At 37.0% G+C, this 230686-nt stretch carries 229 protein-coding genes, 2 other RNA genes, 3 pseudogenes and 3 other annotated features (2 of these 237 running past the window's edge); of the genes and pseudogenes, 45 read left to right on the forward strand and 189 right to left on the reverse strand.

Annotated elements, in window-relative coordinates; all coding sequences use genetic code 11:
• From manA to G6O73_RS05160, 7 genes are all read right to left on the reverse strand, one after another.
• A protein-coding gene (manA, locus tag G6O73_RS05130; RefSeq protein ID WP_057886684.1) for a mannose-6-phosphate isomerase, class I crosses the window boundary here: on the reverse strand, positions 1 to 312 show its 5' end (the start). 651 nt of this gene lie to the left of the window's left edge; only the first 312 of its 963 coding nucleotides appear in the window; the start codon lies at positions 310 to 312; its stop codon lies beyond the left edge, outside the window.
• A gap of 37 nt (positions 313 to 349) precedes the next feature.
• A complete protein-coding gene (locus G6O73_RS05135; protein WP_057886685.1) occupies positions 350 to 1207 on the reverse strand; it encodes a GRP family sugar transporter in 858 nt (285 codons plus the stop codon).
• Between the two features lie 72 nt (positions 1208 to 1279).
• Positions 1280 to 3913 (reverse strand): glycoside hydrolase family 38 N-terminal domain-containing protein, encoded by a 2634-nt coding sequence (locus G6O73_RS05140; RefSeq protein ID WP_057886686.1) that lies wholly within the window; start codon positions 3911 to 3913, stop codon positions 1280 to 1282.
• Entirely contained in the window at positions 3867 to 4991 is a 1125-nt protein-coding gene (locus G6O73_RS05145) for a PTS fructose transporter subunit IIC (protein WP_057886687.1), read from the reverse strand. The genes G6O73_RS05140 and G6O73_RS05145 overlap by 47 nt, the downstream gene beginning before the upstream one ends.
• A gap of 21 nt (positions 4992 to 5012) precedes the next feature.
• Positions 5013 to 5330 (reverse strand): PTS fructose transporter subunit IIB, encoded by a 318-nt coding sequence (locus G6O73_RS05150; protein WP_057886688.1) that lies wholly within the window; start codon positions 5328 to 5330, stop codon positions 5013 to 5015.
• Position 5331: 1 nt separating this feature from the next.
• Positions 5332 to 5787 carry a PTS sugar transporter subunit IIA gene (locus G6O73_RS05155; RefSeq protein WP_057886689.1) on the reverse strand — a complete coding sequence of 152 codons (456 nt, stop codon included), beginning with the start codon at positions 5785 to 5787 and terminating at the stop codon, positions 5332 to 5334.
• The gene (locus G6O73_RS05160; RefSeq protein WP_057886690.1) at positions 5784 to 7706 is read right to left on the reverse strand and encodes a BglG family transcription antiterminator; all 1923 of its coding nucleotides are present in this window, start codon (positions 7704 to 7706) and stop codon (positions 5784 to 5786) included. The genes G6O73_RS05155 and G6O73_RS05160 overlap by 4 nt, the downstream gene beginning before the upstream one ends.
• 391 nt (positions 7707 to 8097) lie before the next feature.
• On the opposite strand from G6O73_RS05160, the gene G6O73_RS13055 reads away from it, so the two are divergent.
• Positions 8098 to 8280 carry an IS3 family transposase gene (locus tag G6O73_RS13055; protein ID WP_148126591.1) on the forward strand — a complete coding sequence of 61 codons (183 nt, stop codon included), beginning with the start codon at positions 8098 to 8100 and terminating at the stop codon, positions 8278 to 8280.
• A gap of 391 nt (positions 8281 to 8671) precedes the next feature.
• Here the strand turns inward: G6O73_RS13055 and G6O73_RS05170 are convergent, their stop codons facing one another.
• Genes G6O73_RS05170 through G6O73_RS05180 form a run of 3 tightly spaced genes read right to left on the reverse strand, consistent with a single transcriptional unit; the run spans position 8672 to position 10864 of the window.
• Entirely contained in the window at positions 8672 to 9685 is a 1014-nt protein-coding gene (locus G6O73_RS05170; protein WP_057886691.1) for a LacI family DNA-binding transcriptional regulator, read from the reverse strand.
• 13 nt (positions 9686 to 9698) lie between these two features.
• The gene (gene rpiB / locus G6O73_RS05175; RefSeq protein ID WP_057886692.1) at positions 9699 to 10211 is read right to left on the reverse strand and encodes a ribose 5-phosphate isomerase B; all 513 of its coding nucleotides are present in this window, start codon (positions 10209 to 10211) and stop codon (positions 9699 to 9701) included.
• Positions 10211 to 10864, reverse strand: a complete 654-nt coding sequence (locus G6O73_RS05180) for a ribulose-phosphate 3-epimerase (protein WP_057886693.1) — start codon at positions 10862 to 10864, stop codon at positions 10211 to 10213. The genes rpiB and G6O73_RS05180 overlap by 1 nt, the downstream gene beginning before the upstream one ends.
• Positions 10865 to 11112: 248 nt before the next feature.
• Between G6O73_RS05180 and G6O73_RS12775 the strand changes: the two genes are divergently transcribed.
• The 6 genes from G6O73_RS12775 to G6O73_RS05205 all read left to right on the forward strand — a co-directional run bounded on the left by G6O73_RS12775 (position 11113) and on the right by G6O73_RS05205 (position 14175).
• On the forward strand, positions 11113 to 11202 hold the full coding sequence (locus G6O73_RS12775) for a PTS transporter subunit EIIB (RefSeq protein ID WP_235805098.1): 90 nt from the start codon (positions 11113 to 11115) through the stop codon (positions 11200 to 11202).
• Positions 11203 to 11204: 2 nt separating this feature from the next.
• Complete coding sequence (locus G6O73_RS05185; protein WP_057886694.1) at positions 11205 to 12068, forward strand: PTS transporter subunit EIIC; 864 nt, start codon at positions 11205 to 11207, stop codon at positions 12066 to 12068.
• Positions 11995 to 12978: a glucose PTS transporter subunit IIA gene (locus G6O73_RS05190; protein WP_057886695.1), complete on the forward strand. Its 984-nt coding sequence runs from the start codon at positions 11995 to 11997 to the stop codon at positions 12976 to 12978. The genes G6O73_RS05185 and G6O73_RS05190 overlap by 74 nt, the downstream gene beginning before the upstream one ends.
• A gap of 314 nt (positions 12979 to 13292) precedes the next feature.
• Positions 13293 to 13571 carry a type II toxin-antitoxin system RelB/DinJ family antitoxin gene (locus G6O73_RS05195; protein ID WP_057886696.1) on the forward strand — a complete coding sequence of 93 codons (279 nt, stop codon included), beginning with the start codon at positions 13293 to 13295 and terminating at the stop codon, positions 13569 to 13571.
• A gap of 3 nt (positions 13572 to 13574) precedes the next feature.
• Positions 13575 to 13829 carry a Txe/YoeB family addiction module toxin gene (locus tag G6O73_RS05200; RefSeq protein WP_057886697.1) on the forward strand — a complete coding sequence of 85 codons (255 nt, stop codon included), beginning with the start codon at positions 13575 to 13577 and terminating at the stop codon, positions 13827 to 13829.
• 109 nt (positions 13830 to 13938) lie between these two features.
• Positions 13939 to 14175, forward strand: coding sequence for a hypothetical protein (locus G6O73_RS05205; RefSeq protein WP_148126588.1), 237 nt, complete (start codon positions 13939 to 13941; stop codon positions 14173 to 14175).
• 279 nt (positions 14176 to 14454) lie between these two features.
• Here the strand turns inward: G6O73_RS05205 and G6O73_RS05210 are convergent, their stop codons facing one another.
• From G6O73_RS05210 to G6O73_RS05240, 7 genes are read right to left on the reverse strand one after another with little or no spacing between them, the layout of a single operon-like run.
• Positions 14455 to 15378, reverse strand: a complete 924-nt coding sequence (locus G6O73_RS05210) for a class II fructose-bisphosphate aldolase (RefSeq protein WP_057886698.1) — start codon at positions 15376 to 15378, stop codon at positions 14455 to 14457.
• A 12-nt stretch (positions 15379 to 15390) separates the two neighbouring features.
• Entirely contained in the window at positions 15391 to 15549 is a 159-nt protein-coding gene (locus G6O73_RS05215; protein WP_157056713.1) for a hypothetical protein, read from the reverse strand.
• A gap of 26 nt (positions 15550 to 15575) precedes the next feature.
• On the reverse strand, positions 15576 to 16412 hold the full coding sequence (locus G6O73_RS05220) for a PTS system mannose/fructose/sorbose family transporter subunit IID (RefSeq protein WP_057886699.1): 837 nt from the start codon (positions 16410 to 16412) through the stop codon (positions 15576 to 15578).
• 18 nt (positions 16413 to 16430) lie between these two features.
• A complete protein-coding gene (locus G6O73_RS05225; protein WP_057886700.1) occupies positions 16431 to 17243 on the reverse strand; it encodes a PTS mannose/fructose/sorbose transporter subunit IIC in 813 nt (270 codons plus the stop codon).
• A gap of 12 nt (positions 17244 to 17255) precedes the next feature.
• Complete coding sequence (locus tag G6O73_RS05230) at positions 17256 to 17747, reverse strand: mannose/fructose/sorbose PTS transporter subunit IIB (RefSeq protein WP_057886701.1); 492 nt, start codon at positions 17745 to 17747, stop codon at positions 17256 to 17258.
• Positions 17747 to 18163, reverse strand: coding sequence for a PTS sugar transporter subunit IIA (locus tag G6O73_RS05235; protein WP_057886702.1), 417 nt, complete (start codon positions 18161 to 18163; stop codon positions 17747 to 17749). The genes G6O73_RS05230 and G6O73_RS05235 overlap by 1 nt, the downstream gene beginning before the upstream one ends.
• A gap of 38 nt (positions 18164 to 18201) precedes the next feature.
• Positions 18202 to 19002 (reverse strand): SDR family oxidoreductase, encoded by an 801-nt coding sequence (locus G6O73_RS05240; protein ID WP_057886703.1) that lies wholly within the window; start codon positions 19000 to 19002, stop codon positions 18202 to 18204.
• Between the two features lie 150 nt (positions 19003 to 19152).
• Between G6O73_RS05240 and G6O73_RS05245 the strand changes: the two genes are divergently transcribed.
• Both G6O73_RS05245 and G6O73_RS05250 read left to right on the forward strand, forming a co-directional pair.
• The gene (locus tag G6O73_RS05245) at positions 19153 to 20127 is read left to right on the forward strand and encodes a sugar-binding transcriptional regulator (RefSeq protein ID WP_057886704.1); all 975 of its coding nucleotides are present in this window, start codon (positions 19153 to 19155) and stop codon (positions 20125 to 20127) included.
• Positions 20128 to 20233: 106 nt separating this feature from the next.
• Positions 20234 to 21469, forward strand: coding sequence for a zinc-binding dehydrogenase (locus G6O73_RS05250; protein WP_057886705.1), 1236 nt, complete (start codon positions 20234 to 20236; stop codon positions 21467 to 21469).
• Between the two features lie 464 nt (positions 21470 to 21933).
• Here the strand turns inward: G6O73_RS05250 and G6O73_RS05255 are convergent, their stop codons facing one another.
• From G6O73_RS05255 to G6O73_RS05360, 22 genes are all read right to left on the reverse strand, one after another.
• The gene (locus G6O73_RS05255) at positions 21934 to 23406 is read right to left on the reverse strand and encodes a sucrose-6-phosphate hydrolase (RefSeq protein WP_057886707.1); all 1473 of its coding nucleotides are present in this window, start codon (positions 23404 to 23406) and stop codon (positions 21934 to 21936) included.
• Positions 23403 to 24323 (reverse strand): alpha/beta hydrolase, encoded by a 921-nt coding sequence (locus G6O73_RS05260; protein ID WP_057886708.1) that lies wholly within the window; start codon positions 24321 to 24323, stop codon positions 23403 to 23405. The genes G6O73_RS05255 and G6O73_RS05260 overlap by 4 nt, the downstream gene beginning before the upstream one ends.
• Before the next feature lie 26 nt (positions 24324 to 24349).
• Complete coding sequence (locus tag G6O73_RS05265) at positions 24350 to 25309, reverse strand: glucose PTS transporter subunit IIA (RefSeq protein ID WP_057886709.1); 960 nt, start codon at positions 25307 to 25309, stop codon at positions 24350 to 24352.
• A complete protein-coding gene (locus G6O73_RS05270) occupies positions 25275 to 25577 on the reverse strand; it encodes a hypothetical protein (RefSeq protein WP_057886710.1) in 303 nt (100 codons plus the stop codon). The genes G6O73_RS05265 and G6O73_RS05270 overlap by 35 nt, the downstream gene beginning before the upstream one ends.
• Positions 25564 to 25758 (reverse strand): PTS sugar transporter subunit IIB, encoded by a 195-nt coding sequence (locus G6O73_RS05275; RefSeq protein ID WP_057886711.1) that lies wholly within the window; start codon positions 25756 to 25758, stop codon positions 25564 to 25566. The genes G6O73_RS05270 and G6O73_RS05275 overlap by 14 nt, the downstream gene beginning before the upstream one ends.
• A 47-nt stretch (positions 25759 to 25805) precedes the next feature.
• Positions 25806 to 26561 (reverse strand): trehalose repressor, encoded by a 756-nt coding sequence (locus G6O73_RS05280; protein WP_162254614.1) that lies wholly within the window; start codon positions 26559 to 26561, stop codon positions 25806 to 25808.
• Positions 26491 to 26799, reverse strand: coding sequence for a helix-turn-helix domain-containing protein (locus tag G6O73_RS05285; RefSeq protein ID WP_057886713.1), 309 nt, complete (start codon positions 26797 to 26799; stop codon positions 26491 to 26493). Before G6O73_RS05285 ends, G6O73_RS05280 begins: the two co-directional genes overlap by 71 nt.
• A 209-nt stretch (positions 26800 to 27008) precedes the next feature.
• A complete protein-coding gene (gene rfbD, locus G6O73_RS05290) occupies positions 27009 to 27851 on the reverse strand; it encodes a dTDP-4-dehydrorhamnose reductase (protein WP_057886714.1) in 843 nt (280 codons plus the stop codon).
• Positions 27852 to 27933: 82 nt separating this feature from the next.
• Complete coding sequence (gene rfbB / locus G6O73_RS05295; protein WP_057886715.1) at positions 27934 to 28917, reverse strand: dTDP-glucose 4,6-dehydratase; 984 nt, start codon at positions 28915 to 28917, stop codon at positions 27934 to 27936.
• Entirely contained in the window at positions 28917 to 29486 is a 570-nt protein-coding gene (gene rfbC, locus G6O73_RS05300; RefSeq protein WP_057886716.1) for a dTDP-4-dehydrorhamnose 3,5-epimerase, read from the reverse strand. The genes rfbB and rfbC overlap by 1 nt, the downstream gene beginning before the upstream one ends.
• Positions 29487 to 29501: 15 nt before the next feature.
• Positions 29502 to 30371, reverse strand: a complete 870-nt coding sequence (gene rfbA, locus G6O73_RS05305; RefSeq protein ID WP_057886717.1) for a glucose-1-phosphate thymidylyltransferase RfbA — start codon at positions 30369 to 30371, stop codon at positions 29502 to 29504.
• A 76-nt stretch (positions 30372 to 30447) separates the two neighbouring features.
• Positions 30448 to 31560: a UDP-galactopyranose mutase gene (gene glf / locus G6O73_RS05310; RefSeq protein WP_219935220.1), complete on the reverse strand. Its 1113-nt coding sequence runs from the start codon at positions 31558 to 31560 to the stop codon at positions 30448 to 30450.
• A gap of 212 nt (positions 31561 to 31772) precedes the next feature.
• On the reverse strand, positions 31773 to 33110 hold the full coding sequence (locus G6O73_RS05315; RefSeq protein WP_336512543.1) for an O-antigen polymerase: 1338 nt from the start codon (positions 33108 to 33110) through the stop codon (positions 31773 to 31775).
• A 51-nt stretch (positions 33111 to 33161) separates the two neighbouring features.
• Positions 33162 to 34157 (reverse strand): glycosyltransferase family 2 protein, encoded by a 996-nt coding sequence (locus G6O73_RS05320; protein ID WP_057885637.1) that lies wholly within the window; start codon positions 34155 to 34157, stop codon positions 33162 to 33164.
• Positions 34147 to 35220 carry an NAD-dependent epimerase/dehydratase family protein gene (locus G6O73_RS05325; protein ID WP_057885636.1) on the reverse strand — a complete coding sequence of 358 codons (1074 nt, stop codon included), beginning with the start codon at positions 35218 to 35220 and terminating at the stop codon, positions 34147 to 34149. Before G6O73_RS05325 ends, G6O73_RS05320 begins: the two co-directional genes overlap by 11 nt.
• A gap of 14 nt (positions 35221 to 35234) precedes the next feature.
• Positions 35235 to 35957: an IspD/TarI family cytidylyltransferase gene (locus G6O73_RS05330; RefSeq protein WP_057885635.1), complete on the reverse strand. Its 723-nt coding sequence runs from the start codon at positions 35955 to 35957 to the stop codon at positions 35235 to 35237.
• Between the two features lie 3 nt (positions 35958 to 35960).
• Positions 35961 to 36689: a CDP-alcohol phosphatidyltransferase family protein gene (locus tag G6O73_RS05335; RefSeq protein ID WP_235805066.1), complete on the reverse strand. Its 729-nt coding sequence runs from the start codon at positions 36687 to 36689 to the stop codon at positions 35961 to 35963.
• A gap of 16 nt (positions 36690 to 36705) precedes the next feature.
• A complete protein-coding gene (locus G6O73_RS05340; RefSeq protein ID WP_083478486.1) occupies positions 36706 to 38118 on the reverse strand; it encodes a lipopolysaccharide biosynthesis protein in 1413 nt (470 codons plus the stop codon).
• Between the two features lie 29 nt (positions 38119 to 38147).
• Positions 38148 to 39221 carry a glycosyltransferase gene (locus G6O73_RS05345; protein ID WP_057885649.1) on the reverse strand — a complete coding sequence of 358 codons (1074 nt, stop codon included), beginning with the start codon at positions 39219 to 39221 and terminating at the stop codon, positions 38148 to 38150.
• Between the two features lie 22 nt (positions 39222 to 39243).
• Complete coding sequence (locus G6O73_RS05350; RefSeq protein ID WP_057885633.1) at positions 39244 to 39912, reverse strand: sugar transferase; 669 nt, start codon at positions 39910 to 39912, stop codon at positions 39244 to 39246.
• Between the two features lie 366 nt (positions 39913 to 40278).
• The gene (locus tag G6O73_RS05355) at positions 40279 to 40911 is read right to left on the reverse strand and encodes a hypothetical protein (protein ID WP_057885632.1); all 633 of its coding nucleotides are present in this window, start codon (positions 40909 to 40911) and stop codon (positions 40279 to 40281) included.
• 30 nt (positions 40912 to 40941) lie between these two features.
• Positions 40942 to 41703: a hypothetical protein gene (locus G6O73_RS05360; RefSeq protein ID WP_057885631.1), complete on the reverse strand. Its 762-nt coding sequence runs from the start codon at positions 41701 to 41703 to the stop codon at positions 40942 to 40944.
• A 225-nt stretch (positions 41704 to 41928) separates the two neighbouring features.
• Between G6O73_RS05360 and G6O73_RS05365 the strand changes: the two genes are divergently transcribed.
• The gene (locus G6O73_RS05365) at positions 41929 to 42516 is read left to right on the forward strand and encodes a sigma-70 family RNA polymerase sigma factor (protein WP_057885630.1); all 588 of its coding nucleotides are present in this window, start codon (positions 41929 to 41931) and stop codon (positions 42514 to 42516) included.
• A gap of 86 nt (positions 42517 to 42602) precedes the next feature.
• Here the strand turns inward: G6O73_RS05365 and G6O73_RS05370 are convergent, their stop codons facing one another.
• The 5 genes from G6O73_RS05370 to G6O73_RS05385 form a co-directional block, all read right to left on the reverse strand.
• Complete coding sequence (locus tag G6O73_RS05370) at positions 42603 to 43445, reverse strand: DNA/RNA non-specific endonuclease (RefSeq protein WP_057885629.1); 843 nt, start codon at positions 43443 to 43445, stop codon at positions 42603 to 42605.
• A gap of 25 nt (positions 43446 to 43470) precedes the next feature.
• Complete coding sequence (locus G6O73_RS12780; protein WP_057885628.1) at positions 43471 to 43749, reverse strand: hypothetical protein; 279 nt, start codon at positions 43747 to 43749, stop codon at positions 43471 to 43473.
• 5 nt (positions 43750 to 43754) lie between these two features.
• Positions 43755 to 44564 (reverse strand): acyltransferase family protein, encoded by an 810-nt coding sequence (locus tag G6O73_RS05375; RefSeq protein ID WP_057885627.1) that lies wholly within the window; start codon positions 44562 to 44564, stop codon positions 43755 to 43757.
• Between the two features lie 541 nt (positions 44565 to 45105).
• Positions 45106 to 47898, reverse strand: coding sequence for a LysM peptidoglycan-binding domain-containing protein (locus G6O73_RS05380; protein ID WP_219935227.1), 2793 nt, complete (start codon positions 47896 to 47898; stop codon positions 45106 to 45108).
• A 118-nt stretch (positions 47899 to 48016) separates the two neighbouring features.
• Positions 48017 to 48262: a hypothetical protein gene (locus tag G6O73_RS05385; protein WP_057885626.1), complete on the reverse strand. Its 246-nt coding sequence runs from the start codon at positions 48260 to 48262 to the stop codon at positions 48017 to 48019.
• A gap of 181 nt (positions 48263 to 48443) precedes the next feature.
• Here G6O73_RS05385 and G6O73_RS05390 point away from each other — a divergent pair, with 181 nt between their 5' ends.
• Positions 48444 to 48761: a hypothetical protein gene (locus G6O73_RS05390; RefSeq protein ID WP_057885625.1), complete on the forward strand. Its 318-nt coding sequence runs from the start codon at positions 48444 to 48446 to the stop codon at positions 48759 to 48761.
• A 165-nt stretch (positions 48762 to 48926) separates the two neighbouring features.
• On the opposite strand, the gene G6O73_RS05395 is transcribed toward G6O73_RS05390, so the two are convergent.
• A complete protein-coding gene (locus G6O73_RS05395; protein ID WP_057885648.1) occupies positions 48927 to 49733 on the reverse strand; it encodes a carbon-nitrogen hydrolase family protein in 807 nt (268 codons plus the stop codon).
• A 357-nt stretch (positions 49734 to 50090) separates the two neighbouring features.
• Positions 50091 to 52388 carry a copper-translocating P-type ATPase gene (locus G6O73_RS05400; protein ID WP_057885624.1) on the reverse strand — a complete coding sequence of 766 codons (2298 nt, stop codon included), beginning with the start codon at positions 52386 to 52388 and terminating at the stop codon, positions 50091 to 50093.
• 293 nt (positions 52389 to 52681) lie between these two features.
• Between G6O73_RS05400 and G6O73_RS05405 the strand changes: the two genes are divergently transcribed.
• Together G6O73_RS05405 and G6O73_RS12995 are read left to right on the forward strand one after the other, a co-directional pair.
• Positions 52682 to 53842 (forward strand): hypothetical protein, encoded by a 1161-nt coding sequence (locus G6O73_RS05405; RefSeq protein WP_057885623.1) that lies wholly within the window; start codon positions 52682 to 52684, stop codon positions 53840 to 53842.
• A 25-nt stretch (positions 53843 to 53867) separates the two neighbouring features.
• Positions 53868 to 54116, forward strand: a pseudogene (locus G6O73_RS12995) (type II toxin-antitoxin system YafQ family toxin); the annotation flags it as partial.
• A gap of 229 nt (positions 54117 to 54345) precedes the next feature.
• Here G6O73_RS12995 and G6O73_RS05410 read toward each other — a convergent pair.
• Positions 54346 to 54708: a hypothetical protein gene (locus G6O73_RS05410; RefSeq protein WP_057885622.1), complete on the reverse strand. Its 363-nt coding sequence runs from the start codon at positions 54706 to 54708 to the stop codon at positions 54346 to 54348.
• Between the two features lie 78 nt (positions 54709 to 54786).
• Here G6O73_RS05410 and G6O73_RS05415 point away from each other — a divergent pair, with 78 nt between their 5' ends.
• Positions 54787 to 55107 carry an ArsR/SmtB family transcription factor gene (locus G6O73_RS05415; RefSeq protein ID WP_057885621.1) on the forward strand — a complete coding sequence of 107 codons (321 nt, stop codon included), beginning with the start codon at positions 54787 to 54789 and terminating at the stop codon, positions 55105 to 55107.
• 319 nt (positions 55108 to 55426) lie between these two features.
• Here the strand turns inward: G6O73_RS05415 and G6O73_RS05420 are convergent.
• A pseudogene (locus G6O73_RS05420) lies at positions 55427 to 55531 on the reverse strand (putative holin-like toxin); the annotation flags it as partial.
• A 469-nt stretch (positions 55532 to 56000) separates the two neighbouring features.
• On the opposite strand from G6O73_RS05420, the gene G6O73_RS12785 reads away from it, so the two are divergent.
• Positions 56001 to 56150, forward strand: coding sequence for an FRG domain-containing protein (locus G6O73_RS12785; RefSeq protein WP_235805065.1), 150 nt, complete (start codon positions 56001 to 56003; stop codon positions 56148 to 56150).
• A 436-nt stretch (positions 56151 to 56586) separates the two neighbouring features.
• Here the strand turns inward: G6O73_RS12785 and G6O73_RS05430 are convergent, their stop codons facing one another.
• The 6 genes from G6O73_RS05430 to G6O73_RS05455 form a co-directional block, all read right to left on the reverse strand.
• Complete coding sequence (locus G6O73_RS05430) at positions 56587 to 57762, reverse strand: iron-containing alcohol dehydrogenase (protein ID WP_057885620.1); 1176 nt, start codon at positions 57760 to 57762, stop codon at positions 56587 to 56589.
• A 357-nt stretch (positions 57763 to 58119) separates the two neighbouring features.
• Positions 58120 to 58536 (reverse strand): protein-export chaperone SecB, encoded by a 417-nt coding sequence (locus tag G6O73_RS05435; RefSeq protein ID WP_057885619.1) that lies wholly within the window; start codon positions 58534 to 58536, stop codon positions 58120 to 58122.
• Complete coding sequence (locus G6O73_RS05440; RefSeq protein ID WP_057885618.1) at positions 58536 to 59090, reverse strand: helix-turn-helix domain-containing protein; 555 nt, start codon at positions 59088 to 59090, stop codon at positions 58536 to 58538. The genes G6O73_RS05435 and G6O73_RS05440 overlap by 1 nt, the downstream gene beginning before the upstream one ends.
• Positions 59091 to 59125: 35 nt before the next feature.
• Positions 59126 to 59470, reverse strand: coding sequence for a hypothetical protein (locus G6O73_RS05445; RefSeq protein ID WP_057885617.1), 345 nt, complete (start codon positions 59468 to 59470; stop codon positions 59126 to 59128).
• A 242-nt stretch (positions 59471 to 59712) separates the two neighbouring features.
• Entirely contained in the window at positions 59713 to 60471 is a 759-nt protein-coding gene (locus G6O73_RS05450) for a DUF4811 domain-containing protein (protein ID WP_057885616.1), read from the reverse strand.
• Positions 60471 to 61967 (reverse strand): MDR family MFS transporter, encoded by a 1497-nt coding sequence (locus G6O73_RS05455; RefSeq protein WP_057885615.1) that lies wholly within the window; start codon positions 61965 to 61967, stop codon positions 60471 to 60473. Before G6O73_RS05455 ends, G6O73_RS05450 begins: the two co-directional genes overlap by 1 nt.
• A 155-nt stretch (positions 61968 to 62122) precedes the next feature.
• Here G6O73_RS05455 and G6O73_RS05460 point away from each other — a divergent pair, with 155 nt between their 5' ends.
• Complete coding sequence (locus G6O73_RS05460; protein WP_235805064.1) at positions 62123 to 62590, forward strand: MerR family transcriptional regulator; 468 nt, start codon at positions 62123 to 62125, stop codon at positions 62588 to 62590.
• A 203-nt stretch (positions 62591 to 62793) separates the two neighbouring features.
• On the opposite strand, the gene G6O73_RS05465 is transcribed toward G6O73_RS05460, so the two are convergent.
• The gene (locus tag G6O73_RS05465) at positions 62794 to 64011 is read right to left on the reverse strand and encodes an acetate/propionate family kinase (RefSeq protein WP_057885614.1); all 1218 of its coding nucleotides are present in this window, start codon (positions 64009 to 64011) and stop codon (positions 62794 to 62796) included.
• A 266-nt stretch (positions 64012 to 64277) separates the two neighbouring features.
• Here G6O73_RS05465 and adhE point away from each other — a divergent pair, with 266 nt between their 5' ends.
• A complete protein-coding gene (gene adhE / locus G6O73_RS05470) occupies positions 64278 to 66968 on the forward strand; it encodes a bifunctional acetaldehyde-CoA/alcohol dehydrogenase (RefSeq protein ID WP_057885613.1) in 2691 nt (896 codons plus the stop codon).
• 207 nt (positions 66969 to 67175) lie between these two features.
• The gene (locus G6O73_RS05475; protein ID WP_057885612.1) at positions 67176 to 68408 is read left to right on the forward strand and encodes an MFS transporter; all 1233 of its coding nucleotides are present in this window, start codon (positions 67176 to 67178) and stop codon (positions 68406 to 68408) included.
• 99 nt (positions 68409 to 68507) lie between these two features.
• Here G6O73_RS05475 and G6O73_RS05480 read toward each other — a convergent pair whose 3' ends face one another.
• The 18 genes from G6O73_RS05480 to G6O73_RS05565 all read right to left on the reverse strand — a co-directional run bounded on the left by G6O73_RS05480 (position 68508) and on the right by G6O73_RS05565 (position 83611).
• Positions 68508 to 68885, reverse strand: coding sequence for a PTS glucitol/sorbitol transporter subunit IIA (locus G6O73_RS05480; protein ID WP_057885611.1), 378 nt, complete (start codon positions 68883 to 68885; stop codon positions 68508 to 68510).
• 26 nt (positions 68886 to 68911) lie between these two features.
• Positions 68912 to 69925, reverse strand: coding sequence for a PTS glucitol/sorbitol transporter subunit IIB (gene srlE / locus G6O73_RS05485; protein WP_057885610.1), 1014 nt, complete (start codon positions 69923 to 69925; stop codon positions 68912 to 68914).
• Positions 69926 to 69942: 17 nt separating this feature from the next.
• Positions 69943 to 70494, reverse strand: coding sequence for a PTS glucitol/sorbitol transporter subunit IIC (srlA, locus tag G6O73_RS05490; RefSeq protein WP_057885609.1), 552 nt, complete (start codon positions 70492 to 70494; stop codon positions 69943 to 69945).
• A gap of 17 nt (positions 70495 to 70511) precedes the next feature.
• On the reverse strand, positions 70512 to 71006 hold the full coding sequence (locus G6O73_RS05495; RefSeq protein WP_057885608.1) for a transcriptional regulator GutM: 495 nt from the start codon (positions 71004 to 71006) through the stop codon (positions 70512 to 70514).
• Positions 71006 to 72871: a BglG family transcription antiterminator gene (locus G6O73_RS05500; protein ID WP_057885607.1), complete on the reverse strand. Its 1866-nt coding sequence runs from the start codon at positions 72869 to 72871 to the stop codon at positions 71006 to 71008. Before G6O73_RS05500 ends, G6O73_RS05495 begins: the two co-directional genes overlap by 1 nt.
• A gap of 20 nt (positions 72872 to 72891) precedes the next feature.
• Positions 72892 to 73695 carry an SDR family oxidoreductase gene (locus tag G6O73_RS05505; protein WP_057885606.1) on the reverse strand — a complete coding sequence of 268 codons (804 nt, stop codon included), beginning with the start codon at positions 73693 to 73695 and terminating at the stop codon, positions 72892 to 72894.
• A 280-nt stretch (positions 73696 to 73975) separates the two neighbouring features.
• Positions 73976 to 74692 carry a nicotinamide riboside transporter PnuC gene (pnuC, locus tag G6O73_RS05510; protein ID WP_057885605.1) on the reverse strand — a complete coding sequence of 239 codons (717 nt, stop codon included), beginning with the start codon at positions 74690 to 74692 and terminating at the stop codon, positions 73976 to 73978.
• A 10-nt stretch (positions 74693 to 74702) separates the two neighbouring features.
• The gene (locus G6O73_RS05515) at positions 74703 to 75227 is read right to left on the reverse strand and encodes a folate family ECF transporter S component (RefSeq protein WP_245002969.1); all 525 of its coding nucleotides are present in this window, start codon (positions 75225 to 75227) and stop codon (positions 74703 to 74705) included.
• 46 nt (positions 75228 to 75273) lie between these two features.
• Positions 75274 to 76044: an NrtR DNA-binding winged helix domain-containing protein gene (locus tag G6O73_RS05520; RefSeq protein WP_235805063.1), complete on the reverse strand. Its 771-nt coding sequence runs from the start codon at positions 76042 to 76044 to the stop codon at positions 75274 to 75276.
• A gap of 246 nt (positions 76045 to 76290) precedes the next feature.
• Positions 76291 to 77226 (reverse strand): glycosyltransferase, encoded by a 936-nt coding sequence (locus G6O73_RS05525; RefSeq protein WP_057885603.1) that lies wholly within the window; start codon positions 77224 to 77226, stop codon positions 76291 to 76293.
• An 83-nt stretch (positions 77227 to 77309) separates the two neighbouring features.
• Positions 77310 to 78485: an ABC transporter permease gene (locus G6O73_RS05530; protein WP_057885602.1), complete on the reverse strand. Its 1176-nt coding sequence runs from the start codon at positions 78483 to 78485 to the stop codon at positions 77310 to 77312.
• Positions 78485 to 79174, reverse strand: a complete 690-nt coding sequence (locus G6O73_RS05535) for an ABC transporter ATP-binding protein (RefSeq protein WP_057885601.1) — start codon at positions 79172 to 79174, stop codon at positions 78485 to 78487. The genes G6O73_RS05530 and G6O73_RS05535 overlap by 1 nt, the downstream gene beginning before the upstream one ends.
• Positions 79167 to 80213, reverse strand: a complete 1047-nt coding sequence (locus G6O73_RS05540; protein WP_057885600.1) for an efflux RND transporter periplasmic adaptor subunit — start codon at positions 80211 to 80213, stop codon at positions 79167 to 79169. The genes G6O73_RS05535 and G6O73_RS05540 overlap by 8 nt, the downstream gene beginning before the upstream one ends.
• 25 nt (positions 80214 to 80238) lie before the next feature.
• Positions 80239 to 80982: a hypothetical protein gene (locus G6O73_RS05545; protein WP_057885599.1), complete on the reverse strand. Its 744-nt coding sequence runs from the start codon at positions 80980 to 80982 to the stop codon at positions 80239 to 80241.
• A gap of 22 nt (positions 80983 to 81004) precedes the next feature.
• Entirely contained in the window at positions 81005 to 81706 is a 702-nt protein-coding gene (locus tag G6O73_RS05550; RefSeq protein WP_057885598.1) for an ATP-binding cassette domain-containing protein, read from the reverse strand.
• Entirely contained in the window at positions 81688 to 82083 is a 396-nt protein-coding gene (locus G6O73_RS05555) for a GntR family transcriptional regulator (RefSeq protein WP_057885597.1), read from the reverse strand. Before G6O73_RS05555 ends, G6O73_RS05550 begins: the two co-directional genes overlap by 19 nt.
• A gap of 111 nt (positions 82084 to 82194) precedes the next feature.
• Positions 82195 to 83238 (reverse strand): DUF5808 domain-containing protein, encoded by a 1044-nt coding sequence (locus G6O73_RS05560; protein WP_057885596.1) that lies wholly within the window; start codon positions 83236 to 83238, stop codon positions 82195 to 82197.
• Positions 83216 to 83611 carry a GntR family transcriptional regulator gene (locus G6O73_RS05565; protein ID WP_057885595.1) on the reverse strand — a complete coding sequence of 132 codons (396 nt, stop codon included), beginning with the start codon at positions 83609 to 83611 and terminating at the stop codon, positions 83216 to 83218. The genes G6O73_RS05560 and G6O73_RS05565 overlap by 23 nt, the downstream gene beginning before the upstream one ends.
• A gap of 350 nt (positions 83612 to 83961) precedes the next feature.
• On the opposite strand from G6O73_RS05565, the gene G6O73_RS05570 reads away from it, so the two are divergent.
• Positions 83962 to 85413 (forward strand): APC family permease, encoded by a 1452-nt coding sequence (locus G6O73_RS05570; protein ID WP_057885594.1) that lies wholly within the window; start codon positions 83962 to 83964, stop codon positions 85411 to 85413.
• Positions 85414 to 85471: 58 nt separating this feature from the next.
• On the opposite strand, the gene G6O73_RS05575 is transcribed toward G6O73_RS05570, so the two are convergent.
• The 10 genes from G6O73_RS05575 to G6O73_RS05620 all read right to left on the reverse strand — a co-directional run bounded on the left by G6O73_RS05575 (position 85472) and on the right by G6O73_RS05620 (position 95174).
• Complete coding sequence (locus G6O73_RS05575; RefSeq protein WP_057885593.1) at positions 85472 to 87583, reverse strand: hypothetical protein; 2112 nt, start codon at positions 87581 to 87583, stop codon at positions 85472 to 85474.
• Positions 87584 to 87662: 79 nt separating this feature from the next.
• Entirely contained in the window at positions 87663 to 88409 is a 747-nt protein-coding gene (locus tag G6O73_RS05580) for a rhomboid family intramembrane serine protease (protein ID WP_057885592.1), read from the reverse strand.
• 145 nt (positions 88410 to 88554) lie between these two features.
• The gene (gene murI / locus G6O73_RS05585) at positions 88555 to 89337 is read right to left on the reverse strand and encodes a glutamate racemase (protein ID WP_057885591.1); all 783 of its coding nucleotides are present in this window, start codon (positions 89335 to 89337) and stop codon (positions 88555 to 88557) included.
• A gap of 14 nt (positions 89338 to 89351) precedes the next feature.
• Complete coding sequence (locus G6O73_RS05590; RefSeq protein ID WP_057885590.1) at positions 89352 to 90551, reverse strand: pyridoxal phosphate-dependent aminotransferase; 1200 nt, start codon at positions 90549 to 90551, stop codon at positions 89352 to 89354.
• A gap of 164 nt (positions 90552 to 90715) precedes the next feature.
• Positions 90716 to 91264: a biotin transporter BioY gene (locus G6O73_RS05595; protein WP_057885589.1), complete on the reverse strand. Its 549-nt coding sequence runs from the start codon at positions 91262 to 91264 to the stop codon at positions 90716 to 90718.
• Between the two features lie 141 nt (positions 91265 to 91405).
• Entirely contained in the window at positions 91406 to 91735 is a 330-nt protein-coding gene (locus G6O73_RS05600) for an ASCH domain-containing protein (RefSeq protein WP_057885588.1), read from the reverse strand.
• Positions 91716 to 91871 (reverse strand): hypothetical protein, encoded by a 156-nt coding sequence (locus G6O73_RS05605; protein WP_157056668.1) that lies wholly within the window; start codon positions 91869 to 91871, stop codon positions 91716 to 91718. Before G6O73_RS05605 ends, G6O73_RS05600 begins: the two co-directional genes overlap by 20 nt.
• Positions 91872 to 92315: 444 nt before the next feature.
• Positions 92316 to 93083, reverse strand: coding sequence for a DeoR/GlpR family DNA-binding transcription regulator (locus G6O73_RS05610; protein ID WP_057885587.1), 768 nt, complete (start codon positions 93081 to 93083; stop codon positions 92316 to 92318).
• A gap of 162 nt (positions 93084 to 93245) precedes the next feature.
• Entirely contained in the window at positions 93246 to 94166 is a 921-nt protein-coding gene (locus G6O73_RS05615; RefSeq protein WP_057885586.1) for a manganese-dependent inorganic pyrophosphatase, read from the reverse strand.
• Between the two features lie 39 nt (positions 94167 to 94205).
• Positions 94206 to 95174 carry a LysR family transcriptional regulator gene (locus tag G6O73_RS05620; RefSeq protein WP_057885585.1) on the reverse strand — a complete coding sequence of 323 codons (969 nt, stop codon included), beginning with the start codon at positions 95172 to 95174 and terminating at the stop codon, positions 94206 to 94208.
• A gap of 380 nt (positions 95175 to 95554) precedes the next feature.
• On the opposite strand from G6O73_RS05620, the gene G6O73_RS05625 reads away from it, so the two are divergent.
• Positions 95555 to 96964 (forward strand): aspartate ammonia-lyase, encoded by a 1410-nt coding sequence (locus tag G6O73_RS05625; RefSeq protein WP_057885584.1) that lies wholly within the window; start codon positions 95555 to 95557, stop codon positions 96962 to 96964.
• Between the two features lie 85 nt (positions 96965 to 97049).
• On the opposite strand, the gene G6O73_RS05630 is transcribed toward G6O73_RS05625, so the two are convergent.
• The 29 genes from G6O73_RS05630 to G6O73_RS05770 all read right to left on the reverse strand — a co-directional run bounded on the left by G6O73_RS05630 (position 97050) and on the right by G6O73_RS05770 (position 128105).
• Positions 97050 to 99818: a cation-translocating P-type ATPase gene (locus G6O73_RS05630; protein ID WP_057885645.1), complete on the reverse strand. Its 2769-nt coding sequence runs from the start codon at positions 99816 to 99818 to the stop codon at positions 97050 to 97052.
• Positions 99819 to 99949: 131 nt separating this feature from the next.
• A complete protein-coding gene (gene pflA / locus G6O73_RS05635; protein WP_148126525.1) occupies positions 99950 to 100765 on the reverse strand; it encodes a pyruvate formate-lyase-activating protein in 816 nt (271 codons plus the stop codon).
• A gap of 457 nt (positions 100766 to 101222) precedes the next feature.
• Entirely contained in the window at positions 101223 to 103484 is a 2262-nt protein-coding gene (gene pflB / locus G6O73_RS05640; protein WP_057885583.1) for a formate C-acetyltransferase, read from the reverse strand.
• 392 nt (positions 103485 to 103876) lie between these two features.
• Positions 103877 to 104830: a KpsF/GutQ family sugar-phosphate isomerase gene (locus tag G6O73_RS05645; protein ID WP_057885582.1), complete on the reverse strand. Its 954-nt coding sequence runs from the start codon at positions 104828 to 104830 to the stop codon at positions 103877 to 103879.
• A complete protein-coding gene (gene kdsA, locus G6O73_RS05650; RefSeq protein ID WP_057885581.1) occupies positions 104817 to 105668 on the reverse strand; it encodes a 3-deoxy-8-phosphooctulonate synthase in 852 nt (283 codons plus the stop codon). Before kdsA ends, G6O73_RS05645 begins: the two co-directional genes overlap by 14 nt.
• Positions 105669 to 105815: 147 nt before the next feature.
• Positions 105816 to 106598 carry a tyrosine-protein phosphatase gene (locus G6O73_RS05655; RefSeq protein ID WP_057885580.1) on the reverse strand — a complete coding sequence of 261 codons (783 nt, stop codon included), beginning with the start codon at positions 106596 to 106598 and terminating at the stop codon, positions 105816 to 105818.
• 59 nt (positions 106599 to 106657) lie between these two features.
• Positions 106658 to 107332, reverse strand: coding sequence for a YczE/YyaS/YitT family protein (locus G6O73_RS05660; protein WP_057885579.1), 675 nt, complete (start codon positions 107330 to 107332; stop codon positions 106658 to 106660).
• Entirely contained in the window at positions 107322 to 107750 is a 429-nt protein-coding gene (locus G6O73_RS05665; RefSeq protein ID WP_057885578.1) for a MarR family winged helix-turn-helix transcriptional regulator, read from the reverse strand. Before G6O73_RS05665 ends, G6O73_RS05660 begins: the two co-directional genes overlap by 11 nt.
• A gap of 107 nt (positions 107751 to 107857) precedes the next feature.
• Positions 107858 to 108805: a hypothetical protein gene (locus G6O73_RS05670; RefSeq protein ID WP_057885577.1), complete on the reverse strand. Its 948-nt coding sequence runs from the start codon at positions 108803 to 108805 to the stop codon at positions 107858 to 107860.
• Positions 108806 to 108871: 66 nt separating this feature from the next.
• Positions 108872 to 109195 (reverse strand): hypothetical protein, encoded by a 324-nt coding sequence (locus G6O73_RS05675; protein ID WP_157056667.1) that lies wholly within the window; start codon positions 109193 to 109195, stop codon positions 108872 to 108874.
• Positions 109196 to 109250: 55 nt separating this feature from the next.
• Entirely contained in the window at positions 109251 to 109607 is a 357-nt protein-coding gene (locus G6O73_RS05680; protein ID WP_057885575.1) for a hypothetical protein, read from the reverse strand.
• A gap of 182 nt (positions 109608 to 109789) precedes the next feature.
• Positions 109790 to 110407 (reverse strand): orotate phosphoribosyltransferase, encoded by a 618-nt coding sequence (gene pyrE, locus G6O73_RS05685; RefSeq protein ID WP_057885574.1) that lies wholly within the window; start codon positions 110405 to 110407, stop codon positions 109790 to 109792.
• Positions 110407 to 111120 (reverse strand): orotidine-5'-phosphate decarboxylase, encoded by a 714-nt coding sequence (pyrF, locus tag G6O73_RS05690; protein ID WP_057885573.1) that lies wholly within the window; start codon positions 111118 to 111120, stop codon positions 110407 to 110409. Before pyrF ends, pyrE begins: the two co-directional genes overlap by 1 nt.
• Positions 111110 to 112060, reverse strand: coding sequence for a dihydroorotate dehydrogenase (locus G6O73_RS05695; protein WP_057885572.1), 951 nt, complete (start codon positions 112058 to 112060; stop codon positions 111110 to 111112). The genes pyrF and G6O73_RS05695 overlap by 11 nt, the downstream gene beginning before the upstream one ends.
• Positions 112057 to 112833 (reverse strand): dihydroorotate dehydrogenase electron transfer subunit, encoded by a 777-nt coding sequence (locus G6O73_RS05700; RefSeq protein ID WP_057885571.1) that lies wholly within the window; start codon positions 112831 to 112833, stop codon positions 112057 to 112059. The genes G6O73_RS05695 and G6O73_RS05700 overlap by 4 nt, the downstream gene beginning before the upstream one ends.
• A gap of 9 nt (positions 112834 to 112842) precedes the next feature.
• Entirely contained in the window at positions 112843 to 116031 is a 3189-nt protein-coding gene (gene carB, locus G6O73_RS05705) for a carbamoyl-phosphate synthase large subunit (RefSeq protein WP_057885570.1), read from the reverse strand.
• Positions 116015 to 117109: a carbamoyl phosphate synthase small subunit gene (locus tag G6O73_RS05710; protein ID WP_057885569.1), complete on the reverse strand. Its 1095-nt coding sequence runs from the start codon at positions 117107 to 117109 to the stop codon at positions 116015 to 116017. Before G6O73_RS05710 ends, carB begins: the two co-directional genes overlap by 17 nt.
• Before the next feature lies 1 nt (position 117110).
• Positions 117111 to 118403, reverse strand: coding sequence for a dihydroorotase (locus G6O73_RS05715; RefSeq protein WP_057885568.1), 1293 nt, complete (start codon positions 118401 to 118403; stop codon positions 117111 to 117113).
• A 2-nt stretch (positions 118404 to 118405) separates the two neighbouring features.
• Positions 118406 to 119347: an aspartate carbamoyltransferase catalytic subunit gene (locus G6O73_RS05720; RefSeq protein WP_235805068.1), complete on the reverse strand. Its 942-nt coding sequence runs from the start codon at positions 119345 to 119347 to the stop codon at positions 118406 to 118408.
• Between the two features lie 25 nt (positions 119348 to 119372).
• Positions 119373 to 120605 carry a solute carrier family 23 protein gene (locus G6O73_RS05725; RefSeq protein WP_057885643.1) on the reverse strand — a complete coding sequence of 411 codons (1233 nt, stop codon included), beginning with the start codon at positions 120603 to 120605 and terminating at the stop codon, positions 119373 to 119375.
• Between the two features lie 196 nt (positions 120606 to 120801).
• A complete protein-coding gene (gene pyrR, locus G6O73_RS05730) occupies positions 120802 to 121344 on the reverse strand; it encodes a bifunctional pyr operon transcriptional regulator/uracil phosphoribosyltransferase PyrR (RefSeq protein WP_057885566.1) in 543 nt (180 codons plus the stop codon).
• Positions 121345 to 121494: 150 nt separating this feature from the next.
• On the reverse strand, positions 121495 to 122403 hold the full coding sequence (locus G6O73_RS05735; protein ID WP_057885565.1) for an RluA family pseudouridine synthase: 909 nt from the start codon (positions 122401 to 122403) through the stop codon (positions 121495 to 121497).
• On the reverse strand, positions 122396 to 122842 hold the full coding sequence (gene lspA, locus G6O73_RS05740; RefSeq protein WP_057885564.1) for a signal peptidase II: 447 nt from the start codon (positions 122840 to 122842) through the stop codon (positions 122396 to 122398). Before lspA ends, G6O73_RS05735 begins: the two co-directional genes overlap by 8 nt.
• 446 nt (positions 122843 to 123288) lie before the next feature.
• A complete protein-coding gene (locus tag G6O73_RS05745) occupies positions 123289 to 124947 on the reverse strand; it encodes a formate--tetrahydrofolate ligase (protein ID WP_057885563.1) in 1659 nt (552 codons plus the stop codon).
• Positions 124948 to 125057: 110 nt separating this feature from the next.
• Entirely contained in the window at positions 125058 to 125432 is a 375-nt protein-coding gene (locus G6O73_RS05750; RefSeq protein ID WP_057885562.1) for an EbsA family protein, read from the reverse strand.
• Between the two features lie 93 nt (positions 125433 to 125525).
• Positions 125526 to 126668 carry a THUMP domain-containing class I SAM-dependent RNA methyltransferase gene (locus G6O73_RS05755; RefSeq protein WP_057885561.1) on the reverse strand — a complete coding sequence of 381 codons (1143 nt, stop codon included), beginning with the start codon at positions 126666 to 126668 and terminating at the stop codon, positions 125526 to 125528.
• Between the two features lie 71 nt (positions 126669 to 126739).
• Positions 126740 to 127108, reverse strand: an RNA gene (gene rnpB, locus G6O73_RS05760) — RNase P RNA component class B.
• Between the two features lie 24 nt (positions 127109 to 127132).
• Entirely contained in the window at positions 127133 to 127474 is a 342-nt protein-coding gene (gene gpsB, locus G6O73_RS05765; RefSeq protein ID WP_057885559.1) for a cell division regulator GpsB, read from the reverse strand.
• Positions 127475 to 127541: 67 nt separating this feature from the next.
• Positions 127542 to 128105 (reverse strand): SLOG family protein, encoded by a 564-nt coding sequence (locus G6O73_RS05770; RefSeq protein WP_057885558.1) that lies wholly within the window; start codon positions 128103 to 128105, stop codon positions 127542 to 127544.
• A gap of 112 nt (positions 128106 to 128217) precedes the next feature.
• Here G6O73_RS05770 and recU point away from each other — a divergent pair, with 112 nt between their 5' ends.
• Positions 128218 to 128841 carry a Holliday junction resolvase RecU gene (gene recU / locus G6O73_RS05775; RefSeq protein ID WP_057885557.1) on the forward strand — a complete coding sequence of 208 codons (624 nt, stop codon included), beginning with the start codon at positions 128218 to 128220 and terminating at the stop codon, positions 128839 to 128841.
• A 14-nt stretch (positions 128842 to 128855) separates the two neighbouring features.
• Positions 128856 to 131180, forward strand: a complete 2325-nt coding sequence (locus G6O73_RS05780) for a transglycosylase domain-containing protein (RefSeq protein WP_057885556.1) — start codon at positions 128856 to 128858, stop codon at positions 131178 to 131180.
• A 54-nt stretch (positions 131181 to 131234) separates the two neighbouring features.
• Here the strand turns inward: G6O73_RS05780 and nth are convergent, their stop codons facing one another.
• The 6 genes from nth to G6O73_RS05810 form a co-directional block, all read right to left on the reverse strand.
• On the reverse strand, positions 131235 to 131873 hold the full coding sequence (gene nth / locus G6O73_RS05785; RefSeq protein ID WP_057885555.1) for an endonuclease III: 639 nt from the start codon (positions 131871 to 131873) through the stop codon (positions 131235 to 131237).
• The gene (locus G6O73_RS05790) at positions 131873 to 132610 is read right to left on the reverse strand and encodes a DnaD domain-containing protein (protein ID WP_057885554.1); all 738 of its coding nucleotides are present in this window, start codon (positions 132608 to 132610) and stop codon (positions 131873 to 131875) included. The genes nth and G6O73_RS05790 overlap by 1 nt, the downstream gene beginning before the upstream one ends.
• Positions 132611 to 132696: 86 nt before the next feature.
• On the reverse strand, positions 132697 to 133998 hold the full coding sequence (asnS, locus tag G6O73_RS05795; RefSeq protein ID WP_057885553.1) for an asparagine--tRNA ligase: 1302 nt from the start codon (positions 133996 to 133998) through the stop codon (positions 132697 to 132699).
• Between the two features lie 12 nt (positions 133999 to 134010).
• A complete protein-coding gene (locus G6O73_RS05800) occupies positions 134011 to 135192 on the reverse strand; it encodes a pyridoxal phosphate-dependent aminotransferase (protein ID WP_057885552.1) in 1182 nt (393 codons plus the stop codon).
• 22 nt (positions 135193 to 135214) lie between these two features.
• A complete protein-coding gene (locus G6O73_RS05805; RefSeq protein ID WP_057885551.1) occupies positions 135215 to 135712 on the reverse strand; it encodes a cell wall elongation regulator TseB-like domain-containing protein in 498 nt (165 codons plus the stop codon).
• Positions 135713 to 135799: 87 nt separating this feature from the next.
• Positions 135800 to 138586 carry a helicase C-terminal domain-containing protein gene (locus G6O73_RS05810; RefSeq protein WP_057885550.1) on the reverse strand — a complete coding sequence of 929 codons (2787 nt, stop codon included), beginning with the start codon at positions 138584 to 138586 and terminating at the stop codon, positions 135800 to 135802.
• A gap of 243 nt (positions 138587 to 138829) precedes the next feature.
• Here G6O73_RS05810 and mvk point away from each other — a divergent pair, with 243 nt between their 5' ends.
• The 4 genes from mvk to fni are packed head-to-tail and all read left to right on the forward strand — an operon-like array spanning position 138830 to position 142931.
• Positions 138830 to 139807 (forward strand): mevalonate kinase, encoded by a 978-nt coding sequence (gene mvk, locus G6O73_RS05815; protein WP_057885549.1) that lies wholly within the window; start codon positions 138830 to 138832, stop codon positions 139805 to 139807.
• Positions 139800 to 140774, forward strand: a complete 975-nt coding sequence (gene mvaD / locus G6O73_RS05820; protein WP_057885548.1) for a diphosphomevalonate decarboxylase — start codon at positions 139800 to 139802, stop codon at positions 140772 to 140774. Before mvk ends, mvaD begins: the two co-directional genes overlap by 8 nt.
• Before the next feature lie 28 nt (positions 140775 to 140802).
• Positions 140803 to 141876 (forward strand): phosphomevalonate kinase, encoded by a 1074-nt coding sequence (locus tag G6O73_RS05825; RefSeq protein WP_057885642.1) that lies wholly within the window; start codon positions 140803 to 140805, stop codon positions 141874 to 141876.
• A 20-nt stretch (positions 141877 to 141896) separates the two neighbouring features.
• Positions 141897 to 142931, forward strand: coding sequence for a type 2 isopentenyl-diphosphate Delta-isomerase (fni, locus tag G6O73_RS05830; protein WP_057885641.1), 1035 nt, complete (start codon positions 141897 to 141899; stop codon positions 142929 to 142931).
• A gap of 48 nt (positions 142932 to 142979) precedes the next feature.
• Here the strand turns inward: fni and G6O73_RS05835 are convergent, their stop codons facing one another.
• The 5 genes from G6O73_RS05835 to G6O73_RS05855 form a co-directional block, all read right to left on the reverse strand.
• Positions 142980 to 144212, reverse strand: a complete 1233-nt coding sequence (locus G6O73_RS05835) for an L-lactate MFS transporter (RefSeq protein WP_057885547.1) — start codon at positions 144210 to 144212, stop codon at positions 142980 to 142982.
• 219 nt (positions 144213 to 144431) lie between these two features.
• Positions 144432 to 145835, reverse strand: a complete 1404-nt coding sequence (locus G6O73_RS05840) for an RsmB/NOP family class I SAM-dependent RNA methyltransferase (protein ID WP_057885546.1) — start codon at positions 145833 to 145835, stop codon at positions 144432 to 144434.
• A gap of 3 nt (positions 145836 to 145838) precedes the next feature.
• On the reverse strand, positions 145839 to 146807 hold the full coding sequence (locus G6O73_RS05845; RefSeq protein WP_057885545.1) for a hypothetical protein: 969 nt from the start codon (positions 146805 to 146807) through the stop codon (positions 145839 to 145841).
• An 18-nt stretch (positions 146808 to 146825) separates the two neighbouring features.
• Complete coding sequence (locus G6O73_RS05850; RefSeq protein WP_057885544.1) at positions 146826 to 147146, reverse strand: metal-sulfur cluster assembly factor; 321 nt, start codon at positions 147144 to 147146, stop codon at positions 146826 to 146828.
• A gap of 29 nt (positions 147147 to 147175) precedes the next feature.
• Complete coding sequence (locus G6O73_RS05855) at positions 147176 to 147934, reverse strand: alpha/beta fold hydrolase (protein ID WP_057885543.1); 759 nt, start codon at positions 147932 to 147934, stop codon at positions 147176 to 147178.
• 123 nt (positions 147935 to 148057) lie between these two features.
• On the opposite strand from G6O73_RS05855, the gene G6O73_RS05860 reads away from it, so the two are divergent.
• Positions 148058 to 148870 (forward strand): Cof-type HAD-IIB family hydrolase, encoded by an 813-nt coding sequence (locus G6O73_RS05860; RefSeq protein WP_057885542.1) that lies wholly within the window; start codon positions 148058 to 148060, stop codon positions 148868 to 148870.
• A gap of 297 nt (positions 148871 to 149167) precedes the next feature.
• Here the strand turns inward: G6O73_RS05860 and lysA are convergent, their stop codons facing one another.
• Entirely contained in the window at positions 149168 to 150469 is a 1302-nt protein-coding gene (lysA, locus tag G6O73_RS05865; protein WP_057885541.1) for a diaminopimelate decarboxylase, read from the reverse strand.
• An 88-nt stretch (positions 150470 to 150557) separates the two neighbouring features.
• The gene (locus tag G6O73_RS05870) at positions 150558 to 150746 is read right to left on the reverse strand and encodes a 2-hydroxymuconate tautomerase (RefSeq protein ID WP_057885540.1); all 189 of its coding nucleotides are present in this window, start codon (positions 150744 to 150746) and stop codon (positions 150558 to 150560) included.
• Positions 150747 to 150937: 191 nt separating this feature from the next.
• On the opposite strand from G6O73_RS05870, the gene G6O73_RS05875 reads away from it, so the two are divergent.
• The gene (locus G6O73_RS05875; RefSeq protein ID WP_057885539.1) at positions 150938 to 152362 is read left to right on the forward strand and encodes a C69 family dipeptidase; all 1425 of its coding nucleotides are present in this window, start codon (positions 150938 to 150940) and stop codon (positions 152360 to 152362) included.
• Positions 152363 to 152368: 6 nt separating this feature from the next.
• Here the strand turns inward: G6O73_RS05875 and G6O73_RS05880 are convergent, their stop codons facing one another.
• Positions 152369 to 152746: an iron-sulfur cluster biosynthesis family protein gene (locus tag G6O73_RS05880; RefSeq protein WP_057885538.1), complete on the reverse strand. Its 378-nt coding sequence runs from the start codon at positions 152744 to 152746 to the stop codon at positions 152369 to 152371.
• Between the two features lie 94 nt (positions 152747 to 152840).
• Here G6O73_RS05880 and G6O73_RS05885 point away from each other — a divergent pair, with 94 nt between their 5' ends.
• Positions 152841 to 153779: a hypothetical protein gene (locus tag G6O73_RS05885; RefSeq protein ID WP_057885537.1), complete on the forward strand. Its 939-nt coding sequence runs from the start codon at positions 152841 to 152843 to the stop codon at positions 153777 to 153779.
• Between the two features lie 51 nt (positions 153780 to 153830).
• Here G6O73_RS05885 and G6O73_RS05890 read toward each other — a convergent pair whose 3' ends face one another.
• The 17 genes from G6O73_RS05890 to ezrA all read right to left on the reverse strand — a co-directional run bounded on the left by G6O73_RS05890 (position 153831) and on the right by ezrA (position 173329).
• Positions 153831 to 154772, reverse strand: coding sequence for an alpha/beta hydrolase (locus G6O73_RS05890; RefSeq protein ID WP_057885536.1), 942 nt, complete (start codon positions 154770 to 154772; stop codon positions 153831 to 153833).
• Positions 154773 to 154805: 33 nt separating this feature from the next.
• Positions 154806 to 156254: a cardiolipin synthase gene (cls, locus tag G6O73_RS05895; protein WP_057885535.1), complete on the reverse strand. Its 1449-nt coding sequence runs from the start codon at positions 156252 to 156254 to the stop codon at positions 154806 to 154808.
• Positions 156255 to 156353: 99 nt separating this feature from the next.
• The gene (locus G6O73_RS05900; protein ID WP_148127317.1) at positions 156354 to 157181 is read right to left on the reverse strand and encodes an amino acid ABC transporter substrate-binding protein; all 828 of its coding nucleotides are present in this window, start codon (positions 157179 to 157181) and stop codon (positions 156354 to 156356) included.
• A 31-nt stretch (positions 157182 to 157212) separates the two neighbouring features.
• Positions 157213 to 157848, reverse strand: coding sequence for an amino acid ABC transporter ATP-binding protein (locus tag G6O73_RS05905; RefSeq protein ID WP_057885533.1), 636 nt, complete (start codon positions 157846 to 157848; stop codon positions 157213 to 157215).
• Positions 157849 to 157862: 14 nt separating this feature from the next.
• Positions 157863 to 158513, reverse strand: a complete 651-nt coding sequence (locus G6O73_RS05910) for an amino acid ABC transporter permease (RefSeq protein WP_057885532.1) — start codon at positions 158511 to 158513, stop codon at positions 157863 to 157865.
• Positions 158514 to 158563: 50 nt separating this feature from the next.
• Positions 158564 to 158810, reverse strand: a binding site (T-box leader).
• Positions 158811 to 158853: 43 nt separating this feature from the next.
• Positions 158854 to 159660: a septum site-determining protein MinD gene (gene minD, locus G6O73_RS05915; RefSeq protein WP_057885531.1), complete on the reverse strand. Its 807-nt coding sequence runs from the start codon at positions 159658 to 159660 to the stop codon at positions 158854 to 158856.
• 2 nt (positions 159661 to 159662) lie between these two features.
• Positions 159663 to 160334, reverse strand: coding sequence for a septum site-determining protein MinC (locus tag G6O73_RS05920; RefSeq protein WP_057885530.1), 672 nt, complete (start codon positions 160332 to 160334; stop codon positions 159663 to 159665).
• Positions 160335 to 160336: 2 nt separating this feature from the next.
• Positions 160337 to 160864 carry a rod shape-determining protein MreD gene (gene mreD / locus G6O73_RS05925; RefSeq protein ID WP_057885529.1) on the reverse strand — a complete coding sequence of 176 codons (528 nt, stop codon included), beginning with the start codon at positions 160862 to 160864 and terminating at the stop codon, positions 160337 to 160339.
• Between the two features lie 18 nt (positions 160865 to 160882).
• Positions 160883 to 161731: a rod shape-determining protein MreC gene (gene mreC / locus G6O73_RS05930; protein ID WP_057885528.1), complete on the reverse strand. Its 849-nt coding sequence runs from the start codon at positions 161729 to 161731 to the stop codon at positions 160883 to 160885.
• Positions 161732 to 161822: 91 nt separating this feature from the next.
• Positions 161823 to 162827, reverse strand: coding sequence for a rod shape-determining protein (locus tag G6O73_RS05935; protein WP_057885527.1), 1005 nt, complete (start codon positions 162825 to 162827; stop codon positions 161823 to 161825).
• A gap of 521 nt (positions 162828 to 163348) precedes the next feature.
• Positions 163349 to 164017, reverse strand: a complete 669-nt coding sequence (locus tag G6O73_RS05940) for a JAB domain-containing protein (protein WP_057885526.1) — start codon at positions 164015 to 164017, stop codon at positions 163349 to 163351.
• A 51-nt stretch (positions 164018 to 164068) separates the two neighbouring features.
• Positions 164069 to 164722 (reverse strand): HAD family hydrolase, encoded by a 654-nt coding sequence (locus G6O73_RS05945; protein WP_057885525.1) that lies wholly within the window; start codon positions 164720 to 164722, stop codon positions 164069 to 164071.
• A gap of 17 nt (positions 164723 to 164739) precedes the next feature.
• A complete protein-coding gene (locus G6O73_RS05950) occupies positions 164740 to 166041 on the reverse strand; it encodes a bifunctional folylpolyglutamate synthase/dihydrofolate synthase (RefSeq protein WP_057885524.1) in 1302 nt (433 codons plus the stop codon).
• A gap of 111 nt (positions 166042 to 166152) precedes the next feature.
• Positions 166153 to 168813: a valine--tRNA ligase gene (locus G6O73_RS05955; protein ID WP_057885523.1), complete on the reverse strand. Its 2661-nt coding sequence runs from the start codon at positions 168811 to 168813 to the stop codon at positions 166153 to 166155.
• A gap of 54 nt (positions 168814 to 168867) precedes the next feature.
• Positions 168868 to 169074 (reverse strand) — a binding site (T-box leader).
• Between the two features lie 40 nt (positions 169075 to 169114).
• Complete coding sequence (thiI, locus tag G6O73_RS05960) at positions 169115 to 170332, reverse strand: tRNA uracil 4-sulfurtransferase ThiI (RefSeq protein ID WP_057885522.1); 1218 nt, start codon at positions 170330 to 170332, stop codon at positions 169115 to 169117.
• A 61-nt stretch (positions 170333 to 170393) separates the two neighbouring features.
• Positions 170394 to 171542 carry a cysteine desulfurase family protein gene (locus tag G6O73_RS05965; RefSeq protein WP_057885521.1) on the reverse strand — a complete coding sequence of 383 codons (1149 nt, stop codon included), beginning with the start codon at positions 171540 to 171542 and terminating at the stop codon, positions 170394 to 170396.
• An 83-nt stretch (positions 171543 to 171625) separates the two neighbouring features.
• A complete protein-coding gene (gene ezrA, locus G6O73_RS05970; RefSeq protein WP_057885520.1) occupies positions 171626 to 173329 on the reverse strand; it encodes a septation ring formation regulator EzrA in 1704 nt (567 codons plus the stop codon).
• 140 nt (positions 173330 to 173469) lie between these two features.
• Here ezrA and G6O73_RS05975 point away from each other — a divergent pair, with 140 nt between their 5' ends.
• Both G6O73_RS05975 and rpsD read left to right on the forward strand, forming a co-directional pair.
• Positions 173470 to 173931: a GAF domain-containing protein gene (locus G6O73_RS05975; protein WP_057885519.1), complete on the forward strand. Its 462-nt coding sequence runs from the start codon at positions 173470 to 173472 to the stop codon at positions 173929 to 173931.
• A gap of 200 nt (positions 173932 to 174131) precedes the next feature.
• On the forward strand, positions 174132 to 174740 hold the full coding sequence (rpsD, locus tag G6O73_RS05980; RefSeq protein WP_057885518.1) for a 30S ribosomal protein S4: 609 nt from the start codon (positions 174132 to 174134) through the stop codon (positions 174738 to 174740).
• A 53-nt stretch (positions 174741 to 174793) separates the two neighbouring features.
• On the opposite strand, the gene G6O73_RS05985 is transcribed toward rpsD, so the two are convergent.
• Positions 174794 to 175726, reverse strand: a complete 933-nt coding sequence (locus G6O73_RS05985; protein ID WP_057885517.1) for a LysR family transcriptional regulator — start codon at positions 175724 to 175726, stop codon at positions 174794 to 174796.
• Between the two features lie 177 nt (positions 175727 to 175903).
• On the opposite strand from G6O73_RS05985, the gene metE reads away from it, so the two are divergent.
• Together metE and metF are read left to right on the forward strand one after the other, a co-directional pair.
• Positions 175904 to 178165 (forward strand): 5-methyltetrahydropteroyltriglutamate--homocysteine S-methyltransferase, encoded by a 2262-nt coding sequence (gene metE, locus G6O73_RS05990; protein WP_057885516.1) that lies wholly within the window; start codon positions 175904 to 175906, stop codon positions 178163 to 178165.
• A complete protein-coding gene (gene metF, locus G6O73_RS05995; RefSeq protein ID WP_057885515.1) occupies positions 178158 to 179027 on the forward strand; it encodes a methylenetetrahydrofolate reductase [NAD(P)H] in 870 nt (289 codons plus the stop codon). The genes metE and metF overlap by 8 nt, the downstream gene beginning before the upstream one ends.
• A gap of 144 nt (positions 179028 to 179171) precedes the next feature.
• Here metF and G6O73_RS06000 read toward each other — a convergent pair whose 3' ends face one another.
• On the reverse strand, positions 179172 to 181217 hold the full coding sequence (locus G6O73_RS06000) for a hypothetical protein (protein WP_057885514.1): 2046 nt from the start codon (positions 181215 to 181217) through the stop codon (positions 179172 to 179174).
• 163 nt (positions 181218 to 181380) lie between these two features.
• Between G6O73_RS06000 and G6O73_RS06005 the strand changes: the two genes are divergently transcribed.
• From G6O73_RS06005 to G6O73_RS06020, 4 genes are all read left to right on the forward strand, one after another.
• Positions 181381 to 182673, forward strand: a complete 1293-nt coding sequence (locus tag G6O73_RS06005) for a replication-associated recombination protein A (RefSeq protein WP_057885513.1) — start codon at positions 181381 to 181383, stop codon at positions 182671 to 182673.
• A gap of 34 nt (positions 182674 to 182707) precedes the next feature.
• Positions 182708 to 182892, forward strand: a non-coding RNA gene (ssrS, locus tag G6O73_RS06010) — 6S RNA.
• 111 nt (positions 182893 to 183003) lie between these two features.
• Positions 183004 to 183300, forward strand: a complete 297-nt coding sequence (locus tag G6O73_RS06015; RefSeq protein ID WP_057885512.1) for a hypothetical protein — start codon at positions 183004 to 183006, stop codon at positions 183298 to 183300.
• Positions 183301 to 183368: 68 nt separating this feature from the next.
• Entirely contained in the window at positions 183369 to 183857 is a 489-nt protein-coding gene (locus G6O73_RS06020; RefSeq protein ID WP_057885511.1) for a universal stress protein, read from the forward strand.
• Between the two features lie 82 nt (positions 183858 to 183939).
• On the opposite strand, the gene G6O73_RS06025 is transcribed toward G6O73_RS06020, so the two are convergent.
• From G6O73_RS06025 to G6O73_RS06060, 9 genes are all read right to left on the reverse strand, one after another.
• On the reverse strand, positions 183940 to 184437 hold the full coding sequence (locus tag G6O73_RS06025; RefSeq protein ID WP_245002973.1) for a helix-turn-helix domain-containing protein: 498 nt from the start codon (positions 184435 to 184437) through the stop codon (positions 183940 to 183942).
• Positions 184353 to 184667 (reverse strand): PAS domain-containing protein, encoded by a 315-nt coding sequence (locus G6O73_RS12790; protein WP_245002970.1) that lies wholly within the window; start codon positions 184665 to 184667, stop codon positions 184353 to 184355. The genes G6O73_RS06025 and G6O73_RS12790 overlap by 85 nt, the downstream gene beginning before the upstream one ends.
• 229 nt (positions 184668 to 184896) lie before the next feature.
• Complete coding sequence (gene sdaAA, locus G6O73_RS06030) at positions 184897 to 185787, reverse strand: L-serine ammonia-lyase, iron-sulfur-dependent, subunit alpha (protein ID WP_057885509.1); 891 nt, start codon at positions 185785 to 185787, stop codon at positions 184897 to 184899.
• Positions 185788 to 185808: 21 nt separating this feature from the next.
• The gene (gene sdaAB / locus G6O73_RS06035; RefSeq protein WP_202813142.1) at positions 185809 to 186465 is read right to left on the reverse strand and encodes an L-serine ammonia-lyase, iron-sulfur-dependent subunit beta; all 657 of its coding nucleotides are present in this window, start codon (positions 186463 to 186465) and stop codon (positions 185809 to 185811) included.
• A gap of 14 nt (positions 186466 to 186479) precedes the next feature.
• Positions 186480 to 187535 (reverse strand): PTS sugar transporter subunit IIC, encoded by a 1056-nt coding sequence (locus G6O73_RS06040; protein WP_057885507.1) that lies wholly within the window; start codon positions 187533 to 187535, stop codon positions 186480 to 186482.
• Positions 187536 to 187826: 291 nt separating this feature from the next.
• A complete protein-coding gene (gene serS / locus G6O73_RS06045; RefSeq protein ID WP_057885506.1) occupies positions 187827 to 189143 on the reverse strand; it encodes a serine--tRNA ligase in 1317 nt (438 codons plus the stop codon).
• 69 nt (positions 189144 to 189212) lie between these two features.
• Positions 189213 to 189418: a binding site (T-box leader), on the reverse strand.
• 170 nt (positions 189419 to 189588) lie between these two features.
• Positions 189589 to 189753, reverse strand: coding sequence for a hypothetical protein (locus tag G6O73_RS06050; RefSeq protein WP_157056666.1), 165 nt, complete (start codon positions 189751 to 189753; stop codon positions 189589 to 189591).
• An 18-nt stretch (positions 189754 to 189771) separates the two neighbouring features.
• Positions 189772 to 190071: a hypothetical protein gene (locus tag G6O73_RS06055; protein WP_157056665.1), complete on the reverse strand. Its 300-nt coding sequence runs from the start codon at positions 190069 to 190071 to the stop codon at positions 189772 to 189774.
• 341 nt (positions 190072 to 190412) lie between these two features.
• Complete coding sequence (locus G6O73_RS06060) at positions 190413 to 191549, reverse strand: D-alanine--D-alanine ligase family protein (RefSeq protein WP_057885504.1); 1137 nt, start codon at positions 191547 to 191549, stop codon at positions 190413 to 190415.
• A gap of 232 nt (positions 191550 to 191781) precedes the next feature.
• Here G6O73_RS06060 and G6O73_RS06065 point away from each other — a divergent pair, with 232 nt between their 5' ends.
• The 3 genes from G6O73_RS06065 to G6O73_RS06075 are packed head-to-tail and all read left to right on the forward strand — an operon-like array spanning position 191782 to position 196408.
• Positions 191782 to 193290, forward strand: a complete 1509-nt coding sequence (locus tag G6O73_RS06065) for a hypothetical protein (protein WP_057885503.1) — start codon at positions 191782 to 191784, stop codon at positions 193288 to 193290.
• Complete coding sequence (locus G6O73_RS06070; RefSeq protein WP_057885502.1) at positions 193287 to 195449, forward strand: RNA degradosome polyphosphate kinase; 2163 nt, start codon at positions 193287 to 193289, stop codon at positions 195447 to 195449. Before G6O73_RS06065 ends, G6O73_RS06070 begins: the two co-directional genes overlap by 4 nt.
• A 5-nt stretch (positions 195450 to 195454) precedes the next feature.
• A complete protein-coding gene (locus tag G6O73_RS06075; protein ID WP_057885501.1) occupies positions 195455 to 196408 on the forward strand; it encodes a Ppx/GppA family phosphatase in 954 nt (317 codons plus the stop codon).
• A gap of 102 nt (positions 196409 to 196510) precedes the next feature.
• Here G6O73_RS06075 and G6O73_RS06080 read toward each other — a convergent pair whose 3' ends face one another.
• Positions 196511 to 197350 carry a phosphotransferase gene (locus G6O73_RS06080; protein WP_057885500.1) on the reverse strand — a complete coding sequence of 280 codons (840 nt, stop codon included), beginning with the start codon at positions 197348 to 197350 and terminating at the stop codon, positions 196511 to 196513.
• Positions 197351 to 197496: 146 nt separating this feature from the next.
• On the opposite strand from G6O73_RS06080, the gene G6O73_RS06085 reads away from it, so the two are divergent.
• Positions 197497 to 197817 (forward strand): magnetosome magnetite crystal formation protein family, encoded by a 321-nt coding sequence (locus tag G6O73_RS06085; RefSeq protein WP_057885499.1) that lies wholly within the window; start codon positions 197497 to 197499, stop codon positions 197815 to 197817.
• A gap of 133 nt (positions 197818 to 197950) precedes the next feature.
• Here the strand turns inward: G6O73_RS06085 and G6O73_RS06090 are convergent, their stop codons facing one another.
• Positions 197951 to 198727: a DNA/RNA non-specific endonuclease gene (locus G6O73_RS06090; protein ID WP_415585042.1), complete on the reverse strand. Its 777-nt coding sequence runs from the start codon at positions 198725 to 198727 to the stop codon at positions 197951 to 197953.
• A 55-nt stretch (positions 198728 to 198782) separates the two neighbouring features.
• Positions 198783 to 198935, reverse strand: a pseudogene (locus tag G6O73_RS06095) (sunset domain-containing protein); the annotation flags it as partial.
• 432 nt (positions 198936 to 199367) lie between these two features.
• Between G6O73_RS06095 and G6O73_RS06100 the strand changes: the two are divergent.
• Complete coding sequence (locus G6O73_RS06100) at positions 199368 to 199685, forward strand: heavy metal-binding domain-containing protein (RefSeq protein ID WP_187327502.1); 318 nt, start codon at positions 199368 to 199370, stop codon at positions 199683 to 199685.
• A gap of 62 nt (positions 199686 to 199747) precedes the next feature.
• On the opposite strand, the gene G6O73_RS06105 is transcribed toward G6O73_RS06100, so the two are convergent.
• From G6O73_RS06105 to G6O73_RS06235, 27 genes are all read right to left on the reverse strand, one after another.
• Positions 199748 to 201427 carry an aryl-sulfate sulfotransferase gene (locus tag G6O73_RS06105; RefSeq protein ID WP_057885495.1) on the reverse strand — a complete coding sequence of 560 codons (1680 nt, stop codon included), beginning with the start codon at positions 201425 to 201427 and terminating at the stop codon, positions 199748 to 199750.
• 267 nt (positions 201428 to 201694) lie between these two features.
• Positions 201695 to 203107 (reverse strand): Fe-S cluster assembly protein SufB, encoded by a 1413-nt coding sequence (sufB, locus tag G6O73_RS06110; protein WP_057885494.1) that lies wholly within the window; start codon positions 203105 to 203107, stop codon positions 201695 to 201697.
• Between the two features lie 17 nt (positions 203108 to 203124).
• Positions 203125 to 203601, reverse strand: a complete 477-nt coding sequence (sufU, locus tag G6O73_RS06115) for a Fe-S cluster assembly sulfur transfer protein SufU (protein ID WP_057885493.1) — start codon at positions 203599 to 203601, stop codon at positions 203125 to 203127.
• Positions 203588 to 204826, reverse strand: a complete 1239-nt coding sequence (locus tag G6O73_RS06120; protein ID WP_057885492.1) for a cysteine desulfurase — start codon at positions 204824 to 204826, stop codon at positions 203588 to 203590. Before G6O73_RS06120 ends, sufU begins: the two co-directional genes overlap by 14 nt.
• Positions 204807 to 206099: a Fe-S cluster assembly protein SufD gene (sufD, locus tag G6O73_RS06125; RefSeq protein WP_057885491.1), complete on the reverse strand. Its 1293-nt coding sequence runs from the start codon at positions 206097 to 206099 to the stop codon at positions 204807 to 204809. The genes G6O73_RS06120 and sufD overlap by 20 nt, the downstream gene beginning before the upstream one ends.
• Positions 206100 to 206114: 15 nt before the next feature.
• Positions 206115 to 206894 carry a Fe-S cluster assembly ATPase SufC gene (gene sufC / locus G6O73_RS06130; protein WP_057885490.1) on the reverse strand — a complete coding sequence of 260 codons (780 nt, stop codon included), beginning with the start codon at positions 206892 to 206894 and terminating at the stop codon, positions 206115 to 206117.
• A gap of 206 nt (positions 206895 to 207100) precedes the next feature.
• Positions 207101 to 207262: a hypothetical protein gene (locus G6O73_RS06135; RefSeq protein ID WP_157056664.1), complete on the reverse strand. Its 162-nt coding sequence runs from the start codon at positions 207260 to 207262 to the stop codon at positions 207101 to 207103.
• 61 nt (positions 207263 to 207323) lie between these two features.
• Complete coding sequence (locus G6O73_RS06140; protein ID WP_057885489.1) at positions 207324 to 207680, reverse strand: arsenate reductase family protein; 357 nt, start codon at positions 207678 to 207680, stop codon at positions 207324 to 207326.
• A 152-nt stretch (positions 207681 to 207832) separates the two neighbouring features.
• Entirely contained in the window at positions 207833 to 209032 is a 1200-nt protein-coding gene (locus G6O73_RS06145) for an FtsW/RodA/SpoVE family cell cycle protein (RefSeq protein ID WP_057885488.1), read from the reverse strand.
• A gap of 36 nt (positions 209033 to 209068) precedes the next feature.
• Entirely contained in the window at positions 209069 to 209293 is a 225-nt protein-coding gene (locus tag G6O73_RS06150) for a DUF2969 domain-containing protein (protein ID WP_057885487.1), read from the reverse strand.
• Between the two features lie 22 nt (positions 209294 to 209315).
• Positions 209316 to 209576, reverse strand: a complete 261-nt coding sequence (gene yidD, locus G6O73_RS06155) for a membrane protein insertion efficiency factor YidD (RefSeq protein WP_057885486.1) — start codon at positions 209574 to 209576, stop codon at positions 209316 to 209318.
• A 20-nt stretch (positions 209577 to 209596) separates the two neighbouring features.
• Complete coding sequence (gene mreB / locus G6O73_RS06160) at positions 209597 to 210598, reverse strand: rod shape-determining protein (RefSeq protein ID WP_057885485.1); 1002 nt, start codon at positions 210596 to 210598, stop codon at positions 209597 to 209599.
• Positions 210599 to 210733: 135 nt separating this feature from the next.
• A complete protein-coding gene (murA, locus tag G6O73_RS06165) occupies positions 210734 to 212038 on the reverse strand; it encodes a UDP-N-acetylglucosamine 1-carboxyvinyltransferase (protein WP_057885484.1) in 1305 nt (434 codons plus the stop codon).
• Between the two features lie 283 nt (positions 212039 to 212321).
• On the reverse strand, positions 212322 to 212552 hold the full coding sequence (locus tag G6O73_RS06170) for a DUF1146 family protein (protein ID WP_057885483.1): 231 nt from the start codon (positions 212550 to 212552) through the stop codon (positions 212322 to 212324).
• 159 nt (positions 212553 to 212711) lie between these two features.
• Positions 212712 to 213137 (reverse strand): F0F1 ATP synthase subunit epsilon, encoded by a 426-nt coding sequence (locus G6O73_RS06175; protein ID WP_057885482.1) that lies wholly within the window; start codon positions 213135 to 213137, stop codon positions 212712 to 212714.
• Positions 213138 to 213151: 14 nt separating this feature from the next.
• The gene (gene atpD, locus G6O73_RS06180; protein WP_057885481.1) at positions 213152 to 214564 is read right to left on the reverse strand and encodes a F0F1 ATP synthase subunit beta; all 1413 of its coding nucleotides are present in this window, start codon (positions 214562 to 214564) and stop codon (positions 213152 to 213154) included.
• 22 nt (positions 214565 to 214586) lie between these two features.
• Positions 214587 to 215531 carry a F0F1 ATP synthase subunit gamma gene (locus G6O73_RS06185; RefSeq protein ID WP_057885480.1) on the reverse strand — a complete coding sequence of 315 codons (945 nt, stop codon included), beginning with the start codon at positions 215529 to 215531 and terminating at the stop codon, positions 214587 to 214589.
• 19 nt (positions 215532 to 215550) lie between these two features.
• Complete coding sequence (atpA, locus tag G6O73_RS06190) at positions 215551 to 217062, reverse strand: F0F1 ATP synthase subunit alpha (RefSeq protein WP_057885479.1); 1512 nt, start codon at positions 217060 to 217062, stop codon at positions 215551 to 215553.
• 23 nt (positions 217063 to 217085) lie between these two features.
• A complete protein-coding gene (gene atpH, locus G6O73_RS06195; RefSeq protein ID WP_057885478.1) occupies positions 217086 to 217628 on the reverse strand; it encodes an ATP synthase F1 subunit delta in 543 nt (180 codons plus the stop codon).
• The gene (gene atpF, locus G6O73_RS06200; RefSeq protein ID WP_057885477.1) at positions 217615 to 218139 is read right to left on the reverse strand and encodes a F0F1 ATP synthase subunit B; all 525 of its coding nucleotides are present in this window, start codon (positions 218137 to 218139) and stop codon (positions 217615 to 217617) included. Before atpF ends, atpH begins: the two co-directional genes overlap by 14 nt.
• Before the next feature lie 48 nt (positions 218140 to 218187).
• Positions 218188 to 218409, reverse strand: coding sequence for a F0F1 ATP synthase subunit C (gene atpE / locus G6O73_RS06205; RefSeq protein ID WP_057872531.1), 222 nt, complete (start codon positions 218407 to 218409; stop codon positions 218188 to 218190).
• An 18-nt stretch (positions 218410 to 218427) separates the two neighbouring features.
• The gene (gene atpB / locus G6O73_RS06210; RefSeq protein ID WP_057885476.1) at positions 218428 to 219141 is read right to left on the reverse strand and encodes a F0F1 ATP synthase subunit A; all 714 of its coding nucleotides are present in this window, start codon (positions 219139 to 219141) and stop codon (positions 218428 to 218430) included.
• A 585-nt stretch (positions 219142 to 219726) separates the two neighbouring features.
• Positions 219727 to 220356 (reverse strand): uracil phosphoribosyltransferase, encoded by a 630-nt coding sequence (upp, locus tag G6O73_RS06215; protein WP_057885475.1) that lies wholly within the window; start codon positions 220354 to 220356, stop codon positions 219727 to 219729.
• Between the two features lie 79 nt (positions 220357 to 220435).
• The gene (locus G6O73_RS06220) at positions 220436 to 221449 is read right to left on the reverse strand and encodes an L-threonylcarbamoyladenylate synthase (protein WP_057885474.1); all 1014 of its coding nucleotides are present in this window, start codon (positions 221447 to 221449) and stop codon (positions 220436 to 220438) included.
• Positions 221450 to 221544: 95 nt separating this feature from the next.
• Complete coding sequence (prmC, locus tag G6O73_RS06225) at positions 221545 to 222399, reverse strand: peptide chain release factor N(5)-glutamine methyltransferase (RefSeq protein ID WP_057885473.1); 855 nt, start codon at positions 222397 to 222399, stop codon at positions 221545 to 221547.
• Positions 222392 to 223474 (reverse strand): peptide chain release factor 1, encoded by a 1083-nt coding sequence (prfA, locus tag G6O73_RS06230; protein ID WP_057885472.1) that lies wholly within the window; start codon positions 223472 to 223474, stop codon positions 222392 to 222394. The genes prmC and prfA overlap by 8 nt, the downstream gene beginning before the upstream one ends.
• Positions 223475 to 223510: 36 nt before the next feature.
• The gene (locus G6O73_RS06235) at positions 223511 to 224095 is read right to left on the reverse strand and encodes a thymidine kinase (RefSeq protein ID WP_057885640.1); all 585 of its coding nucleotides are present in this window, start codon (positions 224093 to 224095) and stop codon (positions 223511 to 223513) included.
• Positions 224096 to 224287: 192 nt separating this feature from the next.
• On the opposite strand from G6O73_RS06235, the gene G6O73_RS06240 reads away from it, so the two are divergent.
• A complete protein-coding gene (locus tag G6O73_RS06240) occupies positions 224288 to 225637 on the forward strand; it encodes a Mur ligase family protein (protein WP_057885471.1) in 1350 nt (449 codons plus the stop codon).
• 3 nt (positions 225638 to 225640) lie between these two features.
• The gene (locus tag G6O73_RS06245) at positions 225641 to 226345 is read left to right on the forward strand and encodes a type 1 glutamine amidotransferase (protein WP_057885470.1); all 705 of its coding nucleotides are present in this window, start codon (positions 225641 to 225643) and stop codon (positions 226343 to 226345) included.
• Positions 226346 to 226402: 57 nt separating this feature from the next.
• Here the strand turns inward: G6O73_RS06245 and G6O73_RS06250 are convergent, their stop codons facing one another.
• Both G6O73_RS06250 and G6O73_RS06255 read right to left on the reverse strand, forming a co-directional pair.
• Positions 226403 to 227407 carry a serine hydrolase domain-containing protein gene (locus G6O73_RS06250; RefSeq protein ID WP_057885469.1) on the reverse strand — a complete coding sequence of 335 codons (1005 nt, stop codon included), beginning with the start codon at positions 227405 to 227407 and terminating at the stop codon, positions 226403 to 226405.
• Between the two features lie 4 nt (positions 227408 to 227411).
• Complete coding sequence (locus tag G6O73_RS06255) at positions 227412 to 228080, reverse strand: histidine phosphatase family protein (protein WP_057885468.1); 669 nt, start codon at positions 228078 to 228080, stop codon at positions 227412 to 227414.
• Between the two features lie 106 nt (positions 228081 to 228186).
• Between G6O73_RS06255 and G6O73_RS06260 the strand changes: the two genes are divergently transcribed.
• The gene (locus G6O73_RS06260) at positions 228187 to 228516 is read left to right on the forward strand and encodes a hypothetical protein (protein ID WP_057885467.1); all 330 of its coding nucleotides are present in this window, start codon (positions 228187 to 228189) and stop codon (positions 228514 to 228516) included.
• A gap of 5 nt (positions 228517 to 228521) precedes the next feature.
• Here G6O73_RS06260 and G6O73_RS06265 read toward each other — a convergent pair whose 3' ends face one another.
• From G6O73_RS06265 to G6O73_RS06275, 3 genes are all read right to left on the reverse strand, one after another.
• A complete protein-coding gene (locus G6O73_RS06265; RefSeq protein ID WP_057885466.1) occupies positions 228522 to 229727 on the reverse strand; it encodes an MFS transporter in 1206 nt (401 codons plus the stop codon).
• Between the two features lie 142 nt (positions 229728 to 229869).
• Positions 229870 to 230133: a hypothetical protein gene (locus G6O73_RS06270; RefSeq protein WP_057885465.1), complete on the reverse strand. Its 264-nt coding sequence runs from the start codon at positions 230131 to 230133 to the stop codon at positions 229870 to 229872.
• 62 nt (positions 230134 to 230195) lie between these two features.
• Positions 230196 to 230686, reverse strand: the 3' portion of a protein-coding gene (locus G6O73_RS06275) for an amino acid ABC transporter ATP-binding protein (RefSeq protein WP_057885464.1). It continues 250 nt past the right edge of the window; only the last 491 of its 741 coding nucleotides appear in the window; the start codon falls outside the window, past its right edge; it ends in the stop codon at positions 230196 to 230198.

Genomic DNA, 230686 nt, shown 5'->3' on the forward strand with positions numbered 1-230686 from the left:
AGCAGCGTATGCATTATCTGGATGAACTTGAACTGACAAACTAGCTTCTGCATCCAAAAACTTGACCAATAATGGGAACACCTTTGATACCGGATTACCAAATAGTTCTGGATGATTTTCATAAACCTTAGAAAGAAGCTGACCTTGATATTGACCATTTTCAATAACATTCGTGCCATGAGGATGCCCAGAAATCGACCAACACTCACCAATCTTGCCCGCTGGCAATTGATAGCCAAAGTCCTTTTCCAATAACCGCCCACCCCACAACTTTTCATGAAATACCGGTTTTAAAAATAATGGTTCACTCATTGCTAAGAAAGACCTCCTTATTTCAATTTGTTAGTTGTTAAACTATAATAATGGTTGCCCCTAAAATTATTAAAAATAATCCCCCCCAAAGCGAAAACTTTCTGGTGCCCTTTCTCTCCTTTAAAACATAGACACCCAAAAGAGTTGCAATTACAATATTGCATTGAGACATTAAAAAAGCATTAACCATGCCATTGAGCGAAATAGACAGTAGATATGCAAAAGCAGCAATTCCAAACAAACAACCTACTATCAGATTACAAACTGATATTGACAAATTAGTTGTTGATCCTTGATCAAATAACAATGCCAAAATTCCCGCTGCAACAACCATACCTAAAGCTTGTGGCAATAAAAATGTGCTAAGATTAGCATTATTAGAAGTTACTATTTTAGGTAGTGCAGAATATAGCCAATACCCAATTGTTGTAAACACTAAAACCAAATAATAATAATTGTTATTACTATTTTTATCACTTTGCTTCCTGTCTTTACTAAAAATAACCCCAATTAAAATCACTACAATTCCGATCAATCCTTTGATCAACAAGCTATTATCCGACCACTCATTGAAAAGTATCCCACCAATTAAAGAATTTCCGATAATTTGCAAACTAGTGGAAATCAGAAAAACTTTACTAACACCTAAATTTGAATATCCGACATACTGTCCATATTGTCCAATGCTCCATGCTGCTCCAGAAAAAAAGAAAATAAAAAAATTCCCAATTTCTATTTTTGTCCCTTTAAAAAAGAAAATCAATAATGAGATTAAGCAAATACCCAGTGTAGTTCCTGACAGTTGCTTTAATGAATTAACTGGAATAAAATGCAGCAGTAATGGTGCAATTCCCCATATAATTCCCGGAAACAAACCAATCAAAATATTTTGCATCTTTTCTCCTTCAAAAAAATAGGACATTATTCTCACTTAGAAAACAATCACCCTATTTTTAATAAATTAAATTCATTTTTTTATCTTCAAGCTTATCAAGTCAAAACTTTCTACACTTCCTGAATAGTCTTGACTTTGATCACAAGCATTGACAACTTCTGCATTATTTGGAATTCTATAAGCTATCTTTTTCTTGGTCGGGTTAAATAACCTAACGATCATTGCATCAGCATCAAAATAATCTGGATAACAGGCGCTAACACATAAATCAGTTTTTTCATTAAATAAGCTTAATTCCTTTGGAAGATCAGTTTGAGGTAGTAAATCATCCTGCAATTTATTGTCTAAACGATTAGCAAACAAGTTTAAATCCTGCAATTGATAAGCTAAAGCTGAGCTTTTCAATAAGTAGCTCTGATTTGCAATTTTTTTCGAATCAAAACACTTATAAATTCGAATATCAAAATTATATTCATGTTTACCGAGATATTCAGCTTGTGGAGTTGGAATTAATGGATGACCCACATTTGTTGTATCTCCTGAAGCTCTGCCTGGTCGATTTAGAAGGTTGGGTTTGCCAAGCTGACTAGTAGTTGCTAGTAATGTAAATTTCAATTTTTGCTCATCTTGTTCAAATTCTTTAACATCAGTCGAATATACAGTAAATGTTTTACTTTCATCAGATAAAGAAACATTATTGTCTAGCGGCCAAACATTAACTGGTTTTTCACTATATTTATTTTGCCAATTTTTTTCTTTTTGAGGTACATGTTTATTAAAACCATACGGAACTGAGCTAACTGCCAAATTATTATTAATACCAGTTTTAACAACCAACCTCAGACGGTGGTCTTTTATTTGATTATTAACTTTAACTTTCAGAGTAATATTTTCCTGAGCATCGAGCGTAATTATTAATTGATAAGCTAATTTGCCAGTCTTCTTCTTCTTTGGCTGTTCCAAATCATATGCCAATATTGCATCACCCAAAAGTTCCATTTGCTGCAAACCATGTTTAGTTTTTGTTACATTTGCCTGATTAAAATGTAATTTCAAAACTTTACTGTTAGCTAACGGTGAATAGTCATAAGTATCACCATCATTTTCTTGATCTTCTAAGTAAAGAAAATCAGTTATTGTGTAGTTACCAATTACTAAAGAAACTGTTTCATCTTCAAATTTCAATGTTATATTATTACTAGAAATTGCGTTTTCACTTGAAGTATTTGTAATCGAAAGCTTATCTACTTGTTTGGCTTCATGAAAATTCAATATTTGATAACTCAATGGGGGTAAAATTTTCTTTATCAAATACTCACTGCAGAAGTATCCTGGTTCAGTAACATAGTGATTTCCATCACTACTTTGTAGGAGAATATCTGAGCGTGATTTTATATATTTTTGCTTTAATAAAACGGTTTCATTAGTATTCTCAAACTCAACATATTGATCCGATGTAAAGACTTTTATCTTATGATATCCTTCATTTTCTTTTAACGCTGGATTAATCAGCAAAACCTGATTTGATTTCAAATGCAATTTCAATGCTAAAAGTCGTTGAATTGTATTAATAATACCATCAGCCAATTCATTGCCTTCTTTGATTCGGTGTTGAATGTCTTCAGCCACTTCATCATTAATACTACCAGCTAGACTATCATGGGCTTGACTCTCTAAAACCTTTTTCCAAGCCTCAATCAACAAGTTATTACTTAAATTAATCCCACAAGTTTGACCAACTACAAAAAGTGGTTCTACTTGATAAAGTAATTTATTTTCAAGTCTTAAAATTGCTAATTTCAGTGGCATTCGACTTGAACCACAAGTTCGATGAATTCGAGAAAAAACAGGATCTAGCAATTCGCCAGAATAGTCCGGTAAATCACACTTTTTTACTTGATCTACAAATTGTGAAAAACTACTTGTCTGATATTCATATTTACCAATTTGATTGATTTGAGTTATTTTTTTAGAAAAATCATGAATAATTGCCATTTGGTCATTTCCTGTTGGTATCAAGACTTTTGAAAAATTATCCGGTAAGAATTTTTTAATAAAGTCAACAGCCGGATCAAGCTTTTTCGCAACATAACCTTTATTGGGAGCTAACAACATTCCGGTTCCATACCCTTGCGGCATGTTAATTGCAGTTACATGACGATCATTCGCTAAACCATACCAATTAAAATATAGACTCTTGGTTTTGGCTGGATCAATACCACGCCAAAAGACAAAACTTTTTATTCCCAATTCAGAAATAATAAGTGGCATTTGACAATTAAAGCCGAAAGTATCTGGTAAATAACCAATATCCATAACTGGCCCATACTTTTTGGCCATCAATTTTCCAATAATTCCATTACGTAATAATGATTCTCCTTGTGTATGCAACGCATCGGGCTGCGTAAACCAAGGACCAATCAATAATCTTTTTTCATTAACCAATTTTCGAATAGTCGAAATTTTCTCCGGATATAAAGTAAGATAGTCATCTAAAATTGACAATTGTCCGTCTAAAGTAAATGAAACTTCTGAATGTTTCTCTAACTCATCAATCACATCCGTGAATAGTAAATCGCTAAGTACCAATGAATCTTGGTGCGAAAAATACCATTCCCGATCCCAATGTGTATGATTTACCAAATAAACTTTTGTTTGATTAACTTTCCCACTCGTCTTCTGAGAAATAGTTTCCAATTGTTTCATCGTTTTCCTCCAAATGTTCATTTGACTCCACCACAACGATTCTACGGAACAACAAAGTCAATCCGGTTACAATCAAAGTTCCAACTGCTATAGCGAAAATATAAATCCACCATTTTTCCACAGCTAACCAACCATAAAAGCCAGAAATTGGCGCACGATTAACGGCTCCTAGTCCAACAGCTAAAGAGCTTCCAACTGCTGACCCAATCACATTAGCCGGAATTACTTTCAATGGTGATTCAACAGCAAACGGAATTGCACCTTCACTAACTCCAATTAATCCCATAACTACAGCTGCATTACCAGCTTCTTGTAACTCGGAATTAAATTTTTTCTTACTAATTATTGTTGCAAGCCCTAACCCTAACGGGGGAATAATGATTGCTACCTGTGCAGCTGTATTAGGATCATATACACCACTTGTTAAAAGAGCCATAGCCGTAGTAACTGCAGCTTTGTTAACCGGACCTCCAAGGTCAAATCCAACCATACCACCTACAATTGCTGCTAATAAAATCCGGTTTGTTCCAGTCATTCCCTTTAACCAAGCTGATAAACCAGTGTTAAGATCTGCAAATGGCACACCAATTACATACTGAATTAGTATCAGAGTTATTAATGAACCTAAAACTGGAACAATAAACACTGGTAAAACTGACTCTGCTGATTTAGGTAAATGGATATATTTAATCATTAATTTAACAGCATATCCAGCAATCAGGCCGGAAGCTAATGCTCCTAAAAAACCAGCATTCATGTTAGCTACCAAAGTTCCACCAATAATTCCGGGAGCAATTCCACCTTTGTCAGCAACAGAATACGCAATAAATGCTGAAATAATAGGAAACATTAACCCCAGAGCAATACTTCCCCAACCGTCATCTGTATGCAGAAACTGAATTATTAAATTTGCGTTATTGGCCCACTTATCATCCCAAATATCTGAGATCCCATAGAAGGATGCTCCTACTCGACTAATTGCCATTAAAACGGCGCCTGCAATTACAACTGGTATCATATAAGAGATACCTGTCATAATGTTTTGCTCTATAGTTTTACCTATCTTTTTTACATTCATAAATATCACATCCTTATAAGGTTATTTATCAGCTAGCTCTAAAGCTTTTTTTATAACTTCTTTAGCATTTTTTATTGGTTCACTCACTCCCACCTGTAAAACTTTTTTAGCAGCAAATCTTTCTGAATCACGAACCTTTGTATCAGTTGCAAAAATTACTGCCTCACCAATCGATACATCCTTACTTGTTAAACGATTTCCAATTCCTGTGGCCCCCTGAGTCTCAACTTTCATCAAAACTCCCATCTCTTTTGCGGACTTGATTAAAGCCTTCTCCGCCATATAAGTATGAGCAACACCCGTAGCACAGGCTGTAACTGCAATTAATTTTCTTTTCATTTTAATCGACTCCTTCTTTAAAAATATTTAGTAATTCAATTTTTGACTTGGATTTTTCTAGCCGTCTTCGAATTTCATCATCCATTAACAATCCAGCTAATTCTGAAAGGAGTTTCAAATGCTCTTGATCGCCTGCAGCAGGAATTGCTAATAAAAATACATAGCTAACAGGTTTATCATCCAAAGAATGCCACTCAATGGGAGTATTTAATTTAGCAATTATAACTGAAGATTTTTTTACTGTTTTTGACTGTCCATGCGGAATAGCAATTCCATCTCCAATTCCTGTTGTCCCATCTTTTTCTCGTTTTAAAACAGAACTCACGTATGCTGTTTTTTCCTGAATAATACCATTCTGCTTATATATATCAGCTAATTTATTGATTACATCCTTTTTACTATCAGCTGCTAAATTGTATGAGATTAATTCTGGTTCTATTACTTGTGATATACTCATTTCTTCATCAACCCCTTTAAATATTGAAACAATTTATTTGAATTAGTAAAACTAGTTAATTTCCTTAATTGTTTTTCATCACTCAATATGCCGTATAATTTATCAAAAATCAGTTCAACTTCCTTTGGAGTAAAGTTTTTAGTAATTGCTAGAAAGAATATGACCGAGACTGTTTGATTTCCCCATTTAAGTGCTGGTTCTAAGGTACAGACAGCAATTGAAGGCTCAATAATTAATTCCGGTGAAGCGTGCGGTGTAGCATAATTTTCAAAACTAGTAAATGATAAATTCTCTCTTGAAAAAGCCGCTTCAGTTATACCCGGTTTAGCAACGTTTTGCCTTATCAACTGTTGTGTTATCCAACGAAGACTGTTTTTCCAATTATCAAAGGACTGATGACACCAAATCAAATCAGAACTTATAATTTGAGATGGATCAAAATTTCTTTGTTGGCTTTGTTTAATGTCTTTGAGGGACTGATTAACAAAATTAACATCATTCGACTGAAACAATGGTGAAACAGTTACTGTTGGAACACTTGAGCTATGAATCTCAATAGTACTAATAATTAGATCCGCATCTTGAGATTCTTGTTCTTGTAATTCAGCTAATGAATAAATTCCCTGAATTTTCACTTCTGGAAATTCAGATCTAATCTTAGCTGCTAAAAGTTGGGCTGAACCTAACCCCGTACTACATACAACTATGACTCTTAGTCGATCATCATCTTGATGACATCTTTCAAGATATGCTTGAAGATGTAAGGCTAAGTAAGCCACTTCATCATCATTTAAGGATATATTTTCTTTTTTTTCATAAAATTGAGCAATTTGAAGCCCTTGGTCAAATGCAGCTGGATAATTTTGCTTAATTTGGTGAGTAAATGGATTTGCAATTGAAACACCAAATTGTAGTCTTTTAATGGCCGATTTAAGATGTACCGCAAGACCACGTAATAAATTTCCATCATAGCCTGAACTCTTTAAAAGCCACTTCAATTCGGCATAAGTTGTATCATTCTTTGAAATATCTTTTAAATTGATTCCGCCTGAATCAGCAGCAATCAAGTGTAATTGCAAATACTTAACCTCCGCTAATGGTAACTGAATGCAAAAATGTTTTTCAATCATTGCAGCTAACCGTTTGGCTGCAGGTAATTTTTGTTGATTCATTCCTTGCATTATTGGCAATCCATCAATCATTTTCCCCGACTTGATTCGTTGAATAGCAATTGCCAAATGAACCACAAGAGATTGAAACTCATAATCATTTAATGGTGTAGTTGTCTGTTCTACAAATTGCTCGACAATCTTCAAAACCTGTAAAACAATTTCATTATCTAACAGAGAATTAACAGTCAAATTATGATAAACTATTTCATTCTCATGATTAACTGACCACTGTTCACCCCAAAACCTATTTAACAATCTAAAAATTAATTTGCGTCTTTGCTTTTCATCGGCAATAATTTTTATACCCTTGCCTGACTTACGATCCAACTTCACTCCAAACGAATTTATATACTTTTCTATTTGATCAATATTTTTTTCTATTATTCTTGGGCTAATAAAAAGCTGTGCCGACAAATTAGCAATAGTTACATAATGATTTGTTTCAACTAAACTTGTTAAAATGTAAATAAATCTTTGATTGTCATTATTAGGAACATCACTTTTCTCGCTGAGAGTTAATAAAAGGCTTTTGATCTTTTGAGTATCTCCATCTAATTCAATGCCAATTCCCGGTTTTTTTATCAGATTAATTTTATGTTCACTTAATAAATTTGCAAGTGTCTTCAAGTCTTGATAAATTGTTTTACTAGAAACATTTAACTGCACTGCCAAGTTTTCCGCTGTAGTGTTTTTAATTTTAATCAAATATTTTAAAATTTTTAATTGACGTGAACTTAACTCGTTCATAACGTTTAACCTCCTTTCTTCATCTTTTATTATATGAATCAATTCAAGCGCTTACAATTAACTGATTTTCCAGAACGTTCTGGAAGTTCGCGATATCCGTTACAGGAGTTATTAATGAGCATTAAATTTATAATAAATGATAAGGGTCACTTTCTCTCACACAAACATACGTACAGTTCCGCATATGTTGAATTTATTGGAGAGTCTGGATAGTCTAGAGTTAGTACAAAAAGGCTTCAGCGATTAAACAATTAGGTATCCGATCCATTACACGCAAGAAATGGCGGCCAGTTACCATTAAAAAAGAGACAATGCAGGAGCAACCTAACCTCCTTAAACAGGATTTCTCAACTAATGAAATTAATCAAAAAATGATTAATTTCTTTTTTTCATGCAACTTAAAAAAAGAACTCATTTATCAATGCCCAGTCTATCCCCTTTTGAGTCAGCAAAAGCTAGCTTACTTGACTATGTCTTTCACTTTTACAATCGTCAACGGATTCACTCCGGTATTGATTATTTAACGCCTTTTGAAATGAAAATGGAGATAAAGTCAAAACAAATACCTGCTTAACATAATTGTTAACGTGGCAAATTTAACTGAGAGCAAATAACTTTTTAGCCGCGACTCAGACAAATATTAAAACGTTTTTGTTTTTAATGCTTGTTTGAACCACGGAACTGGTTTTGATTTAAAAAATCTCTCACAAAATGTGGCTCAAATATTGACTTCGTTCCAGTTGGTTATATTCACAATGCACTTTCACCTCCGAATATTCACCACACTAAGAGCAACGAAAAAAGCTATCCATTCAAAAGAATAGACAGCCTTAATAATCTAGCTATGCCAATATTAATTGCAAATTAAACAATTTAATTTATTCGTACTACTTGAAAACGAGTCAAAATTATCTATTTTAATTACAGTAATAAAAATTATTTTTTCTTTTGTACTTTCCTAATAATCACAGTGTGCCTCTGTCAATAAGCTCCACTTCAATTTTTTTGTATCTATTTTTCAACTGTTTGCCTTGTAAGCTGCTAATTAAAATCTCAACAGCTTCTTCTGAAATAGATTGAATGTTTTGCCTAATAGTTGTCAATTCGGGAGAACAATATCTCGCAATAGGTGCATCATCAAATCCTACAATTCTGACATCATTCGGAACATTTAAATTTATACTCTTGGCAGCTAGTAAAATATCTACTGCCAGTGTGTCACTCGTTGCAAAAATTCCCAGCGGCCCCTGCCTTTTATTAAGTAAACTTCTTAGGTATTTCCTAATTTTAAATCTCGTTTTATCAACATCCAATGTTTGTTCAAGGGAAATTAGCGACAAATTATCTTCTATTAAGGAATTTTCTTTTAAAGTATCTCTGAACCCCTTGATTCTTTCCTTTATCGGTGAAGAGTCAGATTCATACATAAAGAGGCTCGGAACCGTGCCTTTTTTAATTAGTTCTTGGGTAGCAATTCTAGCTCCACTATAATGATTTGATCCAACATAACAATATTTTTGAATGTCCTCAGGCTCTCTGTCGATGCAAACAACGTGTTTAAAATTAGAAATTTGGTTATCTTCAAAAGTTTGACTGCCGGAAATTACAATTAAACCATCAACTTGCTGAGACTTTAATTTTTTTAAATACTGACCTTCCCTTTTACTATCAATTGAAGTATCACAAATGACGGTAATAAAACCATTAGAAAATAAAATCTTTTCAATGTTTTCTACTAAGTTGGAAAAAAAAGAATTATTCAAGTTAGGCGTAATAATCCCAATTGTATTTGATTGCTGTAATCGTAAAGCTCTCGCAAAACTATTTCTTTCATAGTGATATTTTTCGACAATTTGCAAAATTTTTTTTCTGTTTTGTTCAGAAACTCTGCCCTTATTGTTAATAACTTTCGAAACAGTCGAAATAGAAAATCCGCTTATTTTTGCGATATCTTTAATTGAATTTACTTTCTTTTCCATAAAAAACACCAACTTAATTGATATTGTCTTGATACTTTTTATCCTTTGAATTAAGGATCAATTTAAACTTTTCATCATTTCTTTCATCTTCAGCACCTAACTCGTCAATCCTTCTTTGATGACGTCCACCTTCAAATTGAGCATCAAGCCAGGACTTAACAATCATTTTTGCTAACTCAACTCCTACCACTCGAGAACCCATTGATAATACATTAGTGTTATTATGACGTCTAGAAAATGCAGCTGAGTAAGGCTCACTTACCATTGCCGCTCGAATGCCAGGAACTTTATTAGCCGCTAAGCCAATTCCGATACCAGTTCCACACATTACAATTCCCAAATCATAGTTACCTTTAGCTACTTCTTCAGCCACTTTTTTCCCGTAGATTGGATAATCTGTGCGTTGCTTTTCGAAGGCACCGAAATCGTGGACCTCATATCCAAGATCCTTTACATACTCTATAATAGCAGGTTTTAATTCTAATCCAACATGATCTGATCCAAAAGCAATTTTTTTCTTGTTCATTAACCCAAGCTCCTTAACTTTTTTACAATTTGTGAATATGATTCTTCTTTTCCAAACAGTGTAGAAGACCCTAAGATAAACCCATCGACTCCAATTCTTGACAGAGATTCAACTTTTTCTGGTGAAATTGCACCATCAACAAAAACATTGTATTGATATTTGTCTTTTAAAGAACAAAGCTCTTTTATTTTTGGTAATGTATAATTTAAAAATGGTTCCCCACTAAAACCTGGATTAACTGTCATTATTAAAATGTTGTCAACAGAAATCAATAATTCTTTAACATAGGGTATTGAAATATTGGGACTAATCGCAATTCCGGCCTTCATTCCAGAACTTTTAATTTTACTAATCAATGATGTTGAAATATTTGCAGTTTCTGGATGGAAATAAATCAAATTAGCACCCAATCGCTTGAATAAATCAATATATTTTTCTGGATATTTTACCATCAAATGTACATCCATTGGTTTTTTCGTTAAACTTCTAACTGCCGCAAAATCTTCTACCCCCAGTGCAAGATTTGGCACATAGATTCCATCCATAATATCCATGTGAAATAAATCAATTCCTGCATCATCCAAAGATAAAACTTCACTACGTAGTTTTGTGAAATCAGCGCACATAAGTGATGGACAAAGTAATTTTTCCATAAACTCCACCTCCCAAAATTTTTTGAGAAAACGTTTTTTCACCACAGGCATATAATAACAGATGCTTCTCAGTTGTCAATAGCCATTAAAACAGTATTTGAAGTTATTATCATGTAAGCCTGCGATTTCAAGCGTATAAAATGACACTCAAAAAAATCAAAAAAACATCTTGACTAAATTTTAAAATGTGTTAATTTAATAATTGAGAAAACGTTTTACCACGAATTTTTTTTGAAAGGATGAAAAAAATGAACTCAAATAATCTTGGGAAAAAAATCTTAAGTTTAGTCGGTGGTGAAAATAATATTGTGAGCATAACTCACTGCGTACTCGTTTAAGAATGCGTTTAAGTGATACAAATCTAGCTTCAAAAAATAAAGAGGAAATTGAAGACCTCAATGGCGTTATAAGTGTTGTTGAGAAAGCGGGTCAATTCCAAGTTGTAATTGGTCCGAACGTTCCTACTATTTATGACGAATTAATTGATAACACATCTTTAAATAAACAAGAAGAAGATAAAAATGTCTCTGACAACACAAATTGGTTTCTAAAAGTTATGGATGTCGTAGCTGGAATATTCACTCCGTTATTGCCTCTTTTAGCTGGGTCTGGTGTTTTTAGAGGTTTAGTTTTATTAGCAACTCAATTTAAATGGTTGTCGACAACTTCAGATACGTATTATATATTAACCGTCGCTTCAACCGCTGTCTTTTATTTTCTTCCAATTCTATTAGCAATTACATCAGCTGAAAAATTCAAGGTTAACAAGTATGTCGCAGCTGCAATTATGGGCTCTTTAATTATGCCAGAATTTACTAATATGATGGGGAGCCATGGAAATGGTGTTATAGCCCATTTCTTCGGAATACCGATCGTTTTAATGACGTATACTTCAACCGTTATTCCGGCAATTTTAGCTATTTGGTGTTTATCATATTTAGAAAAGTATTTAAGAAAATGGATTCCTGAAAGTCTACAATTATTATTTGTTCCTTTGATTTCTTTGTTCTTGATGGTTCCATTAACAGCTGGAATATTCGGGCCATTTGGAGTATATATCGGTGAAGGAATTTCGAACATTATTAATTGGCTGATAAATTCTAACGGTTGGATTGCTGGAGCATTTATTGGTGGAATTTGGAACATTTTTTGTGATTTTCGGTCTACAATGGGCAGTAAATCCAGTAATGATCAACAACATTAGCCGGCTTGGATTTGACTATATTGTGCCATTAACAGCCGCAGCAAATTTTGGAATGGCTGGTGCTACTTTAGGGACTTTCTTGAGAACACATGACAAAAAAATGAAAGCTTATTCAATGTCGGCTCTTTTGTCAATCCTTTTTGCCGGCATAACAGAACCTTCAATTTATGGAGTTGGCATTCGCTATAAGCGGCCTTTAATTGGAGCTGTTGTCGGTGGTGCCATTGGTGGTGCCTTTATTGGTGGACTTCATGTTAAAGCTTTTGCTTTCGTCTTTGGTGGATTAACAACACTACCAGCGTTTGTAGGTAGCACTTTTATCTATTACGTAATTGGATTAGCAATTTGTTTTATTGTCGGATGTATTGTTACATTAATTATTGGTATTAATGAAAAAGAAGCTGAAAAAAAAGAAGTTGTTAAAAACATTTCAAATGGAAATATCAAAACTATTGACAATGAGACAATTTCTCAACCGATTGATGGAATTGTTGATGATATTGCAACAGCTACAGATCCTGCATTTTCGTCTGGATCTATGGGTGAAGGAATGGTAATACAACCTAGTGATGGAAACGTCTATGCTCCATTTGATGGAAATGTTACAATGCTTTTTAAAACAGGACATGCAATTGGAATTACTTCGAACAAAGGAACTGAAATAATGATCCATATTGGCATTGACACCGTTAAGTTGAATGGAAATGGATTCAAAAGTTTCGTTAAGCAAGGAGATAGTGTAACTAAAGGACAAAAATTAATTTCGTTTGATTTGGAAGCAATAAAAAATAAAGGTTATGATTTGTCAACGTTTGTCATAATAACTAATACTGACAACTATAAGGAAGTTCAACTATTAGATACTAATATGCACAAACACGGAGAAAACATTCTCTCAGTAAATGTTTAACTCATGACAACTGAGTTTTTATAAACGTACTCTTTATTTATGAAGTACAACATAAAAGTAGATATTTTATGCTAATAAGGTCTGCTCTCGATCACCAGTCGAGAACGGGCCTTGTATTTTTTTAAGTGCTAATTAAACTGGCAAAACACATTGATTCATACACATATTTTCATGGGAATCCATAACCTCTTTCTTCATAGTTTTACGATGGCCAATTAGCTGCCATAAAATAAGCATTCATAGTATGTACAATAGCTATCTAATAAGTATACGTCGTACCCATTTCATGTTATTATAGCTATGAGGTGAGAATCATGTTAGATACGGATGAAAAAAAAGTTTCAATTTCTGTCAAAACTAGTCCAGCAGATAAAAAAAAAGCTGCTGAAATCTTTGATAGTTTAGGTCTCAATCTTTCAACGGCAATTAATATTTTTATTAAAAAAAGTATTGCTGAAGGTGGCTTACCATTTGAGGTTAAGGATCCATTTTATAGTGAAGCCAATCAGGCAGAACTTAATCGCCGTTTCAAAAAAATAACTAACAGTCAGAATGTTCATCCCCATCAACTTTTGGACAATGAGGAACAATAAAGTATGTCAATTGAATTTCTAGATGAGGCTTGGAATGAATATATTGCTTGGCAAAGTGAAGATCGAAAAACTTTAAGGCGAATCAATAATCTGATTAAATCTATTCAAAGAGATGGTGTAGAATTGGGTTTTGGGAAACCAGAGCGTTTGAAATATCAAGATGGCTGGTCAAGAAGAATTAACAGTAAGGATCGCTTAGTTTATACAATTAACAATAATCATTTAGTTATTGTAGCCTGCAAAAATCATTATAAATAATGGTCACTTTAATTAAGTATGCTTTCAAAAACACTTGAATCCAACGTTATTAAGGAATATAATTCAAGCATTCTGGTCAGAATGAATTTACCTAAAGGTGGAAATTAACATGTCAAAAATAAAGTCCTACTCTTCTTCATTAGTCGTGGCAATTATTTTTTCAATTTTAAGTTTGTATGTTTATCTAAATGGCGGAAGCACTGCCAATACATGGTTTGAACTAACTAATAATGCTAATGGAACAAATGTTAACACTGGTTCTTCATTTTTGTTACTTTTTCTAATTGTTAGTCTGGTAGCTTGGATCAGCACTGGAGTTACCTATTTTAAACATAAAAAGAACTGAACTTAGTTACAAGCTATTGTTTTCAAAAAACAAAACACCCCCTAATACATAAATTATTAGCGGGTGTTTTAATGTTTCACACCTAACATCAATGGTTCTGTGCTTTTTAGAGACTTTCTTGTCTCCACCAATATAGTGTGGCAGAAACACTTTATTCATCATATTAAAAGAAAAAAATCGACCCAGAATTCTATTAGTTCGAGAGTTTCGGGTCGATTTTCTATTGGTTTTTTAGTTATTCACCTGCACACATCGGATTCATTACTAGCCACAAACTAATCAGTAAAATTCAACTTTTTCACCCTCATACGGGAAATATGGTTTTAAGTGTCTAAAGTCATTCAAATATTCACTGGCTTTCCCGTTACTGCCAAAAAGTAATATTTTTTCTTTCAAAATATCTTTTTGAATTTGATTTGCTTGCTTAAGCATAATCCATGGTTCATAATCTGTCGGTTTTTCTATAACAGTATCCTTAATCGCATGAAAATATGGTAACTTGATATCTGTTGAAATATTTACTTTTGCAATTCCATTTTCAATTGCCTCTTTGATTTTTTGATCAGGATTTTTAGACCCGCCATGTAAAACCAGTGGAATTTTTAAAGCTCGATTGATTTCTTTTAAGATATCAATTCTTATTTCATTTTTACCACTAGGATATGGTCCATGAACGGTTCCAATCGAAACCGCCAAAAAATCAACTTCTGTTTGCTCAATAAATTCTTTAGCACTATTAGGATCCGTATAAATCCTGCCCATGTTGCTGCTGTCATTAGCAAATCGATTACCAATACTACCTAATTCTGCTTCAACTGCGATCCCCAATCGATGACAAATATCGACTACTTCGGACGTTGCAGCAACATTTTTAGCAAATTCTTCAGCTGATGTATCAATCATAACTGAGTTTAACTGATCTTTGTTAGAACGTAACACATCATTAAGATCACGACCATGGTCTAAATGAACTGCAATTGGAACATTGGAAACTTTGGCTGCCTCTAGTACATATTTAATAATTTTGCTTCCCATTAGTTCATATTCAAGGGGATAAATTTGAATAATCACTGGTGATTGTAAGTTCTCAGCAACAGTAATAATATTTTTCACAAATTCACTGTTTCCCGCATTAAATGCTCCAATAGCAAAATGCTCCTGATAGGCACGATCTAGTAAATATTTTGAAGACACGAGAACCATGATTAATTCCTCCTACCAAATTAAATCCTTTATTCCAATTAAAACAATGATTAAACCACCTATTACATAGAGGAAATCAATTTTCTTTTCTGCATTTTTTCGTTTAACCAAGAAACTTGACATTAATAGAAGTACTCCAATTACAATTTCTAAGATACCTGAACTTAGCATACGGCATCGTCCTATCTGTACTGAATTTATTTACCGAAGATGTTTAAACCGTAGCCCAAAATCCCAACTGCAAATAAGGCAAAAATCAACACAATTGGATTTACTTTTTTTCTTAATAAATACATCATTAATAATGTCAATCCCAAAGCTAATAAACCTGGACAGAGTTCATCTAAAATATTTTGTACAGTTGTAACTGTTGTCTTACCATTTGCAGTTGTTTTGGAAACAACTACTGGCACATTTATAGTCGTCCACTTTGTAACCAAAACACCCATGATAAAGAGTCCCATGACTGTCGCACCTTCAGAAAGCTTCTGCAATAAATTTCCTGATAAATCCTGTAAAACACCCAATCCTTTTTCCAAGCCAATCTTTAAACCATACCATTTAAAACCTAATCTAACTGTATTGAATGCTAGAAAGAAAATAATTGGTCCAAGCCATGAACCTTTTAAAGCCATTGTTGCTCCCAAGGCCGCTAATATCGGTCTTAGCGTGCCCCACATTATTGGATCACCAACTCCACAAAGTGGTCCCATTAAGCCAATCTTAAAACTATTAATTGTACCCTCATCAATATCTTCACCATTTGCCCTTGCTTGTTCCAAAGCCATTGTTACACCAACAACTGGCCCACAAACAGCGGGAGTAACATTAAAAAAGGTTAAATGTCTCTTTAAAGCTGCCGCTCGTTCTTCCTTTGTCTTATATACCCGCCTAATTGTCGGAATCATATCTACACAGAACGCAAGCGCATGAATTCTTTCAAAGTTAAATGAAGCCTGCTGAAAATTCTCGAAAATAAATGTCTGAAAAAAATCTTTTTTAGTTATTTTTTTGCTAGTTGTATCCTTATCCATTGTGCATCCCTCCCTTGATTAATCATCTAATTCATCGTCTGGAATTTCTCCCGAGCTTCCTTGACTAACGGCCTGATTAGCAGCAGTTGCATGATTTTGACTATACTTTGGATTCAACTCAACATAAATTATAGCTAATACTAATCCGACAACCCCAAAGGCCAATAAACTCAACTTCAAATATCCACCTAAAACAAAACCTAAGTAGAAAAATGGCATTAAATATTTGATATACATCATATTCAAGATCATTGCATACCCAACCGCTACAATAAAACCACCTGCAACTTCTAAGCCACCGGTTACAACTTGTGGCAAGGCGTTTAACATGTTTTGAACCATTTGTGGGCTAACAAACGCTGCAACAATCGTTGTTGGAATTGAAACACGCAACGCTTGAACAGCTAAGGCTGAAAAATGCAACCACTCAATTAACCGTAAATCAGCATTTTCTGCAGCTTTATCCGCAGCATGTTGAAAAGCAACCGTAATTGTTCTTGCAATAACCGTTAAGACTTGACCAGCAGCAGCCACTGGTAAAGCAATCGCGATTCCTTTATCGATACTTTGACCACCAACAATTACTAAAATTGTTGAAATTGTGCTTGCTAAAGCTGAATCAGGCGATTGGGCTGCCCCAATATTCATCCACCCCAAGGCAATTAATTCTAGGGTGCCTCCCAAAATCAAACCTTTTGTTGGATCACCCAGAATGATTCCCATCACTGAACAAGCAATCAAAGGTCGATGTGTTTGAAATTCGTCTAAGACACTTCCAGCTCCAGTAATCGACGACCAGATAAATACTAAAACAATTTGTAAAGCAGACATTAAAGCCACCTCCTAATTTTTGAACTTATCATCAATCAATTTCAGAATATTCTGTTTTGAATCTGTTTTTACAACTCTTAAGTCTAATTCAACTCCTAAATCAGCTAATTCTCGAAATGCTTTAACATCTTGGTTAGTTACTGAAATTGATTTAGAAATTTGCGTTTTTCCATCTTCAAAACGCATACCACCAATATTAATTGATTTTAGTGGCACACCAGCCTTCACCAGTTCAAGTACCTCAGTGGGATTCGTAAATAAGTAGAAAACAGTTGTTTGTTCATATTTCGGATTATTGTATACTAAAACTGCTTTCTTAACATCAACAATGTTAACCTTGGTTCCCGGGGGTGCTGCTTGTTTCAATAGTGTTTTGCGAACAGTATCATTTGAAACCTCCTCGCTAACAACAATAATTCTTTCGGCATTCGCCTCTTTTGACCAAACCGTCGTTACCTGTCCATGAATTAAACGGTCATCAATTCTTGCTAATTTGATAATCATTATAAATCATCCTCCTCCAGATCTTTTTTAGATATAACACTGAAAGCTTTTGTGTAGTTCTGATAATTCTGCATGACTGTTGTTACAACTTGTTCAACTGTTGCTGATTGTATTAGTGGAACAATTTCTAAACAAATTGGCAGTGACATTCCTGCAATAACATCTGTGACCTTTCCACTAATTGCTAAGGTTGCAGCTGCATTATATGGTGTTCCTGAGAATAAGTCTGTTACTACCAAAACTTGATCATCCTCAAATCCAGCTATTTGTTTTTCCAACTTAACTTTTAAATCCGCTAATCCTTCTTTAGGACTAAACGTTAACGTATATATATCTGGTGCTTCACCATAAATCATTTCAATGGCTTGTTTCATTGAAACTGCTGTGTTTGCATGTCCAACTAAAATAACTTTCAAAAAAATTCCTCCTTAATTATTAAGAGACATTGCAGAATTTATCCGCGGGTTTTACCTCCAGCAACATTGATTGTTACGCCTGTAATGTAACTAGAACGATCTGATAATAGATAACTAACCAAATCAGCAACCTCAGATAATTTTCCACTACGTCCTAAAGGAATTGTTGATGTATTACTATAACCCGCCCGCAACTGTTCAACTGTTTTATTTCTTGAATATGCCAAAGCTTCTTCATAAGCTAGTGTCCGCAAACCAGTTGCTTCCATAATTCCTGGGGCAACACCTACAACTCTAATATTATAGTGACCTAACTCCTTAGACCATGAACGAGTAAAACCATTTATCGCCCCCTTTGTTGCTGAGTAAACACTTTGACCCTCTGATCCTTCCAAGCCAGCTTCAGAGGACATATTAACAATGACTCCTCTTTTTTGTTTAACTAGGATACGTGCAACTGCCTGAGACATCAAAAACATGCTTTGAACATTTACAGCAAACATTTTTTGAAAATCATTAAGACCTAACTCAAATTTACTAGCTGTCTGCTTAGAATCAACCAACAACCGAGGTAAATTGATACCAGCATTATTAACTAAACCATCAATTTTTCCAAAACGTTCAAGTGCCTTTTCAATAACATGATCAACCATTTCCTTGTCAGTTAAATTAGTCTGAACATCCAACAATTGTTCACTTTTTAATTTGGATGAGTTCAAGTCAGCATTAACAACTTTAGCTCCTTGACTGAGTAGCTCAGTTACAATCGCATTACCAATTCCTGACGATCCTCCAGTTACAATAAAAACTTTATCTTTTATATCCATCCAATCTGTCATAAGATATTCTCCTCACATTAGTTAATGTTTGAGATTGCTAACGCTTACAAATGGATTATATCAAATAAATATCAAGAAAAGTAAATTTTCTATTTCTTTCACATATGTGAAAATGGTATAATAAAGAAAATATATTTAAGGAGAATTAAAATGAATGATAAGAAAAACACCTCTAAATATTTATCCCAACTAATAGCAGTTTCTAAAATGTATTACGAAAAAAATATGACTCAACAGCAAATAAGCGAAACAATTCACATGCATCGTACCGAAATCAGCCGTCTCTTAAAGGAAGCTCGAAAACTCGGAATTGTAAAATTTACAATCAACGATGGAATGCAAGATATTAGTACTTTGGAACACTTCTTTATTGAAAAATTCAATCTAAAGGATGCACTGATCGTCCCCACCAATGTCTATGAACAAAATGTACTTGAAAGTTTGGGAACTATTTCTGCAAAATACTTGGAAAAATTATTTCATTCAAATATGACAATTGGACTTTCTTGGGGAAAAACTGTTGCTGGCACCGTTAAAAAAGTTTCTTCCGAGCATCATTTAAAAAATACGACAGTCATTCCACTAATTGCTGGTCCGCTGGGAAAATTGCCGAATGACTACCATGCTAATACAATCGTCATCAAACTTTCACAAAAGTTGTCGGCAAATAAATCAACACTAGAAGCTCCAGCGATTGTCAGCTCTAAAGAAGTTATGCAAGAATTGCTCAATAATCCCAATAACCAATCAGTGGTTCAAAAATGGAATAAACTCGATGTAGCGATTGTAGGAATCGGAAGTGACTTAATTACTAATCAATCGCGCTGGAAAGCTTTTTATAAAGATACTAGTTTTGAAAATGAATTCAAAACTAGTGGTGGCGTTGGCGATATTTTGTCCCAACCTTTTGATTATGACGGAAGAATTGTCGATTTTTCTGCGAATATCATTTCTTTAAAGTTATCAGATTTAATGAACGTTCCTAACACTATTGCCATCGCTGAAGGAAATCTAAAAATCAAATCAATCATCGGTGCTTTAAGGACAGGAATAATCAATACTTTAATTACAACTGATTTAACTGCCATTAAGATCAAAGAAGAGTTGGAAAAATCACAAATGTGATAAATCATGATTTTGTCCTTGTTTTTGTAGCGATAAACAAATTCTCATGTTAGTATCATTTGTGAGATGTGCTAAACGCTTACAAAAAAACTTGGAGGTGCATAAATTGGTTAAAACAACAGCTTTGCGACTTTATGGAAAAAAGGATCTAAAAATTGATCGATTTGAATTACCAGAAATTTCAGATGACGAGATTTTAGCTACAGTGGTATCAGATACAATGTGTATGTCTTCTTGGAAGCTTGCTCAAGAAGCTGAAGATCATAAAAAAACTCCTGATGAATTGTCCGATAATCCAATTATGATTGGTCACGAATTCGCTGGAAAAATTATTCAAGTTGGAAAAAATTGGCAAGATAAATTCACTGCTGGAGATGATTATGTCATTCAGCCTAATCTTGCTCGTGATGATACTCCATTTGTTCCAGGATACTCTTATCCAAATATTGGTGGAGATGCTACTTACGTAATTATCCCTAAAGAAGTTATGGAATTAAACTGTTTAGTAGCTTTTCATGGTGCCGCTTATTATGAAGGATCCTTATGTGAACCACTAAGTTGTGTCATAGCCGCATTTGATGCCCAATTTCATCTAATCCCTCACACCTACGATCATAAAATGGGTATTAAAGAGGGGGGCAATTTACTCATGCTAGGTGGAACTGGCCCGATGGGATTGCTAGCGATTGATTATGCAATTCACGCTGATACAAAACCCAAAACCTTAGTCGTAACCGATCTTAATCAAGAAAAGTTAGATTACGCTAAAAGACTTTATCCTTCTGATGAAGTAAAAATGGTCTTTTTAAATGTTAATAATCTATCAATCTCCGAACAAAAAGAATTGTTGCTCAAAGCCGTAGACAATACTGGTTACGATGATATTTTCTCAATGATTAGTGTAGCTCCACTTGTTGAACTGGCTGGACAAATTCTAAATCCAGATGGCTGCTTGAATCAATTTGCTGGTCCGGTGAAAAAAGACTTTGCGGCTAGCCTAAATTTTTATGATGTTCATTATAATTTCACTCATGTTACTGGGACTTCTGGCGGTAATGCTCAAAATGAAGCTCAGGCAGCTGAGATGATTGCAAGAGGCACCATGAATGTTGCAAAAGTTATTACCCACGTTCTTGGCCTAAATGCTGCGGCTGAAACTACTTTAAGCCAACCAGAAATTGGTGGTGGAAAAAAATTAACTTATCCAGGGAAAAAATTTGATAGAATTGAATTGGCCAAAGTAGCTCCAGATTCAGAACTCGGGAAAATTCTAGCTAAGCATAATGGGTTATGGTCTCCAGAAGCTGAAAAGTGGATTTTAGAAACCATGCCTGATATCTAATGAATAACTGAAACATAGTCCATACTAATTCAAACTACTAATAATCGACTTTCATAAAAATGACCAGTTAATCTTGAAATACTTTAAGATCAACTGGTCATTTTACTTTATTTTTTGAATTATCACTGAGTTTAGTTAACATTTTGCTAATCCATACCACACAAAAATTATTGCTTTAATTAATATTACCAAACGACATAAAGAAACGACCTATCCTCATAGATTACCTACTTTTAACCATTCCATAAATTAGATTAACTCAAATATCAATCTGACCAAAGTTAGCCAAAAAGTATAACCTTAGTGACTCACTTTCAGCAATGCTTTTTTTAAATAGTAACATTCTTTTTGTACTATAAATTAAAATTTTAGTTTTTAAAAAAACAGCCCCTACAACAAAAAGGCCTGCAATAAGAGAACCTTCAGACTTCCACCAGCGCACCTAAAATGTCAGCTTAACTGAATCATTTAACAATTTCGTGCCATTCTCCGGTAACTGTGACATTCCCCTCGATCTTAAAATTACAATTTTGAGCAGTCTCGGTTGTAAAGAGCCGACCACTTAAAACAGATCGACCTTGATTTACAAAAACTTCAAACGAGGTGTGATCAAGCCAGACTTCCAACTCTAAGACTTTGCCGTCTGAGCTGTATTGCAATTTTCGATGCGTATCACGCTCCGTTTTTGCTCCCTCAACTAGAGGGAAAACCGCTTGCCGATCAACTTCCAAGGCATGCTTTCTTAAATCAACTTTAATCACCAGGCCGGGATTGTTTGCTTGTGCTCTGACGTTCCACTGAATGTGACCAGTGCCCTTGAATGTGACTTGAAAATGACTAGCTGTTGTCGCTTTAAAGCTAGGTGAATGTTCGATATCAATGACGTGTGCTGTTCCAAACAAGCTAGTTAATTCTCGAACTAGTTTTTGGTAAAGCTCCCCATCTTTTATTGACAATTCGCGTGGCAAACTTAAACAGCCACCCCAACCAAGCTTATCAGTTGGCAGCGGAGTTTTACTTGGTCCCATCCAACTAATGATAATTGTCCGACCGGCCGCCTGAACAATTTGAGAAGCATAACATTCAAAACCTTGATCAACCAAAGCGAGCTTAGGTTGCTTTAGTTTCCATTCAGAACCATCACCAGACCACTTTGGTCCAATTACAAATGCATTAGGGAAAAGTGTATGATATTCTAAATCTTTTTGGGTTGCTCCTTGTGGACAAAAGATCAAAACTTGTGAACCATCAAGTTCAAAAAAGTTAGGACACTCCCACATATAGCCAATATCATGGTCAAATGGTTGCAAAACTTCTTTAACTTGCCATGCTTTTAAGTCAGCCGAAGCTTCATAGATTATCGCCCGACCAGCTTTATCTTTGGTTTGCGTTCCAATAATTGCATAGGTTTTTCCAGCGTGTTGCCAGACTTTAGGGTCCCGAAAATTCATTGTATAACCAGCAGGTGGCTGCATAATTGCTGGGATTGCAGCCTTTTTAATTACTTTTCCATCCATAGTAGCCCGTATCTGATATGCTTCACGTTCATTTTCTTGGTTGCGGACATTGCCGGTATAAAAAAATTCTAGTTGCCCCTGATTTACCCAAGCACTGCCAGAATACGCCCCATGACTGTCAAACTTTGTATCCGGATCGATTGTCATTGGCAAGCTTTTCCAGTGAACCAGATCTTTGGACGTTAATCCACGCCAATAAACCATTTTATTTTTGGTCCTTCTAGGAATCCATTGGTGAAACAAATACCATTCTCCCTGAAAAAAGCTAAAGCCATTTGGATCGCCTAAAAAACCAATTGGTGCTTCAATATGAAATACTTGCCGTAAACTACGCTGGGTTGCTATTTGCTTTATTTTTTCATCCCACAGCTCTTTTTCAGTCACAGTTAGGTCGCGCAATAAATGATTGTCTAGCGTCATCGATCAAGCCCTCCTGTGATTGAATCATGTCGTCTCAACCAAAGATCGGCCAATTCTACCCATTTAGAACAAGCAGCATCTTCATCGGCACTGGTTTTAGCCGCAATGTCATTTGCTAGACCCATACCATGTTTGCCTGAACCAAAGAAATGGCTTTCGCACTCAACACCTAACTTCGTTAATTTCGTTACCCATGCCAATGAATCTTCAACTGAGGTAACCTCATCTTGCAAAGACTGCCACAAAAAAGTTGGCGGAACATTTGCATTTACTTGCTGAACTAAATTCAACTCAGCTTTTTGCGCTTGAGTTGGTTGTTGGCAGCCATAAATTGCAGAATTTAAATAAGGCAGCTGCTCCATAATGCTGGCATTTTTTTGCCCGTGGCGAATCACATCTCCTAATTCACCAGTCAACATCGGATAAGCTAATAACAAGCCTTGCAATTTTATACAGTCACTGACATCAATTCCAATCCTCGCCAGATATTGATGATTATTCCAATGAACGGCATACGATGCCGCGAGATGTCCACCCGCAGAAAATCCGAGTAAAAATAAGCGTGTAAGATCAATCTTATATTCCGCAGACAATTCCTTTAGCACTTTTAAGGCTTGAACTAGTTCCCTTAATTGGCGTGGATAATGTGATTTTGCATCAGTTTTTGGTTTGGCACTTTTTAAATCAACTCGTTCTAAAAAATACGTGCTATAGTTCAACAAAACGACATTATAGCCGCGAGCCAAGAAAGTTAACGCAATCGGTTCGCTCTCTTTTTTTGCTCTAAACAAGTAAGAACCCCCGGGACAAACAATCAAAGTTGGATGATCTTTAAATACCTGATAAGAAATTTTTCGATCTAACATGTATAAAGTTAAAGATGCCCGGTCATTCAAACGTCGAGTAACTTCTAGCATAATTTTTCTTCCTCTCCTTATTGCCGTTACTTATTGTTAATCTCCAGTAACTTGTTTCCGGCAGTCACCTGCTCATTTGAAACTGCATACTTCTTTAGATGTTGTTGCTCATTTTGATTCGTAACAATGATTAAAACTACTGGATCGTAACCTTTTGCTTTAATCTGCTCAACATCAAAACTAATCAAATCCTGCCCTGCTGTAACTTTTTGATTATCCTTCACATGTGATGTGAAGCCTTCACCATTTAAATTAACGGTATCAAGCCCAATATGAATTAGAACTTCAACCCCACCATCTGACAGCAAGCCAATTGCATGGAGAGTTGGAAATACCTTGACAACTTTTCCAGAAAAAGGAGCTTTGACAACATTTGAGCTTGGGTCAACTGCCACAGTAGCTCCCATCGCTTCCGAACTGAATACCGAATCATTAATGTCTTTAACTGGAACAACTGCACCTGCAACAGGACTGGTAATAACTGTATCAACATTTGTCGTCTTAAAGTCTTCCTCGGATGAACCTTTTTGTTCCGCTTTTCCTGATGCTAACTCGGGTTCTTCCCCAAATCCAAAAATCCAATGCAAGGCAGCTGTTCCGAAAAAGGCGACTGCAGCTGACAAAGCATATCCCCAAATTGGGTTAAAAGTTGGGATTGTAAAAATTCCGCCGGCTAATTGGGTCGCTTTAACTTGTAACACGCCAGCTATAACACCAGAAATAGCACTCATCGCAATTGCATAGGCAAATGAACGCTTATATCTAAAGAAAATACCATAAATGATCGGTTCGGTTACGCCAGAAAGAAGTCCCGGAATTAAACCAGAAGCCGCAATTTCTTTTAATTGAGCATTTTTAGTTTTGAATAAAACACCTAAACCAGCTCCAGATGCCGCCCAGACACTGCCCAGCGCAATGGCTAAGATTGGATCACTGCCATTGGTAGCGATATTAGACAAAATGATTGGAATAATTGCCCAGTGCAAGCCGAAGACCACGATTGGAATCCAAAAGCCGCCGATCAGTAACCCAGCCAACCATTGTCATAATTGATAAAAAGGCTTTAATCAGGCCAGAACCACAAAAAACTGGAATCCACGGGGTAAAACTGCCGGATAAGATGTCAAATACTTTGGCGACTATTCCGGTATTTTGATCGGGCTTCTCTTCATTAGTTGCACTATCAGAATCAAAATCAAATTTGCCAGCTTTCATAACATCATCATAAACATCACCAACATTAGGTCCAATCACCTAACTGGCCCGAAGCATTGACCACCTGCAAAACGTTTAAACTTTTCAATGCATCCAGATCGGCTTTAGCAGGATCCTGTAAACGAAAACGTAATCTGGTAGCGCAGTGAGTTAAGTAGTTAACGTTCTCACGACCACCAACATTTTGAATAATATCTTGTGCTAACTTTTCATTTTTCATAGCATAAGCTTCCATCTTTTATAAGGAACCGGTTCCCTATAAATGGATTAATCTATTTGACTTGCTTTGTCAACGCTTTCTCCAGTAACAATTGAATATGGCATGACAATTCTTTTTTCAGTTTGCTTGTGCTGCAAAATATTGATCATCATATCGCCCGCTCGATAACCAGTTTCAAAAAAATGAAGATCAACAGTCATCAGTCGTGGATGTAATAATTGACCAATTGGATAACCGCCAAATCCGGTAAGCGCAACATCTTGGGGTACCTTGAGTCCCTGTTCTTGAGCTGCGGTAAGAACTCCAAAAGCAATATTATCAGTCGCACAAACTACCAGGTCAGGCCAGCCGGAAGCAAATGAATTTAAAGCAATTTCTTTAGCCGCTTCAGCATTAAAACTAGTTTCGTAATAAGTCACCTTACATTCTGAAACTGCCTTTAACGCTTTTTTTAAGCCAAGCTTGCGGTCTCGACCAACTGCATGATCAGTTTCGGAAACTCCAAAATATGCTATTTGCTGATACTTGGTTTTTAGAACTCTTTTAGCCAGTTCAAAGGCGGCCGCTTGATTGTCATTAAGCAAGTTATAAGTCATTTCACATTCTTGACCAACAACTAATACTGGAACTTCGATTTGCTTAATTACTCGTAAATGCTCCGGTGTTATTTGAGTCGCCAATAAAACAATGCCGTCAACTTTTTGGTGAGCCAAGTTAATCATACTTTGAATTTCACGCTCTTGGCTCCCATTGGTATTGGCAATTAATAATTGGTATTTTGCTTCTTGTAGTTTTTGATCCAATCCACGCAATACTTGGGATTAACGAACTTGAATCCAAACGAGCAATCACTGTTCCGATAATAAAAGTTTGCTTGGCTTTTAAACTGCGTGCGAAAGCATTTGGCGTGTAATGCTGCTCATGGATAATTCGATCAATTTTAGCTCTCGTCTTATCGCTGACATATCCCCCATTTAAATAGCGTGATACCGTACTTTTTGCAACATTAGCAAGTTTCGCAATATCTTCAATTGTTGCCATTAAATAATTCTCCCTGAATTTAAGTAATTACATTTTTTCAGATGCAATCTGGTAAATAAAAACTAGCTACTTTTACATAGCTAGTTTTAATTTAACGAAATATCTAAATAAATTCAATCAGTGGTAATGACACTGATTCCAATCACTTTCAGCTGATTCACTGAACCTAAAACCCACAGTCTACGCTAGAGATTATTAGCTCAACCTAATTACTTATCTTCAATCTGCCCCATAAATTCATGCAGCGCATCTTCCCACTTAGGAAACTTGAAACCAGTCTCCTTGGCCAAATGCATCACTGAGTAATGCGGGCGAAAAGCCGCCGTCGGATATTCGTCTGATGACACCGGCAAGACCTTGACCGGCTGATCTTTTAAGATCTCTTGGGCAAATTCATACCATGAGCATTGACCATCATTACTGCATTGGTAAACCCCATAAGCGATTTGATGCTCTACCAAATAGGTTAAAAATTCTGCCAGTGTCCGCGTCCAAGTTGGGCGGCCAACCTGATCAGCCACTACGGTTAATTGATCATGTGTTTTTGCCAGATTAAGCATTGTGTAGACAAAGTTATGCCCCCACTGTCCATAAACCCAAGCTGTCCGGACAATGTAGTATTTAGTACAATACTTTTGAACTGCTTGTTCGCCTAATAGCTTAGTCCGGCCGTATTCATTCCGGGGACCTTTAGGATCATCTGGTAAATACTCTCCACTAGTGCGGGTGCCATCAAAAACATAATCGGTGCTGACATAAATCAATAATGCATCATACTTGGCACAAGCTTGCGCGATAATCTTTGTACCAACTGCATTAACCAATTCATCAACTTTTTGGCCTTCGCCCTCTGCTTTATCAACTGCGGTATAAGCCGCACAATGATAAACAACTTCTGGTCGATGAGCTGCAAAATAACTCTCTACTTGTTCAGCATTAGTAATATCCAATTCCTTAACATCTGCGGCTTGATAAGCTACCTGACGTTCATCAAACAAATGCTGTAATTCTTGTCCCAACTGACCATTGCCGCCGGTAATTAAAATTTTCACGTTATTTTCCTCCATTTTGCTTTACTAATAAAAAGCAACCGGTCTGCTGATCAACAACAGCTCCGCTTGCCCCAAAATATCTTTATTTCAAAGCGGCACGTTCTTTTAATGGACGCCACCAAGCTTCATTATTCCGATACCAATCAACCGTTTCTTTGATGCCGCGTTCAAAAGTATATTCTGGTTTCCAACCCAATTCAGTTTCAATCTTGGTTGGATCAATTGCGTAACGGCGATCATGACCTAAACGATCTTTAACATATTCAATTTCATTTTCACTCAAACCTAATTGGTCAATAATCAAGTGAACAATTTCGTTATTCGTATGTTCATTATGGCCGCCAACATTGTATACTTCACCCGGCTGACCCTGATGCAAGACTAAGTCAATTGCTTTGCAATGATCAGAAACATGCAGCCAGTCGCGAATATTCTTGCCATCACCGTAAATTGGTAACTTCTTGCCATCCATGCCATTTGAAGTCATCAACGGAATCAACTTCTCAGGAAATTGATAAGGTCCATAGTTATTGGAACAGCGAGTAATATTAACATTCATACCATAAGTCTCAAAGTAAGCCCGCACTAATAAATCAGCTGAAGCTTTGCTGGCTGAATACGGTGAATTTGGTGCCAAGGAAGTGGTTTCTTTGAAGTAGCCCTCCTGACCCAAAGTACCATAAACTTCATCGGTTGAAACTTGCAAGTATTTGCCAACCCTTAGTTTTTTGGCAGTATCCAACAAGGCTAAAGTACCTTGAACATTAGTTTCAACAAAGACCTCTGGATGCAAAATTGAACGGTCAACATGGCTTTCAGCCGCAAAGTTGATAATCGCATCAATCTGATACTGCTTAATCAAATAAGCTACTAATTCCCGATTGACAATGTTGCCTTGAACAAAAGTATGGCGCGGATTATCTTTTAAATCATCTAAGTTATGAATATTGCCGGCATAAGTCAATAAGTCCAAATCAACAATCTGCAAATCAGCGTATTTATCCAGCATGTAATGGACAAAGTTGCTACCGATAAAACCAGCACCACCAGTGACTAATAAATTCATTACATTTCCTCCCCATAAACAAAGTTCAAGTCAGCATCTTTCAAGTTTGGATGATGCTTGTCTTTTTCAGATAAGATTAAATGATCCAATGGCATTGGCCACTTAATCCCAATCTCAGGATCATCAAACGCAATTCCGCCATCAGCTTCTGGAGCATAGTAGCCATCAACTTTGTAGGCAACGTTAACATTCGGGGTCAAGGTTACAAAGCCATGGGCAAAACCCTTAGGAACCAGTAATTGACGATGATTATATTCACTAAGCAGGTAGCCTTCCCACTTACCATAAGTCGGTGAGCCCTTGCGAATATCAACCAAGACATCATAGATCACTCCAGTAACAGCCCGTAATAACTTAGTCTGTGAATGCGGTGCTAATTGATAGTGCATGCCCCGTAGCACACCAGGTTCAACTGATAATGACTGATTGTCCTGAATAAAATCAATGTCAATTCCTGCTTCATGGAACTTGTTTTTAGTATAAGTCTCGGTAAAAAAGCCACGATGATCACCAAAAACATCAGTTTCGACAATTCTTACATCTTGTAAATTAGTTGAGATAACTTTCAATTTTGCCACTCCTTATTAATTTTGCTTTGCTAACCGAATCAAGTACTGACCGTAGTCATTTTTCTTCATTGACTGTGCAAGTTCCAATAACCGTTCTCTATTAATATACCCCATTCGGAAAGCAATTTCTTCTAAACAAGCAACTTTTAAATTTTGCCGCTTCTGAATCGTAGCAATAAAACTAGCAGCTTCCAACATTGAATCATGTGTTCCAGTATCTAACCAGGCATAACCACGGCCCATCAACTTAACATTTAAATCACCGTTAGCCAAATAAATCTTATTCAGATCGGTAATCTCTAATTCACCGCGAGCTGATGGTTCAAGATTAGCAGCATAGTCGACTACCCGATTATCATAAAAATAAAGTCCGGTAACCGCATAATTGCTTTTAGGATGAGCCGGTTTTTCTTCTAATGAAACGGCCTGCATCTGCTGATCAAATTCAACTACTCCAAAACGTTCTGGATCGTTAACATGATAACCAAAAACAGTTGCGCCACTAGTTAGCTTAGCTGCATCTTGCAGCATCTCAGCCATGCCACTGCCATAATAGATGTTGTCACCTAAAATTAAACAAACTGAATCATTGCCGATAAATTCACGACCGACAATAAAAGCTTCGGCCAATCCATTCGGCTTTGCTTGAACAGCGTAACTTAAATTGATGCCAAAGTCAGAACCATCACCCAATAACTGTTCAAACATTGGTGTATATTCTGGGGTTGAAATCACTAAAATATCTTGAATTCCCGCTAACATTAATGTTGATAACGGATAATAAATCATCGGTTTATCATAAACCGGAATCAATTGTTTTGAAATACCGCGGGTAATCGGATAAAGACGCGTTCCACTACCACCGGCTAAAATTATGCCTTTCATTATTTTCTCCTTTAATTTTGATATAAACATACATTTTCATCATAAATGTATGTGACAAAATTGTAAATCAAAAAAATTAATCCAATTCTTTTTCAACCGTTACTAAAGCTGCACCAATCACTTGATCCATATTATAGTAACGATATTGTCCTAATCGACCACCGAAAATGATATTATCGGCTTTTGTATCGGCCAACTCTTTGTATTTTTTGTATAAAGCATTATTAGCAGAGTTATTGACTGGATAATACGGTTCATCCCCACGATGCCAAGTTTTAGGATACTCACGGGTAATAATTGTTTTGTTCTTATCGCCTTTACCAAACTCAAAATGTTTGTGCTCAATAATTCGAGTAAAAGGCGTTTTAGCATCAGTATAATTCACGACTGCATTTCCTTGAAAATTATCTTGGTCAAGTTCTTCGGTTTCAAACTTCAAACTACGATACTCAAGCTCACCATAACAGTAATCAAAATACTGATCAATCATCCCTGTAAACACTACTTTATCATAATTTTTAAGATACTCATCCTGATTGTTAAAGAAGTCGATGCCAGTCTCAACCGTGATTAAATCACTACTCAGCATCTTCTCAACAATTTGAGTATAACCGCCAATCGGAATTCCTTGATAAGGATCATTAAAATAGTTATTATCATAGGTCAAACGCACCGGCAGGCGACGAATGATAAACGCTGGTAAATCTTTAGCTGAGCGCCCCCACTGTTTTTCAGTATAGCCTTTAATTAGTTTTTGATAAATATCAGTACCAACCAGTGAAATGGCTTGTTCTTCTAGATTTTCTGGTTTTTTCCCCTGTAAAACAGCTCGCTGTTCATCAATTTTAGCCAAAGCTTCTTGCGGTGTAACTACTCCCCAAAGTTTATTGAAAGTATTCATGTTAAATGGTAAGTTATAAATTTCACCAAGATAGTTTGCAACGGGTGTATTGGTATACCGATTAAAGTCAGCAAACTGATGAACATAATTCCAAATCTTTTTATTAGCTGTATGAAAGATATGTGCTCCATATTGATGAACTTGAATTCCGGCAACTTCCTTAGTGTAAATATTACCGGCAATATGATTTCTTTTTTCAATTACCTTTACTTGATTGCCGCGTTTAGCCGCTTCATAGGCAAAAGTCGCTCCGAATAAGCCAGCTCCTACTATTAAGTAATTTGTCATTTTATATCTCCATTCAAACTTATTCTAAACAAAATACTACCTCTCTATGCTTATCGTTTAATTAAAAATGTATAATTTTTATTGAATCTTCTAAAATAATTCTCCAATTGAAAACATCTTTACTATAAATTAGTTTGACTCTACATTATGATATAGCCATTATATCTTGTTTTAGATTATGACAAATTACTCAAACTAAATACAAATGAAAGCTATTTCATCTTTATATTCGATAATCTTACTAATAAAAAGTCAAATAAAACAAATAGAAACATATATTCAAGAGTCACAAAGGAAAAATCAATTTGAAATAGAATATCATCACTCGAATATTCGAAAAGAGCATTGCATATAAACATATAAAACAAAACCGAGAAACAAATTTTATTTTTTTTCATAAATCTAACTTTATTTAGTATAAAATTATAATACACGCAAAAAATACTAGAGTGTAAGGCAGAAAGTAGAACAACCCCTATTAAGCCGAAATCATTATAGTACACTCTAAAAGCAGTATAAATATTTCCTAAAGAAAATCCATTAAACATTCTCCATTCCTTATTAACAATAAGTGAATTTAAATCGTTATTATTTGTAATAGACCCCCAACCTCGCCAAAAGTTTTTAAAAGTTTCTTGCCCCCATACAATATTGCTAGATTGTGGATTAGCTACAATATTAAGACTTGGATTATTTAAATACATATCAAAAAGTTTTATAGGTGCCCCAATATATTTAGAAATATAATCAATAAATCCATACTCACTTGTTCTTCCAACTAAAGTTCTTATACTGGAAAAAGCGAGGATTACAATCAAAAAAACAATAAGATACTTCATAAGCAATTTAATTTCTTTTAATGAAAAAGTGTTTTTTTTGTCTTTATTGAAAAGAATGTAATATAAAACAAGTGCTGCAAAAACGAAATTTAGGATATTACTTCTAGATCCAATAAGAATAGAGCAAAAAGATGCTATTAAAACAGGTAAAATACTTAAAAAACAATTCAAAAGTGAAATTTTATTTTTCCCCTTTTGAAATATATTTAAAATTAGTATATATATGTATATATACGCAATAGAAAATATCGACATTAGTCCATATTTTGAAATATTTGATATTGATTCTTGCAAATACCCCAAGGAGGAACCATTCCTATACTTACCAATCATTTCAGAAAAGTTTGAAAAACCACCAATGCTTAACGAGCTTTGCCGCACGTCTATATATATTTTAAAAGTTAATAGTATTTCTATAATAATAACAGCTATCGTAATTCGAGCATTTATATATGGCGGTCTGTATTCTTTTTTTTCAGGAATATTCCCTACTCTATCAAACTTGAAATTTTCACTGCAAATTAAACCAACTGTTGTGTAAGAAATAACACCAACAGAAAGAACAGAAAAAGTTTTTAAGGAGATATATGCATCCCATTGATTAATTTGAAGCAAAACTATAACCATGCTTATTAAAAAACTTTCCAAAACAATAGATACTGGGAAAACAAAATCACCTTTTTTTACATACAGAACTATACAAAGCAACAATAAAATTTCTATAAAAAAAAGATATGTATATATGATAATCCCCCCAAAAAATTATTTTTTAAAATCAAAAAGATATTTTTGATATCCGTTAAAAAAACATGTAGCATACAAAGCACAAGTTTTAAAAAAATGATTTCTTTTAACTCTTTTTTTTAACATATATATAGTCAAAAAAATACTTCCTTTCAATATTTTGCGTTTCATCTCAATAACATCTAAAACAGCACATTTAGATTCTAAAGATAAGTCTAAAGTTGTGAGTGTTTGGCTTAAAACAATGGCTCTAGTTTTACACAAACTTGTATAACCCATAAAAACTTTTCTTACAGCATTGCCAAATCCATTTTTAAATTGTTGATCACCAGAAGCATTACTGCTATGACGTCTATAATTTACAAGAGCTTCATCAAAAAAGAATGCTTGCCCATATATAACAGCAAATTTAAGTAGATTACCATCATGTATAAATGCATTTCTTTTCCTTACTTTTTCTGATGAAATTTCAGGAAGCCTTCTTAACAACAAATAATTAAACATACATGTGCATCCCCACATATACTCATGTGAAAAAAAAACATTAATAGGATTACCAAAATTCAAATTAATTTTTTTATTCATACTTTTCAAAACCAAAGAACCAGTTTCATTAATAATGCTAAAGTCACTATAAACTAGTAAAGGCATTTTATTTTTGCTTTCTAGAAAAACAATTAATTTTTCTAGTTTATCTTCATTCCAAACATCATCTTGATCCGAAAGAGCATAGTAATCAAATGACTGCATCTTTTTTGCGAGTATAATGAGTTCATGGAAATTAACGAAAGCTCCATGCTCCCCATCGTTGTTTTTTACTAATGATATCCTACCATCTATTTTTTGATACTTTTTTATGATATCTATAGTTTTATCACTTGAATTATCATCCCTAATTAATAACTTCCAATTCGAATGAGTTTGATTTCGAATGCTTTCAAGCTGTTCAGATATATACTCTTCACCATTATAGGTTGCCATTAAAATTAAACAAGTCTTTCCATCACTCCCCATTAATTCTTCTCCTTTCTTTTAAAATTTCAATAGTATGTTTCAAACCTAATTTAATGTCAAATATAGGAGTATATCCAATTTTTCTTAATTTACTCTCATCTAATAATGCTTTTGTTGCTTTAGAAAATCCTTGAAGTTCAACACTGTCAGGTAAATTATATACAACACTTTTATTATTTATCTTTGCAATGTTCTCAGCAAGCTCTTTTAACGTAATGTTGCTTTTCAAATTTGCAATATTATAAGCCTCACCACTTGTTCCCTTTAACAAACAGTATAATATTCCTCTTACTGCATCAGCAACATAACAATATGAATACAGCTGCTCACCTGAACTTTTAAGAACTACATTTTCATTATTGACACCATTTTTTATAAATTGAGATATGGCCTTTGAATCGGATTTCAACATAGTTGGTCCATACGTTCTTGCAAGCCTTGTAATTACAAAATCTTGACCCATTTGTTTCAAATAAGCTTGACACAGTGACTCTCCAACACGTTTACTTTCAGGATAACCTGCTCTTAAAGTATTACAATCAATATATCCCAGATACTTCTCATTAAATAACCTAGTATCTCCCTTATTTTCTCCATATACTTCAACTGAAGATGCAAATAGAAATCTATCAACTTTTTTTTCTGCACTAAATTTTAATAAATTATTAGTTCCAATTACATTTGTTGTTATAGTTCCAATAGGATCAGTTGAGTAAGCCCTTGGATGAGTATTACTTGCCGCATGTATTAAATAATTTACTTTTTCATTGCATTTAATGATTTCTTTTGATATATCAGATTTTATAAATGAAAAGTTTTCATTTTCCCAATATGAACTAAATCTTAACTCTGCTTTTTTCAAAGTTCTGCCTACAGCTAATACTTTGCAATTTAAATTATCTTCACTGTTTTTTTTCATTAAACAATCAATTAAAAATGTACCAATTAAACCAGTAGCACCAGTTATTAATACAGTTTTGTTCTTTAAATTTTCCCATGGTAAATCAAGTTCTGTTACTGTCGATAGATCTTTTCTATATAAATTTATTTCAACCAATTCCATAAAAGTACTCCTATTTATTTAAGCCAACTCTTCTTTTCGTTTTTCAAAAAACCTCGAAACATCTCCAAATCATCCTTAGTAGTTAGCTTTATGTTCTTATCCGAACCAGCAGCAAAATGTAAACAAACTCCTAAATCAGCCATCATAGTATTTGTGTATGAAGAACCATAAATTCCTATTTTTCTTTCAAAAGCTTCATGATATTTTTTATCCAATAAATCAAACTTGTATGCTTGCGGTGTTGAAACACGCCTCAATGTTTCTCTTGGAATATATTTCTTTGTAACTGAACTATCTTTTGAATCAATTACAAATATTTGTTCATTATAAGGTAGAGATGTTACCGCATTCCCAAATTTATCGCATTTTAAAATAACATCTGATAATACTGAATCATCAACTAAAGGTCGAATCCCGTCATGAATAATTATATTATCGTTTAAACCACATTTACCTTCTAAATTGAAAACACCGTTTCTAATAGATTCCTGCCCAGTAGAGCCTCCAGTTACAACCCATTTCAATTTTGAAATATTAAATTGCTTAGCATAAGCTCTTAAAACATCTTGCCATCCATCAATACAAACAACTTCAATTGCATCTATCTGCGGATGATTTTGAAAACTCTCAAGTGTATAAATTAAAATTGGTTTATCATCCACATGAATAAATTGTTTTGGTATATCCTGTCCCATTCTATGTCCAGATCCGCCCGCAATTACTATAGCAATATTCAAAATTTAATTCCTCCCCAAAATATCTTTTAATGAAACTATTGCAACAATTAAATTAAATAGCAAATAAATTATAGTATATATATTAAGAATCCTAAATAATATAGCCAACAATAAGAGAAATTGAGCTCCCCCAGAAACAGAACTTAAATTGAGCGCAATTACCTTATAAGGACCAAATGAACCTTTATCTTTAACACTATCAATGCTGGAATCATCTTTTAAAGTTGCAAGTGCTTTTTGCATTACTAATCTTGGAAAAATTGTAGCAATTCCTGAAATGGCACCAAAAATTATATATAATTCATTATTTTCAAAAGAAAAATTAAGAACTCCACCAACATGTGCAGCTGCTATACCGGCTGCAAAGAAAGTAACAACCATAGCTAAATACCCGCTCGTCGCATCGAAGACACTTCCTATTTCAGAATATTGCTTACGATATCGTGCAACATTTCCATCAACACCATCAATTAAGTTCCATAAAAACAAACATAACCAACCAATTATTAAAAGAAATGAAGATTTTGCAACATAAAAAAAATAAAATCCGACTATCAAAGGAACCATTGACAACATCGAGATAAAATTAGGTGTTAGTTTGGTATATAAAAATGGAACTGTTAAAATATACGATAATTTTCTACCGACATAATAAGCAATATAGTCATTTTTTGCCATTCTTTTTTTTTCATGAGTCATTGTTGCCTTTTCTATATCAGACGGCTTAATCATTCATATCATCTTCCTCTTATAAAATACTATTTTTTTCGACTTTATAGATATTAAATATTTTTTTACAATAATAAACACCAAAAATTACATAGATTAATCCAAATAACAGTACCGACAAGTACAAAGAGCTGATAGACAAATTTATCGTTAGAAAAATCACTACCATCCCAACCTCAATTGAAATATCTTTAATAAAACCAACGCTTAATTTTTTCGAAACAAAAATTGTAGATGAAATACTTCTAGATGCGAGCGCGATTAAAATCAAATATACAAAACTTGATATTCCAGCAGAAATAGTTCCTAAAAATAAGGTACCCAAAAAGCTGAACGATACTGACATAAGATTAAAAAACAACAATTTTTTTTCTAGTCTCAAAGTTTTCATCATTGTATTAGAAAGAAGCTCAAACTTTCCATCAAAGACCGTCATTGGAAAAAGTACAGTCATATATTTAAAACTATCTGCATATTGAGGAAGCCATCTTGGTAAAAACCACATCATTGGATAATACAACAACAACATGGTTATAAGTACTAAAGTTATGCATTCCCTTATTCCTATAAAAACATTACTAATCCTTTTTCTATCAATTCTCCTTAAAAAAGGAAACAGCACTAAACTAATAGCACTTATAAATGTCATTATAAAACTTGATATACTGAGCATTAAAGAAACTTTCCCGAAGTCTCTCACTCCAAAATAATGTTGAATTCCGTATCTAATAATACCAACAACTAAAATACTCGCAAAATTTGCAACTAATAATTTACTTCCAATAGATATATCATTATAAATATTCTTAATAAAAAGATTAGCCGAAATTATCTTATGCACTATGAGATCTTTGCAAAATAAAAACGAAGTACACATCGAAGACATTCTAGCTACTAGATCACAAATTATTAATACAACGAAATTTTTTTCCCCTAAGGCAACAACTAAAATAACAAGTATTATGTACAAAATACGATCAAAGGAAACAACAAATGCATACTCCCTTATTCGGGTCGTCACTTGAAGAATGTACTGAAAAAAAGTTCGTATATTTGTAAACAATAAACCTAATGCCACACCATATATTACTAATTTTCTATTATCAGCCATTTGAAATGAATAGGCATATAAAAAAATAATTATTGCTTCAACAAGTTGTAAAAAAAGAATCCCTAAAAATTCTTTCTGGAATAAATCTTTATCTAGATTACTATATTTTTCTCCCCCAAATTTTAAATAGATTCCATCTAACCATCCGAAGTGCAGGATCCCAACATACATCATAAAAAATGTGTATAGTTGCCAATATGAATACTGACTTACACCAATTATTTTGGGAATAACAAATACAACTAAACTTGATATTAAAAGTGTTATGCCATTCGAAAAAATTGTGTAAGAAAAATATTTAAATAGTTTTTTAATTTTCAAGTTTACACCATTCAATTCTATACCATATTTTATTTAACCAATGATTTATAAAATTCAACATACTTTTTTTTCATAGTTTCAGTATTATAAACATTAAGTACGTCTTTATATGCTTGTTCAACAAGCTTTCCTGGAAAGTTATTCATTGACTCTTTTATTCTTTTTGCATATTCTGATGCATCATTACAAATGTATCCATTGACATTGTTCTTTATAACACTTTTATTACCCATTACATTGCTTACTAAACAAAGCTTTCTCAAATACATATTCTCTACCAAACTCATTGCAATTGCTTCCCCTAAAGAGCATAGAATGTACACATCAGCACTATAAGCCAAAGACAGCGCTTCTTCCCTATCTTTCCATCCTGTAATCTTGATGTTTGGTGCATCTAATTCGTCTCTCAATTCTCCGTCGCCAATCCAAACAAAATTCGCTTCAGGAACTAATTTAGCAATTTCGTTAAATAACTTTGGTTGTTTTTGGAAACTAATACGTCCTAAAGTAAAAACTGTAAATTCTTTTTTTTTATCACTACTTACTATTTTTTTCACTTTTTTTGACAAATCATTAATATTAATTCCAGTTTCTATATATGCTGTTTGAGTAGAAAATGTCTTTGCGACTTCATCTTCACTTTCGCAACAAGTCAAAGTAGTTGCATTTCTTTTGCCCAGTACTCTTTCCATTATCTCAAAAAATATCGTTTTCTTATTTCTTCCCATCAAAATATGAGCATATCCATGAGGAGTATAGACAACTTTATTTGTTTTTCCAGAAAATGCAATTCTACCGAATCCACCAGCTATAGACGAATGTAGATGTATTATATCCGGTTTTATTTTTTCTTCAATATTTCTTAACTCTTTAACAGTTTTAAAAAAACCAGTTAAGCTTTTATATGAATAGAATGATTTGACTTCAATCAAATGTATCTTTTTATTAAGTTTGCTTTTAAAATCTTTTGGAGTCTGAGGGCGAACTGAATAAGCTAAATAAATTTCAAAGTCATCATACTCACACATATCATTACATAATTGAGAAACATAGGCAAAAACACCTCCACCAAAAGACTCACACACCATCAACACTTTTAACATAAATATCACCTTTCAACCTCTTTTAATATGCCCCATTAGGGAACACCATAATTTTAATTGTTCTAAACATAATTCCTAAATCATATAAAATTCCACTTTTTCTAATATACTGCAAATCAAGTTCGACCATTTCTTGAAAGCCAACATCATTGCGCCCACTAACTTGCCATAAACCCGTGCAGCCAGGGATCACATACAAACGTTGCTTATCATACTCAGTATATTCTTTTATTTCTCGTGGCAGTGGCGGTCTTGGACCAACTAAGCTCATATCACCAGCTAGGACATTAAATAACTGTGGCAATTCATCAATACTGTAATGGCGGATAAAGTGTCCAACCTTCGTTACTCGCGGATCGTGCTTCATCTTGAACATTGCGCCATCAACTTCATTGTACTTTTTTAATTCTTTGAGTTTTTCTTCGGCATCAACGCACATTGAACGGAACTTAAACATCATGAACCTTTTGCCGTGCCGGCCAACCCTTTCTTGCCGATAAAAAACTGGTCCTTTTTTATCATCAACCTTAATTGCAATTGCGACACCAGCCAGTACCGGTGACAAAACAATTAATCCTGCCATACTTAAGGCAACATCGGCAACGCGCTTCAATGCACGATATAGATAACGATGATCAATAGCTGCTTGGTCTAAAACAGACTGTTCTTCATTTAAGCCACACTTCAACATCCAATGTCCCCCTACACATTCTTACTAAAAATCAATAGTAACTCAATTATACACAAATCACACGTTCTTTTAAATATTATAATTTACTTTAAATAAAGCCATCAATTAATCAATCTATTAAATATTTGTTTAATTTATTTATATCTGCTTAATATTATATACTTTTCCTTAAGAAAATGTAAAAAATATGTTTGCAGATTTAAAATCATTTTTTCTGTTTTTAATTAACTAAACTTGTTTCGTTAAAAATTAGCAACGACAAGAAACCGATTTTATCACCGGGCAACAAAAAAGTGAGAACATTATTTATCTCGTTCTCACTTTTTTAGCTTAAGCTTTTAATTTGCGAATTATTTTCAGTAAATCCTACTCATCTTCATGCTTGGTACTCAACTTCATTAAGAAATCAGGTTGATTAGCTAATAACCGAGTTGAATATTCATTAAACTCCAGCTTGTCATCATATTGACAGCGCATATCCTTTACTCTTTCTAACAAGCGCCCTGCACGATAAGCCTTGAAGTGTATTGCCAACATCTTTTTATCGCGTTTTATTCTGCGTTTGTAGCGCATCAAGCGGTAGATACTTTCCTTAGCGATTAATGCATCATCCACCAATTCTTTTTTAGTTTGATCATAGACCTCCCTCACTGGCAAATAATCTAGTTTCAGATCAAATTCAACTTGGGCAAAATACTCATGAATAACGTGACAAACTGCTACCAACTGGCTATCTGCTGCTTGTTCTTCGGTTGGACGTTTGACTTCCAATACTGCATAATCCACTCCTCCAGCACTAAAGTCCAAGGCTTGGGCTTGTCGGTAAAGCTGAGCATACATTAAGTCGCACCAGAGCGGGTTATCGTACGTCAGAATTAAATTAGTTTCCATTTGTTCAGGATTGTCTTTCACCTGTGCCGATGGCAAATCAATCCGATTTTTTTCGTGTAAAGCACTCAAGACAACCTCATCGCTAAAAGAAATATTCTCATTAATCATCGTTTTTAAGCTCCTTTTGGGTAATTGTTGTTAAAAATAATCATAGCGCCGTTTAACGTCTTTTTGATTTTTCTCGAACTCTTTTGGAGAACAGTGATCATCCCAGGAGCCTTTAATGTAACACTCCCATAATTCGCGCTGGTATAAATTAAAAATTTCTCGTGGATGAATATATTCCAATCTGTCAACTTCTGCCAAACAACTCTTAAATAATAAACTATCTTCTTCAATCTTCAATTCGGCCGCCGCACTGCGCCATGTTTGCCACTGCTGCAGCATCATTTTTTGCGCAATCTCGTATTGTCGCCGAAAGAAGCTACAATTAGCTGGCATTTCTAATGATAAAATGCTCGCATTAGCCATTTTAAAATTCAATTGAATGGCTGGTTTGTTCGGTAAATAATATATTTTGCTCGCCAAGTTATGCATTGCTACCCAGCTGGTTGAATGCTGCGTAGCACCCTTCACCGGCACAAACATTGAATTGCCATGGACGATTGCCAAGGACTCAACCCGTTCCTTTTTTGTAATACTCTTTTGCACTGATCGCTGCCAGATCAAGCCAAACATTTGCTGCTCCAACCATTCATTTAACAGCCGCTTAGTTTCTTTAGGACTCCCAACAACTCCCCGATGCTGGTCAATTAACAACGAACGACAATTTGAATCACTGAAATGCTCATGACAATCGACCAACAATAAAGTGTTGTGCCGGTCGATTTTTGCTTGCGGATCAATCTCCGCATGCTCCAGTAGCCACTGGGTTAAATTTTTATAACCAGTTACTGTCATTAGTCAGCTCCCTTTTTAAGATTTTTACCATAACTGCCAGCCCTTTTTAAGTAAACGCTAACAAGTTCCTATAATTATAGTAAATTAAAGCTAATATCTTTGCAACACTTTTTTGTGATTATAGCTTATTTTATTAAAACCTCTAGGTTGGCAGCCAGGGGCGGATTGGGTAAATTTAACTTGTTCTTGGCCAAGAAATATTAATACTTTTAAGGAGCAACTAACATGACACGTCAATCCAAGAATCATTTACCGCAAAATTATCAACATTCTGACTTTACCCCTGCCGATTACCAGCTAGTAAAAGGGGTCATCAAGTCCATTGGTATCACAATTGCCTATCCCGATTACCAAGACTTACTGCAAGAAGGAGCCTTAATCTTATTGGAGGCCCGGCAAGTCTGCGATCGAGCTGCCTTATTATCACCTCGCAGACGGCAAAATTATTATTTTCGGCGGGTAAAGTGGCGTCTATTAGATCTTCTTCGTTCACAAAGGACCCGTAAAATACCTGCTGCTAGTTTAGAACAGCCTAATTTGCAAACAGATCAACCGCCACTGGAGACAGCTGATCCCAGCGCCAATCTCTTTGCTGATAATCTCTTATTCACTGAGTTAACGCAACAGCTGTGGCAACGTTGCTCCGCTCAAGAACAATTGTATCTGGCCTACCGGCTGCAAAATAAATCAATTACTGAGATTGCTCAACTTTGCCAAGTCAGTCGACCAACTGTGTATCAGTGGAAGCGTAGCATTTTAGCTAAGCTAAAGCAGCTCGATGAACAGAATTCATCAGCCGATAATTCTAACTAATATTTCCCTTTTTTACCCCATAAAAAATAAGGCTAGATCAAAACTCACCTTTTGATCTAGCCTCTTACTGTTTTATTGAATCGAAACTATTCAGTTACTTCTGGAACCGTCATTTGATGATCAATGGTTGAACGTCCGGTAGCATAATCAAATTCTACTCCCGGTTGAACATTATAGATGTAGACATTGAAGTTCAACGAGCCATCCGCTGATAGCGCCTGCAGTTGCACACCACGAGCCATTAATTCATTACTGCGAAAGATTGGTTGCACCGAATAGATAACCTTTTGATTAGCACGTAAAGCCGCTCGAACTTTTGCTTCATAAATTGTCTGCAGTTTTTGATTTGAAAAGGCAGTCTGGGTAAATAGATTTTTGGGATTATTTTGATCACCACTCGGTAAATTCGGCTGATAATTGCCGTCCTGTGCAATACCCTTGGAGAGTGAATAGGCAATCAAATGCCCGCGATTAATAATTGGTTCTCCTGTCACAAACTTTTGGTGCCAACCAGTGGGCTGGATATACTGTCGCACCCGCAAACTATCATTAGCCAAGTTGCGTGGTTCAAGATAAGCGACATTTGCCTGCGAAGTTCGGTTCAACGAATCCAAATTACGATAATTAACTCGATTTTGCTGCCAATCAGCCATTTTCAGTTGGCTTTTACCACCATTGACATTCACTATAGCCGATTTTCCAGCAACATAATTCAACTTGGCTAAATCACTTTGCTGAACATTAGCCTTAGTTGTTGACGACTGTTGTTGTTTTTCTTGGACCAACTGCTGAATTTTCGCCAGCGGATGTTCAGCTACTGACTGGATCTGAGTTGGATTGCCACCCATCAGCCAAATCACCGCTAAAATCACCACAGCCGCAATCGTTGCTGCAGCTGGTTGTCGATGTTGTTTCTTGCGCTTTTTCACGTAATCTTCCCCACTTGTTTATTGATTATTTTTCTTTTTTTAGTCTTAATTCGAAAACATTTTGAACCCTGCCAACCAATGCCTTCAAACCAATCGCAGTAGCATATGAACTTAGCCACGTCAGCAAGTACACCCCAATAATGCCAACTGCTGGTTGAAGTAAAGTCAGCTGCCGACCACCTACTTGCCACCAAATCACTGACCAAAAAACATTTGCCAAGTATGCTTTATAGGCAAAGCCAGCTAACCAATGAACTTTTTGAGCGACGGTTGGCTTTTGTTGGCGCTGATGTTCCGCCAGCAAGATGATCAATCCAATCCATAGATCGTCATTGAGAACTGATAATAAGAAGCTTGGCTAAGCTTGATTGGCAAGCCATCCCGAAAAAGCTGCCAGCCAGTCCAAAGATAAGTTAACCCCCAACCGGCTAATAACCAATAACGCAATTTCTTAAGCCAGTAGGCAATTTTGGGTTGATAAAGACTTATAAGAACCCCTAAAATGGCAAATAAAACAAAGCTCAACCAGATCCGATCGAGCAAGTACCAATGTTCTGGACGACTGCCAACCAAGTATTGGTATCCTAATAACCAGCTACCAGCAAATACCACACTAACAATAACTGTCAACCATGTACGTGCTGGTCGCTGGCGACACCAGACCGCTAGCCACCAGAATAACGGCATCAAAATAATAAACTGTAACATCATCGTATTATACCAAAGATGCGGAGCGGCATTACCATTGAAAAATTGCCAAATAAAACTAGGAAAATTATGATAATGCTGGATTTGCTGTAACTGCGGTAAGCCAACAAGGTAAATGATTGTCCAACAAATACTCGGCAAAAACAAAGCGGACCATTGTTGGCGCAAGTACTGCCAATAACTCTGCCTTACTGCTGCCCGTAGACGAATCGTCGTGAATAAAATTCCAAAAATAAAGGCTGGCGCGGTAAATTTAACTAAATCATAGGTAAAGCCAATACCAACTTGAGTTGCTTTGGGTAGCGGTAAATTAATTGCCAATCCAAGAACACTCTGTAAGATAACCGCGGTACAAGCAGTTAACTTTAAATAATCGCCCCAATCGGCTAAAGGATAATCTTTTTGCTTCATAAACCATGTTCTACTTTCTCTGATAATCTAGCAAATAGCGTTAACCACTTACTGAATTTGTAAATCTTAATTAACCAAAAATTCACTAAATATTTAAAAAGTCTTGTTAGACTGTTGCTAATTAAAGTTTTAGAGGTGATCATATGCGCAAAATTGCCGGCTGGATTCTTATTGCGTCCAGTCTAATCTGGCTTAGCTTGCTGATCTTTTTTAACGTCAACTTAATTCGCCCTTCAATTTACATTTCAACCATCTCTGCCATCATATTATTGACCTTAGCCCAGATTCTAACTGGTTTGGCTTTATTAAGTGAAAAGTCTCTGGGAACCTACTTTTTTCGTAACGTCTGCTTCTTCCTACTTTGCATCAGTTTGATTTCGATACCTTTTGGCATGATCAACAATAGCTCACTTTTTATCTCTTATTCTTTAAGCGGACTTTTTATCAGTTTCTTTCAATTACTCCAAAACTAATCAAAAAACGCTGGCAATCAAAACGATTACCCGCGCCTTTTAAATCTCCAGTTTAATCCACAATAAAATTAAAATTTCAAAGTCTGTCCAACATAAATTTCATTTGCATTGCTGATATTATTTAAAGCTGCTAATTGACTATAACTCATTCCATGCTCTAAAGCAATCTCATACAAAGTATCGCCTGATTTGATTGTATAACTGCCACTAGTAGTCGATTTACTTGAACTAGAGGTTGTTGTCTTGCTGCTGGAACTACTGCCGCTTAACTTCAAGACTTGGCCAACGTAAACTTCATTTGGATCACTAATATTATTCAAGCTGGCTAACTGGCTAACACTAAGACCATTAGCGATTGCAATCTGATATAAGGTATCACCTGACTTGATCGTATAGCTACCACTAGTCTTTGTTGAACTTGAACTAGTTGTTGTAGTAGTTGCTTTACTGCTGGAACTATTGCTACTCAACTTCAAGACTTGACCAACATAAATGTTGTCAGGGTCACTAATGCTATTTAACGAAACTAGGCTGCTAACGCTGGTATTATTATTGGCGGCAATTCCATAAAGTGTATCACCAGATTTAACTGTATAAGTTCCACTTGCCGCTGTGGTTGAACTAGAACTAGTTTTATTTGAGCTAGTTTCAGTTGAGTTAGCACTTAATTTTAAGACCTGACCAACGTAAATCAAGTTAGTATTGCTAATGTTGTTCAGAGAAGCCAAGCTGCTAACCGTTGTTCCATGACTTGAGGCAATTCCGCTCAAAGAGTCGCCAGACTTAACTGTATAAGTTCCACTTGCTGTTGTAGCTGAACTTGAGCTAGTTGTGTTTGAACTAGTTCCAGTTGAGTTAGCACTTAACTTCAAGACCTGACCAACATAAATCACGTTTGGATTACTGATACTGTTTAATGAAACAAGGCTGCTAACCGTTGTACTGTGACCTGTTGCAATACTACTCAAAGTATCACCAGACTTGACTGTATAGGTTCCAGTACTTGACGAGTTTGTTGAGCTACTATTAGTGCTGGAACTCGTACTTGAAGAAGTTCCTTGGCTAACAATTAATTTCTGACCAACATAAATCACATTTTTATTGGCAATGCCATTCCAAGAAACTAAATTAGGTACTGTTGTACTATATGTCGTTGCAATCCCACTTAAAGTATCACCGGATTGGACAGTGTAATACTGGGTGCTGGTCGATGAACTGTCACTATCTGAACTAGAAGATGTGTTATCAACTGTTACACCAGAATACTTAAAGGCTAATTGATCCCAAGCCGTTAAGCCATATTCACTTATAATTGTTCTTAAACTTGAAGTATAATTAGGATCTGTTGCATAACCGTCTTTGGAAATTAAGCTAGTAACTGTCAAGTAATTAGTTTGTCCAATTAAGTTACTGTAACGTGAATTATCGATTAAAAACTTGTCATGATCAACTATACTATCACTATAACTGTCATAAGCTCTAAACTTAGCGGAAACAGTATGGTACGCACCATTATAATATTCCTTGGTATAAAAAGTTGCGGTTTTACCTGTCCATGAACTATCAGCTTTAATTCCAAACAAATTATGATCTTTTGAAGCCAACGTTGATGTTCCCCAACCACTCTCTAAAATGGCTTGAGAAACTGTTAATGAAGGCAAAATTTTGTATTTCGTCCAACCGTTAATTGCACCAGTAATGACCTCATTCAAAAAGGTTGAGACTTCAGTACTATAGTTAGCTGTATTTTCAGCCATAATTTTAGCAATTGCAGCCTTTAATTCACTTTCTGTAGTTGTCGTTGTATTACTGGACGTCAAACTGCTATTTAATTGAGCACTTAAGGTTTTTATTTCAGCCGCTAAAGTACTTGAACTAGTTGTTGTAGTAGTTGATGTCGAACTCGTTGTTGTTGCGGCAGTCTTTTCAGTTGATGAACTCGTTGCAGCCGATGACGCTGTCTTTGCTGTTAACGAACTCGTTGCTGCTGATTCTGCTGTCTTTTCGGTTGACGAACTTGTTGCAGCTGATTCTGCTGTCTTTTCAGTTGACGAACTTGTCGCAGCTGATTCTGCTGTCTTTTCGGTTGACGAACTTGTTGCAGCTGATTCTGCTGTCTTTGCTGTTGATGAACTTGTCGCAGCTGATTCTGCTGTCTTTTCGGTTGACGAACTTGTTGCAGCTGAGTCTGCTGTCTTTTCGGTTGATGAACTTGTTGCAGCTGAGTCTGCTGTCTTTTCGGTTGATGAACTTGTTGCAGCTGAGTCTGCTGTCTTTTCGGTTGATGAACTCGTTGCTGCTGAGTTTGCTGTTGATGAACTCGTTGCTGTAGTTGCACTTGAAGAAACAGTGCTGGTACTGTCAGCATTGCTTGATGAACTAGATGAACTAGTTTGATCATTCGCCGCAACTGAACTACTCGAAGCTACATCAGCAGAGGTCGAACTTGCAGTATTAGATTTATTACTGTTTGTGTCACTGTTTTTGACGCTTTCTGCACTAGTTGTAGCAGTACTTGATGTCGCTGCTGCAGAACTTGATGTCGCTGCTGCAGAACTTGATTGTTCAGCTTCCGTACTAGATGATGTCTTAGCTGCCTCTGAAGAAGATGATGAACTACTGCTATCTTTAGCTGACGAAGATGATACAATCTCAAGACTGCTGCTAGAACTTGCTGAACTGTCAGAACTTGAAGAAGAACTAGTATCTGGAACCTTAGTTGAGGCATCTGCTGCCAAACTATGTACTGGTTTCAATTGTAAGCCTACGCATAAAGACATAGTTGTAATCAAACCAAATGTCCAAAACTTTCCCGTTTTATACATTTTGTAATGATTTTTCTGCTCATGAAAATCCTGCATAGAAAAAATACCTCCTATTAATGAATCTAACTCCCGTTTTAATTAAATTAAGGTTAACATATGTAATCCCAAAATAGCTTAACTTTTGCTAAATGTAAAAAGACTGTAATCTAAAACATTACTTAATAATTAAATTACCTAAGTTCAGGTATTTTTTTTCAATCGTTTCCCATAAATTTTGCTGATTACCGCTTCGATGATAGCGATTCAATTCATCAAGTAAATTCAAAAAATCCTTTGCTGGCAAGCGGTATTCAGTTTGCTGACCGTTACTGGAATTTTTTTTCAATACCTGGCGCCGATTCGAATCAGTAAATAAATCATAATTTGCCAAATTAATAATAAATTCATAATCCGTCAACACTTCATCACTCCTCCACTGACTTTCATTTTAACATATTATATCGTTTAGCTTAAATTAATTTGATTTTTTTGATCTAAAAGTTGTTAAATAAACAACCTTACTAAAACTTTGTTTTCTTAAGTACTTATTTTCACCTTAATTCAACCAAACATGATAGAATGTATTCACTGGAGGTGTCAAAATGACAAATCATTTTCAAGTACAAACGGATTCGCTGCAAAAATTAGCGAGTCAGATTCGTGAGGATATTGACTTTATTAATCATCATCAAGTTGATTATCCTTTCTTGGCCCAAACTGTTGACGAAGATTTGTCTTGGCTGCGTAAAATAACTACCCAAACTGATATAATTAATCGTCAAGAACTCGGTGAATTTTACGAGATTTTCATCTATCAATTGCGCTTTTTGTTAGATTCACGACCATCACTAGAAACTTTAGATCGTCTAGAAGATTTACTTGATGAAACCTTTAAGCAGCTTCATCCCCATACTTCCTAGTGAATTCTGCATGACTTTATTTTATTTCCCGATAATTTAAACAAATTAATTGCTCTCGTCAGAAAATTTCATCAATATAATAATAGGCAGGTTAATTTATAATTAGCCTGCCTGCTTCTCGTAAAATTATTTTTTCTACCTATTATATATACCAAAAATAGCTACTCAATATAGTTCCGCTCGACGCTGGTTGGCTGCCGGCAAAAACTGTCGAACTTGGCTAATTCGTTGCAAATCAATTGTTGCCAACAGCATTTGATCTTGTGTTCCAGCTTGTTGTAGAATTTCACCTGCCGGATCAACCACCAAGCTGTGACCAATACATTGGTTGGCCGCTGGCAGATCGCAAGCCGCCACGAAAACAGTATTTTCAAGTGCCCGTGCTGTAACAAGTGTCTGCCAATGATTTAATTTTTGTTTACCCTGATACCAAGCTGCTGGTACGATAATTAAATCAGCTTCATGTAATGCCTGGTAGCGAGCAATTTCTGGGAATCGCAGTTCATAACAAACGAATAAACCAATTTTGCCAAATGGAGTCCTAATCGGTTCAAACAGTTTGTTTCCCGGAGCAACTGTGGCCGATTCTTGAGTACCAAAAGCGTCATAAAGATGTGTTTTATGATAAACTCCTTGAATTTCCCCAGCTTCATCGACTACCAAAACTGTATTTTGCACCCGTGAATCACTTACTGATGTGCTTTGTTCCCGAAAACCGAAAACTAGCCATAATTGCCAGCGATCTGCTAATTCGCGCATGGCAGTTACAAAAGGGCCGTTTATACTCTCTACGTGTTGTTGAGTTTGCGTCAAATCAGCATCTGGTGGCAGTGAGCTCATGAACAATTCCGGGAATACTAACAATTGTGCTCCTTTTTGTTTAGCTTTTTCAATTATCTTGGCAGCTGCTGCTAAATTTTTACCGGCTGATCTTTTGGACTCAACTTGTGCTAATGCTAGTTTAAATTTCATTTGCATCACCTTAATCTTTAAGTTGACCTTATCATAGCACACTAAAGGTAAGTACTTCCAAAATTACCAACAATAACATGTTAATAATCAGTTAATAACAAAATTGTTAAACTAGTTGCAAAATAATTTATTGTTCTTTTTTAACATAAATAAAGTATTGTTAATTTTGTATGATAATTTAATAAGTTAGCTAGTGTCTTCTAATAATTTAAAACAAAAAAAGCGGGCACCCTTCCCGCTTATGTCTATGCTATACGATTTTTATCTTAACTTTAAATTCTAATAAAAGCAAACATTTTTCACTTATTTATTGAAATATTTGTTCTAAGATAATAACTTTTTTATTTTGATAATTAATTAGGTTCTTGATTTAATTTTATCAGCTGTTAAGCTCATGGCATTCAAGGCTACAACCACAGTTGAAAGCGCCATAACAATTGCACCGACTGCTGGATCTAAAATGATGCCGATAGGTGCTAAAATACCGGCAGCTAATGGTAAGGCCACAATATTGTATCCCGCTCCCCACCAGAGGTTTTGAATCATTTTTCGATTCGTTAGTTTAGCCAATGATAAGAAATTCAAAATATCATGCGGATTAGATCTAACCAAAATGACATCAGCTGAATCTAAAGCAACATCAGTTCCAGCTCCAATCGCAACTCCAATATTAGCTGCAGCTAAACTAGGCGCATCATTGACTCCATCACCAACCATCATGACATGCTTACCTTCTGCTTGATACTGTTTAATAATTTTTTGCTTAGCTTGAGGTAACAATCCTGCGTGAAAATCCGTAATCCCCAGTTGTTCAGCAATATGCTTGGCGGCCTGAGGATTATCACCAGTTAACATAACCGGAGTAATCTCACGTTGCTGTAGTTGTTTAATTAATTGCTGTGATCCCGGTTTTAGCTGATCACCTTCAGCAATCATCCCTAACACCTGTTGTTGATCATTTAATAAGAAACTGATTGAATTCCCCCGACTAGCCCAATCATTAGCCTGTTTTTGATCAAAAGCAATTTTTTGCTGTTTGAGATAGCCCAAATTGGCAATGGTATATTTTTGATTTTCAATCGTCCCACTGAGCCCGATTCCAGGCAAAGTATTGACATTTTGAGCAGAAGCAAACTTAACTTGTTCTTCGTCTGCCTTAGCTAAAATTGCTTGTGCTAAAGGATGCGAGGAAGTATTCTCTAAAGCAGCGAATTTTGCTAAAAGTTCGGCTGATTTTATTTTCTCTGTCGGTAAAATGGCATTTACCGTAAATTTCCCAACGGTTAAAGTCCCAGTTTTATCAAGAAAAACATGACTTAATTGCCGACTGGCAGCAACTGCTTGCCGATTTCGCAACAATAAACCATTTTGAGCGCCAATTGAGGTTGAACGAGCAACAACCAATGGAATGGCTACACCAAGTGCATGCGGACAAGCAATCACGAAGACCGTCACCATTCTTGTTAGAGCGACCGACAAGCCTTGTGGCAACCAGATAAAGAAAGCTAAGATTCCAACGATTAGAGCTGCATAGAATAAATATTTAGCAACTTTATCAGCTGTTGTTTCGGCTTTGGACTTTGCTTGCTGAGCTTGTTGGACTAACTTCATTACTTGTGACAAATAACCTGATTCGCCAGTACCAGTAACCTTAACCGTTAAAGTTCCATTATTGTTAACCGAACCACCAATTACTTGATCACCAACTTTTTTCTTAACGGCAGCAGCTTCACCAGTAACTAATGATTCATTAACTGCAGAAGTACCTTCAGTAATCATTCCATCAGCTGCTACACTCTCGCCAGCCCGAACTTGAAATAATTGATCTTTTTTCAAGTGATTGACAGCCACTTCAGTAATTTGACCATCTTTAGTGATTAAATGAGCTGTTTTCGGCAATAAAGCTGCCATCTTCTGAAGTGCATTGCCAGCGCCCATCATCGCATTCATTTCAATCCAATGCCCCAACAGCATAATCAAAATCAATGTTGCTAATTCAAATGAGAAATCCATTACCATCGTACTAGGCTGCAAAAAATTATTGGCAATAAAGGCGTAGACACTATAGAAAAAAGAAACTGAAATACCCATGGTAATCAACGTCATCATCGCTGGTTCCTTGCTTTGAATTTCAGCTTTCGCTCCCTTTAAAAATGGTGCTCCACCATAAAAGTATAATGCTGCATCAAAGACAATAATTAGCAAACTTTTCAGCCAAGAATCACCAAGGTTAATTACTGCTCGATCGAGTCCCATAATTGGAGCCAATAACAAGACTGGCAGAGCCAAGACTAATGACACCCAAAATTTCTGTTTCAAATTACCCATGTGCATCATCTGACCGCCATGCATCATCATGTCATGGCCGGCCATTTTCATTTGACCATGGTCCATCTTACTCATATCATGGCCTGTCATTTTCATTTGGCTGTGGTCCATCTTACCCATGTCATGGCCTGCATTTTTCATTTGGCTGTGGTCCATCTTACCCATGTCATGGCCTGCATTTTTCATTTGGCTGTGGTCCATCTTACTCATATCATGGTCTTTCATTTTCATCTGGCTGTGGTCCATCTTACTCATATCGTGGCCTGCATTTTTCATTTGACTGTGATCGTTCATCGCTTGATTAATTTCTTTTTTATCTTTTACCATATTCATCCCCCTAACGTTATGATGCAAGTTGTTTGTTAATTAATCAACTAACTTGATTTTATTGTAGCACTTTATGTTTACACTTGTAAACATAAATGGCTGAAAATTATTTGTTTCATTTCTCAAAAGTAACTGTCGAATTTTTCTCCTTTTACCAGATAATGACAATTGTTATTGAAATGTAATTTGACAATCTTGCCATTTTATTCGTATTTTACTTTTTTATGCTAGAATATAGTAGTCAGTTGAACTTTTACTGACATCTGAGTTGTACATACTGGAGGAAAGCCACGATGACTTTTGATCAATTGAAACGGCAGCGCAGTGTTTTCTACTTAGCCTGTTTAGCAGCTTTTATCTGCTTGATGACCATCAAGCTCAGCTACTTTGTTCCAACCGTAATGTCGATGGGGCAAATTTATTTTCTTGTTAAATGCCTGGCATTGCTTATTAGCTGTAAATTTATTTTTCTAGATGATTTATCAATCAAAGCTAAACTATTAACTGTCACTGCAATTATCATTTTCTATTTTCTAGCTAAGATTTCCCAGGATTCTAATGTCTTCTACTATGCGATTTTAATCGTTGGTGCCTTTGATGTTGATTTTGATAAAATCTTAAAAACATACATATTTACTGTCGTCATCACCATTCTCTATATTATTTTTGCTTGCTGGACAAAAATAATTCCGGAACAAATCGTCCCACGTGCCGGTCAATTTCATTTTTTACGATTATCTTTGGGATTCTTGACACCAACAGATCTCGCTGCCCGGTGTTTTTATCTATTAACCGCCTATTGTGCTTGGCGCAAGTTGTCCTTAATTAAGTGGGAAAAAATTGGCGCGTTATTATTTACCATATTGGTGTTCAGTTTAACCAATTCTCGACTGGATCTAATCATGATGTTGTTGCTATTACTAATTGTAATAAAGCCGAATCTCTTTAAACAATTACTCGCTAAATTGCAATTTCAAGGACTAGCAATTTTAACCGCTCTTTATGTCTTTTTGAACGTTGCACTGGCTTACTTTTTTAATCCGCACTTAGCTTGGTTTAGAGTGCTAGATCATATACTTTCTAGTCGGTTAACTTTTGGAAATATTGCTTTACGTCAGCATGGTGTTTCTTTATTTGGACAGTACGTGGCTGAACACAGCAATGGTGATTTAGTACCACCAACAAATTATTTTTATGTTGACTCCTCATATATCCGCCTGTTAGTCATTTCAGGAATAGTAATTTCTCTAATTGTCACCGCAGTCATTTTTTACTTGCTCTGGCGGCTTTGCCAATCGCAGTCAACGAGCTTATTACTTTTTTTACTACTGGCTTTAATTAGTTCCGCCATCGATCAGCATTTAGTTGAAGTTTCATATAATATCGTTTTATTGGCTGTTTTTGCTAAAGTACGGCCGGATAACTACAACTTTAATTCAATTAAGATTTACTAAAATCAAACTGAACTAGTTTGGGGACAAGGACTTCCCAATATCTGTCTTGAAGCCTTGTTTAAAAGCAATTTTCGAACAAGATACACTTATTTTGAAACTGATCAAAGATCATGAATTGCAGGGTAACTGGCGTGGTTATCGTGAATTTCACCCTGCTAGGTATGGAAGTTACAGTAAAAACTATGATAATTAGATTGTTATTTATCAGTTAGATCATAACGAATTGATTTTGTTGTTGGCAGCCACTGTGTTTCACGAAATATTGAATCAATAGCTGAGTTCAGGCGTCTTTTCATTTGAAATAAGCATAAATACCCCTATCAGAGAAGCAAGACTCACTTGAGCTTTTCTCAAACACATCTCATATCTTTTAGGCTGTGCCACTATCACTCTCTGTTATAGGGCCTAATTTGGACAAATCTAATGAGCATCTATAATCCAAGTATAATCACGGAAACAAAAACGGCCACTAGGGTTATACCTTAGTGACCATTTGCGATTTTCTACTTTATAGTTTCAACTTTTAGAAAGCTTATTTTGTTTTGTTGATTGAACTTATATCTATCAAAGCCATGAAGCGCAAACAATTTACCATCTTTTTTACGACCGGCAACAACCCATTCAGTCTTGTATTCATCGCTATTAGGACTGATATGACATAAATGGCGTAGTTCCTGATTATCTTCGAAAAATTTTTCAAAGAAACTAGCAATCTTAGTTGGATTATTAGCAACAACCCCATTAGCTCCCTCAACAACAGCATCATTCGAAAATAAATTGATGATTCCGTTTAATGCTTGGTGATCACTGGAAGCTAAATCTGATAGTTTAAAGTAATGTTCAATTATTTCTAATTTTTGGTTCATATCAATTCCCTCTTTCAACTGTTTAGTATACACTAAACAGTTGAAAAGTAAAGAATCTCAAAGGAGAATGACAAGAGGATGACAGATACTATTTTGGCTAACGCTGACATCGACAAAGTAACCCTTACGCAAGTATTGAAATCACTAAGTGACCCCACTCGCTTAGAAATTGTATCCGCACTATTTAAAGAAAACCAAGAATGTTCCTGTGAGATTTTTAGTGACCTAGGTAAAAAAAGCAATTTGTCACAACATTATAGGAATCTACGCCTAAATGGTTTGATCTCAATTAGACGTTCAGGTGTCCATAGTTATCTTACTTTGCGAAAAAAAGAATTGAATCAAAAATTTCCTCATTTATTAAGAACCATAGTTTCTAATCATCTATCCAAAAACTAGTTTGACCAAAGAATATTTAGCATTAGAGTTAAAATTGCTTACTAAGTTTTCCCTTTTTTACTAGCTTTTGAACAGACTTTGTTGCTGTTTTCTTGGTAACTGTTCCCTAGTTTAACAGCAAGAGGAAAAGGGACTAAAACTCAATCGTTTTCTTAAATTGAAGTAACGTGGTACTCAAAAACTATCTGGCATGTTATAATGTGGACAGAAAAAGGAAGCCCTGCTGGAACAGGACTTCCCATGTAGAGCCGCTTAAGACGGTGGCAAAGTTTAATAATAGATTAAATAATCCGTTAGCCCTGCCAAAAGCTAAGACGGATTATTTTTTTTGCTGACTTTTGATCAGCTCAACAATTAATGCGATTAAGGCTACGATAAACATACCGAAAGCCAGCATTAATTGTAAAGCGTCCGCAACGGACACTTAGGCTTACTCCTTTCATTAGGATTTATGGGCTTTAGAGGTTTAACACCATAAGCACCACCCCCGATTGGAAATAGCCACCGCCTTAACTTCTCTACTTGATCCATTATACAGGGAATATAATTGTTTTAGAAACATATTTTTAAATCAGTAGCGTATATTTCATTTTAACTGGGGTTATGCTAATAGCACAGGACTTCCAAGTTAAATCTGTAAATAATTTTTTTTAAAAAAAGGAGGTCACAGAACTCTATAAAAGATAACATAACAGTTGATGGAAGAGGGTTGCTACCACGCTTTTTCTATAGAGGACAATCAAGTGACTTCAAAAATATTAATAACATTGCTAGCGTCTTTAGGCAAAAAAACTCTCCGGATATACTCGTGAATATTCATTCACTAATGAGTACATGCGAAGGTACGCAAATGATTTTAACAATTTAGAAAATAATTTTTTCACCTGTCTTATATGCAACATTTTGGCTTGCCAACTGGGTTATTAGATGTAACAACTAATGATCTTGTGGCTCTTTATTTTGCCTGTCAATCTCATATTGATTCTAAAGGAAATGAAGCAAATGGGACAGTTACCATGTTTATTTTAACAGAACGCAAATAGTGATGACTACACGTACTACAGTAGTCGTAGTGATCCGGTAGAAATCTTGTCAACACTAGTGTTAATGGACGAAGCCAAAAAGAAAACCATTTATGACAGTATATCTTCTTATAATAAAAACGTTGACGCTTTGTTGAATCATTTATAACCATAGTTGGTACATGTATAAGGTCAAGCAGTTTTCAAGGGACTACTATCTGATACAGTAGAGTAATTCTAACCCCTTTGTTTTCACTAACTTAAATTTACATTTTCTGTGCTTATACTAACCAGTAACTATAATTTTAAAATCCGTGTCCTCTACAAGTCTATGGTTATGAGCCGACACGAATTTAGCAATTTCCATAATAGAATAAAAATAATCCCCTTCCGAATGTCTTTAGTAAAGATATTCACAGGAGATTATATTGAAGGAAATTATATTATTGTAATGCGACTAGAATTTACCATCATAAGCTGCTTGGAAAATCTTGACAATGTCCGCTTGGTTGCCTTTACGTGGGTTAGAAAAGGCATTCCCATCTTTCAAGGCGTTTTTAGCCATCAATTCAAAATCTGCTGGTTTAGCTCCAATTTCTTTGATTGTTTTAGGAATACCCACATCTGCTGCCATTTGCTTCATTGCTTTAATTGACAACATCGCTGCATCCCTAGTTGACAAGCCTGCTGTATTTTCACCCATAAACTTTGCTAATTCAGCGAACCTGTCTGGGCAGGCAATTAAATTGTACTCTTCAACATATGGCAATAACAAAGCACAACAGACACCATGAGGCGCATCATACTGACCACCCAATTGATGGGCCATGGCGTGAACGTAACCTAGATTTGCGTTATTAAACGCCATTCCAGCTAGCATTTCTGCTTCAACCATTTTGGTTCGGGCCGCCAAATTATGACCATTAGCAACCGCTTCACGTAATGAGCTTTCAATTAATTTAATAGCTTCAATGCACTGGGAATCAGTAATCGGATTATGGTCAACTGAAACATAAGGTTCGATTGCTTGGACAAAAGCATCCATCCCTGTAGCAGCAGTAACTGATTTGGGAACATCCAACATCAATGTTGGGTCATTAAATGATACTAGTGGAATATTCCTCCAAGAAACAACCACAAACTTCAGATGAGTTTCTTCATTAGTAATAACCGCATGACGTGTCAATTCAGAACCCGTACCCGCAGTGGTATTAACCGCAATTAGCGGTGGAAGTGGTTTGGTCAATGTTTCAATACCAGCCAGTTTGGTAATATCATCGCCGTTAGTTAAAATAATCCCGGCACCTTTACCAGTATCATGTGAAGAACCTCCGCCAACAGTAATAATTGAATCTGCTCCACTTTTCAGATAGAGTTGCTTAACTTCTTCAATGTTATGCACTTTAGGATTAGGCTCAACTCCTTGATAAATCACATAGTCAATCCCCGCCTGCTTCAAAGAAGCAATTGTTTGTTCAACTGGCCCGTTTTTCAGTTCTTTCAAAAACTTTTCGGTGACGATTACTGGCTTTTTCATACCCAACATTTTTGCACGGTCACCAATTTTCGAAATCACGCCTGGGCCAAAGAAATTAACACTTGGCATTAAGAAATCATAGCTACGTTCTGACATAAGCATCTTCCTTTGTGATATTTTTTACAAGTCCACCATAGTTCAATTCGACCATAATGTCTAGTCTTTCATCGACTTTTTTTATTTCAAGTAATCACTTGTGATTTTTTTTCGAAGATACTTGTAATTATAGACCCGCGGAGGCTTATTATATGATAGGCTTTACTATATCTTTATCTTGTTGAGTTAACATCACTAACATTGATCGTCGGCAAGCTTATAACCAGAAAATTTATTGGATGTCGTTGTCAATGTTGCAATAATAGACGGCCATAGGGTTTGCGTGCCAAAGTGTTTAAAATTATAACCCCCTCGAATATCTATAATGTAATAATAAAGATATTCGAGGGGGTTATTTCAATTTTTTTCATCTTGTTGAGCTAGAACTTTATTAACATTGATTGTTGGCATATTATAGCCCGGAAATTCGTTGGAGGTTGTTGTCAATGTAGCGACAATAGCACGTGCATAAGGATAAAGAATAGCAACTGCATTATTACGTACCAAAGTGTCCAAACCAACCTCGGTAAGATCTTCATCAGGATTATAAACAAAGGTTCCTATTATAGAACAATTAACTTGGAATGGAATATCTTTGCCATCTAAAGAACCGACCATAACCGATAGTGTGATATTAATATCACTGTTTTCTACATTAATTTTTGTTGTTATCTTAGGTTCTAGCGAAATAGGGTCTGTTACAGTTTCAAACCTTGGATTTCGTTTATACTCCATTGCTATAACCTTATATCCCAAGAATTGTAAAACACTCATTATGCAACAACCCCTAACGTCTTGTCATTAAAAAACATATTATCTTCGCACAGCTGCAAGGTGTTATAGAAAGTACTATCAGAAACATATGCATGAGTATCAAACTTGTTAGACACTGAATGATCTGACATTGCTTGCAAAATATCAGGCAGTTTCTTTTGATAGTGATAGTTTTCCTCAATAGACTTAAATAAAACATCCTGGTATTTCACTTGTATCCGTTGATTGTTTTCAATCTGCGTTAATGATGAGGCTCCGATTCCAAGCAACTTAGCAAATTCTCTGACTGACAGATTTAATTTTTCACGCAATTTTCGAATGTTTTCAGGAGTCATGTAGCCTTTGCGTTTCCTGTAAGCGTTAAACCCTCTTCTCACATTTTCCATTGGATCATTGAAATCTCCCCACAACTCTCCATTTTTATCTTGCCAATAGTGATTCATCACTAATAAATCAGATTCATCTTTAACTTTTATGACCTCTGGTTTCCAAATCTCGTTATAATTTTCAGTAGTTTCCAATTCAGGGTTATAGAGTTTTTTTGACTTTTTCATTTTAAGGCCCTCTCTTTTTCTACTAATTTAGCTTATTATCTATACGGAAAATACAAGGGATACTCTGCTTCATGTAATGAAATCCATATAACAACCCCACTTGGTCTATCTTGAAATTTCAAATAACAGGAGAGACCATTTATATCCAAACCAAAAACCCAAACATCACTAGGAACAGGTGGTTGATGATTATCTGCTATTGGACCTGAAATATAGTTTTTCCAGGTCAATAAATCGTGAATCCTATCAAAAGCAACCTCTTGATCTATTCCTAACCTACTAAGTGTCAATAAATTTTTCTGCCGGGTACTAAGACGCCACTGTTCTCGCCTATTTTGAATACTTACAATTATGTTTTTTATATCATCTACACTAGTCACTGATTACACATCCTGGCTGCCTTACATGTATGATTTCACCACATTAAATGACAATAAATTTTTAATTATATTGCTATTTTTCACTGATAAAATAATAATTCGCAAAAATATAATATTAACTCGGCATCCAGTTGACTTAATTTACTGAATATATTTATTATCTCAAAAACATATAAAAAATTAAAGTTTACTAAAAAAACATCATTTAAACAGATGATCTGCTAAATGATGTCCTTGATTAACTATTTTGTTTGTTGCTTGATTTGCTGAACAGCTTGAGCTAAAGCCTGTTGTTGATAAGCGGCCACTGCTGTTTTAGCCGTTTGTTGACTAAGAAGTTGACGCTCACTCGCTGACATCGTTGGATTTTTTGCCAAGGCAGCTGCCAGCTTAGCTTTTACTTGACTAGCAACATAAACTTTGGCTGCTGCCTGCAATTTTGCTTGGTTTTGCTTAAGTTGTTTTTGCAGAGCCTGAGCTTGACTGGTACTTAAGACAAACCAGTTATTACCAACACTGAAAGTATATTTTCGCTTGATTAGCTTGTGGTCATTGGCTGCAATCCCAAACCAAAATTTTGCTGTTTGATTGCGATACTGCCAACGAGTAGTAACAACTTTAAGCTTGGCAGCAGCAGTCCCATTTTGTTGCACAACCTTTACTTGGGATTTTCCTGGATCTGGATCAGTATGCTGCATTTTCTTTGGCTGCTCAGTCGTTTTATAAAGATATGTCTTTTCTTTGCCAGCTGTTCCAATCGCTTTATATAACAGCATTGAAGTATTAGCTGAACTAGCTGTTGAAACCAAAGAATAGTTTTTTGTTTGACTAACCCGGTGCATCCCAAAATGTTCGCGATCATTTTTAACCATCAACACCATTGAAGCTACAATTACCACGGCACATAGCGAACTTAAAACAATTCGGAGATTAGCCGGTTTAATGGCTGTCATGCAGATAAACAGCAAAATCGTGGCAATAATTACTAAAGCAATTATCATTATTTAGCTGCCCCCTTTGTTGGAGTTGGATCAGCTGATTCTTCCAAATTTATACTGTGTGGTACTCGAGAGCTGACGAAGAAGGAAACAATCAGACCAATTGCCCCGAAGAAAACTGCTACCCAAAAAGCAGCATGATAACCATTAACAACAGCATCTAAAGCACTATTTTTGTATTGCAATGGCTGTTGCTTTAACAAGTGATGTGCTGGCATCTGATCATTAGTTACATTCGTCAAAATACTAATCATAATCGCTGTACCCATTGAAGAAGCAACCTGACGAATTGTATTGTTGACCGCCGTTCCATCACTCATTAAGCGTAACGGCAAAGCATTCATTCCTGAAGTCGTGATTGGCATCATTGCCATCGCAATCCCAGCCATTCGAATTGCATATAGCACCATAACGTAAAGATGCGGTGTGGTTTTAGTTACAAAGGCAAAGGGAATTGTACCAGCAGTCAGAAGAAACAGACCGGTAATTGCCAGGCGGCGTGCCCCAATTCGATCGAAAATCTGTCCGGTAATTGGGCTCATGACACCCATCATTAAAGCTCCAGGCAACAAAGTTAAACCGGAATGAAAAGCGGATTCGCCACGGACGGTCTGCAGATACAGCGGCAAGACCATTTCAACCCCGATCATGGCAATCATTGATAAGGAACTCAATGCTGCCGCAATCGAAAACTCTGGGTTCTTCAGTACTCGCAATTCTAAAAATGGTTTGTCCAAGTGCAATTGCCGGTGACCAAAGAGACCAATAAAGATCACTCCCACAACAACTGCCCCCCAAACAACAGGACTGCTCCAACCCTTTTCACCAACTTCCGAAAATCCATACAGCAAGCTACCAAAACCGATTGTCGATAATAGAGCAGAAATCCAATCCAATTTTTCTTCACGGGCTGGTAATAAACTGCGCATGAAGAAAAATCCTGCTACAATGACGACGCCGACAATTGGTAAAATCATCCCAAATAAAGTTTCCCACCGGTAATGATCAATCACCCAACCGGATAAAGTCGGGCCAATCGCCGGAGCCAACCCAATAACTAAACCCGCCAGTCCCATCGCTGCTCCACGGCGATTAGCTGGAAAAATTGTCAACATTAAGGTTTGCAATAATGGCATGGTTACACCAACCCCTAGTGCTTGAATCAAGCGACCAGTTAATAACGTTCCAAAATTTGGAGCCAAATAACAAGTCAATGTACCGATGAAGAAAGTAATCATCGCCATCTCATAAAGTAATTTCGAATTAAATCTGCCAGTTAACCAGGCACTAATTGGAATCATGATTCCATTAACCATCATAAAACCGGTTGTCAGCCACTGAACCGTTGAAGCAGTAATATCAAAGTGCTTCATCAGTGTTGGAAAAGCGGTTGATAAGATCGTTTGGTTCAAGACAGTACAAAAAGTCCCAACTAACAGCAAAGCTACCAATAAAGCACGGTTATATTCTTTACCGTTTGCATCTAGTGCCTTTGCCACAATCAATACTTCCCTTCTCAAAATAAAAAAATAGTGTAAATCAAGTCTGAGAATTAATATAGACTCATTTTGCTTTTTTGTCAACTTACTTGACAAAAACGTTAAAAAATATACAATTAAGGTCAGAAAAGCAAACAAGAAAGGAAACAAAAAAAGTGAAAGAAACAAGTCCGTTAGCCAATCGCGATTTCATTCTGCGCATTAAAGAAATCATGAAACAAGATAATTTTTTGTTGGGAATTGGAGATATTTCACGTGCGACCGGAGTCTCTCAACGCAAATTGCGTTATTGGGAAGAACGAAAGTATATTAAACCAGCTAAATGCTCAGCTGATGGTCAGCATCGAAAGTATACTTACTTTACGATGGCAAAAATCAGTTTAATTCAATCTTATCTAGCAACTGGCTATACCTTAAAGGCCGCTGTTGCCAAAACCCAAGCTCACGATCAAGTTGCCGCGGCAATTCATAAACTCGTTAAAGAACGTTTAGTTGATATTAATCCAATTAAGAACGGCTACCAATTCGATTTAGGATCATTAGCAGACCAACCGCAGACACATGTTTTGGCTATTATTAAAGTAGATCAACCAACACAACTGATTTTAAAAAAAATTGATTAGACAAAAAACCGGCAGCAAGCACTGTCGGTTTTTCAGTAATTGATTTTTTTCAATCACCAATGTTTTAATAAACTATTCGCAACTTTCTTTTTTGGGGGTAAGTACAGTTTTGACGAATTGAATTATCAAAACACCCTAAGCTTAGCATATCAACAAATATATCACTAGTAGCTTTAACAAAAATTAAACTTCAACTGAAAAATTTAATGGACTGGCATTTGTTCGCTTAATTGTTCAGCAGTAATCAAGTTGTAAGCATCCCGGGCAATCATTAATTCTTCATCTGTTGGAATTACTAATAAATGAGCCCGACTATTTGCTGTTGCGAAATCAAACGGCAAGTTGCGGCTTTGATTTTGTTTTACTTGGAAGTTTATTCCCAAACATTCCAACCGTTGACTAACCAGTTCACGCAAATGGCTATCATTTTCACCGATTCCACCAGTAAAAACTAACGCATCTGCACCACCAAGCTCCAACCAGTATGCACCAATGTAGTCACAAATTTTTTTGACAAACATTTTAACGGCCAATGCCGCCTGCGGATTAATTTCTGCTTCGCGTTCAATCTCTCGCATATCACGACTAGCTTCCGAAACCCCCAGCAAACCAGAACGCTGATTTAAAATTTTCATACACTCATCCATATCTGCAAAAGCATGGTGTTTCAATAAATAAACTAAAGCTGAAGGATCGACATCTCCGCAGCGAGTACTCATCATTAAACCAGTTAATGGTGAAAAGCCCATCGAGGTATCACAACTCTTGCCGTTTTTAATCGCACTAATCGAAGCACCTGAACCCAAATGCAGCGTAATTAATTTTAAGTCTGTTAGTGAACGTTGTAACAGTTTTGCCGCTTGTTGGGCCACAAAACGATGACTAGTTCCATGGGCGCCATATTTTCTAACTTTATATTTACGATAGTATTCCATTGGCAAAGCATACAAAAAATTTTCTGGTGGCAAATCAGTATGAAAGGCTGTATCAAAAACTGCTATTTGTGGACAACCAGGGAGTAAATTTTGGGCATCACGAATTCCGGCAACATTAGCTGGATTGTGCAATGGTGCAAGCTCATTAATACTTTCCAACTTGATCATCATCGCCGGTGTGATCTCAGTTGAGCAATGAAATAACTCCCCTCCAGCAACAATCCGATGACCGATGGCTGCAATTTCTGTCGACTGAGTAATAATCTTATATTTTTTTAAAAGTTTTAAAGCAAGTTCAACTGGCGTTAATTTTTCCGTATAGTGATGTGCAATTAAAGCTTGATCCGATAATTTGATTGTCACCAATTGATTATTTTCATCAGCATAATCAACCATAATCTTTGCCAAACGTTCTTCTTGCGGCATCGAAAACAAACTAATTTTTAATGATGAGCTACCTGAATTAATTGATAATACTTTTTTCATTAATCAAAACTCCCTCTAAGTCTGTGATTATATTCACATAATATGATAGCACTAGAATAATTTTTGTCAATTATTTGTTTTTTGATTTAAAAACAGGCTATATTATAGGTAATTATCAGAAAAGTGTTTTAATTAATTGAATTTTATTTTATTTTGTAAAAGTGTTGTAATTCACAATAAAAAGCGGTAATATAAATTTGTACCAAAAATAGTGATTAATTTCACAATTAACTAAAGTCAAATTTACGTTTAGGGAGGATTTCCACATGACGGTTACAAAAAAGGTTAAAAAGACCCTTTCTCCTGAAGAAAAGGCGAAACAATACAAAAAAGCTGAAGCTTACACTGGCAGCTTGGTTGAAAAGGCTTTAATTGCTGAGAAAGCTTATGCTTCCTATACTCAAGCTGAAGTCGACAAAATTGTCGCAGCTGCTGCTTTAGCAGGTTCCGAAGCAGCCTTGCTACTGGCACATGAAGCAGTTGATGAAACGCAACGTGGGATTGTTGAAGATAAGGATACCAAGAACCGATTTGCTACCGAAAATATTTATAATTTAATCAAAAATGAAAAAACTGTTGGTGTAATCGGTGAAAATAAAGTTGCTGGTCAAGTTAAGATTGCGGCTCCTCTAGGAGTTTTAGCTGGGATTGTACCCACAACTAATCCAACTTCAACCGCTATGTTCAAGACATTAATGGCTCTTAAGACTCGCAATGCGATTATCTTTGCTTTCCACCCACAAGCCCAAAAATGTTCTGCGCATGCAGCCAAAATTTTATATGATGCTGCAGTTGCAGCTGGTGCTCCTAAGGATGTTGTCCAATGGATCGAAACACCAAGTTTGGATAACACTACTGCATTAATCCGCAATCCCAAAATTGCTTCGATTTTAGCTACTGGTGGTCCGGGCATGGTTAACGCCGCATTGAAATCCGGTAATCCTTCCATGGGTGTTGGTGCTGGTAATGGTGCAATCTTTGTTGATCATACCGCTGACTTAGATCGAGCAGTTGAAGATTTATTATTATCAAAACGCTTTGATAATGGGATGATTTGTGCAACAGAAAACTCAGTTGTCGTGGAAGCCCCTGCTTATAATGCATGGCTGAAGAAAATGGAAGCTAAAGGAGCTTACGTCGTTCCAAAGAAAGACTATCAAAAAATTGCCGATTTCGTTTTCAATGACCGACATGGAGTTAACGGCCCAGTAGCTGGTAAGCCCGCAACTTGGATCGCTGCTCAAGCAGGAGTTGAATTGCCAGCTGGCAAGGATGTTTTATTATTTGAACTCGACCCAAAAAACATTGGCGAAAAACTTTCATCAGAAAAACTTTCACCGCTCCTGTCAGTTTACAAAGCTAAAGATCGTCAAGACGGAATTAAAATTGTTAGTGACCTGCTCAACTATCAAGGTGCTGGTCACAATGCCGCGATTCAAATCGGTTCACAAGCCGATCCGTTCATCAACGAATACGCTGACCAAACCAAAGCAGCTAGAATTTTGGTTAATCAGCCAGATTCACTTGGCGGTTTAGGTGATATTTATACTGATGCTTTGCGTCCAAGTTTGACGCTCGGAACTGGATCATGGGGGAAAAATTCATTGTCACATAATTTATCTACTAATGATTTATTAAATATCAAAACTGTTGCTAAACGTCGAAATCGTCCACAATGGGTTCGTTTACCGGAAAAAATCTACTATGAAAAAAATGCGATTTCTTATCTGCAAGACCAAGTTGAACATATTAAGCGCGCCTTTATCGTTGCCGATCCCGGGATGGTAAAATTCGGCTTTGTTGACAAAATCTATGAACAGCTGGCTTTACGTGACGAACCGGTTAAGACTTCAATTTATGGTACTGTTAACCCTGATCCAACATTAGGCCAAACAATTGAAATTGCCGAACAAATGGCTCAATTCCAACCTGATACGATCATTGCCATTGGTGGTGGTTCAGCGTTAGATGCAGCTAAAATTGCCCGGTTCATCTATGAATACTCACTTGATCAACCAGTTGGTTTCTTAGATAGCTACGAAAAAGTCAGCGAACTTTTCACTCGTTTACAGCAGAAATTCATTGATATTCGGAAACGAATCGTTAAATTCCATCATCAATTAAATACAAAATTGGTAGCTGTTCCAACTACTTCCGGTACTGGTTCAGAGGTTACACCATACGCTGTTATTACTGATGATAATACGCATGTTAAGTATCCTTTAACTGATTATGAATTGACTCCGCAAATCGCGATTGTTGATCCAGAGTTTGTGATGACTGTTCCAAAACATACTGTTGCTTGGTCAGGACTTGATTCCTTATCCCATGCATTAGAATCATATGTTTCAGTAATGGCTTCTGATTTCACACGGCCATGGTCATTACAGGCGATCAAGTTAGTCTTTGAGAACCTAGCTGAGTCGTATAAGTTTGATCCAAAGCATCCAACTCGTGAAGGTGAAAAAGCTCGGGAAAACATGCATTATGCAGCCTGCTTAGCCGGCATGGCCTTTGCCAATGCCTTCTTAGGTATTAACCACTCCCTAGCTCATAAAACTGGTGGTGAATTTGGCTTACCTCATGGTTTAGCAATCTCGATTGCCATGCAGCATGTCATTCGCTTTAACGGGGTTGCCGGCAAAGTTAAGCGGACACCTTTCCCACGTTATGAAGTTTACCGTGGACAAAAAGACTACGCTGACGTTGCCCGTTTCATCGGTATTCAAGGTAACGATGATGCAGAATTAGTTGAAAAACTCTGTCAGAAGATTAATGAATTAATGGCAGCTGTTGAAGTTACACCAAAATTATCGGCTAACGGTGTCACAAAAGAACATTTTGAAGGTTCATTAGACAAATTAGTTGATTTAGTTTATAACGATCAGTGTACTCCAGCTAACCCGCGCCAACCAAGTTTAGCTGAAATCCGTCAATTATTAATTGACCAATTCTAGGCTAACAACTGATTAAAAGTGGGCAAAATCAGCTAACGCATATTACTAACAATCGAATAAGCGGTTATAAAAACAACGACCAGCCTTGAGCAAGTCGTTGTTTTTTGCATTTTTTAAACTTCAATTAAATTTATTGTAGAAAATAACAATGTTGCAAACCAAGTCTATAATTAGTTTACTAGTATTGCTTGAATCGAGGGGAATTGCATGCATCAAGATTTTCTTTCAAGTACTTTTTCATCTTTACAATCTCGAAATTTTAGAAATTTCTGGCTCGGACAATGCATCTCAGTTATTGGTACGTGGGTTCAAAGAACAGCTCAAACTTGGTTAGTTTACAAAATGACTAATTCAGCGCTTTTAGTTGGTATCTTAAGTGCCTGTCAATTTGTTCCAATCTTACTGCTAACTTTATTTGCTGGAACAATCATTGATCGCTTTTCCAAAAAAAAAATCTTATTGATTACCCAAAGTGGCTTCTTGCTCCTTGGTTTATTGATGACCGGCCTTGTCTTTTTTAATTTAATTCAATATTGGGAAATTCTCTTGATCGCAATAAGCTATGGTGTTATCCAAAGTTTTGATACACCAACTAGACAATCATTTGTTTATGAACTAGTTGGGCCCAAAAATTTATTGAATGGAATTTCTTTAAACTCTTCCGTTTTTAACTTGGCAAAAATCATTGGCCCTTCAATTGCTGGTATTCTAATGGCAAATTTTAGTCTAGCTATTTGCTTTTTCATTGATGCCTGCAGTTATTCAGCTGTCTTGATCGGATTACTTTTTATCGATAACTTTCCCGCACTCGCTCCGACAACCTCTAAACAGCTGCTTAAAAATGTCCAAACCGGTGTTAAGTACATCCTCAAAAATAACTCCATCAAATTAAGTGCCGAATTAATGCTGATTATTTGCACTTTAAATTTCAATAACAATGTTATTATTCCGGTCTATGCAAAAACCGTTCTTCACTCTGGTGCTCAAACATTTGCTAATCTATTATCAGCAGTTGGTATTGGTTCATTGATTGCCGCTTTTATTATGAGTTATTTAGCCAAAAACGGTAAAAATCAAAAAATTTATTTATTAGTTATTATTGGTTCTATATTAAGTCAATCATTAATGATTTTTATTCATAACTATGCAATTGCGCTACTCATGATGGGAATAATTGGTTTTTGTAATATGATTTTCCTAAATCAATCAAATGCCGCCTTTCAATATGCTGTTCCAAATGAACTTCGCGGACGAATAATGAGTGTTTATGTGCTTTTGAACCAGGGTACTACTCCAATTGGCAGTTTATATGCTGGTTCTCTGATGGACTTAACATCTGGTTTATGGGGATTCCCAGGATGCGGATTTTTGGCCGGGATATTATTAATTCCAGTAATTTTGCGACACAAAGACTTGTTGAAAAAATGGTTAAAAAATTAGTTTTGTTTTATCAACTAATACAAACTAAGCCCACAAGCTTTCAAAACTTGTGGGCTTTTGATTTAAAAATATTAGCAATTTCAATTAAAACTATTTAATCTATTCCACAACAATTTGGATTTTTGTTCCTACTTTGATTACCGGGTAATCTTTTTCTGATACATAGATTGTCCCAGGAAGTTTAGCTTCAGTTTTTCCTGTAAAGCTAATTGTTGTATGACCTAATCTTCCAAGATTGTGTTGAACTTCATTGCCAACAGAGGTAATAATATACTCTTGATTATCAAACCTTATTTTCATTCCAGTCTCAATTTGATCGCTTATTGGTTCTACATTGATAATAAAACAAGATGATCTCAAGGCATCTGGCGCTTCATTACCAAAAAGAATTGCCATGTTAATAGTTTTAAAATCATTTACTTCTGCACCAATCTCAAGAACTTGTGTTGAAAAAACTACTCTTTCTGTCTTTACCATTTGATCAGCCTCACAATTCTAACATTCTATTTAGCATATAGTCCAAAGCTTGCCAGCCATGCCACAAATACTCGTGGTACCCCATTAATAAAGCGGCTATATAAAACGGAAGGAACTCCAACTTCAACCGTTTTCGATTCCGCCTCAGCTAAACCTAAACCAACCGGAATAAAGTCACATCCATTTTGAGTATTAATAGCAAAAAGTGCCGGTAATGCATACTGAGGTGGAATATGTCCTTTGCCAATCTCAACCCCAATTAGCGTCCCAATAACTTGACCAATAACTGCCCCTGGTCCAAGTAATGGTGACAAAAACGGCAGCGAGCAGATAAATCCTAAAATCATTAATCCCCAAACATTCCCCGCTAAAGGTTCCATTACATTGGCAAAGACTTTACCAATTCCTGACCCATTAATGATACCAATCAGTAGGGCCACAAAAGCCATGAATGGAATAATGGTATTAATCACAGTCTGGACAGCATCTTTACCAGCTTGATTAAATGTAGCAACGACCTTACCAGCTCCAAGACCAATCTTAGTTAAAATTCCAGGATCCTTTGTTTGGGCTGTCAACGTTTTAGTATTATCAAATTTGGTTTCTGCGACATTTCCCTGATCAGTTCCAGCTACTTTTTCATTTGCGTTTTCTGCCATAGTCTCATCAGTCAGACTAATTTGTTCAATTCCGACGTTAGAAACATAGTTACCTTCATTCATAAATTGGGCTAATGGTCCACTTTTCCCTGTCGGAAGCACGTTGATCGTTTTAATTCCCTTTTTAGGATAGATGCCGCAGCGTAAAGTACCACCACAATCAACAATCGCCAACGCTGTTTCTTCATCAGGGATCGACGTCTTAAAACCATCTACTGCTTGCATCCCCGTTAATTTAGCAATTTTATCGACAATAGCGGGTTTATTGCCACCAGTTATATAGACGAATTTATGTTTTTGTGCTGTTGGCGTAATTACAAGTGGTCCACCCCAACCACCAGAACCTTTAACTACTTTTATACTGTGATATTCTTTTGTCATTACTGCAACCCCCTTTTTTAATTATTAAATTCAACTTTTTTAGAAAGTGTAATTCCTTGTTGTTTACATACATAGGCAGTGGTAAAATCAGTAACCCAGCCACCAATAAAGTTCATCAAAAGCCCTACCAATAGATACCGAATTGCTAAGTCCATCGTATTTAAACCTAATTTTTGAACCCCTTGAGCAATTCCCAACCAAATAAAGTATTCTGATGGATTGATATGTGGGAAAACTCCATTACTAGTATGGCAAAATTGGGCAATTGAAGCATACCAACTTGGTTTATAATATTCTGGTAAAAAGCGGCCCATAGAGTGAGACATTGGATTTCCTAACATAAACGCCGATATAAATGGCAAAATTAAATATCTCGTAAATGGATTTTTAGACGATGCCTGTGCTAATTTAACCATCTTTTTATCGCCAACAAAGGCAATTATTGCATTCATTAAAACTAACAACAATAAAACAACCGGAATAATTGATGTCATCCAACCGATTAAGGTTTTACCACCACTTTGAAATAAGCCCATAAAACCTGAAGCTAATTCTGTTATAAATTTCATAATTTTCAGACTCCTTACTAGTTAATTTGTTTTTTGTGTCCATATCCTAATGCTTTATAATAAAGCGACTTGATCTTCTCTACCATTGGTAAACTCCAAATTTTGATACTGGTATCAATGTCCTGTGGCTTTAATTTATTAGTTCGATAATTGATATAATTCTTATAAGCATCTAACAAACAGACTCTTGTTAATTTATCAAAGCGTTTTAATTGATCATATGAGGAAGCAACTTCTGCCAAATTTTTGTTTTTTAGCGCTTTCAATTCTTTGAACTTTGCAAAAATAGTTACTCCTTTCATCATCTGAGCTTCTTTAATGCTGCCGTTATTATCTACAGCTACTAAAATTAAAGTCCCTGAACGTAACTTTTTCGGGTTTTTCCCAATAGCTACCGGTGCCAAAACTCTTAATTTATGAAAAGTATTTGAAAAATTTTTTATTTGTCTTAGTCCAAGCAATCCTTGTAATAAGAAAGCTGCCACTAAAATTATTCCAAAGTAAATCAGCATTAAATCGCCTCCATTAATTGAATCAATCCTCGGTTTTGATTATAATTCTTTAAATTATTAAAAATATTGCCATTAGTTGCTATAATTCTAATTAAATCATAAACTTGCGATAAAATTCGACTTAAATTTACATCCAACTTATAGGGAATCGCAACCAGAAAGACAACCTTAACTTTCCGACTGTCGTAAGTAACTGGCTGATCAAAAAGTCCAACTGTAACTAAAATTCGATTAAGACCAGATTTATCAATTACGTGAGGTAAGGCCACCCCATCGCCTAAGATATTGCTAGAAAGCTGTTCTCTTTTTATCCAGTCACTTAAAAATTCATCTTTGAGTTGCCCAACTGATATTTCATGAGCTATTAATTGTTTCACTCTTTCAGTATATGAACCTTTGCCAGTAAACTTTGTTACATCAAATCGACAGTACCCATTATTAACTGCCTCATCCACCAAAGAAATTTGCAGTCTTTCACGCAAAGTTCCTTGATTGAAAATCGAATTCAACCTGATTACTGGCGAACGATTAATTGATTTATTTTCGATGGGTAAATTATTTGAAAAGATCAATAAATACTTATTTGGACTTTTTTCTAATTCCACCTGTGAATCAAATAAATCAACTTTTAAATTTTCATTCAGTAATTCCTTTAATTGTTCAATAATAAACTTCTTCATTCCATTACTAATTGGTTTTAGTAGTGCAATTCTATAAACTACTGGTGAAGACATATACTCTTCAAGTTCCATTTGAAAATAAACACCTAAGTAGCTGATTTCATTTTTACTGAACTTAATCTTTGTTTTTCTGGTCATTAAATTTAAAGTTTCTTGCGCTAATTCAGCAGCAACAGGATATTTATTTAATACATTAATCGAAATAAACCCTTCTGATCTCACTCCATAGATGGCTCGATTAATTAAAAATAACAAATGGTAACGTAATTCAACAAATAAACGATCAAAGTTCAAACTAACATCAAGTTTTTCTTTAATAACAGGGAAAACACTCTTCATTAATTCGCCAACATCCACTAACGCCTGATTAATTAAATGTTTATCACTGATTGGCAACTTCTTTATATTGAAAGGATAAAAAATAAATTTCCATTCACCGATGGTTAGATTGTCACCGATAATTTTAAAAATGACTTTACTTAAATTCTCAGTAACTTGATCCAAAATCACCTCATGATATAACTTGCTCGGCTCATCAAGTTGTATGCCTTGCCGTTTTAACCAATTAACAATTGCAATATTTCGTTTAATCGTTGTAACTGTATCATTATTATCATCTATCTCTTTAATCGCCTCAACTAAATTTTTATCAAGCGTCTGATCTAAAGCTAAATCAAAGTCATAATATTTAGCAACTATATTTCTAACAGCTACTGCATAACTATAACGATGTTCGGTATGCAATTTAATTCCTTTATTAGGTCTTGCTTGCACCGTTATATCATAGAAGCTCAACAAGTGTTTTAAAGATCTTAAATCACTGTTAACTGTTCCATGACTCACAGACATTTCATATGCTAAATCATCAAGTGCAATGTATTTGTCAGTTTGTTTTAGCAGTTTTTGCAAAATTGCTGCTTGTCTTTTGTCTGGATCATTAAAATCCAAATCTTGTTTTAAAAAATTGGTTTGAATTTTAGCAATAGCAGCATAGTTTTCGATTACTAGATAAAATTTTGATTTATTAACGTTAATTCGGGCGACTCCCTCAAGTTCTTTATTAATCTCACGAATGTTTTTTGCAATTGTAACCCTTGATGTATTAAAGCGTGTTTGGATCTCTCCTAAAGTCAATGCATCATTTTTAATAAAGAAATTCAACATTTCAAAATTTTGTCTATCCATAATCTCACCATATTTTTATTTTAACCACGACTCTTTCCACCCGCTACGTTGATTGTTACTCCTGTAATATAACTTGCTCGATCTGACAACAGATAATTAACAGCATCCGCTACTTCTGAAAGCTTCCCGCTCCGTCCTAACGGCGTTGTCGACTTGCTCTTGTATCCGGCACGAATATCAGCTACCGTTTTATGACGGGTATATGCCAAGGCTTCCTCATAGTCCAAAGTCCGCAATCCAGTAGCTTCCATAATTCCAGGCGCTACTCCAACAACTCTAATATTATGCTCACCTAACTCTTTTGCCCAAGAACGAGTAAATCCATTGATTGCTCCTTTGGTTGCAGAATAAACACTTTGGCCTTGTGAACCTTCTAAGCCAGCTTCTGAAGACATATTGACAATTACCCCATACTTTTGTTTTTCAAATTGATGAACAACTGCTTGGGACACTAAAAAAACGCTCTTAACATTTACTGCAAACATTTTTTCAAAATTTTGTTCAGTAAATTCAAATTTGCTATTGTTTTCAGCTGCATCTGCCAACAGACGTGGTAAATTAATACCTGCATTGTTAACTAAGCCATCAATCTTGTGCTGTTCAGAAACTACTTTGTTTATCAAAGCTGCCACTTCAGCTTTATTAGTCACATCTGTTTTTACAAAATGTAAGTTTTGATCTATCATATCTCCTTCGTTTAAATCTGCATTATAAACAATCGCATCATTGTTCAAAAGTTCAGTCACGATTGCTTTACCAATACCCGATGATCCTCCCGTTACCACATATACTCTACCAGAAAGGTTAATCCACGAATTGTTCATTTAAATCTTCTCCTTTACTTATTTCTTTGTTCATAAATCAATATAGTTGAAAGCGTATTCTTGAACAATTCAGTGTTTTTTCAACTTTTTTTAAAAACAATGTATTAATTATACTTGTATCAGAAATTTCTCGCTCGGCTTTTCGAATAATTTGCGAGATAAAAAAATAGATGAAATATAAGTCTCATCTATTTCTGATTAATAAATTTAGTTGTTATTAAAAAATAAAAGTAATTTTTCTGCTTGTTATCGTCAATTTTCTAATAAAAATCCAGTAAAATCACTTGGTTCCACCTTCATTATCAGCTTCGCCACTTGACCAAACCTTGACCGCATAAGCTGAATTAAAAAGTAATGCTGCCTGGAGCGCAACCTGTGACAAAGATGCCCCCAGAGAACCTAATGACGTAGTACCATTAATTGCTTGAACTGCTAAAATACCCCAATAAATAATATTGGCACCATTGACAACAATCCATAATGTCCAATTTTCGGTAAATTTTAAAATGTAGAGTGTTTGGGCAATTAAACTAACCACAAAATTTATTGAATCAAAATATGGCAGCTGTCCATGTAATTGGGCTAACACATACCAGCCAATTCCCCAGGCCAAGAAAGAAGCAACGAACAAGACATTGCGTGTTTGCTGATTAAATGAGCGTGTTTTTTGATCGCGTCCCCACATAAACCAGCCGATCGGTTGGGAAATAACATAAATAATATCCATTGCAAAAGAACCGTAGGCGTGACTAATCCATGCGATATAAGTCATCGCCAAACATTGAATAAGTCCAAAGATAAAAGAAATTTTCCGCCCTTTCATCCCGTAAATTAGACAGAGGACACCAAAAATACCCGAAAACATGCCTATTAGACTATCCGGCGCAATCAGATAAACGCCAATCTGCAGAAAAATTAAAACTACCGTATACCCAATTTCGAAAACTTTCCAATTGGCAAATAATTGTTTTTTCAACCATGATAAACTTTTTTTCATTCACTAGTTCCTACCTTTCAAACCGATTTCTCAAATGGCTTTCAAAATGATTGCGCAAACCAGTCCGCTCAATTGCCTGCAAAATTAGTACGAGCAGAACTGTTTGGATAACAAAATCAATTATATTACGCCCCAATCGGCTCCAAAAAAGAAGGCCCCAAGCAACATGATAGGTTACATGAATCAGCCAAGTGTCTATTACTAGGCTAATCGAAAAAAGGAGTAAAAAATTCAATAAGATAATTGACCAAACCTTAGGATGTGATTTATGCAAAAACAACCCATAAACCATTCCACCTAAAAATGCTGTAATTAGAAAAGGGAATGCAAAAGTGCCACCACCCAACAAAGTTCCAATAATGTCTGATGCCATTTCTAACCCAGCAGTCAGCCACGGACCCAAAAAATAGCCCATTAACGCCGTACTGATAAATCCTAAATTAAAATCAATATACGCCGGCCCAAAAGCTAATTTATAGAAAACGACATCCAGTGCCAGTAATATTGCAGAAAGTGTCAAAACATTTACACTCAATTTGGGACTATGTAAACTAACAAAATTATTTTTTTCACTCATATTTTCACCCATTTTCAAGTTTTTTCAAACGATATAAATGTGCCGGACGACCTGGCCCATGATTTTCCGCTAAGCCGATGTCTTCAAAGAATTGCTGGTGAGTCTTGCGGAAATTAGAATTATTAATATCTGCTACTGAGATTTTCAAAAAAACAGCATATACAATTCGAACCGATTTCAACGTAAAGGTGTCTCCTAAAATATGCAGAACATTAGGTTGATAATCAAGTTTATTTTTAATTCGCTGACAAGCCGCTTGTAAAAGCCATTCATGATCAAATGCCAAATGACCAAAATGATGATTTGTCCGTAATGTTTGATAAAAATTGTGCTCACTTTGCAATTTCGACAATGCGAAACTTAATTGTTCACCGGTAAATAAGTAATCATGCTGTGCGTCTACCCCCAATCCAAACCATTTTGCTGCAACAGCTCCTGCTCCCGGGTTCAAAACTGGCATGTCAGGCAAAAATGTCATGTAAGCTAAACTGATCTGTCGCTTTTTTGCTACAGAACGCAAAGGATTAGTGAAAGTTGCTAATTGTTCAGTATATGATCCAGGTAATTCTAACCCAATTTTTTCAGACACTAATCGTAGTGCTGCTTGATCAGCACTTTCTTTTTCTCGCAAATAAGTTTCTGGTAATGACCAGTAATTTTCATAAGGGAAATCAGCTCGCTTAATTAATAAAACGTTAACCGTTTGTTTTTCACGATCAAAACACCAAATAATATTTGCTATTGTAATTTCTGGTTGATCAATGTTTGTTCTCACTTCTAACCACCTATCCTCATTTTGTAGATTAATTTTCCTCCATAATAAAGGTAATTTTTACTTTTATTATGGAGAACCAAATCAATCTTTAGTAGCAGTTTAAGCTGATTTAGCTGAAAAATCAAGTTTATATTTCAATATCTTGCTGATAGAGTTTGCAGCATCCAATCAAAGTGTCAAGTCACTATCTTCTAAACATAAAAAAACCACCAATCTATTTATTTCGATTAATGGTTTTTCGACGTTTTATATTTTTCGTTTTTTAATTTTTTGTTTAAATTTAATAAATTTTTGATCTTTTTCTGGATCATATTTTATTCCGTCAACAATTCCTCTCCAAGAAGCTTGAATTTTTTTGATTCTTGGTTTTTGATAAAGTAGAATTTTGCGAGTCATAATTATTTCATGAAATAAATTCGTTTTAAATTTTTCAAGATCCGGATGACTAGAATATCTTTTCGAATAAACAATTGTGTTCCTAGCAATATAGTACTCTCTCATTGGACTATGATCGAGGATAAATTCATTTGGTTTGAACAACAACATCATTGTTAACACAGGCTTTTTAATCGACTTACCAATCTCATGTTCCATAATCAAATTATTTACCTGCCAAATCTTATATCCTGCTAAAATCACTTTGGCATTAAAGTCAAAATCAACTTGATCAATAAATAACCATTCATCGAAACCGTCCACTAAGTTCCAGATATCAGTTCGAACTAAATTACCGGAAGAAATAATACGCCATTTTTGAGTTTCAGTTTCTTTTTGTTTTTCAGTTGCCCTTTTAATTTGAGCAGGCTTCCAACTTGGATCATAGTACTTCATAGCTAGAATTGCAGTCGATGAATCTTTAAATTTTTTTGAAGCTCTCATTTTTTTGACTGTATCAAATGGGACCATTGTATCTTGATCAAGCGTCAAGACCCATTTAAAGTTATTCTTAAAGAAAAACTCAAATCCTCGATTCTGAGCCCCAGCAATCCCATAATTCTTTTCAAGATCTAATAATTTAATCTCTAATTGAACAGATAATTTTTTTATACTGCTAATATTATTTGAACCATTGTCTACGATTATAACTTTAGAAACTTGATTTATTATTCTATTTAAACTTTCTTTTAATTTAGGAATATTAGGGTTGAAAGTTACCAATAATGCACCAATTTTGTCTGTCATTTTCTAAGGAACTCCTAATTTTATCCACTATTTTTTCTTTCCAAATAATTATACAACTTCTTAATTGATATTAATATTTTTTCTTAACGTAAAATATCAATCAAGTTTTTGTTAGCTGCCTGTTTTGCTGGCAACAGTCCAAATAAAATTCCGACTAAAGCCGAAACACCAAATGCTAGTAAGAAAGAACTAAAGGTAACAACTGCCTTAAACGGCAACGCTAGTGAGATTCCCTTGGCAAGTCCAACTCCAAATAAGAAACCGAGCACTCCCCCTGTGACTGTCAACATGACAGCTTCTAATAAAAATTGCAGCATGATCGAACGGGGTTGAGCACCAACTGCTAGACGGATTCCAATTTCTTGAGTTCGTTCAGCCACTGAAGTATACATCATGTTCATCACACCGATTCCGGCAATAAATAAGGAAATTCCGGCAATCGCACTGATAAAGACCGTCATTGAATCAATGACCTTTGATACACTCTTTAAGAATGACCCCACGTCAAAATACTCATAACTGCCCTGCTTTCGCTGTGAACCATGTTGTTTTAAATACTTAACAATTCGTTTACTTTCACTAGCAACATTAGCTCCACGATTGAAAGTTAATTTGATTGTATTGCCACTATCAACAGCTGTCCGTTGATAAAAAGCCTTCTTCGGTAATAAAAAGTTAACCTTATAATGACTTTCATTTGAGTGATAAACTCCAACTACTCGATAAGAAACGTGTTTGACTTCAACAGCTGTTCCTAATGCATTGCTGCTAGAGCCATATTGCTTTTTAGCCGTTTTTTCGCTAATCAACGCCACCGGATTAGCGACCGCAAGATCATATTTTGAAATTTCTCGACCTGCTAAGATTTTCAACGAACTTACCGGTTGCTTTAGTAACGTAACTTGCGTATTGGCTGGTTGATTGCCAATTTGTGCCGCAACTGTCACATTATTTACTGGGTTAATAACTTTGATTGATGAAACTTTAGCAAATTTGCCTTTGACTTTTTCAATATCTTGGTGATTGAAACCCATGGCAGTTGTTGTACTGCTGCTATAATAATTAATCTTAGTCGTTTGCTTTCCTGTTGAAGTTGCCTGCAACTCATTTAGCATTTTCGCTTTGACACCATTTCCCAATGAAATAATTGTAATTACCGCGGCTATCCCGACAACAATTCCAAAGATTGTCAATAAACTGCGTCGTGGGTTAGTGCGCAAAGAAAGCCAAGAAGTCTTAAACAATTCCCAAAACTGCATTAAGCTTTCACCCCAATCTTCTCATCGGCAATAATTTTGCCATCCAAAATTTGAATCAGTCTTTCCCCTTGATCAGCAACTTTGCGATCATGTGTTACCATTATAATCGTCGTATTATTTTGTTGATTCAGTCGTTTAAAAAGCGCCATGATTTCCTTAGAAGTCTGACTGTCTAAAGCCCCCGTTGGTTCATCGGCAATTAAAAATTTTGGCTGTGCAATAATTGCCCGTGCGATTGAGACCCGCTGCTGCTGACCGCCTGATAAATTAGTTGGTTTCTTTTGTGCGCTATTAGGCAAGCCAACCGCCGCTAGAGCTTGCGACACCTTTTCTTTAACCATTTTGCGTTTTTGTCCGGCATATAGTAATGGTAAAGCAACATTTTCCGCAATCGTCAAATTTTTAATCAATTTAAAATTCTGAAATACAAAACCGACATTTTCATTGCGGAGCTTTGAAAAATCACGACGGGTATAATCATGAATCGGATGGTCAAAATAATAGTAACCACCCTCAAATTGATCATCTAAGAACCCAATAATATTAATCAAGGTTGACTTTCCAGCGCCCGATTGCCCCATAATTGAAACAAACTCCCCTTGGTCAATTGTCAAATTAATATCTTTTAAAATATGGTATTGGCTACCGCCTTGTTGATAATATTTATTAACTTTTTCGAGTTTAATCATCCGCCGTTACCTTGCTTCCTTGTTTCAATTTGGCATCTGGATTAGTAATAATTTTGCGACCTTTCAAATCATTATTATCAGTAATCAAATAACCATCTTGCCGTGATCCACTGACAGCGACAACATCAGTAATTTTATCTTGATCAACAACAAAAACGTGATTATGATAAATCGCTGAAACAGGAATTCGAATTCCATTTTGCGAAACTGCAATTTTAATTGTTTGTCCATCCATAAAATTACCAGAAACTGCTGCTGTAAATTGGTATTTCGCTTCATTTTTAGTACTATCTGCTGCGGCAGTTTTTGCTAAATAAGTCACTTTCGTGGTAGTTTTTTCTTTAGTAGCGACAGCCGTAACATCAATCTGGGTACCGGGGCTTAGTTTGCTGTAACTGTACTCTGAAACTTGGCCTGTAGCCTGTAAATCAGCAGCTTGTAATTTAACCTGCGGAGTTCCAGTTGCAGAATAACTAAGATCGATAACACCACTATATGGTGCCGTTAAACGACCATTAACCTTGGTATTCAACTGCTGTAATTTTTGGTTTGCACTGGTCAATTCTGCTTGAGTATCAGAAACTGTATTTTGTGCTTGTGTCAATTGCTGCTTTAAGTCACTATAGCCATCATCACTTGAATCGGTTGCTGCTAGTTGCTGCTGTAACTGTTTAACTTGACTGTTGCCCGAATTCAAATCTCGTTGCAGTTTATTAATTTCCTGTTGTTGACTAGTAACAGCTTGATGAGCTGAATCACTATATGTAGTTAATATCTCTTGTCCTTGAGTAACAGTCTGTCCATTTTGAACTTCAACTTGCTGAACCTTGCCAGCCGGATTTTGTAAAATTTGTGTCTTGCTGGCAGTAATTTTTCCCATCAGCGTTAATGGTTCTTGCTGTTGTAACTTAACTGTTCGATATATTTTTTTGGCGCTTGTCGTAGGTTGATTATGCAACTTAACTCCTGCCACTATCAAGCCAATAAAAATAATTATAATGACACTAATAATTCCTAATTTTTTCTTATTTTTTTTCAATTATTTCATCCCCCAAATATTTGTGTTACTTACGACTTTCGATTTGATTTTTCAACAAATACAAACTAGCCCAAATACATAAAACCATGACAAAAACATCAAACAGCAAGCTTGTCACACTAACAACGTCTTTTGTAATCAAATTACTGATCTTGTCATTAACAAAGGTAAATAGACTTAACAACACAATAAAACCGCCAACTCCCGCTAGACGTTGATACTTCTCGGCAACAAAGTTCTCTAATGTTTCGGTTACTATCAGCAAAAAGACCAACTCAACTACCAATGAAATTGCCATATCTAAAAAGCCAATTACAAATTTTGTGATTGTTACAGCTGAAAAATCAGCCTTACTGATTGCTAATTGAAACTCATTTGGTGTCATAATCACAAATTTCAAAATTACCCCAGATAACAACAAATCAATAATTGCCAAACCACCAATAATCACCAAAAATCCAGCTGTTTTCATTAAAAGATTACTAAAGTATAATTGTTTCGTACTGACTGGCAGTAAACGAAATCGACTGCTCACCCAAACTCGATTAATTGCAGCTAATAACCGAAAAAAACCAACAATTACAAAAATAAAAGCAATCATAAATTCACCAACTGCAAAACTGTTCCAAAAATCTTCTCCAGTTCCTAATTTTAGAAGCATTCCCAAGGGCCATAACAAACTAATCACTAAACCGATTAGCCCTTGCAACTGAAAGTCTTTCAATGAATCTCGAAATAACAAACCACATAACTTTTTATTTGTCTGCAAAAAATTTCTCCTCCTCTTGAATTCAGTTTTCTAAATAAGTTTGACGATAATATTCTTCAACACTTAAGCCTTCATTTTGGCGAATATCTTCAACATTGCGGTATTCCAGCAAGCGCTGATCCTTTAGAATCAAAACATCATCAATTACTTGTTCCAACTCACTTAGATGATGCGTCGAAATAATCAATAATGAATCATGATCAATCCATTTAACCAAACTCGAAATAATTTTATCACGGCTAAAAATATCAACTCCGCTCAATGGCTCGTCTAACAAATACAATTTGGTTCGCCGCGCCAGGGTTAGCGCAATAATTAATTTCTCGCGATTTCCCTTGGATAAGCTACCCAACCGCTGCAAAGGATCCAGCCGCATAAAGTTCAACAGTTCATTAACCCGTTTCAAATCAAAATCCGGGTATCCTTGTTGATAAAAAGCAATAATATCACTGAGCGTTGCTTTGGAACGGAAACTAGTTAAATCATCTGAATACGAAATCAAGCTTTTTCGTCGTTCATCACTGATACCCGCTAAACTAATTTCCCCTTGATACCCCTTGTTCAAATCACTAATAACTCGCATTAAAGTGGTTTTACCAACTCCATTTTCTCCTAATAAAACAACCAACCGTCCTAAAGGAATCTCAACTGTAATATCGTTTAAAATTGTTTTAGTCAGTTTTTTATAACTGACATGTTGCAAGTTCAATCCTTGTGCTGACATTTTTCGTTTTCCTTTCTCTTAATAATCTCACTCTTTACTGCTAGCAAAATTTCTTTCCAAGTTAAGAACGGCTGCAGACTGTCAAGATAATCAGCCGTTTTTTTCTGAATCCGCTGTTGCTTTAATTGGATAATTTTAGCGCGATCATCGGTTACGAAGTTACCCTGGCCGCGGTGGGTAATTAAAACTCCAGCATCAATCAACTCTTTCAAGGCATTTTGAATTGTTCGCGGATTAGTCGTTAATTCTTCGGCCAGCTCTCTAACCGAGGGAACTTTAGCATTAGGTGGATAATTGCCACGAATGATGCGCTCAGCCAACAAGTCACTAACTTGCAAATAAATTGGCAGATTAGCTTTAAACTTCGTAATTTTCACCTTCAATTTCTGTATCACTGTGATACTTATATACTACACTAAGATACTAAATGTAGCAAGTCTCCTTAACAAAAAAATCACAACATACTCGTTGTGATCGTTTTAACTAATTTAATTTTGCAGCCAAGCCGCTATAATAGCAAATACAAAAATTCCGCCTAAAATTACCCAACTAGCAGGTCGAGCCATATTCAAAGTAAAACCCAACCCGCTTCTTTTTTGCACAAAAATCGAAGGATCGTGTGGATCATAATAAATCAATCCCAGCAACCACTTACTGTTATCATTTAAAATAGGACCATGTGGTTCATGACGGAGCGTAAAAAACCAATAGAAAAGCAATGGCATGATAACTAATATCAGTACAAAGATAAGATTAAGCCTATTTAACCAAAATACTAGTTGATTTTGTTGTGTCAAAAAAGGCGTCGATAAAGTAACTTGACTTAATAACCCAGCAAAAATCAGTAAAAAATAAATGCTGCGTCGAAAACGATAAAAACCAGGTACTGCTTGAGAATTACCACGAACGGCTGCTGGTGACCGCCGCATTAACCAAGTTAGCAAAATGAAAATCAGTGTTATTCCAAATTGCATAACCAAAACTTTCCAGACACCGCCTTGACTTTTATTTATCCAAGCATCAGGACCAGTGAAAGAAAAATGAACTGGTAATTTAGCTGGTAAGTCAGCATAATTAAAACTGGCAGAAATTACAGCAGTAAATGGTAAAATCAACAAAGTCACCAACCACCAAGCTGAAAGCTCATTTTCACTTAGTTGTTGCGTATCAACACTTAAGCACTGCTTAGTCAGTTGAAGATCAGTTTTTTGTTGAAGTTGCCAATTTAAAATTTTATGATGAAAAATACCAAAAGTTAACAAACTCAAGCCCAAAAGTAATGGCATGCCTAATAACAGCCAAGTTGTTTTCTGACTGCTGTTAAGTAATAACAAATTAAAGAGCAAACCACCCCCTAGTAAAACCAGCAAATACCATCTTCGCAAACGACGAGGAAAAGGTTTTTGCCAGAATTCACCTTGACTGAAAGCCACACCAAAAATAACATTTTTATTAGTTAACCATGGTTCAACCGCCAGCAATAACAACAATAACCACCAAGACAGTTCATTAATCACCTGGATGCGATTCAATTAACTCACCTTCTTTCAACCGTTGACATGTCTGTTGAACGACTTTTTGTAACTCCGGATAACCTAGACCGTAAGCAACTGCTTCGGTCACTGCTTGCTGCAAATTTTTTTTAGTCTGCTGCATATCAGTTATCGATGGTTCGCCAACAATCGCTCCACGACGCCCCAATAACTTGATAAGTCCTTCTTGTTCTAGTTGTTGATAAGCTTTATTGACAGTGTGCAAATTAACTTTTAATTCGTTAGCCAAAGTTCTAATTGGTGGCAACTTTTCACCAGTTTTAACTCGACCAGCTGCAATCTCAGCCACTACTGCAGCTCTGATTTGCTGATAAATCGGTATTTCTGATTGAAAATCAATTGTTAGAATCATAATCTAATCACCGCTTTGCTATATTTGTTATAGATATTATATAACAAATGTGGTCTAAAAAAAACAATCAAGTGAATCATTTATCGATCCCTACCACCAAAGTTCACTTTAGACAAATTTAACTTATTTGCACTACTTCACCTAGTAATAGCTGATCAAACTTTTAGCGGTACCCGTCTTGACAACTTATTTCAAAAAAGATTGCAATTTCAAACATAACTTTCTACAATATTATTTGTTACTCTACTTAGAAAGAAAGATTAGTTTGCAGCCTCAAATTATCTGGCTCCATTGCAAACCACCGAATAAACTAATTCAACGAGCATAATTATTTTATTCAGGAGGATTCAATGGAAAATTCACTTACAAAAAAACATTTTATTAGTTGGCCGGTTATTTCCTTCTTAGACTTCGTCACAATTATCGGTTTTGATGATATTCTTTACCCACTGCAAAATCAGGGACTTTCAGTTGTCTTTACTTGGATTTTTATGGTCTTTGCTTTTGTTATTCCTTATGAAATGTCTGTTAGTCAATTAGGAGCAACTTTTACTGGTCAAGAAGATGGGGGGCTTTCATCATGGGTGCGCCACAGTACTAATGATACCCTTGGCTACTGGACTGCTTGGATGTACTGGGCAGCTAGTTTACCTTACATTGTAGATGTCGCCAATTCCGTAATCGTATCATTTAGTTGGTTAGTTTTAGGCAACAACTCACTTGGACAGCGAATGTCAAATTTTACTTTTGGTTTGCTGACCTTTATTGTTATTTTGATTTTTATTTTACTACAGAACTTTTTCAAGCGATCAATGGAGGTTATGGCAACAATTGGTGGTGGAGCAATGTTTTTAATGACTGTTTTATTTGTTATTATGACTGGTTACTCACTAGCCCATGGCGGTCAAATTGCCACTCATCCCTTTAATTTCAGCTCATTTATTCCCCATTTTAGTTTACAGTATTTTTCAACTACTGGTTTACTGATGTTTGCGGTCTGCGGAGCTGAGTTAGTTGCCCCTTACCTGATCAAAATGCGTAATCCCAACCGCGATTTTCCTAAAGCTATGTGGTTGGTAGCATTCATGACTGCCTTTTTGACTGTTTTTGGAACCTTTTCATTAGCCATTTTCTTCAATGCCAATAACCTGCCGCACGATTTAAAAATGAACGGCTCCTACTATGCTTTCCAACTACTGGGACAACGTTTAGGAATGGGAAATATCCTTTTGTACATCTTTACGATCGTCCAAGCAATTTATATGATGGCTCAATTAGCCGTATTGTTGGATGCCGCCAGCTGGGTCATCGCTGGAGATACAGCCGTCAACTTTATGCCGCGATGGTTAAGTAAACGCAACAAAAATGGCCGGCCATTACATAGCTATGTGTTGACCAGTGGCTTATGCTTATTTTTATTATTAATGAGTGGGACTTTGCCGAACATTAATTCGATTTTCAACTGGTTACTGAACTTGAATGGAATTGTTTTTCCTTTCAAAAACTGTTGGATTTTCTTAGCCTTTATCGCCGTACGTTGGCAATCAGATCGATTTCATTCATCATTTGTTTTTATTAAAAAGAAAGCAGTTGCGATTGCAGTCGGTGTTTGGTGCTTTATCTTTTCATTTGTCTGCGCACTAATGAGTTTTATTCCCCAAGATGTAAAATTTGGGACAACAGCTTATGACCACCAATTGCTAATGAACCTCTTTTCGGTTTTTGTTTTATTTGGTGTCGGGATGATAATGCCATTATTAGCCCGCTTAGAAAAGCGACAACAAGTTCCTGAAGAAAACTAGAGCAAATAAAAATCACTTGAATTTACTAAAAGCAGTAAGTTCAAGTGATTTTATTTTTTTAAATTCGGTTAATTAAGTTGGCCTTTTTCAATAAATAGACTACATTCAGACTACCCATAACAATTGCCAGCAAGAAAATCAACCAATAACTACTTGATGGATAAATTGCATTTTTTACTGGATTCATTAATGCAAATGACAGATATCGCTTAGTAGAGCCTGAAATTGGTTGTTGCAAAATGTCCAATGGTTCAACTTTAAAGTAGTTAATTTTAATCGGTACCTGACTTTCATTTTTCAATATTAACTGATAATTTCCTGTAGAAAGTTGTTTTATTGGCTGAGTACCGTTTTGATAATTTTTAATTTTAATCTGGCTAGTCCGATTAGCGATTTTCAATGTCAATCCCTTTTGTGAATAAGGCAGCACTGAAGTTTGAATTAGCGAAGCCGCTCGTGGTAAAAAGAATTTCTCACTAATTTGTTGATTTGGTTGTAATTGGAGTGTCTCCTGCCGTAAAAATTGCTGGCTAATAACTGGTTCATTTGCTTGCACGATTGTCTTAGTATAATGTAAGTTGTTAAAACCACCCCAGATAACACCTGCTAACAAAAGCAGATTAACTAATCCAAACAACTTATAGCCACGATTTTTAACTCGATGCGCACACAACCAATCGTTAATGTCAGTAGCGCCCTGTGCTGCTAACATAATTAATGGGATAACTGTAATAAATGCATAACGTGGCATTACTTCCCACATCAGAGTATGGAATAAAAAGACCCCAATTATGTACAGCATCAATAAATATTCAATTTGTCCGATCTGTTGCCGAGCTCGCCTAAAACAAAATATTCCCTCAATTAAAGCTAGTAACCAAACTGCTAAATACACAATCTGCTGTATTTCTTGTAGCGGTGCTCGTTGATTGCCAAAAAAATTACTGTAACTTTGTGGAACTTCAGCTGTAAGGCCATAATTCCGCATTTCAGTTCCCACAGTGCCTAAAGACCATTGCGAATTCATTTTTTTCCGATATAAACCTAACAGTCCGCTAACGCCCATTTGTTTTAGTCTTTGTTTAATTAATTTTTGAGTATGTTTAGACCGCCCTTGATAGGTGTGGTATTTAGCAATATCTGACCAAGCATTGACACTTGATCCTTCCGACTTAGGGTTAAGTCCCATCGCAATCCAATACGTGTAGGGAAAACTCTCATTTTTGACAACCTTATAATGATAAACATTTTTTTGGAAAACTGATGTCGCTTGAGTTGTAATGGCAAAAGCCATTAAGAAGACTACCAGCAACAAGAAAGTTTTCTTGAATGATTTGCGATTAAAGAAAATAAAAATCAATACGGCAATTACCGCAATTGCTGTATTAGTCTTCAAATAGACAGCTAGTGCTAAGAATACACCAGTTCCAATTAATAAGAGATATTTCTGCCAAACTTTTGTTACTGGTTGTTTTTGGTTAAATACTGCGTCCAGACAAGAAAAGCCAAACATTAAAAACGTTAAAGCCAATGGATCGGTATAGGTAAACAAGCTGGTTAAATATAAGGGAATAAAAATTGTGCACAATAATAAGTAGCTTTCCTGAGCATTAGTCTTTTCATGACGTTTTAGAATCAACCAGCCTGACCAAACTGCCAAGTCAAGCAATATCATAACCGCTAAATTTGTGATAACTGTGTTGTAGCCTAACCCAATTACTCGTGAAAGTTGATAGACTAAAGCAAAAAAGATGGCTGCTCCGCTATTAGGACCAAAGTAAAAGTAAGTAGACCATTGATGACTACCAGCAGCTAAAAAAGCTGCTTGTTGGCGTACATCAAAATCATCTATGCCTTGGCTTCCTTTAAAATTAAAAGCCAAATATAACTGTAATAATAACGAACAGCCAATTATTAACGTGGTAAATAATTTTTTTCTTTCTAGTTTATTCAGCCAATATAATAAACTGATTAAAAAAATTATCAGTATCAACGTTAGCAACAAATTTGTAACTGAATCAAAAAAATTAAAAAATTCTTTGCGGTAGGCCATTTCAGAAGCTGACAAAGCTTTTCCTGGCCAAAACCATGCATCATTAAAGATAATTAATGAAACAATAACAAATATTCCACTTACTAACCACCACATCCAGCGACTAATTCTCAACACAAAAATGCCTCCAAATTATTAAAATTATCAATAACTTTCGATAACTCTTTAGTTTAAAGAGTTACTATAAAAAACAGGCCTAATAATAAATTACTCCAGTTAACCAAAGACAGACACCAACAACCACAACTAAAGCAGCAGCTGTTCCTAAACCATCATGCAGATAATGCTTGCGAACATCAGCCGGTGTCCAGAGTAAAACTGAGATCGCTCCACCGAGTAAGCCACCAATATGCCCAGCAATATCGACTCCTGGCATGAATAAGTTAAAGATCAGATTAGCTATAATTAAGGTAGTCGCTGAACGACTAATTTCTGAAAACTGATGACGAAAGCCCCGAACAATCTGCAACAATGCTAAAACGGCAAACAAGCCAAATAGTGACGTTGAGGCTCCAGCAGAAATAGAATTTTGGCTAAACAAAGCACTTAAAAGATTCCCTGTAAAGCCGGTAAATAAGTAAATCAATAAAAATTTAAAGTGACCATAAACTTCTTCAACTAACGGTCCAGCATAATACAACGCCACCATATTGAAGGCGATGTGATAAATCGTAACATGCAAAAAGATTGGTGTAAACAAGCGCCACCATTCTCCCGCCATTAAGTCTGGGTTCCAACGACCACCCATAACTTCTAAAACTCGACCACTAATATTAAAACTTCCACTTAGCAAAAACTCAATTAAATAAACGATAATGGTAATTCCTATCAAGAAATTTGTAACCCAATGACCACTAAAATATTTTTTAAAGCGACCATATAGTGGATGTTTCCGGCGTAAATACCAATCTGGTAATTTGATGTCTTTTTTTTGAACTTGCATAGCTTCATTCCTTTTTTTATTGGGATATAAAAAGGGCTGTGACAAAACTAATTTTTTGTGCAGTCCTCGCTAGAAGTGAATTTCTCTCAAAAGCTCTTTAACTAAACTAAAATTAATAATCCTTTGTAAGTATTTTAAAAATTTTTTAATCAATTGCAGCAGCAAACAATTTCTCACTCAAAGTAATTTTAGCTGGATCGGAATCACTGTTGTAAAATTTAACCTGACCAGTTGCTGATTGGGCATTTAATAAATTTGCTTGATTTAACAAACGCTGCAATTCACGTGCTGCTCCCGGTCCGCCATCAATTATCCAAGGCTGCGACCCAACTACTTGCCGAATTGCCGGACGAGCAAATGGAAAATGGGTACATCCTAAAACTACTGCACTAACTGGCTCAAGCGGTTCAAGTAGCTTAGTTAAATATTTTTGTAATGCTGGTGAAGCTAACTCGCCGCGTTCAACAAATTCAACCAAGTCAGGAGCCGGAACAGGAATTAATTCAGCCTGCCCCTGATAAAGCAATAACTGTTTTTGAAACTTTTCTTCTCGAAGTGTTAGCGGTGTAGCCATGACTGCGATTCTTTGTTGCGGATAACGTTCAATTGCCGGTTTAACTGCTGGCTCCAAGCCGACAACCGGCAATTCAGGATAACGTTCACGAATCTGAACAACTGCTGCACTAGTAGCGGTATTACAAGCAATCACTAAGGCCTTAATGTTTTGGGTTAATAATTTTTCGACCACCGCAAAACTAAGCTTGCGAACATCAGCAGTCGTCCGTGTTCCATAAGGTGCATTAGCCGAGTCACCATAAAACACGTAATTTTCGTGTGGCAAAAGACGATGCAGTTCTTTTAAAACACTAATTCCGCCCACACCAGAATCAAATACTCCAACTGGTCGTTTTTTTTCATCGGTAGTCATACTTTCAACTTCTTTCACTTGTGATTTGCAGTTTTTGTTTCTTTCAAATTAGTCCGTCGAGCAACATACTGTTTTATGGCTGCTGCAGCCTGTTGTAATTTTTCCATGCTAGCTGCATAACTGATTCGAACATACCCTTCTCCTCCAGGCCCAAAAGAAACTCCAGGAATTAAAGCAACTTTAGCTTCTTGTGCCAATGAACGCACAAAAGTCCACGAGTCCGAAGCACAGCCCGCCGGAATTTTAGCAAATAAATAAAAAGCTCCATCCGGACTCGCAGTTGCAAAACCAGCCTCCGTTAATTCTTTAAGTAGAAAGTCACGACGTTTGGCGTACTCCTTTTTCATTAATAGACTGTCTTTTTGACCTTTTGTCATTGCCTCGAGAGCAGCATATTGTGAAACTGAAGTTGGAGAAGTGACCATATATTGATGTGATTTAACAACTTGTTCACAAAAATCTTCTGGTCCTAAAATGTAACCAACCCGCCAGCCTGTCATCGCATGCGATTTAGACAGGCCCGTTAAAAGAATAGTTTTTTCCGGCAAAATTTCTCCCATTGAAATATGCTTTTTCTGGTAAGTTAATTCTGCATAAATTTCATCACTAATTACCCAAAAATCATAATCACGGGCTACTTGAGCAATCTCTTCTAATTGCTGGCGAGTATAAGTCACTCCGGTTGGATTTGAAGGATAATTTAAAACAACTGCCTTAATTCGAGCTAATGGATGTTCTTCAATAACTTCCTGCAAGCGCTGAGCGGTCAAAATGAAACCGTCTGCACTCGTATCAACCAAGATCACATTGCCTTCATTAATCTTAGTATCCGGAATATAAATCGGAAAAATTGGCGTTGGGACAATCACTGTATCATCAGGGTTGATGATTGTCTGCAAACTAGCAGCAATTCCCTCGGTTGCACCAACAGTCGTAACTACTTGTTCCGGCTGATAATTTAAATTAAACTTTTCATTGTAATAAGCAGCAGCAGCTTTGCGCAAAGCTGGAATCCCAGCATTGGGCGTATAATGCGAGTGATTAGCTTCAATTGCTTTAATTGCAGCCTGTTTAATATGTTCTGGGGTATTGAAATCAGGTTCGCCTAATGTCAACTTGATTATTCCTGGGATCTCACTAACTTCAGAGTCAAACTGCCGAATGTCTGAAACAGCAATTTGTTCAATTTTCGTATTAAATTTATCATCTATCATGGCTAACTGCTCCCTGTCTTCAAATATTAATTTCATTATACCACGATGTCAGCTGAAAACGTTTAGCTACAGTTGCTGGCTTAAGTAAAAATTCAAAAATCAAACACAAAAAAAGTCGAACAATTTTTCTGTCCGACAGTGTTAAATTATTTAAATGAGCTCAATTAATAGTTTTCTTTCATAAAAGTCCGGCTAGCCAAATTCTTTAAGCGTAAAACAATTGGCAGCAAAACAAAAATTTTGAGCAAGCCTGGTAGTAGAAATGGTACTAACCCCGTCATTATTGCTTGCGTTAAGCTCAAATGAAGTACAGGTATCATCCACAAGGAACCAATTAACAGATTAGCAAGTGCTCCAACACAATTAGCTAATAAAAGTTGCCGCGGAAAACGACCGGTTCTTGACAACCATGCGGCAGTAATCAACTGATAAATTACAAAAGAAACCAAATAACCACCTGTTGGTCCGAGGAAAACAGCTACTCCACTGCTAAAGCCGGCATAAACTGGCAAACCTACTGCTCCCATCAATATGTAAACTAAAATCACTTGAAATCCATCAACCAATGGTAGTAATGAAGCAATAATTCCTACTGCAAAGGTTTGTAAAGTAATTGGTATTAGCGGCAACGGAATTGTTAGCTGTGAGCAAATAATCATTACTGCCAAAAGCATTCCATCTAAGACAAGACGTTTTAATTTCATTGTTTGCATTTCTTTCACCCTTTCTTCGAATAAATTAAAAATACCGCACCCTTGTCTTATTGTCAACCATTTTTAAAAATAAGGTTTACTAAAAAGCTAAAAAAAAAACGAAGCGAGATTTCGCTTCGAGTTGTTTATTTATTTTTTAAATCAATCAAAATTGGGCTTTAATCGTTTTATTTTAATTGCTAGTAAACCGTGTTGTTTGACAACTGCTGGCGGATAAAGACGGGATAATTCAGTCGGAGTCAAACCAATAGCGGTTGCAGAGAATTTTTGATAAATTTCATCAACTGTGCGACATTTTTTGATACTCCAGACACTTGTTAAAACATAATCATCATCTTTGGATTTTCGGTGAATGGCTAAAGTATCCCCAACACCAAAATGTTTCATCTGCTCATCATTAAGAAAAACCTCAACTGTCTTAGAGCCAGCTAAAATTTTTTCAAATAATTCATCACTCAATCTGATATCCACTAATACCGACCTCCCGCAAATGCCTAACCGTCATAGCAGTCAAAATCACTACCAACTGCTTTTGCCAACCCAACGGCAACCCCTTCCAACTAAGTCGAAAGTTTGTGAGAACTGCATCTAACAATGCAACAACCACAATTTGCTTAGATACAGCATTGCCTGTAAGTAGGTCTTACAGGCTTAATTACCAAAGCCTTTAGAGTCCGTAGGTTGCCAGACGGACTAAATACTTACAATGAGGCTACAGCGCTTTTACTTCTTAATTCATTAACGGCAAACAAATCGTAGTTTTTGATCAAGATTTTCGAAATGAAAATTTAAGAAGTTCTTGACATTTCTCTGCCTAATTAAAAGCAGGAGATTCTTGCCTCAAATCACCTCAAGCTGAACATTTAATTCAAGGCGACATAAAAACATTCAGTTAATAAAGAACCATATAACTGAAACTTTAACTTTTTTTGCTCAAAAAAGCAAGCAAAATGCTGAATAAATTAAATTTTAAAAGTTAACCAGTGGAAAAAAGATTAATTGTTAACTAAGCTATTTAAGCAAGCATACTCTGATCAGTTATTATTACAGTTTAACGATCAACTGCTTCTCCAGCAATTTGAATTTTGGTGGTTTTGGGGAAAATTGCTCTTTCTGCAGGTGTTAAAGGCTGATCAGTAATAAATAACGAGACACGATCTGGTTTGCAAATTCTAAAATATGAAGTATTAATAAACTTTTGATGTTCTGCCACCAAAATAACTCTACGAGCTCGTTCAACTGCTCGTCCAACAATTTTTGCATCTTCTTGCTTTAAAATGTAAACTCCATGTTCATCAATTCCTGAAGCTGCAATAAAGACAGTATCGAAAGCCACGTTATCTAATTCTTGCAATGCATCATCAGAATAAAAAAAGCGGCTCTCATGATCAAAAGTTCCCCCTAAAGCTTTGACAGTAACTTTTGGTTGTTCTGCTAAAGCCATACAGTTATCTAGCGAATGGGTGATGACCGTTAATGGTAGATTTAGGTTTTGACATGTTTTCAATAAAATTGTCGAAGCGTCAATAAAATATACATGATGAGCATGAAAATGATTAACTGCTTCTAAAGCAATCCGGGTTTTTTCTCGAGTAAATAATGATAGGCGTTTCTGAAAGTTCAAAACCTGATTGCCAAAATCAAGTGGCAAAATTCCGCCGTGAGTTCGCTTGACTTCACCACGTTCTGCCAACAAAACAATATCACGTCGAGCAGTATCTTGCGAAACGCCAAATTCACTCATAATGTCTTTAGTTGTCAGTTCTTGCCTTTCTTCTAATAACTGTTTGATTAATTCAATTCGTTTTTCTTGGCTCATATATACCCCACGCTATCAATAAATTTAAAAACTATTAATTATTATATTACAAATACGTATGATAAGCAAAAAAAAGTTGAATTATCCTTATTATCTTAGAAAAAGCACTAAAAAAAGGTCGAACAAAAATATAATTGTTCAACCTTTTTTAGTTTAGTATGATTAAAATGCCGCCTGTAATGGAGGAACAACTTGCTTCTTACGTGAAACAACGCCTGGAAGATCAGCCTTGTTGTCAACCAACTTAGTGTTAAAGGCTTTTTCAACCACATCCTGTGGTTCGCCGACAACTAACAAGCGAGTATTGCTATCCAAAATATTCGTCACCATCAATAAAAATAAATCATAGCCCTGAGCTTTGTTTTCTGCTTCGATAGCGGTCCGTAATTTAGCTTCACGAGCAAAAACCTCATTCAAATCAACCGTATTAACTTGATTAATTCGAACAGTTTTACCACCCATTTCAAAAGACTTAGCATCAGCAGTAATCAATTCTTGTTCGGTCTTACTTGCCAAATTAGTACCAGCTTTCAACATCTCTAAGCCATACTTTTGGTAATCAACGTCAGCAATTTCGGCTAATGACTTAACAGCTGCTTCATCTTCTGGTGTCGTTGTTGGTGATTTAAACAATAACGTATCAGAAATAATTGCTGAAAGCATCAAACCAGCTAATTTTGCCGGAACTGTAACTTCATTTTGCTTGAATAATTTGAACAAAATTGTACTGGTGCAGCCAAGTGGTTCAGCATGATAGTAAAGCGGAGCTGCTGTCTCAAAATTAGCAATCCGGTGATGATCGACTACATGTGTAATCTGCACATCTTTCAAATCTGCCACGCTCTGTTGGGCCTCATTATGATCAACCAACATTACTGCATCAACTTCTGGTTTAGCAGCTGAAATAATCCGTGGTGCTGGTTCTTCAAAATGCTGCAATACAAACTTTGTTTCATCATTCAGTTCGCCTAAAGCGACAGCTTCAGTATCATAACCTAATTGATTTTGTAAATAAGAAAATGCTTTCGCTGCAACAATAGCATCGGTATCTGGACTTTTGTGTCCAAAAACTAGTTCTTTCATCATCAAGTCTCCAATCTATATTAAACCTTCATTATCGATTTAACCTTTTTGACTGATTTCTGTCAAGCGAGAAATGTAATCCTTCTCACTTAAATACTTTTCAAAGGCATTCATAATATTTTCAATTCTGGGAATTTGATCCTTATCACGGCGAAAAACAAAAGCCAAATCAAACGAGATTTCTGGTTCAAATAATGCTGTCCAAAACTTTTGCTGCACCTCATTGCGGTGAGCAACAACATAAGACATTGGTAATGCAGTCGCTGTCTTAGTTATATTAGCAAAATCAAATAGCTGAGATGGCGTAGCAAAATGGGCAACACTAACTGGTTTATCAAGCAGTGCATTTTTGTATGACTCGCGAATTAAACTGTTCAGATAATACTTAGGCGGATAGGTAACCCACTTTTTCTCCAGGGTATCACGCAAACGAATCCACTTCTTTTTTGACCATTGCGGTTCATGATGAACAAATAATAAATTCTCAGTCAAAATCTTGCGACTTTCATAGGGCTTCCAGTTTTTTATACTGTCATCTGGTAAGTACATGATTGCTAAATCAATCGTGTTGTTTTCCAACCGCTCCCAAATTTCTTTACGAGTCAGCATATGAAAAATTAATTTAACTTCGGGATTCTTTAAATAATATTGTACTGCAAATTGAATAAATACCTGATCTTCAATTGAAGCCAAAATTCCGATGCTAATATCACCTTGAGTTGCACTGGTCGATTGTTGAATTTCATCAGCTGCTTGATTCAAAGTCTCATAAATTTGATGAGTAGCATCGAGCATCGTATATCCAGCATCTGACAAATGCAGTTTTTTCCCGACCGAATAAAACAATGGCGCTCCAACTGTTCTTTCCAACTTTTTGATTTGTTGTGTCAAAGCTGGTTGGGTAATTCCTAAAATTTGAGCTGCTTGGGTATAGCTCATGGTTTCAGCTAATTGTAAGAAATAACTGAGTGTTTTAGAAGAAAAAATATTCTCCTGCTTTGTTTTCATATTCCGATTCCCCTTGGGCATTATTAAATAAAGTACCGCTTTATCTTAATAGGTTTTCTATTTTCTTATTAATAATAAAACAAAACTATTTAAATTGACAATATAAAAATCAATTTAAACCGCAAATAATTTTGTAACCGCTTAGTCTTATTATAACAGAAAATTTATAAAGCATCGCAAAAAACCATCATTTAAGTGAATTAACTAAACTTTATATCCCTAAAAAACTAATCGTCCATTTTTTAATAAAGTTAAGTCTTCTCAATCAATATCTTTGCTATCCATCAAAAATCACTTAGACTCTTTTTTTGGATTGGTATATGTGTTAAGTTATTGCCCGTAATAATAATAATTGATGATAAAAGAGGAGATAATTGATTATGCGTATTGAAAAAGACTCGATTGGTACATTAGAAATTCCTAAACAAGCTTTTTATGGTATTCACTCTAAAAGAGCTGCGCAAAATTTTGCAGTAACTTCGGAAAAAGTTCATCCCTTATTATTGAAAAAAATAATTATGGTTAAACAAGCTGCAGCTCAAGCTAATTATGCCGCGAAACAATTATCTGAAAAAAAATGCCAAGCTATTAAGCAAGCTTGCTGCGATCTCGAAAGTAATTTTCCCGCCTATCAAGCGGAATTTATTACTCCCGCAATCCAAGGTGGTGCTGGAACAAGTACCAATATGAATGTTAACGAAGTAATCGCTAATCGAGCACTTGAATTACTCGGACATGATAAGGGTAACTATCAATACCTTCATCCTAATGACGATGTTAATCGCAGTCAATCAACCAATGATACTTATCCAACGGCTGGCAAGCTGGCCTTATTTGAATTGGATAATCAGCTAAGTGAGTCGCTGGTTGAATTGATTAAAGCATTTGAATCTTTGGCTCACACCTACTCAGACACCATTAAACTCGGCCGTACCCAGTTGCAAGATGCCGTTCCAACTACTTTTGGAATTAGTTTTGCAGCTTATGCAGCATTACTAAAACGTTGTTTAAATCGTTTAACTGCCGCTCAAGCAGATTTATTAATTCTTCCATTAGGTGGAACCGCAATTGGCACTGGGATCAATACTCCCCCTAAATATCAACAAACTGTGCTACATTATTTAAGCGAGTTAACACAATTGCCGCTTAAAGCTGCTGATAATTTAGCAGATGCTATTCAAAATACCGATAGCTTGCTAGCTGTTGCTGATTCTTTTAAAAATTTAGCTACGGCATTGGGAAAAATTGCTAATGATCTCCGCCTTTTAGGCAGCGGACCACAAGCCGGACTGGGAGAATTAGAGTTACCTAAAGTCCAAGCAGGCTCATCAATCATGCCAGGAAAAGTTAATCCGGTCATTCCAGAAGTTGTTAATCAAATTGCTTTTCAAGTAGTTGGATATACAACTACGATTACTATGGCAGCTGAGGCTGGTCAATTGGAGTTAAATGCTTTCGAACCAATCATGTTTAAAGATCTGTTTGCTGCAGCAGAATTATTAAGCAAAGGAATTACTACCTTAATTGATAATTGCTTGTCTCATTTAAAAGTTAATCAAGATCACTGTCGGTCTTTAGTGGAAAATTCAGCCGAAATTGCGACTGTGCTTGCTCCCAAAATTGGTTATGCTGCTGCAACCGCCTTAGTAAAAAGTGCTCTGAAGCAAAAAGTAAAAATTCGCACAGTGCTTGAACAGCAAAACTTTTCAACAGCTGAAATTGATCAATTATTAAATACCAAGCATCTACTTAATCAACCGATAGTGCAAACAAAGGTCAGCAATTTTTAGATTAGGATTGTTAACTGTTAATAGTATAAAGAAAGCTTGAGCCAACTAATCAAGGTCGGTTCAAGCTTTCGTTGTCATTTAACATTCAAAAATTTTTCTGCTGGCTGTTTACTCTTTTGCAATGACGCAACGTTAATTTTCGCAATTCTTCCAACAAGAACAAAGGCAGTGGAATAGCAATTAATATTATCCATTCTCTTAAACCAATCGCTGTTGTATTAAAAGCTGATTGTAACAAAGGAACATAAATCAACAGACTTAACAAACATATTTCAAAAACAATTCCCAGCCAAAGCTGACGATTGCTAAATAATCCAATTTTTAAAACCGATACTCGCTCTGTCCGACAATTTAAAACTGCTGCAATCTGACAAAAAACAATTGCTGCTAAAGTCATTGTCGTCGCCTGCAAGTAAATTGACCCACTTGCAGCCAAATTATGCCAAGAACGACCATAAGTACTATTGGTATACCAATAGGCTAGCGTTGAAATTAGTCCTGCTAATAAACCATACCAACCAAATGCTTTCCAAAGTAAGGACTTTTTCAACAAATGCGCTTGACGAGAACGTGGCGGCTGTTGCATTATATTTGGTTCTGCCTTCTCACTTCCCAGCTCTAAAGCCGGTAACATATCGGTTCCAAGATCAACCGTCAAAATCTGCATAACCGTTAATGGCAAGGGAATTAGACCGCCACTGAATAAAAATAAGGCCGAAGGGATCGCTTCTGGAACATTAGAATTCAAAATATAGAGTAAGAATTTTTGAATATTGCTGTAAACTGCTCTTCCCTCTTCAATTGCAGCAACAATTGAAGCAAAATTATCATCAGTTAAAATCATATCGGCAGCATCCTTGGCAACATCAGTTCCTAATTGGCCCATAGCAATACCTATATCCGCCTTCTTCAAAGCCGGTGCATCATTAACACCGTCTCCAGTCGAGGCAACAACTTCACCACAAGTCTGCAAAGTTGAAACAATTCGATATTTATGTTCAGGAGCAACCCGGGCAAAAATAACTTCATTCGCCAAAGCAGACTTTAATTGTTCATCAGACAGCTTTTCCAATTCAGTCCCAGTAATTACTCGCGGATTGGCGCCAGTAATCCCAATTTTTGTAGCAACAGCTTTAGCAGTTAACGGGCTATCACCTGTGACCATAATTATTTTAATAGCCGCAGCATGGCACTTACGAACAGCAGCATAAACTTCTGGGCGTGGGGGATCAAGCATCACAGCTAACCCAAGAAAAATCAGATCACTTTCAGCTGCTGCCTGAGTCAATTGACCCTGCATTATTGGCAATTCTTTATATGCTAAACATAATGAACGCAACCCAGCCGCAGCATATTTAGCATCTGCCTGTTTAATTTTTTGACAATCTGTTGCTGTTAATGATTGAATCTGCCCTGCTTGTTGTTGACGAGTACACAATGGCAAGGTAGTGCTTAAAGCCCCCTTGACCAAAACAAGCTGCTTAGTAGCGGCGTGCTGAATAGTCGCCATTCGTTTTCGGTTTGAATCAAACGGAAATTCCTGAATTTTTGGATAAGCTGCTTGAAGTTGCTTTAAATCCAAACCACCTTTTTGAGCCGCGACCATTAAGGCTCTCTCGGTCGGGGTTCCTACTATCTGGGTAACACCATTTTCATCTGATTGAATACGGGCAGCATTATTTAAAACCAGCAATCTTAGAATCGCTTGAAGATCTGGATCATTCTGCAAATCGATAGAACCTTGTTGCATCGTAATTTTACCGGTTGGTTGATAACCTAGCCCAGATACATCATATTCTTGCTTTAAAGTCCAAAAATGATTAATCGTCATTTGATTTTGAGTCAATGTACCAGTTTTATCAGAACAAATTACCGAAGCTTCACCCAGTGTCTCAATGCTGTTAAGTTCCTTAACTAATGCGTGCTTTTGGGCCATTCGCCGCACACCTTGTGCCAAAGAAAGAGTCACCGTTGGCAATAATCCTTCCGGAATAAAAGCAACAATCATCCCCAATGCAAAGATAAAAGCTTGCGCTGGTGGATAATGGACCCAGAAAATTGAAGCTGCAAAAAAGATTAAGCCAATCGTAAAAGCAATAATTGACAATTGTTTTGTCAAACGATCAAGCTCTTGTTGCAATGGACTGATTGCTTTGGTTTCCTGATGTGTCAATTGTGCTATCCGGCCAAATTCAGTTTGCATTCCAGTTGCAATAATAATAGCCATTCCTGATCCGTTAACAGCTGCTGTTCCAGCATAAACCAAATCAGTCTCAGACAAGGTATCTGATTCATTCGACTGATAATTGACTGTCTTATTAGCTGGAATTGATTCACCCGTTAGAGCTGACTCATCAACTTGTAAAGAGCTGGAATTAATCAAACGGGCGTCAGCCGGTATTGCATCACCAGCATTAATCATGAATACGTCACCCGGCACTAATTGAGTTGTTTCCAAACGTTGTAAACGCTGATCTCGATAGACTGATGTATAAGAAGGCAGCATTTTGAGCATTGAGTCAGTGGCTTTTTGAGCTTCGTGCTGTTGGTAGTAGCTAAATAATCCATTGATTAGATTAACACACCAAATGGCAATTCCTAATTCAATAGTGTTTGTCAACAAGGCAATTAAGCCGCTAATCCACAGCAAGATAGCCATTAAACTCACAAAATTGCCTAGAAAAACCTGCCACTCTGGTTTGCGCTTAATTTTTTGAATTGTATTCGGTCCATTTTGTTTAAGTCGTTTTTGAGCTTCAAGATTAGTTAACCCAGCCTCACTGGAATTAAACTTTTCCAAAACCGTCTCAACATCTTCTTTAGCAGCTTGTTGGCTAATCGTCAGTGTCTTCATTCCAATCACTTCTTCCCGCTCATCAAACCAAACTTTGACAATCAATTTTTTTCTTTCAAAAAAGCCTTTTTTCAGAGAAAATATTTAAAATATCTCCAAAAAAAGACTTCTGTGACCATTCAAAAATTAAATTAATCTTCCAAGTAACCACGATAATCAGCAACATGTAAAAGCTGTTCAGCATTTTTTACGCGATCTGCCGTTGGCGGTTCAATTCCTTCCAGTGGATATTTAATCCCCATTTCATGGTACTTAGGGACTCCTAAAGTGTGATAAGGCAAAACTTCTACCTTTTTTACATTTTTTAGGGTCTTAATATAATCGCCCAATTGTTTCAGGTAATTATCAAAGTCCGTTCTCTGCGGGATCAAAACATGACGGATCCAAACTGGTTTGCCAATATCAGAAAGATATTGACACATATCTAAGATGTTTTCATTCCGATAACCAGTCAATTTACGATGTTCATCAGAGTTAATATGCTTGATATCAACTAAAAGAATATCAGTAACTTCCATTAATTTCTTGAATTGACTGAAAAATGGTTCACGCCGGGTAAATGGTTGTCCACAAGTATCCAAGCAAGTGTTTATTCCTAATTGTTTGCATTTTGTGAATAACTCGATGGCAAATTCAATTTGAACTAAAATTTCACCACCGCTTAACGTGATTCCGCCCTTTTTACCCCAAAACTGACGATAAGGCAAAGCCATTTTTAAAATCTCATCGCTGGTCATTTCAGTACCAACATTTTTTTTCCAAGTATCAGGATTATGACAAAATTGACAGCGCATATTACAACCCTGAACAAAAACCACAAAGCGGATTCCAGGTCCATCAACTGCACCAAAACTTTCTGTAGAATGAACGTAACCAACAACTTGACCATCGCGCATTGGTACCGGTCTTTGTCTTAACGCGTGTTGTGTTATTTTTTCTCTTGCCATGAGCAAGTCCTCCTCATCTCGTCAACCGCTCCCAACTAAAGTCGGAAGTTTGTAAGAACTGCACCTAACAGTGCAACGACAACCAATTTGCTTAGATACGACGATTGCCTGCAAGCAGGTCTGATTACTTAATTATCCAAGCTTTTAGAGTCCGCGGGTTGCCAGACGGACTGAATTATTTACATTGAACTATACTACTTTACTTTCCAATTCAGCAATAACCACCAAATCCTAGTTTTGACAAGTATTGTCGAAAGGGAGTGTAAGGCGTTTTTGACATTCATCTGTCTGATTAAAATCAGGAGATTTCTGACTTTATTTTCATTAAAAAATAAATGCCGCTTGATCATGCTCTCTAATCAATCGGCATCTATTTTTAGTTCTAATCCGCTAACTTACTTATCCAATCAATCTATTAAGCATCTGTTGAATTTTGTCAATCAACGAAATACCTTAACTACATTGTCTGATGGAATGTCCGAGAAATAACATCATCTTGTTGTTCCTTAGTCAAATCAGCAAAGTAAACACAATAGCCTGATACACGAATGGTAAGAGTTGGGTATTTTTCAGGATGTTTCTGCGCATCCAACAATGTTTCACGATTGAAGACATTAATGTTCAAATGATGACCATTATTCTTCATATAGCCACTAATCATATTAACAAGAGTATCAGATTCCAAACTCTCATCATGACCCAATGTTGATGGAGTAACAGCAAAGGTATTAGAAATACCATCAGTTGCATATTTGTAAGGAATTTTAGCTACTGAAAGCAATGATGCTAATGCCCCACTGGTTTCTGCCCCGTATGCTGGGTTAGCACCTGGTGCAAATGGATCGCCTTTTTTACGGCCGTTAGGAGTTGTCCCAGTGTTTTTACCATACACAACATTTGAAGTAATGGTCAAAACAGATGTTGATAATTTAGCACCACGATACAGATGATGTTTGTACATCTTGGTATATAGTGATTTAACTAACCAAACTGCAATTTTGTCTGCTCGATCATCGTTATTACCATAACGAGGGAAATCTTTATCGGTCTTAAAATCAACTGCAATGCCATTTTCATCACGAATAACTTTTACATGACCATACTTGATTGCTGAGATAGAGTCAGCAGCAACTGACAAGCCTGAGATTCCGGTTGCAAATGTCCGATCAAGACGGGTATCTTTCAAAGCCAATTGAGCTGATTCATAATAATATTTATCATGCATGTAATGAATTGTATTCAATGCATTAACATAGATATCAGCTAACCAGTCAAGCATTGGATCGAATTTTTCCATAAATTCATCGTAATCAATATATTCACTGGTAATTGGTGAGTATGCCGGGCCTACTTGAGCTTTACCAATTTCATCTTTACCACCATTGATCGCATATAAAACGGTCTTAGCCAAGTTAGCGCGAGCACCAAAGTACTGAATTCCATTAGCAATTGGTTGTGCAGAAACACAGCAAGCAATGCCATAATAATCAGTGCCCCATTGTTTAACCATCAAATCATCATTTTCATACTGGATAGTTGAGCTTTCAACTGAAACACCAGCCGCATATTTTTTGAATGGTTCTGGTAATTTTTCAGACCAAAGCAAAGTGATGTTTGGTTCTGGAGCTGATCCCATATCCTTTAAAGTATTCAAGAAACGATAAGCTGTTTTAGTAACATGATGACGGCCATCCAAGCCCATACCAGCTAACGAAAGAGTTGCCCAAATCGGATTACCCGAGAATAATGAGTTGTATTCCGGTGTCCGAATAAAGGATACCATCCGTAGCTTCATAGTAAATTGGTCAATTAACTCTTGTGCTTCTTTTTCAGTCAGAACGCCATTTTCCAAATCACGTTCAATATAAATATCCAAGAAAGTATCAATCCGACCAATTGACATTGCAGCACCATTTTGTTGCTTAATTGCTGCCAAATAGCCAAAGTAAACCCACTGAATCGCTTCTTGCGCATTAGTTGCTGGTTTGGAAATATCATAACCATACGAAGCAGCCATTTCTTTAATCTGATTAAGGGCACGGATTTGTTCAGAAATTTCTTCACGCATTTGAATAACATCATCAGTCATCTCATGATCACCGTAATTATCCAAATCGTTTAGTTTAGCAGCAACTAAATGATCAATTCCGTAAAGTGCAATTCGAGGAAAATCACCAATGATTCGGCCACGAGCATAAGCATCTGGCAAACCAGTAATAATTTTGTAATGACGAGCACGACGAATTTCTGGTGTGTATGCATCAAAAACTCCTTGGTTATGAGTTTTTACCAAATCACTGAAAACGTGGTCAGTTTCTGGATCAATCTTAAAACCATAAGCATTCAAAGCATCTTTAGCCATTCGAATACCACCAAATGGCATTAAAGCTTTTTTCATTGGCTTATCAGTTTGTAAACCAACAATTTTTTCAAGATCTTTATCTAAATAACCCGGTGCATGAGAAGTAATGGTTGATACCACTTTGGTGTCAGCATCCAAAACTCCACCAGCAGCTCTTTCTTTTAATTTTAAATCAATTAATTTCTGGTTCAACGTTGTTGTTGCTTCTGTTGGCCCTTCCAGAAAAGATTCATCGCCGTTGTATTGCTTAAAGTTCTGTTGAATAAAATCACGAATGTCAATTTCTTCTTGCCATTGGCTACCTTTAAAATCTTTCCAAGCAGCACTGTTATCAACTTTCTTTTCCAACTGTTTCATCTTTGATTGCCTCCTTAATTGCAAACGAGTAAACGCTTTCTTACGATTAAAATATACCACCAGATTAGGTTTTTTGCAAGCTATTTCACATGATTTTATAAATTATCTAATTAGGATTTGACTAGGTTTTAGTGATAGTTATCCCAGAAAAAAAGAGTCTTCTTTATCTTATTTAGTGAAATAAGTTTCATAAAACCAATATTTTTAAAATTAAATTCATTTTTATGAATAAAATTCTTAACGATCTTCTTTACACTATTACTGTTAGCAATTAACTTTTATATAGAAAAAACAGCAGCTAAGATAAGCAATTTCATATTGCTGCTGCTGTAAACATCTTAAATTATTTTAATTTTATTTCCACTACTAAATTCAGCTGCATTAGTTAAATTTTACAAGACTTCATGAATAGTCACAACGCCTACAACATCTTTTTTATCATCAATGACAATTAAATTTGAAATATTATGACTAGCCATTAACTGCCAGGCCGTTTGGTTACGCTGATTTTGATCAATACTGACAAAGCCCTCCGTCATATAATCAGCAGCAACTGATTTCTTCACTGAAGCGACCTGCAAGAACTTTTTCCGAATGTCCCCATCAGTTACGATACCAATAATTTTACCAGTCTCATTTTCACGAACTAAGGTCAACCCAATACCATAATCACTAATTGTATAAATCACATCATTAATTGGTGTGTCCTGATTAACATAGGGAACCTTAGTATGCATAACATGTTTGACCCTTTGGAGTAACATTTTGCCAATACTGCCACCCGGATGATACTTAGCAAACTCTCGTCGCGAAAAACTTTTTTGCTTTTCTAACGCGACCATCAATGCATCACCAAATGCCAAAACAGCTGTTGTTGAGGCCGTTGGTGCCATTTTAGTTAGATCGACTTCTTCACTAACTCCCAAATCAAACACCAGTGAACAATTCTGCGCTAAAGTTGATTCAGTATTTCCAGTTAATGCTACTGTTTGCAATTGATCATGAAAGATCTGCTGCAAGGCAAACAAAGCCTGCAGAACCTCTTGGGTTTCACCGCTGTTTGAAACAAATAATACCAAATCATCAGCTGCGATCCGTCCTAAGTCACCATGATAAGCTGTTCCAGCATCAACAGCAAAACTGGCATTGCCAATTGATGAAAGTGAAGCGGCAATTTTTTCAGCAACCAATTGCGATTTTCCAGTTCCAATAAAAATTATTCGTCCAGAAATCTCAGCAGCTTGTTCAACCAATTGATCAAAGCTAGCATCAAGCCGCTCTGAGACATTTGTTAAAGCGGCGGCTTCCTCTGCAAAAACCTGCTGAGCAATTTTATAATAAGCCATCTTGATCCCAGCTTTCTTTTTGGTCTTGATATTGACTAAAGAGTGCTGCAGCAGTCGTTAAAATCGGTCGCATTTTATTCAGATATAATTGATTGTCAGCGTCCGAAATTGCAGTTGGCGGATTAGGATGGACTTCGGCAAAAATTCCAGCAACGCCAATCGTTAATGCTGCTCGCATTAATGGAAATGCAAAATCACGATTACCGCCAGAATGGTTTCCATGTCCACCAGGAACTTGAACTGAATGAGTTGCATCATAGATTACTGGATAGCCTAATTGTCGCAGTTGTAACAAATTAGTCATGTCGACAATTTGCTGATGATAACCAAACATCGTTCCGCGTTCTGTCAATAAAATTTTATTGCTATAAGGAATTACTTTATCAATCGCACCCTGAAGATCTCCTGCTGCCATAAACTGGGCCTTTTTAATATTTACCACCCGCCCAGTTTTAGCTGCCGCAACTAGCAAATCAGTTTGCCGACTTAGATAAGCCGGAATCTGTAACACATCAGCAACTTCAGCTACTGGTTGACACTGATAAGATTCATGAACATCCGTCACAATCGGGACTTGGTATTCTTTTTTGATTCGATCTAAAATAGCTAACCCCTTTTCCAAGCCTGCTCCTCGATCAGAAGAACCGGAACTGCGATTAGCTTTGTCAAATGATGATTTAAAAATAAAATTAATCTTAAGTTCATCGGTTAAATTTTTAAGTTGTTCAGCAACTTGAGCACACACTTCATAAGATTCAATTGCACATGGTCCAGCTAATAAAGTTAAGTGCTGGTCATTAAAATGATAGTCGGAAAAAACTTCAGCAATACCACTCATATTAGGATCCTCCTTCTAAATCAAATACTGCAACAAAACTGCTGTCTTAAATTTAGCATGAAAACCCTTAATAGTCGTCAATTTAGTCCTATTCAAGAAAATAACTTAGGAAAATCGAACATTAGGTGGAAGATATAAATCAGTTAGTTACTCAAGATAGATACGCTGCAATTGAGAAATTTTTGCTGGTGTTAAATCAAAGATTTCGCGCAAATAGTTAGTCACACTTCCATAGTGATCTAAAACGGCTTGATGAGCCGAGTCAAGTTCTTCTGCAAAGACATTAAATGAAGCGTTCATTTTCTTAATAAACTCAGCTGCTTGATCATCCTGCAATTTTTTTCGCAGTTTTTGTTCGTCGCCAGCACTATAGACCACATTGGTTAATAAATAGTCTTGTCGGATACTTTGATAATCAACACCTAACGCCGAAAGAATCAAAAATCCGGCAATCCCAGTCCGATCTTTACCAGCCGCACAATGAAATAAAAGCGAATCTCCTGGCTGATCATTAGCCAGCATATCTTCAAATAAACAACGAAAAGCTAATTGCGAGTGGGCATTGAGAACCATCATCAAATATGGTTCTTGGTAGTCAAATTCAACTGCTCCTCTTTTTGCTAACTCGCTTTGTGGCAAATCACCTTCACTTTCAGATTCACTAACTGGATAAACTGGATATGAGCGAAAAATTGTCTTGGCCGGAATCTTATCTGGTGCGTAATCTTGCTCTAATGGTGATCGCAAATCAATATCATACTTCAAACCATAGCGCCGTAATTGAGACTCGCCGTAACGCGTTATTTGACTCATATCACCGGACCTTAACAGCTTGTGCCAACGGATTGTCCGTCCATCTGGTGTAGCATAGCCTCCCAATTCGCGTAAATTAACACTACCATGAACTGCTAATAATCTCTCTGATCGCATCTGATATCCTCCTCACTATTTTGCCCTTATTGTAAGCCTTGCCAGTTCAAAAACCAACTTTATTTTAATAATTCAGCAGTTAGTGGTTTAGCAACCTTTAATAATAATTTTACTAAATTACCCACAACCAGTGCCGAAATCAATGTTCCTTCACGAACTCCGCTTAAGTTCGATAAAAAAGTCAGGCAAATGATAGCTCCGATAACTGACATCGAAATATCTGACATTACGCGAATCTTACCATACTCAATATTAAAATAACGACTGATCGCCCGGACAAAAGCATCCCCTGGTAACATGGCAACGTCCGCAATTACTTCAAAATACGCTCCCAAACTGATAACCAAACAGCCAAACAATAATAATAATAACGACTGCCAATAATTTTGCATTATTACATGACGTAACCACGACATTGTCCAGTCAATCAAGTCGCCAAAAATAAATGACAGCAATATTTCAACCATAATTTCAGACCATTTAAGCTGATCGATTTCAAACAATATTTGACCGACAATTAAAAACAAACTAAAAATAATTGTCCACTCACCCAGTAAAAGTTGACTAACAACTAGTGACAAACTATATGGAATTGCTGCCAACGGAGAAGTTCCTAAAGCTGCCTTAGTAACCAATGAAACCCCCAATGCATTAAAAAATAAACCCACTAGCAGTAAAAAGTAGCGCCAAACAATCATTTTTAAATTAATTCGAAACATTTTTTCACCTACCATCTAAATGATTTTCCAAAAGCAAATTCACTAATTCAGCTAGCTGCTCTTTTTGCGTCTCATTTAATGGTGCTAGAAACTCTTGCCCAGCTACTAAACCATGAGCATGTAATTGTTCGACCTGTTTGCTGCCAGCTGCCGTCAAGAAAAGCAAATGATCTCGACCATCAATATTTGAAATTTGGCTTTCAATTAAGTTGCGCTCTCTTAATTTCATCACTAATTTTTGAGCTGCTTGATGAGTAACGCACAAAAAGTCTTTCAAGTCTTGGATTCGCTTACCAGGATATTTAGCAAAATACAATAAAACAGCGGATTGATTAGGTGTCAGCTGTTGTGCCGCTAAATCATGTTGACGTCGATTGCTTAAGCGATTCCCCAATTGAATCAATTGGCGCTGTAAAATAAATTCATCAATCATTTGATTACTCCTAAAATTAAATTTTAAAAATATTAATTAGTTGAATTATACAACTAGTTGTATATTATGCAAATTAAAAACCGTGAAAAATCACGGTTTATTGTTTGCTAATTACTAGCACTAGACAACTTCGGAGTGTCATTGGTCAAATTCCAAGTAACTTTTGCTGTATAGGGACTATCAGTCTTTATATTAGCAGCAGTATTGTTTTTGCTAAACTGCAATGAAGCCGTCACATTTTGATCATAGTTAGCAGATGTTTGTGAATTACCACTAGCAACTGAAGTGGCTGACTGGGACAAGTTAGTAGTTTTCCCCGCTAAACCAACTGCTAAAATTGTTTGTAAGGTATTGCCTGATTGATTAGTGAACGGTGTATAGCTGGCTGTTAATGACCAATTGCGATTAGCGTTTTGAATTTTTATTTGGTTATCATTTGTAGTGACAGCCGAAACTGCCTGTCCGTTACTGCCATTAGCAGCCGCCGAAACCGGAATAGAACCAAAATTAAAAGCTGTCGGTACTTGTGTCAGCTGAGCTGTAATCGGCTTGATTGTTAGAGCAGCACGATTTGAAGTTGTAATTGCATTTTTAGAATTAGCACTGTCATAAATTCGAAATTGAATTGCGACTGATTTGCCAGCTGCTGTTTGGTCTTCGACATATTGAACAAAATTTGATTGATTGTTGAAGCGGTTAGGAAACGAATTTGTCAAATCACTAGCATTCGTTAAATTTTGTTTACTTGTGTATCCGCTCTTGGTATCACTTGAATTGCTTGGATCCCAATAAACCCAATTATACTGTAAGGTTCCACTGGTTGATTTTTTTAATGTGGCATTCAGTGTCTGAATTAAATTAGTAACTGAATTAGTATCAATTGCACTAGCGACCACTGAACCTAATCCCTTTTGGGTAACTGTGTCGCTATCAGTATTAATTGCCTTTAACCCTCCTAGATCAAGTGTTTGCTTATTAGTTGCCTGCCCTGCTTTGGCTGTTAAAGTAATTGGGAAACCATAGCTATTAGAATCAGTATTGGTTGCAAGATTCAAACCAACTGGTAAATAAAATTGCGTTTGAGCCTTACCGTTTGATACATTATTATTTTGCTGATTAAATCAACTAGAGGTGTCACTTGGTAATGTTAACTGACTAGTGTTGCTAGAAAGTGACCAATTTACTTTGTCAGTCGTATTAGTTGGCGTAACATTAGCCGTCGCCTTACCAGTGTTACTGTCAGTGAATTTAGACCAAATATTATCGACCGATTGTAAATCAGCTGAAACATTTAAGTTTTGCGGAATTAATGGAAACAAACTTTGATTGGGCGTCGTAATCGAAATTCCCGTAGCTGGCGTAGTGGGATTAAAATATGGTGAATAATAAGTTCCAATATTATTCCAATTAAAAATACCCGTTGCCCCACTAAAAACAACTCGCATTTGTAAAGAACTATCAGCTGTATCAATTTTAAAACTAAAATATGAACTTCTAATTTTATAATGGACTCTGCCAATTTTGGTTAGTTTGAATTGTATTTGTTGAAAAATCAGAAACATAACTGTATCCATTGCTATTATCTGTTTGATAATATAATTCTATTGTTTTTGACGTTAAATTAGGCTGAACAAAATCAAATTCAACATATTGTTGTCCATCACTTTTTGTTTTGACAACGGGCACACCGGTAAATCCTGGCCTTTTTGAGTTTAGATCACCAAGCTGTGAAGCTGGTTGAGTGTACACATCCGCCTTAACTGATTGTGCAAAATATCCTGACAAGCTAAATACACCAACAAAAATTGCTAAAATTAAAAGTATAAAATTACGTTTTGAGGAATTGACTGCTTGCATTAAAAAATTCCTTTCTAATATTATATGTATTCTGGCGTAATTATACTATAAACGTTTTCATTAGTAAATTTTTTATCCAAATAATTATCCGGTTTTGATTTTAATAAGACAATTATTGCAAAAAAAATAACGTAGTCTAGTCGTATGAAAGCTTTTAGACTACGTATTTCATTATTTAACTGCTATTGCCAATTAGTCGGATCTTGGCGCCAAGCATGTAAGAGTTTCAAATCTTTATCAGTTATTTCCTGTTGATTTTGAGCAACTTCAATCAATTCTGAATAATTGGTTAAGGTTATAAATGGTAGCTTTGCTTGAGCAAAGTTTTGATCCGCCGCCGCCAGCTGATAACTGAAGATCCCGGCAACACCAATTACCTCGGCTCCTTCTTTTTGAGCCGCTGCCACTGCTTGCAAGACACTACCGCCAGTCGAAATCAGATCATCAATTAAGACTGTCTTTTGCCCCGGTTTAAGTACACCTTCAATTTGCCGACCTTGTCCATGATCTTTAGGCTTTGAACGAACATAAACCATTGGCAAGTCCAGCAATTCAGCAATCCAAGCTGCATGTGGGATACCAGCCGTCGCTGTCCCAGCAATTACTTCAACATCAGGAAATTTGTTTTTGATTAAATCTGCTAAACCAGTCGCTATTTGCCGACGAACTTTCGGATAACTAATTGTTAAACGATTGTCGCAGTAAATTGGGCTTTTAATTCCACTAGCCCAGGTAAATGGCTGTTGCGGTGAGAGTGAAACAGCCTGAATTTTTAATAAATCTGCCGCAATTGCTTTCATTAATCTTGCCTCCATAATTTAGTTACTGTTTGATATGCTGCAAACGGATCAACTGCTTGGGTAATCGAACGGCCGACTACTAAACCGCTGCTTTTTTGCTCTGCTGCTCGATCAGGAGTCATCACTCGTTTTTGATCATTAGTCTGATCTCCTGCTAAACGAATTCCGGGTGTAATTCGCAAAAAATCAGCATTCGTTGCTGCTGCAATATCTGCTGCTTCCCAAGCTGAACAGACTACCCCGGCCAAACCCGCTGCTTGTGCTAGTTGCGCGTAATGCAAAACACTGTTTTTCAAAGGCTGATGAACTAATTGTTCTTCTTCCAACATTGTTTGATTAGTTGAAGTTAATTGAGTTATTGCTAAAATTCCAGCTGTTTGATCACCATTACTGCCAGCTAACAAACCTGCTTTAGCCGCTTGCATCATTTGGCTGCCGCCACTGGCATGAATCGTGGTCAATTTAACTCCTAGTTGACCAATAACTTTCATTGCCTGTTCTACTGTGTGGGGAATATCATGACATTTAAGATCCAAGAAGACGTCGTGCCCACCCGCAATCAACTCACGGACGATATCTTGCCCTTCACTATAAAATAATTCCATCCCAACCTTCAAGAATAGTTGTTCATCAGCTGGAAACTTGGTTAAAAACTGTTGGACAGACAGCCGATCAGGAAAGTCCAAGGCAATTATCGGTCGTTCAATTTTCATTTTGTCGACTCCTAACTTCTTTGATTAAATCACTCAAGTTGTCAATTCCAAATTCAGTCATTTTCGATGGTAAATCAGCAATCACGTTTGGAAAAACTAATGGATCATGAAAAATTGCCGTTCCAATTGCAACCGCACTGGCTCCAGCTAAAAACATTTCTAAAACATCTGCAGCACTACTAACTCCACCCATTGCAATAATCGGCAAATCAACCTTTTGGCTGACTTGATAAATCATCCGTACGGCAACTGGTTTAATTGCCGGGCCTGATAAACCGCCGGTTCCATTTGCCAAAACTGGTTGGCGAGTTTTCAAATCTAATCGCATTCCTAGTAAAGTATTGATCATACTCAAACCGTCTGCCCCACCAGCTGCTACAGCTTGTGCAATTGCAACAATATCAGTAACGTTCGGTGATAATTTAACATAAACTGGAATTGAACTGACCTTTTTTACTGCCGCTGTTAAAGCTTGCGCGCTAGCTGGATCAGTTCCAAACTGCATGCCACCGTGCTTAACGTTAGGACAAGAAATATTTAATTCAAGCGCATCAACCATACCAGAATTACTTAAACGCCGTGCTGTTTCCACATAATCAGCTTCTTGGGTTCCTGCAACATTAGCAATAACTGGTAAATTCGGATACTTGGCCTTCAACCGCGGCAGCTTTTCTTTTAAAATCACCTCAACACCCGGGTTTTGCAAACCAACTGCATTTAAAACCCCACCAGGAACTTCAGCAATCCGCGGCATTGGATTGCCAACTCGCGGCTCCAAAGTTGCCGCTTTAATAATAATCGCTCCCAATTCATTTAGATCAAACATTTCGGCATATCGGTTATCCCCGAAAGCAAAACACCCGCTAGCTGGCATGATAGGATTTTTTAAATTTAACCCGGGTAATTTAACACTTAAGCGCTGATTAGCTGTTTGACTCATAATTGGACCTCCGCTGCCGAGAAAATCGGCCCTTCTTGACAAATATGCTGATTCAAAGTTCCACCATTAACAGAAACCATGCAGCCGGCGCAAGCTCCCATACCACAACCCATCCGGCTTTCTAAAGATAGGTCAACTGGAACTGACTGACTAGCAAACCTTTGCTGAACAGCTTTTAATAAACCTAACGGACCACAAGCAAAAACATGGCGACAGTTATTCATCTTCCAAGCATTTAACAAAGTTCCAACGTTTCCTAGCTTCCCAGCAGAACCATCATCAGTTGCCAATTGCAGCTGTCCAGCTTGTTCAAAAACTTGGGTGCCAAAAATCTGCGCTTTGGTTCGAAATCCGACCATAGTAGTCACCAAGCAGCCTTGTTGACCTAAGTTTTGTGCCAAGTACATCAAAGGTGGTAAACCAGTACCACCACCCACTAACAGGACCTGATCTCCAACTTGAAAGTTTTGAATGTTAAATCCATTGCCAAGTGCTCCAAGCAAATTTACTTTGGCTCCAACTACCAGCTTAGCCAACTGCTCTGTTCCTTGACCAACAACCCGATAAATCAAGCTGATACATCCTGTTAGTAAATCAACTGCTGCAATTGCTAATGGCCGTCTAAGTTGCTGCAATCCATTTGGTATTTCAACCATCACAAAACGTCCTGGTTGATATTCACTGAGTGATTCAGTTGTTTTCAAGTCCATCTGGAAGACGTCTTCCGTCAAGCGCTCCTGTTTAACTAATGAAAAATTTCTAACACTTGGCATATTTTCCTCCTATAGTAATGCATCGGTGGCAAAAGTCCGATTTTCTAACGCTCGAACCAATGCTTGTGCGGTATTCAGTGAAGTTAATAAAGGTACATTATGGGCAATTGCCAGTTGACGAATGCGAAAACCATCTGAAGTTGCCGCATGGTCGTGTCCCATGGTATTAATTACTAACTGTACTTTACCAGTTTGAATTAATTCTTGAATATTTTGTTCGGTCGTTTCTTGTTCACTTAGCTTAGCTACCGGAACAACTCGTAATCCATGTTTTTGCAAGAATTTAGCTGTTCCATCAGTTGCCAACAACTGATAGCCAATACTACTGAATCGTTTAGCCAACGGTAAAACCGACTCTTTATCCCCATGTTCAATTGTCAATAACACGCTTCCGCTTAATGGTAATTCCATCTTGGCACCAGCAAAAGCTTTTAACAAAGCTTTTTCAAATGTATGATCACTTCCCATAACTTCACCGGTCGACTTCATCTCCGGTCCAAGATAACTGTCAACATCAGCTAGTTTGCTAAAAGAGAACACCGGTGCTTTGACATTAATCGTTTTACTTTCAGGATACAGTCCCGGTTGGTAGCCTAATTCTTTAAGCGTTTTTCCTAAAATAACTTGAGTTGCAACCTGAGCCATCTCGATTCCCGTAATTTTACTCAAAAAAGGTACGGTCCGACTAGCTCGTGGGTTAACTTCCAAAACGTAAGCTTGATCTTGATGAATGATGAATTGAATGTTCATGATACCAACACATTTTAGTGCTACAGCTAGTTTCTGTGTCGCAGTCACGATCTGTTGTTTGATATTGTCGCTAAATGATTGTGGAGGATAAACGGCCATCGAGTCACCTGAATGAACCCCAGCATGCTCAATATGTTCCATAATTCCCGGAAGCAAAACCTGCTGACCATCGCAAATCGCATCAACTTCACATTCACGTCCTTCAAGATATGCATCAACCAGTATCGGATGATCGGCTGCAGCTGGAACATTTTGCTGTAAATAGGCTTGAAGTTCTGTTTCATTATTAACAATTTCCATTGCGCGACCACCTAGTACATAACTTGGTCGAACTAAGACAGGGTAGCCGATTTCAGCAGCTTTTTCCAAAACTCCAGCTGGTGTAGTCGCCGTCTTGCCAATCGGCTGCTGCAACTGTAATTGATTAATGACTTCATCAAATAATTCACGATCTTCAGCTCGATCAAGATCTTCAACCGTTGTCCCGAGAATTTTAACTCCGTGTTCAACTAGACCAGCCGCCAAATTAATCGCGGTCTGTCCACCAAACTGGACGATAACGCCGACTGGTTGCTCCAAGTCGATCACATTCAAGACATCTTCTAACGTCAGTGGTTCAAAATACAGCTTGTCAGAAATCGAGAAATCAGTCGAAACCGTTTCGGGATTGCTATTCATAACAATAGCTTCATAACCCATTTTTTGAATTGCTTTAACACTGTGCACCGTCGCGTAATCAAACTCAACCCCTTGACCGATTCGAATTGGACCTGAACCAATTACTAAAATCGACTTTTTACCAGTTGGCTGACTCTCATTTTCCTGATCATAGGTACTGTAAAAATATGGTGTTTTAGATTCAAATTCAGCAGCACAAGTATCAACCATTTTATATACCGGTTTAACTTGCTGCTCCAATCGAAACTGACGGATTTCGGCCGCCGATTTTTGCCAGAATCTGCCAATTGTATAGTCACTGAAACCATATCTTTTAGCTGTTAATAAAGTTGCCAAATCATTGGGATGTTGCTGCAATTTTGTTTCAATTTCAGTTAAATGTTTAACAATATCTAAAAAATAGCAATTAATTTTAGTAAGTTCATGAATTTCACTCAGGTTATAATTACGACGGAAAGCTTCGGCTAGGTAGAACAGCCGATCATCTTGTGGATGCATTAATTTTTCTTCCAATTGATCATCACTGGCTGCTTGAGCAGTCGTTGAAAATAGATCTTGTTCATCAATTTCTAACGAGCGAACTGCTTTTTGTAAAGCTTCTTCAGCAGTGCGACCGATTGCCATTACTTCACCAGTTGCCTTCATTTGCGTACCTAAACGACGATCGCCTTTAGGAAACTTATCAAATGGCCAACGCGGAATTTTAGCAACCACATAATCTAAAGCTGGTTCAAATTCAGCATAAGTTGTCCCCGTGACCGGATTAATAATTTCATCTAAGGTTAAACCAACCGCAATCTTAGCTGCCATCTTGGCAATTGGATATCCGGTTGCCTTGGAAGCTAGGGCGGAAGAACGGCTAACTCGCGGATTAACTTCAATCACATCATAATTAAAACTATTCGGATCCAAGGCTAACTGAACATTGCAGCCACCCTCAATTTTTAAAGCACTAATAATCTCTAACGAAACATCCCGCAACATTTGATATTCTCGATCACTTAGCGTTTGTGTTGGAGAAAAGACGATTGAATCACCAGTATGAATCCCAACCGGATCAAAGTTTTCCATACAACAAACAACCATTGTATTATCAGCATGGTCTCGCATAACTTCAAATTCAATTTCTTTGTAACCCATGATACTTTTTTCAATTAAACACTGGGTTACTGGTGACAAATCTAAACCGTTTGTGGCGATTTCAGTTAGTTCTTCTGGGGTATCACATAAACCACCACCCGTTCCACCCATTGTAAAGGCTGGACGAACGATTACTGGATAGCCGATTTCAGCTGCAAAATCCAAAGCTGCTTGAGTGGTATTAACAGTCTTTGAAGGTGGAACTGGTTTTCCTAGTTGTTTCATCAGTTCTTTAAACAATTCACGATCTTCGGCCTGATTAATAGCAGTTAACTTTGTCCCTAGTAACTCAATACCCAATTCTTTTAAAATACCAGTTTCTGCCAAAGACATCGCCAGATTCAAACCGATTTGGCCGCCAAGCGTAGGTAAAATTGCATCTGGATACTCTTGCCGAATAATCCGAGAAACTGACTCAGTCGTCAACGGTTCAAGATAGACACGATCAGCAATTTGGTTATCCGTCATAATCGTTGCCGGATTAGAATTGACTAAAACTACTTCATACCCTTCTTCGCGTAAAGCTAAGCAAGCTTGTGTTCCTGAATAATCAAATTCAGCAGCTTGACCAATAATGATTGGACCAGAGCCAAGGACCATTATCTTATGAATATCAGTTCTTTTCGGCATGACGTTCTTCCTTTCTTAAATCAATCATCTGCATAAAATCGTCAAAGATGGTTACCGCGTCATGCGGACCTGGAGCTGCATCTGGATGGAATTGGACACTAAAGGCAGGATACTGTTTGTGATGCAATCCCTCAACCGTCTGATCATTAATTTCTTGGTGAGTAATATTTAAAATCTGACTATCAATTGAATCCGGTTCGACGGCATACCCATGATTTTGGGAAGTAAAGAAAATCCTTCCAGTGGCAATCTCTTTAACTGGATGATTGAAACCACGGTGACCAAACTTCATTTTAAATGTATCAGCCCCATTGGCTAATGCAAACAATTGATGCCCTAAACAAATCCCAAACAATGGTAATTTTTCTTGCAGTTGACGAATCATTGTTAAAACAGATTCTGGCATTGATTTCGGATCACCAGGTCCGTTAGATAAGAGCACCCCATCTGGATGTAATTGCAAAATTTGGGTGGCACTCGCGGTGTAGGGCATCACAATTGTATTACAATCTCTTTGCGCAAGTTCGCGTAAAATGCTGTGTTTCAAGCCAAAATCAACCACAACTACATTCCGCTTGCTCCCAGGATTAGGATATGGTCGACTAGTTGCCACTTGCTGATTCAAATTAATCGGCAGCGGTTTTTGTAAATCAGCGATCGCTGTCTCGGCAGCTGCTTGACTGTCAGTCAATTTGCCACGCATTGTTCCAGCCGAACGTAAACGCTTAGTAAGAGCACGGGTATCAATCCCAGATATACCTGGAATCTTCATCTGCTGCAAAAAATCAGCAAAACTTCCTTGCTGGCGCCAGTTGCTTGAAACACGGGCTAATTCATGACAAACAACCCCACTACAAGCTGGCTCAATTGATTCACAATCATCTAAATTAACACCGTAATTACCAATTAATGGATTTGTAAAAACTAAAATTTGACCAGCGTACGATTGATCGCTGACAGCTTCTTGATACCCGGTCATTCCAGTTGTAAAAACAACCTCGCCAGCTTTTAACTGATCGGAGCCAAAAGCTGTTCCAGTGTAAATACTGCCATCTTCCAAAACTAAATAGCGTTGCATGTCAAGCCTCCCTTTGATATACTACCTGACCAGCTACAAACGTTAGCTGGGTTTGTCCAAAAACTTTTTTGCCAGTAAATGGCGTGTTTTTTCCTTTTGAATAGTAATTTTCAGCCTTAATAATTGCTGGATGATTCAAATCAAAAACCGCTAAATCTGCAATTCGACCGGGAAGTAATTCTCCAGCTTGTGATAAATTGAAGGACTGTGCTGGTTTGATTGTCATTAGTTCCAGTAATCTTTCTAATGATAATTGCTTGGTTTTAACTAATTCGGTGTACAACATGCTAAAGGCTATTTCACTACCAGTAATTCCAAAAGCTGAACCGCAAAAGCCGCCTGCCTTATCAGTTACCGTATGTGGTGCGTGATCTGTTGCAATCATGTCAATCGTACCATCTGCCAAACCAGTAATTAAAGCTTGCCGATCGGCTTCAGAACGTAACGGTGGATTCATTTTATAGTTACTGTCATCAGCTGGAATATCTTGATCTGCTAATAAAAGATGATGTGGTGATGCTTCACAAGTAACGTTAATTCCTTGTTGCTTTGCCCAGCGAATTAATTCAACACTAGCTTTGGTTGAAATATGACAAGCATGATAGTGAACCCCCGTTGCCTGAGCCAAGATCAAATCTCGTGCCAGCTGTGATGATTCGCTCAAGCTTGACATGCCGGGTAACCCTAATTCCAGCGCTTTTTCACCGGCATTGATAACTCCATCAAATAATAAGCTTTCATCTTCGATATGTTCCGCTAATGGTAAATCTGCAGCAGCAGCCTGCTTCATGGCTTGATACATCACTGCGGCTGACTGAATGCCACTCCCATCATCACTGACTGCAAAGGCTCCAGCCGTTTTTAACGCCTGCAAATCATTAACTTGCTTTCCTTGCCGTTGCTTAGTAATTGCTCCATACTGCAAAATGTGAACCAAACCATCACGCTGATTTAATTCTATTACCGGAGTTATCGTTGCTGGAGCATCAGGAACTGGATCAAGATTTGGCATCGCCCCAACAGTTGTAAAACCACCATGGGCCGCCGCCATACTCCCTGTTTTAACAGTTTCTTTTTGAGTATAGCCCGGTTGGCGATAATGAACATGTACATCAACAAGACCTGGAGTTACTAACAGGTTTTTCAAATTATAATGTTTGATTTTGCTATTATTTGCTAAAGCCAGGTCTAGATTTGATCCAAGTGCCTTAATCCGATTATTCTCAAGCAAAATATCTAACTGCTGTAATTTACCTGCTTGATACACCAAACCATTTTGCAATAAAGTTAACATCCCTAAATACCTCCTAATTTTCGACCGTTAATCACTGCCTCCAACATTGCCATTCGGATAAAAACTCCATTACGCATTTGCTCAGCGAATCGTGATTTGGGAGCTTCAACTAAATCAGAATCAAGCTCAACTCCACGATTAATCGGACCGGGATGCATGATAATTGCATTATCTTTCATTTGCTGATAACGTTTTTTGGTTAATCCATACATTTGATGATAAGTGCTTGCATCAAAATCCGTTTCTGATTGATGACGCTCGTGCTGGACGCGCAATAACATTACGACATCCATTTGGTCAACTAGCTGATCAAGTGGCAAATAGTTACCATATTGACCAAACTCAGCTGCATCATACCAATACTTTGGACCAGAAAAATAAATTTGCGCTCCTAATCTTTGTAACAATTGCATATTACTGCGTGCAACGCGAGAATTGGTTAAATCACCAATAATCGCAATTTTTAAACCAGCAAAATGTCCAAATTGTTCTTTAATTGTCAGCATATCCAACAATGATTGCGAAGGATGTTGTCCACTACCATCTCCAGCATTAATAATTCCTAAGTCTAGTTGTTGATTAGCATTTAAATCGATTAAAGATTGGTAATAATTATTTTCTGGATGACGAATAACTGCTAATTGAACCCCAATCGAATTTAATGATAACAAAGTATCATAAAGTGATTCACCTTTCTTGACTGAGCTAGCTGCTGGATCAAAAGGAATTACCGTTAAACCTAACTTACGTTCAGCCATTTCAAAGCTACAATGTGTCCGCGTGCTATTTTCAAAAAATAAATTGGCAGCGTAAATTGGTTGGTTGAATTTTGGTGATCGACCATTATTTTTAAAATAACTAGCCCGTTCGAGCAACTGATTCAAATCTGCTAACGGTAAATTTTCAACTGAAACAAAGTGTGACATTTTGACACATTCTTTAATTTGCGGCATTTTAAATTCGCTCCTTTTATTTTTCGCTGCTGGCTTTTTCCGGTAAAATCAAATTCAAAACAATTCCAAAAACAGTTGCTAAAGCGATGCTTGTCAATTGAAACTTACCTAACTGCAAGTAAGTGCCACCAATCCCAATGACTAAGATAACTGAAGTAATGACCAAGTTACGTTTCAACTCGTAGTTGACATGATTATCAACTAAAATCCGTAAACCATTAGCCGCAATCATTCCAAACAATAAGAAACTAATTCCTCCAATTACCGGTGTTGGTACTGATTGAATCATTGCGCTAATTTTGCCAACAAAACTGAAAATAATTGCAAATAAAGCTGCACCACCAAGTACCCAAACACTATGAACCTTCGTCATTGCCAACACCCCAATATTTTCACCATATGAAGTGGTTGGTGGTCCACCAACAAAACCAGCAATAATTGATGAAAGTCCATCACCGAATAAAGTCCGATGCAAACCAGGATCCTTAAAAAAGTTGCGTTTAGTTAATTTGTTTAAAACCATGATATGGCCCATGTGCTCAGTCATGGTTACAAAAGCAATTGGTGCCATTCCAATAATAGCTGCTGGATACCATTTAAAATGATAATTAATAAACATTGCATCAAATGCTGGTAGCGAGAACCATTTGGCTGCGGCGACCGTCTGCAAATCAACTATTCCAACAATTACTGCCAAAACATAGCCAGCAATAATTCCTAACAGAACTGGAATCATGCTCGGGAAACCTTTGAGATACATGTTGAAAATAATCGTAATCAATAAAGTGAAGATTGCAACTGCAAAATACTTCAGATCATAGTGTGAATTATGCAACATTGCATCATTAGCTGCAGTTGTTGCTAGTGAAAGACCAATCACGACAATAATCGGTCCGACAACAACCGGTGGCAAAACATGATCAACCCAACTTGAACCGAATCGTGAAATAACCAACGAAACAACGATATAAACCAAGCCAGCAGAAATTGCTCCTTGAGCTACCGCTGGATAACCATCAGTTTTCATTAGTGCCTGCATCGTAACAACAAAAGCGAAGCTAGAGCCTAAGTAAGCAGGTATCTTAGCTTTGGTACACAAAATATAAACTAAAGTTCCAACCCCAGAACTGAAAAGAGCAATGCTTGGATTAATTCCAATCAATAAAGGAACTAGGACTGTTGCTCCAAACATCGTAAATAAATGCTGAATCGAAAGAACTAGCCAGTGCAAAAAAGTTGGCCGGTCCATAATATCTAAAACTGCTTCTTCGTTGCGAAATTCTTTTTTGGGTGCTGTTTGCAAAATGTGTCTTCCTTTCTGTACAAAAAAACCTGAATCAGATTTGATCCAGGTTAGCTTAAGGTCCTTCCACACTGCTAGTGTGAAGATCTTCAACCTTTTTGCTCTCTCTGGAGTCAATTAAAATGGTTGGTACATTATTTTTTTAATTTTTTAATTTTTTAATTTCAATTGAGTCTTTACCATCAATTTCTTCAACCGAAACTGAGATTTCCTCTTCAAGTGATGTTGGAATATTTTTACCAACAAAATCAGCTCGAATTGGTAATTCGCGATGACCACGATCAACCAAAACTGCCACATTAATTTTTTGTGGTCGCCCTTGATCCATCAATGCATCTAAAGCAGCACGAATCGTCCGGCCAGTAAACAAAACATCATCAACCAAAATCACCTGCTTACCAGTAATATCAAATTTCATTTGCGGCTTTTTGACAACTGGATCATTTTTTTCTGATGCATCATGACGATCGTCTCGATACAAAGAGATATCGAGTTCTCCCACCGGAACGGTTGCTCCCTCTAACTGCTGTAATCGTTTAGCAATCCGGTGAGCTAAATAAATACCGCGCGTTTTAATTCCGATAATAACTAAATCCGAAATCCCCTTGTTTTTTTCAATGATCTCATACGTCATTCGAGTCAACGCACGTTTCATTGCAAGTGAATCAACGACTTCTTTGGTCATGGTCTTACCTCTCCTTTTCTGTCCAAAAAAAGACCGCTTAATCTATATTAGTAGACTAAGCGGTAGACAAATGTCTTCTTCGAGCTCAATTAAGACGCTGCCTTCTTAGCCTCACGGGACTAATTTTAAAGGACCTTGATTGCTTTAAATTTACTTGAAATTTTCCTTTTTGTCAAGCTTTTCTAGCGTTTTTTGAAAAATATCCGGTAATGGGGCTTCAAAAACCATCTCTTGCTGCGTTCTCGGATGATCAAAGCCCAATTTACCGGCATGCAAAAACTGTCCATTACCTTTTAAAGTCTTAGCTGGTCCATATAATGGATCACCGGCTAATGGATAACCTAAATAACGTAAATGAACACGAATTTGATGTGTCCGCCCCGTCTCTAAGGTACATTTAATTAGCGTAAACTGCTGATAACGCTTGATGACTCGATAATGCGTAATTGCTGGTCGACCGCCAGCAATTACTGCCTGCTTTTTCCGATCACGTAAAGAACGCCCTATCGGTGCATTAATTGTACCTTGATCATTTGCTACTCGGCCATGAACTAAAGCCGTGTATTCTCGTAAATTTTTTTTGGCTTTCAACTGTTTCGCCAAAGCCTGATGAGCCAAATCATTTTTGGCAACCATCAATAAACCTGAAGTATCTTTGTCAATTCGATGAACAATACCCGGTCGATAAGTCCCATTAATAGTTGATAGTGGGCAATGGTATAACAGTGCATTGACCAAGGTATGATTGGGGTGACCGGGAGCGGGATGAACCACCATGCCTTGTGGCTTATTGACCACTAGCAAGTCTTGATCTTCATAGACAATATCTAAAGGGATATTTTCCGGCTCCAAACTCAAATGCTGAATTGGTGGTGGAGTTAATAATAGGCAATCACCGGCCTTAACTTGATATTTAACTGTTTTTTGCTGTCCGTTAACTAATAAATCACCTGCCACAATTAAATGCTGCAGTTGACTCCGCGAATAATTCGCGAAAAGTTGCGCAGCCGCTTTATCTAGCCGACCAGACTGATCGGTAATTTTGACTTGCTCACTCATGACGATCATCTCGCAAAATGGCAATCAAAAGAATAACTACCCCAACACTTAAAGCGGCATCAGCCACATTAAAAACTGGAAAATTGATAAACTTAAGTTCAAACATATCAACTACATAACCAATTCTCAAACGATCAACGAAGTTACCTAAGGTCCCGCCGATCATTAAACTGATCCCTAAAGCATAAAGCCAATTACTCCAATTTTTCTTAAACAGATATCCTAGAACTACCAAGGCAGCAATTGTAATTACAAAAAAGAACAGTTGTTGACCAGTTAAGATATTCCAAGCCGCTCCATAATTTCGAATATGTGCTAACGCCAGTACATGGCTAATAACATTAACACTAGTGTTAAGTGGAATGTTGTGAGTAACATAAAACTTAACCAACTGATCCAGCAAAACAACAGCTGCCATCAACAAAAAATAAATCGGCATTAAACTTGCTCCTAACTTTTCAATTAAAAATAAAAAAACTTAATACTTAATTATAACCTATCTTAAATCAAGCATAAACTAAAGATTTTTAATTAGGCCGATTAAATACCAAAAAATATCAGAAACAATGTGAACTTTTGGTAACTATCCAACGCAAGTTGTAAAAGTTTTTTACGCTTCATTCCAACAACATTTATCAAAAGTCACGATTTAATTGTCGCTGAAGAATTTATTCTATGAAGCAATTGTAAAATTAAAGTCCCTGAATGTAGTTGTCTTAGCTGCCAAATTTTGATGGTAAAATAAAGAAGCCTCCCTACTTTGAGCTTAATCCCCCAAGTTTGGTTTTCTTGGCCTAAGTTTTGAGAGTTAGCTCATTTTGAAGACTTCTTAGCTCCACCAATCTAGTTTGATGAAGACTTGACATACTTTAGAAAATCGTTTTTTTAGTATAATCCACTGATTGTCCCATCATCTGCTAAAGCCATTTTGGCCGCTGCGGGAACTTTAGGTAAACCAGGCATTGTCAAAACATTGCCAGTCAAGGCTACAATAAATCCAGCTCCCAATTTTGGCACCAATTCGCGAACATGAATCGTAAAATCAGTTGGTTCTCCAATCAGTTTGGGGTTGTCTGACAATGAATATTGGGTTTTAGCCATACATACTGGCAGCTTATCCCAGCCTTGCTGCTTAAACTGACGTAACTGTCGCTTAGCCTTAGCGCTAAATTCAACTCCACGGCCACCATAAATCTGGGTGACTATTTGCTTGATTTTTTCTTCCAATTCCATTTCAGGCTGATACAGTGGAATGAACTCAGTTTTTTGTGCCGTCAATTTTAAAACTTGTTCAGCTAATTCAAGTGCTCCAGTGCCACCTTTAGCCCAAACATTAGCAACCGAAGCTGAAGTATTATTCTGCTGGCAGAGTGCTTTTAATTCAGCCAGTTCTGCTGCTGTATCAGCAGTAAACTGATTAATTGCTACCACGACTGGTACCCCATAACGTTTCATGCTGGCAATGTGTCGTTTCAAATTAGCAAAACCGGTCTTTAAAGCTGGAATATTTTCGGTAGCTAATTGATCCTTAGCTACACCACCATGCATTTTCAAAGCACGAACTGTCGCCACGATTACAACCGCATCAGGTGTTTTTCCCAAAACAGGAGCTTTAATATCCATGAATTTTTCAGCACCTAAATCGGCACCGAAACCTGATTCAGTAACCGTATAATCAGCTAGTCTCAGCGCTGTTTGGGTTGCTAAAACACTATTGCAACCATGGGCTATATTCGCAAATGGACCTCCATGAATAATTGCCGGTGTATGTGCTAAAGTTTGTACTAAGTTAGGTTTAATCGCATCTTTAAGTAAAAGAGAAATCGCATCTGTAACTTTCAGTTGAGCAACCGTGACTGGTTGTTTATCATAAGTATACCCAATAACAATTCGCCCAATTCGCCGTTTTAAATCAGCTAGATTCTCAGCCAAACACAAAATTGCCATCAATTCACTTGCAACAGTAATATCAAAACCATCTTCACGTGGAACTCCTGAGGTCGGGCTTCCGAGACCGATCACAATATGGCGCAATGCTCGATCATTAATATCCAAGACTCGTTTCCACAAAATTCGCCGTGGATCAAGATTCAAGTGATTGCCCTGATAAATATGATTATCAATCAAAGCAGACAAAGTATTGTTAGCTGTCGTTAAGGCATGCATATCGCCAGTAAAATGCAGATTAATGTCTTCCATTGGAACAACTTGTGAATAACCACCACCCGTTGCTCCGCCTTTCATCCCCATCACTGGTCCTAAAGACGGTTCACGCAAAGCAATTGCTGTTTTTTGCTTCAGTTGAGCTAAAGCATCACCTAACCCGACTGTTACGGTCGACTTTCCCTCACCAGCTGGTGTTGGATTAATTGAAGTTACCAAAACTAATTTTCCAAATGATTTAGCTACTTGGTCAGCATTTAATTTAATTTTAGCTTTATAATCACCGTACTGTTCAATTTGATCAGCAGCTAATCCAAGTTTAGCTGCGACCTGTGTAATTTTTTCCATCTTGGTCTGCTGTGCAATCTCTATGTCTGTCACTGATGAAATCCTCCCCTTGGTTGATGACTTCAGTATAAATTAAAAAACGACAACTGTCATTAATTTATCACTAAAAATAGCATTTTAATAATTAAAATCCGGACAATAAATTATTTTTTTAATATATTATACAGATTTTTCTTACTTTTTGGTGTTAACACTAATTGTTGCTGCCGATATTTAGTATTAAATGACAAACCGTACCATTGTAATTGTAAATCGCTAATCTCGGCCAGCGTAAACTTTTTGGTATTTTGCGGGATTACAGTATGCAAAATCAACTCTTGAGTAGTAACTTCAACACGCCGAAAGAAGATTTGCAATCCAGCAATCACCAAAAATAACAAGAAAACTAATACTGTCCAAATTTGAAAAACAGTAATCTCTAACCACAATAAAATACTGATTAGCAAAACGATCAGACTGTAGGACCAACAAATAATTGTTGTGGGAAGATCTGGTTGATAAAGAAATCTTTTTTTCATGCTTAATATTTCACCCGCTTAAACTGGTTATTTTCTTCAGTATAACTGTTCCATCAGCGAAAACTCAAATATCAGCTAGTAATTGATTAAAATTTAATCTTTAGGTTGCCTTTTTTTCTTACCCCAATACTGAAATAAGTCCGTTCGCAATGCACCATTATATAATTTCCGCCGCTTGTTAGCCCGTTGACCGTAGAAATTTTCAAACAGCAAATCGCTAGTTAAAAAGTATTTATTCCAGGTCGTTAAGGGACGAAAAACTTCTCCCATCTGCTGATATAATTGTCGAACCTCACGTTGATCGCTCAATCGTTGCCCATATGGAGGATTGGCTACAATTACCCCCTCAGTTAACGTTGTTTTGAAATCCTTAACAGCTTGCTGCTTAAAAGTAATTTTTTTACTCAAGCCAGCCTGCCGCGCATTCAAGCGTGAAATTGTAATCATCTGACCATCAATATCCAAACCGGTAATTTCTAATTTGCGATCGTAATCAGCTAAATCAGCCGCTTCTTCACGGATTCGCTGACTTAGCTCTGCGGCAACCCAGGGCCATGTTTCACAAGTAAAGTTACGTTTAAACCCCGGAGCAATATTGTGTCCGATTAAGGCTGCTTCAATTGGTAAAGTTCCTGAACCACAAACCGGATCGATAAATGGTTTTTCTGGATACCAATGAGCTAAGTAGATTAAAGCCGCGGCAAAGTTTTCTTTTAAAGGAGCGGGCCCTTTTTCAATCCGATATCCACGTTTGAATAAACTGGAACCAGTTGTATCTAAGGTCAATAAGACTTGATCCTTATTAATGGCAACTTCTAAGGGAAAAACCGCTCCAGTTTCTGGCAAATGTCCATGTCGATGATAAACTTGAGCTAATTTATCAACCACGGCTTTTTTAACAATTCCTTGGACATCAGGAACGCTATGCAATTGAGACTTTTGTGAACGACCAGCAACCGGGAAAGCAGCATCCATTGGCAACAACTCATCCCAGGCAACTTGTTTTGTTTCTTCGTATAATTGATCAAACGTTTTAGCCGGAAACTCAGCCATCACTATTTTAATTCGATCTGCCGTCCGCAACCACAGATTGGTTTTAAGAACATCTTCAATTGTGCCTTGAAAACGTACTCGACCGTTTTCAACCTGAACTTGATAACCTAGATGACGCAATTCATTTCCAACAACACTTTCAATTCCGGCCGCACAAGCGGCAATTAAATTAAATTTTTTCATTTCTACGCCCCATTTCCAAAATAAAAAGGCAAGGAACACTGAGCTCCCTACCTTTCCTGTAAGTTGTAAGCCTCTATAAGCCACGTTCCGTACGTCATCTGATCCAGGAACCAGAATCGGTGGTAATCATCTATCTCCAGGCAATTGCCTGCCCCCATGCTTAGTTCATTTCCGACATGAAGCGCCCCTACCATAATTTGGGTTACCTGCTCGTGGGGTTTACCGCGTTCCATCAGTATTGTTTCCAATACTGCTTCGTCACTGTGGCACTTTTCAAAACTACTCAGGCATAGCCGAAACCTTAGCCCTTTTATTTGCCGTTACCTAAAAAGGTACCCCGCCTTATTTTTTCAGCGAGCACGATCACTACAAGCATCTCAGCTTGTGCAAGCTTGGACTTTCCTCAGCCTGCTTAAAGCAGACCGCGATTACCAGAAACCTACAAAATATTTTTATTCAATCATCTAAAAATGATTATTTGGCTGATCATCATCATTTAACTGAGCGCCAAAAACGTGCCGCTCTAAATTTGATAATCGCTTCAGGATATCCATATTAGTTACATTTGAAACTGGCCGACTAGCCTGACCCGTTTTGCTGACTGACAATTGTTTTGTCAATTCATCAACTTGGCTGACCAAACGATCATTTTCCATCTGCAGCCGTTGAGTCTCTTTGGAATAAGTTTCATAGTCCTTAATGACATCATCCAAAAACTCATCAACATCAGCTGGATCATACCCCCGCATCTTTGGACGAAAATGTTTGTCAACGATATCTTTCGGAGTAAAATTTATCTTTTCCACAGAAATGCACCTCATATTCATCTGGAAACTCAACCTGAAACTTTATCTATTATACCAAACTCAGAAATTATTGCAAATCTTTTTCTGTATTTTCAGTTAAATAGTCCTGACTGCTGACTTCCAACCAATCCATATCAAGCAAATCTAAATTGTAATCATTGGAATCTTGATACCTTTTTATAGCTTGATAAGCATATTGACTTTTGCCAGGATATTGCAAATCGTAGATCATCAATGCTTCATCAGTATGTTTCAACATAAACTGCTGCCAATTACGAAGCTGTTGTGGTGAAGTATACGATTGCTGACTAACTTCTCCAACAAAATCCACTTGACTTTTCAATTGGCTTAACTGATCTTGCCTTTCCGGTTTCCAGCGATTGCCAAATTCTTTGTAGGGTAACATCAAAGCAATCTTTAATGATGGTTCACTTTTTTTTAAAGCTATCCCGGCTTCGGCACCCCACTGTTCAATTCCTGGTTCTCCACCAATTAGCAACCATTCTAAGCCGTTGTAAATTTTTTCTTGTAATTGCTCTTTAATTAATTCACGCAAAATTTTAATGCGTCGATCAGTTGGTTGAAAAATATTCATTTCATAATTTCGATAACCTGTCAACCACAATTTCATAAAATTCACCTACCAGCCATATTTTAACACGTTATTTATTTTCAAGCTGAAGCGGCGGTTTTTGCCAACTTTCTGCCAAGTTGGTATAATAAGTCGAATGGAAGTGAAAAGCATGGTTATTCGTTATCCAAATGGTCAATCCTATCGACCGCCTACCAATTTAAAATACGAAAACAATTCGCATTCTGCTAAAAATGAACAAATCATTTTCGGTAATCGCGGGATGTCTTTAGAAGATGAATTGAACACTACTAACCAATATTATTTAGACCATCATCAAGCGGTGATCCATAAAAAACCAGTTCCGATTCAAATTGTTCAAGTCGATTATCCCAGACGTAGTGCTGCTGTTATTAAAGAAGCTTATTTTAAACAAGCATCAACAACTGATTATAACGGCGTTTATCAGGGATACTATTTGGATTTTGAAGCCAAGGAAACCCGCAATCACACTTCATTTCCGCTCAGTAATTTTCATCCCCATCAAATCAAGCACATGCAAGCTTGCACTCAACAAGGAGGCATTTGTTTTACTATTATAAAGTTTTCCTCGACTCAGGAATTGTTTCTCCTGCCAGCCGCAATTTTATTTAGCTACTGGGAAAAACAAACAACTAAGCGGAAATCAATTCCCAAAAAAGTAATCAGCAGTCAGGGCTTTTCTATTAAATATGGGTACCAGCCTTTAATCCCTTATTTAACCAAAGTTGATTTGTTGATTGAACAACTGAAATAAAGAAGGAGTACAGCATGAACAAGCAGAATTCAAATTACTCACGAGCCAAGCATGAGCGACCAGTGAAAAAGCGCCGACCGCTACCAAAAAAGCGCAAACCCAGCTCACCAATTGGTACTTTTTTTAAGCGATTATTTCTTAGTCTAATTATTTTGTTAGAAATTGGAATTGCGCTGGGCGCAACTTTATTTTTTATGTACGCAAAAAACGCTCCCGTTTTAAGTGAGCAGAATTTACGTAGTAGTGGATCCACTGTTTTTTATGATGCTGATAATAAAAAAATTATGAGTTTAGGTACTGAAAATCGGCGTTATGTTTCCAGTAGTCAAATTCCCCAGCAATTAAAAGACGCCGTAGTTTCAATTGAAGACCGACGATTTTACAAACATCACGGGATTGACCCAGTGCGAATTGCTGGAGCTGCCCTAGCAAATTTAACTGGTTCTTCAAGTGGACTCCAAGGCGGAAGTACATTGGATCAGCAATTAATTAAATTATCATATTTTTCAACCAAACGCTCTGATCAAACCTTTAAACGGAAAGCCCAAGAAGCTTGGTTAGCATTAAAACTTGATAATACCTATAGTAAAGAGCAAATTTTAACTTTCTATGTTAATAAGGTCTTTATGGGTTTTGGTAATTACGGAATGCAAACAGCCGCCCATTACTATTACGGCAAATCGCTCAAGCAGCTGGACTTAGCTCAAACCGCTTTAATTGCAGGAATTCCTAACGCACCAACCGACTATAATCCATACACTAATCCGAAACTTGCTACTCAACGACGGAATGAAGTTTTAAGTGCAATGGTTGCTAATAAAAAAATTACGTCGGCTCAAGCTAGTCAAGCTGAAGCTGAAAGTATTACTACGGGATTAGTTCAAACTCATAATTCAGAAAACACTAACAGCAATGAAAAAATTGCGGATTCTTATATCAAGCAAGTTATTGAAGATTTAAAGGCTAAGGGTTACAATCCGTATACCAATTCATTGAAAGTCTACACAAACTTAAATATGAATGCTCAAAAACATTTATATCAGTTAGCCAATACTGATAATTATATTTCTTATCCAGATAATCGATTGCAAATTGCTTCAACTATCGTTAATCCAAATAACGGTGCGATTGTAGCCATGATTGGTGGACGAAAAACCGGCAACGTTACTTTCGGTCTTAACCGAGCAGTCCAAACAGATCGAACAAACGGTTCAACTGCTAAGCCCTTGATGGACTATGGACCGGCGATTGAGAATCTCAGTTGGGCTACCTATCAAAAACTAAAGGATACTAAGTATACCTATCCTGGAACTAATATTTCGTTATACGATTTTGATCATGAATATCAAGGATCAATTACTATGCGAAGTGCTTTAGTTCAGTCACGAAATATTCCCGCCATTCGTGCTTTACAAGCTGTCGGGATTACTAAAGCCCAGAATTTCATTAGTAAGTTGGGATTCAATTACAGCAAAACATTGGAATTTCAAAATGGGATTGGTTTGTATTCTTCCACCTTGCAAAATGCGGCCGGTTATGCGGCCTTTGCCAATGGAGGTACTTACTACAAGCCAAGTTATATTCGCAGTGTTGAAACCAATGATGGCGAAACCAAGAGCTTTTCATCTAGTGGCACTCAAGTAATGCAGTCTTCAACGGCTTATATGATTACCGATATGTTAAAAGATGTAATTACTAGTTCCTTAGGTACTGGGAAAGCTGCCAACATTAGCGGCTTATATCAAGCTGGAAAAACCGGAACCAACAGTTATCCCGATGACGTTGCTTCTAAGTTCCCTAGCAATGCGGATATGGATTCGTGGTTCAATGGCTATACCAAGCATTATTCAATTTCCGTTTGGGTCGGTTATGATCATCAATACGAGACTGGAAATTATTTAACGCCGGCAACCGCTGAAATAGCTTCTTACTTCTATAAAAATGCCATGTCTTACATTTCAGAAGGCAAGACTAATACTGATTGGAAACGACCAAGTAATGTCTATGTCAAGTACGTTAATGGCGTCAGAGAATTATATCTAGCTGGTTCACCAGGAGCCACCACTGCTGATAGTGATAGCGATGATAGTTCATCTAGTTCATCATCCAGTAGCTCTAGTTCAAGTTCTAGTTCATCAATCAGCTCAATGGTTTCATCAAGTAGCGTTTTCTCAAGCAGTTCATCAAGTAGTTCATCAAGCAGCAGTGAACCATCAAGCAGTACAGTAGAGCCTAGCTCGTCAAACAGCAGTGAGACTTCAAGCAGCTCATCAGAACCAAGTTCATCGAGCTCAAGCTCAACTACTACCAATAATAACAACCAGACTAAGAATCCTTGATCTAACAGCAAAATTAAAAGCAAAAAATCCGCTGAATAAAATCAGCGGATTTTTTTAAACTTGTTTTTTTCCAAACGCGCAAAGCGATAATAGTGGACAAGACTCACACAAAGGCTTACGTGCCATACATTGATACCTGCCCCAATAAATCATACGATGATGAGCTGCTATCCAGCTTTCAGACGGTAATTTTTGCTTGAGAGTTTTTTCAATCTCTGCGACCTTAGCTTGTGGTGACACCATCGCTAAACGACGAGCAACACGAGAAACGTGAGTATCAACAGCTAGGGCAGGAATATTAAAGCATTCAGCTAAGATAACATTAGCCGTTTTCTGACCAACACCAGCTAATTGCATTAACTCCGATCTGGTTTGCGGAACTTGACTGGAAAATTTACTAACCAGTCCTTGAGCACAACCAATCAAATGTTTAGCCTTATTGCGATATAATCCAATTGTTTTAATTAATGGTATCACTTCACATTCGGTTGCAGTTGCAAGTGATTCAGGTGTTGGGTAACGGGCAAAAAGTTGGGGAGTCAAACGATTAACAGCTTTATCGGTTGTTTGAGCACTTAGAATAACTGCCAGCAAAAAATGAAACGGAGTGTCAGCCACCAAAGACGTAGTTGCATCAGGAAATTTCTGACCCATAATTTTAATTGCCTGCTGAGTTTGACTAGCTGTCAACATCAATCATCACCCCCTGCCGGATTATCCGAGTGCGCCCAGCGTTGTAAGGGAATCTTAGGCTTTTTAGCTGCAGCAGCCCGTTGACTGAAATTAGTCTGCTGGCGTTGCAGTCGCCGCTCGCGCTGTTGCTCTTTCAGCTGCTGAACTTGAGCTGCGGTTTTGATGTTTTTTTTCTCCCAACTTAATAAAACTCGATCAATATATTTCAAACTATAAGCTTGACTGAGCACTGCTTCACGTAGAGCCAGTAAAATCAACTCAGGCTGATAATGATCTTCAGAAAACCATTGTTCAATAGTTTCCATTTCAATCGGTGATAAGGTTCGACCGAATTCTTTTTCGATTGCCTGAAAAATTTCACTCTGATCAACTACTAAAATCTGCTGCTGCGTTTGCTGGTCTTTTTGCCGTAACAGCCAGAAAAGCTTTTCATACATTAAATCAAATTGATAAACATCATGGCTTTTGCCGTTTTCATCAGTAACAGATTTAATCTCCAACAATTTTTTCTCAAAAAGCCGGTGTAATAACTGATAAAGCTGATTTGAATCACAGTGCATGTAACTGGCAATCTGGTCAATAGCTGGAAAAGAATCACCAGCTTGAATCGAGCTGCTAAGTTCTAAAAACAAAACCAATTCTTGCTCATTCATTCCCAACTGACGATAATTTTGCAACAGTAAGTTAGCAACGGTCATATTTCCAGCCTGTAAAAACTGTTTTAAAGCTTTTTCCATCTAGCATTCCCCCTTTATAGGTAATAAAAGCGCCAAGGCCGAAACACTCGGCACTTGCCGCTTCTTTAAAAAATATTTGAATTCGATCACGGATAAATTCGATTCAACAGCCGTGGGAATGGAATTGATTCACGAATATGTTCTTCACCAGTAATCCAAGTTACTGCTCTTTCTAGACCTAAGCCAAACCCAGCATGCGGCACACTACCGTAGCGTCGTAGATCAAGATACCACTGGTAATCAGCTTCATTTAAGCCAGCCTTTTTAATTTGCTCAGTTAAATATTCTGGATCAACAGCCCGTTCTGAACCACCGATAATTTCGCCGTAGCCTTCAGGTGCTAATAAATCAGCACAGATTACCACATCATCGCGTGTTGGATGAGGTTTCATATAAAATGGTTTAATTGCTTTTGGATAGTTCATAACAAAAACTGGTAGTTGAAAATGTTCAGCCAAATATGTTTCTTCAGGAGAACCAAAATCAACACCCCACTCCAAATTACCAAATTCACCAGAATCTTGCAATAATTTTATTGCTTCGTCATAAGAAATCCGCGGATAAGGTAGTTTAGTATATTTTTCCAATACTTTTGGATCACGATCCAATAATTTAAGCTCATATTGACAATTGTCTAGAACTCCCTGAACCAAAAAGGCAATATACCGTTCTTGAATTTCCAAACTTTGTTCTTGATGCATGAACGCCATTTCAGGTTCAACCATCCAAAATTCAATCAAATGACGGCGGGTTTTTGATTTTTCAGCTCGAAAAGTTGGTCCAAAAGAAAATACCTTGCCATAGGCCATTGCACCGGCTTCTTCGTATAACTGACCCGATTGTGATAAATAGGCATCACGATCAAAATACTTAGTGTGGAAAAGTTCAGTTGTTCCTTCTGGAGCAGAACCAGTTAAAATTGGAGCATCAATTTTGATAAAACCATTGCGATTAAAGAATTCATAAGTTGCACGAATCATTTCGTTGCGAATTTTCATAATTGCAAACTGCTTTTTCGAGCGTAACCATAAATGACGGTGATCCATCAAAAAGTCTACTCCATGCTCTTTAGGGGTGATTGGATAATCTTCACTTGAACCGACTTTTTCAACCTGTGAAATTTCGATTTCATAACCAAAATGTGAACGAGTATCTTCATGAATTGTACCGGTAACATAAAAGCTTTCTTCCTGGCGCAACTCTTTGGCTAACTTGAACATTTCTTCACCAACAACGCTTTTGACAACTACCCCTTGAAAATAGGCGGTTCCGTCACGCAATTGCAAAAAAGCAATTTTCCCACTCGAACGCTTATTAGTTAACCAAACACCGATCTTAACTTCCTGGTCAACATGATTTTTAGCGTCGATAATATTGATCGTATCCAAACTCTATTCCTCCTAAACAAACTGTTGCATAAATTCTTTAATCCGCTTAATTGCGGTTTGTAAACTCTTTAAATCAGTAGCATAGCTTAAGCGAAGATGATCTGGCATCCCAAAACCAACACCAGCCACAACAGCTACATGGGCCTGTTCTAGTAACGCTGTTGCAAATTCTTCTGTAGAACTAAACCCAGCCATTTTTACGGCAGCCGCTACTTTCGGAAACAGATAGAAAGCTCCCTCAGGTTTTTGCGGTAACTCAAAACCAGGAATTGCTATCAGTTCCGGATAAATTGTATTAAGCCGTTGCTCAAATGCTTGGCGCATTTTTTCGACCACAGACTGATCACCAGTCAAAGCAGCCAGTGCTGCATACTGACTAACAGCTGCCAAATTGCTGGTTGCATGGCTAATAATTGTGTTCATTTTACTAATAACAGCTTGATCTGCAACTGTGTAACCGATTCGCCACCCCGTCATTGCATAAGCTTTAGATAAACCACTCACCAAGATTGTTTGCCGTCTAATTGGCTCAGATAATTGGATTAATGAGGTAAACTTATTTCCGTTATAAACTAGTTTGCCATACATATCATCTGCCAGTAAAATCACATCATGTTCCACTGCCCACTCACCAATCGCCATTAGTTCAGCTTTAGAATAAACCAATCCACTTGGATTCTGTGGTGAATTAATGATCACAGCGCGTGTCTTAGAAGTCCGAGCTGATTCCAACTCTGCTACCGTAACCTTACTGCTTGATTTAGGCTGCACAAAAATTGGTTGTGCGTCCGCCAATTTTATTTGTTCGCCATAACTGACCCAATAAGGAAGTGGAATTAAAACCTCATCCCCTGACTCAAATAAGGTCTGGGCCAGAACATACAATGAAAATTTGCCACCAACAGTTACTGTAACCTGATCCGGTTGAAAAGTCACACCGAAGTCAGCTTTCAATCGATCACAAATTGCCTGTCGCAAAGGCAAAATCCCATTAGCTGGGGTGTAGAAATCAGCTTTACCATCATTAATTGCTTTAATTGCCGCTTGTTTAATTGCTGCTGATGTTTGAAAATCGGGCTCGCCAACACCAAGATTAATAACATCGATCCCATCTGCTACCATTTGTTTAGCCTTAGCAGAGAGAGCTAGAGTTGCTGATGGTGAGGCCTGCAATACTCTTTTTGCAAATTTCATTGATCAAAAGGCTCCTTTATCATCAGATATTTTGAATTGTTTTAACTAGTGAACCGTTTTTGAAGCTGAGCAAAGTGTAACACATCCGCCCATTTTTATTGACATAGGTAACTTCCCAAACCGCCTGTTTCTTCCATTTACCGAAAGCTGTTTTAACAATTTTGCGCGGATGCTGACTGCTTTTTACAGTCTGTTGTGCCTGTTGACTAGTAATGCCACTACTTTGCTGATAGATATTGATATGACCACCTTTTTGCGCCACCATTACATAAACTGACTGGTTAGCCTGGTTTTTACCCGCAACCGTATAATAAGTTTGTTGACGATTATACCAGTAAAACGCTGAAGTTGATTTTAACTTACCATATTTTTCAGCCATGGCCACCGCACTTTTTTTAGCATCATTCAACGGTGCCGCTGCTTGCCAATAGATAATCCCCGCCCCGACAACCACGAGAACTAATAATGCCCAAGCAATTGTTCTTATCAGTTGATTTCGATGTTGATCAGCTCTTCTCATGAATGCCTCTCTTTTCCAAAAATTCTTATAAACTACCGCTTAATTATAGCAATAAACTCTTTTTTTTTGAACCCAGTTAACTAATTTTCACCAAAACTTTGCTAATTCCTTAGATATCTGATCGGTCTCTAAAATTTTCAAGGGCATAGCCGCCGGTAAAGCTTGCTGCAGTTGCTGACCATACTTTCGCGTAACAATCCTGCTATCCAAAATAATTACTACCCCGCGATCGGTTGGAGTTCTAATCAGCCGGCCAACGCCTTGTTGCAATCGCTGCATAGCTTCAGGCAATGAATAGTCCCAAAATGGTGATTGTTGCTGCTGACGCATTTTTTTAAATCTTAATTGATTTAGTGGTGTATCTGGTGATGAAAATGGCAACTGGGCAATAATTAATTCTTCAAGTTGATCTTGCGGTAAATCAATTCCTTCCCAAAAGGTACCTGTACCCAATAAAACCATTTTAGATCCTAAAGTAAAATTCTTGATGATTTTTTCGTTACTGCCAGTAACTCCTTGTGCTAATAACTGACGCTCAACCCCAACTTGATTATTTTGTAATTCTTGGTAAACAGTTTCTAGTGCCGCTTGCGAATTAAATAAAATCATTGTCTGTTTAGCCGGCGCCTGCAAAAGAATCTCGGTCAAAGAACTAACCAAATAGTTTACATAAGCTGAACGCTGATTGACGATATCTGGACCATCACTACCAATCAAAGCCAGTGCTTGACTCTGATAATCAAAGAGATCTGGTAATTTGATAAACGGTGTCGTAGCTGGTAAATCCAGCTGTTGGCAGCTGAAATTTTGCTTTTTATGAGGCAAGGTCAAGCTAGCTCCAATGAAAATCGTCTGATCAAAGTTTTGATAGATTTGATTTTCCAAAAAATCAGTAGTTTGAAACGCCCCAAATAAAGCGTGTAGATGTGCTGCCTCATGAGTTAACGGAAGCCGTAATTTCAAATAACTAGACTTCCCCCACTGCTCAACTTGTGACAAATCAAAATATTGCCAAGCTGTTAATTCCTGCAAAAGTTGAGTTAGCCAATCAAAAAGCTCTGCCAAAAAATTCGCTGCTGTTGTATCAAGTCGCTGGCTGAAAGTTGCCGACTTGAATTTTTTTTGTAATTTCAAGAATAACTCAAGCAACTGCTCTGTTGCTCTGGTAACTGCTTGAAATTGATTAATATTTTCTTTCAAAAAGCCATATAAATCATTTAGCGAAATAAAGTCTTCAAAAATGGTTGTCGAACTTTTTTGCGGCAAAATAAATCGCCTAATAATTTTTTCACGCAGCTCTGGAACCTGCTGGTCAATGATTCGAACAAGGTGAATTAGCTTGCGTGCTTGCTGTACTGGTAACAGGCCTTGAACAATCAAATCTTCTAATGAAAATGACTGCTGTGACTGCATCATAACCAATAAAGTATCACTTTGTATTTTAATTTGATCAAAGTCTAACTGTTGCTGACTAGCCTGCAAAGCAGTTTGGTTTAAATGCTGTGCTTCATCAATAATTAAAAAACGTTGCTGATTTCCTAACTCAGCTGCATGTTGCATCAAATAGGCGTGATTAGTCACGATTAAATCGGCTTCTTGCAGCTGCTGGCGCTGTTGTTTCAAAAAATCATAAGCATTAAAAGGACTTTCAGGATTTAAGCTTGACCAACCAGTATGCCTAATTTGCTCAAACAATGGATCTTGATACTTCGTCAAATGCAATTCGGCCAAATCGCCGGTTTTTGTAACTAACAGCCAAATCAAAATCCGCAATTGTAGCAAACGTGATTGACCACTTTGGGGCTGCTTTAAAGCAGTTGAAAATTTGGCTAAATCTAAATAATGGAAGCTTCCTTTAAATACAGCGACATTAAAATTAAACGGTAATAACTGCTGTAGCAATGGTATCACTTGATCAACTAATTGACTTTGCAAGGCCGTCGTAGCAGTACTGACAACACAACTACGGCCTGGGGCTGTTTCGTACAATGCTGGCACTAAGTAGCCTAATGACTTGCCTAAGCCAGTTGGAGCTTCAACTAATAGTTTAGGAATTTGTTGATTTAGAGCTTGATGTAATGAATCCATCATTTCTGCTTGCGGCTGGCGCCAATCCAATAAGCCAGCAAAAAGCTGTTGTTTTGCTCGGTCAGTTAGCGGATATTCACTTTTTTGTTGAACTTCACTTTGAAAAGTATTGCGACGCAAAATTAAATTTTCAACCTTAATCAAATAATCAGGCAGAGCTGTTTGCTGCTGCTTCTTTTGCTGCTGAGCTTCAACAAAACAATCACCAGTTTGCCGTAAAAAGGCATTGCGAAATTGACATAGAATGTTTAAAGTTTCTAATGGCAGTTGATTTATCATTTGCTGCAGTAGCAAAAACAGTTCAGCCGTAGCTGCAGCATCACTATCAGCTTGATGCGGACGAGCGTGGGTCAAATTCAAATATTCACTTAAATAGTTCAGTTTAAAACTAGGGAGTGTCGGTAAAAGGGTTTGACTCAATTGAACCGTATCAATTCCAGCTAAATTTAGCGATGGGTAGCCCACTCGTTCGAGTTCTAAATTTAAAAAATTGTAGTCAAAATTAATATTATGGGCAACAAAAGTTGTATTTTGCAGCAAAGCGTAAATCGTTGCTGCCACATCTTCAAATAAAGGAGCTTTGCGCAGCTTTTCCGGCTTAATCTTGGTTAACTGTTGAATTTCTGCTGACAGCGGTTGCTGTGGATTGACCAAAGTATTAAAACTATTAATAATTTTTCGGTTTTTCAAAAAAACACAACTAAACTGAATCAAGCGCCGTTTACCGGTTAATTCAGTCCCAGTTGTTTCTAAATCAACAACCGCATAAGTTACTCCAGATTTCATATTTATCCGCCTCTCCGAAAAAGAATCCAAGATTGATTTTAGCATATTCAGCCGATTAAAAAAATTGAATTATCGATCCATAGGTCAATTTAGGAAATTGATGTTAGCCAAGTGTATTCAAACTGATAAATCAAGGGGCTTTAACTAACGATTAGTTTGTTTAAGATATATTTAGTTTTTAAATTCCATTTTTGTAGTATTATTATTATTGTGAAATTAAAAAAGGAAAAGGAGCTATCCGTTTTGGCTTCTAATAGAAACAAAAAATTTGGTCTGGGACAAAGCCATGCCAAAATAATCTTAATAGGAGAACATTCAGTTGTTTATGGCAAGCCCTCAATCGCACTGCCATTATCAGAGGTCAAGACTAAAGTGATCATTGAACCGCTTGAAAAAAAGCAGGTTTTAATCGAGTGTCGCTATTTTTCTGGTGATTTAAACAACCTGCCAGAAAATATGTTAGGCTTACAACATTTAATTCGTTATATTTTAACAGAAAAATTATTTGATTATAGCAGCGAATGCGGTTTAAAGATTAAAATTAGCAGTCAATTACCCGAAGAGCGTGGAATGGGATCTTCAGCAGCGGCAGCAATCGCCGTCACTCGTGCTCTCTACAATTATTTCCAACAACCACTAACCCAAACAAAATTATTGCAGTTGACCAATATTTCTGAAACCGATACTCATGGTAATCCCAGTGGGTTAGACGCCGCAACTTCTGCTAGTTCACAACCGATCTGGATGATTAAAGGTAAGCAGTTACTAACCATTCCCATCAATCTTGATGCTTGGCTATTAATTTGTGATAGTGGTATTAAAGGCAAAACTGTCGCGGCAGTTGCCAGTGTTAAACAACGCATGATCAATTTTCCATTAAAAACAACACTTTTATTAAGTGATTTAGAAAACTTGGCTTATGCAGCCCGCCAACAATTAGCCCAAAATGATTCCATCGGTTTAGGCCAGACCTTTTGTGCTGCCCAAAAGGCTTTGGCTGCTCTAGGAGTCAGCAGTCCTCGTTTGGATAAATTAATCGATTTAAGTCTAAAATTAGGCTCACTGGGCAGTAAACTAACTGGCGGTGGCCGTGGTGGTTGCTTCATTTGTTTAATGCCCAGCGAAAAAGCAGCTCAAACAGCAGCTCAAGTCTTAACAGAGGCTGGAGCTGCTAATTATTGGATTCAACCCCTAGCGCTAAAGGAGAATTTTAATGACTAGTCAAATAGCAAGTGCTCGTGCACATACAAATATTGCTTTAATTAAATATTGGGGTAAAAAGGATCAACAATTAATGCTTCCAATGAATGGCAGTCTTTCGTTAACACTTGATCACTTCTACACCGACACAACTGTTGAATTTAACTCGATATATACTGAAGATACTTTTTATTTAGATCAAAAGAAAATTGAGACAACAAAAATCACTCCCTTTTTAGACCTAGTTCGGCAAATGAACCCACAAGCAGGATTTGCTCGAATTTATTCCAGTAATCATGTTCCAAATGCAGCCGGGTTAGCTTCTTCTGCATCGGCCTTTGCTGCGCTTGCATTAGCTGCAAGCACCGCAGCTGGTTTAAATTTAACGCGACGCGAACTTTCTCGTTTAGCGCGGCGTGGTTCTGGTTCTGCGACACGGTCGATCTATGGTGGATTCGTTGAATGGCAACCAGGAACTTCTGATTTAGATTCTTACGCTATTCCGATTGATGAAAAAGTTGATTGGGATATCGAAATGCTGGCAGTGATTATCGATCGACAACAAAAAAAGATTTCCAGTCGAACGGGTATGCAACGAGTAGTTACAACCTCACCATACTATCCTGCTTGGATAACCAGCACTAATCAAGACTTATCAGCTGCCATTCAGGCTGTTAAAGAGCATAACTTACAATTATTAGGCCAGTTAGCTGAATCAAACGCTCTCCGAATGCATGCTTTGAATTTAAGTGCTCGACCACCCTTTTCTTATTTCGAGCCAGCTAGCTTAGTTGCAATGGAAATTATTGAAAAGTTGCGTTCAGAGGGAATTTGCTGTTATTATACATTAGATGCTGGACCAAATGTTAAAGTTATTTGCTCAAAGGCTGAAAGTCCTCAAATTATTCGGGCTTTGTCAACTGCTTTTACACCAGAACAAATTGTTGAAGCTTTTCCAGGTCCAGGTGTTAAACTTATTGAATGTTAAAAACTATTTGTCGAAGGGACATGATTTTTTGATTACGGTCAAAGCTCCGGGAAAACTCTACATAGCAGGTGAATATGCCGTTGTAGAAACCGGCTACCCTGCAATCCTAGTAGCACTTAACCAATTTGTAACTGTTACAGTCCAAGAAAGTGATGACTACGGTTCAATTTATTCTAAGCAATATCAAGAAAATTCGCTGTTTTGGAAACGCGAAGGCAATAATATGGTTTTCGATAATCGCGATAATCCATTTCATTATATTCTATCGGCCATTCACTTAACTGAAAATTACGCCCAACTATTGGGTAAACAAATGAAATGTTATCATCTGAAAATTGATAGTGATCTTGATAGTCCTGATGGGAAAAAATATGGCTTGGGAAGTTCAGCAGCAGTCACTGTTGCCACCATTAAAGCGCTCTGTCATTTTTATCGATTATCAATCAGTAAAAATCAACTATTTAAGTTAGCAGCTATCGCTCACTTAGATATTCAAGGAAACGGCTCGTTAGGTGATATTGCTGCCAGTGTTTACGGTGGTTGGATTGCTTATCGTTCTTTTGATCGAAAATGGTTGCGTAGCGCACGTCATCGCTTTTCATTAAAAAAACTGATTGATGTTGCTTGGCCCCAACTCCAAATTGACTTATTGACTCCACCAAAAAATTTAAAATTATTGATTGGTTGGACTGGTTCACCAGCATCAACCTCCCATTTAGTTGATGCAGTTGGCATTAAAATAGCTGAAAACCAGGCTGAGTATCAACATTTTCTCACAGAGAGCAAGGCCTGCTTAAAACGGATGATTAAGGGCTTTCAAGTACAGAGCTTGTCCTTAATTCAAAAAGAGATTCGTTATAATCGCAAGCTATTACAAGCTCTAGGCAACCTCAGTAATGTCCAAATTGAAACGCCACTTTTGCACCAACTATGCATTTCTGCTGAACAAAGCTGTGGAGCTGCTAAAACTTCAGGTGCTGGTGGTGGTGATTGTGGAATCGTCGTCATTGACCAACAAATTGATACCCAAGAATTAATGAGTTCTTGGAAATCTGCTGGTATTGAACAGTTAGATTTACATGTTCATCAAGTAATTGACTAATTTTAGAAAGGACGGGTTTGGTGTACGATCAACATTCACATCGCAAAGACGAGCATGTCTTTTTAGCCGAAAAGTTTTACCAAGCTCAGCCTGATAACGGATTAGCTGAAGTTCGACTGATACCAAATAATTTACCAGAAATTTCAGTTGCCAAAGTAAACCTAACATCAACTTTAGCAGGTAAAAAAATTGCAGCCCCTTTTTTTATCAACGCTATGTCTGGTGGCAGCCCAGAAACTGCTAAATTGAATCAAAAACTAGCCACTGCCGCTGCCGCAACTGACATTCCGATGGCTACTGGCTCTCAAAGCATTGCTTTGAAATTTCCGCAAGCAGCTGCTAGTTTTAAAATTGTCCGCCAAAATCTACCTAATGGTTTGGTGATCGGTAATATCGGTGCTAGTCACAATTTGGCTGATGCCAGAGCTGCTGTTGAGATGCTGCAAGCTGACTTGCTAGAAGTCCATTTAAATGCTGCCCAAGAAATCGTCATGGCTGAAGGCGACCGGCAATTTTATTGGGAAGAAAATCTACAACAAATTATATCTGGTCTTTCAGTCCCAGTTATAGTTAAAGAAGTTGGTTTTGGAATTAGTCCTGCAACTTTGGAACGTTTGCAAAAAATAGGTGTTAAAAATGTTGATCTTTCAGGTCATGGTGGAACTAATTTTGCCAAAATTGAAAATCAGCGCCGGCGGGCAAAAGATTTTTCTTTATTGAATAATTTTGGCCTGACAACTGCTGAAACTTTATTGGCTAGTCAACATTTTGCTAGTAGTTTTTCATTTACAGCTTCAGGTGGCATTCGGGATGCACTTGACATTGTTAAATGCTTGGTTTTAGGTGCAGATAACGTTGGAATTGCTGGTCTCTTTCTGCATACTTTGATAAAAAAAGATGTTGCAGGTTTGATTAATTTAATTGAGGATTTGAAAAAACAACTAAAAAGCATCTTTGCTTTATTGGGGTGTGCTAATCCTACAGAACTTCAACAAGTACCCTATCTTCTTTCAACTGACTTAAATAATTTTAAACAACAAATTAAATTCAAATAAAAAAAGTTCTAGGACGCAACGTCCCAGAACTTTTCTTTTTACTTATAACTATTCAGTTTTATTATTCAATTGTCCATTTTCAATAAAATCACGTTGAATCCAAAAAGAAGCTGCCAATGCTATTAAATCAACCAAAATAAACGTCATCAAGGTTACGGTGTAACTCTGAAACAATTGGTGAGTCACTGACAACAACAAGGGGCCCACTATTCCAGCAACCGCCCATGCAGTTAAAATGTAGCCATGAATTGCTCCCAAATTCTTAGTACCAAAAATATCGCCTAAGTAAGCTGGAATAACCGAAAACCCAGCCCCGTAACAAGTCATCAAAAGACAAAGTGCCATAACAAAAATTAATGGTAAATTAAATAATAACATCAAACCCAACATGATAACATCCAGTAAAAAAATCAGATTGAAGGTAAGCGGTCGACCAATAAAATCAGACAAAGTTGCCCAGACTAAGCGACCAAAACCATTAAACAAACCAATAATTCCAACCATGACCGCAGCGGCCGTTGCTGTCATTCCAGTCACTGACTGAGCCATAGGTGAAGCTGCGGAAACCAATCCAATTCCACAAGTGATATTAATAAAGAACATCAACCATAATAGTTTAAATGACCGGGTTTTAACAGCTTGATTCGCCGTTAATTCAGGGCCAGCCGTCAGTCGTTTGCCCTGAACTTCTACTACTTTTTTTAATTCTTGAGATTTCTGTGGTGTTCGGATAAATTGAGCCGCTAACAACATTATGACAAAATAGCCACCAGCCAAATAATAAAAAGTTCTTTCCAAACCTACTGTCATCATTAACTGCTGTGCAATCGGTCCCGTTAATAAGGCAGCAAAACCAAAACCCATGATAGCAAAACCCGTAGCTAAGCCACGTTTATCTGGGAACCATTTAATAATTGTTGAAACTGGGGTTACATAACCTGATCCCAAACCGAGTCCCCCAATTACTCCATAAGCGATGTACAGTAGCCATAATGAATGAACATGCAAAGCCATTCCTGTTAAAGCCATCCCTAATCCGTATAAAACACTTGCAATTGTTCCTGTCAAACGCGGACCTGCAACTTCAACTAAACGGCCCATGAAAGCAGCTGACATTCCCAAAAAGAAAATCGCGATACTAAAGGCCAAAGCTACTGCCGACTCATCCCATCCTGTTTGTTGGGCAATCGGAGCTGTAAAAACACTCCAAGCATAAACCGATCCAATCATTAAATGAAAAATCACGCCAGCTATAGCCACACCATAACGATTTATTTTCAATCATCAACTCTCCCTTTATAAAATACGAACTATAAAATACATTTTGCACTTAATAATTCGCTTGAAATGATGATATCATACTAAAATAAATAAATAAACCATCAAAATAAAGAATTCTGTGAACTTAGTTTAAAAAAGAGCGTCAAAAATAGGGTTGAATACATTTATTCAACCCTATTTTTATCACTAACCAGACAACATAAAATTTCTGTTCAACACTTAATTTCCATAGCGTAGTCGCAGCCCTTTGGGAAACGAATTTTTTAAAGTTCCCTGAGTTAATTTGCCAAAACTAAAAGATTTTTGCTGGCAACTCAGTAAATACCAACCATCAGGCAATTGTTTAAAAGCAGCTTCACGTAAGGGTAACCCTTGAACATACTGATTCCATTGCTCAATACTTAATTGAATTACATTTTTTGATTCAGTCGGGAATTGTGCTAATGCTAAGCTATAAGCTGGTTCAAAGCGGCCTTTTTTAAAAACCCCCAACTCCAAGCCGGGACGAACAAAATGTAATGCAGAAATATCTGGCCAGCTTTGCGGATAATAAAACAATCGTTCATTAAAAACACGCAAATCCGCAATTTTACACCAATTAGAAATAAATTGAGTAGCAGCAAATTTTTGCCAATAACTCTTTTCAGATGCTGTCAAATCACGAAAAACTAATTTGCTGTGCTGCTTTTTCTTCTTACGTACTTTCTTCTTTATCGTGCCCGTGGATGCTTGAGTTGCTTGAAACTTAGCAATAAAATGGCCTTCACCTTGAAAATGATGTGGAAATAACCGGACACAATTTTCCAGCTCAATTTGGTCATTGGCCCATTCAGGATGACCACTATCCATCCGTGGCCATTTTTTGATTGGTAAAATTTTGGCAATCTCAGCTTTTTCTAGTAACCAAGCCGCTATCTGTTCATCTTCTTCAGGAGCAAAAGTACAAGTAGAATAAATCAATTGGCCGCCTGGACGTAGCATTTCCAACGCACTTGTTAAAATCTCGCGTTGACGAGCAGCACATTCAGCTGGATATGCTGCTGACCAATATTTAACCGCTGCTGGATCCTTGCGAAACATTCCTTCGCCCGAACAAGGTGCATCAACCAGAACTTTATCAAAAAAGCCCTTGAAAGTTTTCACTAACCGATCTGGTCGTTCATTCACCACTAAAACATTTTTGGCACCAATTCTTTCCAGATTTTCGGCCAAAATCTTAGCCCTTGCGCGATTAATTTCATTTGAAACTAATAATCCTTGACCAGCTAATTTTCCGGCTAACTGAGTTGATTTCCCTCCAGGTGCAGCACATAAATCTAAAACTTTTTCTCCTGGGTGAATCTCCGCAACTTCCGCAACATACATTGCGCTTGGATCTTGACTATAAAGATAACCCGTTTGATGCTCTAAAGATCGGCCATTAATTTCTCCATAAAATCCAGTTGGTACATATTCAATTGGCTCAGACAAATCAGCCTTAACCGATTGCCAATTTGGACGTAACGGATTTAAGCGAAAGGCTTTGGTCATGTTTTGCTGCAAACTTGCAAAAAAAGCGGGAGCTTCAGCTTGCAATAAATTTTGATATTTTTCGATAAATTCCGTGGGTAACTTTAACCTCACCACTTAAGCCTCCTGTTTAACTAGCACTCGAAGTCGAATAATCAAATATACATTGGCAACGATAAAGCTAGCACCAACAAACAACAACAATAACAAATAATTGTACATATTAAAGGTAATCATTCCAACAATTAACCCCAAAACTATCCCCAGCACACTAAAAAGAGCGTAATAACGCCACTCTTCAAAAACAAATAATGATGCTGTTTTTTGCAGAAAGTGGGCTTCACGATAGCGTTGGCGAGCAAATATGCGCCATAAAGATGTCCCGAACAAGGACCCAAACAAAACTAACAGCAACCCTAAGGCCTCAGCCCAATGAGCTACGGTCCAACTTCCTTGTGACACAAACAATTGTTTAGATTTTAAACGATTAACTTTTGAAAGCGGTAGTACATGTTTTAATTGTTGACTGGTTAATTGCTTTTTGCCATCAATAATAATCCGAAAATTATTCGCCAGTAATTTTTTACGAGTAGCTGATCCGGGCAAAACAAATATTTGTTTGTCCAAATCAGAACGATACTTATCTCCCATCACCCCTAAAACAGGATAAAAATGTCCCTGATGTTCAAGATAGCTTTGATCTTTAGGAGTGTATAATTTATTTTTCCAGTCTTTACCAACGACTAGTATTGATACATCAGATTTAAAATCATTTGCCGAAAAGAAACTACCACTAATCATTGGTGGAACAGAAAAATCACCCGTTCCAAAAAAATAAGTAATATTATTTTTACGATTTTGAAAGTGAATCTGCAAACTAGGTAGCTGTTTGTTTTGATTAATTTTTTGTTCAAATTCATCCAAAGTTAAAGGTTGTTTTAAAACAACATGAAATGCATCTAAAGACAAATTATGATTATTTAATTGAATAATTAAATCTCGCTCTTGAATTTTAAAGAAAATAAATACACTCAAAAAAGCTAGTAAAGCTGTATAAATTACTAGCCAAAGTCCTTTTTTCAACAATGATCATTCTCCTGACATCTAATGGATTCCCAAGGCCATCTTTGCGTAACGAGTCATTCGGTTAATTGTCCATGCAGGCTCCCAAACAAATTGTACATCCACCTGTTTAATTTCCGGTAAGGGTTGTAATGCTCTTTCAACCATATCAGCCAATATATCCGTCAAGGGACACCCCATCGTAGTTAAGGTCATTTTAATTTGACATAAACCAGCTTGATCCAAGTTAACTTCATAAACCAATCCCAAATTAACAATATCAATTCCTAATTCAGGATCCATTACGTCTTCTAGTTTCTCAATAATTTCATCCTTAATTTGTTCCACACTTTTATCTGCCATCTTCTTCTCCTCTATAGTAAGCTAAAAAATTATTTTGAAAAATACTCATGAAATTTAGCGGCCATCTCTAACGTCGTCAGATATGATACCTTATGTTTACCACCTTTAGTGGTTGTAAATGTCACATTTTCAGCATACGAATGATCTTTAATTCTTTCATAAAAGTCTCTGGTCGGCTGATAAGGCACCATTGGGTCAGCTGACCCATGCCAAAAATGTACTGGTCGACCAGCAATCTTTTGCGGTTCTTGGGAAAGATCGATTACTGCCAGTTGTGAAATCTGATCTTCAACATAAGCAGGATCAACTTTTTCCATCCCAGGGATTTTGGCCAATAATTGACGAGCAAATTCCACTGGACAAGGTGATCCCATTAAACAAACGGCCGCGGTAATCTGCGGATAAACTCTTAGTAAAGCACAGGTTGTAATTCCTCCCATTGACAGGCCACTAACACCAATTTGCCGTTGATAAATTCCGACATTCTGTTCATATGCTTTGACTAAAAGTGGAAATTCTTGAACTGACTTAGCAATAATCTGCCAAAATTCGAGTTGATGCTTTTCAGCTGGACCGGCTACTTGCCTTTGTCCGTGGTACAGCGCATCAGGCATGACAACACGAAAGCCCTGGCGTGCCAGTTCGTAACCTTGGGTCAGTACCTTTTCTTTGCAACCCGTCCATCCATGATAGAAAAAAACTAATGGCAAAGTTTCATTAGTTAAGCTCGCATCTACCAATTCAAGAACCGGGATTTGTTTGACTTCTTTTTCAGTTACCGTGATCATGCCTTCGCCTCCAAATTATGATGATTACATTATACAACGAAAGCTAGCGCAATCTCTAGTAAATCAGTACCTTTTGTGCTATCTTAAACATTATGAGTCTAAAATTAAGAGGTGACTTTATTGATGAAACAAAAATTAATTGCACTTGACCTTGATGGAACCACCCTTGATGCTAAATCCATGTTAACCAACCGAACTAAACTAGTCTTAGAACGTGCCAAACAAGCCGGCCATATTATTTCGATTGTAACTGGGCGTCCCTATCGAATCTCAGCTAATTATTATGATGAATTACATTTAAAAACTCCAATGATTAACTTTAATGGTGCCTTAGGACATATACCGCATCATCACTGGAAGAAAGAATATCAAAAAACTTTTTCACGTGAAGTTGTCATTAGCCTGTTAGAAAATAAGAGCACATTAGGAATTCAGGTTATCGCTGCGGAAGCCAAGGATACTATTTTGATTGATCAACCGCAAAATTTTCGTTCTGAATTTTTTCCAACTGCTGTTTCCAAACAGCAATTGCTAACAAAAGATAATTTAAAAAACGATCCAGCTGCAGCAACCTTACTAATTAATAAAGAAAATGAGGCTACCACCGCAACTTGGATCAAAGAAAACTTTGGTAGTGAAGTCGAAGTCGGTATTTGGGGCGGACCAGCACCAATCATTGAGCTTGAACCCTGTGGGATCAGTAAAGCCTTCGGGTTAGAATATTTAGCCCACAGTTATCAGATTAGTCGCAAAAATATTATTGCTTTTGGTGATGAGCACAATGATCAAGAAATGATTGAATATGCTGGCATAGGAATCGCTATGAAAAATGGAACTGACCAAATTAAAAGCATTGCCGATGATATTACTAAATTTGATAACCAGCATGATGGAATGGCAGATTACCTTGAAAATTACTTACAATTAGCCAAGTAGAAAATAAATTTCATAATAAATAGGACCATAGCAAAAATATTATTGCTATGGTCCCTTTGTTAGTGCCTTTTATTCAGTTCAACCCACTTCCGACTTAACGTCAAAAGCTTGTGAAAACAGCATCTGTCAGTGCTGTGAAAGCCAAATCGTAGTTTTTGATAAGTATTGTCGAAACGAAGTATCAGAAGTCTTTAAGCCAATTGGCTACTTTGCGTTGAAAAGTTGCAACAAACTCGTGGCTTCTGATAATTTTTGGCCTTGATCTGCCTAATTAAATTTAGAAATTTCTGACTTAGTTTAAGTTAAATCACAGTTCAGCATATCTGCATAGGTCTCACGCCGAATAATTAACTGTGCTTTTCCATCTTCACAAAAAACGACAGCTGGACGAGGATTACGATTATAGTTGCTGGCCATGGTATAACCGTAAGCTCCAGTGGATGGTATTGCTAAAATATCTCCTGGATGAGTAATTGGTAAAGCTGCTCCCTTAACCAAAATATCTCCAGACTCACAATACTTTCCAACAACAGTTACAATCTGTTCATCTAATGCCTGTGGACGGGATGCTAAAAAAGCTTCATATTTTGCTTGATATAAGGCTGGGCGAATATTGTCACCCATCCCGCCGTCAACTGCAACAAAATGGCAAACCCCTTCAACATCTTTGCGCGAGCCAACAGTATATAAAGTTGTTGCTGCTTCTCCGGCAATCGCACGCCCAGGTTCAATCCAGATTTCTGGCAATGGTAGTTGCGCGTTTTTGATTCGTTGCTTAACTTCAGTAATAATTTTTGTAGTAAATTCTTCAGGTGGTAACGGTTGATCTGCTTCTGTATATTTTGTTCCAAAACCCCCACCCAAGTTGAGAATTTCGGCCGTGAAATCAAATTGCTGTTGCCATTTCTGTAATAATTCAACCATCTTATCAACTGCCATCAAAAAACCATTGACCGCAAAAATTTGTGAACCGATATGACAGTGAACACCCCGTACTTTCATTCGTGGATTGTTTAATAACTCTTGTAAAGCCCGATCAGCTTGGCCACTAAGAACATCAAAACCAAATTTAGAATTTTGCTGGCCCGTCGAAATATAACGATGTGTTTCTGCCTCGATTCCAGGCGCAACACGTAAAACTACTGAAATTTCGGTCTTTTTTTCTTGCAAAATTTGATCTAGAAACTGAATTTCTTGAAAATTATCTACTACGATACAACCAATTTGGGCATCTACTGCCATGGCTAATTCTGCTGGTAATTTATTGTTCCCATGAAATTCGATTCTTTCTGGCGGCATTCCACCCTTTAAAGCTGCATATAATTCTCCCCCAGAAACAACATCACAACCCAATCCGGCATCAGCAACTAAACGATACATGGCCAAAGCCGAAAAAGCTTTGCTGGCATAAGTTACCCGATACGGCAGACCGGCTGTTTCGAAAGCCTGTTTGAAGTGTTTTATAGTCGTTTTGATCCGTTTGACATCATAAGCAATCACTGGTGTCCCAAATTCTTTAACCAGTTTTAAGGAGTCAACTCCTCCGATTTCTAAGTGTCCTGCCTGATTAATCGCAACTGTATCCGCTATTCTTGTCAACTTCAAACTTCCTCTCAATTAATAAATTAACTTATGTTATTTAAGCAAAAACAGCCGGGGGATATTGACCTCCGGCTGTTTTAAACGTCTACTTGGCATCACTCTTAAGCACTCCGCCAACACTATAGCGATTTGGCTGCATCTCATTAAGAATAACGTGGACATGTTCAGCCGGTGCTCCGGTATTTTTAGTAACAGCTGAAGTAATATCTTCCACTAAATGTTTCAACTGATCTTCAGAACGACCCGCAAGCAAATCAATATGTACAAGTGGCATTTTTATCCCCCTTTTCCTTAATCATAAACCCTAATTATTAATTCTATTAAACCAAATATAAGATTAGAAAGCAATTAAATTTCAGCAGTTTTTCTAAAAAAAAAAAATTTTGTTTACAATAAGCTAATATTCATTAATAAGGGAAACTGTTATACTATGAATAAGAACTTAGTAAAGGAAAAGGTAAAAACATGGAAGGAAAAGAATTTTCAGCATGTACCAGCATTTTAGTTGGTAGAAAAGCATCGGTTGATGGTTCAACGATGATTGCTCGAACTGAAGATGCCAAAACAGCTTGGCCAAAACACTTTGTAGTTCATCCTCATCAAGAATTTCAAACAGCTCCAGAATTTGTCTCACCTGACAACGGCTTTGCAATGAATTTACCAACTATTCGTGGTAAATATACTGCTACTCCTGAATGGACTGATAAATTCGGGATCTTTGAAGAATCAGGCATCAACGAATATGGGGTTGCGATGAGTGCAACTGAAAGCGCTTATGCCAATGATAGAGTTCTGGGTGTTGATCCATTAATTGAAAAAGGGATTGGTGAAGAAGCAATGGTTACCATTACATTGCCTTATATTAAATCTGCACGTAATGGTGTTAAATATCTTGGTAAACTGATTGAAAAATACGGTGCTAGTGAGACAAACGGTGTCTTATTTGCCGATCAAACTGAAGTTTGGTACTTGGAGATTGCTACTGGACATTATTGGGCTGCTCAGAGAATTCCTGATAACTGCTATGCCGTTGTCGGAAATCAATTAGCAATTCAAAATATCAATTTCAATGATCCGCAAAATTTTTTGACCGCGACTGGTTTAAAAAAATTTGTTTTTGAGAATCACTTGAATAATTCGCGGACCGATTTTAATTTTCGTGAAATCTTTGGTACACAAGATTTGAGTGATTCAATTTATAGCACTCCGCGAGTCTGGTACGGACAACGCTACTTTAACCCAACAATACAGCAAAATCCGCAAAGTCAGCAGCTACCTTTTGTCCGGCAAGCTGAACGACTTATTTACCGTGAAGATTTGCAGTTTTTGCTAGGCTCACACTATCAAGGCACTGACTATGATCCTTTAAATTCAACTAACGAAAAGTTGAAGCACAAATTTCGCCCAATTAGTTTAGCCAAAACCCAAGAGGCCCATATTTTACAACTGCGTCCAGAATATTCAGCTGAACTCAGCGGCATTCACTGGCTAGCGCTAGGAGTAACAGCTCAAAGTATCTTTGTGCCATTTTATGCCGGAATTACTCAAACTCCGAAAAGTTATCAACTAGGATCGGCAACCTACAGTTCCGATTCAGCTTACTGGCAATTTAAATTGCTGGGAATTTTAGTTGATGCACACTATAGTTTGTTTGGTGATTCTTTAGCTACCATGCAAAAAGAAGTCCAGACACAGCTTAATCATACAATTTGGCAAACAGATCGCCAAGCACAAAAGATGCCCACAGAAAAACTGGTTGAGTTTTTAACTCAAGCCAGTTTAAAAAATGCGGCCTATGTGTTGGAAAAAGTTGCCGAACTAAGCGCTGAATTAATCACTACAGCAACGGCTTTGTCGCCGCTTGACTTTAAAACCGATGAAAATCTCTAAAGCAAATTATTTGCTGGAACTTGTATTAGGTGGGATAACTTCAAACATCATTGCCGCAGTTAATTCGCCGGCATTAGCGCCGGAAAGTCGCAACATTTGATTTTTAGGATTTAAATCCAGCTTCAACTGCTGATCCATGTAGATCTTACTGTAGCCCTTGATTTTGAAAGCTCCAATATTTGATTCTAAGTCCTGATCATAATCATGTAAGTCCAAACTTGGATCGGCCAGCAACACCCGAAAAACTGATGACAGAGCACAAGTTCCCACTCGGGATAAAGACCCTACCCCATCATCAAAGTCTAACAGCAAGACCGAGTCAGCATGCTGTCGTTGGGCTACTTTAATTTTAGCTGCTGCTGGTGTGGTAACCGTCAAATACATGAAAAAACCTCCCTATTTTTTATTTAATTTTGGCATGTGCTAACTCGTTTAGCAACTGTTTTGCATTATCGAATAACGAAAGGAATAAACCAAAATGCTAAAAATACTCAATCGAAATAAAGAGATTTGTTTTCCAACCATGAACGGAACGATTCAAATAGACATTCAACAAATGATTATGCCTGAAACATCTCAATTGATTATCACTCACTTAAATTCTGATATTCTACAAGAATTGCTCCAAATAGATAATAAAAAATTGACAGTTTTTGTTTCCTATGAACTTTACTATCTACTACAAAAATTACAACATGTCCAATTGTTACGGCCAATTAATTCTTTTGATCAATTTAAAATCATGCCAACGGACTTTCCACAACAATTTGGCGAGTTAACATTAACTGCTTTCAACAATGATGATTCCTTAACTGGTTCAATCGCACTTTTGATAAAAAATGGTGAAGAAACAACTGGTTATTGTGCGGCTTTTGCAATAGCAGGCTTTCATCTAAAGCGAATTCATCGTTGGCAAAAAGCTTTTCGTCAAGCTGAAATAACTCAGTTTACAACTAACCGCTTTATGCTCCAGTCAGAATCAACTGGAGCTTGCAATGGTGAAGTGAGAATGATGAACAACTGGGAAAGTTGTTTAATTCGAACACCTGAATTTTTTGGGCTGCGGCTCTGTCCGTGGAATCCTGAAAGAATCTACCGTTTTTTATCTTTAGCGGCTACTCATCAGCGAAAAGTTTTTCTCACACCCATCTATTATGACTTAATAAAACAATTTACTTCATTTGGAAAAATTGATGTTGCTTGTCAAACTAAGGCGATAATTAAAGAGGCTGAACAAAGCAATAGTATTTGGCAAGTAATCGATGAACCTACTCTCAAAAGTATAAATAAAACCCGTTTTGATTCTGCTTATTCATATAATTGCTATGGTCTAGCTGCAATCATCCAATACCTTGACAAAGATCAGGTTGAGAAACTACGTCAACAATTAGGAAATCCGAAAATTGCCATTATCTAATCTAAAAAATCGTTGCAGTTTATGGAATAATTCATAAATTGCAACGATTTTTTATTTGAGATATTTAGCAAAAAACCGACTAACTTTTTGCGAATAGAGCTGTGGATGATCATAATACGACATCGCGTGGGCCGCACCTGGAACTACCCATAACTGTTTTGGACCCGTGGATGCTCGGTAGTTTTGGTAGACCATTCTTGTTGGAACAAAATTATCTTTTCCTCCGTGAATAAAAAACGTTGGTAGATGATTTCGTTTTAATTGGTCAACTGAACTTGCTTTTTTAAAACTAAAACCGGTATGTTGCTGAACTGCCCAATCAGCAGTCGTAATCAATGGTTGTTTCGGCAAATTAAATTGAGCTTTTAACTCATGTGTCAGTTCACCTTCAATACTTGAATAACCGGCATCTTCACAAATAGCTTTAACCTGTTTGGGTAAATGCTCACCGCTGATCATCATCACCGTTGCACCGCCCATGCTAACGCCAAACAAACCAATTTTTTGCTGGGAACCCTCTTTTTTCAAAAGTAGCTGTAACCACTTCAAATAATCAAGTCGATCAGGCCAACCAAAACCAATATACTTACCTTCACTGCCAACGGCACCACGATCATCTGGCGCCAAAACATTATAACCTTGGCGATGAAATAGATGGATATAGCTAGCCATTGACCGGTGATTCTCACGATAACCATGAGCAACGACAATTGTTTTATTTGTTTTTTGAGTTGCTGGAAAATAAACTGCATGTAACTGTAAATTTTGAGTTGCTGAAGTCTGATACCAGTTTTTTTGTTTCGCATTGTCTAACCAGTGTTGGTCTTTAACTAACATTGTTGCTTTAGCTTGCTTATACTTAGTAATTAAACGCGGTTGTGGTTCAAAAGCAAAGTAATACAGATATTGACTAGCTGCAAACAATCCCCCGATGATGACTGTCACTAAACAAACAACCAATAACAGCCATTGCTTTTTTCGTAATTTTAACAATTTTAATCCCTACAATCCCCTTATTATCAGCTGTCAAAGAATCGGTGACAACAGCCGTGAAAAGTACTGTTTAAACCGCAGCCATTTAGACTGAGCTGCAAAGTCTTCTAATGTTAATTGTTTTGAATTCGTGACATCTTGCAAAAATGTTTGTCGCATTTTCTCACTAAATTCTGGATCATACAAAAATGCATTTGATTCAAAATTCAATTTAAAGCTTCGATAATCTAAATTAGCAGAACCAACCGATGAAATCTGTCCATCAACTACTAACGTTTTGGCATGCAGAAAACCCTTTTGGTATTGATAAATTTCAACACCATTTTCCAAAAGCGCATGCGCATAGTATTGAGTTGCCCGATAAACAAAGGGGTGATCTGGCATTGACGGAATCATAATTTTAACTTTGATTCCTGAAAAGGCCGCCAATGATAAAGCTTCATACAAAGAATCATCTGGAATTAAATATGGTGTTTGAATCAAAACCTCATGATCTGCATTATTAATCATTTTGATATAACCAAGTTTGATTTTCTGAACTTGACTTTCAGGTCCGCTAGAAACAATTTGAATGCCAACATTCCCCTTAGCTTCACTCAATGGAAAATAATTCTCGTGATAAGTGACTTTTTTTTCTTTAACCGTTGCGTTCCAGTCCATAAAGAAGCGTGACTGCATCGCAATTACCGCATTACCAGTAATTTTAATATGCGTATCGCGCCAATTGCCAAACTTTGGCGAACGACCTAAATATTGATCACCAACATTGAATCCACCAATATAGCCAATTGTTCCATCAATAATCACTAATTTTCTATGGTCACGGTAGTTCAGACGTAAATTGGGAAATGAACGATATGACCCAAAGAATGGTTCTGCTGAACCTCCAAGTTGTTCTAATTTTTGGAAAAATTTATGCGTTGTTCCACGTGAACCAAAACTATCATAAATTACTCGAACTTTAACACCTTCAGCTGCCTTTTTTTCCAACAGTTCTCTCAGCTGATTTCCAATTCGATCATTATAAAAAGTGTAATATTCAATATGAACATGGTCTTTAGCCGCTTTAATATCCGCAAATAATTCGGCAAACTTTTGTTCACCATCAGTCAATAATTTAACTTCGTTATATTTAGTTAAAATTGACTTATCGGTTTCCAAAAATAAATGTACCATTTCTCTGGACGTATCCGTAATTTCGTCCGCTGGCAACAAGTCCTTTTTATGCCACTGTTCTTTTTGCAAATTTACTAACTGATCCAAGCCCATTTGCTGTTGCGTTTTAATATCATAAATATCATCTTTTGACAATTTTTTACCGACAAATAAGTACATAATAAACCCAACTATCGGCAACAACAATAAAACTAGCAGCCAAGCCCAAGTAGCTGAAATATCACGTTTTTCTTTGAAAACAGTAAAAATAGCAAAAATTAAGTTTAGCACAAAAATAATTTCTAACAGCGTACTGACAATGTGCATGAACTTCCACCTTCTTATTTAGGATTTAACTTAACCACTTAAAAAGTCCTCAACAAGCATCAGTTTACACTGTTCCAGTTGATTTGTCATTTCTAACCCTCAACGATTAGCAAATGATTTGCTTGAACCAAACCATTTTTGATTGATTTTGCTCAAAGTCCCATTAGCTGCTAAAATCTTTAGCCCTCGATTGATTTTTTTACGTAATGTTTTGTCTCCTTTGCGCATTCCCACCGCAAAGTCTTCTGTTGGGAAACCAATTACTTGTTTACGATAGCTAGTAGCATCAGGTTGGTGCTTTATATAATAATCAGCATAAACACTGTCAATTAAAAGTCCCTGAATCCGACCAGCGTTTAGATCTAGGAAAGCATCGTTAAAGGTACTGTATTGAACTGTGTGCTTAACATATTTTTTTAAATACTGTGGTGAATCTTCAAATGATTCATAACCTGAAGAACCACTTTGAACTCCTAATGTTTTTCCACGCATTTTAGCAGCCTGATTAATGCCAGCAGATTTTTGGGTAACCAAAATTTGCTGGTTCTTTAAATAAGTATTACTGAAAGCAACTGTTCGCTCACGTGCTGGATTTTTTGTGTATCCATTCCAAATCAAGTCAATCGTGCCATTACGTAATTCGGTTTCCTTCATTGACCAATCAATCGTTTGAAAGTCAACTTTAATTCCATATAATTTGAAAACAGCGCGTGCTAAATCAATATCATAACCAACTAATTTACCACTCTTTTCACGAAAACCCATTGGGACAAAGCTATCGTCTAAACCAACAACCACTCGATGATGCTTGACAATTTGAGGCCAAGTATCAGTGGTGTTTGCCCGTCGTTGAACACTTGTGCAACCAGCCAACAAAAATAGTGAAATACCAGTTAATAAACCCAAGAGGATTTTTTTATACCTCATTTTTTTCAATCCGCTCACTCCTCCCGCCAGTTCATTGCTGCGGTTCTAACTTAAAGGTCTGATCCGCAATCTGTCGAGCAAACTCCCAATCATGCGTGACAACTATTTGGGTAATTCCGGCTTTTTTTAATTGCAAAATAATCTTTTTAACGGCCTCACGTAACCCTGGATCTAAAGCTGATGTTGGTTCGTCATAACATAAGATTTTGGGCTTCATCGCTAATGCTCGCGCAATTGCAACTCGTTGCTTTTGACCACCTGATAATTGATAAGGAAATAAATCAGCTTTATCTGTTAAAGATAATTGCGCCAATAGTTTTTCGGCAGCTTGCCTAGCTTGTTTGCTAGTTTGCTTCAAGGCCAACTCGGGAGCTAAAGTGATGTTATCAATCACTTTCAAATGTGGAAATAATTGATAATCTTGAAAGACGACACCAATCACTGCATCATCTTTTTGTGGCATGGTTGGATCGAATTTTTTACCATCAACAAGCATTTCACCACTATCCAAACTTTCTAGACCGCTGATACAACGCAACAAAGTTGTTTTCCCACCACCCGATTGACCAACAATACACAAAATCTGACCATCTTCAATTTTTAAATTCAAATCATGCCAAACTGTTTTTTGGTTAAAAGTTTTACTGACGTTTTTTAATTCAAGCATCAACGACTACCTCCTTATTTCCAATAACTGAAGTGCTGCTCAAGTTTCCGCAGGATAAAAGTTAAAACAGCGGTTAACAATAAATAAATAATTCCTACGAGTACTAATGGAACCAATGTAACATCCCGACTAGTTGCAACATTTCCTGCTCGCAAAAGGTCTCCTAAACCAATCACGTAAACTAAACTTGAATCTTTGACCAAGTTAATCACTTCATTACCAATCGAAGGCAAAACAATTTTAACAACCTGTGGTGTGACAATTTTGCGAATCGTCTGCCAATAAGTTAACCGTAGTACCTGAGCACTTTCATATTGTCCTTTGGGAATTGATTGTAGTCCCCCCCGAAAGATCTCAGCAAAATAAGCCGTATAATTTAAGATAAAGGCAAATAATGCTGCATCATAACGTTGCAAAGTAAAAATTCCATTACCAATTAAAGGCAAACCATAAAAAACAAATATCAACTGAAGTAATAATGGCGTTCCCCGCATTAACCAGACATAAAAACGTAAAACGGCTCGTAATGGCTTGAAATGTGATGTTAGACCTAAGCCAACAACCAATCCTAACGGCAATGAACCAACTAACGTCCAAAAAAATATCTCCAATGTTAGCTTGGCACCACTTAATAGTGATGGCAAAATTTGTAAAATATAATGCATTTGACACCTCTCCTTTAAAAAAATAAAAAAGCCCTCCTAGACAAATTGTCTAAGAGGGCGCATAAATAAAACGCGGTACCACCTCATGTACTCTGTCAGTTCACACTAACAGACTCATCAAGTTCAACCAAACTTTAAGTGGTAACGGCACAACCGGAAAAACCTACTATTTATTAAAACTAAGGTTCAGTATTTCAGCTCACAAAAGTGTTTCATCCAAAAAATTTTACAGTTTTGCACCTGCCAACTGCTCTCTGAAGAATTATTTTAAATTACTCATTTGTTCACAGCTTTTTTTAATAACAATCTCACTTTATCAATAAATTAGTCTTAAGTCAATTTATTTTTTCTTAAACCAAGAACGCATTCGCGAAAACAATCCAGGTTTTTCAGTCTGTTCTATGTTCATCAATGGCACTGTTTCACCTAATATCCGGCGTGCGATATTCCGATAACCCTGCGCCGCCTGATTGTTTTCCTGCAAAACAATTGGTTCTCCATGATTAGACGTAGAAATCACCTGATCATCATCAACAATTATTCCCAATAATTTAATTGATAAATGCCGCGTAATTTCATCAATATCCATCGCTTGACCATCATTCATTAAGTTCATTCGAATCCGATTAATAATCAGTTGTGGAGCTTCTTTGAAGTTGTGTTGTTCTAACAAACCAATAACTCGATCTGCATCTCGAACAGCTGAAATTTCTGGAGTTGAAACAACAATTGCAGTATCAGCCCCGGCAACAGCATTAACAAAGCCTTGCTCGATTCCAGCAGGACAATCAATCAACACAAAGTCAAAATCTGGTTTTAAATCTAAAACAATTTTCTTAACCTGTTCAGGATTTAAATCCGTCTTATCAGCATTTTGAGCAGCTGGCAGCAAAAAAAGCTTATCTTCAAATCGCTTGTCTTTAATTAAAGCTTGGTGTAATTTAGCTCGGCCACTAGCGACATCTACAATGTCATAAATAATGCGATTGTCCAAGCCCAAAATAACATCCAAATTTCTTAGTCCAATATCTAAATCCAGTAAACAAACCTTCTTGCCTTGTAACGCCAAGGCCGTTCCCAAATTGGCTGAAGTCGTGGTTTTACCCACGCCTCCTTTACCGGAAGTTATTACAATTGCTGTTCCCATTTTTAAAGTCCCCCCATCCTTGCAAAAAGTTTTGGTCGAATTTGTTTGACCTGTTCTCGTTGGGTATAGTCTAATACATGCAAATCATTTACATAGGCTGCCGTTTCAGCTGTTATCTGCTGCTTTTCTTGTGCAATAATTGCAACTGCATCAGAAATTCTAATTTGCTGAGCTTGGTGAAAATCGCCAACAATCACAGCCGCTGAATCATTCGGGTAACCGGCTTGTAAAATTCCTTCACAATTTCCTAATAAGAAAATGCTACCAGTGGTCCTTAACATTCCACCTTGATGTACTGCACCAATAAATAGAATATCACCAGTTAATTCTTTTACTTGACCATTGCGAATTATGCTGCCTTCTAAATGCAAACTACGCTTCAGCAACATTTCCTGAGCTTGAGTCGTTAATATAACCTCAGCTGAAAATTTATAAATTGAAAATTGTGGATAGGCACTTACTAACGTTTCAATTTTTTTTCGTTGCTCCGGTTGCAACAATCGCTTGCCGGTAGTTATCTCAAAAGAGACTGCCTTTTGTTGATTAAAGGTTTGCTTAACACTTAATTCAGCAAATAGCTGTTTTAATTCCTGTAAAATATCTGTAAAAGCCGCACTATCTTTTAGACTAATTTCATAACCGTCATTATGTCCCTTGAGAACGATGCTTTTCATGTTCAGGCACTCCTATTCTGAGAAAAATACTCAAAGAATTTCTTTAACGGTAAATACAAAATAACAAAAGCCGCCAAGTTATACGCCAAAGTCGGCCCTAGAGTTTTCCCAATGACTGTCGTAAGTGAAACGTCAGTATACGATATCAAAGAAAAAATTCCATAAAACAAAAATGTAATCACCGTAATGTCAATCAGACATATTAATAGTACCACAATAAATGACGGGGTGAAAAAACGAAACATTAATAAGGTCAAATAAACAATTAAGGGTAACAACATCATCATTGGTCCGACAATTCCAGTATAGTAAGTGTCAAAAATGGCTCCTGCTATGATTGACCAGAAGTAGGGATGATCGATTTGCCCAAAACACAGGGCCATAATTAGCCAGACAACAATCAAACGACTTTCAATCGAAGCATTTGCTTGAAAAAAACTGGCTGCAAAAACATTGCTGAAAATTCCATCCAACAGTAAACTGATCAACAACCCCAGCGGAAAAAAATAACGTAATTTAGAAATTCTCATTTACTTTTCACACACCCTTTAATCAGTTCTCTTAGCAACAGAAACAACCTCTAAGTCAGATAAGTCAGCAGCTGGTTTGATAAAAACCTTTGATGCCAGACCATAATCATCTTTTTCGACTTTAGTAACACGCCCAACATACAAGCCCTCTGGTGAATTACCACCCAGCCCAGAAGTGATTACGCGATCACCTTTTTTAATTTTCTTTTGCGAAGTAATCTGACCCATTGTTAACAGATTAGTCGATTTACTATAGCCAGTAATTAATCCATTGATATTGCCCGAATCACTTAAAATTTGTGTTGCAAACTGATTCGAACTACTATCATCATTACTAATTAACTCTACTTTGCTTGAAGCTGCACTGACTTCAACAATTCGTCCAATCAATCCATGTTGTGAAACAACCGCCTGATTCTTTTTAATCCCTGACAAAGAACCTTTATTAATGACTAATTGGTTTTGCCAAGAAGAAGGCGCACGTGAAACAACTGAAGCAGAAACTAAACTAAAATCAGTTAGACTATTTTTTAATTTCAATTCGGTTTTTAATTTTTTGTTTTCGCTTGTTAATGTTTGATTACGCACTTTTTCAGTTGCTAAACTATCAACTTGCTTTTTTAATTGCTGATTCTCGCTGTATGTGTTTAACAACTCAGAAATTGAATCCCCAACGGCTTTAATCCCATTGACCGGAGCACCCACAACCTGATTTACAACTCCAACAGCACTATTGCCAACTTGTTGAACAACAGTTGGTGTTTTTCGATTATTGCGAATTACAATTGAAAAAGCAATTAAGGAAAAGCCGATGATTAAAGTGATCAAAATAATAACTAATCTTTTGTTAAAGAAAAATCTTTGCATATTGTCCTCCAAAAAGACGAAAGCGTATCAAAAATTAAGAGGCTGGCCACAAGCCCCAACCTCCCAAAAGATACGCCATTCATCGTCAATATTATTTTTTCTTCATCACATCAATATTTTTCAGCGATTCGCCAGTCCCAATTGCGACACAATCTAATGGTTCAGAGGCAATAAAGACTGGAACTTTCGTTGCTTCAGAAATAACTTCTGGCAAATGACGTAATTGTGCTCCGCCACCTGTCAAAACGATCCCATGATCAATTACATCAGCAGCAATTTCAGGTGAAGTTTCTTCGAGAGTTTCTTTGATAGCTGCAATAACTTCTTGAATTACTTCTTGAATTGCCCGAGCTACATCTACTGCTTCAATTTCAATTGTCTTTGGTAACCCTGTAATCAAATCGCGACCACGAATTGTTTGCTTATCTAATTCAGCTGCTTTTTCAATTGAAGCTGAGGCAATATCAATTTTTAATTTTTCAGCTGTCCGTTCACCAATCAACAAATTAAAATGTTGTCTGACATAGGAAGTTATAGATTCATCCAATTTGTCACCAGCCATCCGAATTGAACGGCTTGAAACAATTCCACCTAGTGAAATAGTAGCTACATCAGTAGTGCCACCACCAATATCAACCACCATACTACCGGTCGGATCCATAACTGGCAAACCAGCACCAATCGCAGCAGCGAAAGGTTCTTCAATCACATAAGCATCCCGTGCTCCAGCTACTCGAGTAGCATCAATAACTGCACGTTTTTCAACTTCAGTTACCCCGCTTGGAACACAAACCATTACATATGGTTTTCCAGCTCGATGACCTAATGCTTTATCAATATAATACTTCATCATCGCAACTGTCGTATCATAATCAGCAATCACACCATCTTTCATTGGTCGAATCGCCACAATACTTGCCGGAGTACGACCGATCATATCGCGAGCTTCTGAACCGACTGACACAATTTCACCGGTTTTTGTATTTTTAGCTACTACTGAGGGCTCACGTAAAACAATCCCTTTTCCTTCAGCATAGACAATTGTATTAGCTGTTCCTAAATCAATTCCAATATTTTTCGTTCCTAATCCGAACACTATTTTTCATCCCTTCACAAACCGTCTCTTCGTTTACATTCTTGAGACTTTAGTCACATATATAGATTATATCATACCTTGGCGACAGCGTTCAGACAATTTAGCTGTAGCTTTAATTACTTATTAAATTACTTATCTACCATAACTGATTTATTTTATTTTTAACAGTCACTGGTGGATTCTTAATCATTATTTAAATCATCTGTCTAGAGATTAATTGCTGACAAAGTTTTTTCTCACTTGACGGCAAAAAGTAACTTTTTCATCGACAACTAATATCTTAACAACCATCTTTTTTGATACTAGTAAATGAATAACAATATGATCACTTGGTTGTCCCTTTGGTCTATAATATATTTCTACAACAAAAACGTAATTTCACCAAGTGATAATTTAATATCCTTATTCATAATACTATTGAAAGTCTAACATAAGGCTATCTGTCCGACAAGAAATAAACCAAGATTTAATCAATTTATCAAGGGTAAGGGCAATATTTTACACCATTAATTGTCGAAGTCCTATTTAAGTACTTTTTGTTCACGAAGACTTAAATACTGAACAGCTCCAATAATCAAATGATCAAGTAGACCAATTCCTAAGAGCTGACCACACTGCTGAAGTCTTTTAGTTAGGTGCAAATCATTAGGGGATGGTCGAGGATCGCCGCTAGGATGATTATGTGCCACAATTATTCTCGCGGTTGGATAGTGTAAAGCATAATTAAAAATTTCACGTGGATGGACAGTTGCTGCATCAAGCGTCCCTTTAAATAAAATTTTTCGAGCTAAGACTTGATTTTTAGTATCCAGTAAAATTACAATTAGTACTTCCTGCTGGTACAAGCCAAATTCAGCAACTAATTGTTCTCCCAACTGATTACTACCTGTTACTTGCCCTAAAATTAATTTAGGACGTTTTGCTAACCTTTCAGCGAATTCACATAAAAGATTGCCTTGATTAGCTGCAAAACAACTACCTAACCATTGTTGCCAATCTGTTGGAGTAAAATATTTTAATTGGCGCAGATCAATATGCTGTTCGAAAAATTCATTGACTCGCTGACTGGCTGCGGATATTCCCGCAAAAGATTTTAAAATTAATAACAGCAACTCATGATCGCTGAGTGCAGCAGCTTGTTGTAATTTGAATTTCTCTATAACTGATTTTTCTGATAAATTTTGTTTCATAAAAAAGCCCCCTTCTAATTAACAAATACGCTAATTAAAAAGGAGTTCATCTTATTTTTGAATAAAATCACGTACAGCCGCTAAGTTTGGTAAAACCGCCGTCGCTTTGGCAGCAATTTGAGGAGTTGGTTCAATTAAATCTGGAATCATAATTCCAGGGATCTCAGCTTGATTAGCCGCTAAAATGCCGTTAACAGAATCTTCGAGAACTAAAGCCGCCTTTTTAGCTGGTGCCCCAGCTTGCTGCCATGCCTTTTCAAAGATATCCGGTGCTGGTTTAGCATTAACAACATCGTCACCTGAAGTAATCTGATCAAATACACCGTGCATGTTTGAGTGATCCAAGAAAAAATCAATTGCTTCGCGATCATTACTTGAAGCTAAAACTTGCTTAATCTGGTGCTGCCTTAAAAATTGACTTAATTCGGCAAAGCCTTTTTTTAGAGGCAAACCATGAGCAACTACTTCTTCTTTAACATATTGATGACTCAAGTCAATGAATTTTTCAATCAGTGAACGACTGCCATAATCACGACTCATTCGCCGTAACATCAAGCCATTTCCGGCACCGATATATTGGCGGTAGTATGCCAAACTAAAATCCATTCCCAATTGCTTAGCTGCCCTTGAATTTGATTGAAAGTAGACTTTTTCTGAGTCAAATACCAAACCATCCATATCAAAAATCATCAATTTCAAATCCATAGTTTAAATCTCCTCTTTTAATCAACAAAATAATGTCGGACATCTGAAATAAAATACAACGAACCACAAAACAATAATAAATCATCCACAGACATTTGCTGAACATTTTTTACTAGTGCCTGTCGCCAATCAGCGCAATATGAAACGCGTGAACTTTCGGCCAATTGCTGTTCATCAGCCAGCATTCGGGGTGCTGCAAACTCAGTCAAAGTTAGTTCTAGTTGCGGAACTTTTAACAATTCGTTAATCATTGCTGCCGGTTGCTTATCAGCTAAAATGGCTGCGATAGCGAAAACTTTAGTTCCTTTAAAATATGTCTGCAAAGTTTGCCGCAATTCTTGAAAAGCAGCCAAATTATGTGCTCCATCTAAAATAACCAGTGGCTGCGAGTTCACCGGTTCAAAGCGGCCAGGCCAGCTGGTATTGCCTAGCGCTGCAGAAATGGCCGGCAATTGCCACTTCAACTCTAACTGCTTAGCTGCCAATAGAAAAGCTGTTAATGCAACTGCCGCATTTGCTGGTTGAAAACTACCTAAAAGAGCTAACGGCAAGTTTTTTAAATATTCATTTTGACCGCGGTAGTTAATAATTTCACCCCAATCAGCCGCTGCTTTGGCCGCCACTTCAAACTCAGCTCCTAATTGATAAACAGGTGCTTTTTCCTGCTGGGCTTTTTGTAAAATCACTTGCAAAGCAGCTGGTGGAATTTTACCTAACACAACCGGACAATCAGATTTAATTATTCCGGCTTTATGTTCAGCAATTTGCGCTAAAGTCGTTCCTAGTAGTTTTGCGTGATCATGTGCAACCGTTGTAATCACAGAAACCATTGGAGAAATAATATTTGTTGAATCGTACTTGCCACCAATTCCGACCTCAATAATTGCCACATCTGGTTGTTTTTGAGCAAAATACAAAAACATTATCGCCGTAATGATTTCAAATTCTGTGGGACCGCCACCCTGATTTTTCAGCCGCTGATCAAGTTTAGCAACAACTGGTTGAACTTGATTAACTAATGCGATTAACTCTTGGTCACTAATCATTTGCCCATCAAAAGTGATCCGATCATTAAAACGAACAATAAAAGGTGATGTATAAGTTCCAACATGCAGACCTTGTTTTAAAAATAATTCACGCAAAAAGGCAACTGTTGAGCCTTTACCATTAGTTCCGGTCACGTGAATTGATTTGAATTTTCTTTCTGGATTGCCTAATTCAGCAGCAAACAGACGCATTCGATCCAACTGCGGACTTTTCTTAAATTTTGTGCGACCATGAATAAATGCCAAAGCTGCCTGATAATCTTTAACTGCCAACTTTCCTGCCTCCCGCTTCTTCTCTTTCACATTTTAACTTAACGCGAAAAAAAACACTAGTTGAAATTTATAGTTCATTTCAACTAGTGTTAAAAAAGTTTTAGGACTTATCTATCCAGCTTGCAAATCCTTAATTCGTTGTTCAGCCGCTGCTTGTTTCGCTTGATAATCAGCTAACTTGGCTTTTTCAGCTGCCACAACCTGCTCAGGTGCTTTGGCAACAAAGTTCTGATTAGCTAATTTTTTCTCTGCTCGTTCAGCCTCACTGGCAAACTTAGCAGCTTCTTTTTTCATGCGCTTAATTTCTTCGTCCAAATCGATTAAATCAGCTAAAGGTAAATAAACCTCAGCCCCCGTAATCACCGAAGTTAATGACAGTTTTGGTGCCTTGATTGACTCATCAATAATCAATTTGCGTGGATGACAGAACCGCTCAATATAATCATGATTGGTTTCAAAAATTTGTTTAACTTCAGCTGACGCCGGCTTAATCAAAATTTCAATTGCACTTGATAAGGGAGCATTAACTTCAGCTCGACTATTACGAACCGCTTTAATCAATTCAATCAAATTTTCCATCTGCTTTTCAGCTGCCGGATCATTGTATTCTGCATGAACAACCGGATATGCAGCATTAACTAATGATTTTCCTTGATGTGGCATTGTCAGCCAAATCTTTTCAGTTACAAATGGCATAATTGGGTGCAGTAACCGCAAAGTTTGATCTAAGACATAGCACAGAATTTGTTGTGTCTTAGCTTTAGCTGCCGTATCAGTGCCATTAAGGTCTTGTTTGGACATTTCAATGTACCAATCACAAAAATCATCCCAGATAAAGTTGTATAATGCCCGACCAGCTTCACCAAATTCAAAACTGTCAAATAAGCGAGTAACATCAGCAACTGTCTGATTTAAGCGACTAATAATCCACTTATCAGCTAACTTCCAAGTAGTCTGTTCCGGTAAAGTCGGCTGTGTATCATCAGCTAAATTCATGATTACAAATCGACTAGCATTCCAAATTTTGTTAATAAAATTCCAAGCAGCATCCATTTTTTTATAACTGAAACGGACATCTTGCCCCGGAGCTGAACCATTGGATAAGAACCACCGCAGGGCATCTGCACCATATTTTTCGATGACGTCCATCGGGTCAATCCCATTTCCCAATGATTTACTCATCTTGCGTCCTTGTTCATCGCGAATTAGGCCATGGATTAAAACATGCTTGAATGGTCTCCTACCAGTAAATTCAAGACTTTGGAAAATCATCCGTGATACCCAGAAAAAGATAATGTCATACCCTGTAACTAAGGTATCAGTTGGGAAGTAACGTTTAAAATCAGCAGCATTTTCATTTGGCCAACCCATTGTTGAAAATGGCCACAAAGCACTTGAAAACCAAGTGTCCAACACGTCTGGATCTTGTTCCCAATTTTCGATATCTTTAGGAGCCTCTTCACCAACGTAAATTTCACCAGTTTGTTTATGATACCAAGCCGGGATCTGGTGTCCCCACCACAATTGACGTGAAATAACCCAATCATGAACATTTTCCATCCATTGGGAAAAGGTGTTTTCAAATCGATCTGGTACAAAGTCAACTCGATCAGCTGTTTTTTGATTTTTTAAAGCTGCCTCAGCTAATGGTTTCATTTTAACAAACCACTGAGTTGACAATCGCGCTTCAACTTGGACTCCAGTTCGTTCAGAGTGCCCAACACTATGGACGATCGGTTCAACTCGCAAGAGATAGCCTTGATCTTCTAAATCAGCTACAATCGCTTTGCGGGCAGTAAAGCGATCCATGCCTTGATATTTGCCGGCATTCTCATTCATAGTCGCGTCTTCGTTCATTGTATTGATTCGTTTCAAATGATGACGATTACCGACACCAAAATCGTTCGGGTCATGAGCCGGCGTAATTTTTACCATCCCAGTTCCAAATTCTGGGTCGACATAGTCATCAGCAATAATCGGAATCTGACGTCCTTGCAACGGCAAAACCAACATTTTGCCAACAATTGCTTGATAACGCTCATCATTAGGATTAACAGCAACTGCAACATCACCCATCATAGTCTCAGGACGGGTCGTCGCAATTTCAATATAGTGCTCACCATTATAAGTATCTTGCGGATCCAAGAATGGATATTTGACGTGATAAAATGCGCCTTTAGTATCTTTATGAATAACTTCAATATCAGATAAAGCCGTTCTCGCTTTAGGGTCCCAATTAATAATATATTCACCGCGATAAATTAAGCCTTTTTGGTACAGTGCAACAAAAACACGGCGAACTGCTTGAGACAAGCCTTCATCTAGCGTAAACCGTTCACGATCATAATCTAACGACAAACCTAACTTGGCCCACTGCTGATGGATAATATCAGCATATTCTTTTTTCCATTTCCAAACTGTTTCAATAAATTTCTCGCGACCTAAATCATATCGGGAGATATTTTTTTCTGCTAGTCGAGCTTCAACTTTAGCCTGAGTTGCAATTCCCGCATGGTCCATGCCTGGCAGCCATAGAGTATCATAACCCTGCATTCTCTTTTGACGAATAACCATATCTTGCAAAGTTGTGTCCCAAGCATGACCTAAATGCAACTTGCCAGTAACATTAGGCGGGGGGATAACAACAGAATATGGTTTAGCCTTTGAATTTCCGCTCGGACGGAATAATTTTTCATCTAACCATGTTTGATAACGACCTGGTTCAACTTGTTGCGGATCGTACTTGGTTGACATTTCAATTTCCCTTGTCATTAGATTCCTCCTTTAAAAATTAGGCAATTTTCATAAAAAAAAGCCGTCCTATCTACATAGGACGACAAAGCCGTGGTACCACCTAAATTGAGTTATTACTCCACTCAAAAAATTGTTAACGGAATTTTTTCCGACTGAGTTTACTAATCTTCAATCCAGCGGCTCACAAGCTACATTCAAATCATCGTTAGAGAATCTCTCACCAATTGATTCATTCGCTGACTAACTAATGTATTTGAAACTCTCGATCATTGCCTTTATGCGCTATCTTATCCTTAATTATTGAGGTCGTCAAGCTATTTTACAAAAATTCTGAGAAAGCTGGCTGCTCTTCAGTCAAAAACTTTTCATCAGCTTTGATTTCAGTAATTTTAATTCCAGCTAAAGCTCGTTCCATCAAACCAGAAACATCCAAACGACTCTCATACTCACGGGCTCGATCTAATCTTGGTTTAGTCTTAGGTGCCGGTGGTGCAAAAATCGTACAACAATCTTCAAATGGCATAACCGATAAATCAAACGTACCAATTTTTTCGGCAATTTCAATAATTTCATTTTTATCTAATGAAACTACTGGCCGCAAGATTGGCAAACTAGTAACATCGTTGATAGCAACCATGCTTTCCAAAGTTTGCGAGGCTACTTGACCTAATGATTCGCCATTAAAGATTGCTAAAGCATCACGTTTTTGGGCAATTGCAGCCGCTAAGCGTAACATGAATCGGCGTTGAACCGTCATTAAGTAACCCTCTGGCACATCATGCTTAACCGTTTCTTGGATTTCAGTAAATGGTACCTGAATAAATTTGATGCTGCCACCAAAGAGGGCTAATTTAGCGGTTAATTCCTGTGCTTTATGCAATGCCTGTTCACTAGTGTAAGGTGGACTGAAAAAGTGAACCATTTCTAAATCAACTCCACGCTTTAAAGCCAGATACCCAGCAACTGGCGAGTCAATTCCACCGGAAATCATTAAAAGTCCTTTGCCCGCCGTTCCAACTGGCAGTCCTCCTGCCCCTTGGATCGTTTTTCCCGACAAGAAAATCCCATTTTTGCGAATCTCCACTCGCAAAATCAAATCTGGGTCTTTCATCTTAACTTGAATTCCGGGTAAATTATCTAAGATATACCCCCCCAGTAAATCATTCATTTGATTGGTATCTAATTTAAAATCATGATCTGACCGGCGGGTGTTAATTTTAAAAGTCATCCCGGGTTGAAATTGTTCTTTGATCATCGCCAAAGCCGTCTGTTTGACACTTTCTAAATCACGTTCAACCCGAATTGATGGTGAAAAGTTTTGAATGCCAAAAACTTGTTGCAAGCGGTCCATTACTTGCTGACTATCAGCCCCATGAAGCTGAATGTGCATCCGATCACGCTGCGCTTTAACAATCACTTGTTCAAAATCATGCAAAACTTCACGTGTATTAAATGCTAAGCGATCGATAAAGCTGCGGCGATTCTTCCCCTTGGTTGACAATTCGCCATAACGAACCATAATTTCAGTATATTCCAATTATTTATCTCCTCGTATTAGATCTTCATTTTTTTATAATTTGCTTTTTAAAAGTTTATTTTTAAGAATTAATTTTTGCAAAACGATGATATAGCTGATCAAAGACCTGCATAAATTGATGTGCTTCAGCCATAGTATTATTCTCATCCAAACTAACTCTAATAGCTGAAGTCGCAATTTTTTCAGGAATTTTCATCGCGTGTAAGGTGCCAGAAATAACATGTTTTTTTGAAGAACAAGCACTGGTCGTCGAAATATAAATTTGCTGAGCTTCAAAAGCATGCACAATTGTTTCTCCACGAACTCCATCAATTGTGAAGCACAAAATATGTGGTGCAAAGGTTTGATCCACTTGTGAAAACATGGTAACCTTTGGATATTTAATTAACTGATCATGCAAATACTTTTTGATTGCTGCCTGTTGTTGAACCTTTTCAGTCTCATTTTCTTTTAAAAGCCGTAATGCACGAGCCATTGCTGCAATTGCCGGTAAATTTTCAGTTCCGCTCCGTAAATTTTTTTCCTGACCGCCACCACTCATTAGGGGTGCAATTTTCCGGACACGACGTTTATACATAATTCCAATTCCTCGTGGAGCATGGAATTTATGCCCTGAAAAAGTTACAAAATCAACACGGTCGTTCATAATCATTGATTGAATCCCCTTGCCAATTCCTTGTACAGCATCAATATGATAATGAATTTTAGGATATTTTTTCAGAATTTCAGCAATCTCTAATTGAGGCTGAATTGCGCCAACTTCATTGTTGACCGCCATAATTGATACCAAAATCGTATCTGAACGAATCGCTTTAGCTAAATCAACCGGTGAAACATGTCCTGTCTGGTCTACTGGTAGATAGGTCACTTCAAAGCCAAGTTTCTCCAGTTGTGCTAAAGAATTCAAGACCGCTGGATGTTCAACACTTGAAGCAATTATATGTTTACCATAAATATGTTTTTCAATTGCCGTTCCTTTAATAACCCAATTATCACCTTCAGTACCACCACTAGTAAAATAAATTTCATCAGCTTGAACTCCTAATAAGTCGGCAATTTGCTGTCTTGACTGTTCCAACAAACCATAAGCTTGTTCACCTAAGTCATGCAATGAAGAAGGATTTCCCCAAACTTTTTTAGAAACTTGTTCATAAGTGGTTAAAACCGCTGGTGCGATTTTTGTGGTTGCACTATTATCAAAATAAATCATTTTTTCCTCCAATATATTATAATTCACGAAAAAAGCAGCAAATTAATTCTTGCCGCTTACTAACTATTTGTCAATTACTAAATTTATTTTTTAGGATTTTTTGCATAATATTCGTCTTCTAATTTTTGGTACGCTCCTGGTTCAACCTGATCAATGGCGGTAGCAATTTTTTCTAAACTTGCTGCATAATCAAATTTTTGATTAAACAAAATTCCAGCTTGTTGAGCTGCCTGAGCCACTTCTGGATAACGAGTCTTATAACGATTAGCATACTGGAGTAAAATTTCAGCTAAAGCAGCGCTGTCTGTAATATCGTTAGCTTTTTCTGCTAATTTATCCAAATCGGCCTGAATATCCAATAATTGCTTAGTAATTGCTGCTAAATCAATTTTAAGCTGTTCTAAGTCTGTCATTAACTGTTCAATTGATTTGCTAACGGCAAAGAAAAATTCCAAGTAAGCTTTTGGTAGTCCTGGTAAATTTTGTTTACCTAACTGTCGGCGAATTCGATGAATTTCCAAATCAAATTCTTGAGCTGCCTGACGAGCGGCTTTTTCTTCGTGCCATAGTCCTTGAATACTCTGGTTAATTTCAGTTTGCTGTTTTTCAATCACAACTAATTTTTCTGCTTGCTCTTGCTGCTGCAACAAAACTGCTGAATAAATTGGTTTTCCTTCAAGAATATCTTGTTCAGTTTGCTTGAAATTATGTTCCAATTGATTTAATTGATTTTCAAGTTTACGACCATTTTCCATCTCATGATGATTAAAAGTATAGTTTTGCTGTAGCCTTTCTAATTCAACTAACAGTTCACGTTGCTGCAAACGTGCGTGCCGGATAAATTGTTTTAATTTTGGACGCTGCTGTTGGACAGTTTGACGTGCTTTAATTTCTGCCTCAAAAAGATCATACAAATCGTTAATTTGTTGATTAATTTCCTGATCACGTTTAATGGCAATCGAGAGTTTTAATTCTTTCAGATCAATAATATTCTCTGCTAAAGCCGATTGGAGGCCTGTTAATTCAGTTGATAAATCTTGTTTAAAACCATACTTTTGTTTAGCTAATTGCTGGGCTCCCTGCCCAAGTTCAGTCAACTGCTCTGGAAAGACATTTTTTAAATTTCGATAAAGCGGTGGGATTTGTTTAATTTGCTGCGCTAAAACAGTCGTGTTTTTTTCAAGTTGGCGCAATTCTTGATCTGCTGCAAGATAATCACCTTGGCGCGCTAATTTGCCATAATGATCAAATGCCGCTTCTAAATTGCTGAGATTTTCTTCCAACTGATCAATACTTGGACCAAAGGAAAAATTTTTAGCCAGTAATGTCTTGCGCAATTTTTGATACTGTTGTTCTAATTCCTGCCGTTTTTTTTGATGGAGTTGATTGCTACTCTTTAAATTTACAATTTCTCGATTGGTTTTCTTCTGTAGCTCACTAGCGTTACGTAACTTAGCTGCAATTGTGTCAAGTTCCCGCTTGACTGCTAGAAAGCGATAGTGGCTGCAGGCTTCCTGTAATTCTTTTAATCGTTCAGAAATTTCTGGAAGGCGGTGATTAACTAAATATAAGTAGCTCTGCTTGGTTTGTTCAAAATGTTCTAAAGTTTCTCCTGAAAGATGGACCTCTTTCATATTGGTTAAATCATCATTGAGCGATGACTGAATAATCGTGCTGACTTGTTGCTGTTGCTGCACAATTTCTTGCGCGTACTTGCGCTGCAGATAAAAAAATATCGCATATCCAACCACTGCTACAACTATAATTATACCCAAAATCAGTGTCATCTTTCCCACACTCCTAAAATTTTTCGCAATTAACCGTAATCCACTTGCTTTATCCCGCTATCAAAGTTAAAATCTAGTTCTGATTATAACATAAGTAACTATTGAGATACATGAATCAGCCACAGGAAATGGGGTAAATTATGAATAAAGAACATCTATTGGTTAAACAAGTAGCTGCTTTAGTTGACGGAGAAGAGAATTTAATCGCCAATCTGGCTAATACAGCTGCGCTATTATATAATAACTTGCCTGATGTCAGTTGGAGTGGATTTTATTGTTATCACCCCCAAAACCAACAATTAATTCTTGGGCCCTTCCAAGGAAACCCGGCCTGCACCAGAATTGCTGCTGGAAAAGGTGTTTGCGGTCAAGCATGGCAACAAGAAAAAACTATAGTTGTACCTGATGTCCATCAATTTGCTGGCCATATTGCTTGTGATGCTGCCACCAACTCAGAAATAGTTATTCCCTTAAAAAATACTCAAACTACTTGGGGGGTACTTGACCTTGACTCAACTAGTTTTAGCCGCTTTTCTTCTTTGGAACAAACCTTTTTAGAAGAAATTGCTGAAATAATTGGATCTCTAAATAAAACCGCTTGACTAAAATAGCAGTTTTTGCTAGGATAACCATTGTGTAAAATAATGCAGCAGTTTGCGGTAAGCTCGTCAACATTTGCTTGCCAAATTGGTTCAATTAGTAACTCTTCGGCTGCAAGAGCGAAAATTGCAAAAGTAAATGCACGAATACTAAACAGACATTCGCTTATTTTACTCCAAAAAATATTTATTGGAGGATTTTTATGTCACGTTATACAGGTCCAAGTTGGAAAATCTCTCGTCGTCTCGGAATTTCACTGAGCGGAACTGGTAAGGAATTGTCACGTCGCCCATATGCTCCTGGCGATCATGGTCAAAACAATCGTCGCAAACTTTCTGAATATGGTTTGCAATTGCGTGAAAAACAGAAGTTACGCATGATGTACGGAATGACTGAACGTCAGTTTGCTAACTTATTCTCACGTGCTGGTAAGATTCGTGAAGGCCGTCATGGCGATAACTTCATGGTATTATTGGAACGTCGTTTGGATAACTTAGTTTATCGTTTAGGTTTAGCAACTACCCGTCGTCAGGCTCGTCAGTTGGTTAACCATGGTCACATCACAGTTAACGGCAAACGCGTAGATATCCCTTCATATGAAGTTTCAGTTGGCGATGTTATCTCATTACGTGAACGTTCAAAAGATTTAAAAGTTGTTAAAGAGTCACTTGAAGCTATTGTTGGTCGTCCAGGATATGTTTCATTTGATGATAACAAGCTTGAAGGTAGCTTAGTTCGTTTACCACAGCGTGACGAATTGGAAGCTGAAATTGATGAATCACTGATTGTTGAATACTACAACAAACTTTAATTTAGTCATTAAAAAAACTGGAGCTTACTCCAGTTTTTTTTTATTCAAATATCCTAAAGTTCATTATTTAAAATTTCAAAGTGATATTTTCTAATATGCTCTTTTAAAAACTCTAAATACGCTTGAGCAATTGGTGATAATTCCATTTGTTTATGCTTTAACCAGCCAATCGTGCTTGTTTCAGCAACATTCAATGGAATCGAAACAATTTTATCATCATTCAAATCACTACTAATAATTCCTGAACTGATCGTGTAACCATTTATCCCAACCATAAGATTAAAAATCGTTGCACGATCACTAACTTTAACATTCATTTTATAATTTTGATTACTTAAAATTTCTTCTTCAAAATAGAAAGAATTGTTATCTCCTTGTTCATAAGAAAGATATGGATAATCACTCAAATCTGTTAATTTGAGTGATTTTTTTTGAGTTAAAGGGTTATCCCGGCTAAGAAAAACATGAGGTTGAACATGAAATAATGGATGGAATTCTAAATTACTGTCACGAAATAAATTTTGTAATACTTTTTGATTGAAACGATTTAAGTACAACACCCCAATCTCACTTTTAAAACTGGCTAAATCTTTGATAATATTTTCAGTTTCAGTTTCCCGTAAAGTAAACTGAAACTCCTCGGTATTCACACTTTTTATCAGTTCAACAAAAGCGTGAACTACAAAGGCATAGTGCTGAGCCGAAACTGAAAAAGCCTGCTTTCTTGGAAGTTGTTTTTTATATTTTTGATCAAGCAAATTAACTTGATCTAATATTTGATTAGCATAGGCCATAAATTCACGACCATCATTAGTCAAAATGACACCAGTTTGTTGTCGTCGTAAAATCTGAATCCCCATCTCTGTCTCTAACTCTTTGATTGCTTTTGATAAACTTGGCTGAGTCAAAAAAAGTTCTTTTGCTGCAACGTTGATCGATCCAACAGCTACCACCTTTTCCAAATACTTCAATTGCTGTAAACGCATCTATGCCCCTCATTTCATTAAGTATAGCTAAAGGTTAGCTCTAGCCATAGATTAAATTAATACACTGCTTTTGATTATAACTATAGACTATATCAAGCTATATTAAACTTCAATTATTAAAATTGCTACTCTCATGGTACAGTAAATACCAAGTAATTCGACAAAGGAGATATTATTATGACCACAACTATCATTGGATTTCCACGTATTGGCGCTCAACGTGAATTGAAATTTGCAACTGAAAAATACTTTAAACAAACATTAACTGCAGAACAACTACTGGCAACTGGCAAACAATTGCGACAGCAGCAGTGGCAATTGTTAAAAAAAGCTGGAATTGACCAAATTCCCAGCAATGACTTTTCTTTTTACGATAATCTACTAGATACCGCTTTTTTGTTTCATGCTTTGCCAAAAGCTATCGCAACTGCTGATCTTTCTGACTTAGATAAGTATTTTGCGCTAGCGCGTGGCTATCAAGGAACAGCTGGCGACTTTAAGGCTTGGCCAATGAAAAAATGGTTCAACACCAATTATCACTACTTAGTCCCACAGTTATCTAAGGATACTAAATTTCGTTACACTGGAGGTAAAATCAAAGCAGAATTTCTTGAGGCCTTGAGTTTAGGAATTAAAACCCGACCAACTATCATTGGCCCCTTCACATTACTCCGATTAGCTGAATTTAATGAACATACTGCAGCTAAAGATTTTACTAATGATTTATTGCAAGCCTACACCGATTTGCTCCAAGACTTATGCGCTGCTGGTGCTGAATGGCTGCAAATTGATGAACCAGCCCTAGTTTATGATTTAACTCCGCAGGAAATTAACTGGTTTGCTAATTTTTATCGTCAATTATTGCCGCAAAAAGGCACTCTCAAAATTTTGCTACAAACTTATTTTGGCGATGTGCGTGATATTTATTCAGAGTTAATCAAGCTTGACTTTGATGGACTGGGACTTGATTTAATTGAAGGCAAACAAACAGCTTCACTTATTCAAAGTGGTTTTCCAACTGATAAAACCTTGTTTGCCGGAGTTGTTAATGGCAAAAATATCTGGCGCAATCATTATCAAAAGACTTTGACTTTACTCAAGCAATTGCCCGTCCAAAAACTTGTGTTATCAACTTCTTGTTCATTGTTGCATGTACCGTATAGTGTTGCTGACGAGGATTTTCCAACAGCAGTCAAAAAGCATTTCGCATTTGCCCAAGAAAAATTGCTTGAATTAAATCAACTTGATCAATTATTGCAACAACATCATCCAGAATGGTTAGCAGTCAATCAACAACTTTTCGCTCAACCGCGAGTTAAAGAAGATCCTGTTCTAAAAGAAAAAATTGCTCAACTAACCACTGCTGATTTTTCTCGTCAACCTGATTTTCAAACTCGAAGAAAAATTCAACAAACGGAACTAAACTTACCGTTATTGCCAACCACAACAATTGGTTCATTTCCCCAGACTAAAGAGGTCAAAAAAATGCGAGCCGCTTGGCATAAACATGAGATTTCAGCTGCTGATTACGAAAGCTTCGTTAAACAGCAGATTAAAAATTGGATTAGTTGGCAAGAAAAAGCTGGTTTTGATGTGCTAGTCCATGGAGAATTTGAGCGCAATGATATGGTTGAATATTTTGGTCAACATCTCGCTGGTTACCTATTTACCCAAAATGGTTGGGTCCAATCCTATGGTACCCGGGGAGTTAAACCACCAATCATCTGGGGAGACGTGGTTAGAAAAAAACCAATTACGGTCAAATGGTCAACCTATGCTCAAAGTTTAACCGCAAAACCAGTTAAAGGCATGCTGACTGGACCGGTTACAATATTAAATTGGTCATTTCCGCGTGAAGACTTGTCATTAAAAGAAGCTACTTGGCAATTAGCACTGGCCATTCAAGCTGAGGTTCTTGATTTAGAATCCCATGGAATTAAAATAATTCAAATCGATGAAGCTGCCTTGCGTGAGAAATTGCCATTAAGAAAAAGCGACTGGGATTCAGAATACCTTGCTTGGGCAATTCCGGCTTTCCGCCTTGTTCACAGTAAAGTCAAACCGCAAACCCAAATTCACACTCATATGTGTTATAGCGAGTTTGGGGATATTATTCCGGCTATTGATAACCTTGATGCTGATGTGATTTCATTTGAAGCTTCCCGCTCAAATCTTGAAATCCTAGAACAACTTCAAACACAGCATTTTAAAACTTTAGTTGGTCCGGGAGTTTATGATATTCATTCTCCACGTGTTCCAACTAAAGCTGAGATTGTTACTGAACTGCGAGAAATTTTAAAGAAAGTTCCCGCTAAAAATGTTTGGGTTAATCCAGATTGTGGTTTAAAAACACGCGGCGTAAAAGAAACTAAAGCCAGCTTGCTGAACTTAACCGCTGCTGCTCAGGAAGTTCGAAGGGAGCTGCAAGCAGATGACTAATTTGGCAGAAAAATCAAGCTTTTCTTTTGAAGTTTTTCCACCCAAAACAGCTGTTAACAATCAGAAAATTTTTCAGACATTGGATGAACTGCACGATCTTCAGCCTGATTTCATTAGTGTTACTAGCAGCAATCGAACATTGAACTTTGAAAATTCAACACTCAAATTAGCCGATTATGTCCAAAACAAATTAAAGGTTCCCGGTGTCGTTCATTTGACTGCCCGCTACTTTGATCGTAAACAAATCGATCGAATACTGGTCGAATTGAAATTTTTAGGTATCAAAAACATTCTCGTTATCCGTGGTGATCTGGCCCCAGGTCGACCACCTAAAAAAGATTTCCAACATGCCAGCGACTTGATGGCTTACATCAAATCAAAGGATGCTAATTTTCGAATTCTTGGTGCCTGTTATCCAGAAAGCCATCCAGAATCGTCAAACAAGATAAGTGATATTCACCATTTAAAAGAGAAAGTTGCTGCTGGCTGTGATTGTTTGCTTACACAGATGTTTTTCTCTAATGAAACTTTTTATCAATTTCAAGAAAACTGTGCTCTAGCCGATATTAACGTTCCATTGATAGCTGGAATTATGCCAATTGTTAACCGTGCTCAAGCTTTACATGTCTTAAAACAAAGCGAATGCTGTCTGCCCAAAAAGTTTACCCAAATGTTAGATCGTTATCAAACAGATCCAACTGCTTTGAAAGCAGCCGGCTTGGCCTATGCCATAAATCAAATAACTGATCTAGTTACTAATCGAGTTGCAGGTGTTCATTTATATACAATGAACCAGGCTAACGTTGCACGCTATATTTACCAAGCAACTAAATCACTCTTTACTATCAAAAATCCAGTTTAACTAACAAAAAACCAACATCTAATTAATTAACATGAAACAAGCATTTCCTAATCATTAGATTCTTTATCTAACAATTATGGAACACTTCAACATGCTAATCAGATGTTGGTTTTTTTAATTAAGGGTCAACTATAAATACACAATTTATTTTTTTATGAGCTGGTTTAAAATTAATTTTGCTATTGGTCGCGGTTCACCAATTTTCAATTGTTTGAAAATTCTTAAATCAGTCGTTTGATGTGCATTTAAAAAAATTAATTGATTAGGTGTATGTCGTCGGAACTTGACATATAAATTAGGAATAATCACATCTAAAACGCCATTGACTACTTGCAAATCAGCTGCTAATTTTTGTAAAACTGGCAAGTAAGAAGGATCAATTTCAGAAAACATCTCCAAATATTCTTCACCAGTTTGATAGCTACTATCAAACCGCAACAATAGTTGGGTACCGCGTGGTAAAACGGTTGTCAACTGCTGCCCCTGTAAATCAATCACAGTTGACTCAATTGTTTGAAAGGGAAAATCTCGTTGCTGTTGTCGAAATAACTCTTGTTTTTTTCTGATCAATTGTTGAATCGTGGAATGACCATCCCCAACAATTTGTTGTGGCAAACGCTCCAAGACGCTAAGTGGTTGGCCACCAGCAATCAAAATCCGGTAGCAAGTTCCTGGTTGAGCTTGCTCAATCAAACAACCAGCATCATTTTGCAAAACTTGCTTGATTTGCTGCCACAAAAACTTAGTCGACGGCGGCAAGCGAAAAACCTGGCTACCAGTATAATGTTGTCCTTTAATCGCAACCGCTACTTTTGCAAAATTAGGATATTTCTGCTGAAACTCAGTTTTATTTCGAATCAACCATTGGGCTGGAACCTGCCAACCGGCAGCTGCAGCTAATTGATTGGCTAACTGACGATTTTTCCAACAGCGCTGACCTAAATTGCCAGTACTATCAGTCAACAAACCATCACCAATCAAGTGACCAGCAATTTCAACTAAGTGTTCAGCTGGTGAAATAATCTGGAAAGGTTTTCCTTGACTAAATGCAGCAGTTAACAGTTCAGCCGAATTATGATCAAGTAACTTTTCTTGCTGCCATTCCACTAACATTTTTGTTTGATTTTTTTGAGCTAATTGATTAAGTTTCAGTGAATTATTTCCCAATTGACGGACAATGCGACCGCTGAGATTTTGAGATCCGTCTACTAAAGCTAACCGCCAATATTCAAAATCATCAGCTAAGTTTTGTGAACTAGCAGCTATTTTGCTGAAATCCGCTAAATGATTAAGTAGCTTAATTGCCGTTTTTAGTTCAGGGACACCGGCAAATGGATTTCCCAACACCACTTGACGCGTAAGTTTGTTGGAATGCTGTAAATCGACATCTATGTTGGCAGTTGGTACCCCAGGACTTGTCCAAAAATAAGCAGTCAATAATTTCAATAGACGCAAAGAAGCTGGATTTACCCCACTGCTGTAAAATGGATTAAGTTCCATTCCAGTAGTCTCAATTCCGCCAACAATTTCAACTATTTGTTGGCCAACTCGCATTTGACTTAAGATTGGCTGGAAGCTAAAGTTTTGCCAATCAGAAGCGGTTACGCTTTGCGGAACTTTTACTATTTGTCGATTTTTGGCAGTAAATTGTTGTTGCCAAAAATCACTGCGGTGAATTTTCCCGGTTCCTTGTGGAGTAGCTGCTGTTAAATAGCGAAAAATCCATTGATACTTGTTTAATTGTTGTAAAATTTTCAAGTAGGTTTGCGAACGATAGGTTAAATAATTAACCCCGAGCACCTTAAATTTTTCTTGATAACTTTGTTGCAATAATGCTTCTGGTAATTGCCAACGTAATGTTATGCCCTTATCAGCTGCATTTAAAGATGTCTGTGGTTTTAAATAGTATTTATTATTTAACGTCTGCAGCAACAATTGTGTTGTAAGTTCTAAACGCTGCAAAACACCTTTTTGGGATACCCAGTTGGGCGTTTTTAACAGCAAAATGTCAGTTGCTGTTGTCCAACTAACATTTTCACCAACTGCATCTGGTAGTAGATTTGCCAAATTAACAGTTTCGCCATTTTGCTGACAAACTTGACGGCTAACCGTTAATTGCCAACGTAAACGCATTGCAGCTGATAAGTAGCCATTTTTTTTCAACCAATTTCCAAAATCATCAAATTCCATCGCAAATTCCTCCGTCTGCTAATTCAATTTAATTATACCAAATCTGTACTTTTCTGCTTTAAAAATCAATAAACTAGAGTTGATTTCCTTCAAGTTACTGATTAACTTGGGAAAATGTTATAATTATTCCAATAGTAATTTTAAAAAGGAGGCTGTATTTTAGTTGAAACCACTTGCTTTTCGAATGCGTCCGCGCGTTATTGATGAAGTTATCGGTCAACAACATTTAGTCGGTCCTGGTAAAATCATTCGCCGGATGGTAACTGCAAAAATGTTATCCTCGATGATTCTTTATGGGCCACCTGGTACTGGTAAAACTAGTATTGCCAGTGCCATTGCCGGCTCAACCAAATATGCTTTACGAACCTTAAACGCTGCAACTGATTCGAAAAAAGAACTTGAAGCAGTAGCAGCCGAAGCAAAAATGAGTGGGACGGTTATTTTGATGCTTGACGAAATCCATCGCCTAACCAAACCCAAGCAAGATTTCTTACTGCCTCACTTAGAAAGTGGTCGAATCATCCTAATTGGCGCTACAACTGAGAATCCATACATTGCAATTAATCCAGCTATACGGAGTCGTACCCAGATCTTCCAAGTTAAACCTTTAAGTGAAAATGACATTAAAACAGCAATTAACCGTGCGCTAACTGATTCCGAACGCGGTCTAGGCAAAATGAAAATCCAACTTGAACCCGCCGCTGAACAATTACTCACTCAAGTAACTCATGGTGATTTGCGCAGTGTTTTGAATGCTTTAGAGCTCGCAGCCAAGTCAACTCCGCCCAGTGGAGAAAATCAGGAAATTAAGTTAACGCTAAAAATTATTGAAGAATGCATTCAACATAAAGCATTAGTCCAAGATAAAGATGGCGATGCCCACTATGACGTGATTTCGGCATTTCAAAAATCAATTCGTGGCTCAGATACCGATGCTGCCCTACACTATTTAGCTCGTTTACTGGCAGCTGGAGATTTGGTTAGTGTTTTTCGGCGACTATTAACTATTGCTTATGAAGATATTGGCCTAGCCAACCCTACCGCCGCATCGCATACGGTCGCGGCTATCACTGCCGCTGAAAAAATTGGTTTGCCCGAGGCACGAATTCCGTTAGCCGCTGCTGTCATCGAACTTTGTATTTCGCCCAAATCTAATGCTGCCATCACAGCAATTGATGCTGCCTTAAAAGACATTAATCAAGGGAATTATGGTGATGTGCCTGACCACTTAAAAGATGCTCATTATCAAGGTGCACAAAAGTTGGGTCATGGCATCGACTATAAATATCCGCATGATTTTAATCACGATTGGATTGCTCAACAATATCTTCCAACTAAATTAAAAAATAAACGTTATTTTCAACCGAAAGGTAATAGTCGTTTTGAAGTACAGTTAAAAGAGCGCTACCAACGCCTTAAAAAAGCGCAAGAGCAACAATTACCACCACGCCAATAATTTGAAAAAGCTACTTTAGTATGCTAGAATAAAATCAAATCTGAGATGTGCGCGTTATCTCATAACGTAAGGTTGACCGAACACCTATATAATTGGTCTTTGAAATGAAATATTAATAACATGCCTCTTTGAGGAAGTTAGCAGTATTTCTATTGAAGACCCCCTGCTTGTCAGCGGGTTCAACTACAGAGATGATTAACGGCATCATGCGGATTACAAAGTTTATCTTTGGTAAAGGGGCTGTGACAAAAACAATATTTTGTTCAGCTCCTTTTACTATTTATGAATAATCTTACTTAATTAACTATCACGAAAAAGGAAGCTGAACTTGTGAATTTTTTAATCAATCTTTTAGCTGGTCTCTTGGCTATTATTCTATTAATTTTAGGCTTGTATTTATTTAAGCAACGACAAACTGAACTTTTTCAGCAAGCAGCTGCGCGAAATCATGGCTTAAAAAAACTATTTCAAATTTTAGGGACAGTTTTAATCATTTTGGCAATTGCGACCGTCGCGACTATCTTTTTAAAATCAGTTTTATGGTTAGCTTTAATCCTAATCATTGACGCTATCATAGTTATTTTAGTGCCATTTTTATTATTAGCTGCTTTCCCGCAAAATCGTTAAATTTTTAGTTTTGTATTTTCTGATTATTTAAGGTAAAATGGAGTTGAGAAAAAGAAAGGGTGATGACAATGCTACAGCAATATAATAATATTCTTGTTCCGATCGATGGTTCTAAAGAAGCTGAATTAGCTTTTAAAAAAGCCGTCGCTGTTACTCGACGAAACGGCGAAACAGCGAAATTACATCTCTTACATGTGGTTGATACACGTGCTTTCCAAAACATTTCAAGTTTTGATACCGCGATGGTCGAACAAGTTACTGAAACTGCTAAAAAAACGTTAGAAAAATATGTTGCAGAAGCACAAGCAAGCGGATTAAAAAACATTGATTATTCAATTGAATATGGTGCTCCTAAGGTTATTATTGCTAAAGAAGTTCCTGCTGAAAAAGATATTGATTTAATTATGATTGGTGCAACTGGTTTGAACGCTGTCGAAAGATTGTTAATCGGATCAGTTACCGAATATGTTACACGAACCGCTGCTTGCGATGTGTTAGTTGTCAGAACTGATCTTGATAATAAGCCCGTTATAGCTGAAAAAAAGCCTAAGAAATAACTTAATAAGCAAAAAGCCAGTGATTAATAACAAGTCACTGACTTTTTTTGTGATTTAATCTAATCAGCCTCAAGCAAAAAGACTATTCTTTTGCTTCACTCTTAACCGACTGCAGATAACGATAAACACTTGGTTCCGAAACCTTCAGCACTTTAGCAGCAACCCCCACAGCATCTTTCAACAAAAAATAGCCTTGATGATGCAATCGACGAACAACCTCAAGTTTGTCTTCTCGTTTTAGATAATTAACTGAAATGTTCTTCTCACTACAAATCTTATTAACTTCGCTTTCAGCCAGCTCATTAATATTAGAAGTCAAGTGTTCTGGTTCAACCTGAGCAGCAACTAATTTCTCTCGTCCAGCAACAGTCGATAATTTGCTGCTGTTTAATTTTTCTTCCGGCTCTAGATGCTTATAATCAACCACAATTTGATCAACCAACTCTTTTAATTTATCGAAAGCACTATCATCGGTATTAATACAAATCATCGCTACTAATTCTTCTTGATACCGAATAAAAAATGTTGATGACCGTAAAGTATGTCCCCCCGGGAAACCCCTTGATAGTTCGCCAAGAATTGACTTTTTTCGCGTTTCCCAGCTTGCATTGTTCGCAAGGCTAAATTTGTTGCTGGGTCACCAATTTTTCGTTTTGAAACAGTAGCATTCCGAATAGCAATTACTGAATGATCTAAATCAGTTAAATCATTTAAAACAACTTCACTGGTGTTTCCCAGAATTTCAGCTAAAAAATCAACCATTGGAATAAAGCTTCTAATATAAGTATAAATTTTCTGTTGTCGATCCATCATTTATCACTTCTTTCACTCAAAAATAACAACTTAATAATATTTTATCACTTTCGATTTTCGAATGGGCTTTCGATTGTTCTAAAAAACTCAACATTACTTAACAAAATAAACAAACTTCTTACAAAACTAAACTTTCCACTTTGAACTAGCAACAATTTTTGCTTTAAAATACTAAAAAGACTGGACAAATTTGTCACAGTCTTTTTGATAGTTTAACTCTATTTTTCTAATTATCGGCTACTGTCTGTCCAAAAATTTTCATCTTTAATTTCAATCCTGTTGGTGTTCCCGCAACTCCTCCGAGACCAGTTTCACGCAAAGCCCGTGGCAGTCCTTTACCAACTCGATCCATAGCTTGAATTACTTCATCAGCTGGAATTTTGTTTGTCAAACCTGCAAGTGCCATATCAGCAGCAATCAACCCATTGCCGGCTCCGATTGCATTACGTTTAACACATGGCAATTCAACTAATCCAGCTACAGGATCACAAACTAATCCTAATAAATTACTAATTGCCATCGCAAGAGCTTCAGCTGATTGCTCAGGCGAACCACCAGCCGCTTCGACAGCTGCAGCGGCTCCCATCGCCGATGCACTGCCAACTTCTGCTTGACAACCACCTGTTGCCCCAGCAATTCCAGCGTTATTAGCAATTACCATTCCAAACGCCCCTGCTGTAAAAAGAAAACGAACTTGCTGTTCATGATTGAGTTGCAAGCGTTTTGTTATGGTAAACAAGATTCCTGGCAAAGTACCAGATGAACCAGCTGTTGGCGTTGCACAAATCACTCCCATGGCTGCATTAACTTCGTTGGTCGCAATTGCATTCTGGACAGCTGCAATCATAGTATCACCTGACAAAGTAGTTTTTTCTTGCCGGTACTTCTGTAACAAAACAGCTTCGCCGCCGGTTAAACCAGTTTTACTGAAAACTCCGTCACCAGTAACACCTTTTTTTGCTGCATTTTCCATGACGGCGAGATTTTGTTCCATTGCTTGCCAAACCTCTTCTCGCGTTGCTTGATTCTCATTGATTTCTTGTTGAATCATTAGTTCTGATATTGATTGTTGCTTCTTTTTAGCATCGTCAACTAATTCTTTGATATTTGTATACATAGCCATCACACCCCTTAATAATTATAAATAAATTAACTCTGGTAGCTTATCAGATAGTTCAGCTATATCATTGCTTCTTAAACGACGGCTTAAATCATATTCAAAAATTTGTTGCTGGTCACTAGTACCATATTTATTCGTTTGATAAATTTGTGCCAGTTTTTTTAAACTTTTTTCGACAATTTCATTATCCGAGCTTTGACCTTTAACTAGTACAATAGGTAGTGGTCCCTTAGGTTTAATACTAAAACCGTCTAATTGAATTTCACGAATTTCAATTGTCCCCCCACCGATCGAACAACCTGCTAACTTAATTTGCTTGTCAGTATTTTCCAATTCAATAATCGCTGTGTTTGGATGATTAATGGGACTATCAACAGTTTCTTCAATAAACTTAATCTTAATTCCCTTTGACTCTGCAATTTTAATTGCATTCGGAACCCGCGAATCATCAGGTGCAAAGCCTAAGATACCACTGATAATCGCGTAATCCGTTCCATGTCCTTTGTGTGTTTGAGCAAAAGACTCATAATAATGAACAACAATTTTTTGTGGTAAACCATTAAAAACTTTATTTGCTGCACGACCAATGGCAACTGCACCAGCTGTATGCGAACTAGAAGGGCCAATCATAATCGGACCAATAATATCAAAAACACTTTTATAATTTGCCATAATTATTATCTCCTTTTTTATGCTTTAACACTTGCAACTGTTTTTTCTTCTGTTTGATGTTCATCGCGAATTTCAGCAACGGTATGAATATCAAAGTGTTTAAACATCAAACCACCTAAATAACCCCAAATTGTACTATTAATTAAAATCAGTAAAACTGCTTCTAAAGTTTTAATTGCAGGATTAAATCCAAATGCAACAATTAAGCCAGCCCAAGGAGTTGCCATCCCAGTAACATTAATCACTAAGCCAAACATCGTAATAATAATTCCATTAACTGCTCCAGCAAAAGCATTTGTTAAAAAAATTGGAATAGGATTGGCCGCAATAATGTCGATTTGAGTCAAAGGTTCAATTGTAACTGCTAGCGTTGTTGAAAAATCTCCAAATTTTAATTTTCTAAATAGGGTAAAGTTTAAGAAAGAATTGCCGGTACAACCTAGAGCACCAATTGCCATCGGCACACCCGTCAAACCGATTAAACTAGTTAAAACCATTGATGATAAGGGCGTCATTCCAACAATCGGAATAATCATTCCTAAGATTGCTCCCATGAAGATAGGATTTCCTTGAGTGGCTGTTGTTACTGATGTACCGATTACATGTAAAATGAACAATACCCCAGGGGAAATTAAATTAGCAATCAAGTTTACTAACATTGGACCAACGAGAACAATAACAATTAAATCTAATCCGTCTGTAACTTTTTTTTGCAACCATTTTATCAAAAAAGAAATTAGATAAGCAGCAATAAATGCTGGTAATAACTTGACTTTTAAAAGTGAAACTCCGAGCAAAATTGCAAAAACTGGACTAATTCCAAATGCTAAAGGCACCAGAGTACCAGCCGCTAATCCACCAAGTGACCCCATTGTGTTACCAATCTGTTTTGCAAATTCAACATTAAAAACCCCACCAATTGCATAACTTAGAAATGCCTGTGGTAAAAATGTAGCACAAGCAGCTCCTGATAAGGCACTGACAGCTTTTTTACCGTTAGGCGCTTTAAAAGTGAAAAGCGTCATAATCCCGATTACTGAAAGTAATACTAAAACGCCGGTAATAATTGACATAAGAATCTCCTCCATTTGATAATTTGCTGCAGCAGTTGTGAATAAAAGCACATAAAATGTGATAAATAATTATTTCTACGTTTAGATTCTATCACATTGATACTTTTTTTTCAGCATAATAATATAATTTCAAATGGAAATTTAATTATCCAAAAAAAAAAGCTGGAAGAATTTCTTCTTTCAGTTCTTTTTTTCAAAATTTAACTACTCTGATTAAATTTAACCTTAATAGCGTTCATTTAAAACCTGCTAATTAATATTAAATTATTCTGAGAATTTATAAAACTTAGCCTACTCTACATGATGAGCCTTTTTGGCAGCAGCTAATTGATCATCTTGCGTAATTACTTTAACCCCATCCATATATGGAACCAAAGCTTCCGGAATTTTAATTGACCCATCTGCTTGTTGATAATTTTCCATAATAGCTGCTACTGTACGACCAACCGCTAACCCTGAGCCATTCAATGTATGGACATATGCCACACTTCCATCTTCCTTTCGGTAACGAATCATTGCTCGACGCGCTTGGAAGTCCAAGCAATTTGAACATGAGCTGATTTCACGATAAGTATGTTGGTATGGCATCCAGACTTCAACATCATACGTTTTCGCTGATGAAAAACCTGTATCACCAGTTGAAAGCACAATTACATGATGAGCTAGTCCTAATCGTTTCAAAACCTCTTGAGCATCAAGCGTTAATTTTTCGAGTTCTTGATAAGAATTTTCTGGTTTAACGTACTTAACCATTTCAACCTTATTGAATTGATGCATCCGAATCAATCCTCGAGTATCACGACCTGCACTACCAGCTTCTGAACGAAAACATGGCGTTAAAGCAGTCAGATAAACCGGTAATTGTTTTTCATCCAAAATTTCTTGTGAATAATAATTTGTCAGTGGGACCTCTGCTGTTGGGATCAAGGTCATACCAGTTGCTTCAACTGTGTAAACATCTTCTTTAAACTTAGGAAATTGACCGGTACCAAACATTGTGTTCCCAGTTACTAAATATGGTGGTAATACTTCTTGATAGCCTTGTTCTTTAGTGTGTAAATCTAACATAAAATTATAAACTGCCCGTTCCAAACGCGCACCAGCATTTTTATAAAAGACAAATCTTGCACCTGAAATTTTGGCAGCCCGTTCAAAATCAAGCATTTGCAAATCATCACCTAAATCCCAGTGAGCTTTTGGTTCAAAATTAAATGTTGGGATAGTCCCCCATTTTCTGATTTCAACGTTACTATCTTCATCAGGTCCAACAGGAATACTATCATCTGGTAAATTAGGTAAACGAACTGCAATATAACGGAATTTTTCTTCTAGTTCAGCTACTGTATTTTCCAGTGTTTTGATTTTTTGGTTCAATCCCTTAACTTCAGCAATTAATTCTTGCCGCTGATCGTTGCCGGTTGTTTTCTGCCGAATTTGATCAGTTAACTGATTCTTTTGACTTTTCAAATCTTCAACTTGTTTAATTTGAGTTCTTCTTTCTTGATCGAGCTCAACGTATTGATCAATTTCTTCTCCCTTAACTCCACGATTAGCTAGTTTTTCACGTACAATTTTTTCATTTTCTCGAACATATTTTGGATTTAACATAAAAATTCACTCCTCATATTATATTAATTAATTTCCTACAAAAAAAATCCCATAGCCTGCTAACACAAGCTATGGGATGTCATTTATCAACATGGTACCACCCAAGTTAACTGCAGTCCGGACTACAGCACTCTTTTAGTTAACGATAACCCGTTCTGATTTAATTCACCAGAAAAACTCCGCAGCGGATTCAATCAGCTCCATTAATCACTTTCCAGCAACCGTGACTCTCTTAAATAACTTTACTGATTTACTATCTGTTTCAACATTACTAATTAATTTACAACCACACTATAATTCAAAATATGTATCATGTCAATAAAATTTTATCAACAAGAATAAAAAAATTAGGATCATAACCAAACAAAGTTTGCTTATGATCCTATCATGACTGACTTGAACCAGAGTCAGATTCCATCAGTACTCCACCTCCTATTTAATTAATTTATATTACTTGTTCCGTTTGCATTTCCTGCAATACTAATACCACTTGTTTCAAATGTTGATAATCTTTTTCCGTGTAATCTTTTTTGTGTGCTTTAATATCAAATTCACGAATTCTCGGTCCGACTTCCATTGCAAGCCTCGTCATTACTTCACCGTATGTCATAAATTTCACCCTCCACATTTACCTTAATTTTTCATCCTCGAGCTGCTGCGTCTCAGCTAATTGCTTACCATGTATTTTTTTACCCGCTTGAAAAAAGCTAAAAAACAAGTAAGCAGTAAAAAATTGCGAAACAAAAAACAAAAAAGTCATAGCTGTCAAACCAATTGTCAAACCAATAATCAGCCAAATTAAGTACAAGTATGCTCCAGGTCCTAGCAACCCGACGCCAATTGGGCGATTGGTAAGTCCTAACCAATATTCTAGCAACCCTAAGCTGAAAAGTGCCACTAGAAATAATGCAAACAGCCAATATTCCATCATAGTCTCACCTTCTTTAGCTATAATTGCTGTAATTGTAGCACAAAAAATAAAAAAGTAAACTTTTTCTGCTCATAATTTTTAAGAATAAATCGAACTTTTAGACTTGATTTGCTACTATATCAACAATTCATCCGGAAAAAACGGTTTTTTTACCTATGATTGATTAAAATATTTCGTGATAATTATTTATCGACGTGAAAAAGTTTTTTCGAGCTGTTACTAGATTCATTAGTAATTTTTTATCACTATAATAATTTTCTATCTTAAAGCAACAAAAAAATAACTGAACCCCATACATGGTTCAGTTACCTAAATTTTCATATTTTTAAATTCGTTGACTATTTTTTCTTTAAAGAGTCCGGAAGCTTCTCTTTACCTAATTCAACAAAGTCATAATGTAACTTAGCATTATCATTGAATTCATCAATGGCTAATTGTATCAGTTGATCCAATAATTCACTATACTCAATGCCTGAAACTTTCCACAGTTGCGGGTACAATGAAATATTTGTAAAACCAGGAAGTGTATTAACCTCGCCGAAATATGGTACATTGTTTTGATCAACTAAAAAGTCCATCCGAGCTAATCCACGATTATCCAAAATCTTAAATGCATCTAGCGACATTTGTGTAATCTCAGCAGCCAAATCTTCTGGCAAATCAACTGGTAAATCAAATACAACGCCTGATGCGTCAACAAATTTATTATTGTAATCATAAAATTCATCACCAGTTGGAATTTCAATTGCACCTAATTTTGAAGCTTTTGGATTGCGGTTGCCTAAAACAGAACATTCAACTTCACGTGGACCCTGAATTGCTTCTTCAACCATCACTTTATAGTCATAATTAAAAGCATCTGTCAGTGCGCGCTCAAATTCAGCAGCATTTTGTACTTTATAAATGCCGACTGATGAGCCTTGCCGTGCCGGTTTGATAAAGAGAACTTGACCTAACTTTTGACTGCATTTTTCATATGAAAAATCGGATCGATTTTCTGGAGTTACTACGACATATTTAGTATTACGCACACCATGAAGCGTCAGTAATTGTTTGGTTAGATCCTTATCAAAAGAAACCCCGGATGATGCTACTCCACTACCAATCCACGGCTTATTAAGCAAACGAAACAATCCCTGAACTGTTCCATCTTCTCCCATGTTTCCATGAATTACCGGATAAAACACATCAATGTCTTTTACTTCAGAAATATTCTGAATATTTGCTAACGGATTTGAGAAATCCACTTTTGGCATAATTTCAGCCATAACCTGGTCCTCATCCTCACCATCGAAGATGCGCATCGAGTCTTTGTTTCCTAACAGATAACCATTTTTCGCAAACATAAATACTGATACATCATACTTATCTTTGTTCAGTCCATCATAAATATTATGGGCTGATCTTTTTGAAACGTCATGCTCTGAAGAGTTACCGCCAAAAAATAAAGCAATGTGTAATTTCTTTTTTCCCATTGTATCGCTCATTCCTATCGAAAATATCTTATTATACGGTTTATTTTATTATACTATAATAATTTGCTTAACGCAGTATAAAATAGTAATTTTTTTCCTGATAGCATCATATCATGTTTTACTACTATTTGTCAGTTAAAAAAACTTTAATTTCATTTTTTTCAGTTTGCTTGCTGCTAACTAGTCATAGCGTGTTAGAATTAAATTAGAAAATTAAGATTGAGGTGAAGCTATGGCAGGCAAACTTTTCGGAGTAATTTACCTTACTCCACGACAAATTAAGTTATCAATCATTGATCTGAAGACCTTAAAATTAATTGAAAGTTCTACTGCAACCTATTTTCAAGTAACTGATGAACATTATCCTAAAAACATTCAAATGGTAGCTGAAAAACTTAGAGGATTTCAGCAATTACTTAGAGACTATGGTGTAAAGAATTATCGTTTATGGGGAAATCAACAATCACTTGATGATGTCAGCGCTCGTTATTTGGCCGAACAAATTTTTGTTCGGACGGGAATTCATGTTCACTGGCTGAACATCAGTCAATTAACCTATTACAAAGCAATTGGCATTATCACCCATCTAGATAATTTTAAAGAAATTACTTCAGAACAGACATTTTTACTGAGTCTGGGTTCAGAACGTGTTTCGCTTTCCCAGTTCCAACAACACAAATTCGTCTCAACTTGGAACATTGATTTAGGCTCGGAACACCTATCTGATCTTTCTGATGTTATTGACCTTAGTCCCAGCGATCCAATTGAAGTCGTTGACGATTATATTGGCAGTAAATTGGAAAATTTAAGACATGTTTTGACTCCGAATCAGCAAGCACCTCATTTAATTTTGCAAGATGCCCGTGCTTTAAATCAAAAATTAATTCCGCATGGTCAAGATACTGTTTTACTAACACTTGAGCGCTTTAATGAATTGTTTGAAATGGTAATCCATTCTTCCGAACAATTTTTAATCAATTACTTCGACATCGATGAACACATTGTTGAGCGCTTAATTCCAAATTTCATTTTAATTGAAAAAATTATTCGCCTTTTAAATGTTCAGCAGTTAATTTTAAGCAACATTACGGTTTCAGATGGTTTAGCGATTGAACAAGCGCAAAAAAATCGACTAATCAAACAAGATCTCAATAATATCATTTTAACTTCAGCTGAAAATATAGCCAATCGCTATTTAACAAGCCACTCACATCGGCAAATTGTTACCAGTTTAGCACTCCATTTGTTTGACCAGCTTAAAAAACTACATCATCTAGGCAAGCATGAACGACTCTTGCTACAAATTGCGGCTACAGTCGATGATATTGGCAATTATATTAATCAGCATGGACATTATCGGCATTCTGCCTATATTTTGGAGGCTAACAAGCTAATTGGTCTGTCTGATGACGAAAATCAATTAATCGCTGAGATTTCTCGCTATCATAGTAGTGAGGCCCCCGAAGTTGATGAACCACATTTTCAACGGCTTGCGCCGGCAGTTCAAATGAAAGTAGCTAAATTAGCAGCTATGCTACGCTTAGCTGATGCACTGGACGATTCTCGAGAAGAAAAAATCCAGAAAATTTCAGTTTCTTTACAAACGGATCAGTTGATTATTTATGCTTATGCTACTCAAAACATTGCTCTAGAAAAATGGTCCTTCAAAAACAAAGCAGCTCTTTTCACTGAAGTTTTTGGTATTCAACCGATTTTGAAACAACGGAGGCGTCTTAAATGAAATCAAAATTTAATAAGCATGCGTATTTTAAAAATCGCGAACTTAGCTGGCTTGATTTTAACGGCCGTGTACTTGAGGAAGCACGGGATGCAGAAAATCCTTTGCTAGAGCGAGTTAACTTTTTAGGAATCACACAAAGCAATGTTGATGAATTTTTCATGGTACGAGTTGCTTCGTTAAATAAAATGTACTCGGTTGGTATTAAAACCACCGATGCATCTGGTATGACCCCCAAGCAACAAATTGATGCTATTAATGCTTTGGAACAAGAAATGGTGGTTAAACGTTATAATACCTTTAACCGCTCGTTACTGCCGCAATTAGAAAAAAATGACATAAAAATAATTAAACCCAATCAAGCTGATGCAGCACAATATCGTTTCTTGCAAAGATATTTCAATGATGAACTCTACCCTGTCCTAACACCGTTAGCCGATGATTCATCACGACCTTTTCCGTTTATCAGTAATAATTCGCTCAACTTGGCTATTAGGATTCAAGAAACTGCCAACCATGAAAATAAGCGTTTTGCGACAGTTCGAATTCCAGAAATCTTTGGCCGCTTAATTAAGATTCCCCATGCAGCGAATACATTCGTCTTAATTGAAGAAATTATCAAAGAATTTCTTAGTAGTCTTTTTACCGGTTATCGTGTCAGTGAAGCGGCTACTTATCGAGTAATTCGGGATATGGATCTAGATGTTGCTGAAGAAGACACGTCTGATCTGCTTCGTGAAGTCCAGAAACAATTAAAGAAACGTGAACATGGCAATGTTATGCGACTAGAAATTGAAAGCACCATGAGTAAACATCTCAGCAAGCGGCTAATTCAAACTCTTAACGTTGACCAAAGTGCTGTTTATCGGATTAATGGACCTGTTGATCTGACATTTTTGAAGAAGCTGTCTGGTAAAGTTGATGGTCACGATGATCTGCGTTATCAACCTTATCGTTCCTTTGTTGAGCCTAAGTTAAGTGAAGGCCACAATATATTTGCTGCAATTCGTCAACAAGACTTTTTAATGCAGCATCCTTATGATTCGTTCAACTCGGTCGTTCGTTTTATTGAACAAGCAGCACTTGATGCAAATGTGTTAGCAATTAAAATGACTTTGTATCGAGTTTCTGGTAACTCACCAATCATTAAATATTTAGGCTTAGCAGCGCAACATGGTAAACAAGTTACCGTTTTAGTTGAAGTCAAAGCCCGCTTTGATGAGGAGAATAATGTCCGTTGGGCTAAACAATTAGAAAAAATGGGCTGTCATGTAATTTATGGATTGGTTGGCCTAAAAACTCACTGTAAAATGGCCTTGGTTATTCGACGTGATGAGGATGGTATTCGTCGCTACATGCATCTTGGAACGGGCAATTACAATGACGTAACAGCCAATTTTTACACCGATATGGGTATTTTAACTGCTAACATTGATATGGGAATCGATGCTTCTAATATCTTTAATATGCTATCTGGCTATGCTAAACCACCTTACTTTCACAAACTTCATATCTCACCTAATAAAATTCGCGATTTTATTAATCGAAAAATCGACGATGAAATCTTACACGCTCAGAATGATCAACCAGCTGAAATCCGGATGAAAATGAATTCACTGTCTGATCAACAGATTATTGCTAAACTTTATCAAGCTTCAGCTGCGGGAGTTAAAATTAAATTAATTGTCCGCGGAATTTGCTGTTTAAAAACCGATATTCCCGGCATCAGTGAAAATATTGAGGTTCATTCAATTGTTGGAAGATTTTTGGAGCATAGTCGCATTTACTATTTCTATAACCAAGGCAATCAAGACATTTATTTATCTAGTGCTGACATGATGACCCGTAATCTTGATCGACGGGTAGAATTGCTTTTCCCCGCTTTGCAAGCAGATATCAAAGCCAAAATTATTTCAATTTTCGATTTGCTGTGGCAAGATAATATTAAAACCCGTGCCTTGCATGATGATCATTTTGCACGAATTGATCGACGTGGACTTGCTCCTTTGAATTCCCAAGAGTTTTTTGTTGCAGAAGCAGTGAAGAAAAACCATTTACTTTTAGAACACCGCCGACAAGCCAAAAAACAAGCAACTGTTTTTCAACCCATGATGCATCATGAGAGCTCATTAAATCCTAATAAAGACTCACAGGAGGAATAAATTAAATGCTAAACTTTGCTGTAATTGACCTAGGCTCTAATTCAATCCGGATGAAAATTTCACAAGTAAATCCAGATGGAAGTTATAAGGTCACTCATCAATTAAAAGAAATGGTCCGCCTTTCAGAAAATATGGGCCCAGAAAAAATTCTTCAACCTGAACCGATAAAGCGAACCTTGAAAGCACTTAGTGAATTTAAAAAAATTTACAGCAAAATCCCGGAATTAAAATTAGAAGCTTTGGCCACAGCAGCTGTTAGACAGGCTGCTAATCAGGCTGAGTTTTTGAACCAAGTTAAAGAAAAAATCGGTCTTGACTTTACCGTAGTTTCCGGAGATCATGAAGCTTACTTAGATTTTTTAGGTGTTAATCAGACTTTAAAAATCGGAAAAAAATGTTTAATCATGGATACTGGTGGCGCAAGTACTGAATTAATTTATGTTGAAAATCAAAAAATCAAAAACTTAATCAGCTTGCCTTTTGGTTCAGTTACAATTTCCCAAAAGTTTAATTTAAATAATCAAATTAAACCGGCTGATTTGTTTTATGCTATGACTGAAGTTGAACAACAGTTGACCGATATCGATTGGATTTTGGAAGCTCATAAATCCAATCTAGTGGCACTTGGCGGCAGTAATCGAACCCTGGCTAAGATTGCTCGGCGCCAGCAATTCAAAGATAGTCTTCCCAGCCTGCATGGCTACCAGTTAGCCGCTAACCAAGCAGTCGACATTTTTGCTGAGTTAACTAGCTTAGATCGAACCGGACGAGGGGATATTCCAGGCCTAGCCAAAGTTCGAGCAGATGTCATTGTCGGGGGACTAATTCCTTTGACCTTACTATTACGAGTACTTCACGTTCCTAAAATTCTTTTTTCAAATTGCGGCCTGCGTGATGGAGCACTCTTTAATTATTTAAATGAACATCAATTACCTGTTAAAAACGAAATCACCAACTAATTGAGCAACAAAAGAGACGATCTTTTCAGCAATAATCTTCTAAAACTTAAGCTTAGGAAGGTTATTGTGCAGAAGTGATCGTCTCTTTTATTTTTTTTAAAACTATAGTGCTAAAACAGCATCATTATTTTTAATAGTTCCTAACATTTGCTGAGCCATTGTGCCATACTTCTTTTTTGGATGCGTTAAATGGTACTCACAAATATCAAGTGCACATTGCAGCAGCAAACAACGTTGTAGAGCGTGGCTTGGAATCTCAAAACTATATTCCGTTTCATAACCATCAAGAAATTTTTGCCGTAAACGTGAAGACTTAACTTCATTATAAAAAAACTTGATAAAGTCTTGGTAGCTGACTCCCATATGCGATCGTTCAAAATCAATCAAAATTAATCGGTCATGGTAATGCATAATATTACGGACACTAAAATCACCATGCAAAACAACTTTTGGCAATTGTTCAAACTCCACATCAGCAGCAGTTAAATCTGATTTTAATAAGGCCAAGCTAGCTTCAGCAGCTTCAGCATAGACACTTGACTGTAACCGTGCTACCTGCTGTTTTAGCTGAGAAGATAGTGGTAAGTCAGCAGTAGTTACTGTTACCTTACCGGTTAGCTGTTTGTGAAAATCACCTAGAAGTTTACCAAATTCATAAGCTGAATGTTCATTAATTGCCTGGCTATCAAACTCTCTTAAGTGTCGATTTCGCAAAGTAATTACATAATTGTCTTCAAAAATAACACTATCTAAATATACATCTGGAGCATATACCTGATTAACGTGCTGTTCGGCATAAAACATATCTTTTTCTTTAAAAATTTTCACAAATAGTGCGCCATGAAACACTTGACTATTACCAATCAAATGCTGGTTTCCAGCAACATCATGGATACTTTTTAGCTCTGCCTGATAATAATCATTCAAAAAGTCGATCAACATGTTTTTCATCCCCGTTCTGCTGTTTATTTAATTGTACTTTAATTACTGCAATTTTAGCAACCGTTCATCATTGGTTTAAGCTTTAAAATTGCGTTAACTCTGTCAAACAGGTAAAATCAATGAAGATTAAAAAGGAGTTATCTTATATGTCTAAAAATCAAATATTAAGCGCCCTCTCTTATCTATCAATTTTATTTGCTCCCTTTATTTTTCCGTTAATTGTCTGGATTGTCTGTCGCGATGAACCAATTATCCGCCACCACGCTGCAACTGCTCTCTGGCTGCATTTAATTCCAATCCTATTATGCATCGCAGCTATCATCTTTCTAGGAATCAGTGGTTTAATTACCCAACATGTCCAATATCTTGGTGCTGGAGTAGTTATCATTTTAGGTTTGATTTTACTCATCAGTTTATTTATTTTTATATATAATCTCTATCGCGGGATCAAATTGTTAGTCGATTAATTTTCGCTGCTAATTGTTAGAAATAGTTTTGATCTGCTTGCTTCGGCACTTGATCAAAAAAACAAAGAATTACTTGCAGCTGGTACGTTTTATTCATGCTTGAACCGTTAAAATTCAATTAAAACACCTTTTACTAATTGATTCGACTTGTTCCATCCTGATAATTTAAAGTTACTCCACTTTGAACGTTAAAAATATAAACATTGAAGTGAACTGCATTACTGCCAACTGACTGAGCTTCCATTTGAACACCACGTGGCAATAACTCATTTCCCCGAAAAATCGGTGTCACACGATATCTAACATATCCATTAGGATTTTGTTTCAAGTAATAAGCAATATCATCTTCGTGGGCCAGCATTTCTGGAGCATTCAATTCACGAGTACCGGTAATCAGGTTTTTAGGATTGTTATTTTGACCACTTAATTGATAACCAATTAAGTGGCTACGGTTATACAACCAACCTGAGGCAATTTTTTTATTATGCCAACCAGTTGGATTCCAAGTTAATTCAGTTCGTTTGACTGTTGGCATTAGGGACTTGTTCAGTAAAGCATTCGCCACACCAGCACGATTTAGGCGATCTAAATTACTATAGGTTTGCCAAGCCCCGTTGACAGTCCTCAAATCAGTCGTCGTAAAATTAGGTGTATTGTTATTAATAGTAATTTCATTTTGACCAGAGTAATCTTTTTCTGCTAATTGCTGAGTTTCATTCTGGACAGTCGAGGAATTTTGAACAGTTGTGGCCCCCGAAGTAGCAATTGATGCTAGTTTTTGATGCCAATACTTGATTCGCCGATTTTGAATTGTTATTTGGTGTTTGGTTTTTTTTAGCTGCTTTTGCAACTTGCTGATTTGCTGCTGCTTTGTTGCAACAGCTTGAACTGTCGGTTGAACAGTAATCATACAAACTAAAAAAATTAGCCCAGTTGCTATTAAAATTTGAATTATTTTTTTCATTTTATCTCAGCGCCTTTCGATACCCAGCAGCCTGTGCTTGTGCTTCAGTTGAAAAGTAAACTGCATTGGTCGAATTCATTTGATATCCAGCCTGTCCTGGAACATGATAAATATGCGAATTACGATTGCCAACAATTGCACCCTGCCCCGTTGTTACTTTTTCAGCAGAGCTAGTTTCTGCTGTTATAGCCGAAGATGAAGCAGAACTGGTTGAACTGCTGATTGTTCTAGTTGTCGCTGAACTACTAGCCTTGATTTTTTCAGTACTAGAACTATTAACCTCAGCGAGTGAAGCCGAATTATAGGCTTTTTTCAAAGATGTTGCTTGGTATTTTTTTTGTGCTAATTTTTCTTTTAAAGAACTCGATGATTTTGAAAGTCGGCTTTCTTGCTGCGCCAAACTTTCTTTGGATGTTGTTACCGCTGCCGCCTGTTGTGAACAGCCACCTAACATACCAATTATCCCCAATAATGCAGCCATTTTGATTATTCTTTTCATTTCTTTTGTGGCCTCCTAATAAATAACTACTATTTTCGTTAACTATATTCTACAATAAAATTAAAGGAGTGACGCATAATGAAAAGTATCTTAATTGTGACAACCGAAAATATTCCCGGAAAGAAATACCAGGCTCTTGGTGAAGTCTTTGGTGTTACTACTCAATCTAAAAATGTTCTGCGCAATATTGGAGCCGGTTTAAAAAACATTGTCGGCGGAGAGATTAAAGATTACACTAAAATGTTGGAAGAATCGCGTCAAGTCTCAGTTGAACGCCTTCGCCAAAATGCTGCCAAAATGGGGGCTGATGCAGTTGTTATGATGCGATTTGATTCCGGCTCAATCGGTCAAGATATGCAATCAGTGGTCGCTTACGGAACGGCTGTTAAGTATTTATCTGAATAAAAAATAACCGAACGCTGTCATGTAATGAAGTGACAACAGTTCGGCTATTTTTTTACATTTCATTATTGATTAACATCAAATACATAACTCGTTGGATAAAATTCAAGTCGATAGGCGCGATAAACATAGGCTTTGATTGATGCATTTTTAACTGTCGCATTCCAAACTTGTTGCCCTTGAGAATTGACTTCAATAATGTTACTTTCTTTGCCATTATTTTTATAACCGAAGTCCAGTAAAACATTTCCATTTGCCAGTTTCTGGGCAAAACCAATCACTACCGTAAAATTCTTTTTCCCAAGTTGTTTGCCATATGACCAAGTTTGTTTAATCGTTTTTTGTTTGTCATTAATTTGATAAATTACTCCTTCAGAATATTTTCCAGAATTCTTTTTGTCACCATTAGTTACAGAGACATTATTATTGTACAAAATAATGGTTTCTTTACCATTTTTATGACTTAAAAGATATAACCCATGTTGACCACCAGTTGTCGTTGTACCCTTAGTTTTTTTCAATAAATATTTACGATATTTTTGTGGCCAGGTTGAACTCTTCTTTCCACTATAGATCCACTTGATCTGATTTGTCCGATAATCAAGTTTCATAATTAAATCTTGATTTCGACTCGAGACTAAAATACTGTGATCAGTTTTATCATAATCAACCGAATTTTGATGAAACCAATCCATCTTACTGTCATCACCCTTAGTAAAAGATTTCCACATCGATTTAGGCAAAAGGCGCTTAAAATCAATCACTTTAACAACTTTTCCCGTTTTGTAGGAAATTTCAGCTAATGTATCTTCTTTATACCGACTGCTGCCATCTGAGACAGTTGCTAGAATATTTCCGTTAGGTAAACGAGTTAAGTCATGATGAATCAACGTCGTATACTGAACCTCTGATTTAGTTGCATCAGTTGACCCGGCTTTAGCTGAGAATTTAAACTCTTTATATACCCGGCCCAACAAATCAGTTTCAATCAAATCATTATATGTTTCCCCTGACTGATCAGACTTTGTTAACATCATAAAATGTCCTTTAGTCCATTTTTTTAACATATGCTGCGAATAAAGTGTTGAGTACCAACGAACTTCACCATCACTATCAACCGCAAATGGTTCTTTAGTTGTTCGGTTAAGCAAAGTTAACTTGTTACTGCCTAATTCCATTTGGCTAGTGTTTTTGTTTGAAACAGTTATTTTTGCAGTTTTAATATATTTAGGTAACGCACCAGTTTTAATTGATAATTGCTTAACATCAGTAATTCCATTTTTATATTGAACTTTGATGGTAACTTGATTATTATAAGCAGCATATAACCCAACGATTGGTACCTGATGTTCTTTGGAATACTTTCCATTTACTTGATTCGAAATTGAGGTCTTAGTTGTTTTTCCCTGTACAGTATAAGAAACCTTAGCCACCGAACTCGTCTTAAAAATAATTAAGGCGGTTAATGGTGATGTTTGGTAAGGATTTAATTTAACATATGGAGTATTCAAATTATATTTTGAAGATTTAACAATTTTTTGATATTCTTTTGTAATTTTCTGCTGATCTTCTTGACGATTATTAACTAATTTACTACCAATATTTTTCTTTATTTGTGCAGTACTTAATAATTTAAAACTATTTTTCCCTGATTTTTGCTGGTTTTGCCACCAATAAAAAGTACCACTAATTAATATGATTCCAAACAATATTAAACTACTAATAATCTTATATTTCTTTTTCAAAAGTAACACATCCTTATCATTCTATAACTAAATAATTACAGAATAACAAGCAAAAAAGTAATAAATATTATTAGCCTGTGAAAATTCAATGAATTTTAGTCAAATTTTAATTGAAATTTAAACAAATTGTGAACTTTTTGATTTATTATTTTTTCATTTTGCAATTAATAGAAAGTTAGAAATCATTTATGGGAGAAATTATAAATTTAATGTTTCTTAAAAAAAGACTAACAAACGCTATTACATCGTTTGTTAGTCTTAATTTTTTTAACCCACGCTACCTTCCATCTGAAATTCAATCAAACGATTTAATTCGACTGCATATTCCATTGGCAGCTCCTTGGTGAATGGCTCAACAAATCCCATAATTATCATCTCAGTTGCTTTGTCTTCTGGTATTCCGCGACTCATTAAATAATACAACTGTTCTTCCGAAATCTTTGAAACCTTAGCCTCATGTTCCATCGAAACATCGCCATTTTTAACTTGATTAACTGGAATCGTGTCACTAGCACTCTGATCGTCTAGTATAATTGTGTCACACTCAACATGCGACTTCGAACCATCACTTTTTGGTCCAAAACGAACTTTACCACGATAGTCAGCTCGACCGCCATCTTTACAAAGGGACTTTGAAATAATTGAACTCGAGGTATTTTTAGCATTATGAATCATTCGCGCACCAGTATCCGAGACTATCTTCTTGCCAGCAAAAGCAATTGACAGCATCGTACCATGTGCACCTTGCCCATTCAAATAAACACTAGGATATTTCATGGTAACTTTTGAACCCAAGTTACCATCAACCCATTCCATTGTGCCATTTTCTAAGGCTTGAGCCCGTTTAGTTTCCAAACTATAAACGTTATTCGACCAGTTTTGAATCGTCGTATAACGGCAATAAGCGTCTTTTAAAACATTAACCTCAACAACGGCGGCATGCAAACTATCTTCAGAATAGTTTGGTGCAGTACATCCCTCAACATAGTTAACACTCCCGCCTTCATCAACAATAATCAAGGTCCTTTCAAATTGACCACTATTACCGGCATTAATTCGAAAATAACTTTGAATTGGGACCTTTGTCTGAACTCCCTTGGGAACATAAATGAAGGTTCCACCTGACCAAACAGCCGAGTTAAGGGCTGCAAATTTATTATCAGACGGCGGAATCAATTTTCCAAAATACTGTCGAACTAGTTCCGGATATTCTTGAACGGCGGAATCAGTATCCATAAAAACAATTCCCTGCTTTTCGAAATCTTCACGCATATTGTGATAAACAACTTCTGATTCGTATTGAGCTGATGAACCAGCTAAATATTTTCGTTCAGCCTCCGGAACTCCCAGCCGATCAAAGGTTGTTTTAATTTCACTAGGAACATCTTCCCATTTACGAGCAACATGTTGACTGTCCCGTCGAAAATAATTAATATGATCTAAATCAATTCCAGTTAGATCTGGACCAAAATCCGGCATTTCCATTTCCTGATAACGGGCAAAAGCCTTTAAGCGAAAATCCAACATCCAATCTGGTTCATTTTTAGCTGCTGAAATCTGGCGGACAGTTTCTTCAGTCAAGCCCTCACCAGTTGTTAAAATCGGTTCAATATCATCTTTAAAGCCGTATTTATATTCACCGCCTAAACCAAGCATATTAGCCTTTGTGGTATCTGCCATTAAAGTCGCCCCTTTCTTTATAATTGTTCATGTCGCATAATTCCAGCTGATGCCTGCCCATTTTCATTTTTTACTGCTTGATAAGCCGCTTTCCAAGCCAACGTGGCACATTTAATCCGAGCTGGGAATTTCGCAACGCCTTCTAAAATTGAAGCATCACCTAATATTTCCTCGTAATTAGTCGGTGGTTTTCCAATCACCATTTCTGAAAAAGTTTCAACCATCTGTTCAATTTGGCTGGGTGTTTTCCCGATGACTTCATCGGTCATCATACTTGCCGATGCCTGACTAATTGTACAACCAGAGCCAGAAAAAGCAATATCACTGACTTTTCCATTTTTTAAAGCCACTTCAACATTTAAAACATCCCCACAGGTTGGATTGCGTACTTCCAATCGATGATCTGCTTGTTTTAATGAACCATGGTGATGTGGGTGAGTCGCATGGTCTAACACAACTTGGCGGTATAAGTTATCTAATTTAGACAGTGCCATGATTGAAGAACTCCTTTGTTGCTTTGAGCGATGTCACTAAGCGCTGGGCATCCTCAAGATTATTGTATAAGTATAAACTTGCTCTAGCCGTAGCTGCAACATTTAAGCGTTCCATTAAGGGCTGAGCACAATGATGACCAGCTCGAACAGCAACGCCTTCCATATCTAATGCAGTTGCAACATCATGTGGATGCAACTTATCAAGATTAAATGAAATTACTCCAGTGTGCTTGGCTGGATCATGTGGTCCATATACTGTCACACCTGGAATTTCTAATAGTGCTGGCAATAAATACTTAACCAACTGTTGTTCATGGGCAGCTATTTTTTCCATTCCAATAGCAGACAAGTAATCAATCGCTGCTCCTAAGCCAATTACTCCAGCAATATTTTGTGTGCCACCCTCAAATTTCCAAGGTGCTGCTTTAAAAGTCGTTTTTTGTAGTTGAACCCAGTCAATCATTTCGCCACCAAATTCCAACGGTGGCATTTCAGCCAATAATTCACTTTTACCCCACAAAACACCAATTCCAGTTGGCGCCATTAACTTATGCCCGGAAAAAGCATAAAAATCTGCCCCCATTTGTTGAACATCAACCTTGATGTGTGGAGTCGATTGCGCTCCGTCAACGACCATTACAGCACCATGTTGATGAGCTAGCGCCGCAACTTTTTCGATCGGATTAATTACACCTAAGACATTTGAGGCCTGAGTTAAAGCCACAATTGCAGTTTTATCAGTAATCTGCTGTTGGACACTAGCCAGATCCAGTTCGCCTTCAGCCGTGATGTCAATGTATTTCAAAACAGCACCAACCTTTTGAGCCAACTGCTGCCAAGGTACCAAATTACTGTGATGTTCCATATAAGAAATCACGATTTCATCACCCGCTTTTACGTGGGTCGCTCCATAGCTAGCTGCCACCCAATTTAAAGCCTCGGTTGTTCCTTTGGTATAAACAATTTCTTGACTGCTGGGCGCATTGATAAAACGGGCAACTTTTCCTCTGACTGCTTCAAATTGTTCAGTTGCGCGTTCTGCCAGAGTATGCACACCACGATGAACATTAGCGTTATCATGATAATAATAGTGTTCCAATGCTTCAACAACTGCTTTGGGTTTTTGTGCAGTCGCAGCATTGTCTAAATAAACTAAAGATTCATCATTAACTTGCTGATTTAGAATTGGAAAATCAGCCCGATACTCACTCATCTTTTTGACCATCAACAAGCTTCCTTTCAATCGTATCTTTTAGTTGTTCACGAATTGAATCTGATGGAATTACTTCCAAAACCGGTCCTAAAAAGCCTCGAATTACTAACCGTTCAGCAATTTTTTGCGGCAAACCACGACTCATTAAATAATATAACTGCTGGGCATTTACCCGACCAATACTAGCCGCATGGCCAGCTTGAACATCATTATCATCAATCAACAAAACCGGGTTAGCGTCACCTTTAGCTTTTTTCGACAACATCAGTAACCGGCTTTCCTGCTGGGCATTAGCTCCCTTAGCACCTTTAATAATGTGGCCAATGCCATTAAAAATTAAGGTCGAACGCGATAAAATTACCCCATGCTGCAAAATATGCCCAATTGTATGTTTGCCAATATTAGTTACGCGCGTATCAATTCCTTGAATTTGACGGCCGGTTGAAATTGCAATAACTTTAACTTCAGCATGTGAACCGGCACCAACCAAATCAGAATCAAAATCGCCAACAATGTTACCATCGTTCATCATACCCATTGACCAGTCAATTTTAGCGTCATCGCTTAAATGACCTCGACGATTTAAGTAAGTCGTTGTGTTAGCACCTAGTCGATCAACACTGGCGAATTTAACGTGACTGCCTGCTTTGGCAATTACTTCAACAACAATACTTGCAGTCGTTGACTGTTCGCCAATTGTGGTTAGATTCTCTAAATAAGAAAGCTGACTATTTTCCTCAGCAACTAAAATTACATGATGCACAAAATCTTGACTTTGAGTAGCATCTTGAACGAAATAACTGGTAATTGGTTCAGTTAAAACTGTATTTTTAGGGACATAGACCAACAAACCACTAGTTAGCTGCGCCACATGCTGAGCGGTCAATAAGTCTTGATCATATTTAATCGCCTGTTGCATGAAATATTTTTTAATTAAGTCAGGGTGCTCTTTGAGGGCTGTCAGCCAATCACAAACAATTACACCCTGCTCAGCCAACTTTGTTAATCCAACTTGCTTAACTGTCGTTTGTCCCAACTGAACAATCAAATGTTTAGCAGACTGCAGCTTCAAATCAGCTAAAAGCTGCGGATCAGAACTTTGATATGCCAGTTCTTTTTTTAATTGAATCGGCCAACGCTGATAGCGAATTTTACCGAAATTTGGCAATTCTAAATTAGCGGCAGCTGTTAAAGCTTTAATTCGGAGTTCTGAAAACCATTTAGGTTCACCAGTTTTGGCCGCATAAGCAGCCACCGTGGGATATTTTTGCAGATTAATTGTCATCTTTTCATACCCCCTCTACGCGTCTTCGTCAACTAATTTAATATCCAAGCCCAGTTCATCGCGCAGACCAGCATAGCCCTCATCTTCAAGTTTTTTAGCCAATTCTGGACCACCTTGTTTGACAATCTTACCATCCATCATTACATGAACAACATCAGGAACAATATAATTCAATAATCGTTGATAGTGAGTAATGATTAAGGAACCAAATTCCGGACCACGCATTTGATTAACACCTCGAGAAACAACTTTCAATGCATCAATATCCAAACCAGAATCAATTTCATCAAGAATTGCAAACTTGGGCTTAATCATCATTAATTGTAAAATTTCATTTCGTTTTTTTTCTCCACCAGAAAATCCTTCATTTAAATAACGATCAGCCATTTCTTCTGTCATATCTAATACTTCCATTGCCTGATCCAAATCCTTCAAAAATTTTCGGATTGATAATTGGTCATCTTGTGGTCGGCGAGCATTTATGGCTCCACGAATAAATTCAGCATTAGTTACGCCGGGAATTTCGGCTGGATATTGCATCGCCAAAAAGAGGCCTGCACGTGCCCGCTCATCAACTGGCATTTTCAAAATGTCTTTACCATCTAAAAAAATTTCTCCCTGAGTTACTTTATAAGCCGGGTTGCCCATAATTGTCTCTGATAAAGTTGATTTACCAGTTCCGTTAGGCCCCATAATAGCGTGAATTTCACCTGTATGCATCACTAAATTAACACCTTTGAGAATTTTTTTACCTTCAATTGTTACGTGTAAATCCTTAACTTCGAGTGTTGACATGGCAAATTCCTCCAATTTAAATTACTCTTCAATTTTAGCCTAATTGCGAACCATTTTCAATTAGAAAAAGCAACTCATTCAGAGTTGCTTTCCCATTTTACCAATCTAAATTACTTGTTTTTAGAAAAATTATCTGTCAAGCCATTCCCAACTAAAGTCAAAAGTTTGTAAGAAGTGTCTCTAACAATGCAACAATCACAATCTGCTTAAATACAACGATTGCCAGCAAACAGCTCTAACATATTAATTACCAAAGTATTTTTAAGTCCATAAGCTGCCAGACGAACTAAATACTTACAGCCAAGCACCACTAATTTACTTTTCAATTCATCAATAGCAACAACAGCGGTGTTTTTGGAACGAAGCATAAAAAACTTTTGGCATAAAATCAGGAGGTGCTAACTTTATTTTTATCAAAAGTGAATAAAATTATTCCTGCCACTCTGTTTGATAAATATCTGGCTTAAATCCACAAGTAAAATGTTCATCTTCAATCATTAATGGACGTTTAATTAATTTTCCATCACTAGCCAGTAATTCACTTGCTTCTTGCTGACCCATCTGATCAATCTTATCTTTTAACTTAAGTTCACGATACTTAATTCCGCTGGTATTGAAAAAATACTTCAGTGGATGTTGATCCAACTTAATCAACTTTAGCAGTTGAGCTGCTGTTGGTGGTGTCTTGACAATGTCAATCTCCTGAAAATCGACTTGGTTTTCTTTAAGCCATTTCCGTGCTTTAGCACAAGTCGAACAGCGATTATAACAGTAAAAAGTTTTCACTTATCATCAGCCCTTTCTAGTTCATTATAGTCGAAGATTGAGAAAAATAAAATCTTCAGCTCTAAACTTTTTAGCTAACCACTTTTTCTAGGCACAAAAAATCCGTTAATCTCTGATTAAAGGTTAACGGACAATTTTTAATAATTTTAAATCTAATGAAATTCTTTAGTTGTACTAAACATGTAGCTTTTATTATGATAGCGCATTGACATAATTAAACCAATTCCAATCATGTTTCCAATCAAGGCTGAACCACCTTGACTAATAAATGGTAATGGAATCCCCGTCAATGGCAATAAACCAATACTCATGCCAATGTTTTCAAAAACATGGAATAAAATCATCATAATAACTCCAGTTGAAAGATAAGCATAGAACTCATTTTTAGTATCAAAAGTAACTTGAATCATTTGAAAAATCAATAACAAATACAAGAAGATCAAGACACATCCACCAATAAATCCAAAGTTTTCACCAATTACTGAAAAAATCATATCAGATTCTCTAACCGGAACGTAAACATTAGAAACGTTAAATCCTTTGCCTAAAATTCCCGCAGAACCAATAGCTTTCATACTCTGCCACAATTGATAACTACTCGTGGATGTATTAGCTGACGGATCAAGCCAAGCTTCAATTCGTTGAAACTGATACAGCTTAAAACCAATATCCGATAAAATTCCCCGTCCATAAACTACCAGTAGAATAGCTGCTGTTCCTAAAATCAAGAAAGTTGTCGCAACTGGCAGAATGATTTTCCAAGAAATTCCGGAAACTAAAATCATCCCACCCAAAATCGCAAAGAACACCAACATCGTTCCAAAATCATTTTGTAATTTCAACAAAACAGCAATTGGCAGTGTCCATAAAAACATCTTTCCAAGCAAATGCCAATCTGTAGTAACCGTGTGTTCAATAAATTCGTTATTATGCTGCGAAATTAACCTTGCCAACATCATAATATAAGCCGGTTTCATAACCTCCGCTGGTTGGAAGGTTAAACTACCGATTGCAAACCAGCTTTTAGCACCTGTGGATGCATAGTACGAGCGACTGTAAAGAAATAGCAGCGAAAACATTAGTGTTATTCCAACACCATACGCAATCGGCGCTAATTTCCATAACTGTTCAGCATCAAACTGCATGATTGCCACCACAGCTGCAATTCCAATTGCATACCAGATAAATTGCATCAACAACATTCGCCCGACACTGGTAGTACTCGTATCATGAGCTGCTGCCACAAAAATCGATCCCATTCCGATAACTGCTAAAACCAGCACCGAAAAAATAATTCCGTAATCAATTCGTACATCGTCGCTTTCTTCGCTCCGTATTCTTTTTTCTGTCAAAAATTTCTCTCCTCTCCACTAAAACTAAACCGAAATCTAATCTAAGCGGTGTAAGTGATAATTCCGTAACAAAAGATTAATCGCTTCTTTTTGAGAACCGGTTCGAAAAACTGACTGATTAGGGAAAACTGCTTGAAAACGTTGACCATCAGGAATCACCTGACCTAAACTATTATCAGCAATTTTTAATTCCAAAATCGTTTGACCATTTAATTTTTTTTCTTCTTCGACTACTTCAATATTTTTTTCTTTTTTTGACACTTTGTTCCTCCGATTTAGCTGTTTATTTTCTTTTTCCGTCATATTTTCTAAGATTCCGTTGCAGTGAAAAGTGGTCTGGTACCGGATCATAACCACCTTTTACCAAAGGATGACATCGAAGCAAACGGGATATTCCCATTAAACTCCCTTTTATTATCCCAAAACGTTCGATTGCTGTATAAGTATAGTGAGAGCAAGTCGGATAATAACGGCAACTAGGCGGAAAAAAAGGAGAGATTCCCTTTTGATAGCCACGAATTAACAATAAAAAAATTCGTTTCAAGTGAATCCTCCCCAAACTAATTATTTCTTGGATTTTTTATTTTGGCTTTTTTCGATATGATCTAATAAATATCCCGTTCCCATTGCAACATCGTCTAACGGGGTTTCTGCCACCATCACTGGAACCTTCAAGTGATTTGCAAACAACTGATCAATTCCATCTAACAAGGCACCACCACCCGTTAAAATAATTCCACGGTCAATAATATCTGCCGCTAATTCCGGTGGTGTTTGTTCTAAAACTTCTTTAGCTGCATCAATTACCGATAGCATCGTATCATGCAAAGCTTTTTCAATCTGATTAGAAGACAAGGTAATTGTTCGTGGTAACCCGTTGACGACATCTCGCCCGCGAATCTCCATTTCTTTGCTCCGATGATCAGCTAAAACCGTTCCAATTTCAATCTTAGCTTTTTCAGCTGTATGTTCACCTATTTGCAAATTATGAACTTTCCGTGCATAAGTCATAATGTCAACATTCAAGCGATCTCCAGCCACACGCAATGAGCGACTGACGACAATGTCTCCTAAAGAAATCACTGCAATATCACTTGTGCCACCACCAATATCAATTACCATACTACCACGTGGTTGAAAAATATCTAGACCTGCTCCAATAGCCGCAACTTTTGGCTCTTCTTCTAAATAAACATTTCCACCACCAGATTTTTCAGCGGCTTGACGAATTGCTTTTCGTTCAATTGAAGTTGTATTAGTTGGACAGCAAATCAGAATATTGGGTTTTGACATAAAGCCCTTTACATTAAGCTTTTTGATGAAATAAGACAACATTTGTTCTGTCATATCAAAATCAGCAATCACTCCGTCTTTTAAGGGACGTATTGCTCGTATATTACTTGGCGTTCTACCCACCATTTTATAAGCCTCTGAACCAACGGCCAGCACTCGTCCATTTGAAATGTCAATTGCCACTACAGAAGGCTCATTTAAAACAATCCCTTTACCTTTGACATTAATCAAGACATTGGCTGTACCCAAATCGATTCCGATATCCTTAGCCATAACAAATCTCCTTTAAATATTCTATGTACATGCAGTATAAAATTAACAAACAAAATCTGCAAAATCAGACTTCATTATAGCATAAATACTGAGGTACCAATATGGCTAGTTAGTAAGTTTAACAAAAAAGCAAAATTAATTATTAATTTCTGATGGAATAATAACCGCTTGATTGTCATCAACCACAACCCGGCGAATATCAGCTCCAAGTGCAGCTAGTTTTTGATGGAAATCATAATAACCACGATCTAAATATTTCAACTGTGTAACTTCCGTATAGCCTTCGGCAGCCAATCCAGCTAAAATTAAAGCCGCTGCGGCACGCAAATCAGTAGCTGCAACTTGGGCTCCCTGAAGCTTAGCTGGGCCAATCAAAAAGGCTGTATTGCCTTCAATCTTAAATTCAGCATTCATTCGTCGTAACTCGTCAAGATACATAAAACGATTTTCAAAGACCGTTTCGGTTAATGTACTTTGACCAGTAGCTAACAATTGTAAAACTGCAATTTGCGGTTGCATGTCCGTTGGAAATCCTGGATGTGGCATAGTTTTAACTGTTATCGGATTGAGTTTAGCTGGACCAATTACCCGAATACCTGCTGCACTTTCAGTCACTTTGACACCCATTTCTTCTAACTTAGAAATTAAGAGACGGTTGTGTTCAGCAATTGCATTTTCAATCAAAATATCACCTTGTGTAGCAGCTGCAGCTACCATAAATGTTCCCGCTTCGATTCGATCTTGAATAACCGTATGCTTGGTACCATGCATTTCTTTGACACCAATTATTTTAATCCGTTCAGTACCAGCGCCAGAAACCTTAGCTCCCATCTGATTAAGTACATTTGCCAAGTCGACAATTTCTGGTTCACGAGCAACATTTTCAATGATGGTCGTCCCAACAGCTAAAGTTGCTGCCATCATAATATTTTGAGTTGCTCCAACACTTGGAAAATCAAGATAAATGTTAGCACCCTTTAAACCAGTTGTCGTTGCTTCGATATAGCCATCATGCTGTTGAATATCGGCACCCATCGCTGCTAGCCCCTTCAAATGAAGATCAATTGGACGAGATCCAATTGCACAGCCACCTGGCATTGCTACCTTAGCATGTTTCAAACGTGCTAACAATGGTCCAAAAACAACAATTGAAGCTCGCATTTTTGAAACATATTTAAAAGGAGCTTCATAAGATAATTCACGGCTCGCATCAAGGACTGCTGTTTTTGCCTGCTCATCTAAAGCTACTTTAACATTTAAAAATCGTAAAAGATTGTTCATCATATGAACATCTGACAAAATCGGAACATTGTCAAGTTCTAACTGACCATCACTTGCCAATAAACTCGCTGCTAAAATTGGTAAAACAGCATTTTTAGCTCCTTCTATTTTAACAGAGCCATTCAAATGCGCCCCACCATGAATAATTATTTTTTCCAAGAGAACTCCTCCACATACTGATAAGATAGGTCAACCACTCCCAACTAAAGTCGAAAGCTTGTAAAACTGCACCAATTTGCTTAAATACAGCGATTGCCTGCAAGCAGACCTTACTGCTAATAACCAAGCCTTTAGAGTCCGCAGATGACGGACTTAATTCTGCTGTATCTTCATCAATGGCACTCCAATCGTGATTTGTGATAAGCAACGTCGAGACCAAGTACACGAAGTATTTAACCTTCAGCTACCTAAATAAAATCAGGAGATATTTGCCTGAATTTCATTAAACCAAGTACGAAAGGTTTCGCACATTATTGATGAAATCCAAAAAAAACGAGCTACAACCATACCCAATGGCAACAGCCAGAAAAATCAACAACCATTTAAAACTCCGTTGCTTTGAGGGAGCAATATAGCGATCCAACCGAAGTGATTGAAGCGAAGCAAACACAATAAAAATGAAAACAAAATTGCTGATTAAATTTAATAAAGCAGTTATACCATAATACTTCATTTTTTACCCTCCAGAGTTTCGCTTATATGATAGCATAAAAAAAACTAATCGTCCTTAAAAATGTAATAAAGTTGTAATCTTTTAATGATTAATTAATTTTTAGCTCAAAAAAAAAACTGTGCGAAATTTAATTCGCACAGTTTCCAAGAGTCCTCACAATTAGTGCTTAGCTACATTCAAACGATTAATGGCCCGCCGCAAAGAAATCTCTGCACGTTTCATCTGATCAGTATCATGTGTCTGCTTAGCTTTTTCTAATCGTTCCTCTGCCCGCTTTCTAGCTTTGGCAGCTCGCTCAGAATCAATATCTTCTTTACACTCAGCACTATTAGCTACAACCGTGGCTAAATTAGCCGAAAATTCAACAAAACCACCGCTAACAGCAATTTCATCAAACTGATCTTCAGTTCCAGTCTTCTTGACGCGAATTTCATCAATCGCTAATGATGCCAAAAAAGGAATATGATTAGGCAAGACACCCAATTCACCAATCGTCGTTTTAAAAACAACCATCGGCGTTTGTTTTTCAAAAACACTGCCATCGGGGGTTACAACGTTGACGGTCAATAAGTTTTGATCAGCCATTTGCCTCTGCCCCCTTATTTAGCAATGTTAGCATTCATTTTCTTAGCTTTTTCAACAACCTCTTCAATTCGGCCGACTGAACGGAAAGCATCTTCTGGTAAATCATCATATTTACCATCTAAAATTTCCTTGAAACCTTTAACGGTCTCTTTTACTGGAACATATGAACCGGGAACTCCAGTAAACTGTTCAGCAACATGAAAATTCTGTGATAAGAAGAATTGAATGCGACGTGCACGTGCAACAACAATTTTTTCATCATCAGATAATTCATCCATACCCAAAATTGAAATAATATCTTGTAATTCACGATAACGTTGCAAAACATGCTGAACTTCAGTTGCAACTTCATAGTGTTCTTCACCAACAATTTCGGGTGACAGTGCACTAGAAGTCGAAGCCAAAGGATCTACCGCTGGGTAAATACCTTGTTGAGTCAAGCTTCTTTCCAAGTTGGTTGTAGCATCCAAATGAGCAAAAGTCGTTGCCGGAGCTGGATCAGTGTAATCATCAGCTGGTACATAAACCGCCTGAATTGAAGTAACTGAACCTTTTTTAGTTGAAGTAATTCGTTCTTGCAACTGACCCATTTCAGTAGCCAAGGTTGGCTGATAACCAACGGCTGAAGGAATACGGCCCAACAAAGCTGAAACTTCAGAACCAGCCTGTGTAAAGCGGAAAATATTATCAATAAATAACAGCACGTCTTGACCTTCAACATCACGGAAATATTCCGCAATTGTCAACCCAGTCAAGGCCACACGCATCCGGGCACCAGGCGGCTCGTTCATCTGACCAAACACCATGGCAGTTTTCTCCAGAACACCGGATTCCTTCATTTCAAAGTAAAGGTCATTACCTTCACGAGTCCGTTCACCAACACCGGTGAAAACTGAAATACCATTATGTTCTTGTGCGATATTATGGATTAATTCCTGAATCAAAACGGTTTTACCAACACCGGCACCACCGAATAACCCGATCTTTCCACCTTTAATATAAGGGGCTAATAAATCAATAACTTTGATTCCAGTTTCCAGAATTTCGATCTTCGTATTTAATTGATCGTAAGGTGGAACACTCCGGTGGATTGGATCGCGGCGAACATCATCACCGAATTCTGTTCCACCATCAATCGGATTGCCTAAGACGTTGAAAACTCTTCCTAGCGTTTCCTTACCAACTGGTACTGAAATTGATGAACCTGTATCAATTACGTCTGCTCCACGTTGAATTCCATCAGTAGAATCCATCGCAACAGTCCGCATCATACCATCACCAAGTTCAAGTGATACCTCGATGACTAACTCAGAGCCATCCGTACGCTTTACATGCAGCGCATTGTTAATTTCTGGCAACGATTCACTAAGAGGAAATTGTACATCAACGACAGGTCCGATAACTTGGACAACCTTTCCTGTACTCATCTATCTAATTCCTCCCATCATCTCATTCAAGAGCTGCTTGAGCACCTGTAATTTCAGTAATTTCAGTTGTAATTGCACTTTGACGTGCTCGGTTAAACTGCAGCTGCAAAGATGAAATAATATCTTTAGCGTTATCAGTAGCTGATTTCATTGCAGTTGAACTTGAAGCATGCTCAGATGTCTTAGCATCCAAGATTGCTCCATAAATCAAGCTTTCAGCATACTGTGGTAAGACAACTTCTAAAATTGCCTCACTTGAAGGCTCCATATCATACTCTGCATGTGGTCCCTCAGCTTGTTCTTTCTTTAAATCATCACGGCCCAGATTCAAAGCTGAAATTGGCAACATCGGTTCAGCTCGAAATTCTGATGTCATTGTATTGACAAAGTGATTGTAGCAAACATAAAGTTCATCATAAAATCCTTCACCATACATTGATACAATCTTTTTCACCAATTCACGAATGTTTTGAAAGCGCGGAATATCAGCAATTCCTCGTTGCTCAAATATCACTTTGAAGCCCCGTTTTTTAAAGAAATCTGCTCCGGTTCCACCGATTGCAATAATAGCCGTATCCTCAGTTGTGTGGTTCCCTTTGGCAATTAATTCCAATGTTTGTTTAATAACATTACTATTATAACTGCCAACTAAACCACGATCAGAGGTAATTACCATGACACCAAAATGCTTAACTGGCCGCTTGATCAGCATATCCAATCCGGTGACTTCTTTTGTTTTTTCACCAGCTGGTGTAACTGAGCCAGCAGACTGACCATCAAGTAGATGTGATTGGGCTAAGTGTGTGATCACACTACGAATCTTATCCGCATAAACCTGATAACTAGTGGTATGTTTTTGGATCTGGCTCAACTTAGCGGTTGATACCATCTGCATAGCACCAGTAATCTGTTCTGTTTTTTTAGTCGAACTGATCCGTCGTTTAACTTCTTGTAATGAAGCTCCCATTAGTATTCACCACCCTTTCTTATTTTGCAGTTGCTTGAAAACCAGCAGCAAAATCTTTTAGGGCACTATCTAATTTATCAGTATCAGGCAAATTGCCAGTTTCTCTAATAACTTTCAGCAATTCAGACTGATTATTATCAAAGAATTCAAACAATTCATTTTGATAACGAATAACATCATCAATCGGAACATTGTCAATAAAGCCGTGAGTCAATGCGTACAAAATCAAAACTTGTTTTTCAACAGCTAAAGGTTCATGCAAAGGCTGCTTCAAAACCTCAACTGTCCGTCGACCACGATTCAACTTAGCTTGCGTTGCTGCATCCAAATCAGAACCAAATTGGGCAAATGATTCCAATTCACGATAAGAAGCTAAATCAACACGCAAAGTTCCAGCAACCTTCTTCATTGCCTTAATCTGAGCTGCTCCACCAACACGAGAAACTGAAGTTCCAGCATCAATCGCTGGTCGAACTCCAGAATAGAAGTTATCACTATCCAAGAAAATCTGTCCATCTGTAATTGAAATAACGTTAGTTGGAATATAAGCTGAAACATCCCCAGCTTTAGTTTCAATGAACGGCAAAGCTGTCATTGAGCCGCCGCCTAACTCGTCATTAAGTTTGGCAGCACGTTCCAATAAACGTGAATGCAGATAAAAAACATCCCCAGGATAGGCTTCACGACCAGGCGGACGACGAAGAATCAAAGAAAGTTCACGGTAAGCATCAGCTTGTTTTGATAAATCATCATAGACAATCAAAACATGCTTGCCGTTATACATAAATTCTTCACCCATTGCAGCCCCAGCATAAGGTGCTAACCACAGCAAAGGAGCCGGTGAAGAAGGACCAGCTGAAACAACAATTGTATAGTCCATCGCACCATAACGACGCAATGTTTCAACCTGACTACGCACAGTTGATTCCTTCTGACCGATTGCAACATAGATACAAATCATATTTTCCTTTTTCTGGTTAATGATTGTATCAATTGCCAGCGAAGTTTTACCAGTTTTACGGTCACCAATGATTAATTCACGCTGACCACGTCCAATCGGCACTAAAGCATCAATCGCTTTAATACCAGTTTGCAACGGTTCTTTAACAGATTGACGCTGCATAACACCTGGAGCCTTTTTTTCAACCGGACGAGTTTGAGAAGTTTTGATTTCTCCCATGCCATCGATTGCTTGACCTAATGGATTAACAACTCGACCAATTAATTGATCACCTACAGGAACTTCCATAATCCGGCCAGTACGTTTAACACTATCGCCTTCACGAATGCCCTTAAAGTCACCTAGAACAACGATACCTACATCGTCAACTTCCAAGTTTTGAGCCATCCCATAAGTTCCATCTTCAAATTCTAGCAGCTCACCAGCCAAGGCGTTATCCAACCCATTAGCTCGAGCGATCCCATCACCAACATAGGTAACGGTTCCGACTTCGTCAACTTTGAGTTCGTCTTGGTAATTTGCTAACTGCTGTTTAATCAGAGCACTGATTTCCTCAGCCTTAATGCTCATAGAAGTTTCACCTCTTTACCAAATTATTTCAATAGCAGCCGCTTAATTTTCGCAAGCTTAAATCTTAATGAGCCATCATAAATGTAGTTATTAGATTTCAAAACGACCCCGCCCATAATGCTTGGATCGACCTGATCTTCTAAAATTACTTTATCGGCTCCAACAACTCTTGCAAATGAAGCTGCTAATTTCTCCTTTTGAGCATCATCCAGTGCAATTGCTGTCGTAACTCTAGCATGAACGGTTTTTTCATACTGATCATTTAAACGAATATATTCGTCAATGATCGCGCTAAGATCTTTTATCCGATTATAGTCAAATAACATTCTTAATAAATTGGCTGTCAAAGGTGAAGCGGCTTTAATGATAATATCCAAAACAGCTTTCTTTTCTTGATAGCTAACTTGTTTGCTAAGTAAAACTTTAATCAAATCTGGATTATCTGCTAGCAAAGTTTTTAACTCTGCTAGTTCTGCTAAAAGCTTCGTTCGCTGCTGTTTTTCTTCAGCTAAGCTAAACAAAGCTTGTCCATAACGCCGGACAACGGTTGCTTTATTTAACTTCATTTTGCTTCCCCAACCCTTCAATGTAAGAATCAATTAAAGCTTTTTGATCTTCCAGCTTTAGATTCTTAACGATGACCTTCGAAGCAATTGCTAAAGATAGTTCAGCAACGTCATCTTTAACGCTTTCCAGCGCATCTTGACGTTCGCGAGCAATATCTTGTTTAGCATTTTCTTTAAGTGCTGTTACTTCTTGATGAGCACCATCAATAATTTTTGATTTTTGCTGCTCGCCATTGGTTTTAGCACGATCAATAATTTGTGAAGCTTCAACATGAGAATCTTTCAACGCTGCTTGGCGCTGATCTGCTAGTTTTTCAGCCTCTGCTCGTGATTTTTCAGCATTATCAATATCTGAAGCAATCTTTTCGGCACGTTTCTCCATCATTGAAGTAACTGGGCCCCAAGCGAAATGTTTGATCAAAGCAACTAAAACTAAAAATAATACCAAGTAGAAAATCGTGTCACCCCAGTAAATACCACTGGCAGCACCTAATAAAAATTCTGCGCTCATTGATTGACACCTCCTATTTTGTCAAATCGTAATAACATCGAACAGTTACTACTTGGCAAGCAAGAGGAATGAAATAACGATGGCGATAATCGGCACAGCTTCAACCAAACCAACACCGATAAACATATTAGTTCTTAGTTTACCTTCTAATTCAGGCTGACGAGCCATACCTTCAAGCATCTTAGCGATAACCAAGCCATCACCAATCGCACCACCAATCGCCGCACCGGCTGCAGCTAAACCTGCACCAATCAAAGCTAATGAAGTCATAATAAAAATCCTCCTTAATTACTCTTTTTCAACTTTTTGAGAAATATAAACCATTGTCAATGTGACAAATACGTAGGCTTGGATACTTCCAATAAAGACCGAGAAGCCTTGCCAGATAATTTCAAGTGGCACTGCCGGAACAAATGAAGCAATTCCATAAGCCTTGCTGAATTGATAAATCAACTTCAGCAGAACCTCGCCGGAATAGATATTACCATACAGACGAAGAGCTAGAGTCAAGAAATTCGTAAATTCCTCTAAGATGCTGATTGGCAGCAAGAACGGAATCGGACTCAAATAAGTATTTTTAAAATACCCTTTAAAGCCGAATTTTTTAACTCCAAGAAAATGAGCCAATAACAAAACCATAAATGCCAATGTCATAGTTGTCATTACATTCGCAGTTGGGCTTTTAACGTAGGTGACATTATTAACTGTAATCTGCAGCATCAAGCCAAGTTGGTTCGACACAAAAATAAAAGAAAACAGTGTAAAAATCAATAGGCCAAATTTTTGGCTGTCTCGATTCGGCATTGTACTTTTGATTATGCTATTGGTAAAATCGATGATCCACTCAATCACGTTCTGCTTTCCAGTTGGCTTCATTTCAATTCTTCTTGCGAGAAAGAACATTAAAAAGAAAACAATGGCCGCCGCAATTAAGCCCGGAACATCATTTCCTAAATTGAAAGGAATGCCAAAAAAAGTCTGAACATTAGCTCCTTCGTTCACTAAGTTTCACCTCTTTTCACTCCAGATGCATCGCCCAGCGACATAAAGAAAGTTACAACAAGTTCCAAAGATTCCAATCTCTGAATACAATGAGAATGATACCACCATTTTACAAAAAACACAAAATGTTTTTAAAAGCAAAGAAGCGCTTTCTGTAGCTTTTTATCAGCTTAAATTTCAGAAAATCAGGTCAAAAAGAAGTTTATTTTCGACGTTTTTTCATGAATTTGTGCATTGATTCGCAAATTGAATGAAAAATGACCAATTAGTTTGCAAAAAAACAGTTAAGAAATACTTATATTTCTTAACTGTCGTTACCATAATTCAGTATTCAATTAATCCAACCAAAAGCTGATCAGCCTGCACCTAGCAGTGCAACAACCATATTTTAGCTAGACGTACTTTCAAGCCTTTAGAGCTCAGGTTTTACGCGAATAACTAAATATCGCAATGAAGCTATCCTGTTTCACTTTGCAGTTCAGCAACAGCACGCAAATCGTGGCTTTGATAAGAATTGTCAAAGTGGAATATAATTAACTACCTAATTAAGAACAGGCGGTTGCTGCCTTAATTTGCATTAGATTATTATTTTGTTCCGAACAAACGATCACCAGCATCGCCTAATCCAGGTACAATATAGCCATCTTGATTCAAATGATCGTCTAAAGCAGCCGCAAAAATATCAATATCCGGATGTGCTTTGCGTAAAGCTTTGACCCCTTCTGGAGCTGCAACTAAGCAAACAAATTTAATGCTAACTGCTCCACGTTTTTTCAATGCATCAACAGCCATAATTGCTGAGCCACCAGTTGCCAACATTGGATCAACAATAAAAATTTCTCGACTTGCCAAGTTATCCGGCATCTTAACAAAATACTCAACTGGTTTTAAGGTTTTTTCGTCGCGATACATTCCAACATGACCAACTTTAGCTGCTGGAATTAATTCTAAAATACCGTCAACCATTCCCAACCCGGCTCGTAAAATTGGCACAATGACAACTTTTTTACCGGCCAAATGCTTCATTTTCGCCTTAGCGATTGGTGTTTCGATCACGCAATCTTCTAATGGCATATCACGTGAAACCTCATATGCCATTAATTCAGCAATTTCATTGACAACTTCACGAAACTCACGAGTACCACAATCTTTATCACGAATAATCGACAATTTGTGTTGAATCAATGGATGATCTAAAACTTTAAATTTTCCCAATTTTGCCACTCCTTTATTATCCTTGTATATTTTAGCGGATAATGCCTCAGTTGACCAGACTTAACTGCCAATAATTTTATTACTTGAAAAATTGATTCCCAGAAGATTTTTTCAAGCGATTCATATACGCTAATCCAAGGCCCTTTTCTGGATAAGCAGCAGTTAAAATCCAGTTTACCTTTTGCTGATCATCAAAATTGCGCAAACCGGCAAATAATCGCTGACTGGCAGTAACTACATCTACTCCTAAATCAAATGGCAGACATTGTGATGGCAGTTTTTGCTGCAAGATATTGGTGGGAGCCATCACGCCGATTTTTTCCGACTGGTTAGCTGCCCAGGCTAAGGCTTGTGGCCACTGATCTGATCGCACCATTAAAACTTGAGCATCAGGGGCATAATGCTTATATTTCATCCCGGGAGCTTTAGGTATTTCTTTAGCACCGACTTGGTGAATTTCTGAATTAACCGGTTCTGCCAAAATTTCTTCTAATTGAGCAACCGTCACAGCACCGGGCCGCAATACAGCTGGCTGCTTGGTTGACATATCGATAATAGTTGATTCAACCCCAACTTTTGTCGGGCCATCATCAACAATTCCCGCAATTCGACCTTCTAAATCATGAAAAACATGTTGAGCGGTTGTGGGACTGGGTTTACCTGAAGAATTGGCAGATGGTCCAACCAATGGTACTCCAGCCAATTCAATCAGTTTACGAGTAACTTCATTTGCCGGCATCCGAAAAGCTGCCGTTTCTAACCCGCCGGTAACTGCTTTAGAAAGCGAACCTGGTTTAATTTTAAAAATCAGCGTCAGCGGACCGGGCCAAAATTTTTGAATCAATTTTTGGGCAGCCGGACTAATTTCTGCAACATATTGCTGCACCATTTCCAATGAAGCTACTGTTACAATCAATGGATTGTCTGATGGACGCCCCTTAGCCAAGTAAACTCGTTTGACAGCCTGTTGATTAGTGGCATCAGCACCTAAGCCATACACCGTTTCGGTTGGAAAAGCAATCAGCTCTCCTTTTTGTAGCTCAGAAGCTGCTATTTTCAACTCACTAGGTTGATAGATTTTGGTAATTAACAAAGACTTACCTCCCCGTAAAACAGGACTGTAACAAATTATTTTGCTCAGTCCTGCCTAAAATTTGATTGACTAAATACCTAACTGTACCCTGTTTATTACTTATCTGACTTAAGGCAAACTCGAATCATCCGGTCTTTGCCTGTAATATCTTTTTTTACTGTAATTTTTGCAGTAGGCAACTGTTGGTGAAAAATCTTTTTAACTGCAGCGGCTTGCTGAAACCCAATCTCAACATATAATCGACCGTTGTCCGTTAACTTGGCTGCTAATTGTTTCGCTAACCGACGATAGATTTTTAAGCCGTTTTCAGCAGCAAACAACGCCATCGCAGGTTCATGCTCTAAGACACTGCGATCCATCAATGGACGCTCGTTTTCAGCAATATAAGGCGGGTTTGAAATAATTAAATCATACTTGCCTAGCAGTGGTTGTAATAAGTCTCCTTCAATTGTTACAACCTCTGCTAATAATTGCTGAGCATTTTTTTGAGCAATTTTTAACGCTGCTCCAGAAAGATCCGTTAAGGTCAGTTGCCAACTTGGTCGAACTAACTTAAGTGAAATTCCAATTGCCCCACTGCCGGTTCCAACATCAACTGCTTTTAAAGACTCATTTTGCGGAAAGTCTGCTAAGATCCATTCAACTAATTCCTCAGTTTCTGGTCGCGGGATTAAAACTGCTGGATCCACCGAAAATTCATGACCAAAAAAAGCTGCTTTACCTAATAAATACTGCACTGGCCAACCAGCTAAATACTTTTGAATTGCTTTTTTCAACTTTTCTTGTTGTGAAGTTGGCATTATATTTCTTTGTTGGCGCAGTAATTCAATTGGTGTCCAACCTGTTATTCCCAATAATAATTCAGTAACTGCTGGCACTTCAGCTCCTTGATTAATAACAAGTTTTTGATATTGTTGCTGAACTTGAAAGTAAGTTTGTTGCTTACTCATTTTGCAGCTGCTCCAATTTTTTGGTTTGATCAAATAAAATCAGTGCGTCAATTACTTCTTCGAGGTTGCCATTCATAATTCGATCCAGTTTGTTAAGACTTAAACCAATTCGATGATCAGTAACGCGATTTTGTGGGTAATTGTAAGTACGAATTCGTTCAGAACGATCACCAGTTCCAACAGCCGATTTTCGATTTTCATCATACGCCTTTTGTTCTTTTGAAGAATAATAATCATACACTCGAGCTTTTAAAATCTTCATTGCTTTTTCACGGTTTTGTTGTTGTGAACGCTGATCTTGCATGGCAACCACAATTCCCGTCGGCAAATGAGTCATGCGAACAGCTGATGATGTCTTGTTAATATGCTGTCCACCAGCACCCGAAGACCGGTAAACATCAACACGGATATCTTTAGGGTCCAAATCAATTTCAACATCTTCTTCTTCTGGCATAACAACAACTGTAGCTGTTGAAGTATGGACTCGACCAGCTGATTCTGTAACTGGTACTCGCTGTACTCGGTGCGCGCCACTCTCATATTTTAATTTTGAGTAGACGCTTTTCCCATTAATTACCAAAGCAATTTCTTTAAAGCCACCAACCTCAGTCACGTTTTTATCAACGACTTCAATTGTCCAGCCCTGTTTCTCGGCATATTTAGTATACATATCAAACAAATCACCAGCAAAAAGACTCGCTTCATCCCCGCCAGCAGCACCACGAATTTCCATAATAATATTTTTATCATCATTCGGATCTTTAGGCAGTAACAAAACTTTGATCTTTTCTTCTAGTTGATCACGCGTTTCTTTAGCTTGTGCAAGTTCATCTTTAACCATTTGGGCCATCTCATCGTCAAGCTTATCGTTCAACATTTCCTCATCATCTTGAATTGTCTGAACCGTTTTTTTATACTCGCGATATTTTTCAACTGTTTCCCGTAAATCAGCCATTTCTTTTGACAGTTTAGTAAACTTTGTTGTATCCGCAATAATTTCTGGATCCGACAACAGTTCACCTAATTCTTCATAGCGATCTTCAACTGTCTGCAGCCGATTAAATAATTCATTCATTCCCGCTTTCCTCCATTAATCAATTAATTTCTACTACTACAAGTCTATCCGACACAACGGCGGATGCAAATAATGACGGCGACAAACTGGATAATAACTTTCGTTGCCACCAATTTTTATTTGCTCGCCACTATAAGCCGGTTGACCATTATCAATTCGCAAATTCATGATGGCTTTTTTATTACAAAACCAGCAAATTGTTTTCATCTCTTCGATTTTATCCGCATAAAGCAATAAATATTTCGAACCTTCAAACAATTCATTGCGAAAATCATTTTTTAAACCAAAGGTCATTACCGGAATCTTTAGTTCGTCAACAATTCGAGCCAGTTCGGCCACATGTTGTTTCTTTAAAAATTGTGCCTCATCGACCAAAATGCAAGCTAATTTTACTGGGCTTTGGCTAACTAGTTCAAAAATATTCGTTTGTTTAAAAATCGGTTTTGCTTGCCTCTTCAACCCAATTCGACTAGCAATTTCACCAATTTTTTCACGATTATCAACTGCACTTGTCAGCAGCATGACTTCTTTTTTTTGCTCTTCATAATTATGTGCAACTTTGAGAATTTCGATGCTTTTGCCGCTGTTCATTGCCCCATAGCGGAAAAATAATTGTGCCACCATTAACAACTCCAAATTTAGACTTTCATCTTAAGTATATATGATTTTCTGCAAAAATTCACTAAACGGAATAATTATCACTAAAAGTATCTTTCTTAAGACTAAAAAAACATCTACCATCAGTATTTTATGATATGATAAAAAACAGTAAATAAATACGTACGACCCATTTTTGAATGGAGGAACACAGTCATGTCATTAAGAAGTACGGCAGCCATTGCTGTTGGAAAAAGTTCACATTGGTTTTTACATCATTTTCTGCATGGTGGAACCTCTTTGCCGGGAAAAGTTACTTTAGCATTGGACCCTGATGTTTTAGAAACTTTGGGAACCAACTATGAAACAGTACTAATCACCGGAACAAACGGGAAAACCCTGACAACTGCCTTAACGGTTAAAGTTTTACAAACAACTTATCAGAATGTTTTAACCAATCCAAGTGGTTCAAATATGAAGCAAGGAATCGTAACAGCTTTTTTAACTGCTACTAAAGCTGCTAGTGGAAAGCAATTAGCTATTTTAGAAACCGATGAAGCAAACGTTGAATTAGTAACTCGTTATCTACATCCAAAAGTTTTTGTGTTAACCAATATTTTTCGCGATCAAATGGATCGCTACGGTGAAATTTATACCACTTATGATAAAATTTTAGATGGTATTCGTTTAGAACCTGATGCAACAATCATCGCTAACGGAGATGCCCCCATATTTAATAGTAAGAACTTGCCCAACCCAACTATCTATTACGGTGTTGACTTGGGAAATGATCGCCAATTACAGGCAGCTCCCAATACTGATGGTTTACTTTGTCCTAATTGCCAGCATATTTTACGTTACCATCAACTAACCTACAGTAACTTAGGAAAGTATTACTGCCCTAACTGCGGTTTTTCCCGACCCAAATTACAACATACTGTTAATGCTATAATTGAACAAACTCCAACTAGTTCGACAATTAAAATTGATGGTCAGGATCTAACTTTGCATATTGGAGGCACCTATAACATTTACAATGCTTTAGCGGCATACAGTGTTGGTCGCTTTTTTAATATTCCAGCCTCAAAGATTACTTTAGCATTGGATGATCAAGACCAAAAAGTTTTTGGTCGTCAAGAAGTAATTGAGTTAGAAAACAAAGCCTTAACCTTGATTTTAGTCAAGAATCCAGTCGGGCTCGATCAAGTTTTACAGATGATCAAAACGGATAAACAACCCTTTTCTCTGGCAGTTTTATTAAATGCTAATTATGCCGATGGAATTGATACTAGCTGGATTTGGGATGGGCGTTTCGAACAACTACCATTTAATCGAATTCCTACTATCTTAGCGGGAGGCGAGCGCTGGCGCGATATCGCTTTCCGACTAAAAGTTGCCGGAGCTGATCAAACTGAATTTAAACAAATTGAGTCATTACCAGCAGTTCTAGAAAGCTTGAAACGAGCTCCTACAAAACACATCTACGTCTTAGCAACTTATACGGCCATGTTACAATTACGCAAATTAATGGCTGAACAGGGTTATGTTCAGGAGGGGATGGATTAAAAAATGACTTATCAATTACGCGTTGCCCATCTTTATGGTGACCTCTTAAATACTTATGGTGATATTGGCAACATTTTAGTCTTGCAATACTACGCAAAAAAAATGAATGTTGAATTAATTACTAAAGTTATCAGCTTAGATGATCAATTTGCAGCAAATGATTTTGACTTAGCGTTTTTCGGTGGTGGTCAAGATTATGAACAGTTAATCGTTTCACATAATATTCAACAAAAAAAGCCTGAATTAATAAAGTTTATTGAAGATGGTGGCCCTCTATTAGCAATTTGTGGTGGATATCAACTACTCGGTGAATACTATATTGGGGCTAAAGGTGAAAAAATTGCTGGCATTAGTGCTTTGCCACATCATACTAAAAGCCAAGACAATCACCGTTTTATCGGTGATATTGAAATTCAAAATCAAGAAACTGGGCAAAAATACCACGGTTTCGAAAACCACAACGGACTAACCTATTTAGGAACTGGAGAAAAAGCTTTGGGTAAAGTTTTAAGTGGTCATGGCAATAATGGCAAAGATCATACCGAAGGAGCAATTTATAAAAACGTCTATTGCTCTTACTTCCATGGTCCGATCCTTGCCCGCAATGGAGAATTGGCGAAGCGACTATTGTTGATTGCCTTAAAGCGCCGTTATCCAACAGCCGATTTTAGCCAGGCTGAACAATTGAAAATTCTTCCAACTTACTAAAATATGTCACTAAAAAAACATTGCTGTACCTGAAATTATAGGTACGACAATGTTTTTTTAGTGATCTTTTTCTTTTAAATAAGTTGCAATAATTTGGTCCCGTTTTTCCAAAAAGATTTCATTATGCTCGTCAGGATGGATTCGATTGGTTAAAACAATTAAAGCTTGCTTAGTTGCTAAATCTAACAGCATGAAAGTTCCAGTGTATCCAGTATGATAAATGCAGGCCTGCCCTTTTGAATCATAACGTAAGTCCCAGCCAAATGATCGACCTAAATCATGGGTTGGCGTCTGATCGGCAAATAGCTGTTGTCTTAAATCACTTGAAAATAATTTTGGATCTATCTTGTCCGCCAAAATCCAATCCACGAAACGCATCAAATCACTGAGTGGTGCAAATAACCCAGCTGAACCGCAATGCTCTTTTAAAATTCTTGCTTTTGGATCATGAACTTTTCCTTGCAGCAAACCTGTTTTTTGAGAATAAGTGGTTGGTACACAACGATTAACTAGCGGCTCAAAAGTACTATTTGTCATTTGCAATGGTTGTAAAACATTTTCAACTATTACTTGTTGAACCGGTTTATGATAAAAGCTCTCAATAATCTCACCTAAAAAAATCAGCCCAATATCTGAATACTCAACCTTTTTACCAAGCCAATTACCCGTATGTAAAGTAAATAACGCTTTTTTCAACTGAGGTGCTGCTAACTGATTTCGATGTGGAATATAACCGGTAATTGCAGCTGTATGTGTCAGTAGTTCTCTAATAGTTACTCGTTGGTCATAAAAATCTGGTAAAAATTTTTTGACTGAATCCTCAAAGTTGAGTTTGCCAACTGTAACTAAATGTAAAATAACCGTTGTCGTCCCGATTACTTTCGTCAAGGAAGCTAAGTCATATAGTTGATCTGTCACTAATAACTTTTTTTGAGGCTTAAGCTGACTGAAGCCAAAAACTTCTTGCTGCCATTTTTCTTGGCTTTTCATTGCGTAAGAAACACCGGGTACAATTTGCTGTTCAGATAACTGATGTAACAAATTAGTTGTAATTGGATTCAAACTTTTACTCCTCTTTTGATTTACTGGTTGGTAATGCCACCAGTTTAAACTGCTTGTCGTCATAATCAACTCGATAAACATGAGCATTCTTTATTAAGAAACGTGGTACTTTACCATCCAAGGTTTCAATAAAAACCGACAAAATCAAGGCATGAGCAACAATCAAAATATTGCTTTCGTTTGGCCTTGAAGCATACTTTTCTGCCAAATCTTCCATAAAATAAGTAATTCGGCTACTTAATTGCTGGGCATTTTCCACTTGAGAAGTCTGATCAATTCGATGAAATAAGTTAGTTAATTCCATTGCATGATGGTGATGATACATAGCTTTCCAAATACTCAATGGCCCCAATTGCTGCAAAAAGTGCGGCAAAACTTTCCGATTCTTGCCCTCCTCATATTCGCCAAAGCTTAATTCTCGTAACCGTGGTTCTCGAAAAATTGGCGTCTGTGGCTGGATGTTCTCCTTTAAAATTAATTTAGCTGTTTTTAAGGTTCGATCAAGGTCGCTGGTATACGCTGCAGTGAACCTAATCTCTTGTAATTGTTGCCCCAACTTACGAGCTGATTTTTGACCTTTTCCAGTCAAGGGTGAATCTGTTATTCCCTGCAAACGATGCCAGCGATTCAACTGCGTTTGCCCATGTCTAACCAAATAAAAATGAACTGTCATTTTATCACCAACTTATTAAATAATTGATACTTAACTCTAGGATAGTTCAATTATAACAAAATTGCTGTTACAATTATGATAAAACAAACAAAGAGGATTGATTTATATGGCCAGTAACTCAGATTCAATTTTCAATTTACTTTCATATTTGCGCCGCCACCCAAGCCAAGCACAAAAAATGGCGGTTAAAGAAAACAATATTGTTCGCTTGAAAATTAACCCAACAATTAAAATTTCTTATGCTGAGATCTATTTTCCACAAAACCACTTGATGGTTAATCGTCTAACTGATAGCTTTGTTGCCAAACATGGTGAATTATTAGATTATTATCAAGCTTTCACCACTATGAATAATCCGCATTACCAAGACGTTTGGGTTACTAGTTCTTTTGTCGTACCCGCTAATTATTTTTATATTGAACTTTCCTTTGAGTAACCGAATCAATCGACTTTTTTTCGAGCCGATAACAACATTACCAAATTAATAATTAAAAGACCTGCTGTGACCAAAAAAACCGCTTGGTAACTATCCAAACTCGAAACAACTGAACCCAAAAGCGGGCCAGCAACACCGCCAACAGCTTGGGCTGACTGATTGTAACTGAAGATTCTGCCAAATGCCTCTTGTGGAACATCAACTGTTAAAACTGTTTGAACGGCTGGCAACATGGCTGCACTAGCCAGTCCCAACAAAAAGCGAAGGATTCCCAGTTGCAGTGGTGTTGTTACAAAATACATTGGAATAAAAACCAGGGCACTAATAACTAATCCTGAAAAAAGAACCCTTTGCGGCCCAATTCGATCCATCAAATGACCAACTCGCGAGGCAACCAATAAAGTTCCAAACCCTGGCATCGCCGCGACAACCCCACTAATTAAGGAAACATTTCCTTGACCATGCATTAATTGGCGGACAAATAAACTGATAATTGGCGAAATTGACATTAGTGATGATTGTACTAGTAAAGTTGTTAGAAACATTACAAAAATCAAATGACGATTATCTAATTGACTAAATATTTGACCAATCGGTTTCATTTTTTTGGCTGGAATCGGAGTAAAGTGCTCTTTGACTGCAAAAGCTGTCAGTAAAAAAGTTACCACCATTAAAATTCCGGTGATAAAAAAAGGCATCCGATAACCTAAAATTCCAGCTAAATAACCACCAAATAAAGGTCCTAATAAAGTTCCAGTAACATTGGCTGTCATTAAGTTTCCCATTACTTGCCCACTATGTTGATGTGGTGTCTCGCCTGCCATTAAAGCAGTAGCATTATTTATATAGCCTGAAAAGGCCCCTTGTAGCAGACGCAAAATAATAACCGTCATCACATTTTGTGCTACACCAACAAAGAAAATTGTGCATGCCATAACTCCTGATGCTCGTAAACACATTAATTTACGGCCACGCAAATCAGCTAATTTCCCCCAAAAAGGCGAAACAATCGCCTGTGATAAATAAGTAATCGAAAAAGCAATTCCTGAGTATAAATTTAATTGCCAATTATCAAAATGACCTAAAGTATCAATATACAATGAAATAAAAGGCATGGTCATTGAATAACCTAAAGCCGTAATGAAGCATCCAATCCAAAGACTAATAAAACTGCGTCGCCACTGTCTATGGCGAAGTGATGATTGTGACATAAAATTTTTCCTCTCATAAGTAATCAATATAATCATAGCACCATCAAATTCCACGGTCTATTTTTCTTTTTTAATTACTAAATTAATTAGTGAAAAAAAGCGCAGCATTCGGCTGCGCTTTTTTCACATTTTAATTCATTCTCTAATCATCTAAATCGCGTTCAATATTCAAACCATAAAGTTTGCTCACCGGTTCATTTTTGTTAGCCGGATGTACAACTAAGATTGTTGTCGCACCTTTACTGCTGACATAACCAGCAAATTCAGCCACTTCTTCAACTTGATAAGCCAAGCCATCCGAATTATATATATACTGACCAGCAACTGGCATACTTTCGAAGTAAACTTTATTCATCCGATAATATTCGTTTTCACCATCATGCATTACCAATACAACTTTAAACAAAAATATCCCCTCCATCCAGCAAAAACAACCAAATTAATAGCTAGATGAGCAACTTTCAAAACTTAGACATTAATTACCTTATCTAAGAACGCTTTGGTTCGATCATGCTGTGGTTGATCAAAAACTTCAGCAGGTTTTCCTTCTTCAACAACCTTGCCATCAGCCATGAAAACCACTCGATCAGCTACTTCTTTAGCAAACCCCATTTCATGAGTAACCACCACCATGGTCATGCCTTCTTTAGCCAACTTTTTCATAACCTCTAAAACGTCGCCAACCATTTCTGGATCAAGCGCTGAAGTTGGTTCATCAAATAACATTATATCAGGTTTCATAGCAAGTGCACGAGCAATTGCTACCCGCTGTTTTTGACCACCAGACAATGAACGTGGCATAGCGTTATATTTATCTTCCAAACCAACTGTTTTCAGTAATTTTTTTGCTTGTTCTGCAGCTGCATCTTTTGAAAGCTTTCCTAATTCAACTGGTGCTAAAGCAATATTTTGCTCAACCGTTAAATTGTTAAATAAATTAAAATGTTGAAAAACCATCC

This window comes from Liquorilactobacillus nagelii DSM 13675 (assembly GCF_019444005.1).
GTDB lineage: Bacteria > Bacillota > Bacilli > Lactobacillales > Lactobacillaceae > Liquorilactobacillus > Liquorilactobacillus nagelii.

Bases quoted from the DNA above. Each gene is read 5' to 3' on its own strand.
- nth (WP_057885555.1), bottom strand. From the start codon at position 131,873: ATGTTGACAGCTAGTCAAACTCAGCAGGCAATTAAAATTATGGGTCAG.
- G6O73_RS05390 (WP_057885625.1), top strand. From the start codon at position 48,444: ATGACAAATCATTTTCAAGTACAAACGGATTCGCTGCAAAAATTAGCG.
- G6O73_RS06255 (WP_057885468.1), bottom strand. From the start codon at position 228,080: ATGACAGTTCATTTTTATTTGGTTAGACATGGGCAAACGCAGTTGAAT.
- G6O73_RS05550 (WP_057885598.1), bottom strand. From the start codon at position 81,706: ATGTCAGCACAAGGATTGAACTTGCAACATGTCAGTTATAAAAAACTG.
- sdaAA (WP_057885509.1), bottom strand. From the start codon at position 185,787: ATGTATACAAATATCAAAGAATTAGTTGACGATGCTAAAAAGAAGCAA.
- srlA (WP_057885609.1), bottom strand. From the start codon at position 70,494: ATGAAATTTATAACAGAATTAGCTTCAGGTTTTATGGGCTTATTTCAA.
- G6O73_RS05875 (WP_057885539.1), top strand. From the start codon at position 150,938: ATGGAAGGAAAAGAATTTTCAGCATGTACCAGCATTTTAGTTGGTAGA.
- G6O73_RS05230 (WP_057886701.1), bottom strand. From the start codon at position 17,747: ATGATTATCAAATTAGCAAGAATTGATGACCGTTTAATTCATGGACAG.
- G6O73_RS05245 (WP_057886704.1), top strand. From the start codon at position 19,153: ATGAATGATAAGAAAAACACCTCTAAATATTTATCCCAACTAATAGCA.
- G6O73_RS05480 (WP_057885611.1), bottom strand. From the start codon at position 68,885: ATGGTAAAGACAGAAAGAGTAGTTTTTTCAACACAAGTTCTTGAGATT.
- pflB (WP_057885583.1), bottom strand. From the start codon at position 103,484: ATGAAACAGTTGGAAAAGAAAGTTGATAACAGTGCTGCTTGGAAAGAT.
- G6O73_RS06070 (WP_057885502.1), top strand. From the start codon at position 193,287: ATGAAATCAAAATTTAATAAGCATGCGTATTTTAAAAATCGCGAACTT.
- G6O73_RS05535 (WP_057885601.1), bottom strand. From the start codon at position 79,174: ATGATTAAACTCGAAAAAGTTAATAAATATTATCAACAAGGCGGTAGC.
- G6O73_RS06065 (WP_057885503.1), top strand. From the start codon at position 191,782: ATGGCAGGCAAACTTTTCGGAGTAATTTACCTTACTCCACGACAAATT.
- atpE (WP_057872531.1), bottom strand. From the start codon at position 218,409: ATGACTTCATTAGCTTTGATTGGTGCAGGTTTAGCTGCAGCCGGTGCG.
- G6O73_RS06135 (WP_157056664.1), bottom strand. From the start codon at position 207,262: ATGCTTCGTTCCAAAAACACCGCTGTTGTTGCTATTGATGAATTGAAA.
- G6O73_RS05735 (WP_057885565.1), bottom strand. From the start codon at position 122,403: ATGAGTGAGCAAGTCAAAATTACCGATCAGTCTGGTCGGCTAGATAAA.
- G6O73_RS05380 (WP_219935227.1), bottom strand. From the start codon at position 47,898: ATGCAGGATTTTCATGAGCAGAAAAATCATTACAAAATGTATAAAACG.
- G6O73_RS05810 (WP_057885550.1), bottom strand. From the start codon at position 138,586: ATGAAATCTGGAGTAACTTATGCGGTTGTTGATTTAGAAACAACTGGG.
- G6O73_RS05750 (WP_057885562.1), bottom strand. From the start codon at position 125,432: ATGAAAAAAAGATTTCTTTATCAACCAGATCTTCCCACAACAATTATT.
- G6O73_RS05660 (WP_057885579.1), bottom strand. From the start codon at position 107,332: ATGGTAGGTGAAAAAATGTTTCGAATTAATTTAAAAATGATTGTTTGG.
- G6O73_RS05530 (WP_057885602.1), bottom strand. From the start codon at position 78,485: ATGCAGTTTTGGGAATTGTTTAAGACTTCTTGGCTTTCTTTGCGCACT.
- G6O73_RS05285 (WP_057886713.1), bottom strand. From the start codon at position 26,799: ATGGCAACAATTGAAGATATTGCGAAACTTGCTAATGTTGCAAAAAGT.
- sufD (WP_057885491.1), bottom strand. From the start codon at position 206,099: ATGACAATTAATCTGCAAAAATATCCCACGGTGGCTGCTTATGCGGCC.
- G6O73_RS05405 (WP_057885623.1), top strand. From the start codon at position 52,682: ATGACTTTTGATCAATTGAAACGGCAGCGCAGTGTTTTCTACTTAGCC.
- G6O73_RS05870 (WP_057885540.1), bottom strand. From the start codon at position 150,746: ATGCCACTTGTACATATTGATTTGCTTGCGGGTCGTTCTGAAGATCAG.
- G6O73_RS05500 (WP_057885607.1), bottom strand. From the start codon at position 72,871: ATGGATAGACAAAATTTTGAAATGTTGAATTTCTTTATTAAAAATGAT.
- G6O73_RS05770 (WP_057885558.1), bottom strand. From the start codon at position 128,105: ATGAAATTGTGGTTGACAGGTTATCGAAATTATGAAATGAATATTTTT.
- G6O73_RS06055 (WP_157056665.1), bottom strand. From the start codon at position 190,071: ATGGAATATTGGCTGTTTGCATTATTTCTAGTGGCACTTTTCAGCTTA.
- rpsD (WP_057885518.1), top strand. From the start codon at position 174,132: ATGTCACGTTATACAGGTCCAAGTTGGAAAATCTCTCGTCGTCTCGGA.
- G6O73_RS05220 (WP_057886699.1), bottom strand. From the start codon at position 16,412: ATGGATAAGGATACAACTAGCAAAAAAATAACTAAAAAAGATTTTTTT.
- G6O73_RS05375 (WP_057885627.1), bottom strand. From the start codon at position 44,564: ATGAAGCAAAAAGATTATCCTTTAGCCGATTGGGGCGATTATTTAAAG.
- G6O73_RS05505 (WP_057885606.1), bottom strand. From the start codon at position 73,695: ATGAACAATTCGTGGATTAACCTTTCTGGTAGAGTATATGTGGTAACG.
- G6O73_RS05620 (WP_057885585.1), bottom strand. From the start codon at position 95,174: ATGAAAACAAAGCAGGAGAATATTTTTTCTTCTAAAACACTCAGTTAT.
- rfbB (WP_057886715.1), bottom strand. From the start codon at position 28,917: ATGAATTTATTAGTCACTGGTGGTGCTGGTTTTATCGGTAGCAACTTT.
- G6O73_RS05860 (WP_057885542.1), top strand. From the start codon at position 148,058: ATGAAACAAAAATTAATTGCACTTGACCTTGATGGAACCACCCTTGAT.
- G6O73_RS06265 (WP_057885466.1), bottom strand. From the start codon at position 229,727: ATGTCACAATCATCACTTCGCCATAGACAGTGGCGACGCAGTTTTATT.
- G6O73_RS06075 (WP_057885501.1), top strand. From the start codon at position 195,455: ATGCTAAACTTTGCTGTAATTGACCTAGGCTCTAATTCAATCCGGATG.
- G6O73_RS05855 (WP_057885543.1), bottom strand. From the start codon at position 147,934: ATGATCACGGTAACTGAAAAAGAAGTCAAACAAATCCCGGTTCTTGAA.
- G6O73_RS05155 (WP_057886689.1), bottom strand. From the start codon at position 5,787: ATGAGTATATCACAAGTAATAGAACCAGAATTAATCTCATACAATTTA.
- prfA (WP_057885472.1), bottom strand. From the start codon at position 223,474: ATGAATGAATTATTTAATCGGCTGCAGACAGTTGAAGATCGCTATGAA.
- G6O73_RS05910 (WP_057885532.1), bottom strand. From the start codon at position 158,513: ATGCATTATATTTTACAAATTTTGCCATCACTATTAAGTGGTGCCAAG.
- G6O73_RS05565 (WP_057885595.1), bottom strand. From the start codon at position 83,611: ATGATTCTAACAATTGATTTTCAATCAGAAATACCGATTTATCAGCAA.
- G6O73_RS06120 (WP_057885492.1), bottom strand. From the start codon at position 204,826: ATGGTCAAAAAGATGAGTGAGTATCGGGCTGATTTTCCAATTCTAAAT.
- pyrE (WP_057885574.1), bottom strand. From the start codon at position 110,407: ATGAAAGCAATTGCGGCAGATTTATTAAAAATTCAGGCTGTTTCACTC.
- G6O73_RS06245 (WP_057885470.1), top strand. From the start codon at position 225,641: ATGACTTATCAATTACGCGTTGCCCATCTTTATGGTGACCTCTTAAAT.
- G6O73_RS05345 (WP_057885649.1), bottom strand. From the start codon at position 39,221: ATGTTAAAAGTGTTGATGGTGTGTGAGTCTTTTGGTGGAGGTGTTTTT.
- G6O73_RS05580 (WP_057885592.1), bottom strand. From the start codon at position 88,409: ATGCAAGTTCAAAAAAAAGACATCAAATTACCAGATTGGTATTTACGC.
- G6O73_RS05630 (WP_057885645.1), bottom strand. From the start codon at position 99,818: ATGAAGACACTGACGATTAGCCAACAAGCTGCTAAAGAAGATGTTGAG.
- G6O73_RS05160 (WP_057886690.1), bottom strand. From the start codon at position 7,706: ATGAACGAGTTAAGTTCACGTCAATTAAAAATTTTAAAATATTTGATT.
- G6O73_RS05225 (WP_057886700.1), bottom strand. From the start codon at position 17,243: ATGTCTGCTTTACAAATTGTTTTAGTATTTATCTGGTCGTCGATTACT.
- G6O73_RS05435 (WP_057885619.1), bottom strand. From the start codon at position 58,536: ATGAGTGTTTTACAATTCTTGGGATATAAGGTTATAGCAATGGAGTAT.
- G6O73_RS06000 (WP_057885514.1), bottom strand. From the start codon at position 181,217: ATGGAATTTGATGATTTTGGAAATTGGTTGAAAAAAAATGGCTACTTA.
- G6O73_RS06060 (WP_057885504.1), bottom strand. From the start codon at position 191,549: ATGGGAAAAAAGAAATTACACATTGCTTTATTTTTTGGCGGTAACTCT.
- G6O73_RS05615 (WP_057885586.1), bottom strand. From the start codon at position 94,166: ATGAAAGAACTAGTTTTTGGACACAAAAGTCCAGATACCGATGCTATT.
- G6O73_RS06260 (WP_057885467.1), top strand. From the start codon at position 228,187: ATGGCCAGTAACTCAGATTCAATTTTCAATTTACTTTCATATTTGCGC.
- G6O73_RS06020 (WP_057885511.1), top strand. From the start codon at position 183,369: ATGCTACAGCAATATAATAATATTCTTGTTCCGATCGATGGTTCTAAA.
- rfbA (WP_057886717.1), bottom strand. From the start codon at position 30,371: ATGAAAGGCATAATTTTAGCCGGTGGTAGTGGAACGCGTCTTTATCCG.
- G6O73_RS05275 (WP_057886711.1), bottom strand. From the start codon at position 25,758: ATGAAAAATGAAAAGTTAGCACAAGATATTATTCAAAATGTTGGTGGT.
- G6O73_RS05205 (WP_148126588.1), top strand. From the start codon at position 13,939: ATGTCAAAAATAAAGTCCTACTCTTCTTCATTAGTCGTGGCAATTATT.
- G6O73_RS12775 (WP_235805098.1), top strand. From the start codon at position 11,113: ATGAACTCAAATAATCTTGGGAAAAAAATCTTAAGTTTAGTCGGTGGT.
- atpA (WP_057885479.1), bottom strand. From the start codon at position 217,062: ATGAGCATTAAGGCTGAGGAAATCAGTGCTCTGATTAAACAGCAGTTA.
- G6O73_RS05725 (WP_057885643.1), bottom strand. From the start codon at position 120,605: ATGGACCGGCCAACTTTTTTGCACTGGCTAGTTCTTTCGATTCAGCAT.
- G6O73_RS05595 (WP_057885589.1), bottom strand. From the start codon at position 91,264: ATGCAAACAATGAAATTAAAACGTCTTGTCTTAGATGGAATGCTTTTG.
- G6O73_RS05920 (WP_057885530.1), bottom strand. From the start codon at position 160,334: ATGAAAAGCATCGTTCTCAAGGGACATAATGACGGTTATGAAATTAGT.
- carB (WP_057885570.1), bottom strand. From the start codon at position 116,031: ATGCCGAAAAGAACTGATATTCATAAGATAATGGTCCTTGGCTCTGGT.
- G6O73_RS05710 (WP_057885569.1), bottom strand. From the start codon at position 117,109: ATGCAACGCTATTTAGTTTTGGAAGATGGCAGTATTTACACTGGAACA.
- G6O73_RS05900 (WP_148127317.1), bottom strand. From the start codon at position 157,181: ATGAGGTATAAAAAAATCCTCTTGGGTTTATTAACTGGTATTTCACTA.
- G6O73_RS06175 (WP_057885482.1), bottom strand. From the start codon at position 213,137: ATGGCTGATCAAAACTTATTGACCGTCAACGTTGTAACCCCCGATGGC.
- G6O73_RS05145 (WP_057886687.1), bottom strand. From the start codon at position 4,991: ATGAATGTAAAAAAGATAGGTAAAACTATAGAGCAAAACATTATGACA.
- G6O73_RS05495 (WP_057885608.1), bottom strand. From the start codon at position 71,006: ATGCTGATTTACTTTGGAATAATTTTAGTGGCAGCTTTCTTATTACAA.
- G6O73_RS12785 (WP_235805065.1), top strand. From the start codon at position 56,001: ATGCAACATTTTGGCTTGCCAACTGGGTTATTAGATGTAACAACTAAT.
- G6O73_RS13055 (WP_148126591.1), top strand. From the start codon at position 8,098: ATGCAACTTAAAAAAAGAACTCATTTATCAATGCCCAGTCTATCCCCT.
- lspA (WP_057885564.1), bottom strand. From the start codon at position 122,842: ATGCCGATTTATTTTTTGTTGATGGCAGCTGTTGTTTTGCTGGATCAG.
- G6O73_RS05140 (WP_057886686.1), bottom strand. From the start codon at position 3,913: ATGAAACAATTGGAAACTATTTCTCAGAAGACGAGTGGGAAAGTTAAT.
- G6O73_RS05335 (WP_235805066.1), bottom strand. From the start codon at position 36,689: ATGATTAAGCCGTCTGATATAGAAAAGGCAACAATGACTCATGAAAAA.
- G6O73_RS05590 (WP_057885590.1), bottom strand. From the start codon at position 90,551: ATGATAGATGATAAATTTAATACGAAAATTGAACAAATTGCTGTTTCA.
- G6O73_RS05675 (WP_157056667.1), bottom strand. From the start codon at position 109,195: ATGCGAGTTGTTTTTAGTGGGGCAACGGGTATTTTTAATTGGAATAAT.
- G6O73_RS12790 (WP_245002970.1), bottom strand. From the start codon at position 184,667: ATGGATCGACAACAGAAAATTTATACTTATATTAGAAGCTTTATTCCA.
- G6O73_RS05680 (WP_057885575.1), bottom strand. From the start codon at position 109,607: ATGCAAGCAGTCAATTCCTCAAAACGTAATTTTATACTTTTAATTTTA.
- sufC (WP_057885490.1), bottom strand. From the start codon at position 206,894: ATGTCAACACTCGAAGTTAAGGATTTACACGTAACAATTGAAGGTAAA.
- G6O73_RS05200 (WP_057886697.1), top strand. From the start codon at position 13,575: ATGTCAATTGAATTTCTAGATGAGGCTTGGAATGAATATATTGCTTGG.
- G6O73_RS05440 (WP_057885618.1), bottom strand. From the start codon at position 59,090: ATGAAAAAGTCAAAAAAACTCTATAACCCTGAATTGGAAACTACTGAA.
- pyrR (WP_057885566.1), bottom strand. From the start codon at position 121,344: ATGACCAAAGAAGTCGTTGATTCACTTGCAATGAAACGTGCGTTGACT.
- sufU (WP_057885493.1), bottom strand. From the start codon at position 203,601: ATGGCACTGTCTAAATTAGATAACTTATACCGCCAAGTTGTGTTAGAC.
- G6O73_RS05965 (WP_057885521.1), bottom strand. From the start codon at position 171,542: ATGATTTATTTTGATAATAGTGCAACCACAAAAATCGCACCAGCGGTT.
- G6O73_RS05450 (WP_057885616.1), bottom strand. From the start codon at position 60,471: ATGATAATTGCTTTAGTAATTATTGCCACGATTTTGCTGTTTATCTGC.
- G6O73_RS05320 (WP_057885637.1), bottom strand. From the start codon at position 34,157: ATGGGGAGTGATGGAAAGACTTGTTTAATTTTAATGGCAACCTATAAT.
- G6O73_RS05975 (WP_057885519.1), top strand. From the start codon at position 173,470: ATGAATAAAGAACATCTATTGGTTAAACAAGTAGCTGCTTTAGTTGAC.
- G6O73_RS05570 (WP_057885594.1), top strand. From the start codon at position 83,962: ATGGAAAATTCACTTACAAAAAAACATTTTATTAGTTGGCCGGTTATT.
- G6O73_RS05215 (WP_157056713.1), bottom strand. From the start codon at position 15,549: ATGCTAAGTTCAGGTATCTTAGAAATTGTAATTGGAGTACTTCTATTA.
- murI (WP_057885591.1), bottom strand. From the start codon at position 89,337: ATGACTACCGATGAAAAAAAACGACCAGTTGGAGTATTTGATTCTGGT.
- metF (WP_057885515.1), top strand. From the start codon at position 178,158: ATGACTAATTTGGCAGAAAAATCAAGCTTTTCTTTTGAAGTTTTTCCA.
- G6O73_RS05180 (WP_057886693.1), bottom strand. From the start codon at position 10,864: ATGGAAAAATTACTTTGTCCATCACTTATGTGCGCTGATTTCACAAAA.
- G6O73_RS05655 (WP_057885580.1), bottom strand. From the start codon at position 106,598: ATGCGATCAGAGAGATTATTAGCAGTTCATGGTAGTGTTAATTTACGC.
- G6O73_RS05255 (WP_057886707.1), bottom strand. From the start codon at position 23,406: ATGACGCTAGACAATCATTTATTGCGCGACCTAACTGTGACTGAAAAA.
- pyrF (WP_057885573.1), bottom strand. From the start codon at position 111,120: ATGAAAATTGAACGACCGATAATTGCCTTGGACTTTCCTGATCGGCTG.
- pflA (WP_148126525.1), bottom strand. From the start codon at position 100,765: ATGGCAAGAGAAAAAATAACACAACACGCGTTAAGACAAAGACCGGTA.
- G6O73_RS06085 (WP_057885499.1), top strand. From the start codon at position 197,497: ATGTCTAAAAATCAAATATTAAGCGCCCTCTCTTATCTATCAATTTTA.
- G6O73_RS06185 (WP_057885480.1), bottom strand. From the start codon at position 215,531: ATGGGAGCTTCATTACAAGAAGTTAAACGACGGATCAGTTCGACTAAA.
- prmC (WP_057885473.1), bottom strand. From the start codon at position 222,399: ATGAGTAAGCAACAAACTTACTTTCAAGTTCAGCAACAATATCAAAAA.
- G6O73_RS05260 (WP_057886708.1), bottom strand. From the start codon at position 24,323: ATGCTAGAAGTTACTCGACGTTTGAATGACCGGGCATCTTTAACTTTA.
- G6O73_RS05790 (WP_057885554.1), bottom strand. From the start codon at position 132,610: ATGGAAAAAGCTTTAAAACAGTTTTTACAGGCTGGAAATATGACCGTT.
- G6O73_RS05240 (WP_057886703.1), bottom strand. From the start codon at position 19,002: ATGACAGATTGGATGGATATAAAAGATAAAGTTTTTATTGTAACTGGA.
- G6O73_RS05850 (WP_057885544.1), bottom strand. From the start codon at position 147,146: ATGGCAGATAAAAGTGTGGAACAAATTAAGGATGAAATTATTGAGAAA.
- G6O73_RS05940 (WP_057885526.1), bottom strand. From the start codon at position 164,017: ATGAAACAAAATTTATCAGAAAAATCAGTTATAGAGAAATTCAAATTA.
- metE (WP_057885516.1), top strand. From the start codon at position 175,904: ATGACCACAACTATCATTGGATTTCCACGTATTGGCGCTCAACGTGAA.
- srlE (WP_057885610.1), bottom strand. From the start codon at position 69,925: ATGACAAAAGAATATCACAGTATAAAAGTAGTTAAAGGTTCTGGTGGT.
- serS (WP_057885506.1), bottom strand. From the start codon at position 189,143: ATGTTAAATCCAAAATATGTTCGAGAAAATGAAAAAATTGTACGTGAA.
- atpF (WP_057885477.1), bottom strand. From the start codon at position 218,139: ATGAGCGCAGAATTTTTATTAGGTGCTGCCAGTGGTATTTACTGGGGT.
- G6O73_RS05430 (WP_057885620.1), bottom strand. From the start codon at position 57,762: ATGTCAGAACGTAGCTATGATTTCTTAATGCCAAGTGTTAATTTCTTT.
- mreC (WP_057885528.1), bottom strand. From the start codon at position 161,731: ATGCAAAGATTTTTCTTTAACAAAAGATTAGTTATTATTTTGATCACT.
- G6O73_RS06240 (WP_057885471.1), top strand. From the start codon at position 224,288: ATGTCATTAAGAAGTACGGCAGCCATTGCTGTTGGAAAAAGTTCACAT.
- G6O73_RS06080 (WP_057885500.1), bottom strand. From the start codon at position 197,350: ATGTTGATCGACTTTTTGAATGATTATTATCAGGCAGAGCTAAAAAGT.
- G6O73_RS05715 (WP_057885568.1), bottom strand. From the start codon at position 118,403: ATGTTAACTTTATTGCAAAATGGTTTGGTGTATCAAGCAGGTAAATTA.
- G6O73_RS05755 (WP_057885561.1), bottom strand. From the start codon at position 126,668: ATGAAAAAATTTAATTTAATTGCCGCTTGTGCGGCCGGAATTGAAAGT.
- G6O73_RS05665 (WP_057885578.1), bottom strand. From the start codon at position 107,750: ATGATTGATGAATTTATTTTACAGCGCCAATTGATTCAATTGGGGAAT.
- G6O73_RS05195 (WP_057886696.1), top strand. From the start codon at position 13,293: ATGTTAGATACGGATGAAAAAAAAGTTTCAATTTCTGTCAAAACTAGT.
- G6O73_RS05700 (WP_057885571.1), bottom strand. From the start codon at position 112,833: ATGCCAAGTGTTAGAAATTTTTCATTAGTTAAACAGGAGCGCTTGACG.
- G6O73_RS05695 (WP_057885572.1), bottom strand. From the start codon at position 112,060: ATGAGTCAAACAGCTAATCAGCGCTTAAGTGTTAAATTACCCGGGTTA.
- G6O73_RS05400 (WP_057885624.1), bottom strand. From the start codon at position 52,388: ATGGTAAAAGATAAAAAAGAAATTAATCAAGCGATGAACGATCACAGT.
- G6O73_RS05880 (WP_057885538.1), bottom strand. From the start codon at position 152,746: ATGTATTTGACGGTTACCACACCAGCAGCAGCTAAAATTAAAGTAGCC.
- G6O73_RS06040 (WP_057885507.1), bottom strand. From the start codon at position 187,535: ATGTCAATTATTACCGGCGTTTTAGTATTACTTTCAGTAATCGGGATT.
- sufB (WP_057885494.1), bottom strand. From the start codon at position 203,107: ATGGCAGATACCACAAAGGCTAATATGCTTGGTTTAGGCGGTGAATAT.
- mvaD (WP_057885548.1), top strand. From the start codon at position 139,800: ATGACTAGTCAAATAGCAAGTGCTCGTGCACATACAAATATTGCTTTA.
- pnuC (WP_057885605.1), bottom strand. From the start codon at position 74,692: ATGAAAAAAAGTTTATCATGGTTGAAAAAACAATTATTTGCCAATTGG.
- G6O73_RS05210 (WP_057886698.1), bottom strand. From the start codon at position 15,378: ATGGTTCTCGTGTCTTCAAAATATTTACTAGATCGTGCCTATCAGGAG.
- minD (WP_057885531.1), bottom strand. From the start codon at position 159,660: ATGGGAACAGCAATTGTAATAACTTCCGGTAAAGGAGGCGTGGGTAAA.
- rpiB (WP_057886692.1), bottom strand. From the start codon at position 10,211: ATGAACAAGAAAAAAATTGCTTTTGGATCAGATCATGTTGGATTAGAA.
- G6O73_RS05945 (WP_057885525.1), bottom strand. From the start codon at position 164,722: ATGGATTTGAAATTGATGATTTTTGATATGGATGGTTTGGTATTTGAC.
- G6O73_RS05905 (WP_057885533.1), bottom strand. From the start codon at position 157,848: ATGCTTGAATTAAAAAACGTCAGTAAAACTTTTAACCAAAAAACAGTT.
- ezrA (WP_057885520.1), bottom strand. From the start codon at position 173,329: ATGACACTGATTTTGGGTATAATTATAGTTGTAGCAGTGGTTGGATAT.
- G6O73_RS05475 (WP_057885612.1), top strand. From the start codon at position 67,176: ATGCATCAAGATTTTCTTTCAAGTACTTTTTCATCTTTACAATCTCGA.
- G6O73_RS05185 (WP_057886694.1), top strand. From the start codon at position 11,205: ATGCGTTTAAGTGATACAAATCTAGCTTCAAAAAATAAAGAGGAAATT.
- G6O73_RS05150 (WP_057886688.1), bottom strand. From the start codon at position 5,330: ATGAAAAGAAAATTAATTGCAGTTACAGCCTGTGCTACGGGTGTTGCT.
- G6O73_RS05985 (WP_057885517.1), bottom strand. From the start codon at position 175,726: ATGCGTTTACAGCAATTGAAGTATTTGGAAAAGGTGGTAGCTGTTGGA.
- G6O73_RS05465 (WP_057885614.1), bottom strand. From the start codon at position 64,011: ATGAAAAAAGTATTATCAATTAATTCAGGTAGCTCATCATTAAAAATT.
- G6O73_RS05365 (WP_057885630.1), top strand. From the start codon at position 41,929: ATGACACGTCAATCCAAGAATCATTTACCGCAAAATTATCAACATTCT.
- G6O73_RS05415 (WP_057885621.1), top strand. From the start codon at position 54,787: ATGACAGATACTATTTTGGCTAACGCTGACATCGACAAAGTAACCCTT.
- G6O73_RS05610 (WP_057885587.1), bottom strand. From the start codon at position 93,083: ATGAGCCAAGAAAAACGAATTGAATTAATCAAACAGTTATTAGAAGAA.
- G6O73_RS05625 (WP_057885584.1), top strand. From the start codon at position 95,555: ATGCGTATTGAAAAAGACTCGATTGGTACATTAGAAATTCCTAAACAA.
- mreD (WP_057885529.1), bottom strand. From the start codon at position 160,864: ATGAGAATTTCTAAATTACGTTATTTTTTTCCGCTGGGGTTGTTGATC.
- G6O73_RS05395 (WP_057885648.1), bottom strand. From the start codon at position 49,733: ATGAAATTTAAACTAGCATTAGCACAAGTTGAGTCCAAAAGATCAGCC.
- G6O73_RS05800 (WP_057885552.1), bottom strand. From the start codon at position 135,192: ATGAAATTTGCAAAAAGAGTATTGCAGGCCTCACCATCAGCAACTCTA.
- G6O73_RS05355 (WP_057885632.1), bottom strand. From the start codon at position 40,911: ATGATTAATGAGAATATTTCTTTTAGCGATGAGGTTGTCTTGAGTGCT.
- G6O73_RS06090 (WP_415585042.1), bottom strand. From the start codon at position 198,727: ATGATTACTGTTCAACCGACAGTTCAAGCTGTTGCAACAAAGCAGCAG.
- G6O73_RS05805 (WP_057885551.1), bottom strand. From the start codon at position 135,712: ATGAGAAGAGCTGATCAACATCGAAATCAACTGATAAGAACAATTGCT.
- G6O73_RS05780 (WP_057885556.1), top strand. From the start codon at position 128,856: ATGAACAAGCAGAATTCAAATTACTCACGAGCCAAGCATGAGCGACCA.
- G6O73_RS05955 (WP_057885523.1), bottom strand. From the start codon at position 168,813: ATGACAAGGGAAATTGAAATGTCAACCAAGTACGATCCGCAACAAGTT.
- G6O73_RS05350 (WP_057885633.1), bottom strand. From the start codon at position 39,912: ATGTTGAAGTGTGGCTTAAATGAAGAACAGTCTGTTTTAGACCAAGCA.
- G6O73_RS05525 (WP_057885603.1), bottom strand. From the start codon at position 77,226: ATGACAGACAAAATTGGTGCATTATTGGTAACTTTCAACCCTAATATT.
- glf (WP_219935220.1), bottom strand. From the start codon at position 31,560: ATGACAAATTACTTAATAGTAGGAGCTGGCTTATTCGGAGCGACTTTT.
- G6O73_RS05645 (WP_057885582.1), bottom strand. From the start codon at position 104,830: ATGGCTTATTATAAAATTGCTCAGCAGGTTTTTGCAGAGGAAGCCGCC.
- recU (WP_057885557.1), top strand. From the start codon at position 128,218: ATGGTTATTCGTTATCCAAATGGTCAATCCTATCGACCGCCTACCAAT.
- G6O73_RS05885 (WP_057885537.1), top strand. From the start codon at position 152,841: ATGCTAAAAATACTCAATCGAAATAAAGAGATTTGTTTTCCAACCATG.
- G6O73_RS05410 (WP_057885622.1), bottom strand. From the start codon at position 54,708: ATGAACCAAAAATTAGAAATAATTGAACATTACTTTAAACTATCAGAT.
- cls (WP_057885535.1), bottom strand. From the start codon at position 156,254: ATGCACATTGTCAGTACGCTGTTAGAAATTATTTTTGTGCTAAACTTA.
- adhE (WP_057885613.1), top strand. From the start codon at position 64,278: ATGACGGTTACAAAAAAGGTTAAAAAGACCCTTTCTCCTGAAGAAAAG.
- G6O73_RS05135 (WP_057886685.1), bottom strand. From the start codon at position 1,207: ATGCAAAATATTTTGATTGGTTTGTTTCCGGGAATTATATGGGGAATT.
- G6O73_RS06170 (WP_057885483.1), bottom strand. From the start codon at position 212,552: ATGAAGTATTATGGTATAACTGCTTTATTAAATTTAATCAGCAATTTT.
- mreB (WP_057885485.1), bottom strand. From the start codon at position 210,598: ATGGCTAAGGATATCGGAATCGATTTGGGTACAGCCAATGTCTTGATT.
- atpH (WP_057885478.1), bottom strand. From the start codon at position 217,628: ATGAAGTTAAATAAAGCAACCGTTGTCCGGCGTTATGGACAAGCTTTG.
- G6O73_RS06050 (WP_157056666.1), bottom strand. From the start codon at position 189,753: ATGACATACGGTGAAGTAATGACGAGGCTTGCAATGGAAGTCGGACCG.
- G6O73_RS05360 (WP_057885631.1), bottom strand. From the start codon at position 41,703: ATGACAGTAACTGGTTATAAAAATTTAACCCAGTGGCTACTGGAGCAT.
- atpD (WP_057885481.1), bottom strand. From the start codon at position 214,564: ATGAGTACAGGAAAGGTTGTCCAAGTTATCGGACCTGTCGTTGATGTA.
- G6O73_RS05170 (WP_057886691.1), bottom strand. From the start codon at position 9,685: ATGGAAAAGAAAGTAAATTCAATTAAAGATATCGCAAAAATAAGCGGA.
- kdsA (WP_057885581.1), bottom strand. From the start codon at position 105,668: ATGAGTGGTATTGCTGAAGTTTTTTCCGACTATCATTTTAATGACCAG.
- G6O73_RS05325 (WP_057885636.1), bottom strand. From the start codon at position 35,220: ATGGAATTGGTTGAAATAAATTTATATAGAAAAGATCTATCGACAGTA.